Raw genomic sequence first — 230686 nt, 5'->3', positions numbered from 1 at the left:
TGTGGGCCGGTCGGCGTTACTACAAACGAAACGACATCCATATCTCAGACTTCTACTATTGGAACCAGAGCGCCACGGGTGGGGGGATCGAGGACGTGCTGATCGGCGACCTCAAGTACAGCTACGCGATTTCCCGCAAGGACAACCTGTACCAGAAGGAATACGCCACCCGTCACGACTTCAACGTCGCAGGTTTCAAGACCAACCCCGGCGGTGAGCTGGAATTGGGCTTGAGTTACATCGAAAAAGCCGGCGGGCGCGACACCAACAGCGGTTGGGCGATCACCGCGCAGCACGTGCAAAAACCTTTCCTCGGCGGCAAGAACAAGTTCGCTTTGCAGTACGGCGAGGGCCCCGGCACTGGCCTGGGTTACACCGGCAATACCTTCCTGGACAACAGCAGCAAAAGTTACCGCGCCGTGGAGTTTTTCGACTGGCAGGTGACCCCGCGTTTTGGCGGGCAGATCGAGGCCGTGTATCAGAAAGACATTCGCCCAGGCTCAAGCGACCAGACCTGGATGTCCCTCGGTGTGCGCCCGGCATACGCCATCAGCGAGCAATTCAAACTGGTCACCGAGCTTGGGCATGATCAAGTCGAGGCCACGGGCGGAACGCGCAAGCTGAGCAAATTTACCTTCGCCCCGACCTGGTCGCCCAAAGGCCCGGATTTCTGGGCTCGTCCGGAGGTGCGCTTGTACTACACCTATGCAACCTGGAACGAAGCGGCCAAGCGTGCGGCGAATGAATTGGCGGCGGGGTCGGCGTTGTCCGATACCGGTGCCTATGGCACGGCGCGACATGGGTCGAACTTTGGCGTGCAAGTCGAATATTGGTGGAAATAATCAATTCTCTGTAGGAGCGAGCTTGCTCGCGAAAAACGCAAGGGCACCGCGTTCATCCAGGATGCGTACGTCATCGTTGACGTCCTTCGCGAGCAAGCTCGCTCCTACAGGGTTATTTACAGAACAAAACAGCAGGTGAAGTCATGACCACAACTCAACCCCTGGAATTGCTGGCGCCCTTGTCGGGTGTGCTGCTGGCGCTGGACAAGGTGCCGGACCCGGTTTTCTCCAGCCGCCTGATCGGCGATGGCCTGTGCATCGACCCCACGTCGCAGACGCTCTGCGCGCCGCTGGCCGGGGTGATCAGCAATATCCAGGACAGTGGGCATGCGGTCAGTGTCACCGACGACAACGGCGTCCAGGTGCTGATGCATATCGGCCTGGACACCGTGAACCTGGCGGGCCAGGGTTTCACCCGGTTGGTGCAGGAAGGCCAGCGGGTGGAGGTCGGGCAGCCGTTGATCGAATTCGATGCCGACTACGTGGCACTCAACGCACGCAGTTTGCTGACCTTGATGCTGGTGGTCAGCGGCGAGCCCTTCAGCCTGTTGGCGGACGGCCTGGTGCAAATGGGCCAGCCGCTGTTGCAGTTATCCCCAAGTGCGGTCGTGGAAGCAGCGGACGAAGAGGAGGGCGATGCAGTGTTCTCCAAGCCGCTGACCTTGCCCAACGCCAACGGCCTGCACGCCCGCCCGGCAGCGGTATTTGCCCAGGCGGCGAAAGGTTTCAACGCCAGTATTTACCTGCACAAGCAAACCCAGAGTGCCAACGCCAAATCGCTGGTGGCGATCATGGCGTTGCAAACCGTGCAGGGCGATACCTTGCAAGTGAGCGCGGCGGGCGAGGACGCCGAGGCGGCGATCAAGGCGCTGGTGGTCTTGTTGGCTGAAGGCTGTGGCGAGGTAGTGGCAAGCATTGCCGAGCCGGTCGCAACGCAGTCGCCGGCAACCTTGCTGCGGGGCGTGTGTGCATCACCGGGCTCGGCGTTTGGTCAGGTCGTTCAAGTGACCGAACCGGAGTTGATCATCACGGCGCAAGGCACGGATGAAGCAACGGAACGCGCTGCTTTGACGCGCGGCTTGCTCGCCGCCACTGAAGCGTTGCAGGTTTTGCAGGACAAGGCGGCTGGCAGCGCTCAGGCCGAGATTTTTCGCGCGCATCAGGAGTTGCTCGAAGACCCGACCTTGCTGGAACATGCCCACCGCCTACTGGCTGAAGGCAAGAGTGCCGCGTTCGCCTGGAACAGTGCCACGCTCGCGACCATCAAGCTATTCCAGGGGTTGGGCAACGCGCTGATCGCTGAGCGTGCGGCAGACTTGGCGGACGTCGGCCAGCGCGTGCTGAAACTGATCCTGGGCATACAAGACAGCGCCTGGGAGTTGCCGGAGCGCGCGATCCTGATCGCCGAACAACTGACGCCTTCACAGACCGCCAGCCTGGACACACGCAAGGTGCTGGGGTTTGTCACTGTCGGTGGTGGCGCGACCAGCCACGTCGCAATCCTCGCCCGTGCCCTGGGCCTGCCGGCTATCTGCGGTGTTTCGGCTCAGGTGTTGGCGGTGGCCAATGGCAAGCAGGTGCTGCTCGACGCCGACAAAGGCGAGCTGCACCTCGAACCGAACCTGGCCGAAATCGAGCAGCTGGACGTTGCGCGTAAACAACAGGTGCTCCGCCATCAGCGCGATGTGGCGCAGGCGTCGTTACCTGCCACTACCCGCGATGGTCATCACGTTGAAGTCACTGCCAACGTGGCTTCGTTGCAGGAAGTCGAGCAATCCCTGAGCCTCGGCGGCGAAGGCGTCGGCCTGCTGAGATCGGAGTTCCTGTATCTGGATCGCAACCGTGCCCCAAGTCCCGACGAACAGGCAGCGACCTACACCGCGATCGCCCGTGCCCTGGGCACCGAGCGCAACCTGGTGGTGCGCACCCTCGACGTGGGTGGCGACAAACCCTTGGCCTATGTGCCGATGGACGCCGAGACCAACCCCTTCCTCGGTCTACGCGGCATCCGTTTGTGCCTGGAACGCCCGGAACTGCTGCGCGAACAATTCCGCGCGATCCTCGCCAGCGCCGGTTTTGCACGGCTGCACATCATGTTGCCGATGATCAGCCTGCTGTCGGAACTGCACCTGGCGCGCAGGATCCTTGAAGAGGAAGCACTGGCGCTGGGGCTCACCGAGTTGCCAAAGCTGGGCATCATGATTGAAGTGCCGTCCGCCGCGCTGATGGCGGATGTGTTCGCGCCCCATGTAGATTTCTTCTCTATCGGCACCAACGACCTGACCCAGTACACGCTCGCCATGGACCGCGACCACCCGCGCCTGGCCAGTCAGGCCGACAGCTTCCATCCGGCGGTACTGCGCCTGATTGCCGCCACGGTCAAGGCCGCCCACGCCCATGGCAAGTGGGTGGGTGTGTGCGGCGCGTTGGCGTCCGAGGCGCTGGCGGTACCCGTATTGATCGGGCTGGGTGTGGACGAGTTGTCGGTCAGCGTGCCGTTGATCCCCACCATCAAAGCCACTGTGCGCGAGCTGGACCTGGCTGACTGCCAGATCATTGCCCGCCAGGTCCTGGGCCTGGAAGAAGCCGCCCAGGTGCGTGAGGCCTTGCGCCAATATCACGCGGCCACCGTAGAAACCTCACCTGTCGTGGAGCACTGAGTATGTTCGAGAAATTGCAGCGGGCGTTCTGGAAGGCCCTGACGCCGGATTTGATTGCCGAGACGGCCACTGCGCCGACGCAGAGCCTGTTGTCGGTCGAGGTGCTGAACGCGTTGGGTGGGGCGGATAACCTCAAGTCGCAGCAGCGTGTGGCGCTGACGCGGGTGAGGGTGCAGTTGCAGGATGTGGCGAAGGTGGATACTACGGCGTTAAAGGCAGCGGGGGTGCCAGGTGTGATGGTGCTGACGGGCGGAGTGGTGCATCTACTCACCGGCCTTTAAGCCTAGTGGAGATCCAAATGTGGGAGCGGGCTTGCTCGCGAATGCGGTGTATCAGTCAGCCTGTGTAGCGACTGACTCACCGCTTTCGCGAGCAAGCCCGCTCCCACATTAGTCTTAGGGTGTTTGGGAGTGTGTCTTACAACTGCGGGTTATCTTCTGGCGGCTTGGTCTTGTCCACACCCGGCACATGCAAGTTGCCTTCGACCACCTGGTTGCCTTCCAACTGCGGCTGGGTCACCCAGGTAAGGATGTCGTAGTAACGCCGGATGTTCGCCACGAAGTGCACCGGCTCACCACCCCGGGCATAACCGTAGCGGGTCTTGCTGTACCACTGCTTCTGCGACAGGCGCGGCAGCATCTTCTTCACGTCCAGCCACTTGTTCGGGTTCAGGCCTTCACGTTTGGCCAAGGTGCGGGCATCTTCCAGGTGACCGGTGCCGACGTTGTAGGCGGCGAGGGCAAACCAGGTGCGATCCGGCTCGGCAATGCTGTCGTCCAATTCATCCTTGATCTTGGCCAGGTACTTGGCGCCACCCATGATGCTTTGCTTGGGGTCCAGGCGGTTGGACACGCCCATCGCCTGGGCGGTGTTCTGGGTCAGCATCATCAGGCCGCGCACGCCGGTCTTGGAGGTGACGGCCGGCTGCCACAGTGACTCCTGATAGCCGATGGCTGCCAGCAGGCGCCAATCGACCTTTTCTTCCTTGGCATAAGCGCGGAAGTGTTTCTCGTATTTGGGCAACCGCTGCTGCAGATGCTGGGCAAAGGTGTAGGCGCCTACATAACCCAGAACATCGACATGCCCGTAGTAGCGGTCTTTCAGACGCTGCAACGTACCGTTCTTTTCGACTTTATCCAGGTAGCTGTTGATCTCGTTGAGCAGGCTGTTGTCTTCACCGGCGGCCACCGCCCAGCTCTGGTTGCTGGCGTTGCCCAGGTCGAACGCCACGCGCACGTTGGGGAAGTACACCTGGTTCATCGCCACTTCGTTGGAGTCCACCAGGGTCAGGTCGATTTGCCCTTCGTCCACCATGCGCAGCAGGTCGACCACCTCAACGGCGTCGGATTCTTCGTATTCAATCGCAGGATTCTGCTTTTTCAGCGCCGCCAGTTGCTCGGCGTGGGTGCTGCCCTTGAGCACCATGATCTTCTTGCCCACCAAATCGGCCGCGTTGGTCGGGCGCGACTGGCCGTTGCGGTAGATGATCTGCGGGGTGACTTCTAAATAAGGGTGGGAGAAACGCACCTGCGTCTGGCGCTGCTCGCTGCTGACCAGGCCGGCCGCTGCGAGAACCGGGCCGTTGGGTTTGCCCAGTTGGCCGAACAGGTCGTCGAGGTTGTCGGCGGTCTCGATCTCCAGCTTCACGCCCAGGTCATCGGCAAAGCGCTTGACCAGTTCGTATTCGAAACCGGTTTCACCGTTGCGGTCCTGGAAATAGGTCGCCGGGCTGTTCCGGGTGACCACCCGCAATACGCCATCCTCCTTGATTCGCTCGAGCGTGCTGGGTTTATCAACACAGGCGCTGAGCATCAGGAAGAGTCCGGTGGCGATGAGCCATTTGGCGCATCGCGGGCGCAAAGCAGTTGGGGAGAACATCTGCGCAGTATACGCAAACGGCCCACGGCGCCATATCTCGACAGCGCGGGTCTTGTCTGCTAGCGCCGGTAAAACTGTGCTGCAGCCCGCAGAAACGGGGCTTGGCGCGCGATTGTGACGGTTAAAATAACTGCGCCGGATGCCGGGCATGCCCCCTCTAAAGGGGGGTAATCCGGCCAACTGACGTCCGGCAGCAGCCACCGGTAGCGTTTCGGGTGCCGTTGGCGGCGGTTTACGCTAGAATGCACGGCCTCAAAGCACACCCCCTTCCCGAGGCTGTCCCGAAGATGTTGATCCTGCGCGGCGCTCCTGCCCTTTCTGCCTTTCGCCACAGCAAACTCCTTGAGCAACTGAGCCAAAAGGTTCCAGCTGTTACAGGCCTGTACGCTGAATTTGCTCACTTCGCCGACGTTACCGGCGTGTTGACCGCCGACGAACAGCAAGTGCTGGCACGCCTTCTGAAGTACGGCCCAAGCGTTCCGGTTCAAGAGCCTAATGGCCGCTTGTTCCTGGTTCTGCCGCGGTTCGGCACCATCTCGCCCTGGTCGAGCAAGGCCAGCGATATCGCCCGCAACTGCGGCCTGGAAAAAATCCAGCGCCTGGAGCGTGGTATCGCGTTCTACGTCGCCGGCCAGTTCAGCGATGCCGAAGCCGAGCTGATCGCCAGCAGCCTGCACGACCGCATGACCCAGATCATCGTCAGCCAGCTGGAACAGGCTGCCGGCCTGTTCAGCCACGCCGAGCCCAAGCCGCTGACCGCGATTGACGTGCTCGGCGGTGGCCGCGCCGCCCTCGAGAAGGCCAACACCGAGCTGGGCTTGGCCCTGGCTGAAGACGAGATCGACTACCTGGTCAACGCCTTCAACGGCTTGAAGCGCAACCCGCACGACATCGAACTGATGATGTTCGCCCAGGCCAACTCCGAGCACTGCCGTCACAAAATCTTCAACGCCAGTTGGGACATCGACGGCGAAAGCCAGGAAAAAAGCCTGTTCGGCATGATCAAGAACACCTACGTGATGCACAGCGAAGGCGTTCTGTCGGCTTATAAAGACAACGCCTCGGTGATCGTCGGCTCCGTCGCCGGCCGTTTCTTCCCGGACCCTGAAACCCGCCAGTACGGCGCGGTGCAGGAGCCGGTGCACATCCTGATGAAGGTTGAGACCCACAACCACCCGACCGCGATTGCCCCGTTCCCGGGCGCAGCCACAGGTTCCGGCGGCGAAATCCGTGACGAAGGTGCTACCGGCCGAGGCGCCAAGCCAAAGGCGGGCCTGACCGGTTTCACCGTGTCCAACCTGCAGATCCCAGGCTTTGAACAGCCATGGGAAGTGCCGTACGGCAAGCCTGAGCGCATCGTCACCGCGCTGGACATCATGATCGAAGGCCCGCTGGGCGGCGCCGCGTTCAACAACGAATTCGGGCGTCCGGCGCTGACCGGTTACTTCCGTACCTTCGAACAATCCATCACCACCCCGCGTGGCGATGAAGTGCGCGGCTACCACAAGCCAATCATGTTGGCCGGCGGCATGGGCAACATCCGTGAAGAACACGTCAAGAAAGGCGAGATCCTGGTCGGCTCCAAGCTGATCGTGCTCGGCGGCCCGGCGATGTTGATCGGCCTGGGCGGCGGCGCCGCTTCTTCCATGGCCACCGGCACCAGCTCGGCAGACCTGGACTTCGCTTCCGTACAGCGCGAAAACCCAGAGATGGAGCGTCGCTGCCAGGAAGTCATCGACCGTTGCTGGCAGTTGGGTGACAAGAACCCGATCAGCTTCATCCACGACGTCGGCGCGGGTGGTCTGTCCAACGCCTTCCCGGAACTGGTCAATGATGGCGACCGTGGTGGCCGTTTCGAACTGCGCAACATTCCTAACGACGAGCCGGGCATGGCCCCGCACGAAATCTGGAGCAACGAATCCCAGGAGCGCTACGTTCTGGCAGTCGGCGCTGAAGACTTCGCACGCTTCCAGGCCATCTGCGAACGCGAGCGTTGCCCGTTTGCGGTAGTCGGCGAAGCCACTGCCGAGCCACAGCTGACGGTTACCGACAGCCACTTCGGCAACAGCCCGGTGGACATGCCGCTGGAAGTGCTGCTGGGCAAAGCCCCGCGCATGCACCGTTCGGCTGTACGTGAAGCCGAGCTGGGCGATGATTTCGACCCAAGCCAACTGGAACTGGCCGACAGCATCGAACGCGTGTTGCACCACCCGGCCGTGGCGAGCAAAAGCTTCCTGATCACCATCGGCGACCGCACCATCACCGGCCTGGTGGCCCGTGACCAAATGGTCGGCCCGTGGCAGGTTCCGGTGGCTGACGTTGCCGTTACCGCCACCAGCTTCGACGTCTACACCGGTGAAGCCATGGCCATGGGCGAGCGCACACCGCTGGCCCTGCTCGACGCCCCGGCGTCGGGCCGCATGGCCATTGGTGAAACCCTCACCAACATCGCGGCTTCGCGCATCGGTAAATTGTCCGACATCAAACTGTCGGCCAACTGGATGTCCGCTGCCGGCCACCCGGGTGAAGACGCGCGCCTGTACGACACCGTCAAGGCGGTCGGCATGGAGCTTTGCCCTGAGCTGGGTATCACCATTCCGGTGGGTAAGGACTCCATGTCCATGGCCACCCGTTGGAACGAAGACGGCATCGACAAGACGGTCACCTCGCCGCTGTCGCTGATCGTCACCGGTTTCGCACCGGTCACTGACATCCGCCAGACCCTGACCCCGCAACTGCGCATGGACAAGGGCACCACCGACCTGATCCTGATCGACCTGGGCCGTGGCCAGAACCGCATGGGCGCCTCGATCCTGGCGCAGACCCATGGCAAGCTCGGCAAGCAGGCACCGGACGTCGATGACGCCGAAGACCTCAAAGCCTTCTTCGCCGTGATCCAGGGCCTGAACGCCGACGGCCACCTGCTGGCTTACCACGACCGTTCCGACGGTGGTTTGCTGACCAGCGTTGTCGAGATGGCCTTCGCTGGCCACTGCGGTCTGAACATCGTGCTCGACAGCGTTGCCGAGGATGCTGCCGAAATCAACGGCATCCTGTTCAACGAAGAGTTGGGTGCGGTGATCCAGGTTCGCCAAGACGCTACACCGGACGTACTCGCCCAATTCAGCGCCGCTGGCCTGGACGACTGCGTGGCCGTGATCGGCCAGCCGATCAACAACGGCGAGATCAACATCTCGTTCAACGGCGACACCGTGTTTGCTGGCCAGCGCCGCTTGCTGCAACGCCAGTGGGCCGAGACCAGCTACCAGATCCAACGCCTGCGTGACAACGCCGACTGCGCCGAACAGGAATTCGACGTGATCCTGGAAGAAGACAACCCGGGCCTTAGCACCAAGCTCAGCTTCGACGTCAACCAGGACATCGCCGCGCCTTACATCAAGAAAGGTATCCGCCCACAGGTTGCCGTACTGCGTGAGCAGGGCGTCAACGGCCAGGTGGAAATGGCGGCTGCGTTCGACCGCGCCGGTTTCAATGCGATCGACGTGCACATGAGCGACATCCTCGCCGGTCGCGTTGACCTCAACGAGTTCAAAGGCCTGGTAGCCTGCGGCGGTTTCTCCTACGGCGACGTGCTGGGTGCCGGTGAAGGCTGGGCCAAGTCGGCCTTGTTCAACAGCCGTGCCCGCGATGCGTTCCAAGGCTTCTTCGAGCGCAACGACAGCTTCACCCTGGGTGTGTGCAACGGTTGCCAGATGATGTCCAACCTCAGCGAACTGATCCCGGGCAGCGAGTTCTGGCCGCACTTCGTGCGCAACCGTTCCGAGCAGTTCGAAGCCCGTGTCGCCATGGTGCAGGTGCAGGAGTCCAACTCGATCTTCCTGCAAGGCATGGCCGGTTCGCGCATGCCAATCGCCATTGCCCACGGTGAAGGCCATGCCGAGTTCGAAAGCGAAGAAGCGTTGCTCGAAGCCGACCTGTCCGGCACCGTCGCCCTGCGTTTTGTCGACAACCACGGCAAGGTCACCGAGACCTATCCGGCCAACCCGAACGGCTCGCCGCGCGGCATCACCGGCCTCACCAGCCGCGACGGTCGCGTGACCATCATGATGCCGCACCCGGAGCGTGTATTCCGCGCCGTGCAGAACTCGTGGCGTCCGGAAGAGTGGAACGAAGACGGCGCCTGGATGCGCATGTTCCGTAACGCTCGCGTGTGGGTGAACTAAGACGGTGTACAAGCTCGCCTTCTTTGTGCCCGACAGCCACGTGGAGACGGTGAAGACCGCCGTCTTTGCCGCTGGCGGCGGGCGCATCGGCAACTACGACAGCTGCGCCTGGCAAGTGCTGGGCCAGGGCCAATTCCGCGCGTTGGACGGCAGCCAGCCGTTTATCGGGCAGGTGGGCCAGGTTGAAGTGGTTGAAGAATGGAAGGTTGAGCTGGTGGTGGCGGACGAGTTGATCGTGGCTGTAGTGGCGGCGCTCAAACTCAGTCACCCGTATGAGACACCGGCGTATGAGGTGTGGCAGTTGGCGGATTTTTGATTCGTTGGCTGCATAAACACGAAACCCGCTGGGCCAGTTTGGTCAGCGGGTTTTTTGTCGGCTGTTAGGGCCTCATCGCGGGCAAGCCCGGCTCCCACATTCGACCGCGTTGTCATGTCGTACATCAATCACTGTGGGAGCTGGCTTGCCTGCGATGGCGTCGGTACAGGCGCCTCAGATCTCTCCCACAGGTCTTTCAGGTTGTCCCTCGGAACTCCTCTCACTAATCTTCACCAGTCGCTGCCAATTCAGCGACCGGGACTGCAAGCCCGCCGAAATCATGTGTTGGACATGAATGAGATTCCTGGTCTCAACACTCCAGTCGCTAGTTAAGGCCAATCGCTGGCAAGCCAGCTCCCACATTTTGAATGTATTCACAGATAAAAAATGTGGGAGGCGGGCTTGCCCGCGATGGGGCCTGTTCAGGCAAAGATTTGTTAGGCCCCAGCCACAATCTGGCGACCGCTGACCAACCGCTCCAACGCGTCACCCAAGCCCGACGCTTTGTCACCAATCAACAAGTGCCAAACACCGCTTTCCAGCTGGCTCACACCCTGGCAACCCAGAGCCGTCAGGTCAGCTTCAGACAACACCGAGTCATCCCCTAACTCCACCCGCAACCGCGTCATCGCCACCGCTTCCAACTGGCGAACATTCCCTCGGCCACCCAAGGCATTCAGCCACTTCTCGGCTTCCTGCACATTCACCGCCACCGGTTTATCCACAGACGCAACCGCCACCGGCGCACTGGCAACAAACGAAGGCATGGCCAACCGAATCTCATCGGCAATGCTGTCTGCCATCGGCCCGACCACCACCTGCAAACTGCCGCCGTTACCTGGCCGGACGACCGCCATGGCACCGAGGGCTTTCAGCTGCGCATCCACCGCCTTGTTGCGATCCACCATGTCCAACCGCAGGCGCGTGGTGCAGGCGCCAACGCTCAGCAAATTCTGCGCACCGCCCAAGGCCTGGATGTAGGCCGTAGCGCGCTGGTTATCCGTCATCACCTCAGCCTGCACCACCTGGATATCTTCCCGCCCCGGCGTTTTCAGGTTGAAGCGGCGAATGCAGTAGTTGAACACGCTGTAGTAGATCAGCGCATAGGCCAAACCAACCGGGAATACCAGCCAGCCGTTGGTGGACTTGCCCCAGCCCAGCACCATGTCGATAAACCCACCGGAGAAGGTAAAGCCCAGGTGGATATTCAGCATATTGGTGACCGCCATCGACAGGCCGGTCAGCACCGCATGGATCAGGTACAGGAACGGTGCGAGGAACATGAACGCGAACTCAATCGGCTCGGTCACCCCGGTCAGGAACGAGGTCAGCGCCATCGATAGGAAAATCCCGCCCATTACTTTGCGGCGCTCGGGCAAGGCGTTGCGGTACATCGCCAGGCACGCGGCAGGCAGACCGAACAGCATCACCGGGAACATGCCGGTCATGAACTGGCCGCCTTTGGGGTCGCCAGCGAAGTAGCGGGTCAGGTCGCCCGTCACCACCGCGCCGGTGGCCGGATCGGTGAAGGTGCCGAACACAAACCACGCCATGTTGTTGAGGATGTGGTGCAGCCCGGTGACAATCAGCAGGCGGTTGAACACGCCAAACACAAACGCACCCAGGCTGCCGCTTTCCATCAACAACACGCCGAAGCTGTTGATGCCGTGCTGGATCGGCGGCCAGATCAAACCAAAGATCACGCCCAATCCGACCGCACTGAACCCGGTGACGATCGGCACGAACCGTCGTCCACCAAAGAACGCCAGGTACTCCGGTAGCTTGATGTCCTTGAAGCGGTTGTACAGCCCGCCTGCCATCAGGCCGCTGGCGATACCGGCAAGCATGCCCATGTTGATGGACGTGTCCATCACCTTGAGCGTGGAGACCATCACCAGGTAACCAATCGCACCCGCCAAACCGGCCGTGCCGTTGTTGTCGCGGGCAAACCCCACGGCAATGCCGATGGCGAAGATCAGCGCCAGGTTGGCGAAGATCGCCTGCCCGGCGTCGTGCATCACCGCGATGTTCAAAAGATCGGTGTCGCCCAGGCGCAGCAAGAGGCCGGCGATCGGCAGGATCGCAATCGGCAGCATCAGTGCACGGCCCAGGCGTTGCAGGCCTTCGATGAAATGTTGGTACATGGCGAGTCTCCTTTTTTCTTGTTGTTGTCAGCTCAGCGGCCAGTGGTGTTGACAGGCTTGGCGAACGGCTTTGGCGCTGCTCAGGTCGAGCAGCCCTTGGCTCAGTTGCCGGCATTGCGCCGCGTCCAAGTGGCGGACGCGGTCCTTGATTTCTCCGATCTGCGGCGGGCTTACCGACAGCTCGCTGACCCCCAGGCCCACCAGGACCGGCGTGGCCAACGGGTCGGAGGCGAGGGCGCCACACACGCCGACCCAACGCCCGTGTTTTGCAGCGCCCGCGCAGGTCTGGGCGATCAGCCGCAGCAGCGCCGGGTGCAGCGCATCGACGCGCGCGGCAAGGCCGGCGTGGTCGCGGTCCATGGCCAGGGTGTACTGGGACAAGTCATTGGTGCCGATGGACAGGAAGTCCGCGTGCTTGGCCAACTGCTCGGCCATCAGTGCGGCAGCGGGCACTTCGATCATCACGCCCAGTTCGGGGCGCTGGGTCAGTTCCAGCTCCACGCACAACTCATCCAAACGCTGGCGGATCTGCAGCAGCTCATCCACTTCACTGACCATCGGCAGCAGGATGCGGCAGCGCTCCAGTGGGGAGACCTGCAGCAGCGCGCGCAGTTGCTGGTCGAGCAGTTCCGGGCGCACTTGGGCCAGGCGAATACCGCGCAGGCCCAGCACCGGATTCGCTTCGACCGGCAGCGGCAGGTAGTCGAGCTGCTTGTCGCCGCCCACGTCGATGGTGCGGATGATCACCGACTTGTCGCCCATGGCATCCAGTACTGCTTGGTAGGCCTGGCGCTGCTCCTGTTCATCCGGTGCAGTGCGACGATCAACGAAGAGAAATTCGGTGCGCAGCAGGCCGACGCCATCGGCGCCATTTTCAAACGCCACCAGGGCTTCGGCACTGGAAGCGACATTGGCGGCCACTTCGATGGTCACGCCATCGCTGGTGCGCGCCGGCTGTTGAGCCTGGGCCTGTTGCTGCTGGCGACGCCGTTTCTGCGCGTCACGAATCTGGTGCACTTCGGCGTGGCGCGCGTCGCTGGGTGCCAGTTCCAGGCGGCCGTTGGCGGCGTCCAGCACCACACGTTGACCTTGGGGCACATCGAGGACTTCGGCACCCAACGCCACCACGCAGGGCAAACCTTTGCCGCGAGCCAGGATCGCCACGTGAGAGGTGGCGCCGCCTTCGGCCATGCAAATGCCGACGGCCTGTTGCGCGCTGAGTTGCAGCAGGTCTGAGGGGGTCAGTTCATGGGCGCTGACAATCGACCCCGCGGGCAATTCGAAATGCCAGGCCTCACCCAGCAACGCACGCAGTACCCGTTGTTGCAAATCACGCAGATCGTTGGCGCGTTCGGCAAACAGTGGTTTGCCCAGGGCCAGCAATACCGCGCATTGCGCCTGGATTGCATCGCGCCAGGCGTGAGTCGCTGCGCTGCCTTTTTCGATGGAGCCGGTCGCGGCTTCCAGCAGGTTAGGATCTTCCATCAGCGCGAGGTGGGCGGCGAAGATGTCTTCTTCCTCGACGTTCTTGCGCTGGCGCGCTTGATCCAGAGTCATGCGAATTTCGCTGCGCACTTGCTCCAGGGCGGTGTCCAGGCGTTGCAGCTGCTCATCGGCAGTATGGTGGCCGGCGTCTGCCGGCAGTTCGATACCCGTCAGGCGGAACAGCGGCCCACATACGAGACCCGGAGCAGCACACACACCTTGCAACACGCCGGCTTCGGTGTTGGCTCGGCGTGGGGTGGCAACGACGGGGGCGTGGTGTTCGTGCTTGATGGCGGCGGACAAGGCCGCGACCAGTGCCTGTAACGCCGCCTCCGCATCCTTGCCGCGACAGCTCACACGCACTTCATCCCCTTCGCCAATACCCAGTCCCATCAAGCCAATCAAGCTGTCACACGAAGCTGATTTTTCACCGAAATGCAGCTGTGCCTGGCTGCTGAAACCCTGGGCCGTCTTGCGGATCAACGCCGCCGGACGCGCATGCAAACCACCGCGATGCGTGATGCGCACGCTGGCGCTGACTTCAGTGGCCGAGTTATCCACAGCGGCTTGAACCGCTGCCGCCGAACGCGCCACGACCTGCAACAACGGCTCGCCGACCTTGATCGATTGCCCGGCTACCGAACGCAATTCGAAACGTTCGCCATTGGTCAGGATGATCAGGCTGATCAAGCTCTTGCACTGGCGCGCAATGCGGTCCAGGTCAAACTGCACCAATGCTTGCCCCTTGCTCACCTTCGCGCCTTCCTTCACCAGCAAGGCAAAGCCTTCGCCGTTCAGTTCCACAGTATCGATGCCCACATGCATCAACACCTCGGCACCGTTCTGGGCGCGAATCGTCAGGGCGTGCCCGGTGCGCGCGACATGGATGATCACGCCGTCACAGGGCGCATGCAGGCAATCGTTCAGGGGGTCGATGGCAATACCATCGCCCATGGCGTGGCTTGCAAACACTTCATCAGGAACGTCGCCCAGGGTCAGCACGGGCCCGCTTAACGGGGCGCTGAGGGTCAATTCATTATTGTTGTAGGACATGGGCACGGTACTCATCAGGAAAACACCACTCAGTGAGTGCGGGTAACTTTGCTCAGGTGACGCGGCTGGTCCGGGTCCATGCCTCGGGCTTGCGCCAAACCTGCCGCCATCACGTAGAAACTCTGGATTGCCAGGATCGGGTCCAGGGTCTGGTGTTCGGCGCGGCTCAGGGTCAGGTCGCGCTCGACGATGTCATCCGGCGCAGCCAGCAATACACGGGCGCCGCGCTGGCGCATGTCGGCGGCCAGGCTCAGCAGGCCGGCTTGCTCGGCGCCGCGCGGGGCGAAGACCAGCAGGGGATAGTTGTCGCCAATCAGGGCCATCGGTCCGTGACGCACTTCGGCGCTGCTGAAGGCTTCGGCCTGGATCGCCGAGGTTTCCTTGAGCTTGAGTGCAGCTTCCTGGGCGATGGCGAAACCGGCGCCGCGACCGATGACCATCAATTGCTGGCAGTCGCGCAGGGCGTCGATGGCAACCGTCCAATCTTGCTTGGCGGCGGCACGCAGGTCATCGGGCAGGGCGCGGCAGGCTTGCAGCAACTCCGTTTCCTGGTTCCAGTGGCCAATCAGCTGCGCGCTGGCGCTGAGGGTGGCGATGAAGCTTTTGGTCGCGGCCACACTGTGTTCCGGCCCGGCGCACAGCGGCACATGGAATTCGCAGGCGGCTTCCAGCGGCGAGTCTTCGGCGTTGACCAGCGAAATGCTCAGGGCACCGCGTTTGCGTAGCAGACGCAGGCTGTTCACCAAGTCCGGACTTTGCCCCGACTGGGAGAAACCAAACGCCACCTGGCCGCTGACTTTCATTGGCGCCTGCAACAGGGTCACTACCGACATCGGCAACGACGCCACCGGAATGCCGACGTGCTGCATGGTCAGATAGGCGAAATAGCTGGCGGCATGGTCCGAGCTGCCACGGGCGATGGTCATCGCCACCTGCGGCGGCTGACGGCGCAGGCGGCCGGCGATTTCCTCCAGCGCCGGGTCCAGGCGTTGCAGTTGGGCGGCCACGGCGTCGCAGGAGGCCAGGGCCTCTTCAAGCATTTTTGAAGTCAATGGTTTCTCCTTCGACCATTACGTCGGTGAGTGTCAGGGAGCGGTCCAGGCGCACGCAGTCGGCAAAGCTGCCGGGTTGCAGGCGGCCGCGTTCTTCCAGGCCCAGGTAGTCCGCAGGAAATTGCGACAGGCGTTGTGAGGCTTCGCTGATGGGCAAGCCGATCTTCACCAGGTTGCGCAGCGCCTGGTCCATGGTCAGCGTGCTGCCGGCCAGGGTGCCATCGGCCAGGCGTACGCCGCCCAGGCATTTGGTCACGGTGTGGCTGCCCAGCTTGTATTCACCGTCGGGCATGCCGGCGGCGGCGGTGGAATCGGTGACGCAATACAGGCATGGGATCGAGCGCAACGCCACGCGCATGGCGCCGGGGTGAACGTGGAGCAGATCCGGGATCAATTCGGCGTATTTGGCGTGGGCCAACGCGGCGCCGACGATGCCCGGCTCGCGGTGATGCAACGGGCTCATCGCGTTGTACAAATGGGTAAAGCTGGTGGCTCCGGCGGCGAGGGCGGCGACGCCTTCTTCGTAGCTGCCCAGGGTGTGGCCGATCTGCATGCGCACGCCGCGTTCGCTGAGGGCGCGGATCAGGCCGTCGTGGCCAGCGATTTCCGGCGCGATGGTGATCACGCGGATTGGCGCCAGGCGCAGGTAGGCTTCCACTTCGGCCATCAACGCGGTGTGGGCGAAGTTGGGTTGGGCGCCGAGTTTTCCGGGATTGATGTAGGGCCCTTCCAGGTGCACGCCGAGTACACGGGCGCTGCCGGTAGGACGTTGCTCGCAGAACGTGCCGAGCTGGCCAAGCACGCTGGAGATTTCCTCCACCGGAGCTGTCATGGTGGTGGCCAGCAACGAGGTAGTACCAAAGCGCACATGGGTGCGGGTGATCGTCTCGAAGGCATCGCGGCCTTCCATGATGTCCGCGCCGCCACCGCCGTGCACATGCAGGTCGATAAAGCCCGGCAGCAGGTAGGGCAACTCGTTTTCAGCCGGGTCGCAGGGCGTGCCTTCGATGGCGACGACCTTGCCGTGCGCGTGCACCAGGCGGCCGCGAATCCAGCCGCTGGGCGTGAGGATGTTGTCTTCGGACATGGGCAGTTCTCTAAATTCGCAGTTCAGCGGAATAGTCGTGGCGACGCAGTTCTGCGACGAAGTCGTAGTAGTCGTTGCGGCAGTAGGTGTCGGTGATTTCGATCGGGGTGTTATCGGCGGTGTAGCCGACCCGGGTCATCAGCAGCATGGCGGTGCCGGGGGCGATGCCGACCAGCTTGGCGAACTCGTCCGAGGCGTTGATCGCCTGGATATGCTGCAGGGCGCGCACCACCGGTTTGCCGATGCCTTCCAGGTACTCGTACAGCGAGTGGCCGATGGCTTGTGGCTGTGGCAGCACCGAGGCGGGCATGGTGGTCATTTCAATTGCCATCACCGTGTCATCCGCCTTACGCAAGCGCTTGAGGCGAGCCACTTTGTCGGCGGGCGACAGGCCCAGGCGGATCATCTCTTCGTGGGTCGGCTGGGTCAGTTCACGCTCCAGCCATTGGGAGCTGGGCACGAAACCCTTGAGCCGCAGCATTTCGCTGAACCCCGACAGGCGCGACAGCGGCTGTTCCAAACGTGGCGAAATATAGGTGCCGGAACCTTGGTTGCGGCGGATCAGCCCTTGGGCAAACAACACTTCCAACGCCTTGCGTGCGGTGACGCGCGAAATGCTCAATTGCTCGCTGAGAACGCGTTCTGACGGCAGTGCCTGCTCGGACGTCCACTGGCCGGCATGGATCGCCGCTTCCAGTTTGCGCGCCAATTGCAGGTACAGCGGCGTGGATTGTTTGTCGTCGGGGCGCAGGGCCAGGATGGGATTCATCGTTAAGGTTTCCGATGCGGTTATTGGAGTGTTGTCGCCCGGTATGGGCCGGAAATTAATACCACTTAAATACCATGTCAATGCAGTCAAAATGGTGCAGGCATTGGTTTTCGGGCTCTGTAATGGGGCCTGGTATCAAGTGGTATTAGAGAGGTCTTTATCACGCGCAGAACTGCGCAGCCCGCGGGGGTGAACTGGTATTCACCGGCGGGCGTGGGGCAGGGCAGGAATTTTTTCGAATTATTTTACGAACGGTACGAGATTACGGACGAATCTCGATCAGGGTGCCGTCTTTGACCAAGTTCCAAACTTCGCGCATGTCCACGTTGCGCATGCCGATGCAGCCGTCGGTCCAGTCCAGGGTGTGGAACCACTGTTCCGGGTAATCCTCGGTGTCGGGGGTGCCGTGGATCATGATCATGCTGCCGGGCTTCACGCCTTCGCGGCGGGCGCGGGCGGCGTCGCTGATGTTTGGGTAGGAGATGTGCATGGCCAGGTTGAAGCGGTCGCTGGTCTTGCGCCAGTCGATCCAGTACAGGCCCTCTGGCGTACGGCGGTCGCCCTCGATCAGCTTGTGGCCCTTGGGGTTCTTGCCCAGGGAAATGCGGTAGGTCTTGAAAGGCTTGCCGTCGTTGATCAACTGCAATTGGTGGGCAGACTTGAGCACCAGGACTTTTTCGACAGGCTTGCCGCCCAGGGTTTGCACGGTGGAGGCTGGTGACAGCGTGGTGAACGACAGGCAGAGCAGGGCAAGCACCCAGCGCATCAAAGACGGTATCCCCAGTGTCATGGCGCGGGCTTTCCCATCGCCGGCACGGCTTCGCTGCGCACCGGGAACGACTGTTGCCTGCGGTCAGCGAAAAAGTATTCCAGGGTACGCCCGACCGTGCGGAAAGCCAGCTCGGACCAAGGGATGTCGGCTTCATCGAACAGCTGCACTTCCAGGCTCTCGGGACCGGCGGCGAAGTCCAGGTCGAGCAGGTCGGCGCGGTAGAAAATATGCACCTGGTTGATGTGTGGCACGTCGATCAGCGTATAGATGTTCAGGTTGTGCACGCGGGCGCAGGCTTCTTCCAGGGTTTCGCGCATGGCGGCCTGTTCCACGGTCTCGCCGTTTTCCATGAAGCCGGCGGGCAGGGTCCAGTAGCCCAGGCGCGGTTCGATGGCGCGACGGCACAGCAGCACTTTATCGCCCCACACGGGTACGGTGCCGGCGACGATGTTGGGGTTCTGGTAGTGGATGGTCGAGCAGTGATCACACACAAAGCGCAGGCGGCCGTCGCCTTCGGGGATGCGTTGGGTGACCGGTTTACCGCACTGGCTGCAGAAATTCATGCTGGGGTTCCTGGAAAGTGCGTCTATCTTGGCGTGACGGGCAGGGCGCTGCAACAAGTTGTCGTTTAGCGACACGGCGCGGGTTTTGGGGTTGGGCGCCCGCGAGCTTTGGTGCATGATGCAAGGTAGCCAACAGACCGAGATGACTCATGCTGGACGAGCTACTTCGCCGGGTAAGCAATCACACCCCCCACACGCTTGAAACCGACGGGCGTTTCCCCGAGGCCGCGGTGCTGGTGCCGATTACCCGCAGTGACGAACCTGAGCTGATCCTGACCCTGCGCGCCAGTGGCCTGTCGACCCATGGTGGCGAAGTGGCCTTTCCCGGCGGGCGCCGTGACCCCGAAGACCCGGACCTGATCTTCACCGCGCTGCGCGAGGCCGAAGAAGAAATCGGCCTGCCGCCCGGGCTGGTCGAAGTGATCGGCCCGCTGAGCCCGTTGATCTCCCTGCATGGCATTCGGGTTACGCCGTATGTCGGCGTCATCCCAGATTACGTCGAATACCTGGCCAACGATGCCGAAATCGCCGCTGTTTTCAGCGTGCCCTTGGACTTCTTCCGACAAGACCCACGGGAACATACCCACCGGATCGATTACCAAGGCCGCAGTTGGTACGTGCCCAGCTATCGGTTCGGCGAATACAAGATCTGGGGGCTGACGGCGATCATGATCGTCGAGTTGATCAACCTCCTCTATGACGATGCCAAGATCAGCCTGCACCAACCACCCAAGAGTTTCATCAACATCTAAGCCATCGCTTGAATGGCAACGCCGTGAGGAAACACCATGAAATACCGCCTGGGCGACGCCCGCGTCGAGACGCATCCACACAGCTGGGTGGCGCCGAATGCCACGCTGGTGGGCAAGGTCAAGCTGGAGGAGGGCGCCAATGTCTGGTTCAACGCGGTGTTGCGTGGCGACAACGAACTGATCCTGATCGGCAAGAACAGCAACGTGCAGGACGGTAGCGTGATGCACACCGACATGGGCTACCCGCTGACCCTGGGCACCGGCGTGACCATTGGCCATAACGCCATGTTGCACGGCTGCACGGTGGATGATTACAGCCTGATCGGCATCAACGCGGTGATCCTCAATGGCGCCAAGATCGGCAAGCACTGCATCATCGGCGCCAATTCGCTGATCGGCGAAGGCAAGGAAATTCCCGATGGTTCGCTGGTGATGGGTTCGCCGGGCAAGGTGGTGCGTGAATTGACCGACGCGCAGAAACGCATGCTTGAAGCCAGCGCTGCGCACTATGTGCATAACTCGCAGCGTTATGCGCGTGACCTGGTTGAGCAGGAAGAATGAGCCCGATCGAGCGCCCCGTTGCGTCGCCGTGCGTGAGCATTTGTGCATTGGATGACGACGATATTTGTACTGGCTGCCAGCGCACGGTGGATGAGATTACGCGTTGGAGTCGCATGGATAACGCCGAGCGCCGGGTGGTGTTGGGGTTGTGTCATGAGCGGGCGGTGACGAGTGGGCTGGTGTTTATGGTTTCCGGGAAATCCGGCGGCTGAGTGCTATCCCCTGTAGGAGCGAGCTTGCTCGCGAAAAACTCGATGACACCGCGTATAGTCAGGTACCCCGCGTAATCGTTAATGTTTTTCGCGAGCAAGCTCGCTCCTACAGGTTTTCGCCCCATGCTCTTCCTGATCGCCTACATTAGCAGCGTCGTGCTGATCAACTTCGCCTTCTCCACCGCCCCGCACCTGGACGTTATCTGGTCTGCTTGGGGTGGCCTGGTCTTTATCCTGCGCGACATGGTGCAAACCCGCTTCGGCCACGGTGCGATCATCGCCATGCTGGCTGCGCTGGTGCTGTCGTATGTCACGTCCGACCCAGCCATCGCCCTGGCCAGCGCCACGGCCTTCGCGGTGTCCGAGTGCATCGACTGGCTGGTGTTCAGCATCACCAAGCGCCCGTTGCACGACCGCCTGTGGATAAGTTCGGCGCTGAGTATTCCTCTCGATACCTTCATCTTTTTCGGCTTGATCGGCGCGCTCACCCCAGCGGTAGCGGGCACCGCGCTGGTGTCGAAATTCGCCGGGGTCACGGTGGTGTGGTTGATCATGGCCTGGCGCATCCGCAAGCGCGCCGTCGTCAACTGAGGCCAATTGCTGCAGTTCATGTAAAATGCCGGCCTTTCTCCCAATGATCCGCTCCCCTGAGGACCTGAGATGACCCGAATCGGAACTCCATTGTCGCCAACCGCGACCCGCGTTTTGCTGTGTGGCTGCGGTGAGCTGGGCAAGGAAGTGGTAATCGAACTGCAACGCCTGGGCGTTGAAGTGATTGCCGTGGATCGCTACGCCAATGCGCCGGCCATGCAGGTGGCGCACCGTAGCCACGTGATCAACATGCTCGACGGCGCTGCGTTGCGTGCGGTGATCGAGGCCGAGAAGCCGCACTTCATCGTGCCGGAAATCGAAGCCATCGCCACCGCGACCCTGGTAGAACTGGAAGCCGAAGGCTTCACCGTGATCCCGACCGCGCGCGCCACCTCGTTGACCATGAACCGTGAAGGCATCCGCCGCCTGGCCGCTGAAGAGCTGGACCTGCCGACCTCGCCGTACCACTTCGCCGATACCTTCGAAGACTACAGCAAGGCCGTGCAGGACCTGGGCTTCCCTTGCGTGGTCAAGCCGGTGATGAGTTCGTCGGGCAAAGGCCAGAGCCTGCTGCGCAGCGCCGATGATGTGCAGAAAGCCTGGGACTATGCCCAGGAAGGTGGTCGTGCCGGTAAAGGCCGCGTGATCATCGAAGGCTTTATCGACTTCGACTACGAAATCACTCTGTTGACCGTGCGTCACATCGGCGGCACCACGTTCTGTGCCCCGGTCGGTCACCGTCAGGAGAAGGGCGACTACCAGGAATCCTGGCAGCCGCAGGCCATGAGCCCGATTGCCCTGGCAGAGTCCGAGCGTGTTGCCAAAGCGGTGACCGAGGCCCTGGGAGGTCGTGGTCTGTTTGGCGTTGAGCTGTTCATCAAGGGGGATCAGGTGTGGTTCAGCGAAGTCTCGCCGCGCCCGCATGACACCGGTTTGGTGACCTTGATTTCCCAGGACCTGTCGCAGTTTGCGCTGCATGCGCGCGCAATCCTGGGCCTGCCGATCCCGTTGATCCGTCAGTTCGGGCCTTCGGCCTCGGCGGTGATCCTGGTAGAAGGCCAGTCGACCCAGACTGCGTTCGCCAACCTGGGCGCCGCGTTGAGTGAACCGGACACGGCGTTGCGTCTGTTTGGCAAGCCGGAAGTGAATGGCCAGCGCCGCATGGGCGTGGCGCTGGCGCGGGATGAGTCGATTGAAGCGGCTCGGGCTAAGGCGACCCGTGCTTCGAAGGCTGTTGTAGTAGAGCTGTAAGGCAGGCCCTGTAGGAGCGAGCTTGCTCGCGAAGGCATTTCAGGCGCATTGCGCGTCGGATGTTCCTTTTTCGCGAGCAAGCTCGCTCCTACAGGTGATTCGGTCTATCAGACGACCTTGTTCAAGTCATTATCCCGCGTCTCTTTCAGGCACAGCACAGCAATCAAGCTGAGCAGCGCTGCCGCCGACACATACCCGCCGACATAACTCAGCCCACCCATCGCCACCAGCTTGGTCGCGAAAAACGGTGCGGCCGACGCGCCTACAATCCCGCCCAGGTTATACGCCGCCGAAGCACCGGTATAACGCACGCGGGTCGGGAACAGTTCCGGCAGCATGGCGCCCATCGGCGCGAAGGTCACGCCCATCAGGAACAGCTCCAAGGCCAGGAACAGCGCTACGGCCCAGGTCGAACCGTGAGTCAGCAGCGGCTCCATGGTGAAGCCCGACAGGATCGCCAGGATCGCGCCGACAATCAGCACCGGCTTGCGTCCGTAGCGATCACTGGCCAGCGCCGCCAATGGCGTCGCCAGTCCCATGAACAGCACCGCAAAGCACAGCAGACCGAGGAAGGTCTCGCGGCTGTAGCCCAGGGTTGAAACGCCGTAACTCAGGGAGAACGCGGTGGTGATGTAGAACAGCGCGTAACACACCACCATCGACGCAGCGCCCAGCAATACCGGCAGCCAATGCTGACTGAACAATTCCACCAGTGGCACCTTGACCGGCGCTTCCTTGGCGACGGCGTTGGCGAACACCGGCGTTTCGTGCAGCTTCAGTCGCGCGTACAGGCCAACCATCACCAGCGCAGCGCTGAGGATGAACGGGATGCGCCAGCCCCAGCTGCGGAACTGCTCGTCGTTCAGGCTCATGGCCAGAATCAGGAACAAGCCGTTGGCGGCCAGGAAGCCGATCGAAGGGCCCAATTGCGGGAACATGCCAAACCAGGCGCGCTTACCCTTGGGCGCGTTCTCGGTGGCCAGCAGCGCCGCGCCGCCCCACTCACCGCCCAAGCCGAGGCCTTGGCCGAACCGCAGCACACACAACAGGATCGGCGCCCAGGCCCCGATGCTGTCATAGCCGGGCAGCAAGCCAATCAGCGTGGTACATACGCCCATCAGCAGCAGTGACGCCACCAGTGTGGATTTACGCCCGATGCGGTCGCCGAAGTGGCCGAACAGCGCTGAGCCCAGCGGGCGGGCGATGAAGGCGATACCGAAGGTGAGGAATGACGCCAGCATCTGTGCGGTGCCAGAGGTCTGCGGGAAGAACACCGGGCCGATCACCAGCGCAGCGGCCGTGGCGTAGATATAGAAGTCGTAGAACTCGATGGCGGTGCCGACGATGCTCGCCGTGGCGACCCGTGCAGTCGAGTTGGTCGGGGCGGCGGCGGGCGCGGCCACGTTGTAGGTGGTGCTCATGGTGGTGTCCCTGATGGTCATTGCGCGTTTGGACGCGGATTATTATTGGTCGAACACCCATGGATCAGGGTTGTGCGCGGGCAGGCTCGGGATGGGAGCGAACACCGGTCGGACACGATAAGGCGGTGCCTGGACACGCTGGGTGCGGGTAGCACGCGGTCGGGCGCGGCTCTGGTAAGCCGCACCGATTATAGGAAGGGGTTTGAACATACAACAAGGGGGCTGACACGCCGCAAATCAAAATGTGGGAGCGGGCTTGCTCGCGAAAGCAGTGGGTCAGTCAGCTCATCTTCAGCTGGTCTACCGCATTCGCGAGCAAGCCCGCTCCCACAGGGAGAATGTGTTTCGCCAGCAGCTTATACGGCGACCGGCATCCGGCTGGTGTGCCAGATCAGCACCTTGCTCACGCGGTTGTCCTCGGTCTCGAGGATTTCCAGGCGGTAGCGCCCGATTTTCAGGCACACCGCGCAATCGGGAATGGTCTCCAGCGCTTCGGTGACCAGGCCGTTGAGGGTCTTGGGGCCGTCGCTGGGCAGGTGCCAGTTCAGGCTCTTGTTGAGTTCGCGGATCGATGCAGCGCCATCGATGATGTAGCGGCCGTCCGGCTGAGGCTCGATATGCGGGTTGTCGGCACTTTGCTCGCTTTCGAATTCGCCGACGATTTCTTCGAGAATGTCTTCCAGGGTCACGATACCCAGCACTTCGCCGTATTCATCCACCACCATGCCCAGGCGGCGCTGCTGCTTGTGGAAGTTCAGCAGTTGCAGTTGCAGGGGCGTGCTTTCCGGGACGAAGTAGGGTTCGTGGCAGGCGGCGAGCAACGCTTCCTTGGTCAGGCTGGCGTCGGGCAGCAGGTGCTGGATCTGCCGGGTGTTGAGCACGGCCTGCACTTGGTTGATATCACTGTGGAACACCGGCAGGCGCGTACGCTGGGAGGTGCGCAGTTGCTCGATGATCTCTTCGATCGAGTCGTCCAGGTTGATGCCGTCCACTTCACTGCGCGGCACCAGGATGTCGTTGACAGTGATGTTGTCCAGGGCGTGGATGCCGGGCATGCCAGGGGTGTGGCCTTCGTCGGATTCGGCTTCCCGCTCGTCGTCATGGTCGGGCAGCGGTTCGTCGCTCTGTTTCACCACGCCGGATTTGCGTGCGAACGGGCGCAGCAGCAACAGGCTGATGCCATTGAGCAGCCAGGCCAGCGGGTAGAGGATTTTCAGCGGCACGCCCAACAGCGTATTGCCAAAGCCCAGCACGGCCTGCGGATGGCGGACGGCGAGGGCGCGGGGCAGGTAGTCGGCCAGAACCAGCAGGATCGCGCAGGAGATCATCCAACCCAGCCAGGGCCCGTTCTGCGCCCAGGCATAGATGGCCAGCAGCGTGCAGAGGATCACCACGGCGGCGCGACACAGGCTGTTGCACAGGATCAGGCTGTTACGCGGAAAGCTCAGGCGGGTGGCGGCCTTGTCGCCCTGGCGTGTGCCGGGGCGCAGGGCCAGCAGGTGTTGTTGCGCGGCTTCGATGGCGGTGAATAGTGCGGCCCATAGGACCAGCAGGGCGATTACCGCGAGCATCGGCTCCAGTGGCAGGTTGTCCATGATCGCTGCCCGTCAGATATGCAGGATGTATTCGCGGACCAGCTTGCTGCCGAAATAGGCCAGCATCAGCAGGCAGAAACCGGCCAGGGTCCAGCGGATCGCCTTGTGCCCGCGCCAGCCGAGGCGGTTGCGGCCCCACAGCAACACGCTGAACACCACCCAGGCCAGGCACGCTAGCAGGGTCTTGTGCACCAAGTGCTGGGCGAATAGGTTTTCGACGAACAGCCAGCCGGAGATAAGCGACAGCGACAGCAGCGTCCAGCCGGCCCACAGGAAGCCGAACAGCAGGCTTTCCATGGTTTGCAGCGGCGGGAAGTTCTTGATCAGCCCCGAGGGGTGCTTGTGCTTGAGCTGGTGGTCCTGCAGCAGCAGGAGCAGGGCCTGGAACACCGCGATGGTGAACATGCCGTAAGCGAGGATCGACAGCAGGATGTGCGCGAGGATGCCCGGTTCTTCATCGATCACCTGCACCGTGCCGGTCGGGGCGAATTGCGCCATCAGTACCGTAAGCACCCCCAGCGGGAATAGCAGCACCAGCAGGTTCTCGACGGGAATCCGGTAGCAGGCCAGCAGGGTCAATGCGATGACGGCAGCCGCGATGAGGCTGGCGGCGCTGAAAAAATCCAGGCCGAGGCCGACGGGCGTCATCAAATGGGTAAACAGGCTGGCAGCATGGGCCAGCAGGGCGAGGACGCCAAGGCCGACGAGCAGGCGTTTGTCCGCCTTGGCGCCTTGGGCCAGACGAGTGCCCTGGTAGAGAGTCGCAGCGGCATACAAAATGGCGGCGGCGAGGCTGGGTAGCAAACTGGGTGACAAAGGGAGCATAAATCCTGTTAGGCAAGCCCGAAAGGCGCTGAGTTTGGCATACCCCCGCGTAACACGAAAGACTCTCAAGCCAGACAGCGGGTGTGCATGGCGGCAGTCTTCGCTATAATCCGCGACCTGCCCACGCCGCAGGCTCACCGAGCGCTGTTTTTAATAGCGATTTACCACAGCCTGGGCCGCCATTACCTCGGTCTATGAATAGGGCCTGAAAGGATCGCGCATGTTTGAAAATCTGACTGACCGTCTCTCGCAGACGCTGCGCCATGTCACCGGCAAGGCCAAGCTGACCGAGGACAATATTAAAGACACCCTGCGTGAAGTGCGCATGGCGTTGCTGGAAGCCGACGTGGCTTTGCCGGTGGTGAAGGACTTCGTCAACTCGGTCAAAGAGCGCGCGGTGGGCACCGAAGTGTCTCGCAGCCTCACGCCGGGCCAAGCCTTTGTGAAGATCGTCCAGGCCGAGCTCGAAAGCCTGATGGGCGCGGCCAATGAAGACTTGAACCTCAGCGCCGTGCCGCCGGCCGTCGTATTGATGGCCGGTCTGCAAGGTGCGGGTAAGACCACCACCGCCGGCAAGCTGGCGCGCTTCCTTAAAGAGCGCAAGAAGAAGTCCGTGATGGTGGTGTCGGCCGACGTGTACCGTCCGGCGGCCATCAAGCAGTTGGAAATGCTCGCTGGCGAAGTAGGCGTGACTTTCTTCCCGTCCGACCTGAGCCAGAAGCCGGTCGACATCGCCAACGCGGCTATTAAAGAAGCCAAGCTGAAGTTCATCGACGTGGTCATCGTCGATACCGCCGGTCGCCTGCACATCGACGAAGAGATGATGGGCGAGATCAAGGCGCTGCATGCCGCGATCAACCCGGTCGAGACGCTGTTCGTGGTCGACGCCATGACCGGCCAGGATGCGGCCAATACCGCCAAGGCCTTTGGTGACGCACTGCCGCTGACCGGCGTGATCCTGACCAAGGTCGACGGTGACGCCCGCGGCGGTGCTGCGCTGTCGGTACGTGCCATCACCGGCAAGCCGATCAAGTTCATCGGTATGGGCGAGAAGAGCGAAGCGCTCGAGCCGTTCCACCCAGAGCGTATTGCCTCGCGCATCCTCGGCATGGGCGACGTGCTCAGCCTGATCGAGCAGGCCGAAGCCACGCTCGACAAGGACAAGGCCGACAAGCTGGCCAAAAAGCTGAAGAAGGGCAAGGGCTTCGACCTCGAAGACTTCCGCGACCAGCTGCAACAAATGAAGAACATGGGCGGTCTTGGCGGCCTGATGGACAAACTGCCGAACATCGGCGGTGTGAACCTGGCGCAGATGGGCAATGCCCAGGGCGCGGCAGAGAAGCAGTTCAAGCAGATGGAAGCCATCATCAACTCCATGACCCCGGCCGAGCGCCGCGATCCCGAGCTGATCAGCGGTTCGCGCAAGCGCCGGATCGCCATGGGTTCCGGCACCCAGGTGCAGGACATCGGTCGCTTGATCAAGCAACACAAGCAGATGCAGAAGATGATGAAGAAATTCTCCGCCAAGGGCGGAATGGCCAAGATGATGCGCGGCATGGGCGGTATGTTGCCCGGCGGCGGGATGCCAAAGATGTAAAGAATTCGAGCAGAAGTTCGCTTCTGCTCCGACCCACAGGGATGTGGGATCTCCAGCAAACCCGCCGTTGGCGGGGGCTGACCGGCCGTTTTAACCGACGGCTCTATAGCAGATCTGAGTGGCACGCTGATAGGCGCCAGAAAAAGACATTTGCAAAAGTCCGGATATTCCTTAGAATATGCGGCCTTTCGGGCACCTATGCCCGCTGTGCATTTAGATTTGCAGCACCGACTACAGGAACGATGTTCACATGCTAACAATCCGTCTTGCCCTTGGCGGCTCCAAAAAGCGCCCGTTTTACCACTTGACCGTAACCGACAGCCGCAACCCGCGTGACGGTTCGCACAAGGAACAGGTTGGTTTCTTCAACCCTGTTGCTCGTGGTCAAGAAGTTCGTCTGTCCGTGAACCAAGAGCGCGTAGCCTACTGGCTGAGCGTGGGTGCACAGCCATCCGAGCGCGTTGCAAAACTGTTGAAGGACTCGGCTAAGGCCGCAGCCTGAGCAATATGAACGCGACGCCAGCTGTTGCTGATGATTTGATCGTTATCGGCAAGATTTACTCTGTTCATGGCGTTCGCGGCGAAGTGAAGGTGTATTCCTTTACTGATCCGACTGAAAACCTGTTGCAGTACAAGACCTGGACGCTCAAGCGCGAAGGTAGTGTGAAGCAGGTTGAGCTGGTCAGTGGACGCGGGAGCGATAAGTTCCTGGTCGCAAAGCTCAAGGGTCTTGATGACCGTGAAGAAGCTCGTCTTCTGGCCGGTTATGAGATCTGCGTGCCGCGAGACCTGTTCCCTGAATTGACCGACGGTGAGTACTACTGGTACCAGCTGGAAGGTCTGAAGGTTATTGATCAACTCGGGCAATTGTTCGGGAAAATCGATCATCTTCTGGAAACCGGCGCCAATGATGTAATGGTGGTCAAGCCTTGCGCTGGCAGCCTGGATGATCGCGAACGCCTGTTGCCCTATACCGAGCAATGCGTGTTGGCCGTCGACCTGGCAGCGGGCGAGATGAAGGTGGAATGGGACGCGGACTTCTAAGCGTGGCTAATTTGCGCATTGAAGTGATCAGTTTGTTTCCCGAGATGTTTTCCGCCATCAGCGAGTACGGCATCACCAGTCGGGCGGTGAAACAGGGGCTGTTGCGGCTCACCTGTTGGAACCCGCGAGACTACACGACGGATCGACATCACACTGTAGACGATCGCCCATTTGGCGGTGGTCCGGGCATGGTGATGAAGATCAAGCCCCTGGAAGACGCGTTGGTTCAGGCCAAGGCCGCCGCCGGGGAGAAGGCGAAGGTAATTTACCTGTCCCCTCAAGGCCGCCAGCTGAAACAGGCTGGGGTCCGCGAACTGGCGAATGAGGAAGCACTGATCCTGATTGCCGGTCGCTATGAAGGCATTGACGAGCGTTTTATTGAAGCTCATGTCGATGAAGAGTGGTCGATTGGGGACTATGTCCTGTCTGGCGGCGAGCTGCCGGCGATGGTCCTGATAGATGCGGTTACACGACTGCTGCCTGGAGCTTTAGGGCATGTGGACTCCGCGGAGGAAGATTCCTTCACGGATGGTTTGCTGGATTGCCCGCACTACACCCGACCGGAGGTGTATGCGGATCAGCGTGTTCCCGACGTATTGCTAAGTGGCAATCACGCACACATCCGGCGTTGGCGTTTACAGCAGTCCCTTGGTCGGACCTATGAACGACGCGCCGATCTTCTGGAAAGCCGCTCGCTTTCTGGAGAAGAGAAGAAGCTGCTCGAGGAATACATCCTCGCGCGGGACGATAGTTAACAACGTATCGATGGTAGGTCCATTGACTTACCTTAGGAGCACAGCATGACTAACAAAATCATCCTTGCACTCGAAGCAGAGCAGATGACCAAAGAGATCCCTACCTTTGCCCCGGGCGACACCATTGTCGTTCAGGTGAAAGTGAAGGAAGGCGACCGTTCGCGTCTGCAAGCGTTCGAAGGCGTGGTAATCGCCAAGCGTAACCGTGGTGTGAACAGTGCTTTCACTGTTCGTAAAATCTCCAACGGTGTTGGCGTAGAGCGTACTTTCCAGACCTACAGCCCGCAAATCGACAGCATGGCCGTCAAGCGTCGCGGTGACGTACGTAAAGCCAAGCTGTACTACCTGCGTGACCTGTCCGGTAAAGCAGCTCGCATCAAGGAAAAACTGGCTTAAGTCCAGCTTCCCGATGCAGAAAAAAGCAGCCTACGGGCTGCTTTTTTGTGCCTGAAATTTGTCTATTTGCCGGTATTTGTCCATGACCACCCGCCTCGAAGAAATCCAGCGCCGCACCGACCTGTCCGTGACCCACGTGACCAAGGCCGTGTTCCCGCCGACCACCAACCACCACAACACCCTGTTCGGCGGCACCGCCCTGGCGTGGATGGATGAAGTGTCGTTCATTACCGCCACGCGCTTTTGTCGCTTGCCGCTGGTGACGGTGTCTACCGACCGTATCGACTTCAATCATGCGATCCCGGCCGGCTCCATCGTTGAGCTGATCGGTCGCGTAATCAAGGTGGGGAACACCAGCCTCAAGGTTGAAGTGGAAGTGTTCGTAGAGAGCATGAGCGCCGATGGCCGCGAGAAGGCGATCCAAGGTGTGTTCAGTTTTGTGGCGATTGATGCCGATAAGCGTCCGGTGCCTGTGCTGCCTGGGTTTGTAGACTGATCCTGGACCGAGCCGCGGCCATCGCAGGCAAGCCAGCTCCCACATTTGATCGGTGGAGGGTACAAATCAGTGACCCGACACAAAACCCCTGTGGGAGCTGGCTTGCCTGCGATAGGATCTAACAGACATTACAGAAATCCGCCTGAGCCCCCATGCCCGCCATCGACCACCCCCTGATAGACCGTTTCCTTGACGCCCTCTGGCTGGAAAAAGGCCTGTCAGACAACACGCGCCAGGCCTACCGCAGCGACCTGGCGCTGTTCAACGGCTGGCTGCAGGAAAAAAACCTCGAATTGATCAACGCCGGCCGCGAGCTGATCCTCGATCACCTGGCCTGGCGTCTGGAGCAGAACTACAAGCCACGCTCCACCGCGCGATTCCTTTCCGGTGTGCGTGGGTTTTATCGCTATCTGCTGCGGGAAAAGTTGATCGCCCTCGATCCCACCCTGCAAGTCGACATGCCACAACTCGGCAGGCCATTGCCCAAATCCCTGTCGGAAGCCGACGTGGAGGCCTTGCTCGCCGCGCCGGATTTAAGTGAAGCCATCGGCCAGCGCGACCGTGCCATGCTGGAGGTGTTGTATGCCTGCGGCCTGCGGGTGACCGAATTGATTAGCCTCACCCTGGAGCAAGTCAACCTGCGTCAGGGCGTGCTGCGGGTGATGGGCAAGGGCAGCAAGGAACGGCTGGTGCCGATGGGCGAGGAGGCGATTGTCTGGGTCGAGCGCTATATGCGTGATGCTCGCAGTGAGCTGCTTGGCGGGCGGCCCAGCGACGTGCTGTTCCCCAGCCTGCGCGGCGAGCAGATGACCCGGCAGACCTTCTGGCATCGTATCAAGCACCAGGCCAAGGTCGCCGGTATCGGCAAGACCTTGTCACCCCACACGTTGCGCCATGCATTTGCCACGCATTTGCTCAACCACGGTGCGGATTTGCGCGTGGTGCAAATGTTGCTCGGCCATAGCGACTTATCCACAACCCAAATCTACACCCACGTCGCGCGTGCACGTTTGCAGGATATGCACGCCAAGCACCACCCGCGAGGCTGAAAACCGCCAATTTATCCCGTCACGGGCTGCCCTGCGGCCCAACTGTGGTAGGCTTTGCCGGTTAGTAAAGGGGACGGCCCATGCCCGAGTTTCCACATCGGTGCTACTGCTCCCGTCCCTGCATCTGCCTTCAGGAGTTCCCATGCGCTTGACCCAGATTATTGCCGCCGCAGCCATTGCGTTGGTTTCTACCTTTGCCTTCGCCGATGACGCTGCCGAGCAGACCATCCGCAAGAGCCTGGCCAACCTGCAACTCGATACCCCGATCGAAAGCATCAGCGCCAGCCCGATGGCCGGCCTGTATGAAGTCAAGCTCAAGGGCAGCCGCGTGCTGTACGCCAGTGCCGACGGCCAGTACATCGTCCAGGGTTACCTGTTCCAGCTGAAGGACGGCAAGCCGGTCAACCTCACCGAGAAAGCCGAGCGCCTGGGCGTGTCCAAGCTGATCAATGGCATTCCGGTAGCAGAAACCGTGGTTTACCCGGCCATCGGCGAGACCAAGACCCATATCACCGTGTTCACCGATACCACTTGCCCGTACTGCCACAAGCTGCACGCCGAAGTGCCGGCGCTGAATAAGCTGGGCGTGGAAGTGCGCTACGTCGCGTTCCCGCGCCAGGGCCTGGGTTCGCCGGGTGACGAGCAGTTGCAAGCCGTGTGGTGCTCGGCCGACAAGAAAGCAGCCATGGACAAGATGGTCGATGGCAAGGAAATCAAGGCGGCCAAATGTGCCAATCCGGTTTCCAAGCAGTTCGCCCTGGGCCAGTCCATCGGCGTGAACGGTACACCGGCCATCGTTTTGGCTGACGGCCAAGTGATTCCGGGCTACCAGCCGGCACCACAAGTTGCCAAACTGGCGCTCAGTGCCAAATAAATCAGTATCGTCGAAATGTCGACGATCAAGGCTCGCTGACACGTCAGCGGGTCGTTAATTGCAAGCCGCAGTCGTGCGGCTGTTTTCCACGGCCGACCTAGCGTCGGCCGTTTCATGGGGAGTTCTTCAGTGAAACCGGTCAAAGTAGGCATCTGTGGGTTAGGGACCGTCGGTGGCGGCACCTTTAACGTACTTCAGCGTAACGCTGAGGAAATTTCCCGCCGCGCAGGTCGCGGGATTGAAGTGGCGCAAATTGCCACGCGTTCGCCAAAGCCTCAGTTCGAAACGACCGGTATTGCGATTACCAACGATGTCTTCGCCGTTGCCACCAACCCTGAAATCGATATCGTCATCGAGCTGGTCGGCGGCTACACCGTGGCCCGTGAGCTGGTGCTCAAGGCCATCGAGAACGGCAAGCACGTGGTTACCGCCAACAAGGCGCTGATCGCCGTGCACGGCAACGAGATCTTCGCCAAGGCGCGTGAGAAGGGCGTGATCGTGGCGTTCGAAGCCGCCGTGGCCGGTGGCATCCCGGTGATCAAGGCGATCCGTGAAGGCCTGTCCGCCAACCGCATCAACTGGGTGGCCGGCATCATCAACGGCACCGGTAACTTCATCCTTACCGAAATGCGCGAAAAGGGCCGCACCTTCGAAGACGTGCTTGCCGAAGCCCAGGCCCTGGGTTACGCCGAAGCCGACCCGACTTTCGACGTGGAAGGTATCGACGCCGCTCACAAGCTGACCATCCTGGCGTCCATCGCCTTTGGTATCCCGCTGCAGTTCGACAAGGCCTACACCGAAGGCATCACCAAGCTGACCACCGCCGACGTGAACTACGCCGAAGCCCTGGGCTACCGCATCAAGCACCTGGGCGTCGCGCGTAGCACACCTGCGGGCATCGAGCTGCGTGTGCACCCGACGCTGATCCCGGCCGACCGCCTGATCGCCAACGTCAATGGCGTGATGAACGCCGTGATGGTCAACGGTGATGCGGCCGGTTCGACCCTGTTCTACGGCGCCGGTGCCGGCATGGAGCCGACCGCTTCGTCGGTGATCGCCGACCTGGTGGACGTGGTCCGCGCCATGACCAGCGACCCGGAAAACCGCGTGCCGCACCTGGCCTTCCAGCCGGATTCGCTGTCGGCGCACCCGATCCTGCCGATCGAAGCCTGCGAAAGCGCCTACTACCTGCGCATCCAGGCCCAGGACCATCCGGGCGTGTTGGCCCAGGTCGCCAGCATCCTGTCGGAGCGCGGAATCAATATCGAGTCGATCATGCAGAAGGAAGTCGAGGAGCAAAACGGCCAGGTGCCGATGATCCTGCTGACTCACCGCGTGCTCGAACAGCACATCAACGATGCCATCGCTGCCCTGGAAGCCCTGCAAGGCGTGGTCGGCCCAGTGGTGCGGATCCGCGTCGAACACCTGAACTAATGGTTTTGCTGCAAGGGCCCCGCAGGTTCGGCGGCCCTTGTTCAAGAATGCTCTAGAGGAGCCAGTCATGCGTTATATCAGCACCCGCGGCCAGGCACCGGCCCTGAATTTCGAAGACGTCCTGCTGGCAGGTCTTGCCACCGACGGCGGCCTGTACGTGCCGGAAAACCTGCCACGTTTTACCCAGGAAGAAATCGCTTCGTGGGCCGGCCTGCCGTACCACGAACTGGCGTTCCGCGTGATGCGCCCGTTCGTCACCGGCAGCATTCCGGATGCGGACTTCAAGAAGATCCTGGAAGAAACCTACGGTGTCTTCTCCCACAATGCCATCGCGCCACTGCGCCAGCTGAATGGCAACGAATGGGTACTGGAGCTGTTCCACGGCCCGACCCTGGCATTCAAGGACTTCGCCTTGCAACTGCTGGGTCGCCTGCTCGACTACGTGCTGGAGAAGCGCGGCGAGCGCGTGGTGATCATCGGCGCCACCTCCGGTGATACCGGCTCGGCGGCCATCGAAGGCTGCAAGCATTGCGAAAACGTCGACATCTTCATCCTGCACCCGCACAAGCGCGTGTCGGAAGTGCAGCGTCGCCAGATGACTACCATCTTTGGTGAAAACATCCACAACATTGCCATCGAAGGCAACTTCGATGACTGCCAGGAAATGGTCAAGAACAGCTTTGCTGACCAGAGCTTCCTGAAGGGCACACGCCTGGTAGCGGTGAACTCGATCAACTGGGCGCGGATCATGGCCCAGATCGTTTACTACTTCCACGCTTCCCTGCAGTTGGGCGGCCCGGCGCGTTCGGTGTCGTTCTCGGTGCCTACCGGCAACTTTGGCGATATCTTCGCCGGTTACCTGGCGCGCAACATGGGCCTGCCGATCAACCAATTGATCGTCGCCACCAACCGCAACGACATCCTGCACCGCTTCATGAGCGGCAACCAGTACGTCAAGGAAACCCTGCACGCCACCCTGTCGCCGTCGATGGACATCATGGTCTCGTCGAACTTCGAGCGCCTGCTGTTCGACATGCACGGTCGTAACGGTGCAGCGATTGCCGGCTTGATGGACACCTTCAAGAGTGGCGGCGGTTTTAGCGTGGAAGAAGAGCGCTGGACCGAAACCCGCAAGCTGTTCGATTCCCTGGCCGTGGACGATGCACAGACCTGCGAAACCATCGCTGAAGTCTATGCCCAGACCGGCGAGCTGCTCGACCCGCACACCGCTATCGGTGTGAAGGCCGCCCGCGAATGCCGCCGCAGCCTGGACATTCCAATGGTGATCCTGGGCACCGCCCACCCGGTTAAATTCCCGGAAGCGGTAGAGAAGGCTGGTGTTGGCAAGGCGCTGGAGCTGCCTGTGCACTTGGCGGACCTGTTCGAGCGTGAAGAGCGTTGCACCGTGTTGGCCAACGACCTGAAGGCTGTGCAGGCGTTTGTGAGCCAGCACGGAAATCGTGGCAAGCCGCTCTGATTCAATGGCTTCGCGAGGTTGCTCAAGCCCGTCTTAGTGACGGGCTTTTTCATTGGGGCAGGCCAAACTCCAACGGGCAACCGACAACAAAAAACAAGGAAACCAATACGGTGTTTTTATTGAGCCGAAGATGCATGTGGCTGGTGTGTCTGCTCTTGTTCGGTCATCTGTCGACGACCCTGGCAGCCGTTAGCCTGCCCTTCAAACTGGTCCCGGCATTTACGCCTCTGGCACCCTTGCCTTTGACGGCCGCCGAGCAGCAATGGCTGGCGACCCATCGAACGCTGAAGGTTGGTATCTCCATTGATGATTACCAGCCGATTGATATTACCCGCGACCATAATCGCTACCAGGGCATCAGCGCCGACTACCTGAGCCTGATCGGCGCGCGCCTCGATGTGCCCATGCAGGTGATGGGCTTCGCTGAGCGGGCGCAAGCGGTGGAAGCCTTGCGCAGTGGGGCGATTGATATTCTGACCAGCGCCAATGGCTATGAGCGGGATGTGCCTGGGTTGCGGTTTACCCGGGACTACATGCCGGATCGTTCGGTGGTTGTCGTGCGCCGCGACGACGCCACGCAGAACGAGGACCTCGCGGACAAGAAGGTGGTTTTGCTGGAGGGATATGCCAATGTCGGCAATGTGCATCGGGCCTATCCCGCCAGTCATATCATACTGGCTCCGAACCTTTACAGTGGCTTGGAGGCGTTGAACCAAGGGGATGCCGATGCCTTTATCGGCAATGAAGTGATCGTGCGTGCCTACAAGTCGCTGCGTCCTTACCTGGGTTTGCAGATAAAAGTGGAAAGCCGGCTGGCGCCGATTGGTTTTGCCTTTGCCTCCCGTGCGGCGGACCCTTTATTGGGCGCCATGCTGGACCGTGCCCTGGCGAGTATCGACGAGTCGATCCAGCGTGAAATCCTGGCGCGCTGGACCACTGGCCTGGGGGTGGACATCGCCGCAGACCGCATTGTGTTGTCGGCCCAGGAGCAAGCGTGGCTGTTGCACCATCCTCATGTGGTGGTGGCGTCCCAGCAACAGTCGCCGTACATCTTCAAAGACAAGGACGACCAATGGGTCGGCCTGAACGTCGATCTGCTAAACCGGATTTCACGCATGACGGGGTTGCAGTTCGTGATGGAGGAGGTGTCTTCCACCGCGCAGACCCTGGAGTTACTGGCAGCGGGCAGGGCGGATATGAACACCACGCTGGCCGAGAATCAGGAACGCAGGCAATTCCTGGATTTCAGTCATGGTTTTGGTGGCGCCGGGTGGGTGTTTATCCAGCGCAGCGACACGCCATTACTGGTCAGTTTGAGTGAACTGTCCGGCAAAGTATTGGCGTTGCCGGCACGCCATGTACTGGAAAACTTTATTCGTCGTGAACACCCAGACATCGAAATTCTCTCTGTCGATAACTATACCCAGGCCCGTGATCAAGTGATCCAGGGGCACGCGGCAGCGACTATCCAGAATGAAGTGGAGGTGCAGAGTTACCCGTCCGACGGCTTGCGTATCGGGCGTAGCGTCGAGGGCAAGTGGTCGTCCAACAGCCTTGTGGTGCGCAAGGATCAGCCCGAGCTGCTGAGTATTGTGAACAAGGCTTTGGAAGCGATGCCGGTGGCAGAGTTGAGCGCGCTGCGCTTGCGCTGGCTGGGCGCGGTGCCCATCCCTACATCGGCATGGCAGCGTGTGCCGCCATGGGCCTATTGGACGGTCGCCATGGCGCTGTTGTGTGTGTTGGTATCGCTGGCCTGGAATAGCCGGCTCAAGCGTCAGATCCAGCAGCGCTTGGTGGCCGAGCAACGACTGAGCGATCAGTTGGCCTTCAAGCGTGCCTTGCTCGACGGCATGCCCAACCCGGTTTTCGTACGTGACCTGGCTGGGCGGTTGGTGACCTGTAACACCAGCTATGAGCAGCAGTTGGCCACCCGGCGCGAGCAGATCCAGGGCCTGACCTTGATGGAGAGTGGCTTGATGCCAGAGGCTACTGCCGCACGCCTGCATGCAGGGCACATGGAGCAGTTGGCAACGCAGCGATCGTTATTTGTTGATCGCCAGTTGGAGTTCAACGGCGGCACTTTCCACGTGTATCAATGGACGGTGCCGTTTTTCGACGCGCGCGGCCAATTGCAGGGATTGCTCGGGGGGTGGATCGACATCAATGAGCGCAAAGTCCTGGAACATCAGTTGATGGACGCACGCCAGGCTGCTGACGAAGCGAATTACGCCAAAAGTGCATTTCTCTCGACGCTCAGCCACGAAATTCGTACACCGATGACTGCCATCATCGGCTTGCTTGAATTGGAACAAGAACGCGCCCTGGCCGAGGGTAAACGCGTTTCCGAAGCGCTACAGGTGGCCCATCGTTCGGCACGAGAATTGATTGAGTTAATGGGCGATAGCCTGGACCTGGCCAAGATCGAAGCAGGCCATTTGCAACTGGCGCCGCAGACCACTGACCTGAAAAGTTTTTTCGAGGGGATCCAGCGCCTGTTCGAAGCCACCGCACGTAAAAAAGGCCTGCATTTGACCCTGGCGTTTGACCCAGCGGCGCAAGGGAATTATTGGTTCGACCCGCTGCGTTTGCGGCAGGTCATGCACAACCTGCTGGGCAATGCGTTGAAGTTTACCGAGCAGGGTGAGGTCCGCCTCAGCGTCGTCACCCTGTGCGATGAGTCAGGCGCTGAATACCTGCATGTGTGTGTTGCAGACAGTGGGCCGGGGATTGGCGTCGAACAACAGGCCCGGGTGTTCAAGCCTTTTGTCCAGGTCAGCCCGCTGACGGCGGCTCAGCATGGCGGGACGGGACTGGGCTTGAGCATTTGTCAGCAACTGGTGGAGTTGATGGGCGGCACGATCTCCCTGAGCAGCGCGGCGGGCGAGGGCACGACGGTGTGCATTGACCTGTATCTGGAACGGGTCAGTGGCGACGACATGCCCATTGTGCCTGAGGTGACCCTGCCGACTGTCGGTCGCCGTTTGTCGGTGCTGGTCGTGGATGACCTGCCCGCCAATCGTCTGGTACTGGCTCAGCAGCTTCAATTCCTCGGTCATCGGGTGGTGGCCCTCGACTCGGCTGAGTTGGCCTTGCAGCATTGGCGAGATGACGCCTTTGACGTGCTGGTGACCGATTGCAACATGCCGGGTATGTCCGGCTACGCCTTGAGCGAAGCGGTCCGCGGGATTGAAGCGCAGGAGCGACGACCGCGCTGTGCGTTGGTAGGTTGTACCGCCAATGCCATGGAGGATGAGCACCAGCGTTGTCTTGAGGTGGGGATGGATGAACTGCTGGTCAAGCCGGTTACCCTTGAACACTGGGCCAGGGTACTCGCCCGCGTGGCGCCGTTGCGCACCTTCAATATCCAGACCTTGCATGCGATGACCCAGGCCGATGGGCCGGTGCTGCAGCGAATGCTGGAGGAGCTGGCGAAGAGTCTTGAACATGAGCACGACGCGATCAAGGCGGCGTTGGCGGAACAGGATTTCCCCCGGGTGATGGCCTCGCTGCATCGCCTCAAGGGCATTTGCTGCCTGGTGGATGCGCTGCCCCTTGCCAAGGCGTGTGTGGGGCTTGAAAGCTGCCTGCGTGAGCAACGTATTGAAGAAGTTCAACCCCTGTGGCTTGTGCTGAATGAAGCGCTGGCAGAGTTTAAAGTTGAGCTGGGGGCTCATTTGAATCCGCAAGAATAGGACGTGTCCTATGGGGCGCGCAGGGCCTTTTGAGTAGCCTGCGCCACCTCGCTTTTACGTCGTAGAGTTTTTCATGCGCTCCCTCAATGTCTTGATCCTCGAAGATAACCCGTTCCAACTGATGGCCCTGCACCAGATGCTCAATGCCAATGGTGTATTCAATGTAATGACGGCCGAAACAGTAGAGGCCGCCCGGCAGTCGTTGGCGAGCAAGGGGCCGGTAGACATTGCTATTTGCGACCTCTATCTGGAGCAAGGCGATGCCCTTGAGCTGATTCGCGAATTGGGCGAGCTGCGGCAGACTCAGGTGCTGATCCTGTTAAGCAATGCTGAGCCCAACGTATTGGAGGGTGTCGCCAACATGGCGCGTCAGGCCGGGTTGAATGTGCTCAGGTGTTTGCCCAAACCCGCCTCGGCACAGCTGATCGGGCAACTGCTGACGGTTTGCCGGCAACACTTACGCCCAGGGCCGCAGGTAGTGTCCTGGGAGAGGGTACGCCAACTGTTGGGGGTGAATGAGCAGGATGAATTGCCGCCTTCGGTGGATGCCTGCCAGGTAGCCATCGCGCGCTACGCCAGCGCCAGCTTTCAGCCTATCGTTTGCCAGGCAGGCGTATTGCAAGGGGTTGAGGTGCTGGCGAGGTGGTACCTACCTGAGGGAGAAGTGTTGCTACCGCATGAATTCCTGCCGGTGCTGGAGTTTGCCGGTATGGAGGAGGCATTTACCTGGCATGTGATGGAAGAGGCCCTAGGCCTTGTCAGCCAGATAGCGTGGGATACGGGCGAGATCTTGCCAGTGGCGGTGAACATTCCCGGGCGGATGCTGGAGCATGCGCATTTTCCCCAGAGGCTGCAGCGCCTGCTGCAACGCTATGCCGTGCCCGCCCATAGCCTGACGCTGGAACTGGTCGAAACCACCCGCTTGAACACCGACAGTGCTCATGTCAGCAGCTTGCTACGTTTGCGGATGATCGGTTGCAAATTGTCTATCGGTGACTTCGGCGTCGGCGGTACGAGTTTGCAGCGTTTGCTGGAGCTGCCTTTCACCGAGCTGAAAATACCACCGGCCTTTGCCTGTGGAATGGCGGGCGATGAGCGCAAAGTGGCCGTCGTTGCAGGCGCCATGAGCATGGCCAGCCGCATGGGCATGAACGTGGTGATGGCGGGCATTGAAACGACAGCCGATCGTGATGCGGCCTGTGCACTGGGCCCTGCCTGGTTGCAAGGCCGCCTGATTGCCCCGCCGATGGACGCTCAGGCACTGAAAGAGTGGCTCGGCCATGAGGCTAGGCCAACCCATGCTCCTGCACGTAGATAAACAATGATGCGTCGGTACTGAGCCCTAGCTTGCGCATGGCGCTCACTTTTTGCGCACTGACTGTCTGCTTGCTGCGATGCAGTTGTGCCGCAATCTCACCAACGGTCAGCCCTCTCGCCAGCAGGCGAATCACTTCCAGCTCGCGGGGCGACAGTTGCTCGTGGGACTGCAATCGATCAGTGCCCACGGCGCTCAGTGACTGGCGAATGGTGTGGGCCACATAGCATTGCTGCTGGCGTACCCGCCGGACGGCTTCAGGCAATTCATTCGCGAGGCTGGCTTTACTCAGCAGGCCCATGACACCCAGCTCCAGAATGGCGTGAAACAACCCAGCGTTGTTGAGCATGGTCACCACGACGATGGGCAGCGTTGGGTGATGCCGGCGCAGTTGTTCGATCAGTCGCAAACCGTCGGCCTGGGGTTCGGCGGGCATCATGAAATCGGTGATCAACAGGTCGCAGGCACAGTGTTGCAGCAATTGGGCAAGGGACTGGGGTGAGTTGGCTTCGCCGACGATTTCCAACTGTTCATCGCGTTCCAAGACGGCTCGCAGACCAATCAGGAAAATGGGATGGTCGTCGGCAAGGATGATGCGCAAGGGTTTTTCAGGTGCGCTTCTCAAGATAGATTCCCCGGACAATTCGGGGATTTTAGCCTGTTAACCCAGTGATGGTGGAAAGTGGGGTGTTCACGGTGCACAAAAACGCCGCTTTCCCTTCCTTGGGGCAGCGGCGTTTTCTGTTTCTGGCAGGCCCGGTCTAGTGTTACGAGAATAGTTTCTGCGCGACGACTATGACGGTGCCGACTGCGGCATAGAACCCTGTCGCGATACCCACCGGGTACCAGAAAGTCTCACAGGTTATCTTCAGGGATTCTTTGTTGAGTTTGTTCTGCTCTGCGTTCATACGTGCGATTTCAGCAAAAATACGTGAGACCTCGGCGTGCATTCTGTCTGTCGATGTTTGCTGTTCATTGTGTTTCGCCATCATCTTCATCCTTCGCAATAAGGGCCTTTTGACATGCGCTTTTACCTGCGTTGCAGCCTGACCAGCGCTCAACGAGTATAGGATTCACCTCCGGCCTCAACCCCCGGAAAACCTCAAATCAGCCACCCATTGCGTAAGCAGTTATGTGCGGCCGTTTTTTCGTTGTCATGTTGCAAGCGCATGCTGGAATCCGTCACCCCCTGACGGCCCCATAAAGACGATAAAGCGAACTTTCCTACGTCACAAACAGTCACTTAGGATAGATGCAGCTCCCGTTGAAACGATTGTTCCCGAACTATTGAGTGGTGATCGAGATGGAAAGTATCAGCCTATTGCTCGAAGAAGCACTGAGCCCTTATCAGGTTACGCTGACCACCTCTGGTGTGCAGGACGAGTGCCTGGTAACCGTGAAGAATCCTGCTGGCGCCATTGTGGTCGAACGTGAAGTCGACCGCGCCCAATTGATGGACAAACGCGTGCTGGTGGATGTGGTGGATTGCCTGCTGCGTGACATCAAAATTGCCGAAGGGCGCGTCGAACCCTCGGTCATCGCGGCCTTGCGCAACGCAGCCCAGACCCGCAACGCCACCGCCGCATGAAGAATTGTTTAATTATGGAAACTTCCTACAGCGTGGCCGGTCAGATTTCGTAACAGCAAGAGCAAACATTGTGCTCCGGTGTTTGTGCCTTGTTGTACTGGTCTTTGTAGGCCACGTTTAACCCCGAAGTGTCTCCCCACGCTCCGGGGTTTCTTTTTGCCTGCGATTTGTCAGGGGGCCGGCGAGTCCTGGAAAAAACTCGGGTTATCGCGCAGATACTGTTCACGCATGAAGGGGTCCAGCCATGAGGCGTAGGACTGCTGTATCTGCTCTTGTGGGATTTCGCGCAGGATCTGGTTGATCCTTTCGATGGCTTGGCGTCCCTGGGGCGTATCCGAGCAACCGATGTGCGTCCGTTGGTAAGGCGCCGAGCCTTTGATGGGGTAGAACATCAAGTCGTCCGAGACGATGCCCTGCTGCATCGCGTGATAGCGGATTTCCGGCCAATAACCCAACACCGCCTCCAGTCTGCCCAGGCGCTGCATCTGCAACAGGCTACCCAAGGCGTCGTTGCCGTAATGCAGTGCGAGCTTGTGCGCATCAGCGTGCTTGAGCTGTTCATCGATGACAGGCCCGTAGCTGCGCTCGGCGATGGCTCCCACCCTTGACGTGTGAGCATCGAGGAACGCCTGCAGGTCAAACTGGCCTTGCGTGATGTAGGGCGCCATGGCGTCCTGCTGGTCGTGTCGGATGGTGACGCCATTGCCGGCCACCACAAACGCCTGGCTGGAAAACACGACGTACCTGGCCCGTTCGGCCGTCCACAGCAATGACGGATCACAGGTGAACGTGGGCTCACGCAGCATTTGCATGCCCCGTGCGCGATTGACGTGCAGCACTTGGTGGCGGTACTCCGGCAGGCGTTCGATGAGTATCGGCAGTAACTGGTCCAGCGCACCCTGGCCTTTGCGTGGGCCTTCGAAAATGGTCAGGGGAGGCAGGTCACGTAATAGCCAGACCAGCGTGTCTTCAGCATTGGCGGTCGGGCCCCAGGCGAGCATGACGCCGAGGCAAAGCTGAGCAAGCCTGCGGATCATCAGATCGCGCCTGCCTCACGTAAACGCACAATGGCGGCAGCGTCATAACCCAGCCCGCCCAGCACCTGGCTGTTATGTTCACCCAACTGCGGCCCGACCCATTCGCAGCTGCCCGGCGTGTCCGACAGCTTGGGCACGATGCCCGGCATCTTGAAGTCCTTGCCGCCAGGCAACTTGGCCTTGAGGAACATCTCCCTGGCGAGGAATTGCGGGTCGCCGAGCATGTCTTCGGCGCTATAGATGCGGCTGGCGGGCACTTCGGCCTTATTCAGGATCTCTACCACCTGACCCAGCGGCAGCGAGTTCACCCAGCGATCAATTACCCCATACAGCTCATCACGGCGGCTATCGCGCCCGTCATTGCTGGCAAGTGCAGGATCGTTGGCGAGGTCTTCTCGACCGATGGCCGACATAAAGCGCTTGAAGATCGCATCGCCGTTGGCGCCAATCTGTACATGCTTGCCATCGGCGCTGGTGTGGATCGAGGACGGCGTGATGCCGGGCATGATGTTACCGGTGCGTTCGCGGATGAAGCCAAACACGTCGAACTCCGGAATCATGCTCTCCATCATGGCGAAGATGGCTTCGTACAGCGCCACATCCACCACTTGCCCCAAACCGCCATTGACTTCGCGATGACGCAGCGCCATCAACGCACCGATCACCGCCCATAACGCGGCGATCGAGTCGCCGATCGAAATACCGGTGCGGACTGGCGGGCGGTCTTCAAAGCCGGTGATGTAGCGCAGGCCGCCCATGGATTCGCCCACAGCACCAAACCCTGGCTGATCTTTCATCGGCCCGGTCTGGCCAAAGCCGGAGAGACGTACCATCACCAGCTTGGGGTTGAGGGCGTGCAGGGTTTCCCAGCTCAGGCCGAGTTTTTCCAGCACGCCGGGGCGGAAATTCTCGATCAGGATGTCGGCGTCGGCCAACAGTTGCTTGAGGATGGCCAGACCGTCGGGGTGCTTGAGGTTCAGCGTCAGCGACTGTTTGTTACGCGCCTGCACGAACCACCACAGCGATGTGCCCTCGTACAGCTTGCGCCATTTGCGCAGGGGGTCGCCGCCGTCGGGAGACTCGACCTTGATCACGTCGGCGCCGAATTCCGCACAGATACGGGAGGCAAACGGGCCGGCGATCAGGGTGCCGAGTTCGATGACTTTCAGTCCGGCAAGCGGTTTGGCGTTGAACGACATGAGGATCCTTGTCTGCGCAGGGCGTGGGTGTGATGCCTTTTAACATAGGCGAGTAGCCCTGGGCAGCGCAGGATTCGTTGAATAGCCTCGCCATCGGTTAGACTGGCCGCCTTTCCCTGTCTCTAGAAGCCCGTTCATGGCCCAGCCGTCCACGACCTACAAATTCGAACTCAACCTCACCGACCTCGATCGCTCGGTGTACGAGAGCGTCAAACAAACCATCGCCCGCCACCCGTCGGAAACCGAAGAGCGCATGACCGTGCGCCTGCTGGCCTACGCCCTCTGGTACAACGAGCAGTTGTCGTTCGGGCGCGGCCTGTCAGATGTAGACGAACCAGCCCTGTGGGAAAAAAGCCTGGATGATCGGGTTTTGCACTGGATCGAAGTCGGCCAGCCCGACGCCGACCGCCTCACCTGGTGCTCGCGCCGCACCGAACGCACCAGCCTGCTGGCCTACGGCAGCTTGCGCGTGTGGGAAGGCAAGGTAGTGCCGGTGGCGAATAACCTGAAAAACGTACACATCGCCGCCGTGCCCCAGGAAGTCCTGGAGACCCTGGCCAAGGACATGCCCCGCGTCATCAAGTGGGACGTGATGATCAGCGAAGGCACGATGTTCGTCACCGACGACCGCGGTCAGCATGAAGTCCAACTGCAATGGCTGGTCGGCGAACGCGGCTGAGACTGTAGGAGCCAGCTGTTGTGGTGAGCAAGCTTGCTTGCGCTGGGGTGCGAAGCGCCCCCAAAAAAGCGAGAGGCTGCTACGCAACCCACGGGAGCAAGCTCCCTCGCCACAACAAGCCAGCTCCCACAGCTGATCTGCGTTGCCTTTAGCATTGCTAACTAACTGTCAAATAGAAGAGAAGCTCCCGTCACCCCATGCGTATCGATCCTCGCCCGTTGCCCGCCGTCCTCCCGTTTCTCGGTGAACTGCCACCGCTGTTGACCCGTCTCTACGCCGCGCGCGGGGTGCAGTCCGAGGCCGAGCTGGATAAAAGCCTGGCCCGGTTGATTCCCTATCAGCAGCTCAAAGGGATTGATGCGGCGGTGGACTTGCTGGTGACCGCATTGGAGCAGCGCCAGCGTATCTTAATCGTCGGTGACTTCGACGCCGATGGCGCCACCGCCAGCACCGTAGGCACCCTGGGCCTGCGTTTGCTCGGTGCGGCCCATGTCGATTACCTCGTGCCCAACCGTTTCGAGTACGGCTACGGCCTGACCCCGGAAATTGTCGCTGTCGCCCTGCAGCGCGAGCCGCAGTTGCTGATCACCGTGGACAACGGCATTTCCAGCGTCGAAGGCGTGGCGGCGGCGAAAGCGGCGGGGTTGCAGGTGTTGGTGACGGACCACCACTTGCCTGGTGATGAGTTGCCGGCGGCAGATGCCATCGTCAATCCGAACCAGCCCGGCTGTGAGTTTCCGAGCAAGGCCCTGGCCGGCGTGGGTGTGATCTTTTACGTGCTGATGGCACTGCGTGCGCGCCTGCGCAGCTTGGGCTGGTACGACAACAAGCCGCAACCCAACATTGGTGAATTGCTCGACCTGGTTGCCCTGGGCAGCGTGGCCGACGTAGTGCCCCTCGACGCCAACAACCGCATCCTCGTGCATCAAGGCCTGGAGCGTATCCGCGCTGGCCGTGCGCGGCCGGGGATCAAGGCGATCCTGGAAGTGGCCAAGCGCGACGCGGCACGCATCACTTCTACTGACCTGGGCTTTATCCTCGGCCCGCGCCTGAATGCCGCCGGGCGCCTGGATGACATGAGCCTGGGGATCGAATGCCTGTTGACCACCGACGTTGCCGCTGCCCGTGAAATGGCCGCGCAACTGGATGGCATGAATCAGGACCGTAAATCCATCGAGCAAGGGATGCAGCGCGAGGCCTTGGCCCAGCTCAAGGACCTGCCGGTGGAGTCGATGCCCTATGGCTTGTGCCTGTTCGACCCGGAATGGCACCAAGGTGTAATCGGCATTCTGGCGTCGCGCATGAAGGAGCGGTATTTCCGACCGACCATCGCCTTTGCCGACGCCGGTGATGGCCTGTTGAAGGGCTCAGGGCGCTCTGTGCAGGGTTTTCATATCCGTGACGCCCTGGCGGTGGTCGCGAGCCAGCATCCCAACCTGATCGCCAAATACGGCGGCCACGCCATGGCGGCTGGCCTGACACTGCGCGAGGAAAATTTCCCACTGTTTGCCGAAGCCTTTGATGCTGAAGTGCGTCGGCAACTGCGTGAAGAAGACCTGACCGGACGCTTGTTGTCGGATGGCACTCTGGCGGTGGAAGAGTTTCACTTGGAGCTGGCCCGCGCGTTGCGACATGCCGGGCCGTGGGGGCAGCACTTTCCCGAGCCGGTCTTTCACGGTGTATTCCAGTTGGTAGAGCAGCGCGTGGTGGGTGAGCGGCACCTGAAGGTGGTGCTCAAGACTGAATGCGGGTCAGTGAAACTCGATGGCATTGCCTTTGGCGTGGACCGTGAGGTCTGGCCGAACCCGACCGTGCGTTGGGTGGAGTTGGCGTACAAGCTGGATGTGAACGAGTTTCGTGGGAATGAGACTGTGCAACTGATGATTGCCCACATCGAACCGCGCTAGACGCTGTAGGAGCAAGCTACCTGGGGTGAGCGGGCTTGTGTGGTGAGCGGGCTTGCCCCGCGCTGGGCTGCGCAGCAGCCCTAAAACCAAACGCCGCATTCTGTCAGACAGAATGCGGCGTTCTTGTTGGGGCGGCTTCGCCACCCAGCGCGGGGCAAGCCCGCTCACCACAAAAGCCAGCTCCCACGGGGGAAGAGCTTATTCGGTTTTGGCCTGATGCTTCACGATGATATCCACCAACCGCTTCGCCAGCGCCGGGTAGTTCTCATCGAAGTGATGCCCACCTGGCAACTTCAACGCTTCACCCACGGCTGTCTTGTCCGTGCAGCCGCTCTCGTCGACCTCTTCCGCGCCGTAGATGCACACCACTTTCTCAGGGGGCAGCTTAGCCATTTCCGGCCCAGTGGCGGCTTCTTTACCGGCGTTGCCCAACCAGCCTTCCACTTCAATTTCGAAGCTGCCCGTGCGCGCGAACGCCAGCAGAATGATCGCGTCCACGCGCTGCTGCTCGTTTTCCGGCAGGCGGTTGTAGATGGCCGGCAATACATCGGCGCCGAACGAATAACCGGTCAGTACGAAGCGCTTGGTGCCCCATTTCTGACGGTAGTGCTGCATCAGTTCGGTGAGGTCCTTTGCGCTTTGTTCCGGGGTCTTGTGCTGCCAGTAGTAACGCAGAGTATCGATACCCACCACCGGGTAGCCGATCTTGGCCATTTCACCGGCCACGTCACGGTCCAGGTCACGCCAGCCGCCATCACCGGAGAGGAACAGGGTGACGGTATCTTTCGCTTGGCCGGCCGGGACTTCAACCACCGGAATCGCCAGGCCGCCGTTGTCCGAACCTACTAGTTGCTTGCGCAACTCGTTGTTCAGCACTTGCGGGTAGTGAATGTCGTAGTCGCTGATACTGGTGGTGGCGCGCGGGGTGTCACGTACGAAACTGGCGCTTTCATCGTCAGGGTTATCGTTCCAGGCCACCAGCCAATTGCCGTGTGCGGCTGTCTTTGGCAGTGGATCCTTGCAGCCTTCCTGCACCAAGGCGAAGCCGACGGAGATGGCGTTGGCCTTGTCGTCGTTCTGGGTGGCCAGCCAGCGCCAGGCTAGGGCGGCGCCAGGGCCGATGCCGCTGACCAGCGTTGCTTGGCCCTTGAGCTGGCCCAGGGCGTTTTGCAGTGCTTGTTCCTGCAGCTTGCAGTCGTCCTTGGGCAGGATCACCTGGACAATCTGCGCCTTGCCGCCTTGGCTCAAGGCGACCAGTTGGCTGTCGGTCAGGATTTCATCGGGCATCACGGCCACGGCCACACGGGCTTTCGGCGTTCCGTACGGGGTTACCCGGGTCATCACCGAGCCATCGGCCTGGGGCAGTTGCTCCAGGGTTGGCTGCGGGGCAGGGCGGTTCCAGTACCAATAGCCGCCACCCAGGATCAGGGCGAGCAGCACTACAAAGGCCAACACATACCGCCAGGAGCGTCGAATCATCAGCGTTTCACCAATCCAGTCAAGCCGCCCGCGATCAGGGCGGCGGTATCGGCCAGTGCCACCAGCGGATCAAGTCCTGCGGGCACGGCCATGTAACGGGGTTCCCAGTCAGGCTGGAACTTGTCTTTGAAGCGGCGCAAACCTTGGAAGTTATACAGTTGCTCGCCACGTCGGAACACCATCGAGCCCAGGCGTTGGGTCAGCGGGGCGCCGCGTCGTGGTTGCAGGCCCGACAACGGCACCATGCCGAGGCTGAAGCGGGCGTAGCCGTGACTCTTATAGTGTTGAATCAGGCCGACCATCATGAACTCCATGGTCAGCTTGGGTGCGTCCGGGTGGGCGCGCATCAGGTCGAGACTGGCCAGGTCGTGGTTGTAGGTCTCGAGCAGGTTGGCGAAGGCCACCGGGCGCCCTTCGAAGCGAATGATCGCGATGCGAAAGTGCTTGAGGTAATCGTCGCTGAAACGTCCCAGGGAGAAGCCTTTTTCCCGTACGTTCTTACCGGTCAGCCAGGCATCGGAGATTACCTTGAGCTCGTCCATCGGCGCGGTGCCCGGCTCGCAGATCTCCAGGGACAGGCCGTCCCGCGAGCCGCGGTTCCAGGTGTAGCGCAGATCCTTCATCTCTTTGCCCTTGGCTTCCAGGTCAAAGCGTTTCAGGTCGACGCGGGCTTCTTCGCCCAGCTTGATGGCGGTGAGGCCGATGTCCATGTAGTACGGCAGGTTCTCGGCGCGGACCTGGTAGAACACCGGGCGCGCATGGTGAATGTCGCACAGGTCACGGAACTGCCAGATCATCTCGGCCCGTGGCTGGGTCGGGCCAATCGGGTCGTACAAGGCTACCAGGCTGCGGCCGCGACGGGCGTACATGAGGAAAGCTTCATCATTGGGGTGGAACAGCAGCGCTTTGTCGCCGGTAAGCGCCAGGCCTCCGTCGGGCTGGGACGAGGCCATCAGGATCTTGCTGGCGCGCTCCAGTTCGTCTGGCGTCGGCAAGTGGATCACCGGGCGCGCGGTGCGCAGCAGCCAGGTCAACGACACGATCACTAGCACCACGGCGGCGCCCAGCAGCGAGCGCAGGCCGCGTGGAGCGTTGGCGTCCAGGGTGAACTGCCACCACAGTTGATGGCTGTACGGTACGTCTTGATAAGCGAACAATAGCAGCCAGATCGAAGCGCCCAGCACGCAGACACTGGCCACCAGGTACAGCGGCGAGAAGGGCAGTTCGGTGAGGCGGCTGGCGCGATAAAACGAGCGTCGGAAGATCGCCAGCAGGATCGCGGTCATGGTCATCAGGCTGGCTTCTTCCCAGTCGAACCCCTTGAGCAGCGAGAGCAGGGCGCCGACCAACAGCAGCACCATGGTCAGCATCCAGGCAGCCGACAAACGTCGACGCAGACCCTGGGCCAGCAACAGGCACAGCACGCCGATCAGGCTGGCGCCAAAGTGCGAGGCGTCAATCAGGCGGTGGGGAATCAGGAAGCCGATGTTTTCCAGGCGTGAGTCGATTTCGGGCGTGGCGCCAGAGAACAGCAGGACCACGCCGGACAAAAAAACCAGCACGGCCAATACTGGCGCTGCCAGCCCCGAGGCGACCCGCAGGCTTTGCTGGGTCTGGAACAGGCGCTGTGCTTCGTTGACCAGCAGGAACACGCAGGCGATCAGCAGCGGCAACACCACGTAGATCATGCGATACAGCAGCAGGGCGGCGGCCAAAGGCGCGGCGCCCAGTTTGTCGGCGAAGGCCGCCAGCAGGATCGCTTCGAATACGCCCACACCGCCCGGCACATGGCTGAGCACACCAGCGGCCAAGGCCAGCAGGTACACCAGCAGGAAGGGCCCGAACGGCGGCGCTTCCGGCAGCAGCATATAAAGGACAGTGGCGGCAGCGGCCACGTCCAGCGCGGTAATGATCAGTTGCAGGAAGGTCAGGCGGCGACCCGGCAGGCGCAGGGTTCGACGACCGGCTTTTACCAGCAGGTTATCCGGGTAGGGTTGTTCCGGCAGGCGACGGCGATAAATGCCTATGCACAACACCGCCGACAACAACAGCACCGCGCCAGCAATACCGCCCAGCACAGCCTGTGGCAAATGCAGGTAGGTCGATGCGGCGGGCAGGTTGCTCAGTGTCGCCAATGCAGCCAGTGGCGGCAGTGCAGTACCGAGCGCCAGGCTGGCGAACACTGTCATGTGCGCGACTTCCGAAGCCCCGATGCCATGGCGTGCATATAAACGGTAACGCACCGAACCGCCGGAGAGCATCGACAGGCCAATCGCATTGCCGATGGCGAAGGCGGTAAAGCCACCGAGGGCCAGGGTTTTGGCGGGCAGGTTCACGCCCGCGTAGCGCGCGCCGGAAAATTCGTAGCCCAATAGAATGACGAAACCGGCGACTGCCGCCGCAAACGCACCCAGCAAGGCGGGCTTGGGCACTTCCAGGATCGAGTCGTGGAGGGCGTAGAGGTCCAGTTCCAACAGCAGGTGTCGGCAGGCGATCAGGGCGATGGCGAACAATAATAGGGTGACGGCCAGCCCGATGGGTTGCCGGTACTTGCTCACCAGATCCAGCCAACGTAAACGAGTGGGTGTGATCGGTTGTTCTGCTGTGACAGTGTCTTGTGGTTCAGACGAGTTGGCGCGCATCAATCACCTCGTGGATTGTGCGCGACAGGATGGAGGTATCCAGCCAAGTTACCAATCCCTATGGACAAAATAATTACAAATATTAACGCGTATCACCGGGTGCGGCGACAGCGGCCATTGGTCGTAGAGGGTAGCGATTGAGCATTCAGCATAGCTTGCAAAGAGATGGACTCAACAAACCGTGTAGGGTTTCATGAAAGATGCCATGCCATTGTTTCAGAAGAACTTTTTCACCGGATACAAAAAAGGCCACTCTTTCGAGTAGCCTTTTTTGATGTTTGGTTGCGGGAGCCGGATTTGAACCGACGACCTTCGGGTTATGAGCCCGACGAGCTACCAGACTGCTCCATCCCGCGTCTGTGGGCGGCATTCTACAGCCCAACGGCGGGGTGTCAACCGTTAATGGGCTGATGGGTCAAATAAGTGTGAATTTGTCGTTACACGTTGACCAAGGACGGTAAGTGCGCGACGAGTAAAGATTTTTTTGTCTTACAATTTTCGTACAGGAAGGAAAAACGAGCAGGCACAAAAAAGGCCACTCTTTCGAGTAGCCTTTTTTGATGTTTGGTTGCGGGAGCCGGATTTGAACCGACGACCTTCGGGTTATGAGCCCGACGAGCTACCAGACTGCTCCATCCCGCGTCTGTGTGTCGGCATTCTACAGAGGAACGCAGGTGTGTCAACCCGTGAATCGAAGAAAAGCGCTTGTGGTTCAATCGGTTAGCTCTCCAAGGTGGCCTCTCGATACCCCGCCAGCCCAGTGTGGCCGAGGGTTTCAGCTCTATCAGCAGGTAAAATTCGATTGAGAAAATAAATTCATCCGGGATTTTTCCTACCGCTCAAGCGGAAGAATTAAACTACTGGTGCTATATACAGGTGTGAATGCGATACTGGCCACCCGTAGGTACACACCCCCGTTTATATGACGCAGCGCAAAATCATCCACGTCGACTGTGATTGCTTCTACGCCGCCATCGAGATGCGCGATGACCCGGGCCTGGCGCAAAAACCGCTGGCGGTGGGTGGCTCGGCCGACCGGCGCGGGGTGATCGCCACCTGCAACTACGAGGCGCGGGCCTATGGCGTGCGCTCGGCCATGTCGTCACGCCATGCCTTGAAGCTGTGCCCGGACCTGACCATCGTCAAGCCGCGCATGGATGCCTATAAGGAAGCGTCGAAGGAAATCCAGACCATCTTTCGCGACTACACCGACCTGATCGAGCCGTTGTCACTGGATGAAGCCTATCTGGACGTGTCCGACAGCCCGCATTTCGGCGGCAGTGCCACGCGTATTGCCCAGGATATTCGCCGGCGTGTCTCCAACCAGTTGCACATCACCGTGTCCGCCGGCGTGGCGCCGAACAAGTTCCTGGCCAAGATCGCCAGTGATTGGAAGAAGCCCAACGGACTCTTCGTGATCACCCCGGACCAGGTTGAAGACTTCGTCTCGCAGTTGCGCGTGAGCAAGTTGCACGGTGTGGGCAAGGTCACGGCGGACAAACTGGCGCGCCTGGGAATCGAAGACTGCCTGCAGTTGCGCGAGTGGAACAAGCTGGCGTTGGTGCGCGAATTCGGCAGTTTTGGCGAGCGGCTGTGGAGCCTGGCCCGTGGGATCGATGACCGCGTGGTGCAGAACGACAGTCGCCGGCAGTCGATCAGTGTAGAAAATACCTACGACGTGGACCTGCCGGATCTCTCAAGTTGCCTGGCCAAACTCCCCGAGCTGATGGAAACCCTGGCCGGACGCATGGCGCGCATCGACAGCAGTTACCGGGCAGGCAAGCCGTTCGTTAAGGTGAAATTTCATGACTTTACCCAGACCACCTTGGAGCAGGCGGGGGCAGGGCGGGATCTGGAGAGTTATCAGCAACTGCTGACGCAAGCGTTTAACCGCGGTGGGAAGCCGGTGCGGTTGCTGGGGATTGGGGTGCGGTTGCTGGACCTGAGTGGTGGTAACGAGCAATTGGAGCTATTTACCCCTCTGTAGGAGCGAGCTTGCTCGCGAAGAACGCATCGGCACCGCGTTCATTCAGAATGCCCGCGTCATCGTTGACGTTTTTCGCGAGCAAGCTCGCTCCTACAAGGTTCAGCGTGCGCCTGGATCTGCGACGAGACGCCCCGCATCCTTGGTCAACGCCTGCAGGAATTCCTGCTGCAACTCGGGATCATTGCGGGTCAGTTCGATCAGGCTTTGCTCCAGCTCGCTGGCTTCTTCTTCCAGGCCCAGTTCAGACAAGCGCTTGACCCTATGCACCCACTGACTGACTTCGTCATCTTCCAGGTCGTCGTAGATCAGTCCGTGGGCTTCCAGCAACTTATTGCGCAAGGTGCTGCTGACCGCCAGCGTGGAGTCCGAATGCACGTCGTCCTGGCCATCTTCCACGCTGATCTTCAAGGTCGTGACGCGGTTCAGGTCCTGCTCGGCAAACGGGCTGTCCAACAGGTTCAGGCGCAATACGCCATTACGGTCGGTGGTCAGCTCATGGACTTGCTTGCCGGCGGTAACTTGCACCGGGCGTTCGCTCCAGGGCAGGCTCGAATACTCCACGCGCTTGTCGCGCTGGACTTCATCAATGCCCGCCAGGTTCTGTTGCGCACGGCCGTGGGACTGCACGTTCATGAACGGGTTTAGGCCGTCCACGCCGTAGATCAGCCAGTCACGCGTCACACTGGTCGGCAGGTTGCCAAGGGCGAATACGTTCACCACATTGGCGCCCGCGCCGGCCACCAGGGCTACGGCACCCAAAGGCATCTCATAGAGTTTGCGCCAGGGCTGGTAGGGCGTGTAGCGGTCGTAACGACGGGTGACTTCGAACTCGGTGACCTCGAAGGTCTTCTGTTCGTGAATGCGGACCCGGCGTTGCGGCAGCTCCAGCACTTTGGGTTCGCCTACATCAATCTGCAGGCTGTGGTCGAGCAACTTACGCTCGACCCGCTCCTCGTGCTCACTGCGTTGCGACATCTGGTTGGCGCAGCCGCTGACCAGCAGGGCGCCGCACAAAGCGGCGCCCCCCAGGGCTCTGGTGTTTCGCTTGAACATGACTTCTCTTGATCTGGTTTTCAGCGACGAATACGCGCCTGAAGGAAAGACAGCACGTCAGCCACCGGCAACGGTTGGGCTTCGGCTTCGGTCCGGCTCTTGTATTCCAGATTGCCATCGGCCAGGCCGCGGTCACTGACCACGATCCGGTGCGGGATGCCAATCAATTCCATGTCGGCGAATTTGATGCCCGGGCTGGTTTTCTTGTCCCGGTCATCCAGCAACACTTCAAAACCGGCGGCCGTCAGATCGGCATACAGTTTGTCGGTGGCTTCGCGTACTTGCTCGGTTTCATAACGCAGCGGCACCAGAGCCACCTGGAACGGCGCGAGGGCGTCACTCCAGATGATGCCTTTCTCATCGTTGTTCTGCTCGATGGCAGCGGCAACCACGCGCGATACGCCAATGCCGTAGCAGCCCATCTCCAGGGTGATCGGCTTGCCGTTCTCGCCCAGCACTTCGCACTTCATCGCCTTGCTGTACTTGTTGCCCAGCTGGAAGATGTGCCCGACTTCGATGCCGCGCTTGATTTCCAGGGTGCCCTTGCCATCCGGGCTTGGGTCACCGGCCACCACGTTGCGCAGGTCGGCCACGGTCGGAACCGGCAGGTCACGCTCCCAGTTCACGCCGAAGTAGTGCTTGTCGTCGATGTTCGCGCCGATGCCGAAGTCGCTCATCAGCTCGACCGAACGGTCGATGATGATCGGCAGCGGCAGGTTCAGCGGGCCGAGCGAACCTGCGCCGGCGCCAATGGCGTCACGCAGTTCGGCGTCGGTAGCCATGACCAGCGGGCTGGCCACGCCAGGTTGCTGGGCCGCCTTGATTTCGTTGAGTTCGTGGTCGCCACGGATCACCAGGGCGATCAGCTTGCCTTCTTCTTCGGCGCGCACGATCAGGGTCTTGATGGTCTTTTCAATCGGCAGATTGAATTTTTCCACCAGGGCCGCGATGGTCTTGGTCTCAGGTGTGTCCACCAGGCGCAGCTCTTCAGCCGGTGCTGGACGGGAGGTTTCCCGTGGCACGGCTTCGGCTTTCTCGATGTTCGCCGCGTAGTCGGAGCCGTTGCTGAACACGATATCGTCTTCGCCGGACTCGGCCAGTACGTGGAATTCGTGGGAACCGGCGCCGCCGATGGAGCCGTTGTCCGCTTCAACCGGACGGAACTTCAGGCCCAGGCGCGTGAACACGTTGCAGTAGGCCTGGTGCATGCGGTCGTAGGTGACCTGCAGTGACGCCTGGTCGGCGTGGAACGAGTACGCATCCTTCATGATGAATTCGCGGCCGCGCATCAAACCGAAGCGTGGACGGATTTCGTCACGGAATTTGGTCTGGATCTGATACAGGTTCAGCGGCAGCTGTTTGTAGCTGCTCAGCTCGTTGCGCATCAGATCGGTGATCACTTCTTCGTGGGTCGGGCCGGCGCAGAAGTCGCGGCCATGACGATCCTTGAAGCGCAGCAGCTCAGGGCCGTACTCTTCCCAGCGCCCGGATTCCTGCCACAGTTCAGCCGGTTGGGTACTCGGCATCAACACTTCCAGAGAGCCGGCAGCGTTCATTTCTTCACGAACGATGGCTTCGACCTTGCGCATCACCTTCAAGCCCATGGGCAGCCAGGTGTACAGGCCGGAGGCCAGTTTGCGGATCATGCCGGCGCGCAGCATCAGCTGATGGCTGATCACGACCGCGTCGGAAGGCGTTTCTTTCTGTGTGGCGAGCAAATATTGACTGGTACGCATGGTAGGCCGTTGTCGGTTGCTTGGACTTGAAATGACTCTGGATTGTACGGGCGCAAACTGCCGCCGTACAGGCATCAGAATGTAGGGATGTCTGTAGTGAGGGAGCTTGCTCCCGTTCGACAGCGCAGCTGGAGCCGGCTTTTGGGGCTGCTTCGCACCCCAGCGGGAGCAAGCTCCCTCACCACAAAAGCATGTGTGTCAGTCTTCCTGCGGTGGATTCAACCGAATTCGCCGATTCTCCTGAAACCAATGCAGCGCAATCAGCAGCAACGTCGGCACACCCAGCATGCAGGTGATCAGGAAGAAATTGTGATAGCCGAACTTCTCCACCATCACCCCCGAATAGCCACCGATCAGCCGCGGTAGCAACAGCATGATCGAGCTGAGCAACGCATATTGGGTGGCGGAGAACTTCAGGTTGGTCAGGCTGGAAAGGTAGGCCACGAATGCCGAGGTCGCCAGCCCCGAGCTGAAGTTATCCAGGGAAATGGTGAAGATCAGCATCTGCAGGTCCGGGCCCATGTCGGCGAGCATCACGAACAGCAGGTTGGTGCCAGCCGAGGCCACACCGCCGATGAACAGGATCGGCAGGATGCCGAAACGCACAATCAGCAGGCCGCCCATGCCGGCGCCAAGCAAGGTCATGATCAGGCCGAAGATCTTGCTGACCCCGGCGATCTGGTCCTTGGTGAAGCCCTGGTCGATGTAGAACACGTTGGCCATCACGCCCATCACGGTGTCGGACATGCGATAGGTAGCGATCAGCCCCAGCAGCAACAACGCCTGCCAGCGGTAGCGCAGGATAAAGTCATTGACCGGCGTCAGCACCGGCGCCAGGCCACGGCGGCCCATGGCCGAGAGGCATAGGGTGGTGAGCGTTATATAGAGGATGGCCCGCAGGAATGCGCGGTCTTCCATCAGCAAGTCCCACAGGCTCATGCCATGGAACAGCACGCTTTCGAAGTCAGTGTTGAACAGTTGGGTGAACATGGCCGGCACCGACACCAGCAACACGATCAGTACAAACACCGAAACCAACTGATGCACAAAGCTGTAGCGCCCGGCCTGCAATTGAGTGCGCAGTGGCACATTCGGTTCGCGCATGAAGAAGGTGGTCAGCAGCGCCGGGATCATCAGTACCCCGAACAGCACATAGGTGCCGGTCCAGGCCGAGTGTTTATAGTTGAAGCCGGTGGAGCCGAAACCTTCGGCAAAAAACAGTGCGCCCGCTGTGGCGAGCAGGGCTGCAATGCGATAGCCGGACATGTAGCTGGCGGCCAGAGCAGCCTGGCGGCTGTCGTCGGCGATTTCCAAGCGATAGGCGTCGACGGCGATGTCCTGGGTGGCGGACGCAAAGGCAACGATGACCGCGATAGCGATCAGCCAGGACAAGTGTTTCTGCGGGTCGCAAAAACCCATGCCGATCAATCCGAGGATCACCAGCGACTGGGCCAGCACCAGCCAGGAACGGCGGCGCCCGAGTTTGCCGAGCAACGGCAGGCGCCATTGGTCGAGCAGCGGCGACCACACCCACTTAAAGGCATACGCCAAACCGATCAAGCTCGCGTAGCCGATGGTTTCGCGCGCCACACCGGCTTCGCGCAACCACACTGAAAGCGTCGAGAACACCAACATGTAAGGCAGGCCGGCGGCAAAGCCGAGCAACAACAGGACTAACGTCGAGGGGCTGGCATAGGCGGCGAGCGCGGCGCGCCAGGTTTTACGGGGCATGGGCTGGAGTCTGCCTCAGATTTGCGGAAACAAAGCGCGCACTCTAACCGCTGTGCTCTACCGGGCGCCAGCCATGGCGCTGAATATCAACGCGATTGTTGCGGACAGTGACGCCTTCATCGCGCAAACGCGCGCGTTGCTCGTCACCCGAGGCACTGCCCACCGGCAGACTTATCCGACCGCCGGCACCCAGCACGCGGTGCCAGGGCAGCTTGGTGTCTTCGGGAAGCTGGCTTAGCGTACGGCCAACCCAGCGCGCCGCACGCCCGAGCCCCGCCAAGTGGGCCAGCTCACCGTAGCTCACCACGCAGCCTGCGGGCACTTGGGCCAGGGTCAGGTAGAGCGCGGTGCGGCGCATTTCGGCGGGGCTTTGTGGTGTTTCGGCGGGCTGATTCACGGTAGGCATATCCATTGATACCGACGGCACAATTGTAGGAAAGGTCTGTAAGTGTGCTGATGAGAATTGAACTCAACATAAATCCTTGAGTCAGTCCTAGCTATCTAACACGATAACCGCCCTTTTTCGCCAACCTTGAGCTCCTTATCCGCTTATGCTGTCCAGAACCCTGCTGTGCCTCGCTGTTTTCAGCGCCTCCACGCCTTTGCTGGCCGATACCGTCTGGTTGAAAAACGGTGACCGCCTGACGGGCAAGATCAAGGTCTTCGACGGTGGCAAGCTGCTGATCCAAACCGATTACGCAGGCGCCATCCCGGTAGACTGGAAACAGGTGAAAACCCTGGAGAGCGACCAGGAACTGCTGGTCAAGCAGGACGCCTATACCGGCGAGAAGGCCAAGTCCCTGAAAGCGGCGGACGATGGCAAAGTGGTCCTGGCCAACGGCGAAGCGCCCAAGACCGTCGAACTGGCCAGCATCCAGCAGATCATCAAGCCCAAGCCGGTGGTTGAAGACCTGGTGTGGAAGGGCAATGTAGACATGGCGCTGGACTATAAACGCGCCGATAAAGACACCAACGACTACGACATCGACTTCAAGACCACCGCCCGCCATGGTCAATGGCGCCATACCGGGCAGGGCGAGTACAACCGCGAGTTCCAGGACGACGTCACCACCACCGACAACTGGGCCCTGGAATACGACCTCGACCGTTTCCTGACCGAGCACTGGTTCTGGCAGGGGCGCTTGACCTACAAGCGCGACAAGGTTGAAGACCTGTCCCGTCAACGCACCGTCGGCACGGGCCCGGGCTATCAGTTCTGGGACGATGAGTTGGGCGCGTTCTCCCTGGGCTCGCTGGTCAACCGCACCGACTATGAATACGCCGACGGCGGCAAGGACAACTTCTACTCCCTGGCCATGAAGTGGAATTACAACCGCTACCTGGTGGGCAAGACCGTCGAGTTCTTCACCAACGGCGAAGTGGGCAAGCCCATCGGCGGTCCGGCGGAATACTCGTTGGACGCAGAAATGGGCCTGCGCTACAAGGTCACCGAGTGGGCGTCGCTCAACCTCAAGGCCGAACGCGACGTTATCAGTGGAGACTCCGACAGCAGCCTGAGCAAAACCCGCTATACCGCAGGCTTTGGCGTGGCCTGGTAACACGGGCGTACAAAACCTGCTTGGCAACCTTTGCCGATAATGATTACCTTGCGTTGAGATTCATTCCCATAGGCCCATAGGCCCATAGGCCCATAGGTCATGGAGCGGCTGAATACCCGAGGAGTCATACGTTGAGCGCACAGGTTGCCAAGAACGCCCGAGAGCTGTTGCTCAAGGAATACCGTGGGGCTCTCGCCACACAGTCCAAAGCCATGCCCGGCTTCCCTTTCGGCTCGGTAGTGCCGTATTGCCTGGACGAGCAGGGCCGCCCGCTGATCCTGATCAGCCGCATCGCCCAACATACTCACAACCTGCAGAAAGACCCCAAGTGTTCGCTGCTGGTGGGTGAGCGCGAGGCGGATGACGTGCAGGCCGTCGGGCGCCTGACCTACCTGGCTGAAGCCGAAAAACTGGAGGAGGGCGCAGCCATCGAGGCGGCGGCCGAGCGTTATTACCGCTACTTCCCCGATTCAGCCAACTACCACAAGGCTCACGATTTCGACTTCTGGGTGCTCAAGCCGGTGCGTCACCGTTATATCGGTGGTTTTGGCGCGATTCACTGGGTCGATCAGTTGACGTTGGCCAACCCGTTTGCGGGCAAGGCCGAGCGCAGCATGATCGAACACATGAACAGCGATCACACCAAGGCCATTGCCCATTACGTCGACCTCACCGGTTTACCGACTTCCGAGCCTGCCCAGTTGGCCGGTATCGACAGCGAAGGCATGCACTTGCGTATAGGCCAATCCTTATATTGGTTGCCGTTTGCGGAGTCTTGCAACACGCCGACACAAGTGCGCGAAGCCTTGGTTTCATTGGCTCACGCCGAGGTCTGGCCGAAAAAAGAAGCCGCTGACGCTTGAATTCACGAAACGGCGACGTCATCTAAGGTGGACTGGCAAGGCATTCTTGCGTTGAGGAACCATTTGATGCGCCCTTTTTTGTTGCTCTTTCTGCTGTTCCCGGTGTTGGAGCTGTTCGTATTCGTTCAAGTCAGCAGTGCGATCGGCTTTTTCCCGGCCCTGTTGCTGATCATTCTCGGCTCGATGCTCGGCGTTCTGGTGCTGCGCGTCGCCGGCCTGGCCACGGCGCTGCGTGCCCGTGAAAGCCTTAACCGGGGCGAACTGCCCGCGCAAACCATGCTTGAAGGCCTGATGATGGCCCTGGCCGGTGGCCTGCTGATCCTGCCAGGTTTCATCAGCGACGTGGTCGGCCTGGTGATGTTGCTGCCGTTTACCCGCAAATTGCTGGCAGGCAAGATGCGCCAGCGCGCCGAAGAGGCAGCGATTCGCCAGCGTGCGTTCGCCGATGACCTGCAACCCCGTGGCGGTCCGGCCCCGCGCCAGCCGCTGGGGCGTGAAGGTGATGTGATCGAAGGTGAGTTCGAGCACCGCGACAGCAAATAACCGCTTAGCTGGCACGGCACCTCTGGGTGCCGTGCTGCTTTCAGTCGTCGGCACACGCAAAAAAATTACGCCACGGCCCCTTGTAATAAGCTTATGCGCCCTTATGTAACGGTCACCGCAAGGTTTCTGGTGGCGACACCAGACAGACTTCCGCGTCTTGCTTGGCGAGGCGCGACCGGCACAGCCGGAATACACCCCGCCGGTATTGACACCGGCCGATGAAAAACACAATTAGGAGAGATCGACAATGAGCAAGCTTCGTCCTCTGCACGACCGCGTCGTAATCCGTCGTAGCGAAGAAGAAAAGAAAACCGCTGGCGGTATCGTTCTGCCAGGTTCGGCTGCTGAAAAAGCCAACCACGGTGTGATCGTCGCTGCGGGTCCAGGCAAAACCCTGGAAAACGGTGAAGTGCGTGCTCTGGCCGTTAAAGTCGGTGACAAGGTTGTATTCGGCCCTTACTCCGGCAGCAACACTGTGAAAGTTGACGGCGAAGACCTGCTGGTCATGGCTGAGAACGAGATTCTCGCCGTACTGGAAGGCTGATTCCCCCGCTCATTTTCCCGTTACTCCAAAGTATTTAAGGATTATCGATCATGGCTGCTAAAGAAGTTAAATTCGGCGATTCCGCCCGCAAGAAAATGCTCACCGGTGTCAACATCCTGGCTGACGCAGTAAAAGCGACCCTGGGCCCGAAAGGCCGTAACGTGATCATCGAGAAGAGCTTCGGCGCTCCGACCATCACCAAGGACGGCGTTTCTGTAGCAAAAGAAATCGAACTGGAAGACCGTTTCGAAAACATGGGCGCGCAGCTGGTCAAAGACGTTGCCTCCCGTGCCAACGATGACGCAGGCGACGGCACCACCACCGCTACCGTCCTGGCTCAGGCCATCGTCAACGAGGGCTACAAAGCCGTCGCTGCCGGTATGAACCCAATGGACCTGAAGCGCGGTATCGACAAGGCGACCATCGCTATCGTTGCCGAGCTGAAAAACCTGTCCAAGCCATGCGCTGACACCAAGGCTATCGCTCAGGTAGGCACCATCTCCGCCAACTCCGACAGCTCCATCGGCGACATCATTGCCGAAGCCATGGAAAAAGTCGGCAAAGAAGGCGTGATCACCGTTGAAGAAGGCACTGGCCTGGAAAACGAACTGTCGGTTGTTGAAGGCATGCAGTTCGACCGTGGCTACCTCTCCCCGTACTTCGTCAACAAGCCAGAAACCATGGTTGCCGAGCTGGACAGCCCACTGATCCTGCTGGTTGACAAAAAGATCTCCAACATCCGCGAAATGCTGCCAGTACTGGAAGCCGTTGCCAAAGCCGGCCGCCCACTGCTGATCGTTTCCGAAGACGTTGAAGGCGAAGCCCTGGCGACTCTGGTTGTGAACAACATGCGTGGCATCGTTAAAGTCGCAGCCGTCAAGGCTCCAGGCTTCGGCGACCGTCGCAAGGCCATGCTGCAGGACATCGCCGTTCTGACCGGCGGTACCGTTATCTCCGAAGAGATCGGCCTGAGCCTGGAAAGCGCTACCCTGGAAAACCTGGGCAGTGCCAAGCGCGTGACCATCTCCAAAGAAAACACCATCATCGTTGACGGTGCTGGCGTTGAGCAGGACATCCAGGCTCGCATCACTCAGATCCGTGCCCAGGTCGCCGAGACTTCGTCCGACTACGACCGTGAAAAACTGCAAGAGCGTCTGGCCAAGCTGTCCGGCGGCGTTGCAGTGATCAAGGTTGGCGCCGGTTCCGAAGTTGAAATGAAAGAGAAGAAAGCCCGCGTTGAAGACGCCCTGCACGCAACCCGCGCAGCCGTTGAAGAAGGCGTGGTACCTGGCGGTGGCGTTGCGCTGATCCGTGCTCTGGAAGCCCTGGCCAACCTGACCGGCGACAACGCTGACCAGAACGTCGGTATTGCCGTACTGCGTCGCGCTGTTGAAGCACCACTGCGCCAAATCGCTGCCAACTCCGGCGACGAGCCAAGCGTTGTGGTCAACGAAGTCAAGAACGGCAAAGGTAACTACGGTTACAACGCTGCGACTGGCGTCTACGGCGACATGATCGAAATGGGCATCCTGGACCCTACCAAGGTAACCCGTTCCGCGCTGCAAGCAGCAGCCTCCATCGGCGGTCTGATCCTGACCACCGAAGCTGCAATCGCTGACAAGCCGAAGGCTGAAGGCGCAGCTGGCGGCGGTATGCCAGACATGGGCGGCATGGGTGGCATGGGCGGCATGATGTAAGCCAGCCTTACCCGGCTAATAAAAAACCCGCCTGCAGTAATGCAGGCGGGTTTTTTTATGGGCGACTGTTCGCTCAGCCGATTCCGCGTCGTCGCAATAGCTTCTTGAACGTCATCCCGCGGGCCAGGGTGGGTTGGCCGATAAAGAGCACACGTGCAGCGGACCACGGTGCACTCGCACTGTCGAAAGGCTCTTCGGTAGGCACATGTGCGGTTGTGCTGGGTATGGGCCGCCCCCAGTGGCAGGCCAGCAGTGAACTGGCGGCGATACACAGCGACAGCATCAACGCGGGCAAATGTTTCTTGGGGGGACGCATGAACGGGCTCTCCAGCCGGATCCAAAGGACGGGACCCAGGGTGCAGGGGCTCTCCTGGATCAGGTGGCGAGATTACGGAGAATGCCAGCGGTGCACTGTCACAGGCTGTAACACGTTGGTTACTGGGGGCGTAGGGGCAGGATCAGAGTCAGACGTGCACCGCCCAGCGGGCTGCGCGCAACGCATAATTCACCGCGATGCCATTGGGTCGCGCGCTTGGCCAGTGCCAGGCCGAGGCCGAAGCCGCTGGGCTCATCGCCGCCCATGGCCAGGCGCACAAACGGTTCGAATACCTTTTCGCGGTTTTCGGCGAGGATGCCAGGGCCGTCATCGTCCACATGTAGCACAAGATGCTGCTCATCTTCGCAGGCAGCGCTGACGCACACTTGGTCGCGGGCATAGGTAATGGCGTTGCTTAACAGGTTGCGCACGATCAAATGCAGCAAGGCGCGGTCGCCGATCAGTTGCAGATCCACCGGTTCCGTCTCCAGGCTCAGGCGGCGATGGTGCCCGTCGAGCAAGGCGAACTCCTGATGCAGCCAGTCACGGATTGGAATGGGTTCATGCTGCAGGTCGGTGGGCGCACCGGCCATCCGGGCAAAGGCCAGGCTGGCGCGGACCAGGGCTTCGAGTTCTTCCACATCGGTTTGCAAGCGTTCCTGCAGGCGCGTGCGCGTGAGGGGATCGTCGCTTTTGCTCAGCAGGGTCAAGGCGAAACGCATTCGTGCCAGAGGCGTGCGCAGTTCGTGGGAAACGGCTTGGGACACCTCCCGGTGACGCTCGCTCATGGCGGTAATGTCCTGCGCATGTTGTTGCACGGTTTGCAGCAACGGCGTCCATTCCTTGCCCATGGCCGGCAGCATGGCGTTGGGCGTGCGAGCCAGGGTGCCCAGGCAGGCATTAAGTGCTTCTACATCGGCGCTGCGCTGGCGACGTGCGCGCAGACCCAGCCACATCCATAGCACCAGGGGCAGGCCGGCCACGCACGCGGTGATGCCATAGACCGGGAATTGCAGGAGGTCCTTGACCTCAGCCGTTCCCCACATCGGGCCGAACTGGATCAGGGTCGTGTCGTCGAGCGGAAAGTAAGTGATGTCTTCATCGCTGCTCTGCGCCGGTTGTTGGTGTTTGAGCATGATCAGGGCTTCGGGTGGCAGTTCGATCGCGTCCAGTTTGACCAGGCTGATCGGGTACTGGAAGCGCGCACGCAACGCGTCCATGCGCGCTTCACGCTGCTCGGCCGGCAAGGGCTTGAGCTGCTCCGCCACCAGGTAGCCCGGCCCGGCCATCAAGCGCAAAAAGCTGTATTCGCCGACGAACACCGAGGCGTTGGCGCACAGCCACAACAAATAAAGGGTCAACGCGCCCCAGATGGTACCGGCCACGATTGCCATCCAGGGCCGCACTTTAGAGAGCATGCCGAGCGCCTTGCGGGATTTCGACAAACAGATAGCCCTGGGCCGTGATGGTCTGGATGGTCACCGGGCAATCCAGGCTCATCAGCTTCTTGCGCAGGCGCGAGACGCGCATGTCCACGGAACGATTGAGGCCGTCGTATTCCAGGCCACGCAGGCTTTGCAGGAGTTGTTCCCGGGTCAGCAACACCCCGCAATGGCGGGCGAAGATCGTGAGTAAGTCGAACTCGGCCACCGAAAACTGCAAGGGCACCTCATCGAGCCAGGCGAAATGGTTGCCGAGGTCCAATCGAAACGTGCCCCACTGGTAATACGCACGCGGGGCTTGCGGATGGCGCCGCAGCAACGAGCGGATCCGGGCCAGCAACAGCAGCGGGTCGACCGGCTTGACCACATAGTCGTCCGCGCCGACGGTGAACCCGGTCAATTGCTCGGCGTTCTCGTCCAGCGCCGTCATCATCAGGATCAAGCCGGGGTAGTGGTCGCGGATCTGTCGGCACAGCGTGAAGCCGTCGATGCCCGGCAACATTACATCCAGGATCAGCAACGCCGGCTGTTCGTCGCGTATACGCTGGGCCGCGCGGTCGCCGCGATGTTCCACCGCCACGGTAAACCCTTCGGCGCGCAGGAACTCGGCGGTCAGCGCGGCCAGAGGGCGGTCATCTTCGATCAGCAGCAGCGTGTCGGACATGAAAGGGCGTCGTCGCCAGAGAATGGGCGCAAGTGTTACGCCCTTGAATAGGGGAGGCAAGGGCCGTTTGTTTGGCGGCCATTTTAGCGCTGGCCCTGTCATCGGTTTGTGAAGCTATAGTGAAAATCTCGTTCAACTAAAATATCGGTTGAAAAGCTTAATCGACGGGTCTCACAGGCCTATCCCTGAGCCACACTTGGCCTTAAGCTGCGCGAGCCAACACGGCCGTTACCGCGTACGGAGACACTGCCCATGCGAATTCTATTGGTTGAAGACAACCGCGATATTCTGGCCAACTTGGCCGATTACCTGGGGCTAAAAGGCTATACCGTGGACTGTGCGCAGGACGGTTTGTCGGGCCTGCACCTGGCCGCTACCGAGCATTACGACCTGATCGTGCTCGACATCATGTTGCCCGGCATCGATGGCTACACCCTGTGCAAACGCCTGCGCGAAGATGCGCGCCGCGATACGCCGGTGATCATGCTCACCGCCCGCGACCAATTGGATGACCGGCTGCAGGGCTTCAAGTCCGGCGCCGATGACTACTTGCTCAAGCCGTTTGCCCTGTCCGAATTGGCCGCGCGCATCGAAGCCGTACTGCGCCGCGCCCAGGGTGGCGGTCGTCGCGCCCTGCAAGTCGCCGACCTGCATTACGACCTCGATACCCTGGAGGTGACCCGTGAAGGCCGCCTGCTCAAACTCAATCCGGTCGGCCTGAAACTGCTGGCGGTGTTGATGCAGAAGAGCCCGCACGTGCTGCGCCGCGAAATCCTTGAAGAAGCGCTGTGGGGCGACGACTGCCCGGACAGCGACAGCCTGCGCAGCCATGTCCATCAATTGCGCCAAGTGATCGACAAGCCGTTCGCCAAGCCACTGCTGCAAACGGTGCACGGCGTCGGTTATCGCCTGGCTGAGGGTCGAGATGGAGTTTAAGCAAAGCCTTGCCCAACGGATCATCATTGCCTTTGCCTTGATGAGTGCGTTGGTGGCGGGAGCCTTCGCCATGGGCATTGTCGCGACAGTGCACCTGGTGGAAGAGAAGTTGATCTCGGCGGGCCTGGGCGGTGACCTGCAACGTTTGCTGCTGATGGACACGGTCGAAGACTGGCGGCACCGGCCCGAGCCGGATCAGCTGTTTTACTTCAGTGGCGGCCCTGGCGATTTTGAGTTGCCCAAGGATTTGCGCCACCTTGAACCCGGTTTCCATGAAGTGTTCCGCGAAGCGCTGTCGTACCACGCCATGGTCGAAGTGGTCGATGGCCGGCGCTACGTGCTGCTGCAGGATCAGAGCGATTTTGAAGAGCGCGAGCGCGTGCTGTTTGCCGTGGTGCTGGTGGGTTTCGTACTCAGCCTGGCGCTGGCGGTGTTCCTGGGTTGGGTGCTGGCGCGCAAAGTCATGGCGCCGGTTGTGCGGCTGGCCCGCCAGGTGCGCCACCGTGACCAACTGCTGGGCCTGGCCCCGCCGCTGGCGCCGGACTACGCAGCGGATGAAGTGGGTGAGTTGGCCGTGGCCTTCGATGCCACGCTGGGGCGCCTGCGTCAGGCGCTGTCCCGTGAGCAGTTGTTCACCAGCGATGTGAGCCACGAATTGCGCACGCCGTTAATGGTATTGGCCAGCTCTTGCGAACTGCTGCTGGAAAACCCGGCCATTGACCAGCGGGGACGTAACCAGGTGCTGCGTATCGCCCGGGCTTGCGAAGAGATGCGCGAACTGGTGCAGACCTTTCTGATGCTGGCCCGTGCCCAGCACGATGAATCGGCCATGTCGCAGCAGGTCAACCTCGCGCAGGTGGCCGATGATCTGCTCGGCATCTGGCGCGAGCCCATCGAGCAAAAAGGCCTGGAGCTGATCTACAACCCCGGTAACCCTCTGGATACGCGCTATAACACCACCTTCCTGCACGCCGTCATGGGCAACCTGCTGCGCAACGCCCTGCATTACACCGAGCAAGGGTTTATCCGCCTGACCCTGGAACCCACGGGCTTTGTGGTGGAAGACAGCGGCGTCGGTATTCCCGAAGACAAACGTGAGGCGATGTTCGAGCCGTTTGTACGCGGCAGCGAGAAGCGTGGAGAAGGCCTGGGCCTGGGGTTGTCACTGGTCCAGCGCATCTGCGAGAACCAGGGCTGGACCGTGAGTCTCAGCACCATGGAGCCCAACGGCTGCCGCTTTCATGTGCAATTGAGTCAGGTCTAGGCCTGACTTCGCCCTCTGCCGTTATCCTGCCAGAGATCCCGGTAAATCGGCGAAGATGGCCCCATGCTATTGCTTGTGTCTGTAAAGTCTTGAAATGTATGAGATTGGACAGGACAAGTTTTTCACAACGGGTTGACCTGTTGATCACAGTGCGCTGTTTACTTTTGTAGGCATCAGCAACTGGAGATCCGTTGATGTCTACCCCGATCAAACTCGAATTTTCCGAAAAGTACGACGACGAGCACGCGCAGAATTATTTGCTCAAACATCAGGACAATCTGGCCCGTCGACTGTCTCACAAACGCGACGAGCAATTGGCCCGTGGCGCTCTGGCGATGGCCGGCGAGCCGGGGCTGGTGTTGGATCTGCCGTGCGGTGCGGGGCGCTTCTGGCCATTGTTGGCGGAAAAACCCAATCGCGTGATTATCGGCGCGGACAACTCGGCCTCCATGTTGAAGGTCGCGACGGTCGCCCAGCCCGCTGACGTCGTGAAACGGGTACGACCTTTGCAGACTTCTGCTTTTGATATCGATCTACCGGATAACGCTGTCGACAGTATTTTCTGCATGCGCCTGATGCACCACATTGGTGATCCAGCGCATCGGTTGGCGATACTGCGGGAGTTTCAGCGTGTTACACGTGACAGCGTGATCCTTTCGCTGTGGGTGGACGGCAATTTCAAGGCCTGGAAGCGCAAGCGCACCGAACTGAAACGTCGCAAGAAGGGTGAGCAGGAAGGTTACCAAAACCGGTTTGTGTTACCGGCTGCTACTGTTGAAGCAGAATTCGAGGAAGCCGGTTTTCGTGTCCAGGAGTCCCTGGACTTCATTCCGCTCTACGCCATGTGGCGAGTGTATGTATTGCGCAAGAGGTAACAGGATGGCAGTTGAGTGCATAGCAGGCAGTCATGTAGCTCCCGAAGAACGATTTGATTACTTCTGGCGCCAGCAGGGCGAGTGGGTTGAAGAACCCAACCGTCGGCGAGGTGGAGAAAGCGGCGTGCAGCGCGTGATGAGCGCCAATGGACGTTTGCTTTACAGCAAGCGTCAGACCGGACATATCTACCGCAGTTGGTTACATCCGTTTGGCCGTCCCACCGTGTTGCGTGAGCGGGATGCGATCAAGGGCCTGCGCCTGTTGGATGTACGCGTGCCCGAAATGGTTTTTTGCGAGGCGCGCCGCGACCCTGAGCACCGCTGGCAGGCACTGCTGGTGACCGCAGCCCTCGACGGCTTCGACGAAATCGAAAACTGGTACGCCGCCGGTGGTCGTGAACAGTACGGCGAGTTGGTGCATGAGCGCGTGCTCAAGGAATTGGCCGGTACCCTGGCGCGTATGCATCGTGGGCGCTGGCAGCATGGTTGCCTGTACATCAAGCACATTTTTGTAAGGGTGACCGGCCAGGGCGACTCGGCCAACGTCGAAGTGGCGCTGCTGGATTTCGAGAAATGCCGCCAGCGCTTGACCGCTTATCGGGCCGCTTCCCATGACATGCTGCAACTGCGCCGCCATTCGTCGTGGAATGACGCGGACTGGAAGAAACTCAGCTACTTTTACGAGACGGCGTTTGGCAGCGCTATCAAGGGTTTAACCAGATGAAGCTAGAAATAGCACGAGGTTTGTTTTTGGTCGGGGCGCTGGGTGTTGCAGCCTTGGCGCTGGCGGCCTGGGAACAGCCTCGCACACAGGTGCTCAGTGCAACGCAGGGTGGCGCGCAATGTCTGTTGCCGCGCGTCGCCAAGGCGAGCACTGCGGCCAAGCCTGATCATGAGTTGTTGCTGTTCATGTTCGGCATGTCTCAAGGGATGAGGCCACAGAGTTGAAACGATTCAAACCCCCAGGAAAGGGCCTTGCGATGCGAGGCCCTTTTTTTTTCACCAAATTTTATCTGCTTTGGCCTGCGGTCTATAGACATAAACCCGTCAAATCAGATGCAGATGGTTATCCCAGAGCCCTGCCGGCAATTCCAACGGTTTTGCTACCAACGGTTTCTGGCGGCAATCGTAGAACCGGCAACGGCCTTGGCCGGAGGTCACGATAAAGCCGTCCTCGACTGCGCCGACTCCAGCACAGTCGGGCAGCGGTCCATCCAGGCGCAACTCGCCACTGTCCATGTCCCAGATAAAGAAGCGGTTGCCCCGAGGAGCCGTCAACGCGACCAGGCGCAACTCGCTGTGCACCGCGACGCTGGCGGTGTAGTGCCCCATGGCCTGCAACTGCTCATCGGCCACCGGGAACGCCACGAATGGCTGGCCCGGCCGTTTGATTGCCAACAATTCGGAACGCTCCTGTGACGCCCCCATGAACTGCTGCCCGGTAAGGATGGTACCGTCGCTGGCGATCCCCATATGGCGCACGCTGTTCATCTGCTGGCCCAGGGTTTCCTTGCTGATCAGCGTGCCATCGCGGTGCATCAGCACCAGGCTTGGCTCCATGGCGTTGAGGTTCATTTCCACGCGGCTTTCGGCTTCGGTGCGAATGCCGCCGTTGGCGACCACCAGCGTCTCACCGTCGGGCATCCACGACACTTGGTGCGGGCCGATGCCGTGGGTGGAGATCTCGCCGGTATGCACCAACCGCTCGCCTTCGAACCTGTACACGCCGAGCAGGCCACGGCCGGGGTCGGTCGTGTCGTTCTCGGTGGCGTACAGCCAGTCGCCGCTCTTGTGAATGACCGCGTGGCCATAGAAGTGGCGATTGGCCTTGGAGGTGATGGTTTGCAGCAGCGTGCCATCGCGCAGGTCGATCAGGTAACTCTCGGTGCCCGGGCGACGGGCGACAAACAGCGCAATCGGCAGCGTAGGGTGGTTGATGATGTCGTGGCAGCGTTGGCCGACCTGGGTAGCAAACACTTGCTTGCCGTCCAGGTGATAGCCCACGGCGTAGTGCTTGCCGTCTGCATCATCCCGCGCCGACAGCAGCAGCGGGCCCTTGTCTTTCCCTTTGAACAGCGTCCAGCCGCCCAAAGTGAGTGCACTGAGCAGCACGCTGCCAACCGCCAAAGCCTGTCGCCTGAGCATCATCAGTCACCGTCGTTGGCGTTAAAGCCCAGTTGGATACCCAGCGCCTTGGCCAATTCGCCTTCGTGCAGGCGGTGGACGACGTTGAGGCTGTCGTAGATATCGTTGAGCTGCTGGCGCCCGGCGTCGTCGGCCAGCAGTTCATTGAGGGTGCGCTGGTTGCTGGCGAACAGTTTGAGGGACGCGGCATAGGCGGCGTCGATCTTGTCGGCCAGCGGCTTCTGTTCGGACGGCAGCAGGCCACGCAGGCCTTTGTTGTCGACGCCGACCCATACGGTCTGGGCGGCGGCGAGGCTGGCTTCGAGGCTTTGCAGGGACGACTGGCTGCGCCATGCATCGGCTTGGAATGGCTGCGGGATGCCCTTGGTCTGGCGGCCCATCGGCGTGCCGAGTTTTTTCTTCAGGGTGTCCAGTGCGGTCACTTGAACGCGCAGCAGATCGGCAATGGCTTCGTGGGAATCGGCGTAACGCTGGTTCGGAAACTTGGTCATCTGCGCCAGCATGCCGTCGGTGCTGTTCCAGCTGGCCAGGATTTCTTCGGCCAGGGCCTTCTGACGGTCGCCGATGGCCACCAGCAGCGGGCAGTAACGGGCCTTTTGTGCGTCGTCGGCAATATCGGTCTTGGCGTCATAGAGGATGTATTCGTAGGCCGACAGGCCTTGCACCACCACGCTGGACTTGGCCAGGGCGGCGCCATCGATCTGCGGTTGGCTGGCGACCAACTGCTCGACCTGGCGGCCGACCAGGTTCTTCTTGTCTGGCCAGAACTGCACCTGCCACGAACGGTTGCCTTCGGCCAGCGGGCCGATCAACAGCGGTTGCAGCTCGGCCCAGGCCTTTTGCGCATGCAGGAAGTCGGCACGGGCAGTGTCCAGGCTCTCTTTGCCTTGGCAGTAGGCCAGGGCGCTGACGGCCAGTTGGCGGTCGGCTTCGACCCAACGGCTGTAGGTCGGCAGGATCACTTGCTTGGCAATGGCCGCCGAGGTCACCGCTTGCGGGTCTTGCGGCGAGCAGGCGCCGAGGGCGAGGGCGGCCAGGCTGGTGAACAACAACTTGGGACGGAACATGTCGAGCTCCCTTCTGTAATTGGGGCGAAGCTTATAAAGAATTCAGGAACGCCAGCAACGCAGCGCGCTGCTCGGCATTAAAGGACAACACATGCTGCTGCGCCGCTTGTGCTTCACCGCCGTGCCACAGCACGGCCTCCAGCGGGTTGCGGGCGCGGCCGTCATGCAAGAACTGGGTGTGGCCACTCACGGTTTGTGTCAGGCCGATGCCCCACAACGGCGGCGTGCGCCAATCGCGGCCACCGGCTTTGAATTCGCTACGGTTGTCGGCCAGGCCTTCGCCCATGTCGTGCAACAGCAGATCGCTGTACGGACGAATCACTTGGTTGGCCAGCTCAGGTTCAGCGGCATTGGCCGCCGTGGTGAACACGGGTTTGTGGCAACCCTGGCAACCGGCCTGGTAGAACAGGTTTTTGCCGGCCAGCACCTGCGGCGTGTTGACGCCACGGCGCGCCGGCACGGCGAGGTTACGGGTATAGAACAGCACCAGGCGCAGGATGTTGTCGCTGACTTCCGGCTCGCCATCGGGGCCATTGCCGTTGGGGGCCTGTTTGCAGGCGACTTGGGCATCGGTGCAGTCATCGAAGGGTCTCAACGAGGTGGTGAGGCCCATATCACCAGAAAACGCGTGAACATTTTGTTGATTGAGGTTGGGTTGCCCGGCTTTCCAGCCAAATCGCCCGAGCACGGTTTTTTGCTGCGCGTCGTCCCAGACCCAATTGGCGCGGCCGACGATGGCTTCTTTGTCGGCGGTCTTCGGGTTGGTGTTGCGCAGGATATCGGCGTCGCTGATGGCTTCGAGCAGGCCCAGGCCGATCATGGGCGGGGCGATGCGTGCGGAAAAACGCGTATCCGGATGCATCGGGCCGTAGCCGAGCTGGGTGATTTGCAGGTCCGGCTTGCGCAACTCGACCACCGTGCCGTCCTCGAACGTCACGTTGACCGGTGTGTAGTCGACTCGCACCTTGCCTTCAGGCAGCACGCCTGGCACGGCCATGTCCTGCAGTTGCCCGCCGTAGACCGGCTCGGGCACCACGCCGACCTGTTCGATGAGCTTGGCATACGGCGCTGCATCCGGAATCGACAGGCGTACCAGCATCGACACCGCATTGGGGGCGTCGGGCAATGGCGGATGTCCCCGTCCGTCTTTTATATGGCAGTTCTGGCACGCATTGGTATTGAACAGTGGGCCCAAGCCATCACGCGCGGTGGTAGTGGACGGCGCGATCACCCAGGGGCTGCGAAAGAAGCTGTTGCCCACGCTGAAGTCCAAGCGGCGGGTGGGCGACAGGTTGGCCGAGGGCAGGGAAAATGCATTCTGGTCGCGCTTGTTCACCGTCGCAGCGCCGCCCGCCCGTGATTCACCCGGCTCGGCCTTGGTAAACCTGGGCGCGTCATCGCAGGCGCTCAGGCTCAAGGCCAGCACGGCTGCGGACAGGCGAAAAAGCGAACGGAACATCGAGTTTCCCGGACGAAGACGAAAAATAAGGTCGCAAAGTCTAACAGGGCGTGGCGCAATGAATAAGAGCAATTATCGTTTGGTCGAATCCGATTCATTCCCGCTAGAATGGCCGCACATTTTTCTCTGGAGGTGGCCAATGCAGGCTCTCGACGCTTTGCTCAACCGTGTTTCCGTGCCGCGTCTGCTGGAACCGGCGCCGACCCAGGAGCAGCGCGACGTGCTGTTCGCCGCCGCCATGCGCGCGCCTGACCACGGCCAACTGCGCCCTTGGCGTTTCCTCACGGTTGAAGGGGCTGCCCGTGAGCAAATGGGCACGCTGCTGGCCGAAGCCGCACGCCTGCAGGACGCCGATGCGCCGCAAGCCGCCATCGACAAGGCCCAGAACGGCCCGTTGCGTGCGCCGTTGGTGGTGGTGGTGATTGCCCGTTTGCAGGAACATTTCAAGGTGCCGAAATCCGAACAATTGCTGGCAGCCGCCTGTGCGGCTCACGGCATCCTGCTGGCGGCGTATGCCCAGGGGATTGGCGCCGTGTGGCGCACGGGTGAACTGTCCTACTCGGCCCACGTTGCCAAAGGCCTGGGCCTTGCGGCCGACGAGGAAGTGATTGGCTTCCTCTACCTGGGCACGCCGCAAAACCCGCCGCGTACCGCGGCTAAAGAGGATGTGGCGGCGTTTGTCCAGGCTTGGACTGGTCTCTAATGGTAGGAGCCGGCAAGCCGGCTCCTACAGGGTTTTGTGCAAGCTGTTCAGACCCTGAACTGATCCATCAGCTTCATCTGCTGGCTGGCCAACGCATTGAGTTGGCTGCTGATGGCCGCCGACTCGGTGGCCTGGCCGGTGAGGGTTTCGGTCACTGTACGGATCGCCGAGACGTTGCGGTTGACCTCTTCGGCCACGGCGCTCTGTTGTTCGGCGGCGCTGGCGATTTGCAAGTTCATGTCGCTGATCACGGTCACCGCATCGCTGATCTTGCCCAAGGCCTGCACCGCTTGATGGATCTGCCCGGCATTGCTCTGGGCCTGGCTCTGGCTTGAATGCATGGTCGCCACCACGCCACGGGTGCCGCTCTGGATGCGCTCGATCACCAGGCGGATTTCCTCCACGGAGTCCTGGGTGCGCTTGGCCAGGTTGCGCACTTCGTCGGCCACCACCGCAAAGCCACGGCCGCTTTCCCCGGCGCGTGCCGCTTCGATGGCGGCGTTCAGCGCCAGCAGGTTGGTCTGCTCGGCGATGCTGCGGATCACTTCCAGCACCGAACCGATCTGCTCGCTGTTGACCGCCAAGGCTTCGACTTCGCCCACGGCCTTGCTGACTTCTTCGGCCAGGGTGGTGATGTCGCGAGTGCTCTGCTCGATGATCGACATGCCTTCGCGTGCCGACTGATCAGCCCCGCGTGCCGCGTTGGCGGCGTTGGAGGCGCTGTTGGCGACGTCGTGGGCAGTGGCACTCATCTCGTTGGACGCGGTAGCCACCTGGTCGATTTCGCGGAACTGCACTTGCATGCCTTCGCTGGTCTGGCGCGCGATGGCCGATGACTGATCGGCGGTGCCACGGGCTTCAGTGATACTTTGCTTGATCTGGGCGATGGTCGGTTGCAGCTTGTCGAGGAAGCGGTTGAACCAGTTGACCAATTCTCCGAGTTCATCCTTCTTGGTGTAGGCCAGGCGCTGGGTGAGGTCGCCGTCGCCACTGGCGATCTCCTTGAGCATGGCGGCCACGCTGTTGATTGGACGGGTTACCCCGGTGGCGGTCAGCCAGATCAGCAGCAGACCCAGCAGCGCGGCGGCAGCGCCGACCAGCAAGGCTTTGAGCGTACCGGTGGCTTGGGCCTTGTCGAGGACGTCCTGCAGTTTCAAGGTGTCGGCCAGCATCACGTTCTTGGGCAGCTTGATCACCACGCCCCAGGATTTTGCGTCGGCAATCGGCTTGACCGGGTAGACGGCGCGGATGGTGTCGTCCTGCTCGCGGATCATGGGTGACTCGCTGGCCAGCAGTTGCACGATCTCCTTGCCTTCGGCGGCGAGAATGTCGATCAGATTTTTGCCGACCTTGTCCGGCTGACCGCTATACGCCGCGATCAGGCCGGTACTGGACAGGATCTCCAGATGCGCCGCGCCGTCGAAGAGTTCTTTTTGCGCCGCGTCCGTCACTGCTTGCAGGGTGTTGAGGGCGATGTCGATACCGACCACGCCGATGACTTTGCCGTCCACGATCAGCGGCAAGGCAATGGTGGTCATCAGCATCTGCTTGCCGGCCACTTCATCGGCGTAGGGGTCGAGCAGGCACACTCTGCGCGTATCACGTGGGCAGGTGTACCAGATGTTGTAGGGCGTGCCGCTGAGGTTGGGGGTGGTCTTGGTCAGGTCTTCTTCAACCATGATGGTGTTCAGCCCTTCACCGCCGGCGCGGCTCCAGTAGCTGGAAAAACGGCCTTTTTCGTTGGACACGCGGGCCTTGTCGCCGACGAATTCGCTGTCCTTGCCATCCAGTCCATTGGGCTCGAACGACAGCCAGATACCCAGCACTTTGCTGTTGCGCTCGAAGGTGGTCTTGAGGCTCTGGTTGAGTTCTTCCCGCAAGGCAGCGGGTTCCAGGGACCGTTTGGCTGCCAGGGCGCGCAGGTCCTTGACTTGGTCGGCGAGGGCCGTCACCACCAACAGGTTTTCGCCAAAGGTTTTCTGCAATTGCACGGCCTGTTCGGCGGCTTTGGATTGCAGCAGGTTTTGCACACTGTTAGTGAGCATTCGCGAGCTTGAATCGCTGATCAGCTGATCGTTCTGATTGGTTTCGTAGAGGTTGATGCTGATGATCAGTGCGATGACCCCCAAGAGGCAAAGGCCTGATAGCAGCACGATTTTCAAGCGAATGGAGAGGGTGTCGAACATAGGTTCACTCACGAATGGACTTGTTGGAAGGCACGCAGTGCAGGCCAAGTCCATTCAGCGCTATGTCTGAAACATCGGCGTCATGATTCAATTCATGAGAGAGAGGCGATGAGCGGTAGGAAATACCCTACAGGCTACATTATACGGGCGCTACAAGCCGCTCCGGACGTGACCAGATCCACAGATTGCCCAGGCTCATCCCGGCAATCGCCAGGTAGATCGGCCAGCCGTGGTCGAGCATCACCAGCATCAGGAGGGCGCACAGCAGCATGCTCACGGTGGCGCTGACTTTGGCACGACGGGCGATGATCTTGCCGTTGCGCCAATTGAACAGGATCGGCCCGAACAGCCGGTGGTTTTCCAGCCAGGCGCTGAGGCGCGGTGAGCTTTTGGTGGCGGCCCAGGCGGCGAGCAGGATGAATTCGGTGGTGGGCAAACCCGGCACGACAATCGCTATCAACCCTATGCCCAGGCTGACGTACGCCAGCAGGCCGAAGAGGATCCGGGCGATTTTCGAGGTGGATTGGGTTTTGCCGGTCATAGGTAGAGATATCACAGAGAATCAATATGAAATGAGATCTAAATGTGGGAGCGGGCTTGCTGTGGTGAGTGGGGCTTGTCCCCCGACGGGCTCACCGCCGACCCAAGGGGCTGCTTCGCAGCCCAGCGCAGGGCAAGCCTGCTCACCACAGCAAGCCCGCTCCCACATTTTTATCGCATTCCAGCCAAGAGTCAGGCCAGTTCAGGGGCGCTAGCGTACGCTTGTTCCAGCAAGACAGTGAAGCGTACAAACGCGTCGATTGCGCCTTTTTCCACCGCTGCCTCTTCTTCAGCGTTGAATTCCAGGGCATCGAGCGTACGGGTGAAGCTCTTCCAGCCTTCAGCACGGCCACCGGCCGGCTCACCCAGGTGACGGGCACCGAAGGTTTCGCTCAGGCCCAGGCCCACGGCGCGCTTGATCAGGAACGCAGCGCCCAGTTTGGAGCCTTCGGACACGAACAGCCAGCCCAAGGCTTCGGCCTTGCTCGGGTTCTTCACGGCGCCGGCGACCGGTGCAGGCACTTCGGTGTCGAGGTCGCCCAGGTCCAGCTTGGCGGCTTCGGCGCGGCAACGTGCGGCCAGGTCCGGCACGATCTTGATCAGCTCGGCATCGTTGTACAACGCCACCAACTCCGACTGGAACAGGTACTGCGCGACCACGAAACGCGCGAAATTGGCCTGGGTTTCGAACGGCGCGTGGGCTTTGACCAGGGCGTCGAGCTTGGTGTGTGGCTCGTTGGTGATCTGGTTCAGGCGCTGGGAGCGTAGGCTTGGGCGTTCTGCGGTAGGAGAAGCGGTCATGAAAAAGTCCTTGAGAAGGGGAGCGCCTGGGTGCCCTAAAGAGAGCTGTTATCAACTAGACGAACAAGAAGACGCGGCACAGTAAAAAATCCTCACCTCGTCGGTGAAATTTCGACGAGGTGAGAGGGGCGGTTTAAATGTCCCAGATCACGTTGATCGCAAAGTTGCGACCCGGCTGGGTCAGGCGGTCGAGGTTGGCCGGGGAGGTCACGCCCGCTTCGCCGACGCCGTCGTAGCTGCGTACGTCGTCCCAGTTCCAGTATTTCTTGTCGGTGAGGTTGTAGAGGCCGCCATTGATGGTCACGTCGTTGGTGACTTTGTAGAAACCGGTCAGGTCGACGATGCCAAAGCCTGGGGTCTTGAAGGGGCCAGTGGTGCTGCCGTCAGGCGCGTGAAAAGTGGTGCTGTCGACGCGGTTCTGCTTTTTCACCAGGGTCCAGCTCAGCAGGCCACCGTAGTTGTCCTGGTCGTAGCCCAGGCCGAATACGCCCTTGAGCGGGTTGACGCTGTTGAGCGCCTCGCCATTGTCGTCGTTGCGGCCATAGGTGTAGCCGACCGAACCCTGGGTGTACAGGCCTTGCGGTGCGCCGAAGGCATCGAGGTTCAGGCGCCCTTTGGCTTCTATCCCTTTGATGGTGGCGTGCTTGATGTTGTTGGCTTCGAATTGCTGTGAGGTGCCGCCGGCGACGGAGGCGTCCTCGTCGATGAAGTCGCGGTATTTGTTGTAGAACACAGCGATATCAAACGAACCGGAATCGAAGTTGCCGCGAATTCCGGTTTCCACGCCCTTGCTGCTTTCCGGCTTTAGGTCTGGGTTGGGCTCGACGGTGTAGCCCTGCTGCAGGTTTTCAAAGCGGCCGTACAAGGCCTTGGCCGACGGTGTGCGGAAGCCTTCAGCGTATTGGCCGAACCAGGTGTAGTGATCGGTCAGTGCGTAGGTCAGGCCGAATTTGGGCGTCACACGGTGCCAGGTTTTTTCCTTGTCACTGTGGGCGTAGATCCGCGTCGGGTCGACAGTGTTGAGGAACTCTTCAGTCAACTTGGGTTTGAGTTGGGTGTAGTCGTAACGCACGGCGGGCAGGAAGGTCCATTTGTCCCAAGTGATCTGGTCCTGTGCGAACAACGAGTAGGTGTTGATGGTCGGGTCCGGGAAGTCACTGGCCTTCTTTACGCTATCGCTGGCAATCGGACTGGGCGCGCCGATGGCCGTGCAACCGCCGCCAACAGCCAGGCAGCTGGCTGCGCCTTCTCGGGAGCCGGTGACTTTCTGTTGCTTGAGGGTGGTGCCATAGGTCAGTTGGTGATCGGTTTCACCCAGGCTAAAGGCCTTGTCCAACTGGGCGTCGAACACCCACTGTTTTTCTTCGTAAAGGGTTTCGCGGGTGCGCAAGACACGGCGCGACGGCTGGTAGATCTCGGCGGTGGTCTGGTCGGTCTTGGCGATCTGGTAGTTGAGGCTGGTCTTGATCTGATCGGCAATCGGCGAGTCCAGGGCAAAGCGGTTTTCGATACCGAAACGCTCGCGGGTGATGGTGTCGTTGCCCGACCGCGCACGGTAGAAGTTGAAGCCACGCCCGCCGGTGAACGGACCACCCACGGCATTCTTGAGATTGACGTCGCGATCATCCTTGAACTTCTCGTACGTCAGGCCCAGTCGATTGTCGTCACCGTAGTTCCAGCCCAGCTTGGCCAGCACGTTGATGGTGCGCGCGTCCTCGGGGTTGGCGCCAGTGCGCGCCAGCCCCGTGGCGTTGTTGCCATCATAGGATTCCATCTCATGGCCGTTGCGCTGGCTCAGGTGCAGCAAGCCGTCGAAGTCTTGCACGCGTCCGGCGACGGTGCCGGAGGTCAGCCAGCTTTCATCGGCGGAGCTGTAGCCGGTCTTGAGGCGGGCGCCGACGTCCTTGCCGGGTTTGATGATGTCGTCCGGGTCGAGGGTGAAATAACTCACCGCACCACCAATGGCGCTGCTGCCGTACAGGGCCGAGGCCGGGCCGCGCAGAATCTCGACGCGTTTGACGATTTCCGGGTCGACGTAGTTGCGACGGGTCTTGGCGTAAGGGCCGTTGAAGAAGTTGTCCGGCACCTCCACACCATCCACTTGGGTGAGGATGCGGTCGCCGTCGATGCCACGAATATTGTAGCCCGAATTGCTCGAGCGGCCACCGGCACCGCCTACCGAGACGTTGGGCTCATAACGCACCAGTTCACGGATGGTATTCACGTTCTGGCGGTCCAGCTCTTCGCGATCATGCACGCTGACGGTGCTCGGTACGCTGCTCACGCCCTGCTCACTGCGGGTGGCGCTGATGGTCACCTGTTGCAGGTTGAGGGTGCTCCCCGCTGCGCGCTTTTCCAGGATGATGTTGTTGCTGCCCAGTTTGCGATAGCTCAGGTTGGTCCCCACCAACAGCCGGTCCAGGGCTTTTTCCGGCGACAACGGGCCGCGTACGCCTGGGGACGACACACCCTGGCCCAACTCAGCGGGCAGGCCGACTTGCCAACCGGTCACAGCGGTAAAGGCGTTGAGGGCCGAGACCAGCGATTGCTGCTCGATGCTGAAGTTGTAGTTGCCGTGGCTGCGTGCAGTAGGTTCGGCGGCGGTGGCCGTCATCACCGGCGCACCGGCCAGCAGGATGGCCGCGGTCAGCAAGGACAGGACGGGCGAAGAGGACCGGCGGTTGAAACGAGAGGACATCGAGAGCGCTCCGGGGTACGAATCTTATAGTTGCGAACTGAAACAAATAGGAATCAGTTGCATTGGCTAAGACGAGACGTACGATCCTCGGCTATCGAGTAAAAATAATTCTCATTTAGTTCAAGATCACCAGCGCCGGGTATTCCGACAGCTTGGCCGAGGTGATGTGGGCCAGGGAGCGCACCACGTCCAGGGGCTGGTCGAGGCGGTAATTGCCGGTGACGGCGACGCTGGCCAGTTGATCATTGGTGTTGACGATCCAGCCGGGATAATAACGGCGCAGCTCGGCGAGCACTTCGCTCATCGGGCAGTTTTCGAAGATCAGCCGGCCTTGCACCCAGGCCAGATCCTTGTTGGCGTCCAGCTTGGCCGGCTGGCCAAAACCCTTGGGCCCGATGCGGATACTTTCACCGGCGCGCAAGCGCACGCGGGCATCATCGAAGGTGTTGCTCAGGTCGACATCGCCGCGTTGCACTTGCACCTGCGCTTCGCCATTCAGGTAGCGCACGGCGAACGCGGTATCACGCACGCTGGCGCGCACGGGGCCGGCGTCGATTTCCAGGGGCAGGCCATGGTTGGGCACGACTTCGAAAAACGCCTCGCCCTGGTACAGTCGGGCGAGGCGCTGATGGTCCTTGATACTGCTGGAAAATGCCGAGTTGGTGTTCAGCAACACTTTGGAGCCGTCATCCAGTTGCAGGCGCTGGCGTTCGCCCACCACGGTGAGGTGGTCGGCTTGCAGACGCACCGGCAGGTTGCTGAAGCTGAACAGGCCGATCAGCAGCACAGCGGCGGTGGCCAGCGGTTTCCAATGCGGTTTGATGCGGCGCCAAGCGCTGGACTTGCGCGGTACGGCCAGTGCGACGGCGGCACTGTGAACCGGCGCGCGCTCCCATGCGGCTTGGGCCTTGGCGAAGGCGTGGACGTGGGCGGGATCGCTGGCCAGCCAGGCTTCGAATTCGGTCTGTTGCCCGGGTTGCGGGCACTGCAAGGCGATCAGCCAGTCAAGGGCTTGGTCCATGGCCGTGTCTTGCAACACCTCATGAGCCAGCTCGAGAGGGCGCAGTTTATTCGGGTCCGTCACGGTGTTCCTCGGGTCTTCGCCACGTTCTATTCAACTTTCTTGCAGCTGGGATCGACGCTTCTGTTGGGTGAAGCTTAAGGCCGATCCAGCCGTTCGGCCACACCTACGCAGATAGCCATAATCAATTTGAGTTCCTTTTGCACGGTGCTCAAGGACACTTCCAACTGATCGGCGATCTCCTGGTAACTGCAACCATGCAGGCGGCTGAGGATGAAGATCTGTTGTTGGCGGGCGCTCAACTGGCCGAGGCTGACGCTCAGGGCTTCGAGCATTTGCTCGGCTTGGGTGGCATCTTCGGGGGTACTGATGGGGGCGGCGACGCTTTGCAGGACATCCAGCGGAACATCTTCTTGCAGCGTGCGGGCCTGGATCCTGCGCGCACGCAGATGGTCCAGCGCCAGGTTGCGCGCCGTCTGAAACACGAAGGGTTCAAGGTGATCGATCGGCCGCTCGCTCAGGGCCCGAGTGACGCGCAGGTAGGTTTCCTGCAACAGGTCCTCGGCGGTGCTGTGGTTATTCACCATCCGCTGCAAGGTGCGAAGCAGAATCACCCGTTGGGTGAGAAAGACATGGTTGAAGCGAGATTGGCTCACAGTGATACCAGACCGGTTTGCAGTTAATGATAATGCTTATCATCAACGCAAATGGCAAGTGGCACGTTGCCCGGTGTTGCACAGGACAAATGTGGGAGCGGGCTTGCTCGCGAATGCATCACCTCGGTATTCAGATGAACCGAGGCGTCTGTATTCGCGAGCAAGCCCGCTCCCACACAAGCCCACTCCCACTGGATTACTCGGCGTTACACAATGCCAGGCAGTTATCCAACATACGGTTGGAGAAGCCCCACTCGTTGTCATACCAAGCCAGCACTTTCAGCAACTTGCCGCTGACTTTGGTGTGATTGGCATCGAAGATCGACGACAACGGGTTGTGGTTGAAGTCGCTGGAAACCAGCGGCAGGGTGTTGTAACCCAGAATCTTCGAATGCTGGCTGGCATCCTTGAGCAGCGCGTTGACCTGTTCGGCGGTGGCTTCTTTCTTCAACTGCACGGTGAGGTCCACCAGCGACACGTTGATCACCGGTACACGCACCGCCATGCCGGTCAGCTTGCCCGCCAGTTCCGGCAGCACCAGGCCGACGGCTTCAGCGGCGCCGGTTTTGCTCGGGATCATGTTCTGGGTGGCCGAACGCGCACGATACGGGTCGGTGTGGTAGACGTCGGTCAGGTTCTGGTCGTTGGTGTAGGCGTGAATCGTGGTCATCAGGCCGCTTTCGATGCCCAGCTCGCGGTGCAGCACTTGAGCCACAGGCGCCAGGCAGTTGGTGGTGCACGAAGCGTTGGAGATGATCTGGTGGGATTGACGCAGAATGTCGTGGTTGACGCCATAGACCACGGTCGCGTCCGCGCCCTTGGCCGGTGCGGAAATGATCACCTTGCGCGCGCCGGCGGTAATATGGGCGGCAGCTTTGTCACGTTCGGTGAACAGGCCGGTGCATTCGAACACCACGTCGATCTTGTGTGCAGCCCACGGCAGGTCGGCTGGGTTGCGAATGGCACTGACGGCAATCCGGTCGCCATTGACGGTCAGGCTTTCCTGATCGTGAGCGACCTCTGCTTCGAAAGTGCCATGCACGGTGTCGTATTTGAGCAGGTGGGCGTTGATCGAACTGTCGCCCAGATCGTTGATGGCGACGATCTGCAAATCCTGGCGGTAGCCTTGGGTATACAGTGCGCGCAGGACATTACGGCCGATACGGCCAAAACCATTGATTGCGATACGAAGAGTCATTGGAGAGTGCCTGTCGTCGATTTGTTGTAAGAATTACAAGATTATTCGCATAAAAATAGAAAACAAGCCTTTTTAGTGGCAATATTTTGTTCAATCTACAACGAGTGACCTGAATCAACTGGTCCGATGATCCAAACGACTCCCTGCCATCCCATGCGCTGCGGGCGTTTGATCAGCATAGACACTCAGGTCGCCACATCCGTTAGCCTGGAGTTCTACACATGCATCCCCGCGTTCTTGAGGTCACCGAACGGCTTATCGCCCGCAGCCGCGCCACCCGCGAGGCCTACCTTGCGCTCATTCGCGGTGCAGCCACCGACGGTCCGATGCGCGGCAAGCTGCAATGCGCCAACTTCGCCCACGGCGTGGCCGGTTGCGGCACTGAAGATAAAAATAGTCTGCGCATGATGAATGCCGCCAACGTGGCAATTGTTTCGTCATATAACGACATGCTCTCGGCGCACCAGCCGTACGAACATTTTCCTGAACAGATCAAGAAAGCCCTGCGCGAAGTCGGCTCGGTCGGCCAGTTCGCCGGCGGCACCCCTGCCATGTGTGACGGCGTGACCCAGGGCGAGCCTGGGATGGAGTTGAGCCTGCTCAGCCGTGAAGTCATTGCCATGTCCACGGCGGTAGCGCTGTCCCACAACATGTTCGATGCCGCGCTGATGTTGGGCATTTGCGACAAGATCGTCCCCGGCCTGATGATGGGCGCGCTGCGCTACGGCCACTTGCCGATGATATTCGTACCGGGCGGCCCGATGCCGTCGGGCATCTCCAACAAGCAGAAAGCCGACGTGCGCCAGCGCTACGCCGAAGGCAAGGCCACCCGCGAAGAGCTGCTGGAATCGGAGATGAAGTCCTACCACAGCCCTGGCACCTGTACCTTCTACGGCACCGCCAACACCAACCAGTTGCTGATGGAAGTGATGGGCTTGCACCTGCCGGGCGCCTCGTTCGTCAACCCGTACACGCCGCTGCGCGATGCGCTGACCCGCGAAGCCGCGCACCAGGTCACCCGCCTGACCAAGGCCAACGGCAGCTTCATGCCGATCGGCGAGATCGTCGATGAGAAATCCATCGTCAACTCCATCATCGCCCTCAACGCCACTGGTGGTTCGACCAACCACACCCTGCACATGCCGGCGATCGCCATGTCGGCGGGCATTATTCTTACCTGGGACGACATGGCTGACCTCTCCGAGGTGGTGCCGACCCTGTCCCACGTGTATCCAAACGGCAAGGCCGACATCAACCACTTCCAGGCGGCGGGCGGCATGTCGTTCCTGATCCGCGAGCTGCTCGAAGCCGGCCTGCTTCACGAGGACGTCAACACGGTGGCCGGCAAGGGCCTGAGCCGCTACACCCAGGAACCATTCCTGGTCGACGGCGAGCTGATCTGGCGCGACGGTCCGATCGAAAGCCTCGACGAAAGCATCCTGCGTCCCGTGGCCCGTGCGTTCTCGCCGGAAGGTGGCTTGCGTGTGATGGAAGGCAACCTCGGTCGTGGCGTGATGAAAGTGTCTGCCGTGGCTCCGGAACATCAAATTGTTGAAGCGCCGGCGGTGGTGTTCCAGGACCAGCAAGACCTGGCCGACGCGTTCAAGGCCGGTCAGTTGGAAAAAGACTTCGTGGCCGTCATGCGCTTCCAGGGCCCGCGCTCCAATGGCATGCCCGAATTGCACAAGATGACGCCGTTCCTTGGCGTGTTGCAGGACCGTGGCTTCAAAGTCGCACTGGTAACAGACGGGCGTATGTCCGGCGCGTCGGGTAAGATCCCCGCCGCGATCCACGTCAACCCCGAAGCCCAGAGCGGCGGGCCACTGGCGCGGGTGCGCGATGGCGATATCATTCGCGTGGATGGCGTGAAGGGCACCTTGGAGCTTAAGGTGGACGCCGACGAATTCGCAGCGCGCGCGCCTGCCACGGGCCTGTTGGGCAATAACGTGGGGGCCGGTCGCGAGCTGTTTGCATTTATGCGCTTGGCCGCAAGCTCCGCAGAGCAGGGCGCCAGCGCCTTTACCTCTGCCTTGGAGACGCTTAAGTGAAGCTTGCGCTGGTCGGTGATATCGGGGGCACCAACGCCCGTTTTGCGTTGTGGCGCGATCAGGAACTGCATTCGATCCGCGTGCATGCCACGGCGGATCACTCCAGCCCTGAAGATGCGATCAAGGTTTACCTCAAGGAGGAAGGCCTGGAAATCGGCGACATCGGTGCGGTGTGCCTGTCGGTGGCCGGGCCGGTAAGCGGCGATGAATTTAAATTCACCAACAATCACTGGCGCCTGAGCAAGACTGCGTTTTGCAAGACGTTGCAGGTCGATGAACTGCTGCTGGTCAATGACTTCTCGGCCATGGCCTTGGGCATGACCCGCCTCAAGCCCGACGAATTTCGCGTGGTCTGCGAGGGTACGCCGGAGCCATTGCGCCCGGCGGTAGTGATTGGCCCTGGCACTGGCCTGGGTGTCGGGACCCTGCTGGACCTCGGCGCTGGCCGTTTTGCGGCGTTGCCGGGGGAGGGCGGGCATGTCGACCTGCCCCTCAGCAGCCCGCGTGAAACCCAGCTGTGGCAGCACATCTACACTGAGATCGGCCACGTCAGCGCCGAAACCGCCTTGAGCGGTGGCGGCTTGCCGCGTCTGTACCGTGCCATTTGCGCGGTCGACGGCCACACGCCGGTACTGGAAACCCCCGAGGCCATCACGGCCGCAGGCCTGGCCGGCGACCCGGTGGCGATGGAAGTATTGGACCAGTTCAGCATCTGGCTGGGCCGCGTTGCCGGCAACAATGTACTGACCACCGGTGGACGCGGTGGCGTGTACATCGTGGGCGGGGTGATACCGAGGTTTGCCGACTTCTTTATCAACAGCGGCTTTGCCAAGAGTTTCGCCGACAAAGGCTGTATGAGCGACTACTTCAAAGGCATTCCGGTGTGGTTGGTGACCGCGCCGTATTCCGGATTGACCGGGGCTGGGGTGGCGCTTGAGCAGGCTTTTGCCATGTAGGAGCGAGCTTGCTCGCGAAGAACGTTAACGATAACGCAGCGCATCAGGTGATACGCAGCAGCTTCAGGATTTTCGCGAGCAAGCTCGCTCCTACAGATTGGCCATAACAACAAGGAGGACCCCGTGAGCGTAATCAGTAAATCGATTCTCCTCGTCGACGACGACCAGGAAATCCGCGAATTGCTGCAGACCTACCTCAGTCGCGCCGGTTTCCAGGTGCGTGGCGTGCCGGATGGCGCGGGGTTCCGCCAAGCGATGAACGAGGCGCCGTGCGACCTGGTCATCCTCGATGTGATGTTGCCGGACGAAGACGGTTTCAGCCTTTGCCGCTGGATCCGCCAGCACCCGCGCCAGGCGCAGGTGCCGATCATCATGCTCACCGCCAGTTCCGACGAGGCCGACCGCGTGATTGGCTTGGAACTGGGCGCCGACGACTACATCGGCAAGCCGTTCAGCCCCCGCGAGTTGCAGGCGCGGATCAAGGCCCTGTTGCGCCGTTGCCAGTTCGGCCAGGAGCGCAGCGTAGGTGGGGACGTGCTGGTGTTTGATGAATGGCGCCTGGATATGATCAGCCACCGCCTGTTTCATGTAGACGGCGAAGAAGTGATCCTCTCCGGGGCCGATTTCGCCCTGCTCAAATTGTTTCTCGACCACCCGCAACAGATCCTCGACCGTGACACCATCGGCAACGCTACCCGTGGCCGCGACCTGATGCCGCTGGACCGTATCGTCGACATGGCCGTCAGCCGCCTGCGCCAACGCTTGCGCGATACCGAAAAACCCCCGAGGCTGATCCGCACGGTGCGCGGCAGCGGTTATCAACTGGCAGCCAGCGTGGTTGCCGGCAATGCCCACTGAACATCTGACTGAACGCCGTCGCCGCTTCCCGGTGCCACGTTCGTTGCTGGGGCGCATGCTGCTGCTAACGTTGCTGGCGGTGTTGTTTGCCCAGGCGCTGTCCAGCGTGATCTGGGTCTCGCAGTTGCGTGCCACACAGCTCGAAGGCCTGGTCACCAGCGCCCGCAGCCTGGCGCATTCGATGACCGCCAGCGTGAGTTATTTCCGTTCATTGCCGGTGGCCTATCGCCCATTGGTCCTCGACCAATTGCGCAGCATGGGCGGCACGCGTTTCGTCGTGACCCTCAATGATCGCCCGTTGGACATGGCCATCCTGCCGCAAACCCCGCGTAAGCAGGCCGTGCTTGAAGCGGTCGATGAAGTGCTGAAACAAACCCTCGGTGCCGATGTGCATATCTCGGTGGAGTTTGTCAGCGCCGAAGACCTGCGCATCTTCAATGCCGGCCTCAAACTTGATGAACTGCCGCGTTCCTGGGCCCACTACGCACTGACCCTGGAGCCGGTAAACCCGCCGGTGCTGGTCACTCAGATTCAGCTCGCGCCTGGCGAATGGCTGTACATCGCCTCGCTATTGCCCGAGCCCTACACCAGTCTTGAAGAGCAAGGCCTGCCGTCCCAGCAGGTGTGGTTTATCGTGCTGACCAGCGGTTTTCTGCTGCTGTTCATCGGTTTGCTGGTGCATTGGCAGAGCCGACCGCTCAAGCGTCTGGCACGGGCGGCGCGGGACATGTCCCTGGGCGCCGATGTAGAGCCAGTCGCCGAAGGTGGCGGCAGCGAAGTGGTCGAAGTGGGCCGTGCGTTCAATGCCATGCGCGAGCGCATCAGCCGTTACCTGACCGAGCGCAGCCAGTTGTTCAGCGCGATTTCCCACGACTTGCGCACACCGATCACCCGCCTGCGCCTACGCGTGGAATTGCTCGAAGACGAGAACCTGCAAACCAAGTTCGGCCGCGACCTGGATGAGCTGGAGTTGTTGGTGAAGGGCGCGCTGCAATGCGTGAAAGATACGGATATCCACGAAAACATCGAGCCGGTCGACCTGAACCATGTGCTCGATTGCCTGGTGGAGCCGTACCTGGCGCCGAACGGGAATGGCCGCGTGACCCAGCATGGCCGGGCGTTGACGGCATATCCGGGCAAGCCGCTGGCGCTCAAGCGTTGCATCGGCAACCTGATCGACAACGCGTTGAAGTACGGTCAGAACGCCCACCTGTACATCGAGGACGATGGCGTGGAGTTCATCCTGCATGTGGATGACGAAGGACCAGGCGTACCCGAGCAACGCCTGGAGCAAGTTTTCGAACCTCACTTCCGCCTGGCTGGGCAGCAGCAGGGCTATGGCTTGGGGTTGGGAATTGCGCGCAACATTGCCCATAGCCATGGTGGGGAAGTGAGTTTGCAGAATCTGCGCGAGGGAGGGTTGCGGGTGACCTTGCAGCTACCCCGCGGTCTGGACTGAATAAACACAAAACCGCCACTCCCACATCTTGATCTCCGTTGAGTCAGATGCTCTGGCGCAATCGGGCCAGGTCACGCAATGGCGGCGCACCGAAGAGCCGGCTGTACTCGCGGCTAAACTGCGACGGGCTTTCATACCCCACGCGATACCCGGCCGCCGACGCTTCCAACCCTTCGGCGATCATCAACCGCCGCGCTTCCTGCAAGCGCAGTTGCTTCTGGTACTGCAACGGGCTCATGGCGGTGATTGCCTTGAAGCGGTGGTGCAAGGTCGAGACGCTGAGGTTCACTTCCTTGGCCAGGTCATCGATGCGCAGTGGTTGCTCGTAATTGCCGTTCAACCACTTGATCGCCTGGCTGACCCGATGGCTCTGACTGTTGGCCACGGCGATTTCATACAGGCGATAACCCTGTGGACCCCGCAACAGGCGATAAAGAATTTCCCGGTTGATCAGCGGCGCCAACATGGCGATGTCTTTGGGCGAGTCCAGCAGGCGCGCCAGGCGCAGCACGGCGTCGAGCAGTTGGCCGTCGATGCGGTCGACATACATGCCACGGGAGGTCGGACGCGAGGGCACGCCCATCGGCCCTGCTTCCGCGATCAAGGCCGTCAACTGCGCCGGGTCGATATTGATGCGCACCGACAGGTTCGGGTCTTCCGGGGTGGCATCAATGATCCGCCCGGCCACCGGCATCGCCACCGAGAACACCAGGTAATTGAGTGGGTCGTAGGCAAAGATCTCGTCGGCCAGGCGCACTTCCTTGCTGCCGCTGGCCAGAATGCACAGGGCAGGCTCCACCAGTACCGGCATGAAGTCGCGCGGCGTGTTGTGGCGGTTCAGGAACAAGGTGGTGATGGCGGTGCCGTAGGAGCCGTCCTCCCAGGTATGCCGGTGCACGATGCTGGCCAGTTCGGCGCGCTGTTTTTCCATCTCGGCATCGAGGGGCATGGCTTTATGTTCGGGCGACGACATGGAGCGTCCTCTACTGGCTACTTCGATGGGCTCAGCTTAGCGGCGGCTTTTCAAAAAGTGTTACGTCGATTCTGCACAATCCTTGCCTGATCCTGCGACGCATCGTGAATCAGGCAATCGCGGGGCCTGTCATCTCCCTGAAACAAGGCGTTGACCCATGGAATAAAACGTCTGCGCCAGACGTCCTCTCTACGCTTCTCGCAGGATTGTGCAATAAGCCGACAGGAATTGACTAACCGCGCCCGCCCCCGCGCCGTTATCTTTGATCCTGTGGCAACACGCCCTCACAGTGCTTGCCGAGCATCACTTCTCAACGGGAGAGTCGAACATGTCCACCCCCATTCCCGCGAGCCATATGGCCTTTATCCGCGCCCGCACCGGGTGCAGCACCGAACTCGGTGCACGCTTGAGCAGTTTGATCGAACCGGGCCGTCAGGCTCAGGGTTGCCTGCAGTTCTCGTTGCAGCATTCCCAGGTCGATCCCGATGTCTGGTTGATCTCCGGTTTCTGGAGCAGTGAGGAGGCGATGAGCGCCTACTTCAACTCACCAGCCCTGATGATCCTGACCGAGCTGTTGAATGACATGGTGGTCCGCAGCATGGACTTCCAGACCTTTACTGACGCATCCGCTGCACACGCCTACGGCGAGTACCTGCAACTCGCCGGCTGAAGGTCTAGAATGGCCGACTTTCCATTGGCCAGGACCAGCAACATGGCACGTAAACAATTTGCCCACCACGAAGCCGTTTCCGCCGTAGTACCGGGGGAGGGTGGCTACAGCGCCGCCGTCGCCGTCAAGGCACTGGATGGCATGGGCGCACCGCAGTTTCACAAGATCCTTGATGGACAAAAGTTCACCACGGCCTCCGACGCCGACGATGCGGCCACCCAGCAGCTTGAGTGCTTGGTCGATGTCGATGAAGAAGGCGTGCTGAACTGGGCACCCGCCGTCCTGTAGGAGCGAGCTTGCTCGCGAAAAATCCAAGGGCGCCGCAGCGTATCAAGATGCCCGCGTTATTAATGACGCCCTTCGCGAGCAAGCTCGCTCCTACAGGATTTATTTCGGTCGATACATCTTGAACAGGGCCTCAGGGCCCAACTGGAAGTAATCCGCCGGGCCGCCACCGCGCAGAATCGGCTCGGCGGCGGCGGTGTCGTAGATACCGTCCTTGAGCAACCACTTGGCTATGTGCACCGCGACCACCTCGCCCAACACCAGCCAGCTAGGCACCAATGCCTTGTCGGCGCGCTGAAGCTGGATGATTTGCGTCACCTTGCACTCGAACGACACCGGGCTCTCGCCCACCCGTGGCACGCCCACGATTTTCGAAGCCACCGGTGTCAGGCCGGACAATTCGAACTCATTCACCTCGGGTGAAACCGGGGCGCAACTCTGGTTCATCTGCTCGGCCAGCGGGCGGGTTGCCAGGTTCCACACAAACTCGCCGGTCTGTTCGATGTTGTTCAGGCTGTCTTTGCGCCCGACACTGGAAAACCCGATGATCGGCGGAATGTAGTTGAACGCGTTGAAGAAGCTGTAGGGCGCCAGGTTCAGGCGGCCTTCGCTGTCGTGGGACGAAATCCAGCCGATCGGCCGTGGACCGACGATGGCATTGAAAGGGTCATGGGGCAGGCCGTGGCCGTTGGCGGGTTCGTAGAAATGGATATCGTCGGACATGGCCTGTTCTGTTCTCGATTTCGGGACCAGCATCATACCCAATGTGGGAGCGGGCTTGCCCGCGAATACGGTGGTTCAGTCTCTACAATCGTTGACTGACACACCGCTTTCGCGGGCAAGCCCGCTCCCACATTTCGAACTGCGTTCAACGGTTAGTCGGTGGTTATGCGCGAGTGCTTACGCGTGTCCTTCATGGTCACATAGACCACCAGCGACACCGCGATACACGCGGTCACATACCAGTAGTAGCCGGTTTCCATGCCGATGCTCTTGAACCACAGCGCGATGTATTCAGCAGTACCGCCAAAAATCGATACGGTCAGCGCATACGGCAGGCCCACGCCCAGGGCGCGGATTTCGGTAGGGAACAGCTCGGCCTTCACCACGGCGTTGATCGAGGTGTAGCCGCTGACGATGATCAGCGCCGCCATGATCAGGAAGAACGCGCCCCACCAGCTCTGGATGGTGTGCAGGGTGGTGAGGATCGGCACGGTGAACAGCGTGCCGAGGATGCCGAAGGCGATCAGGATCGGGCGACGGCCGACTTTGTCCGACAGCCCACCGACGATGGGTTGCAGGCACATGAACAGGAACAGCGTCGCTGCCGAGATGGTGGTGGAGTCGGAAATGCTCATGCCGACGGTGTTCACCAGGTATTTCTGCATGTAGGTGGTGTAGGTGTAGAAGGCCAAGGTGCCGCCCATGGTCAGGCCGACCACGGTCAGCAGTTCCTTGGGGTGGCGCATCAAGGTGCGCATCGCGCTTTCCTTGGCTTTTTCCTTCTTGGTGAATGACTCGGTTTCTTCCATGCCACGACGCAGGTACAGCGCGACGACTGCGCACAGCGCGCCGATGGCGAACGGGATACGCCAGCCCCAGGCATACAACTGCTCGGTGGTCAGGACTTGTTGCAGCACGATCAGCACGGCCAGTGCGATGAGCTGTCCGGAGATCAAGGTCACGTACTGGAAGCTGGAGTAGAAACCACGGCGTTCCTTGGTCGCCATCTCGCTGAGGTAGGTGGCGGACGTGCCGTATTCGCCGCCGACCGACAACCCCTGCAGCAAACGGGCAAACACCAGCAGGATCGGTGCACCGATACCAATCATTTCATAGCCTGGGCTCAGGGCGATCAGCAGCGAACCAAAGCACATCAGGTAGACCGAGGCCATCAAGGCTTTTTTACGCCCGACTTTGTCGGCGTACAGGCCCATCAGCCAGCCACCGATCGGGCGCATCAGGAAGCCAACGGCGAAGATCGCGGCGGTGTTGAGCAGTTGGGCGGTGGTGTCGCCTTTCGGGAAGAAGGTCTTGGCGAAGTACAACGAGAAGGCGGCGTAGACGTACCAGTCGTACCACTCGACCATGTTGCCGACGGAACCACTGAAAATCGATTTGATGCGGCTGGAGGTAGTGCGCTCTTTCGTCGGCGCGGCCGCCGACCCCAGAGGCAGGGCGTTGGAGTTATCCATTGAAGGATCCTTCATCTAGTTGTTTTTATGGAGCGGCGCGTGCGCAGCCTGGCTCGAGCTATAGCAGGAGCTGTGCCAGGTGGATGAAGGCCCGCACTAGAGGGGTTCGAGGATTTTTTTGAGCGGAAAGCCGCTGATGATTTTCAATGGGTGAGCGGAAATCCGCTTATTGGCGCGGGCGCGCACTGCCCATTGTAGGCGCTGGCAAGCCAGCGCCTACAGGAAGGTGTCCCGCACCAACCCATGGCGCTGCATCTTTTCATTGAAGGTCCGGCGTGGCAGTTGCAGCTCGGCCAATACGGCCTTGATATCGCCCTTGTGCCGGGTCAACGCGGCTTTCAGGCAGTGGGCTTCGAAGGCCTCCTGCTGCGCAGCCAGGGATTGCCCAGCCTCGATGCCTTCCGGTTCCGGTTCGCCAAGGCCCAATACCTGGCGTTCGGCGACGTTGGCCAGTTCACGCACATTTCCTGGCCAATCATGGCTGAGCAGGCGCCCCAGTTGAGCGCCGCTCAGGGGTTCGACGCTGCGGCCCAGGCGCTCGGCGGCACTCTGTGCAAAGTGGTCGAACAGCAGCGGGATATCTTCGCGGCGCTCACGCAAAGGCGGCAGGCGCAGTTGCGCGACGTTCAAGCGATAGGCCAGGTCTTCGCGAAAGCGCCCGGCGCGGGCCTCTTCCAGCAGGTCCGGCTTGGTGGCGGCGATGATGCGCAGGTCCACGTGGATACTCTGGTTGGAGCCCAGTCGCTCCAGTTTCTGTTCTTGCAACACTCGCAGCAGTTTCACCTGTTGGGCCAGCGGCATGCTTTCGATTTCATCGAGGAACAGCGTGCCACCGTGGGCATATTCCAGTTTGCCGATGCGCTTGCCCTGCGCGCCAGTAAACGCGCCGCTTTCGTGGCCGAATAGTTCGGCTTCAAACAACTGCTCGGGGATGGCGGCGCAGTTGAGCGCGACAAAGGGTTTCTTCGACCGAGGGCCAAAATCATGCAGGCAACGGGCGACCATTTCCTTGCCGCTGCCGGTCTCGCCACGGATCAGTACGTTGACCGGCAGGCTCGCCAGGTCCAGCACCTGGCGGCGCAAGGTCTGCAAACCACGGGACACGCCGAGCAGGGTCGACTCCAACTGCGCGCGATGATCGGCCTGTTGATGCAGGCGGCGGTTCTCCAGGATCAGCCCGCGCTTGTCCAGGGCACGGCGCAGGCTGTTGAGCAGGGCATCGGGGCTGAAGGGTTTTTCCAGGAAGTCGTAGGCCCCGTCGCGCATGGCCTCAACCGCCATCGGTACATCGCCGTGGCCGGTGAGCAGGATGACCGGTAAATCGGCATCGCGGCGCTGTACCTCGGCCAGCAGTTCGAGCCCGCTGAGTCCGGGCATGCGCACATCGCTGAGGATCACGCCGGGGAAATCCTTGGGCAATTGCGCCAGGCATTCCTCGGCGCGGCTGAACAACTGCACCTCGAACCCCGAGAGGCTCAGCCACTGCTCGACGGCCGTGCGGATGCTGGCTTCGTCATCGACCACAATCACCGCGTTCAACATAGGTCGGGCGTCTCCAGCGCGATAGGCAGGGTCAGGGTAAATACCGCGCCGTCGCCGCGATTGCTGGCGATCAGGCGCCCACCCAATTCGTGCACGATAGCGTAGGACACCGCCAGCCCCAAGCCGAGGCCATCACCCACAGGCTTGGTGGTGAAGAACGGGTCGAACACGCTGTTCAGGTGCTCGTCGGCAATCCCGCCGCCGCTGTCGCTGACGGTCAGTCGCCACAGTTGTTGGTCGGCATGCAGGCGGATCTCCAGGCGTTTGCGCGGTTTGTCGGCCATGGCGTCGAGGGCGTTGCGCAGCAGGTTGATCAGGACCTGTTCCAAGCGGATGGCATCGCCGCGCACCCAGGCGGGGCGGGTCAGGTCCAGCACCACGCCGATGGATTCATCGCGCAGGCGCGCATCGAGCAGGTGCAGCGACTGGTCGACCACGGTGGCCAGGTCCAGGCGTTCACGCAAACCACTGGGGCTTTTGCGCGCGAAGGTCTTGAGGTGGCCGGTGAGGGCGGCCATGCGCGTGAGCATGTCGTCCAGTGGCGTGAGCGCCTGGTAGGCGTCGTCGACACGACCGTGATCCAGCAGCAGGCGCAACGTGGCCAATTGCATGCGTTGGGCGGTGAGTGGCTGATTGATTTCGTGGGCGAGGGCGGCGGACATCTGTCCCAGCGCCGCCAATTTGGCCGATTGCACCAAGCCATCCTGGGCGGTACGCAGCGCCTGGGTGCGTTCTTCCACCAGTTGCTCAAGTTCTTCGCGACTGCGCTGGCGCAAGCGGGCCAGGCGCCAGCGTTGGGTCAGGAACAGCACCAGGAACACCAGCGCCAGCCAGGAGCCGGCGGCAGCCAGGCCAGCGTTACGTTGATCTTCAAAGGCGAACTGCGGTTTGCGCAGCAGGTGCAAGGTCCAGCCTTCGGCCTTCAACGGCAGGGATTCCCAGATGTAATTGGCACTGCCATCCGGGCCGTTGACGCGCATCAGGTGGCTGTTTTCGTCGAAGCGTTGCAGGGTGCTGGTTTCGAGTGCCTGCAGATGTTTCTTGTCGTATTGGCGTGTGGCTTTCAGCTCGGCAAGGTCGCTGGCCGACAACGGTCGCAGGTTGCGATAACGCCAACCGGGTTGATTGGCGATGAACACAATGCCACGCGCATCACTGACCAGCAGCAGGTCATTGCCTTGGGCCCACTCACGTTCAAGTTCGGGGAACTCAAGCTTGACCACCATCGCGCCGAGGAACTGTTCGTGTTCATCGACCACCGCGCTGGAGAGGAAGTAACCGGGTATGCCGGTGGTCACGCCCACCGCGTAAAAGCGCCCAGTGCCCTGACTCAAGGTTTGGCTGAAATAAGGGCGAAACGCGTAGTTGTGGCCCACATAACTGCTGGGCAGGTTCCAGTTGCTGGCGGCCACGGCCAGGCCGGTGCGGTCCATCAATTCCAGGGTGGATGACTGCGCCGCGCCGTTGATGCGCTCCAGCTTGCGGTTGAGCAGATCCTGGGTCGCGGTATCCAGCGGGCCCTTCAAGGCATTGATCATCTCCGAGTCCAACGCCAGCACGGCGGGCAGGGCGCGGTAGCGTTCGATCAGGGTATGCAGCGAGTTGGCGTACAGCGCAAGCTGCTGATTGGCGCGGGCGGCGTCGTCCACCAGGGCCTGGCGTTCGGCGTGGCGCGTGGCCAAGGCCGCGGCCAGTAGCGCGCCAGCGATGATCAGCAAGGAATAGAAGGTCAGGCGCAGGGGGCGAGGGATGACGATCATACGGTGATGGGCAGGCACGGTAAGGGAGTGCACCATACCATGTGCCATAAAAAAGGCGACTGGGCCATGGCCACAGTCGCCTTTATGTTTGCAGGGGAAGCGCTTACTGCACTTCTACCGCCAGGCTTTCACTGATCTTTTTCTGCCAGATGGCAGGACCGGTGATGTGCACGGATTCGCCTTTGCTGTCGACAGCAACGGTGACCGGCATGTCCTTCACGTCGAACTCGTAGATCGCTTCCATGCCCAGTTCGGCGAAGGCAACAACACGCGACTTCTTGATGGCTTGCGCCACCAGGTAAGCGGCGCCGCCCACGGCCATCAGGTACACGGCCTTGTGGTCCTTGATCGCTTCGATCGCAGTCGGGCCGCGCTCGGATTTGCCGATCATGCCCAGCAGGCCGGTTTGCTCGAGGATCTGACGGGTGAACTTGTCCATCCGCGTCGCGGTGGTCGGGCCGGCTGGGCCAACCACTTCTTCGCGCACTGGATCAACCGGGCCGACGTAGTAGATGAAGCGACCCTTGAGGTCCACCGGCAGGGTTTCGCCCTTGTTCAGCATCTCGACCATGCGCTTGTGCGCGGCGTCGCGACCGGTGAGCATCTTGCCGTTGAGCAACACGGTTTCGCCCGGCTGCCAGCTCTGCACTTCTTCCGGAGTCAGGGTATCGAGGTTGACGCGACGGGCCGATGGGCCAGCTTCCCAGACGATTTCCGGGTAGGCGTCCAGCGGTGGCGCTTCCAGCGAGGCCGGGCCCGAGCCGTCGAGCACGAAGTGCGCGTGGCGGGTGGCGGCGCAGTTGGGGATCATGCACACCGGCAAGGACGCTGCGTGGGTCGGGTAGTCCATGATCTTCACGTCGAGCACGGTGGTCAGGCCACCCAGGCCCTGGGCGCCGATGCCCAGCTGGTTGACCTTCTCGAACAGCTCCAGGCGCATCTCTTCGATACGGTTCTGCGGGCCGCGCTTTTTCAGCTCGTGGATGTCGATGGATTCCATCAACACTTCCTTGGCCATGACGGCGGCTTTCTCGGCGGTGCCGCCGATGCCGATGCCGAGCATGCCCGGTGGGCACCAGCCGGCGCCCATGGTCGGAACGGTCTTCAATACCCAGTCAACGATCGAGTCGGACGGGTTGAGCATCGCCATTTTCGACTTGTTCTCGGAACCGCCGCCCTTGGCTGCCACGTCCACTTCCACGGTGTTACCCGGGACGATGGAGTAGTGGATCACCGCCGGGGTGTTGTCCTTGGTGTTCTTACGCGCGCCTGCCGGGTCGGCCAGGATCGAGGCACGCAGGACGTTTTCCGGCAGGTTGTAGGCGCGACGCACGCCTTCGTTGATCATGTCGTCCAGGCCCATGGTGGCGCCATCCCAACGCACGTCCATGCCCACGCGCACGAACACGGTAACGATACCGGTGTCCTGGCAGATCGGGCGATGGCCGGTGGCGCACATGCGCGAGTTGATCAGGATCTGGGCGATGGAGTCACGGGCCGCTGGCGATTCTTCGCGCAGGTAGGCTTCGTGCATGGCCTGGATGAAATCCACGGGGTGGTAGTAGGAAATGAATTGCAGGGCGTCGGCAACGCTCTGAATCAGGTCGTCTTGCTTGATCACGGTCATGAGTCGCGCTCCTCTATAAGGGAACATTCAATAAAGGTGGGCTCAGTGTTGCATCGGTCGGCTGAGCTCACCTTTCCAAGGCACGCCAAAGTGGTGCAGGCGCGACGCTAAAAAGGCGCGGCAGTATAACCCGGCTCGGTGGCCGATACACCCGACTATGGTCATGAATGCCTGGCTCGATTGGGTTGTAGGAGCGAGCTTGCTCGCGAAAAACTTGAATTTGATGGGTTTCGTCAGGCACCCCGCGTTATCGTTAGCGATCTTCGCGAGCAAGCTCGCTCCTACAGGTGAGAGTTATATGCCTGAACTGTATGTCGGCGAACGCCATTGGTCGGTAACGACCGGCAGCAACCTGCTGGATTCCTTGAACGAGGCAGGTGTGGCCGTGCCTTACAGTTGTCGCGCCGGCAGTTGCCATGCGTGTCTGGTGCGATGCCAGGGGGAGGTCGATGACAAGCAGCCCGAGGCCTTGAGCCCGGCGCAACGTCAGGACGGCTGGCGCTTGGCGTGCCAGTGCCAGGTGAGCGGGGACCTGCGCGTCGAAACCTTTGATCCTACGCGTGATGGGTTGCCGGCCCAGGTGGTGGGTATCGATTGGTTGAGCCCGAGTGTGCTGCGCCTGCGCCTGCAACCCGAGCGTGGCCTGCGCTACCGGGCTGGGCAGCATCTGGTGTTGTGGGCGGGACAAGTGGCGCGGCCCTATTCCCTGGCGAGCTTGCCCCAGGATGACCCATTCCTGGAGTTTCACCTCGATTGCCGTCTGCCTGGCGAATTCAGTGATCTTGCCCGCCAGTTGCAGCTGGGCGACCGTTTGCGGTTGGGCGAACTGCGCGGCGGCGCGCTGCAATACGATCCCGACTGGCAAAGCCGACCGCTGTGGCTGCTGGCGTCCGGCACCGGCCTTGGCCCTCTTTGGGGCGTGTTGCGAGAGGCCTTGCGCCAGGATCATCAGGGCGACATCCGCGTGATTCACCTGGCCCATGATACTGAGGGGCATTACCTGGCCGAACCCTTGGCGCAGCTGGCCGCACAGCATCCCAACGTGACGGTGGAGCTGTGGACGGCGGCGCAGGCGACCCAGGCATTGGCGCAACTGCGGCTTGTTTCGCGGCAAACTCTGGCTTTACTCTGCGGGCACCCGGCCAGTGTCGAGGCGTTTTCCAAGCGTCTGTTCCTGGCGGGACTGCCGCGTAATCAACTGCTGGCCGATGTGTTCCTGCCCCGTGGTTGAGCGCTGAACTCTACAGCCGCTAGATTCGCCATGACCGATGCCATCCTGCAACACCGCGAACGCGGGTTGCTGACCTTGCAGCTCAATCGCCCCGACAAGAAAAACGCCCTGACCCGCGCCATGTACACGCAATTGGCCGAGGCACTGGAGCAGGCCGATGCGGATGAGGACATCCGCTGCGTACTGATCCAGGGCAGCAGTGAATGCTTCACTGCCGGCAACGACATCGGCGATTTTCTCGAACAGCCGCCCAGCGATCTCGACAGCCCACCGTTTTATTTCATGAAAAGCCTGCTCAACTGCCGCAAACCGGTGATTGCCGCCGTGGCGGGCGTTGCGGTGGGTATCGGGACAACCCTGTTGCTGCATTGCGATCTGGTATACATCAGCCGCGATGCGCGGTTGCGCATGCCGTTTGTCAACCTGGGGCTGTGCCCGGAGTTTGGGTCGAGCCTGATTCTGCCGAGGTTGTTGGGGCACGCAAAGGCTGCGGAATTATTGTTGCTGGGCGAGGGCTTTACCGGCGAACAGGCGGCAGCCTGGGGCATTGCCACCGAGGCGTTGGGCAGCGGCGAGACGGCGTTGGCCAAGGCGCGGGAAATGGCCGAGCGCTTCGAAACCTTGGCACCGGGGGCGGTGCAGGTGACCAAGCAATTGATGAAAAGTGTTGATCGTGAGCAGTTGCGGCAGGTGATCGAGGAGGAGGGGGCGCTGTTTACCCAGCGCTTGAGATCGCCTGAGGCGATTGCGGCGTTGTCGGGGTTCATCACCCGGCGCTGATCAACATGTGGGAGCGGGCTTGACCGAGTTCGACACGAACTCTTGAAATGCAAAAAAGCCCCGCCATTCACATGGCGGGGCTTTTGTTTTTCAGCGTGTCACTCAGACCTGCGGGTCGCCCACGTGCAGGATCTTCATGCCATTGGTGCCACCGGTGGTGTGGTAGCTGTCGCCCTTGGTCAGGATGACCCAGTCGCCTTTCTCTACGACGCCACGCTTGACCAGCTCGTCGATCGCCTTCTGGCTGACTTCGTTCGGTGCCAGCGAAGCCGGATCGAACGGAACGGTGTACACGCCACGGAACAGCGCGGTGCGCGCCTGGGCTTCACGGTGCGGGGTGAACGCGTAGATCGGCACCGAGGAACGGATGCGCGACATGATCAACGGCGTGTAGCCACTTTCGGTCAGCGCGATGATCGCCTTCACACCGGGGAAGTGGTTCGCGGTGTACATGGCAGCCAGGGCGATGCTCTGGTCGCAGCTTTCGAACTCTTTGCCGATGCGGTGGCTGGAGGTCTTGCTGGTCGGGTGCTTTTCAGCGCCGAGGCAGATACGCGCCATGGCTTGCACGGCTTCCAGCGGGTACGGGCCGGCGGCGCTTTCGGCCGAGAGCATCACGGCGTCGGTGTAGTCGAGCACGGCGTTGGCCACGTCGGACACTTCGGCGCGGGTCGGCATCGGGTTCTGGATCATCGACTCCATCATCTGGGTCGCCACGATCACTGCCTTGTTGTGGCGGCGAGCGTGCAGGATGATCTTCTTCTGGATACCGATCAGCTCGGCGTCACCGATTTCCACGCCCAGGTCGCCACGAGCAACCATCACCGCGTCGGAAGCCTTGATCAGGCCGTCGAGGGTTTCGTCATCGGCCACGGCTTCGGCGCGTTCGATCTTCGCCACCAGCCAGGCAGTACCACCGGCTTCGTCGCGCAGCTTACGGGCGTATTCCATGTCGGCGGCGTCGCGCGGGAAGGACACGGCGAGGTAGTCCACTTCCATTTCGGCGGCGAGCTTGATGTCGGCCTTGTCTTTTTCCGTCAGGGCTGGTGCGGTCAAGCCACCCCCACGACGGTTGATGCCTTTGTGGTCGGACAGCGGACCACCGATCAGCACGACGCAGTGCAGTTCGGTCGGGGTCGCGGTTTCGACGCGCATTACTACGCGGCCATCATCCAGCAGAAGCTCGTCGCCGACGCCGCAGTCCTTGACCAGATCCGGATAGTCGATACCCACGACCTGCTGGTTGCCTTCGGTCAGCGGGTGGCTGGTGGAGAAGGTGAATTGATCACCGATCTTCAGCTCGATCCGCTTGTTGGTGAATTTGGCGATACGGATTTTCGGGCCTTGCAGGTCACCCAGCAGAGCGACGAAGCGGCCGTGCTTGGCGGCCAGGTCACGCACCAGCTTGGCGCGAGCCTTGTGCTCGTCCGGGGTGCCGTGGGAGAAGTTCAGACGGGCAACGTCCAAACCAGCCAGAATCAGCTGTTCGAGGACTTCCGGCGAGTTGCTGGCCGGGCCAAGGGTGGCGACGATTTTGGTACGACGGACGGACATGCACAGACTCCTGAGTTCAAGCGCTGGAGAAGGCTACTATGCTCTTTCGTTGTAGTCATTGTTCGTTTGCACTACTTATCGATGATTGACTTGTTTTCGCTGCGGCTGAATACGAACATCCTTGAAGATTTTCGACGAGGGGTCGATACACTGCACAAGACAGGAGAACCCTCATGCGAATTTTGCTCATTGCTGCCCTGGCCGTCAGTGTTGTCGGCTGCACCCGTTGGTCGATGGATCACCATCTGAACAATGCCTACCGCGCCTACAAGGTCGGTGACTGCGAGCGCGTTACCCTGGAATTGTCCCAGGTCGACCGTGAAAGTCGCACCCGACGTTATGTGCAGCCGGAAGTCTCGATGTTGCGCGGTCAGTGCCTGGAACGGCAAAAGCTGTTCGTCGACGCGGTACAGACCTATCAATTCATTATCAATCAATACCCATCGAGCGAGTACGCCTACCGCGCCCGCGCGAGGCTCGACACCCTGCAACAACTGGGGCATTACCCTAGTGCAAGCGTCGCGCAACCGCGACCAGCTTCTTTGTGATGATATTCGTCATTCCATAACTGGCCCGTTGCCAGTCTTGGGCTATTCTTTGAATGTTCATTTGTATAAGTTCTATGCAAATGGATGTGGGGCCCCGGACTGGGTGGCTGTCTAGCGGCAGGCAATTGCCTGTTGTCGCACCGAGATCCAAGGAGAGCGGGCGTATTACCCGTTCCGAATCACTGGCACGGCCGCAGTCATGGCCATTGGATGGCGATCTCACCATGTTTACCGACCGACGGATCGAGCGGCATCAGCTTCCTTGTTTTTTGCAAGTGTTTAATCGTCTTACCGACAAGCCCATCGGCTTTTTGGGAAATGTCTCTGAAGATGGACTGATGTTAATCAGCCAACTGCCCATGATGGTCGACGTGGATTTTGAGCTGCGTTTGAAGATTCCGGCGGCTGACGGCACCTTCCATCCCATTGATCTCACGGCGAGCTGCCTATGGAGTCATGAGGATGTAAACCCCCAGCACTATGATTCCGGGTTCAGGGTGCTGCAGGCACCTGAGGAATATGAGCAGTTGATCAACGTCTTATTGCATTACTTCAGCTTTGATCCTTTGCAGGCTTCGGCTTAGATAAAGAGTTGGCGGGCACTTTTCAGAGCACGCCAGCTTTCTTCCACCCCAGGTAGCGCGTGACCAACGCCGGTCCCAGTTCAGACGGCAAACTGTCCAATAGGGACAGGCCTTGGGCGCTGAGTCGGTCGTGCAGTTCGTTGCGGGTATTCAGGTAGTCGATGGTGCCGCTGTAGGCCAAGGCTTCGGGCAAGGTTTGTACGGGGGCTTGGCGCAGTCGATCGAGCGCTTCCTCGCGCAGGCTGACCACCAGCACCCTGTGTTGACGACTGATACGCTTGACGGCAGCCAGCAGTGTTTCATCATCCTCATCCCGCAGGTTGGTTATCACGATCACCAATGCGCGCCGTTTCTGCCGAGCCAGCAACTCGCTTGCTGCAGCCTGATAGTCAGCAGTCCGTCGAGTGGTATCCAGGTCGTATACCGCGTTGAGCAACAGGTTCAATTGGCTACTGCCTTTGACCGGCGCCAGGTAGCGTGGCTGGTCACCGGCAAAGGTGCACAGTCCTACCGCATCCCCCTGGCGCAACGCGACGTAGCTGAGCAGCAGGCAGGCATTCAGGGCATGGTCAAAGTGAGACAGTTCGTCATCCTGGCTACGCATGCGGCGGCCGCAATCGAGCATGAACACGATCTGTTGGTCGCGCTCATCCTGGTATTCACGAGCAATGGGTGTGCGTTGCCGGGCGGTGGCCTTCCAGTCGATCTGCCGTAGGCTGTCCCCTTCGCGAAACTCGCGCAACTGGTGAAATTCCAGTCCCAAGCCGCGCCGCTGGCGTTGGCGTACACCCAGTTGGCTCAGCCAGTTGTCCACGCCCTGGAGTTGGGCGCCGTACAGACGGGCGAAGTCCGGGTAGACGCGGGTAGTATCGCTCACTTCGATCAGTCGTCGTGCTGACCACAGGCCCATGGGGCTGGGCAGGTGAATTTCACAGCGGCCGAAATTGAAATGCCCGCGTCGCAAGGGGCGAAGGCGATAACCCAGTTCACTGCGTTCACCGGGGCGCAGGTCTATGGATTGGGGCATGTGCTCGACGGACAACCCGTCAGGGACATGATCGAACACCTGCACGCTCAGTGCCTGCGCAAAGTCATGCTCTAGAACCAGGCGGATTTCTCCCCAGCGGCCCAGTGCCAGGCTTCCGGGCATTTGCCGTTGCACGCGGGGCGAAGGGCGGTTACGCAGACGCATCGCATCCAGCAGCGCGAGCAGTAACAGTGCCAGTAGCAGCCCCCATGCGATGGCGTACAAGGTGTCGGGCAACTTGACCTGCAACGCTGCCGCAGTGCCCAGCACGATGCCCAAGCCCAGCAATACGCCCAGCCAGTTCAACAGCAGACGGGTCGGTTTCATGGGCGAGTCATTGCCGAGGCGCCGGGATCTGATCGAGCAGTTGCTTGAGCACCTGGTCGACTTCCAACCCATCGATATCCAGCTCTGGCGCGATACGTACCCGATGGCGCAGTACTGCCAAGGCACAATCCTTGATGTCGTCCGGCGTGACGAATTCGCCGCCGCGCAACAAGGCACGGGCGCGCGCGCCGCGCACCAGATCGATGGACGCCCGCGGGCCGGCACCGATGGCCAGCCCCGGCCAACTGCGGGTGGCGCGCGCCAGCCGTACGGCATAGTCGAGCACTTGTTCGTCGAGTGCCAGCTCACTGGCTATCTGCTGAAGCTGCAGCACATCTTCGGCCAGCAGTACCGTGCGCAAGGGTTTTACATCCAGCATGTCGGCCCGAGACGAGCGCGTGACTTCACGCACCATGTCCAGTTCTTGCTGCGCATCGGGGTAATCCATGCGCACCTTGAGCATGAAGCGATCCAGCTCCGCTTCCGGCAGGGGGTAAGTACCTTCCTGTTCAATAGGGTTCTGGGTCGCCAGCACCATGAACGGTTGGCCGATGGGCAACGCCTCGCCTTCGAGGGTGACTTGCCGTTCCTGCATCGCTTCGAGCAACGCGGCCTGGGTCTTGGCCGGGGCACGGTTGATTTCGTCGGCCAGCAACAAATGGGTGAACACCGGCCCTTTGCGCAGCTTGAACTGTTCGGTGTGCAGGTCATACACGGCGTGGCCTGTGACATCGCTGGGCATCAGGTCCGGGGTGAACTGGATGCGCGCGAAATCGCCCTCAAAGCAGCGTGCCAGGGCACGCACCAGCAGGGTTTTACCCAGACCCGGTACACCTTCGAGCAGCACATGCCCGCCGGCGATCAGCGCGGTCAGGACATCGTTGATCACCGGGTCCTGGCCAATCACCGCTTTGCGCAACTCATTGCGCAGGGCTTGGGCTTGCCCGCTGGCGCGTTGCACGGTTTCGCGGGTCAAGCCAGTGGCGCTTGGAAATTCACTCATAGGGCATTCCTGAGGGTTTGCAGGCACGCCACCTGACGGCTGAAATCGGCGCTGGAAAGCCGTTTCTCCGGGAGTGGGCCAAGGGCCTGGCTGATGATGTGAAAGGGTTGGCGCGTCAGGTGTTCAAGCGCCCGGCACTGTTCTGCATTGTCGAGGTGTTCAAAGCCGGGGTGACGGTGCCGGGCCGCGCGCAGGATATCGCGCTGCAAGGCATGCAGTAGTGTGCCCTGGCCGCTGCGGCGCAACAGGAAGTCAGCGCTGGCTTTGAGGTGTTCCTGCAATTGACGACGTGCATAGTCTGCGGGTTTACGGACCGGGCCTTGACGTTGGCCCGCCCGCCAAAGAGCCAGGATGATCAAGGTAGCGAGTGCTACCAGAGCCTGGGGGAAGTACCGCATCAGCAAGGTGAACAGGTCGTCGAAGTCGGTGTTGAACAGCAAGGTCACGGCCTTGCCCTGGTTCAGGTACCACAGCAACCAGGCATTGTCGTACTTGGCGATGCTCGGGGTTTTCCACAGGTCGCTGTCGGTGATTACCGTGACGCTGCCTTCCCCGAGGTCGAGTTGCATCAGGTGGCTCGATCTTGCGCTGTTGGCAGAGAATTGGGCCAGGTGCCTGGGGTCGGTGAGATTGAAGTCTGTGTCGAAACTGAAGTAAGCCGATGGGTTTTCATTGTCGATGTAGAGTTTGGTGAGGTCCGGGGCTTTCTTTTTAAGTGCTTTGTTGCTGGACGGTGCAGGTTCCTCAGGCTCGTCACTCAAGGTCTGGTGGATATGCAAACCATCGAGCAACAGGTCGCCGCTTTTGCCAGTCTCTTCATCCCACAACGCCTCGGCCACCAGCAACAAATGGCCGCCGGATTTGGCCCAACCCAGCAGTTGCTCTACCTGGCGGGGTGACATGTTGCTGCGCTCGCCGAGCAGCAACAGGCTGTTGCCCTTGGCTGGCAGGGTAGCCAGCCGCTCCAGGCTATTGCCGCGCTCAACGGTCAGGCCTTGTTGGCGTAGAAAGTGTTCGGCTGCCAGGTAGGGGTTGGCCAGGGCTTCTGGAGAAGGGCCGCGATCCACCACCTCATCGTAGGGAATTGCCTTGCTCCATGCGTAGTAACCACCCGCTCCAAGCAGGCACGCCAGCAAGAGTCCCGCCCACAGTAAAGGCCGGTTCATGGATTGCTCCCCCGGCTGAACAGAGTGCGCCAATCACTGCATAGCTGTTGCTGGACTGAAGGGGGAGGCAGGCGATGGCCGTAGGCGAGGTTTTGCCAATGCCTGGTCAAGTCGTCGCTGAACGCCAGCAGTTGTGGTTGTTGCAACTGGTTGACCCGTTCCAGGATCTGGCCTTCGGTGTCAGCGCTTTTCAGCGGCATGTTGAAGTCATGCAGCAGCCGGCTGAGCAGGCCGCGATATAGCAGGCCAAGGGCTTCCCTTGGCTGGGTGGGCCACAGGTGTTCGGCGGCACTGGCAATATCGTCGGGCAACGTCTCGAGGCCTAGCTCAAGGCCGAACAATTGCGCGGGGGCAACTTTGAGATCTTGTGGCTTGCGTAGCCTGCGTCGGCTGACAAACGTGCGCAACCACTCACGATAGCGCCAAACCAGCGTGATCAATGCACCGACAATAAGTCCCCACAGCAGTACCTCCAAACCTTGGGCGATGTGTTTGAAGGTATTGCTGTTGAGGTTGTCCAGCAATGCCTTCAGCCAGTCCGGAAGCTTACCGTCGCGGTGAGCCTTGTTTTTAACAGGCGGCTTGTCTTCGCCAAAGCGATAGCGCGTGACGGTTTCCGGATTTTTGAAGGGGGGCTTTTCCATCAGGGACTTGATGGATTGGCTTGCGTCCTGGGTGGCTAGCGGTTTTTGTGAGGGGGATGACTCTGCCATGGCAGGCGGGCTGAATGGCAGCAGCGACAGGCCCATCATCAGTAATAACAACGGCACCACGTTGCTCAGGCGCTGACGAAGACGGCGGAAGACCAACTCCAGGTCCCAGGCCTCTAATACCGTGCGGCGATTCAGGTAGAGGCTGAAACCGCAGGCTACATAGATAGGTTCCCAAAACACCAGGATTACGGCGTAGAAGGCATTGCTCAGGTGTTCCAGCCACAAGCCTTCCGAGCTTGTCGCCAGTATCAGGCGTTGCCAATCCCAATCCGACTCGAGGTTCTGGGGAATGAACAGATAGAAAAGCGTCATGCAACCGAACCACAGTCCGATCTCCAGATGCACCCCGATGGTGGTCAACCAGCGTGCGGCGCCAGCGTTACGTTGCTGCAGCACGCCCAGGCGTTTTTGGCGAGCGGGGCCATCCAGGCCTTCAAGTTGGCTCACCGGCATCACAAAGCTGCGGCTCAGGCTGAGTCGCCGCCAGGTCAGGCTGGCCAACAGTTGGCCCTTGAGCAGTCGCGGCCACTGGCGAACAGCCTGCTTTATGCTGGGCGTTTCGCCAAACAATGCCTTGGAGAGGATATACAGTGGCAAGCGGTCAAAGGCTGGCTTGAGCCACCAGAACAGGAAAATCGCGGTGGACGGGTACTTCCACAGCAGTGCCGTGAGCGCGGCGAACACTGGCAGAGTCACCAACGCCCAACTGCTCATCAGGAGCAGGCGGTGCTCGCGGGCCATCAACACGCCAAGATCCATCGCCTCCCAGGCAGTACGCGGGCGGATGACCACGCTGGCATCACTCAGGCGCATGGAGAGTCCTTCCGGCAAGGCTCAGGTAAGCGGCTACCAGAAGCCATAGTGCCGCGCCAACCAGGTACTTGATCCAGGGGGCTATCAGGGTGGCGGATGACCAATACGCTTCGATGAAGGCAGCGATCAACAGGAAGATCATTACTCCGCACAACATCTGCACGCTCTTGCGCGCCGCCAGCCGTAATGACTCGCCGCGGGTCAACTGCCCGGGAGCGATCAGCGCCCAGCCCAGTTGCAAACCAGCGGCACCGGCGAGGGCGATGGCCGTCAGCTCGAACGCGCCGTGCCCGATGACGAATGACCAGAAGGTCTGGCCGGAGCCGATTTCGGTCAGGTGCCCGGAGACCGCACCGATGACCAGGCCGTTGAAAATCAGAAAGAACACGCTGCCCAGGCCGAACAGCAAACCGGCGGCAAACGTCTGGAACGCGATACCGATGTTGTGCATCACGTAGTAGCCGAACATCATCCAGTCTTCGCTCGATGCGCGCTCAGCGGTGCGGCCCAGGCGGCTCGCATCGGGGTCATACATGCCCTGCATCTCTGCAACCTGCTGAGGGCTGACGATGCTGTAGATCAGGTCGGGAAACAGGTAGACCAGCAACGCGATACCTATCAGGCTGCCAAAGAACAGCAGGCTGGCTATCAGTACGAAACGCCACTGTTCCCGCACCAACCGGGGAAAACCGGCAAGTACGAACCCCAGCACATTTGCGGTCAGTTGGCTGCGATGACGGTAGAGCTGTTGATGGCCGCGCAAGGCCAGTTGTTGCAAGGGGTCTACCAAATAGCTGCTGTAGCCGCGTTCCTGGGCCAGGGCCAGGTGCTGGCACAGACGCCGGTACTGATGGGGGAAGTCGGCCATGTCACTGGCTTTAACCTTGCCTTGCTCCAATTGTTGCAGGTATTGGGCAAAGGCCTGCCATTGAGGCTGGTGACGGCTTTCGAAAAGACTCTGCTTCATGTCGGCCCCAACAGGCCACGGGCCACGCCGTTGAGTTGTTCCACGGCGCGGGCCGGGGATACGTGCAAGGGGGTGGCGAGAATCGAAGCCAACTCGTGAACGCGCTCCGTGGAAAGCTCACCCTGGCGTTCCGCAAAGCCAAGGATGGCCCGTTGTTCACTCAGATCCAGAGCGAAGGGCAAGCGTAGGGCGGTAGCTTGAGGAATCTGGGGACGCAGAAGCGGTTGTTCCCGGTAGATCACCAGTGTGCCGGCGGCCAGGTCGCCCAAGCGCTTGAAGTGAGGATGCTGCAGGCAACTGATCGCGCCGAGAAAGTAACCGAATGGCAGCATGTCGACAAACCGCAGCAAATTGCGGATCAGTGACGCGGACCAGCCGATCGGTGTGCCGTCATCGTGTACCACCCGCAACCCCATGACCTGTTTCCCAGGTGAGCATCCCTGGTTGAGTACTTCGAACAGCACCATGTACCACCAACTGATCAGGAACAGCAGCAGCGAACCCAGGCCGATGCCGACGTTGCCAAGCATGGCCAATGGCACCAGCAGAACGCCCATGACCACTGCGCGCACACCCAGGTCGAAGGCAAAGGCCAACACACGTGACGTCAGGCCGGCCGGGCGTAGGGGCAGCTCGATGCCCTCCGGGGTCTCGATCTGGTAGCGGGTATCCAATGGAGCTGACGGCATCGCGATCCTTGGCAGTGCAGAATGGCTGGGAGACACGGATGCTAGCAGTGTCGGCGGTGGAAGCAACCATTCAAGGTTTTGCTGGATGTTTGTACAGTTGATTTGGTGCTGGCCGTGGACGTCGTCCAGCGCCTAGACTTTGTCGATCTTCAGTACAGGAAAAGCCCGTGACCTCCATTTTCTGGTACGACTATGAAACCACCGGCATCAATCCGCGCAATGACCGCCCGCTTCAAGTAGCCGGCATTCGGACAGACCACGAACTCAATGAGATCGGCGAGCCGGTCAATCTTTATTGCCTGCCCAGCGACGATATCCTGCCCCATCCCATCGCCTGCGCGATTACCGGCATTACTCCCGCAATCCTCGCGGAAAAAGGCCTGGCCGAGGCCGATTTCATGACTCGGGTGCATGCTGAGCTGGCCGCCCCGGGTACGTGTGGCGCTGGGTACAACACCTTGCGATTTGACGATGAAATGACGCGCTACAGCCTGTACCGCAATTTCTTCGATCCTTACGCACGTGAGTGGCAGGGCGGTAACAGCCGCTGGGATCTGATCGACGTGATTCGCACGGCCTACGGCCTACGCCCGGAAGGCATTGAATGGCCGCAACAGGATGGGCGCGTCACGCTCAAACTGGAGCGCCTGACCGAAGCCAACGGTATCGACCATGGTCAGGCGCACGATGCTCTGTCCGACGTGCGAGCCACTATTGCCCTGGCCCGATTGGTTCGTGAGAAACAGCCCAAGCTGTTCAAGTGGCTGTTTCAACTGCGCAGCAAGCAGGCGGTGATGGACCAGGTGCGCTTACTGCAACCCATGGTGCACATCTCCGGGCGTTTTTCCGCCGAGCGTCATTATCTGGGCGTCGTAGTGCCACTGGCGTGGCACCCACGCAACCGAAATGCACTGATCGTCTGCGACCTCGGACTCGATCCTCAAGGGTTGCTGGACCTGGATGCAGATACCTTGCGCCAGCGCCTCTACACCCGTCGTGACGATCTTGCCGAGGGCGAGTTACCGGTCCCGCTCAAGTTGGTGCACATCAATCGCTGCCCCGTGGTTGCGCCCTTGAATGTGCTTCGGGCAGAAGATCGTGAGCGTCTGCACTTGGATATGAATCTTTATCAGGAGCGTGCCCTGCGGCTAACTGACGCACAGGAGTGTTGGCGCGATAAGTTGGCGGCTATTTATGCCGAGGAAGATTTCACCCCGAGTTCAGACCCGGAGCAACAGCTATACGATGGCTTTATCGGAGATCGTGATCGACGTTTATGTGAACAAGTCAGGATGGCCGAGCCTGCACAATTAGCTCGCCAGCAATGGCCTTTCGATGATCATCGGTTGCCTGAATTACTCTTTCGCTACCGAGCGCGTAACTTCCCCGATACCTTGAACAGTGAGGAGCAACAACGTTGGCAGCTTTTCTGTCAGCAACGTTTGACGGACCCGGAGTGGGGCGCGCCGAATACCCTTGCGGCATTTAAGCAGGCTAAACAAGAGTTTGCAGTTAGTGCGACACCTTTTCAGGCGGAGGTGCTTGAGCGGTGGCAGGAATATGCCGACTTGCTGGCCCATAAGGTGAATCTGTAGTCGATCGTCACACAATACACCGGCAATTAAAAACGCCAGCAGGCTGGCGTTTTTAATGTGTCGCGTATCAGGCGTAAGCCTGGCGAGGCTTAGCCCAGCAGGGTAGCCCAGCCTTCAACCACGTCACCGCCCCACTTGGCTTTCCACTCTTTCAAGGTTTTGTGGTTGCCACCTTTGGTTTCAATCACTTCGCCGTTGTGCGGGTTTTTGTACTGTTTGACTTTGCGAGCACGTTTGGTGCCGGTAGTTTTCACGGCGCCACGCGGTGCTTTAACTTTCGACTCTGGATCCAGCAGCGCGATGATGTCACGCAGGGATTTGGAGTATTCACCCATCAGGGCGCGCAGTTTGCCTTCGAATTCCAGCTCGGTTTGCAGTTTGTCGTCTTGGGACAGGTTCTTCAAACGGGCTTGCAGCTCTTTGATAGCTTCTTCGGTGGCACGGTATTCGTTGATCAGGGACATGTGGACTACCTTATGTAGAGCGCTGATTGAGAGGGACAGTGGCCCAATAATAGTCAGGCAGTTTACCCAAGTAAACATTTAAGCTCGCATTTATGTGAATTACATTGAATGTTTGTAGCATTGCTATGCATTCGAGTTAATTACTAGGGCGTAGGCCTTAAGATAATTCCCCTAAAATACGTGAACCTGCCATAGGGTGACGTACTAAATTCATATAAAGGTGGTAAAACCATAGGCTATTAAGGGACATGCCGTCGGCCGGCGATCAGAATAAGCGTCAACGAATACTGCAGTTTTCCTGCGCAATCGCTAGAATGGCGGCCTTTGCGAAGTTCTGGAGTTTCCCCCTAATGCGCACTTTTCGGCTGGTGATTGCTTGCCCGGACCGGGTTGGTATCGTTGCCAAAGTCAGTAACTTTCTGGCCTCCCACAACGGTTGGATCACCGAGGCGAGTCATCACTCGGACAATCTCAGCGGTTGGTTCTTCATGCGTCACGAGATTCGTGCCGATTCGCTGCCTTTTGGTCTTGATGCCTTCCGCGACGCATTTGCGCCGATCGCCGAAGAGTTTTCGATGACCTGGCATATCACCGACACCGAGCAGAAAAAGCGCGTGGTGTTGATGGCCAGCCGTGAATCCCACTGCCTTGCCGACTTGCTGCATCGCTGGCACAGCGATGAGTTGGACTGCGAGATCGCGTGTGTGATCTCCAACCATGACGACCTGCGCAGCATGGTCGAGTGGCATGGCATCCCGTATTACCACGTGCCGGTCAACCCGCAGGACAAGGAGCCGGCGTTCGCTGAGGTCTCGCGCCTGGTCAAGCAGCACGAAGCCGACGTAGTGGTGCTGGCGCGCTACATGCAAATCCTGCCGCCGGAACTGTGCCGCGAATATGCTGGCAAGGTGATCAACATTCACCACAGCTTCCTACCGTCTTTCGTCGGCGCCAAGCCTTACCACCAGGCGTCCCTGCGTGGCGTGAAGTTGATCGGTGCTACTTGCCACTACGTCACCGAAGAGCTGGACGCCGGCCCGATCATCGAGCAAGACGTGGTGCGTGTCAGCCACAGCGACAGCATTGAAGACATGGTGCGTTTCGGCCGTGACGTCGAGAAGATGGTGCTGGCCCGTGGCCTGCGTTACCACTTGGAAGACCGCGTGCTGGTGCACGGCAACAAGACCGTCGTGTTCTGATCGAACTGTTGTGATTGAAGAATGAAGGGCCTGGGCGTTAAATCGTCCCAGGCCCTTTTTCTTTATGCTGCCGAGGATTGAGTCATGAGTGATCCGCTGGACAAAGCCACCTCAAAAGCCCCCGCCACATTAGGGGAGGGGTGTTTGAGTCGATACGACCCGGATGACCTGAGCAGCGAGGACGGCACCGAATTTCCCGGTGCCGCCGAACTGTGGGAGCAGGAGCAGGCCAAGTCCGAGCCCAAGGACGCCTGATCAGATCCGGAAACTGCCAACCAATTGTTTCAACCGTGCCGCCTGTTGTTCCAGGTCGGCACAAGCACGCAGCGTCGATTGCAGGTTTTCCACACCTTCCTGATTGAGGGTGTTGATCTCGGTAATGTCCATGTTGATCGACTCCACCACCGAAGTCTGTTCTTCAGTGGCGGTGGCGACTGACTGGTTCATGCCATCAATTTCGCCGATGCGCTGGGTCACGCTATTCAGGCGTTCGCCGGCCAGGTTGGCGATGTCGACGCTTTCAAGACTATGGCGCTGGCTATCACCCATGGTGCTGACCGAGTCCCGCGCGCCGACTTGCAGCTCTTCAATCATCTTCTGCACTTGTTGCGCCGATTCCTGAGTGCGATGTGCCAGGTTGCGCACCTCATCTGCGACTACCGCAAACCCACGTCCGGCTTCCCCGGCACGGGCTGCTTCGATGGCAGCGTTCAATGCCAGCAGGTTGGTTTGCTGGGAAATGCTGGTGATCACTTCGAGGATCTGCCCGATGTTCACCGTTTTGCTATTGAGCGCTTCGATGTTGCTGCTGGAAGCGCTGATCATCGAAGACAACTGGTTCATCGCCTTGATGTTGCGTTCCACCACCTGTTGGCCATCCTCAGCCAGGTGACGTGCATCGCTGGCCTGATGGGAGGCTTGCGCCGCATTGCGCGCGATTTCCTGGGCCGCAGCGCCCAGCTCATTGATGGCCGCCGCGACGCTGTTGGTGCGATTGGCCTGCTCATCGGAATTGACCATCGACGAGTTGGAGGCACTGACGACCCGCAGTGCCACCTCGTTGACCTGTTCGGTGGCCGAAGACACTTCACGAATCGACGTATGAATACGCTCCACGAAGCGGTTGAAGGCATTACCCAGCGTGCCGAACTCATCGTGATTCTGGATGGTCAGGCGACGGGTCAGGTCGCCCTCGCCATCGGCGATGTCCTGCATGGCGCGGGTCATTACATGCAGCGGTTGCAACAAGATACGGATCAGCATGCCGAGCAGGGCAATGATGATCACCACTGCAATGAGCGTGGCGATGACCGCTGAGGTGCGGAACTCGCTGAGCATGGCGTAGGACTTATCTTTATCGACTGAAATACCGAGGTACCAGTTTACCGAGGGCAGTCCCTTGATCGGTGTAAAAGTCACGATGTTGTCTTTGCCGTTGGCCTCGACTTCGCTGAAGTCGGCGCTGATCTTCGGTGTATTTTTCGGATACACGTCGGCCAGGGTCTTCATCACCAGATTTTTGTCCGGGTGTACCAGTACTTTGCCGTCGGCGCTGACCAGGAACGCGTAACCCATGCCGCCGAAGTTCAGCGCGCCGATGTTATCCACCAGGGTTTGCAGGCTCAGGTCCCCTCCGACCACACCAATGCTCTGGGTGCCCTGGGTGCTGGGAGTGGCAACGGAAATGATCAACTTGCCGGTGGCCGCATCAATATACGGCTCGGTCAGGGTTGAACCGTTGCTGCTCTGGGCGCCCTTGTACCAAGGGCGGACACGCGGGTCGAAACCGTCTGGCATCTTGGTGTCTGGGCGGATGGTAAAGGCGCCTTTGCTGTCGCCGACGTAGGTCGCCATGAAGGAGGACGTCAGGGTTTTCTGTTCCAGCAGGCCAGCAACCGCTGACGGTTCGGGGTTGATGGCGATGTTTTGTGCGGCGTTTTCCACCAGGGCAATGCGCCCGGTGAGCCAGGTTTGAATGTTGCTGGCGGTCACATCGCCCATTTCATGCAGGTAGTTGTTGAGATCGTCGCGAATCGCGTTGCGTTGCAGGTAGTCGTTGTAGAGGGTAAACAGCGCAAATGCGGCAATGACGATAAGGGAGGCTGCAAGCAGGATTTTGTGGCTGAAGCGCAGATTTTTATTCATGGCTTGTAGGGTCCGCTAAGGTCTTAATATCCGAAGCGCGTCCTTATGGGAGGCGCAAAATGGCAGCGTCAAAAAAGGTGTGATACTTCTTGTGATGGTTCCGGTGGTCCCTGTGGGAACTATCTGACCTATTTTTGGACTTTGTGGGTCTCACACTTCTCTGTATCGACCTGGCCGCACTAAAGATTAACCATGGGTGACGAAATGCCTGACTCCTCGCAACTCCTAATCGGCGCCGGCCTCGACGGCCAGCCCATCGCCCAGGCCATGCGCCTGGCCAATCGTCACGGGTTGATCGCCGGCGCCACCGGCACCGGCAAGACCGTCACGCTGCAACGCCTGGCCGAAGCTTTCAGTGACGCCGGCGTAGCGGTGTTTGCGGCGGATATCAAGGGCGACTTGTGCGGCCTGGGCGCTGCGGCGAACCCGCAGGGTAAGGTGGCCGAGCGCATCGCCGGCATGCCGTTCCTCAATTACACGGCCAAGGCTTACCCAGTCACGCTGTGGGATATCCACGGGCAGTCCGGCCATCCATTGCGCACTACCATCAGTGAAATGGGCCCGTTGTTGCTCGGCAGCCTGTTGGAACTCACCGATAGCCAGCAGTCGGCGCTTTACGCGGCGTTCAAGGTGGCCGATCGCGAAGGCTTGTTGTTGCTGGACCTCAAGGACCTCAAGGCATTGCTCAACCATCTGCGCTATCACCCGGAGTTGCTGGGCGAAGACGCGGCGCTGATGACCACCGGTTCCAGCCAGGCACTGTTGCGACGCCTGGCAGTGCTGGAGCAGCAGGGCGCTGAAGCCTTGTTTGGTGAGCCGGCCCTGCAGTTGGAAGATATCCTGCAGCCTACCGGTGAGGGGCGTGGTCGCATCCATCTGCTGGACGCCAGCCGCTTGGTGCATGAGGCGCCGAAGGTGTATGCGACGTTCCTGTTGTGGCTGTTGGCGGAGTTGTTCGAGCAACTGCCCGAGCGCGGTGACGCTGACAAACCGCTGCTCGCGCTGTTTTTCGATGAGGCGCATTTGCTGTTCGCTGACACGCCCAAAGCGTTGCAGGAGCGTCTGGAGCAGGTGGTGCGGCTGATCCGCTCCAAGGGTGTTGGCGTGTATTTTGTCACGCAATCCCCAGGCGACCTGCCGGACAGCGTGCTGGCCCAACTCGGCCTGCGTATCCAGCACGGCCTGCGGGCGTTTACCACCAAGGAACAGAAGTCCTTGCGCGCCGTAGCCGACGGTTTTCGGCCGAACCCGGCCTTTGATGCCCTTTCGGTACTGACCGAGCTGGGCACGGGCGAGGCTTTAGTGGGAACACTGCAGGAAAAGGGGACGCCGGAAGTCGTCCAGCGCGTCCTGGTCGCACCGCCGCAATCGCGGATCGGCCCGCTCAGCGCAGCCGAGCGGGCGGCATTGGTGGCCAGTTCGCCGTTGCTGGGCCGGTATGACAAGCCGATTGATCGGGAATCCGCATATGAAGTGCTGATGGCACGCAAAGAGCTTGGGTCAACCGAAGAGGGCAAACCGGCCGCTGAGGAGCCCAGCTTTACGGACAAGGCCGGGGCGTTCCTTGGCACAACCGCAGGCAAGGCGTTGAAGTCCGCGATGCAGCAAGCCGCCAATCAGATGGGGCGGCAACTGGTGCGTGGCTTGTTGGGGTCGTTATTGGGCGGCAGCAAGCGCAAATAGCGAGTCAGGGCTTGGGCTTGGCGTGGGCCGCCAGGCGTTCAAGCGCCGCACGCAAGCCTGGGTTGCTGATGCCGTCGGCCGTTGCCTGAATAGTTTCGGCGGCACTGGGCGACAGGTCATGAATATGCTCCGCCACGCCGGGTTGGGTGGTGGGCGGTTGCACTTTGAACTGGATGCGCGTCAGACCGGCGAATTCATCAAAGGCCATCAATTGACGCTGCAGGCGTTTTTGCTGATAGCGCAAACGTGTCGCCCAGTGGCCATCTGTGACAATAAGCAGCAGGTTGCCTTCACGCCAGGACGCCACGCGGCAATGTTCGCGTGCAGCCGGTTGCAGTTGGGTTTCAAGCAGTCGTTGCAGGCGGTCCAGGCGTTGAGCATGGCCAAAGATGGCTTTCAGCGGCTTGGCATCACGAAGCAACACGGCGGGAGCGCGGGCTGATAAGGGGCGAAATGCCATTATTGGACACCTTAAGTAACAGAGCCGCCATCTTAGCAGAACCCACCTGTACGGCCCCAGGCAATGCATTCCGTGGGTTTTATTCATCAAATCAATTGGTAACTTCTGCGCTCCATGGGTTGAAGTTCCGGCAAAAGCCCTTATTTTAAACAAGCCCTCTCACAGCACCATGCCAGCATCGGGGAACAACGCCACTTTCCTCACCCACGAATCCGGGTAGAATGCGCGTTCGCATGCGGCCGTGAGGGCTGCTCGGGCCACTCACGGTGCGCCCTCCATCCCTATGTGTGGAAGAACCTGCCGATATGTTTGCGCCTTTGTTAAAGAAACTTTTTGGAAGCAAGAATGAGCGCGAAGTCAAACGCATGCTCAAGACGGTGCAGCTGGTCAATGCCTTCGAAGAGCAGATGGTTGCCCTTTCGGACGAGCAATTGCGCGCCAAGACCCAAGAGTTCAAGGCCCGCATAGCCAAAGGTGAAACCCTCGACAAGCTGCTGCCCGAAGCCTTTGCGGTCGCCCGTGAAGCCGGTAAGCGTGTCATGGGCATGCGCCACTTCGATGTCCAGTTGATCGGCGGCATGACCTTGCATGAAGGCATGATTGCCGAAATGCGTACCGGTGAAGGCAAGACCCTGGTGGCAACCCTGGGCGTTTACCTCAACGCACTGTCCGGCAAGGGCGTGCACGTTGTGACGGTGAACGACTACCTGGCCCGCCGGGACGCCAACTGGATGCGCCCGCTGTATGAATTCCTCGGCCTGACCGTCGGCGTGGTAACGCCGTTCCAGCCGCCGGAAGAGAAGCGCGCAGCCTATGCTTGCGATATTACCTACGGCACCAACAACGAATTCGGCTTCGACTACCTGCGCGACAACATGGCGTTCAGCATGGATGAAAAATTCCAGCGCGAACTCAACTTTGCCGTGATCGACGAAGTCGACTCCATCCTCATCGACGAAGCCCGTACCCCACTGATCATCTCCGGCCAGGCCGAAGACAGCTCGCGCCTGTACACCGAAATCAACAAGTTGATTCCGCGCCTGGAGCAGCACATTGAGGAAGTGGAAGGCGTGGTGACCAAAGAAGGTCACTTCAGCATCGACGAGAAGACCCGCCAGGTCGAACTCAACGAAGCCGGTCACCAGTTCGTCGAAGAGATGCTGACCCAGATCGGCGAGCTGGCCGAAGGTGAAAGCCTGTACTCGGCACACAACCTGGGCCTGTTGACCCACGTGTATGCCGGCCTGCGCGCCCACAAGCTGTTCCATCGCAACGTCGAATACATCGTGCAGGATGGCCAGGTCGTTCTGGTTGACGAACATACCGGCCGTACCATGCCGGGTCGTCGTCTGTCCGAAGGTCTGCACCAGGCCATCGAAGCCAAGGAACACCTCAACATCCAGGCTGAAAGCCAGACGTTGGCGTCCACCACCTTCCAGAACTACTTCCGTCTGTACAACAAGCTGTCCGGCATGACCGGTACGGCCGACACCGAAGCGTTCGAATTCCATCAGATCTACAACCTGGCCGTGATGGTCATTCCGCCGAACAAGCCGTTGGCGCGTAAAGACTTCAACGACCTGGTGTTCCTGACGGCCGAAGAGAAGTACGCGGCAATCATCAACGACATCAAGGACGGCATGGCCCAGGGTCGCCCGATCCTGGTGGGTACTGCCACCATCGAGACTTCCGAGCACGTGTCCAACCTGCTTAACAAGGAAGGCATCGAGCACAAGGTCCTGAACGCCAAGTTCCACGAAAAAGAAGCCGAGATCATTGCCCAGGCCGGTCGCCCAGGCGCACTGACCATCGCGACCAACATGGCCGGTCGTGGTACCGACATCCTGTTGGGCGGTAACTGGGAAGTGGAAGTCGCGGCACTGGAAAACCCGAGCCCTGAGCAGATCGCCCAGATCAAGGCTGACTGGCAGAAGCGCCACCAGGCCGTGCTGGAATCCGGTGGCCTGCAGGTGATCGCGTCCGAGCGTCACGAATCGCGTCGTATCGACAACCAGCTGCGTGGTCGTGCCGGTCGCCAGGGTGACGCCGGTTCCAGCCGCTTCTACCTGTCCTTGGAAGACAGCCTGATGCGCATCTTCGCCTCGGACCGCGTGAAGAACTTCATGAAGGCCCTGGGCATGCAGTCCGGCGAAGCGATCGAGCACCGCATGGTGACCAACGCCATCGAGAAGGCTCAGCGTAAGGTTGAAGGCCGCAACTTCGATATTCGTAAGCAACTGCTCGAGTTCGATGACGTCAACAACGAACAGCGTAAAGTGATCTATCACATGCGTAACACGTTGCTGGCTGCCGACAACATTGGCGAGACCATCGCTGATTTCCGTCAGGATGTACTCAACGCCACCGTCAGCGCACATATTCCGCCACAGTCTCTGCCAGAGCAGTGGGATGTTGCCGGTCTGGAAGCGGCGTTGAAGAGCGATTTTGGTGTCGACCTTCCGGTTCAGCAGTGGCTGGACGAAGACGATCACCTGTACGAAGAAACCCTGCGTGAAAAACTGATGGCCGAATTGCTGGCCGCGTACAACGAGAAAGAAGAACAGGCGAGTGCCGAAGCGCTGCGCACCTTCGAGAAACAAATCGTACTGCGCGTGCTGGACGATCTGTGGAAAGACCACCTGTCGACCATGGACCACCTGCGTCACGGCATCCACCTGCGTGGCTATGCGCAGAAGAACCCGAAGCAGGAGTACAAGCGCGAGTCGTTCACGCTGTTCTCCGAACTGCTGGATTCGATCAAGCGCGATTCGATTCGCGTGCTGTCCCACGTTCAGGTGCGTCGCGAAGACCCGATCGAGGAAGAGGCCCGCCTGCGTCAGGAAGCCGAAGCTCTGGCTGCGCGCATGCAGTTCCAGCATGACGAAGCACCGGGGCTGGAAGCGCCTGAGGTATTGGGCGAAGAGGTCGACGTGGCCCTGGCTCAAACCCCGGTTCGCAATGACCAGAAGCTGGGCCGCAACGAGCTGTGCTACTGCGGTTCGGGCAAGAAGTTCAAACACTGCCACGGCCAGATCGAATAAGATTTTTGCCTGACGCTGCTACACCCTGCGCCGCGACCGGCCTCTGCCGTCGCGGCGTTTTGCCATTAATTTCGCCGTTGCTCACGACGGCACAGACATCATCTGATTTTTAAGGAGCGCATTCATGGCTGTTGGTCTTGGTCCTTTGCCCACATTGCACCCGGTTGCAGGTTTTGAACTCGGTATCGCTTCGGCCGGCATCAAGCGCCCGGGGCGCAAGGATGTGGTAGTGATGCGCTGTGCCGAAGGCTCGACCGTCGCCGGTGTGTTCACCCTCAACGCGTTCTGCGCCGCGCCAGTGATCCTGGCCAAGCAGCGCGTTGCCGGCACGATCCGTTACCTGCTGACCAACACCGGCAATGCCAACGCCGGCACCGGCGAGCCAGGCCTGGTGGCGGCCGCGCGCACCTGCGCCAAGCTGGCCCAGTTGACCGGCGTCGACGCCAGCCAAGTGCTGCCGTACTCCACTGGCGTGATCGGTGAACCGCTGCCCGTCGAGAAAATCGAAGGCGCATTGCAAGCCGCGCTGGACGACCTGTCTGTGGATAACTGGGCCGCGGCAGCAACCGGCATCATGACCACGGATACCCTGCCCAAGGGCGCCAGCCGCCAGTTCGTGCACGATGGCGTGACCGTCACCGTGACCGGTATCAGCAAGGGCGCGGGCATGATCCGTCCGAACATGGCCACCATGCTCGGCTACATCGCCACCGACGCCAAAGTCTCCCGCGACGTGCTGCACAGCCTGATCCTCGACGGCGCCAACAAGTCGTTCAACCGCATCACCATCGATGGCGACACCTCGACCAACGACTGCTGCATGCTGATCGCCACCGGCCAGGCCAACCTGCCGGAAATCACCGAGGCCAGCGGTCCGTTGTTCGCGGCGTTGAAGCAGGCCGTATTCGAAGTGTGCATGGACGTCGCCCAGGCCATCGTGCGTGACGGCGAGGGCGCCACCAAGTTCGTTACCGTTGAAGTGAATGGCGGCGGCAATCACCAGGAATGCCTGGACGTTGGCTATACCGTGGCGCATTCGCCGCTGATCAAGACGGCACTGTTTGCCTCTGACCCGAACTGGGGCCGTATCCTGGCCGCTGTGGGCCGTGCCGGCGTGCCGGACCTGGACGTGAGCAAGATCGACGTGTTCCTCGGTGACGTGTGCATCGCCAGCCGTGGCGCCCGCGCCGAGACCTACACCGAAGCCCAGGGCTCGGCGGTGATGCAGCAGGAAGAAATCACCATCCGCATCGAGCTGGGTCGCGGCGCGTGCAGCGAAACCATCTGGACCACCGACCTGTCCCACGAGTACGTAAAGATCAACGCGGAATACCGTACCTAAGAGGATAAGCACGGTGAAACGAGTGCATGTAGCAGCCGCGGTTATCCGCGGTGTCGACGGCAGGATCCTGCTGGCGCGCCGCGCCGATACCCAGCATCAGGGCGGCCTCTGGGAGTTTCCCGGCGGCAAGGTGGAGGCCGATGAGTCGGTTGAAACCGCACTGTCCCGCGAATTGCAGGAAGAGCTGGGCATCCAGGTCACCACGGCGCGGCCGCTGATCAAGGTGCAGCATGATTACCCGGACAAACAGGTGTTGCTGGATGTCTGGGAAGTCTCGGCGTTTACCGGCGAGCCGCACGGAGTCGAGGGGCAACCGTTGGAGTGGGTGGCACCTCGGGACCTGCTTAACTATGAGTTCCCGGCGGCTAATGCGCCGATCGTTGCGGCGGCGCGCTTGCCTGCCGAGTACCTGATCACCCCTGGCGAACTGGAAACCCCGACGTTACTGCGGGGTATCCAGAAAGCTATAGCCGGCGGCATCAAGCTGGTGCAATTGCGTGCGCCCAATGGCTACGACCCTAAATACCGTGACCTGGCGGTGGACGCAGTAGGCCTGTGCGCCGGCAAGGCTCAGTTGATGCTCAAGGGACCGTTCGAGTGGCTGGGGGATTTTCCTTCGGCCGGTTGGCACATGACCTCGGCACAACTGCGTAAATACGCGAGCAAAGGTCGACCGCTTCCTAAAGACCGTTGGTTGGCGGCGTCTTGCCACAACGCAGAGGAGCTGGCACTGGCGGAAATGATGGACGTGGATTTCGTCACGCTGTCGCCGGTGCAGCCGACCCAGACTCACCCCGATGCACAGCCATTGGGATGGGAGCAGGCGGCAGAGTTGATCAGTGGGTTCAGCAAGCCCGTATTTCTGCTAGGCGGGGTTGGGCCCGCCGAGCGGGAACAGGCTTGGGAGGCTGGGGCTCAGGGTGTGGCGGGGATTCGCGCTTTCTGGCCGCAGGTTTGACGCGGACACTGTGGTGAGCGGGCTTGCCCGCGCTGGGCTGCGGAGCAGCCCCAAAACAGACAGCGTGTTGTGTCTGAGTCTGTGCGGCGGCCTTATTTGGGCTGCTTCGCAGCCCAGCGCGGGGCAAGCCCGCTCACTACAGGTTTGGCGTTTTCATAAGGCTAGTGTGGCTTAGCGGCCGCCTGCCACAAAACTTCCGCCACGCCCTGGCGCTTGGCAATCACCCGCGCCGCCACAAACAGCAGATCCGACAGCCGATTGATGTACGCCAGCTCCACGCCTTCCAACGACTCAACCGCATTCAACTGCTGACACCGCCGCTCCGCACTGCGCGCCAGGCTTCGGCATACATGGGCTTGTGCGATCAACGCCGAGCCACCGGGCAGGATGAAGTTCTCCAGCGGTCCCACTTCCTCATTCCAACGATCGATCGCCGCTTCCAGTCGATCCACTTCCGCAGCGTTCAACGCTTTGTACACCGGCATTGCCAGCTCCCCCCCCAGATCGAACAAACGATGCTGGCAAGGCGTAAGCACCTCGATCACATCCCTTAACTCCGGATGCTTGCCACTCTGTTCTTCGAGGCTGGCCAGCAACAAACCCAACTGGCTGTTCAGCGTATCCACCTCACCAATTGCCTCCACCCGTGGGTGGTCCTTAGGCACGCGGCGGCCATCGCCCAGGCCGGTTTCACCCTTGTCGCCGGTGCGGGTGTAGATTTTCGACAGGCGAAAGCCCATGGTCAGTGCTCCAGTTGATTCAATTCATAAGGAGGAATTTGGCTGCCGGCCAATGGCAGGCGCAGGGTGAAACAGGTGCCCTGGCCCAGGGTGGAGTGCACTTCCATCTGGCCCTTGTGGTTGTTGGTGATGATGAAATACGACACCGACAACCCAAGCCCGGTGCCCTGGCCGATTTCCTTGGTGGTGAAGAACGGCTCGAAGGTGCGCTTGCGCACGTTTTCGCTCATGCCGATGCCGTTATCTTCCACCTGGATCTCCGCCCATGGCGGGTTGAGGCGCGTGCGCAGGATGATGCGTCCCGGTTCGCTGTCGTCTTCACGCAGGTGAATGGCTTGGGCGGCGTTTTTCAGCAGGTTGAGCAGTACTTGTTCGAGTTCGTTGGCGGTGCCGGGCACCGGGCCGAGTTGAGGGTCGAACTGGCGGATGATTGCCTGGCCCTTGAAGTCGAAGCCGATGGCCAGGTCGAAATCGTTGCCGGCGATTTCCACGGCCTGGTCGATCAGCGCAGGCAGGTCGCATGGAGCCATCTGCCGGTTGCTGCGACGGCTGAAACTGAGCATGTGGGTGACGATCTTCGCCGCCCGCGCCCCGGCCTGCTGGATGCCATCCAGCAACTGCGGCACTTCGCGGCTTTGCAGGTAGTGGTTGACCGTTTCCAGCTCGATGCCAGCCTGTTCCGCATGCTCCAGGTTCTTGGGCAAATCGGGGGACAGGCGGCGGCGGATGTTCTGCACGTTATGCAGTATCGCCCCTAGCGGGTTGTTGATCTCATGGGCCATGCCGGCAGCCAGGCCACCCACGGAAAGCATTTTCTCCGACTGCACCATCATTTCTTCCAGGGACAGGCGCTGGGTGATGTCATCGATACGGATCACCACGCCGCGCCCGGCCCCGCCCATCAGCGGGTAGAAGGTCAGGGCGTAATGCTTGGCTTCGTCGTCCTTGAACCAGGTGACACGCTCGATGCGCTCCACGGTGTGTTGCTCAACCGCCGCCCGGATCTGCGGCAGGTAAGGCTTGAGTGGCTGGAACGCCAGGTAGATCGGCTGGTTGAGGGCTTCGTCCAGGCGTGTGCCGGAGAGGGCGCTGGCCTCCTGGTTCCATTGGGTGACGTAGAGCTGTTCATCCAGGGCGATCAGCGCCGAGGGCATCGAGTCGATGATGCTGTTCAGGTAATTCTGGAAGCCGGTGAGTTTCTTCTCGATCTTGCTGCGAACCTGCACTTCCAGTTCCAGTTTGCGGTTGGTGTGGCGAGTTTCCTCCGCCAGACCCTGAGCCTGGTCATACGCCGCCTGGGAGTCGTCCCGCGCGCGCTTGAGTTGTTGCTCACGGGCTTCGATGCGCGACAGCATGGTGTTGAAGGCTTCGGCCAGGCTGCCGATTTCATCGTGGTTGCCGCGACCGGCGCGCAGGGCGTAGTTCTCTTCGCGGGTGACTTGGCGTGAAAGCTCTTCCAGTTCGTGGATCGGCCGGGTGATCAGCCGTTTGATCTGGCGGGCGATGATCAGCCACAACAGCACGCTGAAAATCAGGATGCCCAGGCTCGCCGTCAACGTGCCGGTATAGAACGCTACGGGCAACTCGCTGCTGGCCACCAACAACAAATGCCCGGACGGCTGGCCTGCGCGGGGGAGTGTAATGACTTGGTTACTGCGAAACTCGGTCACGCGCCAGGCTTCGATGTGCCGATAGTTGTCCGGCAGGTGCAGGCGGTCGCCGTGTTGCATCTGCGCCAGGCGGTTGCCTTCGCCGTCGTACAGGGCGGCGGCGCGCAAGGGCGAATAGCTGGTCAGTTCGTTGAGCAGCGCGTCAGCCTTGGCCGGCGATTCGAGGGCTTCGGCGGCGAGCGCGGGGTTGGACACCAGGCGGCCGATGGCCTGTAAGGCCTGGGGCGCCATGCTTTCCTGGGAGATCCAGTAGGCGGCGCTGATAAAGGTCAGGTTGGCCACCAGTAACACGGTGGTCAACAGCACCAGCAGGGCGGCCAGCAGTTTCTGCCCGACCGGTAGGTTTTCAAGACGCTGGCGCAGCGGCATCAGGGTTTTCCCAGGTGATAGACAGGCGGGCAGGGTAGCGCGTGGCTCAGTCGCGGGGCAATCCGCGTGCAAGCAAGTGCTCCACCAAGCGTACTTGCAGTTGTTGCAGGTGCGGCAGGTTCAGTTGGTGACGAGAGGCCGCCTGGCAAGCATAGCCCAATAGATAGCTGATTTCGGTGCGACGGCCGGCGGTTACGTCCTGATACATGGACGAGTAGTTGGCGGCGGTGGCCTGGATCACCCGTTCCACTTCGTGTTGCAGGTCCTGGGCGGCAGCCGGTTGGCCGCAACACTCCAGCAGTTCGCCGAGTTCGGCGCACAGGGTTGCGACTTCGCAGTGATGGGCTTGCAGTTCTCCGTTACGGCACTGGTACAGCACGGTCAGCGGGTTGATGGCGCAATTGAGCGCCAGCTTGCGCCACAGCCGTGTGAGGATGTCGGTGCTCCAATCGTGGGGGATGCCGGCCGCTTGCAAGTCATCCAGCCAAAGCGGCGGGGTGGGGTGGCTTGCGTCTCCCAGCCAGGTGTAGCCATGGCCGGCAAACACCACACGCCAGTCGCCATCGCGAAACGCGCCTTCGGTACTGGAGGCAAAGATGCAGCGTGCCTGGGGCAGTTGCGCGGCCACAGCATCCTGGCTGCCGAGGCCGTTCTGCAACAGGATCAGTTCGACGTCGGGTGCCAGCCGGTGCTGCAGCTGAGCGACGGCGCCTTGGGCGTCGTAGGCTTTGCACGCCACAAGTAGACGATGAATCGGCTCTGGGCTGTCAGGCGTTTCACCAATCACCGGGTAAGTGTGTTCTATGCCCTGTTCCACCAGGGTCAGCCCCTTGGCTGACTGATAATCGGCCAGGCGCGCAGCATCGCGCAGGATCAACCGCACGGGCACGCCTGCACGCGCCAGACGTGTGGCCCACAGTGTACCCAGGCTGCCGGCGCCGAGAATATGCCAAGTGGTCGACATCAGTTTGTACTCCGAAGGGGCGCCCGCAGCGAACGGGACAAAAGAACCGCTATAATGCCCCGGCATTTTAGCTTGGGCGCGCTCCATCTCTACTGAGCCCGCCCCTTATATTGGAGAAATGACATGCCTTCGTTCGACGTGGTATCCGAACTGGACAAACACGAAGTCACCAACGCCGTCGAGAACGCCGTCAAGGAACTGGACCGTCGCTATGACTTGAAAGGCAAGGGCAGCTTCGAATTCAAGGAAAAAGAGCTGACCGTCAACCTGACCGCTGAAGCCGATTTCCAGCTGGAAGCGATGATCGAGATCCTCAAGCTGTCGCTGGTCAAGCGCAAGATCGACGCGCAATGCCTTGAAATCAAGGACGCCTACGCCTCCGGCAAGCTGATGAAGCAAGAAGCCGTCCTCAAGGAAGGTATCGACAAGGAGCTGGCGAAGAAGATCGTTGCTCACATCAAGGACGCCAAGCTGAAAGTCCAGGCCGCGATCCAGGGTGAGCAGGTTCGCGTCACCGGCAAGAAGCGTGACGACCTGCAAGAGGCCATCGCGGCCCTGCGCGCCAAGACCTTCGACATGCCGCTGCAGTTCAATAACTTCCGCGACTGATGGCACTTTGGGGAACCTGTGGGCGTTTTTGACGTCCCACGCCCCAGAACTTGCGCCGACTATTGAGCCCTACGGGGCTCAATTGCATTTATGGCCACTCAATACGCCGAACATCCGGTAAACAGGAGAATGTAGATGGATTTGAATGCTGAAGTGGATCACCTGATCAAGACCTCAGAGTCTTGGTTACCGATGATCATGGAATACGGCAGCCGGTTTTTGCTGGCGGTGGTCACCCTGGCCATCGGTTGGTGGCTGATCAACGTGTTGACGCACCGGGTGGGGCGTTTGCTGGCATTACGTAATGCTGACCTGGCGCTGCAACACTTCATCACCAGCCTGGCGAACATTGCGCTCAAGGTCATGCTGGTGGTCAACGTGGCCTCGATGATCGGCGTCGCCACCACCTCGTTCGTTGCCGCGATCGGTGCTGCCACCCTGGCCATTGGCCTGGCGTTGCAAGGCAGCCTGGCAAACTTTGCCGGCGGCGTGCTGATTCTGTTGTTCCGCCCGTTCCGCATTGGTGACTGGATCGAAGCCCAAGGCACTTCCGGCACCGTCGACAGCATCCAGATCTTCCACACCGTGCTGCGTACCGGTGACAACAAGACCGTGATCATCCCCAACGGCAGCCTGTCCAACGGTCTCATCACCAACACCAACCGTCAGCCGACCCGCAAAGTGGTGTTTGATGTGGGCGTCGACTATGAAGCCGATCTGCAGAAAGCCCGTGAAGTTTTGCTGGAGCTGGCGAAAGATCCGCGCGTATTGGCAGACCCGGCTGCGGTGGCGGTGGTGTCGACCTTGGGTGACAGTTCGATCACCGTTTCCTTGCGTTGCTGGACCAAGACGGCCGATTACTGGGACGTGGTGTTCATGTTGAACGAACTTGCACGGGACCGCTTGAAAGCGGCGGGGATTGATATTCCGTTTCCACAGCGGGTTATTCGTGTGATGCAGGAAACAGCTGCCAAGTAATCTGGGATCATTCTTGAACTTGGCCGTTAGGTCAGGTTCAAGGTGTAAGCGGTAACCTCGTTAGTTAGCTTGCTAGTTATTCCAGTGCTGAAACATTACAGCCATAAAAAAGCCGCTCCCTTGTTAAACAAGGGAGCGGCTTTTTTTGTTTAAGGCCGAAACCTTAACTCATCGCTGTAATAAAACTGTCAATTACAGGATGTTCAGCGGGTAGTTCGCGATCAAACGCAGTTCGTCGATCGAAGGCGAACCGTAGTACACGCCATCGCCCGAGCGATAAGTGGCTTGACGCAGGCGCAAGCTCAGGTTTTTCGCTGGACCGCTCTGTACCACGTACTTGGCTTCGATATCGCGTTCCCATTCTTTACCGTTCGACGTGGTGCCAGTGTTGGCGCCGCTACCGGTGACATAACGAGTCATGAAGCTAAGACCAGGAATACCAAAGGTCGCCATGTTGATGTCGTAACGCGCCTGGTAGGACTTCTCGCCTTCGGCGTTGAAGTCGGAACGGGCGATGGAGTTGGCCAGGAACACCGTGCCGCCGCCGTCTACACCGTAGCCATAGTCGCCGTCGCCGGTGACTTTCTGGGCTGCCAGGGTGAAGGTGTGAGCACCGATGGTGTAAGCGCCCTGCAAGCTGAACGCACGGTTATCAAGCTTGGTGGTGCCATCTTTCTCTGCGCGTTGCAGGCCGGCACCTTCGCTCTTGGTGTCGTAGATGTTGAAGTCCAGCGCGAAGGACTGATCGTCGCTCAGCGCGTGGGTCCAGTTCAGGTTGCTGTAGTACTTGCGGAAGTAATCTTCGGTCTTCGCGTAGTACAGGCTGCCGGTGAATTCAGGAGTGAACGAGTAGACACCACCGACAAAGTCGGTTTTGGTCAGGCCCAGGCTGTCATGGTAAGTCTGGTTTTGCGCGATGCTGGAAGTGAAGTGACCGCCTTCCAGTTTCAGGCCCTTGATCTCATTGCTGGTGATCGAGATACCTTGTGGCAGCTCTGGCAGCAAGCGGCTGTCGTCCGAGGCGAACACAGGCGCTGTGGTGTACTGGTCGCCAATTTTCAGGACCGTATCGGAAATACGGAACTTAACGGCACCGCCGCCTTTGGAGTAATCGTCTTGCGAACGACCGTCGGAGCCGGTTGGGAACAGACCAGTACCAGCGCGACCCTTGCCGCTGTCAAGCTTGACGCCCAACAGGCCGATCACGTCGACGCCGACGCCGATGGTGCCCTGAGTGAAGCCCGATTCGTACAGGGCGTTGAAGCCCAGACCGGTTTCCTCCGCACGACTTTTCGTGCCTGGGCCCGACGGGTTGTTGCGGAAATCGCGGCTGAAGTACAGGGCGCGAGTGTTGATGCTGAAAGTGCTGTCTTCAACAAAGCCTTTGGAATCGCTTTGGGCGGACGCCATTGCGAACTGCGTAGTGCCTGCTGAAACAGCCAGGGCGATCATGCTCCACTTCATCACGCGCATCGTGATTTGCTCCTTTGGTTTTAGGAAGAGTACTGCCGTCCCACCTATATTTTTGTCTGGGCGGCTCTTTCTTTTTGTGTCGGCGCAAAGTTATATCACGCTGACAATATTGGCGATACTTGCCCAACTTTCCTTTCAGCTTCTTTACGAGCTTGTCGTAGATTGCTATATCCATGTCGCAAATTCACAGCCTCACTGTAACGAGGCTGACAACTTCAATGCTGTTTTCCGACCGTTAAAAGAACGCAAAAAAACGTTACTTTGTTAAGTTTGAAATCTTCCTTGGCGCGCATTGAACCGCTGCTGTTTTTCATCGCGAAACACCTGCTTCCCGTCCGGTGCCGTTGCCGACGATATAGGGATGAATGCAGCAAGCGTGCCCAAACCGTAAATCGAATGTCATTTTTTCGTGAAAAACGTTACCGCTTCGTGAAAACCGCATAAGCACGGGGTTTTTACGCCGATTGGTTTGGCCTTGACGCTCGGGCTCTGTGCCTGTGTTGTGGTGCATAAATCCTGTATCTGGGAAAAACGTTACCCGTTCACCCCATTCAGTGGGTAATCGGCGGATCTCTTTGAGGCGCAATTGGGTCATTTTGGTGCATGGCCTCTGATGCCTCAGTGTTTGGGTGATGGCTCAATGCCTTGTTTTGTGAGGCCTCTGCATCGCGGTTTTCCTCGCAATGTTTTGATCTGTGCTTGGTCAATCGCCGAAGGTTTGGTGGTTGAGCGTAGTCGAAAAAATCGTTTGGATCGAAATGGTGCACTTTTTTTCGCCACGCCTTGCTTGGACGCGTATTGGTCGGCGTGAAGCAATAGCGATTCGCGGGTATGCTGGTGGCCTTGAACCTGACCTGCCGAACGGAGTGCCTGCGGTGTTCGCTTTAGATCAACGCCTTCAACAAGACACACTGGTCATCGGGGATTTCCCCCTGTGCCGCCTGCTGTTGTCCAATGACTCGAACTACCCTTGGTTCATCCTGGTGCCGCGCATCAATGCTATCAGCGAAGTGTTTCAACTGGATGTCGTCGACCAGCAACGCCTGTGGCAGGAAACTACCGCCTTGGCCCAGTTGCTTAATGAAGGTTTGGCCGCCGACAAGATGAACATCGGCGCTCTGGGCAACGTGGTCAGCCAGTTGCACGTGCATGTGATTGTGCGCAAACGTGATGATGCCGCCTGGCCTGCGCCGGTGTGGGGCAAGCATCCTGCGAAGCCTTATACCGATCAGCAAGTGTCAGCCATTCGTGCTCGTCTGCGCGAGCTGCTGCCCGTCGACTTCGTCTTTACCCAGGGTTGAATCATGGATCTGCAAGACCGCGTCAACGATCTGGAAAGTCGCCTGGCCTTCCAGGACGACACCATCGAGACTCTCAATGACATCCTTGTCACCCAGCAGCGCGCCGTCGAACGCCTGCAACTGCAGATGACCGCGTTGCTCAAGCGCCAGGAAGAAATGGGCGGTCAGTTCGAAACGTCCGAAGAAGAAGCGCCGCCGCCTCACTATTAATAGGCGTGCATAAAAAAACCGCGACCCAGCCAGGCTGGGTCGCGGTTTTTTTTGCTACGAAGCTGAGTATCAGCGACGCGGCAGTGCAGCGATCACGTCTTCGGCCTGCAGGCCTTTGTCGCGATTCATGACGGAGAATTCCACACGCTGGCCTTCCACCAGGACGCGATGGCCTTCGCCGCGAATGGCCCGGAAGTGGACGAATATATCGTCGCCCGAATCACGGGAAATAAAGCCGAAGCCTTTGGATGTGTTGAACCACTTGACGGTACCGGTATCCCGATTGGTCATGTCGTAGGTTTGCGACGAGGCCGCAGGGGACGAACGGTAGAAGCTGATGGCCAAGTGAAGAACAATGGCGGCCACAGCAATCACCAGGCTGAGCAGGATGGCCGGGTGGCCGCCGACTTCAGGCATGGGCGCCAGGAGGGTGAGGGTTTGTACGACGACAGTCAGAACTAACAGCGCGCTGACCAGGTTTTGCAGTTGATGACGTGTGCCTTTGTTCCAGTAAGGGATCACCGGTGCCAGCGTCAGGTTAAGAAGGCCGAACAAGGCCAGGTACAGAGCGTCGTGTTGTTCCAGATACGGCAGGCTTTCAGGCTGCAGGCTCGGGATAAAGGACAGCAGCAAAGCTGCAACGCCCGTTAGCAGGTGGACGATTTTCAACATTTTGATTAACTCACGTTAAGACGGATCACAAGGAAGAGCTGACTGGCACGGTTCGCTTCTGAACAATGGGAGGCGTTGGGCACGTGCGCGGGGTATCAGCCTATGCCGCTGCCGCAGAAAATAACGGCGTCGACACGCCGCCTATTTAACAGCAAAGGCTGTGCCTACTCAAATCAAGCATTTCGGGGGGTTGCAAGGGTGACGGCATTTCTGCGTCAAACGCTTGTCCTAGACACGTGCGGGCTTTTCCAGCAGCCTGCTGGGACGTTTCCCACATGGACTGAAGGCTTGGGCCGTGTCGTTCTGGCAGGCCAAGGCGGGACGAATTGCCGCGCCGGGCTGCGCATCACCGGCACACTTGCTAGAGTGGTCCTGCACCGGATCAATGAATGCTTGTCAATTGAAGGGGATAAACATGGCAATCGATATCGGTATCAGTGAAGAAGATCGTAAATCCATCGTCGACGGGCTTTCGCGACTGCTTTCGGATACCTATGTACTGTACCTGAAGACCCACAACTTCCATTGGAACGTCACGGGCCCCATGTTCCGCACGTTGCACCTGATGTTCGAAGAACAGTACAACGAGCTGGCGCTGGCCGTGGACTCCATTGCCGAGCGTATCCGTGCCTTGGGCTTCCCGGCACCGGGTGCCTACTCCATCTACGCCCGTCTTTCTTCCATCAAGGAAGAAGAAGGTGTGCCGAGTGCTGAAGACATGATCAAGCAATTGGTAGAAGGCCAGGAGGCGGTCACTCGCACCGCGCGCGGTATCTTCCCGCTGCTCGACAAGGTCAGCGATGAGCCGACGGCCGACCTGTTGACCCAGCGCATGCAGGTTCACGAAAAAACCGCGTGGATGCTGCGTTCCCTGCTCGAAAATCAGTAAACAACTGGCCTGAGCGGCGCCTTCCCGGCGCCGCTCGCTTGTTTCCGCGCATTTCCTGGCGTTGTCCTACGCCGATCAACTCCGCGTCTTCTGGCTGCCGCACTCTGCCTGCTGTTTTATAGGGTGATTGCCCAATGGGACACCCCATGGGCGGCTGTTTGGCAATGGAGTGTCAGGTGTATGTCACGCGGAGTGGGTAATGGAGTCATGGAAACCGGTGGTTTTCATAAAATAAAGGTCGACCCCTTTGTTAAAGGGTTCGACATGGGACTGGCCAAGCCATTGTCCCGGTCAGTGAGGCTCAACGGGTTTTCCACGTGCCTGCGGCTGGAGCAGATCTATTGGAATATCCTCACGGAAATCGCCAGGATCAATGCCTGTTCGGTCAGTGCGTTGCTGTCCTATGTGGATCGGGAAGTGCACTTGCGTCATGGCGGCGTGAAGAACTTCAGTGGGTTGGTCAGGGTGGTGTGTGTGGTTCACGCCCTGAAAGAGCGTGTTCAACCTTCTTAGCTACCGGGCTTCGGGGTCATGTCCTCCTTTAAGGCGGGCAAGGCCCCTGGGCAGAAAGCCGGCTGCGCTACCTCGATTTACCAGATATAATCCCGCGCTTTGCTGCGCGTGCCGGGTTGTTCCGGAGCAGGCGTGGCGCAGTAACGTTCTGATCGCCGAGACATCGCCATGCCCATGTACGACTATCAATGTGCTTCCTGTGGTCATCAGTTGGAAGCCATTCAGAAGATCAGCGCCGCGCCGCTGGTCGATTGCCCGGCCTGCCAAGCGCCGCAGCTCAAGAAAATGTTGTCCATGCCAGGCTTCCGCCTGAGCGGCAGCGGCTGGTACGAAACCGACTTCAAGACCGGCTCGAAGAAGAACCTGGCGGGCGGCGACAAAGCAGACTGAGTTGAACTCTACGCGCAGGCTCCTGCATTATCCGTCCCCTGCTTTAATGCACGGTGACGAGGCAAGCCTCCACCGAATTTCGAATTACGAGAAGTGAAACCACTACCATGATGCGCAGCCATTATTGCGGCCAACTGAACGAGACCCTGGAAGGTCAGGAAATCACCCTTTGCGGATGGGTTCACCGTCGCCGCGACCACGGCGGGGTGATCTTCCTCGATATCCGTGATCGTGATGGTCTGGCCCAGGTGGTGTTCGATCCGGATCGCGCCGAGAGCTTCGCCGCCGCCGATCGCGTGCGCAGCGAATACGTCGTGAAGATCACCGGCAAGGTACGCCTGCGTCCGGCCGGTGCCGTGAACAAGAACATGGCCTCCGGCGGCATTGAAGTGCTGGGCTATGAACTGGAAGTGCTGAACGAATCGGAAACCCCGCCGTTCCCGCTCAACGAATACTCCGACGTCGGCGAAGAAACCCGCCTGCGTTATCGCTTCCTGGACCTGCGTCGTCCGGAAATGGCCGAGAAGCTGCGCCTGCGTTCGCGCATGACCACCAGTATCCGCCGCTTCCTCGACGAAAACGGCTTCCTGGACGTTGAAACCCCGATCCTGACCCGGGCCACCCCGGAAGGTGCGCGTGACTACCTGGTACCGAGCCGTACCCATGCAGGTTCGTTCTTCGCCCTGCCGCAATCGCCACAACTGTTCAAGCAGTTGCTGATGGTGGCTGGCTTCGACCGCTACTACCAGATCGCCAAGTGCTTCCGTGACGAAGACCTGCGCGCCGACCGCCAGCCGGAATTCACCCAGATCGATATCGAGACCAGCTTCCTCGATGAAAAAGAGATCATGGGCCTGACCGAGCAGATGATCCGTAATCTGTTCAAGGAAGTGCTGGACCTGGAGTTCGGCGATTTCCCGCACATGACCTTCGAAGAAGCCATGCGCCGTTACGGTTCCGACAAGCCAGACCTGCGTAACCCGCTGGAACTGGTGGACGTGGCCGACCAACTCAAGGCAGTCGACTTCAAGGTGTTCAGCGGCCCGGCCAATGACCCTAAGTGCCGCATCGCCGCCCTGCGCGTGCCTGGCGGCGCGAGCATGCCGCGCAAGCAGATCGACGACTACACCAAGTTCGTCGGCATCTACGGTGCCAAGGGCCTGGCGTACATCAAGGTCAACGAGCGCGCCAATGGCGTTGACGGCCTGCAATCGCCGATCGTCAAAAACATCCCGCTGGACAACCTGAACGCGATCCTCGACCGCGTCGGTGCAGTCGACGGCGATATCGTGTTCTTCGGCGCCGACAAGGCCAAGATCGTCAGCGAGGCCCTGGGCGCACTGCGCATCAAGCTGGGTCACGACCTGAACCTGCTGACCTGCGAATGGGCCCCGATGTGGGTCGTTGACTTCCCGATGTTCGAAGAGAACGACGACGGCAGCTTCAGCGCCTTGCACCACCCGTTCACCGCGCCGAAGTGCTCCCCGGCCGAGCTGGAAGCCAACCCGGCGGGCGCGCTGTCCCGCGCCTACGACATGGTGCTCAACGGTACTGAGCTGGGTGGCGGTTCGATCCGTATCCACCGCAAGGAGATGCAACAAGCGGTCTTCCGCCTGTTGGGCATCAACGAAGCGGAACAGGAAGAGAAGTTCGGCTTCCTGCTCGACGCCCTGAAATACGGCGCGCCGCCGCACGGTGGCCTGGCGTTCGGTCTGGACCGTCTGGTGATGCTGATGACCGGCGCCCAGTCGATCCGTGAAGTGATCGCCTTCCCGAAAACCCAGAGCGCTGCGGACGTCATGACCCAGGCTCCGGGTGTGGTGGATGCCAAGGCACTGCGCGAGTTGCACATCCGCCTGCGTGAGACGCCTAAGGCTGAGTAAGGCTGCTGCGTGAAAGCGCACTGAGGTTTACGCAGTCTAAAAAGGCGCATCTTCGGATGCGCCTTTGCGTTAAAGGACTATTCCTCGCCTGGGGCGGGGTTGATCAAGGTTTCTACAGAATTTCGGAGTTGTGTTATGGCTGGCCATTCCAAGTGGGCGAACATCAAGCACCGCAAAGAGCGTCAGGATGCCAAGAAAGGCAAGATCTTCACCAAGTGGATCCGCGAGCTGACCGTCGCCGCCCGCCAGGGCGGTGGTGACCCCGGCTCCAACCCGCGTCTGCGCCTGGCGTTGGACAAGGCGCTTGGCGCCAACATGAGCCGCGACATCATCGACCGCGCCGTGGCCCGTGGCGCCGGTGCTGCCGATACCGACGATATGGTCGAACTGAGCTACGAAGGCTACGGCCCGGGCGGCGTGGCGGTGATGGTCGAGTGCATGACTGACAACCGCAACCGTACCGCGGCAGCCGTGCGCCACGCGTTCAGCAAGTGCGGTGGCAACCTTGGCACCGACGGTTCGGTGGCTTACCTGTTCGAGCGCAAGGGGCAGATCACCTTCGCCCCCGGCACGGATGAAGACGCGCTGATGGAAGCGGCGATGGAGGCGGATGCCGACGACGTGGTGACCAATGAAGACGGTTCCATCGACGTGTTCACCTCGTTCGCCAGCTTCTATGCCGTGCGCAATGCCCTTGAAGCCGCGGGTTTCAAAGGCACCGACGCGGAAATCGTGATGCTGCCGACCACCAGTGCCGAGCTGGACCTGGATGGCGCGCAGAAAGTGCTGAAGATGCTGGATATGCTGGAAGACCTGGATGATGTGCAGAACGTGTATTCCAATGCCGACATCCCGGAATCCGTCGCCGAACAGCTCTCCTAGGCACACCGCTCCCCTGTAGGAGCCGGCTTGCCGGCGATAGGGCCCTTGAGGACGCCATCGCCGGCAAGCCGGCTCCTACGGGGTTTCATGTCACCCTGCATGTTTTATGCTGGTTTCTCTTTACCTTATCTGCAGGCGTTATGACTTTAATCCTAGGTATCGACCCCGGTTCGCGCATCACCGGTTTTGGCGTGGTGCAACAGACCCCGCGCGGCTGTGTCTACGTCGCTTCGGGCTGCATCCGCACCGGCGCGGGCGAGTTGGCCGAGCGCCTGCAGATTGTCTATCGCGGCGTGCGTGAAGTGATCCAGACCTACGGACCGGTCACCATGGGCATCGAAAAGGTGTTCATGGCAAAAAATGCTGACTCCGCGTTAAAGCTTGGCCAGGCCCGTGGCGCTGCCATCGTTGCCGGGGCGGAGGAGGGCATGGAGATCGCCGAGTACACGGCGACCCAGGTCAAGCAGGCCGTGGTCGGCACCGGTGCGGCGAATAAAGAGCAGGTGCAGATGATGGTCATGCACATGCTCAAGCTCACTTCAAAACCGCAGATCGACGCCTCCGACGCCCTGGCCATTGCCATTTGCCATGCGCACACCCGCTCCAGCTTGCTGCCTCATGGGCTGGGTACGGCACGCAGTCGTGGCGGGCGGCTGCGTCTCTGATAGCATCAGCGCAATCGTAATTTCCGGTCAGGCCATGCGCTGACCCCAAGCTTTAAGGATCTGAACCGTGATTGGACGCTTGCGCGGCACCCTGGCTGAGAAACAGCCGCCGCACCTGATTCTGGATGTAAACGGGCTGGGGTATGAGCTGGAAGTGCCCATGACCACCCTGTATCGCCTACCGTCGGTCGGTGAGCCGATTACCCTGCACACCCACTTGGTGGTGCGCGAAGACGCGCAACTACTCTATGGTTTCATCGGCAAGCGCGACCGTGACTTCTTTCGCGAGCTGATCCGCCTCAACGGCGTGGGCCCGAAACTGGCCTTGGCGTTGATGTCGAGCCTGGAAGTGGATGAGCTGGTGCGCGCGGTTTCGGCCCAGGACACGTCGGCGCTGACCAAGGTGCCGGGTGTCGGCAAGAAGACTGCCGAGCGCCTGCTGGTGGAACTCAAGGACCGCTTCAAAGCCTGGGAAGTGGTACCGAGTATGTTCGCCCTGGTGCCGAATCAGCCGGATATGCCGGCGGGCCAAGTTGCCAGCGCCGAAAGCGATGCCGTCAGCGCGCTGATTTCCCTGGGCTACAAGCCGCAGGAAGCCAGCAAGGCCGTGTCGGCCATCAAGGACAAGAACCTGAGCAGTGAAGACATGATCCGCCGCGCCCTGAAGGGAATGATTTAAGTGATTGAAGCTGATCGTCTGATTGCAGCCACTGGCCCGCGCGACCGTGAAGAGGTCCAGGACCGCGCCATCCGCCCCCTGAGCCTGGCCGAATACATCGGTCAGCCCACCGTGCGTGAGCAGATGGAGTTGTTCATCCAGGCTGCGCGCGGGCGCAGTGAGTCCCTGGACCACACGCTGATCTTCGGGCCGCCTGGGTTGGGCAAGACCACCCTGGCCAACATCATCGCCCAGGAAATGGGCGTATCGATCAAGTCCACCTCCGGCCCGGTGCTGGAGCGTCCGGGGGATCTGGCGGCGTTGCTGACCAACCTCGAGCCCCATGACGTGCTGTTTATCGACGAGATTCACCGGCTTTCGCCGATCGTCGAGGAAGTGCTGTACCCGGCGATGGAGGACTTCCAGCTCGACATCATGATTGGCGAAGGCCCGGCGGCCCGTTCGATCAAGCTCGATCTTCCGCCTTTCACCCTGGTGGGGGCCACCACCCGCGCCGGTATGTTGACCAACCCTTTGCGAGACCGTTTCGGCATTGTTCAACGTCTAGAGTTCTATAGCACGGCGGACTTGGCGACCATCGTCAGTCGTTCGGCGAGCATTCTCGGTTTGCCGCTGGACCCGGAAGGCGCGTTTGAAATCGCCCGCCGGGCCCGTGGTACGCCTCGGATCGCCAACCGTCTGCTGCGCCGTGTGCGGGACTTTGCCGAGGTGCGGGCCAAGGGGCATATCACCAAGGCGGTGGCCGATCTGGCGTTGAACCTGCTGGATGTGGATGAGCACGGCTTCGATCACCAGGATCGGCGTCTACTCTTGACCATGATCGAGAAGTTCGACGGCGGGCCGGTAGGCGTCGACAGCTTGGCCGCGGCCATCAGCGAAGAACGCCATACCATTGAGGATGTGCTGGAGCCATATCTGATCCAGCAGGGTTACATCATGCGTACGCCGAGGGGGAGAGTCGTCACGCGCCACGCCTATCTGCACTTCGGGTTAAACATTCCGTCACGATTGGGCGAGATGCCTGTAGTAGACGAATTCCTCGATGCAGTGGACGATTAAAAGCTTCACGCCAGACGATTTATCCGAGGTTTGTGCTGTCCTAGTGGCTGGTGTCGTCATTCAGTCACTCGAAATGTTTCGATGGATTAAAAAACAGTTGCCCAGCCGGATTGGCAACCTGAGGAGTAAGCACTAGAGTATGCGCGCGCAAAACGGGGATCAGTCGTTCGCACATCGCTGTCGCGTTTATTACGAGGACACCGATGCGGGCGGCATCGTGTATTACGTCAACTACCTCAAGTTCATGGAGCGGGCTCGAACCGAGCGGCTACGGGAGCTGGGCTTTGCCCAATCCCAGCTGGCAGGGGAGGACCTGTTATTCGTCGTGCATTCCAGCGAGGCGCGCTATCACGCGCCGGCGCGGCTGGACGACGAACTGTTGGTCAGCGCTGAAGTAATCGAATTGAACCGTGTCAGCCTGCGTTTCAAGCAGCAGGTCAGGCGGGCAACGGATGCAACGCTGCTCTGTGAGGGGCAGTTCCTGGTGGCCTGTGTGCGCACCAATAGTTTGAAACCCCGGGCCATTCCCGAAGCTCTACGTGCGGCCTTTGCCGACGTAAGCGGCGCGGGTAAACAATCAAAGCAGGAGATTTAGCGTGGAACCTACCGTCGTCGACCATTCCTCCATGTGGAGCCTGGTCAGCAATGCCAGTGTTGTGGTTCAACTGGTCATGCTGACCCTGGTAGCTGCATCGGTTACCTCTTGGGTCATGATTTTTCAGCGTAGCAATCTGTTGCGTGCCGGTCGACGTGCCCTGGAGAGCTTTGAAGAGCGCTTCTGGTCGGGTATCGACCTGTCCAAGCTTTACCGTCAGGCGGGCAGCAACCCGGACCCGGATTCGGGCGTCGAGCAGATCTTCCGCGCCGGCTTCAAGGAATTCTCCCGCCTGCGCCAGCAGCCAGGTGTTGACCCGGAAGCGGTCATGGAAGGTGTGGCTCGTGCCATGCGCGTTGCCATTTCCCGTGAAGAAGAGAAGCTTGAGCAAAGCTTGCCGTTCCTCGCCACCGTCGGCTCCGTAAGCCCTTACATCGGCTTGTTCGGTACCGTGTGGGGGATCATGAACTCCTTCCGTGGCCTGGCCCAGGCCCAGCAAGCGACCCTGGCTACCGTGGCGCCAGGTATTGCCGAAGCCCTGATCGCCACCGCGATCGGCCTGTTCGCTGCTATCCCCGCAGTAATTGCCTACAACCGTTTTGCTGCTCGCGGCGAGAACCTGATTGGCCGTTACTACACCTTCGCCGATGAATTCCAGGCGATCCTGCACCGTAAAGTGCACACCAGCGAAGAATAAGCAGGTATCTCACGATGGCTTTAATCACTCGAGCTCGAACCAAGCGCAAGCCGGTCGCCGAGATGAACGTAGTGCCTTACATCGACGTGATGCTGGTGCTGCTGGTTATCTTCATGGTGACCGCGCCGATGCTCAACCAGGGTGTGAAGGTTGACCTGCCCAAGGTTTCCAGCGAAGCCTTGCCGCAAGACAACAACACCCAGGTGCTGACCATTTCGATCAAGTCCGACAAGACCTATTACTGGAACCTTGGCAGCGAAGTCGACACTCAGAAGCAGCAGGACAAGGCCCTGACCTTGCCGGCGATGACCGATGCGGTGACCAAGATCATTCGTTCCGGCAACGAAGGCGGCAAGCACACCCAGGTCTTCATCCGCGGTGACAAGGCGGTCGACTACGGCTCCGTCATGGGCGCCATGGGCGGGCTGCAGAAGGCCGGCGTGGGTAACGTTGGCTTGATTACCGAGGCGCCCTGATGCAGCAACAGCGAGAGCCGTCCGCCTCGGAAAGCTACTTCTGGCCTAGCGTCTGGGCAATTGCCCTGCACGTCCTGGTGTTTGGCATGCTGTTCGTCAGCTTTGCCATGACTCCGGACCTGCCGCCAGCCAAGCCGATCGTGCAGGCGACCCTGTATCAGCTGAAATCGAAAAGTCAGGCCACCACCCAGACCAATCAGAAGATTGCGGGTGAGGCCCAGAAGTCGGCTGCGCGCCAGACTGAAGTCGAACAGATGGAACAGAAGAAGGTCGAGCAGGAAGCGGTGAAGGCTGCTGCGGAACAAAAGAAAGAAGAGGCGGCTCAAAAGGCCGAGGAATCGAAAAAGGCTGACGAAGCCAAGAAAGCGGACGAGGCGAAAAAGGCTGATGAAGCCAAGAAAGCCGAGAAAGCTGCCGAAGCCAAAAAGGCCGAAGAGAAACAATTGGCTGATATAGCCAAGAAGAAGTCTGAAGAAGAAGCCAAGAAGGCTGCTGAAGAAGAGGCCAAGAAAAAGGCCGCTGAAGACGCCAAGAAGAAAATAGTCGAAGACGCGAAGAAGAAAGCCGCCGAAGACGCCAAGAAAAAAGCTGAAGCAGACGAGGCGAAGAAAAAAGTCGCCGACGACGCGAAGAAGAAAGCTGCCGCCGACGCCCAGAAGAAAAAGGCCCAGGAAGCAGCGCGCAAATCCGCCGAAGAGAAAAAGGCCCAGGCCTTGGCAGATCTGCTCTCCGACACGCCGCAGCGTCAGCAAGCCTTGGCCGATGAACGTGGTGATGAAGTCGCGGGCAGTTTCGACGACCTGATTCGGGCGCGGGCAGCAGAGGGATGGACACGTCCACCTTCGGCACGTAAAGGCATGACAGTAGTGCTGCAGATCGGCATGTTGCCGGACGGTACGGTGACTTCGGTCAGCGTGTCCAAGTCCAGTGGTGACGGTTCGTTCGACAGTTCGGCGGTTGCCGCGGTCAAGAATATTGGCCGGTTGACCGAGATGCAGGGAATGAAACCAAGCGACTTCGCTCCCTATCGTTCATTCAAGATGACATTCACACCTGAGGATCTAGCCTTGTGAGAAACCTTCTTCGAGGAATGCTTGTCGTTATTTGCTGTATGGCAGGGATAGCGGCGGCGGATGAAAAGAACATTCTGGTCACCAGCGGTAGCGATCGGGCCACCCCGATCGCGGTAGTGCCGTTCGGCTGGCAGGGCGGCAGCGTGCTGCCGGACGACATGGCCCAGATCGTCAGCGACGACCTGCGCAACTCCGGTTACTACGCACCGATTCCAAAAGGCAACATGATCAGCCAGCCAAACCAGGCCAGCGAAGTCGTGTTCCGCGACTGGAAAGCGGTGGGTGCGCAGTACCTGATGGTCGGCAATATCACGCCGGCCGGTGGTCGTCTGCAAATCACCTACACCTTGTTCAACGTGGCGACCGAACAGCAGGTCTTGACCGGCAGCGTGTCGGGCACTGCCGAGCAGATCCGCGACATGGCCCACTACATCTCGGACCAGTCGTTTGAAAAGCTCACCGGTATCAAGGGTGCGTTCTCGACGCGTCTGCTGTACGTAACGGCTGAACGTTTCTCTGTAGACAACACTCGTTACACTTTGCAGCGCTCGGACTACGACGGTGCACGGGCTGTGACCTTGCTCCAATCCCGTGAGCCAATCCTGTCGCCGCGCTTCGCGCCGGACGGCAAGCGTATTGCCTACGTGTCCTTCGAGCAGAAGCGTCCGCGTATCTTCGTCCAGCACATTGATACTGGCCGTCGTGAGCAGATCACCAACTTCGAAGGCCTCAACGGTGCACCGGCCTGGTCGCCGGATGGTTCGCGCCTGGCGTTCGTGCTGTCCAAGGATGGCAACCCGGATATCTACGTGATGAACATGGCTTCGCGCCAGATTTCCCGCGTAACCAGCGGCCCGGGCATCAACACCGAACCGTTCTGGGGCAAGGATGGTTCGACCATCTACTTCACCTCTGACCGAGGCGGCAAGCCACAGGTCTACAAGGCGAACGTGAATGGTGGTGGGGCAGAGCGTGTTACTTTTATCGGTAACTACAACGCCAACCCTAAGCTTTCGGCCGATGAAAAGACGTTGGTGATGATTCACCGTCAGGATGGTTTCACTAATTTCCGGGTTGCGGCCCAGGATTTGCAGCGCGGAACCGTAAAAATCCTCACAGATACCAACCTTGATGAGTCAGCCACTGTTGCGCCCAACGGCACCATGGTAATCTACGCCACCCGCCAGCAGGGCCGGGGAGTCTTGATGCTCGTGTCCATAAATGGACGCGTAAGGCTCCCACTTCCTACCGCACAAGGCGAAGTCAGAGAACCATCCTGGTCCCCTTACCTGAACTGACGCGGCGCTACAAAAAGAAGTACTTAACACACTGGGGTTCATTAGGAGTTTCACGATGGAAATGCTGAAGTTTGGTAAGTTTGCTGCTCTGGCTCTGGCTCTGTCCGTAGCCGTTGGTTGCTCGTCTAAAGGCGGCGACAATGCCGGTGAAGGCGCAGCTGTTGATCCAAACGCTGGTTACGGCGCTAACACTGGTGCGGTTGACGGCTCCCTGAGCGAAGAAGCTGCTCTGCGCGCTATCACCACTTTCTACTTCGAATACGACAGTTCGGACCTGAAACCAGAAGCCATGCGCGCTCTGGACGTTCACGCGAAGGACCTGAAAGCTAACGGCGCTCGCGTTGTACTGGAAGGTAACACTGACGAACGTGGTACTCGTGAGTACAACATGGCACTGGGCGAGCGTCGTGCGAAAGCCGTTCAGCGCTACCTGGTACTGCAAGGTGTTGCTCCAGGCCAACTGGAACTGGTTTCCTACGGTAAAGAGCGTCCAGTTGCTACTGGCCACGACGAGCAGTCCTGGGCTCAAAACCGTCGCGTCGAACTGCGTAAGTAATTCGTCATGCGAACGTGCCGTCGTGCTCTAACTGTATTGGCTCTCAGCCTCGCACCGCTTGCGGTGTGGGCTGCGGTTCCTGTGGAAGATAGCAACTCTGGCTATAACAATAGCGGGAGCAGTTATCCGCCAGCAGGTTATGGCACGAACGGCGCCTATGCGGGGGGAGCGGCTACGTCCGCTCCCTCGGCACAGGGCGAACTGTTCAACCAGCTGCAACGCATGCAGGATCAACTGGCGCAGCAACAAGGCACCATTGAAGTACTGCAGAACCAAGTGAACCAGCTGAAGCAAGAAGGCCTGGAGCGTTACCAGGATCTTGATCGACGCATTGGAGCCGGCGTTCAACCTGCCGCAACTCCTGATAATTCTTCTGCCGGTGGCGCGCCAAGCGCTGCTGCCGGTGGTGCAGCAGCAGGGGCGGCTGCCAGCCAAGCCCCTGCCGCGAGCAGCGAACCGGGTGATCCGGCTAAGGAAAAGCTGTATTACGATGCAGCCTTCGACTTGATCAAAGCCAAGGATTTCGATAAGGCCAGCCAGGCATTTACCGCTTTCCTGCGTAAATACCCGAACAGCCAGTACGCGGGCAACGCCCAATACTGGTTGGGTGAAGTCAACCTGGCCAAGGGTGATCTACAGGGCGCGGGCCAGGCATTTGCCAAGGTCAGCCAGCTGTACCCCAAGCATGCCAAGGTGCCGGATTCGCTGTACAAACTCGCTGACGTAGAACGCCGCCTGGGTCATACCGACAAGGTCAAAGGCATTCTGCAGCAGGTTGTGGCCCAATATCCGGGGACTTCCGCTGCCCAGTTGGCCCAACGGGATCTGCAACGCTTGTAAGCGATGCAGCCCGTTTAGAAGAAACCCGCGCCTGTCGCGGGTTTTTTCGTTAGAATCCACGCCCTTTTATGAAACACGCTTTTTGGGGTCTACGCGTTGGCGGGGTCCCTCAAAGTGCCTGACGGAGGCGGACAGCCTGTTTAGCTGTTACGCCCGTGGCGACTATGCAAGACACATTACGTATTACCGAAGTTTTTTACTCATTGCAGGGTGAAACGCGAACGGCTGGCCTGCCCACAGTATTCGTGCGCCTGACCGGTTGCCCCTTGCGTTGCCAATACTGCGACAGCGCCTACGCCTTCAGTGGCGGCACGGTGCGCACCCTCGATGACATCCTGGAGCAGGTCGCCGGCTACAAGCCGCGCTACGTCTGTGTGACCGGCGGCGAGCCGTTGGCCCAGCCCAATGCCATCCCGTTGCTCAAGCAGCTGTGTGATGCCGGCTACGAGGTCTCCCTGGAGACCAGTGGCGCCTTGGACATCTCTGCGGTCGACCCCCGTGTCAGCCGCGTGGTCGACCTCAAGACCCCCGACTCCAAGGAAGCGCACCGTAACCGCTACGAGAACATCGAGCTGCTGACGGCCAACGATCAAGTCAAGTTCGTGATCTGCTCCCGCGACGACTACGACTGGGCGAACTCCAAGCTGATTCAATACGGGCTGGACCGCCGCGCAGGCGAAGTACTGTTTTCGCCAAGCCACCATGACCTGAACGCACGCGACCTCGCTGATTGGGTGGTTGCGGACAATCTCCCGGTGCGCCTGCAATTGCAGCTGCATAAATACCTTTGGAACGACGAGCCAGGACGCTGATATGACTGAACACACAATGGATCAAAAACGCGCGGTAATCCTGCTGTCCGGCGGCCTCGACTCGGCCACCGTGGTGGCCATGGCCCAGGCGCAAGGCTACAGCTGCTACACCATGAGCTTCGACTACGGCCAGCGTCACCGCGCCGAGCTGAACGCCGCCGCGCGTGTTGCCCGTGAGATGGGCGTGGTCGAGCACAAGGTGATCGGCCTGAACCTCAACGGCATCGGCGGCTCGGCGCTGACCGACAGCAGCATCGATGTGCCGGAAGCGCCCAGCGAAGGCATCCCGGTGACCTACGTGCCGGCACGCAACACCGTGTTCCTGTCCCTGGCCCTCGGCTGGGCAGAAGTGCTCAACGCTCGCGACATCTTCATTGGCGTCAACGCAGTGGATTACTCCGGTTACCCGGACTGCCGCCCAGAGTTCGTCGAGTCGTTCGAGCGCATGGCCAACCTGGCGACCAAGGCCGGTGTAGAAGGGCAGGGCTTCCGTATCCTGGCGCCGCTGCAAAACCTCAGCAAGGCCGATATCGTCAAGGCTGGTGTAGGACTTGGCGTGGATTATTCGCTGACTGTTTCCTGCTATCAGGCAGACGATGACGGCCGTGCTTGTGGGAAATGCGACAGCTGCCGACTGCGTGCAGAAGGCTTCCAAGCGGCCGGAATTACTGACCCAACGCGTTATTTCTGATTTATTTCAAATAAGGTGTTGAATAATCCTTAGAAATCAGTATTATACGCGCCACCACACAGCGGGTCGTTAGCTCAGTTGGTAGAGCAGTTGGCTTTTAACCAATTGGTCGTAGGTTCGAATCCCACACGACCCACCATTTTTGGCGGTTTAGAAAATCCGGAAGGCCCACGCAAGTGAGGATTTCCGGGTTTTTTTTTGCCTGCTGGAATACAGAGAAAGCCCCAGGCATACGAAGTGCCTGGGGTTTTTTGTATCCGAGCCATTGTCAGGCTCTGTTCAAAACCAATGGGTCATGATCAGGCTTCAAGGTCATTATTGGGGATGAAAAACAGCTAAAGTCTTTGAATATCCTAGGATTGTCCGACAATCAACCGCATGAAAAACTCTTCATAAACCCCTCGCTCGAACGTTGGTAGCTTCCTCGTCGCTGCCCCACAATTCGAGTCCTAATAATGAATAACAAAACTCTTAAAGGCGCCTTGGCGCTCGCCGTTTCCCTTGCCTCAACCCAGCTGTTCGCCGGTGGATTCGCGCTCAATGAACAAAGTATCAGTTCAATGGGCACGGGTTATGCCGGTCGCTCCTCATCGGCCGAAGACGCCAGTACCGTGTTTGGCAACCCCGCCGGTATGTCTCGCCTGAAGCAGAATGAAGTCAGTCTCGGTGCGACTTACCTCGATGCCAAAACCGATATCAAAGACGCCAGTTCCTCGCAGTTCGGTGCCGACAACCCAGGCACCAACAAGGGCGATATGGTGCCCGGCATTGCCGTGCCGATGGGGTATCTGGTCACGCCTATCGATGAGCACTGGGCGTTCGGTTTAGGCATCTATGCCCCGTTCGGCTTGGTGACCGACTATGAGCACAGCTTCCAGGGCAATGGCTTCGGCAACAAGAGCAAGGTTCAGGTCATCACCGTGCAGCCGACGGTCAGCTATGCCTTCAACGACAAGGTGTCGGTAGGCTTCGGCCCGACCTTCAATCGCATCAATGGCGAGCTGGACTCCAATGTGCCGCTGGGTGGCGGCGCGGGCGAAAGTGTGAAGGTCAAAGGCGACGACAACGCCACCGGGTTCAACGCCGGTATCCTGGTGCAACCCCTCGAAAGTACGCGTATCGGCGTGACCTACCACTCGCAGGTGGTCTACCACCTTACCGGCAAGACCCACGCCTCCGGGGTGATCTCCGATGCCTTCGACGGTGGGCCCCAGCACTATGACGCCAGCTTGAACGTCACCACGCCATCCTCGGTGGATTTTTCGGTCACCCATCAACTGAATGACGACTGGACCCTCTACCTCGGCAGCACCTACACCCGTTGGAGCCAGTTGAAGAAGATCACCATCAACAACGATGGCGTGTCCGATCTCACTGCTCAATTTGGTGGCCTTGGCTCGATCACCGAGCAACAGCACTGGCATGACACCTGGTCCCACGCCATCGGCGCGGCGTATCGGGTCAACAAACAACTGGTGCTACGGACCGGCTTCTCGGTGGACCAGACGCCGACTAATAACACCGACCGTTCAGTGCGAATTCCTACGGGTGACCGCACTGTTTTCAGCCTGGGCGCCGGTTGGACCCCTGTCGACAACCTGACCTTCGATGTGGCGTATTCCTACCTCAAGGAAGAGCCGATCAAGGTCCGTCAGAACCTTTCCCAGGTGGGCCTGACCTACGATGCCAAGTATGAAAACAGCGCCAATGGCTTCGGCGGATCGGTGACCTACCGCTTCTGATGTTCGCAAAACCGCAAAGAGCCAGTTTTTTGGCATGGCTCTTTGCTATCTATGTGCTGTCAATCGATCGAAGTCTTGGTTAAATTGAGCATTGCTCAGCTCAAGACAGGGATCGTCATGACCACGCTTTCGCCTATTAATACCGGCAATACGCTTATCGTCCGTCCGACAGAAACGCCGCCTGCAACCCTGACGCACAACATTGAAGTCAGCCTGAAGAGGCCCTCTTCAGTCGTCAGCCTGGGCAACGTCGTCTCCGATACGCTTTCCGACACCTATTCCCGTCGCGGGCAATTACCGGGTCAAGAGACCGTGCGCGCCTGGGAAAGTGACAGCCAGGACGCGCTCAGCAAATCGCTCAACGCCAACTTCAATTCGCAGTCGACGGCCAACCGCTTCAGTGGCTTGGGCGCTGGCCTGATTGCGCAGTTCGCCAAGGGCGGGGCAGGGATTTCCCAGTCGGTGATGTTCGCGAGTGCCGACCGCGCGGCGAACGCAGGTGAAATCAAAGTTGATCAGGGTCTGCTGCACACCAAGGCCGACAACCTGGTCAGCCTCAGCATCAAGACCGCCAGCGGTAAGACCGTCACCTTCAGCCTCTCGAGCCAGACCGATGGCCTGGGCGTGCAGGCCACAGTAGACGGTGGCACCTTGAGCGATGAGGAACTGAAGGCCGTCGGCAAACTGGGCAGCGCCTTCCAGTCCGCCGTAGATGGATTGACGGCAACGCCGCCGAAGCTCGACCTGAGCCAACTGACGCAGTTTGATACCAAGCTGCTGGCGTCGGTGGACCTCAATGCCAAGCTCAAATCCCTGGACGGCCAGGACCTGAGCCTGGCCTTCCATGCGGACAGCCAAAGCCGCACCACCCGCATGAGGGGCCCGCTCGGCGAGTTGAACTTGGCCGTCGACCTGAAAAACGCCGCGATCCTCGGCAACGCCAAGCAACAGGCCAAGGCCCTGCAACGCTATCTCGCCCAATTCGACCGGGCACAGGAGCGCGGCAGTGCCAAGCCAGAGCTGATGGCGATGTTCAAAGACGCCTTCAGCGCCATGAATAGTCATTATCCACAGGGCGTTACCCTGCCCGAAGCGTTGACGCGCAACTCGACTGATCAGGGCTTGCTGACCGGCTTGGCGGACTTCAAGGCATCCATCATACAGGCCAGCGAATCGCCGAACCCGATGCGTCCGTCTGAGGTGGACAGTTTCGCCTATGAGGTTTCGCAAAAGACCCGCGTCGGCGGCACCAGCACCTTGGATCGCAGTGTCAGCCAGGACCAGCAGTCGAGCCTGTCCGCGAGTTTCCATAAAGGGCTCAAGGGCGGCAAAGCGCCTGCCCTGGACGGCAACGCAGAGTCGCAGAACTATCGCTACATACAAGTGCAGGACAAGGTCAGCAGCTCGGCCAAGCTCTCCTACAAGGACGGCCTGCTGGCCAGTGCAACCCTCGACCAAAGTGCCAGCCAGAACACCCGCACGCAGCAGTATGTGATGGGCAAGTTGGTGGAAGACACCACGGTGCCGAAAGAGGCGTCGGTCAAGCGCGACTACCTGGTGCTGCTCGAATACGCCGCCAAGGAAAGCAAGAAGTCCAAGGATGCGCTGGAGGAGTCCACTGTTAAAGAAGCCCTGGCCAGCCTGCATGCTTCGGTAATGTTGCAGGAAGATCCGTCCGCACTGGCACGCTGATACGGCTGTAAAAAAGGCGCCTCCAGTGATGGAGGCGCCTTTTTTTTGCCCGACAGACGCACCGACGAATGCCAGATTAGGCTTTTGCAAGCCTTGGATATTCTGTAGCCTTGCGCAGCTTCACTTTAACCCGTGCTTGATGAACACAATCACTTCGTCCGGCGGCGCCCGAAGGGCTCCAGAGCCGGTGGTACACTCGACTTTCGCGCAACTGCGCCTGCAGGTCTTGCGAACATGACGCAAATTTCCGAACGCCTTCTGGTTCAAGCCCACCTCGACGCCAAGCAGCCCAAGGCTCTCAGCGCTGACGAAGAGGCGAGCCTGCGTACCGCCATCGCCGCCGAGCTCAAGGCTCAAGACGCGGTGCTGGTTGCCCACTTCTACTGTGACCCGGTGATCCAAGCCCTGGCCGAAGAAACCGGTGGCTGCGTCTCCGACTCCCTGGAAATGGCCCGCTTCGGCGCCGCCCACCCGGCCAAGACCGTACTGGTCGCCGGCGTGCGTTTCATGGGCGAGACCGCCAAGATCCTCACCCCGGAAAAACGCATCCTCATGCCCACTCTGGAAGCCACGTGTTCCCTGGACCTGGGTTGCCCGGTGGAGGAATTCTCGGCGTTCTGCGACCAGCATCCCGAGCGCACCGTGGTGGTGTACGCCAACACCTCGGCGGCGGTCAAAGCCCGAGCGGATTGGGTGGTGACTTCCAGCTGTGCATTGGAAATCGTCGAAAGCCTGATGGACAACGGCGAGACGATTATCTGGGGTCCGGACAAGCACCTGGGCACCTATATCCAGCGTCAGACCGGTGCCGACATGCTGCTGTGGGACGGTGCCTGCATCGTCCACGAAGAGTTCAAGTCCAAGCAGCTTGAAGACATGAAGGCGTTGTTCCCGGATGCAGCGATTTTGGTGCACCCGGAATCGCCGACGGCGGTGATCGAATTGGCGGATGCCGTAGGTTCGACCAGTCAATTGATTGCTGCCGCTCAGCGCCTGCCGAACAAAACCTTCATCGTCGCCACTGACCGCGGCATTTTCTACAAGATGCAGCAGCTGTGTCCGGACAAGGTCTTTGTCGAGGCGCCTACCGCCGGCAACGGCGCAGCGTGCCGCAGTTGCGCGCATTGCCCGTGGATGGCGATGAACACGCTGGAGCGCACGCTGCAGTGCCTGCGTGAGGGCAGCAACGAGATCTTCGTCGAGCCGTCCGTGATTCCGCAGGCAGTGCGCCCGCTCAAGCGCATGTTGGATTTCACCCAGGCCGCCCGCCTCAAGCTGGCCGGCAACGCATAACCTTGCAGGAGCCGGCAAGCCGGCTCCTGCAAAGAGCGGTTACTTTTTCTGTTTGGGGATACGAACCAGCTGGCTGTCGGAATAGATGTCATGCCAGCTGCGTTTGCGCTTATCCACCAGCGACCAGATAAATCCCAGCCCCACGCACAACCACGACGCAATCGACACCACAAAGCGCAACAGCGCCTGCCACAGGCTGATCCGTGAGCCATCGGCGTTCTGCACGCGCACGCCCCACACCTGCATGCCCAGGGTCTGCCCGGAATGGGTCCAGAACTTGGCAAAGAAGCCGAACAGCACAAACAACAGAATCGTCGACAGCAACGGGTCGCCGTCCAGCGCGCCGGACTCGGTGAGGGTGCGCATCTTGGCTTCACCGACAAACGCGATCCAGATCAGCTTGTAGGCGAACGCGGTGACGATCAGAAGTGCAGTGCATAATAGGAAGTCATAGAACATCGCTGCCAGGCGACGGCCCAGGCCAACGGCGGGGAACTCGCCTTGGGGGCTCAGCAGGGGTTTTGACATGGCAGGGCTCTCTGATGAAAAAAGCCATTTTACGAGCAAACGCACATAAAAAAGCCCCTGATGTCACCATCAGGGGCTTTTTGTCGCAGGAGGGATCAGCCTTCTGCTTGTACTTCGTCAGCCTGCATGCCTTTTTGGCCTTGCACAGCAACGAACGTCACTTTCTGGCCTTCTTTCAGGCTCTTGAAGCCGTTGCCCTGAATAGCGCGGAAATGCACGAACAGATCCGGACCGCTTTCTGGAGTGATAAAACCAAACCCTTTCTCGTCGTTAAACCACTTGACGGTACCGCTCTGACGTTCAGCCATTTTCTTATTTCCTTGACGCTAAAAATTAATGACAGCCCCTTTCGCATGAAAGAGTACTGGGCTGGGTTGCAGGAAAGTAAGAGACGTCGAACGGGTTGTAGCTAAGTTTGGCTACTGCCCAGGTCCAGGTTCCAAGCGACCCATGCAAACACAGTGGGCAAACTCTACGCCAACTAATGGAGAAAAAACAAGCCCTGCCAAAAGCCCAGGTTTTGCTAGGGCTTATGGCACTTGGGTGGATGTAGTGGATCCCACTTATTCGATAGAGTTGATCACTTGTTATAGCGGGGTCCCTATAAGAAAGACTATCGGGAGTGCACTGTTTTATGGCGATTGCGTTACAAATTAGTGCGCGTTAACGCAGTCGCGTTACTTATAGAAACAGTCAATCAGCCACGGTAGTAACGTTGCGGTACAAATGGCATTTTACTTACACGAAGTGGCACCTTTTTCCCACGTACCAACGCAGACACTTCGGTATCCAGCGCGATGAATGCGCTGTCCAGGTAACCCATGGCCAGCGGGCCGCCCAGGGTCGGACCGAAGCCACCGCTGCACACGGTGCCGATCACGGTGCCGTCTGCGTCGACGATTTCCGCGCCTTCACGTACGGGCGTGCGCTCTTGTGGCAACAAACCTACTCGTTTGCGGCTCACACCGGTTTGCTGCTGGGTGAAGATGTTGTCCGCACCCGGGAAGCCACCGGCACGCGTACCGTCGGCACGGCGGGCCTTGGAGATCGCCCACAGCAGGCTGGCTTCGATTGGTGTGGTGTCGGCGTTCATGTCGTGGCCGTACAGGCACAGGCCAGCTTCCAGGCGCAGCGAGTCGCGGGCACCCAGGCCGATGGCTTGTACTTCGGTCTCGGCCAGCAGGCTGCGCGCAAGGCTTTCGGCATTGGCGGCAGGCACGGAGATCTCGAAGCCGTCTTCGCCGGTGTAGCCCGAACGGCTGACATAACAGTCCACGCCCAGCAGGCGCAGCGTGGCGAACTGCATGAAGGTCATCTTGGTGACTTCCGGTGCCAGGCGCGCCAGTACCTTCACCGCCGCCGGACCTTGCAGGGCCAGGAGTGCACGTTCTTCGAACAGCGGCTCAATGGTGCACAGGTCACCGATATGCTGGCGCAGGTGTGCCAGGTCCTGGTCCTTGCAGGCGGCGTTGACCACCAGGAACAGTTCGTCGTTACCCAGGTTCGCCACCATCAGGTCATCGAGAATACCGCCCTGGTCATTGGTGAACATCGCGTAGCGCTGCATGCCCACCGGCAGGTCGATGATGTCGACCGGCACCAGGGTTTCCAAGGCTTTAGCAGCATTGGCCCCGGTGAGGCGGATCTGGCCCATGTGGGACACGTCGAACAGCCCGGCCTGATCACGGGTGTGCAGGTGTTCCTTCATCACGCCTAACGGGTATTGCACCGGCATGTCATAGCCGGCGAAGGGCACCATGCGTGCGCCCAGCTCGATGTGCAGGGCGTGCAATGGAGTTTTCAACAGGGTTTCGGTGGACATATTCAGCTCCTGAAAAACGTGCTGGCGCGCCGTTAGGCGTCAGCACTCGATAATGTTGACCGCCAAACCGCCACGGGCGGTTTCCTTGTATTTGCTTTTCATGTCGGCGCCGGTCTGGCGCATGGTGCGGATGACCTTGTCGAGGGACACAAAGTGCTGCCCATCGCCGCGCAAAGCCATGCGCACCGCATTGATCGCCTTGACCGAGCCCATCGCATTGCGCTCGATACAGGGCACCTGCACCAGCCCGCCAATCGGGTCGCAGGTCAGGCCGAGGTTGTGCTCCATGCCGATTTCGGCGGCGTTTTCCACCTGGGATACGCTGCCGCCCAAGACTTCGCACAACGCGCCGGCCGCCATGGAGCAAGCCACGCCGACTTCACCCTGGCAGCCAACTTCTGCGCCGGAGATCGACGCGTTTTCCTTGTACAAAATCCCGATGGCGGCGGCGGTGAGCAGAAAGCGCACCACACCGTCTTCGTTCGCGCCGGGGATAAAGCGCATGTAGTAATGCAGCACCGCCGGCACGATGCCTGCCGCTCCATTGGTGGGCGCCGTGACCACGCGGCCGCCGTTGGCGTTTTCTTCGTTGACGGCCAGGGCGTAAAGGTTGACCCAGTCGAGTACCGACAGTGGGTCGCGCAGCGCCGACTCCGGGTGTTTGCACAACTGGCGATGCAGGGCCGCGGCGCGACGCTTGACCTTCAAGCCGCCGGGCAGAATCCCTTCGTTGCGACAGCCCGCGTCCACACAGTCCTGCATCACTTGCCAGATCTTCAGCAGCCCGGCGCGGGTTTCCGCCTCCGGGCGCCAGGCGCTCTCGTTGGTCAGCATCACCTGGCTGATGGACAGCCCGTAGGTGGTGCAATGGCCGAGGAGGTCTTTGGCATGCTTGAAGGGGAAGGTCAGCGCTGTGGCATCCTCGACAATCCGGTCGGCGCCGGCGGCGTCTTCATCCACCACAAATCCACCACCGACCGAGTAGTACTCGCGGCTGCGGATCTGGATATTGGCGGCGTCGAAGGCACGGAAAATCATGCCATTGGGATGGTAGGCGAGGGGTTTGCGAATCATCGCCAGGTGTTCTTTCTCGTTGAACGCAATGCTGTGTTCGCCGAGTAAATTCAAGTGGCCGTCCTTGCGCATCTGCGCCAGGCGGGTGGTCACGGTTTCGGTATTCACGGTGTCCGGGTGTTCGCCTTCCAGGCCCAACAACACAGCCTTGTCACTGCCGTGGCCTTTGCCGGTGGCGCCCAGCGATCCGTAGAGTTCCACCTTGATGCCGGCGGTAGCGCTCAGCAGGTTGTCACGCTTGAGGCCCTCGACGAACCGAGCGGCGGCGCGCATCGGGCCGACGGTGTGGGAGCTGGAGGGGCCAATGCCAATCTTGAACAGGTCGAACACGCTTAAAGACATGGTTGTTCTCCGGTTTCTTATTATTGGGCACGCATTCACGGGGGCACCCGATCTTGTAGGAGCCGGCTTGCCGGCGATGCGGGCCTCGAGGCCGCCATCGCCGGCAAGCCGGCTCCTACAGGGAAGGTTGCGTTTACGCTTCCTGATAGTTCTCGATCGATGGGCACGCACACACCAGATTGCGATCGCCAAACACGTTGTCCACACGCCCCACCGGCGGCCAGTACTTGCCTTCGATCAAGGATGGCACCGGATACACCGCTTGCTCGCGGGTGTAGGGATGGGTCCACTCGCTCACCAGTTCAGCGGCGGTATGCGGCGCGTTTTTCAGCGGGTTGTCGTCCTTGTCCAAGGTGCCGTTTTCCACCGCGCGGATTTCTTCGCGGATGGCAATCATCGCGTTGCAGAAGCGGTCCAGTTCTTCCTTGGATTCGCTTTCGGTCGGCTCGATCATCAAGGTGCCGGCCACCGGGAACGACATGGTCGGCGCATGGAAGCCGAAGTCGATCAGGCGCTTGGCCACGTCGTCTACGCTGATGCCGCTGCTGTCTTTGAGTGGGCGCAGGTCGAGGATGCATTCGTGGGCCACCAGGCCGTTGCTGCCGGTGTAGAGCACTGGGTAGTGCTCTTCGAGGCGACGGGAGATGTAGTTGGCATTCAGGATCGCCAGTTGCGAAGCGCGCTTGAGGCCCGCACCGCCCATCATGCTGATGTACATCCAGGTGATCGGCAGGATGCTCGCGCTGCCGAACGGCGCCGCACACACCGCGCCTTCCTTGCGCGCCATGGCCGCGTGGCCGGGCAGGAACGGCGTGAGGTGCGATTTGACGCCAATCGGACCAACGCCCGGGCCACCACCGCCGTGCGGGATGCAGAAGGTCTTGTGCAGGTTCAGGTGGGACACGTCGCCGCCGAACTTGCCCGGTGCGCACAGGCCCACCATGGCGTTCATGTTGGCGCCATCGATGTACACCTGGCCGCCGTTGTCGTGAATGATGCCGCAGATTTCGCGGATACCTTCTTCGAACACGCCGTGGGTGGACGGGTAGGTGATCATCAGCGCGGCGAGGTGGTCACGGTGCTCGATGGCCTTGGCGCGCAGGTCTTCGATGTCCACGTTACCGCGTGCATCGCACGCAGTCACGACCACGCGCATGCCCGCCATGTTGGCGGTGGCCGGGTTGGTGCCGTGGGCCGACGAGGGGATCAGGCAGATGTCGCGGCGCTCATCGCCACGGCTCTGGTGATAGGCGCGGATGGCCAGCAGGCCCGCGTACTCGCCCTGGGAACCGGCGTTCGGCTGCAGGGAAATCGCGTCATAACCGGTGGCGGCGCAGAGCATGGCCTCCAAGTCGGAGGTCAGCTCCAGGTAGCCAGCGCTTTGCTCAGCCGGAGCGAACGGGTGCAGGGCGCCAAACTCGGCCCAAGTCACCGGGATCATTTCGCTGGCAGCGTTGAGCTTCATGGTGCACGAGCCCAGCGGGATCATGGTGCGGTCCAGCGCCAGGTCCTTGTCGGCCAGTTTGCGCAGGTAGCGCATCAGCTCGGTTTCGGAGTGATAACGGTTGAACACCGGATGGCTGAGGACTGGTGACTGGCGCAGCAGCGCGGCCGGCAGGGTGCTGTCTACTTTGGCGGCGAAGTCCGGCAGGGCCTTACCGTCGGCGAAGATTGCCCACAGGGTTTCGATATCGGCCTGGGTGGTAGTTTCGTCCACCGACACACCAAGACGCTCACCATCCACCACACGCAGGTTGATGCGCTGGGTGCGCGCCTTGTCGTGCAGCGCGGCAGTGTTGGCGCCGGTGTTGAGGGTGATGGTGTCGAAGAAATTTTCCTGCTCGACCTTCAAGCCCAGGGCGGTCAGGCCCTTGGCCAGGATCGCGGTCAGCTGGTGCACACGCTGGGCGATTTGGGTCAGGCCTTTGGGACCGTGGTACACGGCGTACATGCTGGCGATGTTCGCCAGCAACACTTGGGCGGTGCAGATATTCGACGTGGCTTTCTCGCGGCGGATATGTTGCTCGCGGGTCTGCATGGCCAGGCGCAGGGCCGGCTTGCCGAAACGGTCCACGGACACACCGACCAGACGGCCCGGCATGTCGCGTTTGAACGCATCCTTGGTGGAGAAATACGCCGCGTGCGGGCCACCAAAGCCCAGCGGTACGCCGAAGCGTTGCGCGCTGCCGATGGCCACGTCGGCGCCGAACTCACCCGGTGGGGTCAGCAGGGTCAGGGCGAGCAGGTCGGCGGCCACGGCCACCAAGGCGTTGGCGGCGTGGAAACGCTCGGTCAGTGCGCGGTAGTCGAATACGTCACCGTTGCTGGCCGGGTACTGCAGCAGGGCGCCGAAGAACGGGCTGATGTCGGTCAGTTCACGTTCATCGCCCACCACCACGTCGATGCCCAAGGGCTCGGCACGGGTGCGCAGCACGTCGAGGGTTTGCGGGTGGCTGTGGATCGAGGCGAAGAAGGCGTTGCTGCCCTTGTTCTTGCTCAGGCGCTTGCAGAAGGTCATGGCTTCGGCGGCGGCGGTGGCTTCGTCGAGCAAGGAGGCGTTGGCGATTGGCAGGCCGGTGAGGTCGCTGATCAGGGTCTGGAAGTTCAGCAGCGCTTCCAGGCGGCCTTGGGAAATCTCGGGTTGATACGGGGTGTAGGCGGTGTACCAGGCCGGGTTTTCCAGCAGGTTGCGCAGGATCGGCGACGGCGTGTGGCAGTTGTAGTAGCCCTGGCCGATGTAAGTCTTGAACAGTTGGTTCTTGCCGGCGATAGCCTTGATCTTGGCCAGTGCGTCGGCTTCGCTCAGGCCGTCTTCCAGGCCGAGCACGCTGGTGCCCTTGATGCTTTCCGGGATCACGCTGGCGCTCAGGGCTTCCAGGGAGTCGAAGCCCAGGCTGGCGAGCATCTGCTGCTCATCTTCCTGGCGCGGGCCGATGTGGCGGGCGATGAATTCGTTGGCGGTAGTCAGATTAACGGTCATGGCGCGCTCCTCAAGCTTCAGCGTTGGCTTTGATCAGGCGGTCGTACGCATCCTGATCCAACAGCTTAGCCACTGCACTGGCATCAGCGGGTTTAAAGCGGAAGAACCAACCTTCGCCCATCGGGTCTTCGTTGACCAGCTCCGGGCTGCCATCCAATTTGTCGTTCACTTCAAGGACTTCACCGTCCAAAGGCATGTACACGCCGCTAGCCGCTTTGACCGACTCAACGGTGGACGCCTCGGCACCCTTGTCATAGGCCTGCAACTCCGGCAGTTGCACGAAAACCACATCACCCAGCGCGTTCTGCGCGAAAGCGGTGATACCCACGGTGACGCTGCCATCGGCTTCGGCGCGCAGCCATTCGTGATCTTCAGTGAAACGCAACTCGCTCATGGAAACTCCTCGGGGCCAGATTCGTCTGGTGGACGGGATTGGAATAATGGGGAGTTGCTTAGCAATATCGCGGCCAAGGTTGTTAAGTCGTTATAAATCAACGAGTTAAATAAAACGGTTATGACGATATGCCGATTCGCTGTAGCGATTTCGCTACACTCGGGCGTCTGAAAAAAAGCCTATGTGGATCAAAGCCTTGCATGGCGCGCAAAAAACAAGGTTGTAGCGAAATCGTTCCACTGTAGCGCTTTCAGTACACTGGATGTCGTTCCTGGACCAAACTTAACGCTCGAATTGCAATTCCTGTGGGAGCTCGGCTTCAGGGCTTATTTGGAATGCCGTATTTGCGCAGGCGATGGGCGATGGCCGTGTGCGAGGTCTGCAAGCGGCTAGCCAGTTGGCGCGTGGAGGGGTAGTGGGCGTAGAGCTTTTCCAGCAGGCTGCGTTCGAAATCTTCCATGGCCTGTTCCAGGCTGTCGACTTCGCCGTCGCCCTGGCGCGCCATCGAGGTGCCGGCAATGTCCAGGTCGCCGATGTCCACCAGGCTGCTTTCGCAAATGGCGGCGGCACGGAAGATCACGTTCTGCAGTTGACGCACGTTGCCCGGCCAGCGGTTGCCCAGCAGCGCAGGGTAAGTGCCGGGTGCCAGGCGGCACACCGGGCGCTGGATCTGGGCGCAGGCCTGCTGCATGAAGTAACGCGCCAGTAAGAGGATGTCCTGGCCGCGTTCGCGCAGCGGCGGCACTTCGACGTTCAGCACGTTGAGGCGGTAGAACAGGTCCTCGCGGAAGGTGCCCTCGCTGACCATTTTTTCCAGGTCGCGATGGGTGGCGCTGAGGATGCGCACATTGACCTTCACTTCACGGTCCCCGCCCACGCGCCGGAAGCTGCCGTCGTTGAGAAACCGCAGCAGCTTGGCCTGCAAGTACGGCGACATCTCACCGATCTCATCCAGAAACACCGTGCCCTGGTTGGCCAGCTCCATCAGCCCCGGCTTGCCACCGCGTTGTGCGCCGGTAAAGGCGCCTGGCGCATAACCGAACAACTCACTTTCCGCGAGGTTTTCCGGCAGCGCCGCGCAGTTCAACGCCAGGAAGGGTGCACTGTGGCGCGCGCTGATCGCATGGCAGGCACGCGCCACCAGCTCTTTGCCGGTGCCGGTTTCGCCCTGGATCAACAACGGTGCATCCAACGCCGCCACCCGCTGCGCGCGGGCCTTTAGCGTGCGGATGACCGGGGATTCACCGAGCAGCGCGTCAAACCCTTCGGCATGGTCATGGTGCAGCGCCGACAGTTGTTCGCCGATGCGATTGGGCTGATAGAGGGTGAGCAGGGCGCCGGCGTCGGTGATCGGCGTGGCGTCCAACAGCAGGGTCTGACCGTTGACGCTGATCTCGCGCAGCGGCAAGCGGAAGCCTTGCTCCAGCAGGGTGTCGAGTAGCTTCGGGTCATTGAACAGCTCGCTGATGCTTTCGCCGGCTGGCTCACGCCCATACAGGGCGATCAGCGCCGGGTTGGCCAGCAGGATCTTGCCCGCACTGTCCAGCGCCAGTACCGGGTCGGTCATGGCGGCCAGCAGGGCGTCGAGTTGCAGGTGGCGGCGTTGGCCGGGGAGGATGTCCACCACGGTGACGGCCTGTACGCCGTGCACGCTGAAAAGGGCGTCGCGCAGTTCTTCAAGCACCTCGGCGCTGAGGGTCGGTGCGTCGATGTAGACATTGGGCGGCACCATCTCCACCGCATCCAGGTTGAGATTGCGCCCACCGAGCAGGGCCAGGACTTCCTGGGTGATGCCGACGCGGTCGATGAAGCTGACGTGGATACGCATGGGACGCTAACAATTCTGGGGAGCGAGAGGCGGCAAGTATGCCAGAGGTGAAAACTGTAGGAGCGAGCTTGCTCGCGAAAAACGTCAACGATAACGCGGGTTGCTTGAATGCACGCGTTGATCTTGCGTTCTTCGCGAGCAAGCTCGCTCCTACAGGGGGGCGGTTATTCCAGGTGTTCGGGCTTGACCGGATCGCCTGCCTTCACATCCAGTTGACGCCGTACATCCTCGAACATCTGGTCGTACTGCTTGTGCATCGAGCCGTTCAACACGGCAATCTTCGGCATGCCGTATTTCTGCGCGATGTTCATCGCATGCCGGGCAAAGTCGAACGCCTGGTCCTTGGGCAGGAAAAACTCCTCCTTAAGGTCCTTGCCCTGCACCGAGCCATGGAGCTTGAACAGCATCCCCTTGCCTTCCTTGGGATCCTGGCTGACTTCGTAGTCGATGCACAGGTTGTAGCTGTAGTCATCCTTGTTCAGCGCGTGACGTTCAACGTGCAGGTGACCCGGTTCAAAGGTGGCCATAGGCGTCTCTCCTCTACTTCACAGATAGGTGATGCCAGGTGTTGCCGTGCTGATGCGCGTACCGGCGCTGCCCTGGACGATGGCTTCGATGTCCGAGAGTGAACCGATGACGGCGGTTTTGCCAGTCTGGCGGGCGAACTCGCAGGCGGCTTGTACCTTGGGGCCCATGGAACCGGCGGCGAAGCCGAGTTTTTCCATGTCGTCCGGGTGGGCTTGGCCGATGGCTTTTTGGGTGGGTTTGCCGAAATCGATAAAAGCGGCGTTGACGTCGGTGGCGATCACCAGCAAATCGGCTTTCAATTGTGAAGCCAGCAGCGACGAACACAGATCCTTGTCGATCACGGCTTCAATGCCGCGCAGCTTGCCGTCCTCGCCGTACATCGTCGGAATGCCGCCGCCGCCGGCACAAATCACGATACTGCCTTTGTCCAGCAGCCACGTGATCGGGCGAATTTCAAAGATGCGTTTGGGCCGTGGGCTGGCGACGACGCGGCGGTACTTGTCGCCATCCGGGGCAATGGCCCAGCCTTTTTCGGCGGCGAGTTTTTCCGCTTCGGCTTTGGAGTACACCGGGCCGATGGGCTTGGTAGGGTTCTGGAAGGCCGGGTCCTTGGCGTCCACTTCGACTTGGGTGAGCAGGGTGGCGAACGGCACTTCGAAGTCCAGCAGGTTGCCCAGTTCCTGTTCGATGATGTAGCCGATCATGCCTTCGGTCTCGGCGCCGAGCACGTCCAGTGGGTACGGCGACACCTGGGTGTAGGCCGCCGCCTGCAACGACAGCAGGCCGACTTGCGGACCATTACCGTGAGCGATCACCAGCTGGTTGCCGGCATGGATCTTGGCGATCTGTTCGGTGGCGATGCGGATATTGGCGCGTTGGTTGTCCGCCGTCATGGGTTCACCACGGCGGAGCAGGGCGTTGCCGCCCAGGGCTACGACGATGCGCATACAGAATGTCCTTCTAGAAAGCTCATGAACAACACGGTCCATGTAGGAGCCGGCTTGCCGGCGATAGTGCCTGTACCTCCAACAGGGATGTCGGCAGGTACATGGCTATCGCTGGCAAGCCAGCTCCTACAGAATATCCGTCAGATATCTGCGAGTGCCGACACCAGAATCGCCTTGATGGTATGCATGCGGTTCTCCGCCTGCTCAAACGCGATGTTGGCCGGCGACTCGAACACGTCCTCGGTCACTTCCACGCCATTGGCCAGGTTTGGATAACGCGCGGCGATGTCCTTGCCCACCTTGGTTTCGCTGTTGTGGAACGCCGGCAGGCAGTGCATGAACTTCACGCGCGGGTTGCCCGAGGCTTTCATCATCTTGGCGTTGACTTGGTACGGCAGCAGTTGCTCGATGCGCTCGTCCCACGCTTCCACCGGCTCGCCCATGGACACCCAGATATCGGTGTGGATGAAGTCCACGCCTTTCACCGCTTCCTTCGGGTCTTCGGTGATGGTGATACGCGCGCCGCTTTCTTCGGCAAACGCCTGGCATTGCTTGATGAAATCTTCGTGCGGCCACAGGGCTTTCGGCGCGCCGATGCGCACGTCCATGCCCAGCTTGGCGCCGATCATCAGCAGCGAGTTGCCCATGTTGTAGCGTGCGTCACCCAGGTAGGCGTAACTGATGTCATGCAGCGGTTTGTCGCTGTGCTCGCGCATCGTCAGGGTGTCGGCGATCATTTGGGTGGGGTGGAATTCAGCAGTGAGGCCGTTGAACACCGGCACACCGGCGAACTTGGCCAGCTCCTCGACGATTTCCTGTTCGAAGCCACGGTACTCGATGGCGTCGAACATCCGGCCCAATACGCGGGCGGTGTCTTTCATGCTTTCCTTGTGGCCGATCTGCGACGACACCGGGTCGATGTAGGTGACGTGGGCGCCCTGGTCATGGGCCGCGACTTCGAAGGCGCAGCGGGTGCGGGTCGAGGTTTTTTCGAAGATCAGCGCGATGTTCTTGCCCTTCAGGTGCGGACGCTCGGTGCCGGTGTATTTGGCGCGCTTGAGGTCGCGGGACAGGTCCAGCAGGTAGTGCAGCTCGCGGGTGGTGTGGTGCATCAGTGACAGCAGGCTGCGGTTGCGCATGTTGAAAGCCATGATGGATCTCCTTCTGTTTAGGTTATCCCCCTGGCCGGCGCCTTATGGGCGACGGCCAAGGCCTGGAAATTAATAGTCGATAGGGTCGCGGATGATCGGGCAGGTCATGCAGTGGCCGCCGCCACGGCCCCGGCCGAGTTCGCCGGCGCTGATGGTGATGACTTCCACACCAGCCTTGCGCAGCAGGGTGTTGGTGTAGGTGTTGCGGTCGTAACCGATCACCACGCCAGGCTCCACCGCCACCACGTTGTTGCCGTCGTCCCACTGCTCGCGTTCGGCGGCGAAGCTGTTGCCGCCGGTTTCGACGACGCGCAGCGCCTTGAGGTTGAGGGCTGCGGCGACGGTGTCGAGGAAGTTGGTTTTCTCGCGCTGGATGTCGATGCCGTGTGGCTTGCTTTCGTCCGGGCGCAGGGTGAACGGCACGATCTGGTTGACCACTTCGGGGAAGATGGTGACCAGGTCGCGGTCGCAGAAACTGAACACGGTGTCCAGGTGCATCGCCGCGCGGGATTTCGGCAGGCCGGCCACGATGACTTTCTCCACCGCCTTGTTCTTGAACAGGTTGCGCGCCAGTTGGCCGATCGCCTGGTGGGACGAACGCTCGCCCATGCCGATCAGGACTACGCCGTTGCCGATGGGCATCACGTCGCCGCCTTCCAGCGTGGAAGCGCCGTGTTCCTGATCCGGGTCGCCGTACCAGATCTGGAAGTCGGCGTTGGTGAACTCCGGGTGGAACTTGTAGATGGCCGAGGCCAGCAGGGTTTCCTGGCGTCGTGCCGGCCAGTACATCGGGTTCAGCGTGACGCCGCCGTAGATCCAGCAGGTGGTGTCACGGGTGAACTGGGTGTTGGGCAGTGGCGGCAAGATGAAGCTGGAATGCCCGAGGAAGTCGCGGAACATCTCGATGGTCTTGCCACCGAAGCTGCTCGGCAGGTCATCGGCCGACACGCCACCAATCAGGAATTCGCTGATTTTGCGCGGCTCCAGGCTGCGCAGCCACGAGCTCACTTCATCGACCAGGCCCAGGCCCACGGTGTTGGCGGTGATCTTGCGCTCCAGGATCCAGTCCAGCGCTTCGGGGATGGCGACGATGTCGGTGAGCAGGTTGTGCATTTCCAGCACATCAATATCCCGCTCGCGCATCTTGGTCACAAAGTCGAAATGGTCGCGCTTGGCCTGGGCCACCCACAGCACGTCATCGAACAGCAGTTCATCGCAGTTGTTGGGGGTCAGCCGCTGGTGGGCCAAGCCTGGGGAGCACACCATGACTTTGCGCAGTTTGCCGGCTTCGGAATGTACGCCGTACTTCACTTTTTCCGTGGTCATTACAGATCCTCCAGTGAACAAAAGATTCAGGTGTTACAGGGTCAGGAAGCCGTCGTAGAGCCCATAGGCCGCCACCAGGGCGCCAATGACCACTGCGGCGAAAATCAGCTTCTCGACGTTGGTGAAAATCGGTTTGCCCAGTTCATGCTTGGCCTTGGCGAACAGAATCGCGCCGGGCGCATAGAGCAGGGCGGAGAGCAGCAGGTATTTGGTGCCGCCGGCATACAGCAGCCAGATCGCGTAGATCAGGGCGATGGCGCCGATGAACAGGTCTTTCTTGCGCTCTTTCAGCGCGTTTTCGTAGGTCTCGCCGCGCACCGCCAGTAACAGGGCGTAGGCCGCCGACCACAGGTAAGGCACCAGGATCATCGAGGTGGCGAGGTAGATCAGCGACAGGTAAGTGCTGGCGGAAAACAGCGTGATCACCAGGAACAGTTGCACCATGGCGTTGGTCAGCCACAGAGCGTTGACTGGCACATGGTTGGCATTCTCCCTACGCAGGAACTCCGGCATGGTGTGGTCCTTGGCGGCAGCGAACATGATCTCCGCACACAGCAACACCCACGACAGCAGCGCTCCCAACAGCGAGATGATCAGGCCGACGCTGATCAGCACCGCGCCCCAGTGGCCCACCACGTGTTCCAACACGGCGGCCATCGATGGGTTTTGCAGCTTGGCCAGTTCGGGTTGGGTCATGATGCCCAGGGACAGCACGTTCACCAGCATCAGGAACAACAGCACGGTGATAAAACCGATCACTGTGGCCTTGCCCACGTCGGAGCGTTTTTCCGCACGGGACGAGAAGATGCTCGCGCCTTCGATGCCGATGAACACCCAGACGGTGACCAGCATCATGTTGCGCACTTGGTTCATCACACTGCCCAGGTCCGGGTTTTTCACGCCCCAGATGTCAGCGGTGAAGATATCCAGCTTGAACGCAAACAGCGCGATCAACACGAACAGCACCAGTGGCACGACCTTGGCGACGGTGGTCACCAGGTTGATGAATGCCGCTTCCTTGATGCCGCGCAGCACCAGGAAATGCACGGCCCACAGCAGCACCGACGCACCGATCACTGCAGCAGGTGTATTTCCCTCTCCAAATAGCGGGAAGAAGTAACCGAGGGTGCTGAACAGCAACACGAAATAACCGACGTTGCCCAGCCAGGCGCTGATCCAGTAGCCCCAGGCTGAAGAGAAGCCCATGTAGTCGCCGAAGCCGGCCTTGGCGTAGGCATACACGCCGCCGTCGAGGTCGGGCTTGCGGTTGGCGAGGGTCTGGAACACAAACGCGAGGGTCAACATGCCGATGGCGGTAATCACCCAACCAATCAACACGGCGCCGACATCGGCACTGGCGGCCATATTTTGCGGCAGTGAGAAGATCCCGCCGCCAATCATTGAGCCGACGACAAGTGCAACCAGTGCGCCCAATCGAAGTTTTCCGGGAGATTCAGACATCGCATAACTCCAATGCAGGAGAAGAGAGACCACAGAATAAATCCGTGCGCTAATCAAACAGCTGACTCAGATCACTTCATTGGCACATTCCATTGTGAATTAATGACTTAGGGTGCAAAGCCGTGGGCAATAGTTTTCCTCGCAAAGGTGCTTTCCAGAGCGGTCCCTGCGGTATTGGTCAATCATTTAGTGCTACGTGTGGACGTTTTAAGCTAGTCCGTTTTTCCGAATGTGCAAACTTTTCATACAGGCGACAATAAGTAGCCAATACACGACAAAGTAGTTGCCGTATTTAAATTCTAAATAAGCCTAAACCCTATAAACTGTCATGCCCTCGGGTTATTAGCGCCGTGTTTTATCGCGGTCTCTAATAAACGCTACACTCGCTGGGTTAATTAGTTGAGTGCACAGTTGTCAGCTAAAAGCGTTTTATTCATTCAGGAGTGTTCATGTCCCAACCCGCCCAGAAACTTCGGCTCAGTGCCCTGATCGCCCTGGTAGTGGGGTCGATGATCGGCGGGGGGATTTTCTCGTTGCCGCAGAATATGGCCGCTCGCGCCGAGGTGGGCGCCGTGCTGATCGGTTGGGCGATCACCGCCGTGGGTATGTTGACCCTGGCCTTCGTGTTCCAGACCCTGGCCAACCGCAAGCCTGAATTGGATTCGGGCGTGTATGCCTATGCCAAGGCCGGCTTCGGCGACTACATGGGCTTCTCGTCGGCCTGGGGTTACTGGATCAGCGCCTGGATGGGCAACGTGGGTTACTTCGTGTTGCTGTTCAGCACCCTCGGTTATTTTTTTCCGATATTCGGTCAGGGCAACACGCCGGTGGCTATCGGCTGCGCGTCCTTGCTGCTGTGGGCCGTGCATTTTCTGGTGCTGCGTGGGATCAAGGAGGCCGCGTTTATCAATCAGATCACCACCGTGGCCAAGATCGTGCCGCTGCTGATGTTTATCGTGATTGCCGGCGTGGCATTCAAGGCAGAAATCTTCACCCGAGATATCTGGGGCGCGGGCAACCCGACTATCGGCAGCGTGGTGGACCAGGTGCGCAACATGATGCTGGTCACCGTGTTTGTGTTTATCGGCATCGAGGGCGCCAGCGTGTACTCGGCGCGCGCCGAGAAACGCTCGGACGTGGGCCGCGCCACGGTCATCGGTTTTCTGGGCGTGCTGGCACTGCTGGTGCTGGTGAATGTGTTGTCCCTGGGGATCATGAGTCAGCCGGAACTTGCGCACTTGCAGAACCCGTCCCTGGCAGGTGTGCTCGAACACATCGTCGGCCCCTGGGGCGCGATGGCGATCAGCATCGGCCTGGCGGTCTCGTTGCTCGGCGCCTTGCTGTCCTGGGCGTTGCTCTGTGCGGAAATCCTCTACGCCACGGCCCAGGACAAGACCATGCCGGCCTTCCTGAAAAAGGAAAACGTCAACCAGGTGCCGGTCAATGCGCTGTGGCTGACTAATGTGATGATCCAGGTCTTCCTGGTGATCACGCTGTTTTCCCACAGCACCTACACCACCCTGATCTACTTGGCTTCCTCGATGATTCTGGTGCCTTACCTGTGGTCGGCCGCCTATGCGGTGCTGTTGAGCGGGCGCGGCGAAACGTATGAAGGCGCCCACGGCCAGCGCATGAAGGACCTGCTGGTGGGCCTGATTGCCCTCAGCTACGCCGTATGGCTGCTCTACGCCGGGGGCTTGAAATACCTGCTGCTGTCGGCGCTGTTGTATGCGCCGGGTGTGATCCTGTTTGCCCTCGCCAAGCGTGAGCAGGGCCAACCCTTGTTTACCCACATGGAAAAAGGCATTTTCAGCTGCGTGATCGCCGGCGCGGGGCTGGCGGCGTATGGGTTGTACAGCGGGGTGTTGTCGTTGTGAGACTGGCGTATCAGCCACCCTACGACTGGGCGGCAATGGTGGGGTTTCTGTCGGCGCGGGCGATCGGCGGGATGGAGACGGTCGAGGCGGGGGTGTACCGGCGCAGTATCAGCCTCGGCGGGCAGCACGGCTGGATCAGCGTGGCGATGGGGGATGGCGATTGGCTAGACGTGGAGGTGGGTTTTCCAGACCCGGCGGCGTTGCCTGAGATCGAACGGCGTCTGCGCACGATGTTCGATCTGGATGCCCAGCCCCAGTTGATCAACCCGCAACTGGCGACGGACCCATTGATGGCGCAACTGGTCGCAGCGCGTCCGGGCTTGCGTGTGCCGGGCACCTGGGATGGTCTGGAGCTGGCGATTCGCGCGGTGCTCGGCCAGCAAATCACCGTGGTCGCCGCGATTCGTCTGGCGGGCAAGTTGGTGGCGCACTACGGTCAGCCGTTGGCAACGCCGCATGTCGGTATCACCCATGTGTTCCCCGCCGCTGAGGTGTTGGCGGCGGCGGACCTGGCGACGCTGGGCATGCCCAAGGCGCGTGGGCGGACCTTGTCGGGCGTGGCCCAGGCGTTGCTGGATGATCCCCGATTGTTCGAACCCCAGGCCAGCCTCAAGGCTGGTGTGGCACGGTTGGTGGCGTTGCCGGGGATTGGCGATTGGACCGCGCAGTACATCGCCATGCGCCAGATGCGCGAGGCGGATGCGTTTGCGTCGGGGGATATCGGGTTGATCAATGCGTTGGTGGCATTGGAAGGTGGGCCGGTTTCGGCGCGGCAGTTGTTGGCGCGGGCCGAGGCTTGGCGCCCGCTCCGGGCGTATGCGGCGCAGCATTTGTGGGCGTCGCTGCAGCGGGCGGATTAAGAGTGCCTGTACTGGCCTCTTCGCGAGCAAGCCCGCTCCCACATTCGACCGCATTCCATGGAGGTATTCGGTCAAAATATGGGAGCGGGCTTGCTCGCGAATGCGGACTCAAGGTCACCACTGAGGCCGGTGTGAACCCAATTCCCCAGCCGGCAAATCCCACTGCAACGGCGTGCCGCTGATAGCGACCGGTGGCAACAATCGATGTGCCTGGCCCCAGGCTGTCTGCTCCGCCAACAGGCCTTGATCTGCTGGCTCTTCGGCGCGCAACGCTGGCTGCTCCGGCACCTGTCCCGCCTCTACCAGCAACTTCGCCGTACGCGCCAATGATAACCACGCCGAACCACCCCGCCCGGTTTTCACCCGTTCACTGAATGCCTGGATCGCACTGGCCGCCATCAAATACCCGGTCGCGTGATCCAGCGCCTGCAACGGCAGGGGCACCGGTTTGTCCGTCTGTTTCCAGGCCATGCCAGCGGCGGCGATTCCGCTGCTCATCTGCACCAGGCTGTCGAAACCACGACGGTTGCGCCACGGGCCGCTCCAACCATAGGCGTTGAGGCTCACGTCGATCAGGCCGGGGGCCAGGGTTTGCAGTCCATCGGCGGTGTAACCCAGCTGTTCCAGGGCATCGGCGCGGTAGCCGTGGAACAGGATGTCGGCTTCCTTGAGCAGGCCTTCGAAAACCTGCCGGCCTTCCGGGCTTTTCAAATCCAGGCGGGCGCAGCGTTTGCCCAGGGTCATTTCCGGTACTACGCCGGGCTCATTCCAGGTGGGTGAATCGATGCGCAGCACGTCAGCGCCCAGGCCTGCGAGAAAGCGGCTGGCCACCGGGCCGGCCAACACGCGGGTCAGGTCCAATACCTTGAGGCCCGCCAGTGGCCGCGCAACCGAGCCGAGCCAGGGCTTGTGGGTGGTGGTTGCAAAGGTCTGGCGCTGCACCAGCTCCTCAGCATTCACTGCCAGCCCTTGGGGATGTGCCTGCCAGGCTTGCCAGTCACGCATCTGCGCGGCGCAACCCCCTTCATCGACAAGCGCCTGCTCCAGCTCGGCGGCGTTCCATTTGGCGACCTTGACGGCCATTTCGGCCCGCTCGGTCACCTTGCCCAGCACACGCTCAGCCGCCGCGCGGTGGTGGGGCGCATTGGTGTGCAGTCGAATCCAGCCATCGGCGCTGGCATAGTCGCCGGCCACCGGGTCCCACAGCGGTGGTGTTTCCCAGCCTACCGGGCGGATCGAAGAAGAAAACCAGAAGGAGGCTAGGCGCCGGTCCACAATGACGCTGGGCAGGCGCCCGGTCTGTTGCTGGATCAGTTGCGCCACCGCCTGGCCGGCAGCGCCGATGCTGGCGCTGGCCAGCTCAGTGACGGCGAAGGTCGAGGGCAGGGCGCCGGCTTCGGTAAAGGTCAGTGGTGTTTGTGGTAGAGCGAGTGCGGCTTGGATGGGAGTCAGCAGGTCAGTCATCAAAGGCCCTCCGTAAGAGAAGGGCCACTATAGAAGATCATCAGGCCGGTGTGACAACCCCAGGTTCCAACGGCAGGTCGATACTGGCAACAAAACCGCCGTCAGGATGATTGGCTAAGATCAGGCTGCCACCATGGCGTTCGGCGGCGCGACGCGCAATCGCCAGGCCCAGGCCATGGCCTTGTGCGGTCTGGCCGGGGGCGCGGTAGAAGGGTTCGCCGAGCTGGCTCAAGTGTTCGGCCTCAACGCCGGGGCCGTGGTCGCGCACGCTGATCAGGATCCGATCACCCTGGCGCTGCGCATGCAGTTCAATCGGCTGGCCCTGTGGATTGAAGCGCTGGGCATTGCGCAGCAGGTTATCCACCGCGCGTTCGATCATGGTCGGCCAGCCCTTCAGGTGCAGGTCGGTGTCGGCGTCCAGTTGCACTAGCTGGTCCGGCGCGCCGAGTTGGGCGTCCTTTTGCAGGGTCTTGAGCAGGGAAGTGAGGTCGACCTCTTCGGCGCTGGCGTTGTCGGCATCGACACGGGCCAGTACCAGGATTTCGCTGATCAAGGCTTCCAGCCGGTCGCATTCACGGGTCAGGCGCGGCCAGAGTTTTTCCCGTTCTTCGGGGCTGGCGCGTTCGGCCAGGGCCAGGGCGATCCGCAGGCGCGCCAGGGGCGAGCGCAGTTCGTGGGAGACATCGCGCAGCAACTGGCGCTGGCTGCCGATCAGGCTTTGCAGGCGGGCGCCCATGCGGTTGAAGTCGGTAGCCAGCACGCCGAATTCATCGCGGCGGTTGGCCAGGCGCGCCAAGCTGTTTTGCTGATAGGTGGCCTGGCCAAGGTCATGTACCGCGCCACGCAAACGGCTGAGGGGCCGGGTGATGGACAGTGTCACCAACAGGCTGAACAGGGTCAGCACCACCAGCGCAATCGCCAACGCGCTCAACGGCCACAAAAGGCTGCTGCGGTGCCAGGCGTCGAGTTCCGGATGGGGGATGCGGTAGATCAGCAGGTAGGTGTCGCCGGTCTTTTCGCTGGTGTACTCGGCGGTCAGGCGGCGCCAGGGCAAGTGGCCGTCCTGGCTGTCATTCTGGCGCGCTTCGAAAGCGGCGGCGCGGCGCGGAAAGGTGCCGCGCACCACCGGCTCGCCGCTTTCATTCAGCACTTGTACGTCGATGTGGTACTGGCGCTTGCGCTGTTGCAGCAGATCCTGGGCGGCATCCTCGCCCTGGGCCTCGTAGAGTTGGGTCCACTCTTCGGCCAGGTTATTGAGACCGGGGTGACGGCTGAGAATCCAGGCGTCTTGATTGAGCATGTGCCCCAGCAGGATCGACAACCCGGCAACCAAGGCGATGGCCAGCCAGAAGCTGGCCAGGATGCGCCAGAACAATGAACGCACAGGAAACCCTCAAACAGGAAAAGCCCAGTGGCGAGGGCCACTGGGCTGGGAGTGTTAACGCGGGTGCATTATTGCGCTTTTTGCGGCTGTTGCGCTTTCCAGGCCTGGAATTCCTTCCATTCGGCGCGACGCTGTTCCTGCTGCTTGACGATCTCGTCGAACTTCTTCTGCTGGTCAGGCTTGAGGACCGCACGGATGTCCGCCTGGGTTTTCTGCTTGCCGGCGGCGATTTCGTCCTGCATGGCTTTCTGGTCAGCGGCTGGCAGTTTGTCCAAGTACTTCTTGGTCAGGTCTTTGCGAGCGTGCCATTGGTCGCCCATCAACTTGCCGATCTGCTGGCGCTGTTCCTTGCTCAGGTCCAGTTGGCTGAAAGGGCCGCCTTTGCCACGCGGACCGTGTTCACCGCCGTGGCCCGGGCCACCCATCATGTGGCCTTCCGGGCCGCCCATCGGGCCTGGGCCTTCAGGCATTGCCGCCATGGCAACGGTGGGCAGGGCAGCGGCGAACATCAAAGCGATAAGGGTCTTGCGCATGGTGATTCTCCTGTCTCTATTCCGGTGAGTCCGGATGTGAGTAGATTACGGAGATCAAGGTCAGCGGCGGTCAGGTGTGGGTAAAGCTTGGGTAAAGACGATTGGGGGGGCGCTGACAAAACCAGGAGCCCAGGGGCTCCCGATTTCAGAGGCTGTAATAGTAGCCCCGGCTACGCAACGCCACGATCCGTGGCCGGCCGTCCGGGTGTGGGCCGATCTTTTTGCGTAGGTTGCTGACGTGCATATCCAGGCTGCGATCGTAGAGGGTCAGCTTGCGGCCCAGGGCGATCTGCGCCAGTTCCTGCTTGTCCAGCGGTTCGCCGGGCTGGCGCAGCAGGGCTTCCAGCAGGCGGCTTTCGGAAACAGTCAGGGTAAACTCCTGCTCGTCGATACTGACCACGCCGCGCACCGGGCTGAAGCACAGGTCGCCCAATTCCAGCTGGGTCGACACGGCAGCCGGATGGCTGCGGCGCAATACGGCACGCAGGCGGGCAGTCAGCTCGCGTGGGTCGCAGGGCTTGGCCAGGTAATCGTCGGCGCCCAGTTCGAGGCCGAGGATGCGGTCCAGCGGTTCGCCACGGGCCGAGAGCATCAGCACCGGCAGTTCCGGGTGGTCGTTGCGCAATTGCTTGAGCAACTCAAGGCCACTGCCGTCGGGCAGCATCACGTCGAGCACCACCGCAGCCGGGGCGCTGTCGGCCAAGGCTTTGCGGGCGCTCAAGCCGTCATGGCAGGCACGCACCTGGAAGCCTTCCTGGCTCAACCAACTGGTCAGCAGCTCGCAGAGCTCCTGGTCATCATCTATCAGTAACAGCTCGCTCATGACTCACTCAATTTAGCCATTGTCGACGGCGACGGTGCCCACCACTGGCGAAGATCCCGCACAGCAGGGCGATCAGTGCGACGGCCCCGCCGGTGACGAACCATTGCTGTTGCTCGGTCAGCCAGCGGGTCAAGGCGCCGCCCTGTGTCTCTTTGAGTTGCTGGGCCAGGCGTTGGTTCTCTTGGCGAAGGCGACTCAATTGGGCGCTTTCGCGGGCAGCATCTGCGCTTTGCAGTTGCTTGCTCAGTTCTTCACGCTGGCGTTCGCTTTCTTTCAAACGTTGCTGCAACTCGGTGATCTGGGCGCCGACACTCAAGGACAGGGGCGTGGAACTGCCGGTGTTCGAGGTTTCTTCAGCGTGGGCCGAAGCCCCGATCATTACCACTGCCAACAGACACAACTGACGTAAGCGCATCGGAACTCCTGATTCCACACGAATATTCAGAACGTTGTCGGCAGGTTACCGAGAATAATGAGCCATTAGGCGTACGCCGAACCGATAAGGTTCGGCGCGGCCGTTATCAAGGCAGGACTTGCTTGAACGGCTTGATCACGACGTCAGCGTATACGCCGGCGGCGACATAAGGATCAGCCTTGGCCCAGGCCTGGGCATCGGCCAGGGAGGCGAACTCGGCAACGATCAGGCTCCCGGTGAAACCCGCATCGCCTGGGTCGTTGCTGTCTACCGCCGGGTGCGGGCCGGCCAGCACGATACGGCCTTCGGCCTGCAGCTGCTTGAGGCGCTCGACATGGGCCGGGCGTACGCTCAGGCGTTTTTCCAGCGAGTTGGCCACGTCGGTGGCAATGATTGCGTAGAGCATGTCAGTCCTCGGTTTTAGGCGTGGTAGGGGCAACGTCATGCAGGTGGCGCGACAGGTAGATACCCTGGCCTACCAGGAACAACACGGTCATGGCCAGGCTGCCGAACACTTTGAAGTCGACCCAGTAATCCTGGAAGGTAAAGGCCACGAACAGGTTGGCGGCGCCGCAGAACAGAAAAAACACGATCCAGGCCACGTTCAAGCGTGTCCACACCGGCTCCGGCAGGGTCAGCGCATGGCCCATGATTCGCTTGATCAGCAGGCGATCACCAATGAAGTGGCTGCCGATAAAGACCAGCGCGAACAGCCAGTTCACCACCGGCGCTTTCCATTTGAGGAAGGTTTCGCTGTGGAAGGCCAGGGTCAGTCCGCCGAATACCAGGCAGGCAATGAGGGTGAGCCATTGGCTTTTTTCCAGCTTGCGCTGGGAGATGAAGATAGCGCCATAGACGACGATAGAGCTGATGATCAGGACGGCGGTGGCGCTGTAGATGCCCCCGAACGACACCGGGTGACCGGCGATATCGATGACCCTGGGGTCGAGTTTGGTAACGATGAAAAACAGCAACAGCGGGATGAAGTCGATGAATTGTTTCACAGTAAGAGCCAGAAGCTGGATGTGGCGGCATAATAACAAACATCCTTGGTAGCGAAAGCGCCAGCTGACTTGAGGTTACACATCCCCGTGAATGTTGATTTGCACTGCCACAGCACGGCCTCAGACGGCGCCCTGGCGCCCGCGGTACTGGTCGCGCGTGCGTTTGAAAAAGGCGTGCGAGTCCTGGCGTTGACCGACCACGACACCCTCGAAGGTCTCGACGAGGCCCGGGTCGCGGCCCACAGCCTAGGCATGCAGCTGGTCAACGGCGTGGAATTGTCCTGCACTTGGGGCGGCGCCACCATTCATGTGCTCGGCTACGGTTTCGATCAACAGGCCCCGCCGCTGGTGCAGGCCATCGCCGATTTGCACGATGGCCGCTGGCTGCGGTCCGAAGAAATAAGTCGCAAGCTCAGCCTCAAAGGCATGCCCAACGCCCTTGATGGCGCCCGCGCCATCCAGCAGGAACTGGGCGACAGCGGTAATGCACCGGCCCGGCCGCACTTTGCCGACTGGATGGTGCGTGAAGGCTTTGTCAAAGATCGCGCCGAAGCCTTTCGCAAATGGCTGGGCGCCGGCAAGTTGGGCGATGTGAAGCAACACTGGCCGACCCTGGAAGACACGGTCGGGACCCTGCGTGCCTCCGGCGCCTGGGTTAGCCTGGCCCATCCTTGGCATTACGATTTCACCCGCAGCAAGCGCCGCAAGCTGATCAGCGACTATATTGGAGCGGGCGGCCACGCGATCGAAGTGGTCAACGGGCATCAACCCGCCGAACAGGTTGGCAGCCTGGCGATTCTTGCCCGCGAATTTGGTCTGCTGGTCAGTGCCGGCAGTGATTTTCATGGTCCAGGTGGGTGGTCCGAAATCGGCGAGTATCGCCAGGTACCCGAAGACCTGCCGCTCTTGTCGGGGCGATTCAAGCATGACCCCATTACTGCCACCGTCTGAACAGGTAGAACACGTGAGTCAATTCTTCCAGATTCATCCGGAAAACCCCCAGGCGCGCCTGATCAAACAGGCCGTCGAGATCATTCGCGCCGGCGGCGTGGTGATCTACCCGACTGATTCGTCCTACGCCATCGGTTGCCAGATCGGCGACAAGGGCGCGGTGGAGCGTGTAAGACGCCTGCGCCAGTTGGACGACAAGCACAACTTTGCGCTGATCTGCAGCGATCTGTCCCAACTTGGGCTGTTCGCCAAGGTCGATACCGGCACCTTCCGCCTGCTCAAGGCGCACACGCCGGGGCCCTACACCTTTATTCTCAACGCCACCCGCGAAGTGCCGCGCCTGTTGTTGCACCCGAAGAAGCGCACCATCGGCCTGCGGGTACCGGAACACCCCATCGCCTTGGCGCTGCTCGAAGAACTGGGTGAGCCGTTGATGAGCGTGTCGCTGATCATGCCGGGTGAGGATGAGCCTCTGTATGACCCATACGAAATGCGCCGCCTGCTGGAAAAGCACGTCGACCTGATCATCGACGGTGGCTACGGCGGCAACAAAGCCTCCACCGTGATCAACCTGGCCGACGGCGAACCCGAAGTGATCCGCGTGGGTTGCGGCGACCCGGCGCCGTTCATGGTCGAGGCCTGAATGTCGGCCGTGGAAACCGTCGACAGCCAGGCGGGCGCCCAGCAGGAACTGCCGTTTGCCATGGTGTATGGCCAGGCGGTCATGGAAATGCCCCTGGACCTGTACATTCCGCCGGACGCCCTCGAAGTCTTCCTTGAAGCCTTCGAAGGCCCGCTGGACTTGCTGCTCTACCTGATTCGCAAGCAGAACATCAACATCCTCGACATCCCGGTAGCGGAAATCACCCGCCAGTACATGGGCTATGTCGAGCTGATGCAATCGGTGCGCCTGGAGCTGGCCGCCGAGTATCTGGTGATGGCCGCCATGCTCGCCGAGATCAAGTCGCGCATGCTGCTGCCGCGCTCGGAGACGGTCGAAGCCGAAGAAGATGACCCGCGCGCCGAACTGATCCGCCGCCTGCAAGAGTACGAACGCTTCAAGGCCGCCGCCGAAGGCATCGACGGCTTGAGCCGCGTGGGCCGCGACGTCGTAGTGCCGAAACTCGACGCGCCTGAAGCCCGCGCGCGCAAGTTGCTGCCGGACGTGAGCCTGGAAGAATTGCTGATGTCCATGGCCGAGGTGCTGCGCCGTGGCGATATGTTTGAAAGCCACCAGGTCAGCCGCGAGGCGTTGTCGACCCGCGAGCGCATGAGCGATGTGCTGGAACGCCTCAAGGGCGGCGGTTTCGTGCCCTTTGTCGAGCTGTTCACCGCTGAAGAGGGGCGCCTGGGGGTGGTGGTGACCTTTATGGCGATCCTTGAATTGGTCAAGGAATCGTTGGTCGAGCTGGTCCAGAATGAGCCTTTTGCGGCTATCCACGTGCGGGCGCGAGCCGAATAAAGAGCTGAATCGATGAATCTGACTGAACCCCGCGAACTGGCGCCGCTGCTGGAGGCGTTTCTCCTGGCCTCTGGCAAACCGCAATCTTTGGAACGCCTGTTCGAGCTCTTTGAAGAAGCCGAGCGCCCTGAGCCGCCGGTGTTCAAGAAGGCGCTGGAGATCCTGCGCAAGTCCTGCGATGGCCGCGCCTTTGAATTACGCGAAGTGGCGTCGGGTTACCGCCTGCAGATCCGTGAGAAGTTTTCCCCCTGGGTCGGCCGTTTGTGGGAAGAGCGTCCGCAACGTTATTCGCGGGCGATGCTGGAGACCATGGCGCTGATCGCCTATCGCCAGCCGATCACCCGGGGCGAGATCGAGGATGTGCGGGGCGTGGCGGTCAACAGCCATATCGTCAAGACCTTGCTGGAGCGCGAGTGGATCCGCATCGTCGGCTACCGCGACGTGCCCGGCAAACCGGCGATGTTCGCCACCACCAAGGTGTTTCTCGACCATTTCAACCTGAAAAACCTCGACGACCTGCCGCCGCTGGCCGAACTGCGCGAGATGGAGGCCGAGCCGGTGCTCGACTTCGACGACGCCCCGGTGCCCGCGAGCCTGCAGGAATTGGCCGACGCCAGCGCCGAGCCGGAAGAGCCGAAGGACGAGACCAGTTTTCATACGTTGTTGCTGGAATTGGACGACATGGAGCAGGGCATCAAGACTGACTTCGACGACCTGCTGCGTGACGGCGTCGCCGAACCTGAAACTCAACCGAACGTTGAGGCTGAGCCTGAAGTCGAAGCAGAACCTGAGCCAGAGGAAGACATCCTTGGCGTTGCTGAGGCCCGCGCAAAACTCCTCGCCGCCGTCGCCGCTCTCGAACAACCGCCTTTGAGCGACGAAGAAGACGAAGCCCGGGCCCTGGCCGAAGCCATCGAAGCCGAGCGCCGCCAGTTCGAAGACTGACGCGATACACCTGTGGGAGCGGGCTTGCTCGCGAATGCGGTGTATCAGCTTGCAGATGCATTGACTGAGCCACCGCATTCGCGAGCAAGCCCGCTCCCACATTTAGATCTCCAGTGTCAGGTACAAAACATGAGTTCCACCAAAGACCCCTGCATCAGCATCTGCAAATTCAGCGATGACATCTGCGTTGGCTGTGGCCGCAGCAAGCGTGAGATCCGCGCCTGGAAGAAACTCGACAAAGCCGACAAGCGCAGCGTCCTGGCCGAAGCCGAGCTGCGATTGCTGGCCCTGGGCGCCACCGGTCGGCGGAAAAGCAAATGACTTGGCGCTTATCGACTAGTCTGTGATGCGCAACGCGCGTCTTGCGCGTATGATTCGCGACCCTTTGCCGAGCTATTCGGCCAAAGCCCCGCTTTCAACACTCTTCAGGCCACGCCTGAATCGACCCACCGGGAGGTGCTTAAGATGAACGACAAAGACCAGAACGACAGCCAGGAAATCGGCCCAGCAGGCGAAAAACTGCAAAAGGTGCTGGCGCGTATCGGCGTGGGCTCGCGCCGCGACGTCGAAGCCTGGATCACCCAGAAGCGCATCAAGGTCAACGGCGTCGAGGCCACCCTCGGCCAGCGCGTCGACCTGCACGATGCAATCACCATCGATGGCAAGGTCATCAAGCGTGAAGAGGCCGCCGAATCGGTGCGCCGCGTGATCATGTACAACAAGCCCGATGGTGAGATCTGCACCCGTGACGACCCGGAAGGCCGTCCGACCGTGTTCGACAAGATGCCTAAGCCGAAGGAAGGCCGTTGGATCAACATCGGTCGTCTGGACATCAACACCACCGGCTTGCTGATGTTCACCACTGACGGTGAGCTGGCCAACCGCCTGATGCACCCGTCCTACGAGATGGACCGCGAGTACGCCGTGCGTGTACGTGGTGAAGTCGATGATGAGATGATCGAGCGCCTGAAGGCTGGCGTGGTGCTGGAAGACGGCCCGGCCAAGTTCACCGACATCAAGCAAGCGCCTGGTGGTGAAGGTTTCAACCACTGGTACCACTGCGTGGTAATGGAAGGCCGTAACCGTGAAGTACGTCGCCTGTGGGAATCCCAGGGCCTGGTGGTTAGCCGCCTGAAGCGCGTGCGTTTCGGTCCGGTGTTCCTCAACTCCGATCTGCCGATGGGCCGCTGGCGCGAAATGAGCCAGTACGAAGTCGACATTCTCAGCGCCGAAGTCGGCCTGACGCCCGTCGCTATGCCGCAGATGAACGCCAAGAGCAAAGACAAGCTTGAGCGTATGCAGCGTAAATCGTCGCGCCCTGTGGCTCGCACCGAACGGGTTGCCCGCACCCTGCGCCCTGCGCTGAATGCACCGGCGACCGGCGGTCGTATTTCCCGTGAACCGCAGATTGAAGGTGAGCGTCGTCCAACCGCGCCGTCGCGCCAGGAAGGTGAGCGTGCGCCACGTGCGCCGCGTCCTGCTCCGTCGGGTGGTCGCAGCAATCGGGGTGAAGCCGATCGCCCAGCGGACAACGCCAGCACCAAGCGTCCAGCCAAGCCGGCGGCGAACAAGCGCCCTGGCCCGAAATTGGTCGCGGACGAGCCATCGGGCAAGCGCCGTGGCGCCCCGGCCGGTTCGGGTCAGCGTCCGGGTTTTGGTCGCAAGAAGCCGCAGTGATACGCTAAACGCTGCACAAAAACGCCAACCCTCGGGTTGGCGTTTTTTTTGGATCTGGATTTGAAATGCATTCAATTGTGGCAGCTGGCTTGCCTGCGATGGCGGTGGGTCATTGGGTAAATATGCCAACTGATCCACCGCCATCGCGGGCAAGCCCGGCTCCCACAGGGGGCCTCGTCATCCTGATGTGCTTCTAAAACGCGAAGGTGCCATCAAACACCGGCTTGTCGTCGAGCGCCAATACCCCGCTGGCAAAGATCAAATCCAGGTGATGGCTGCCTTTCTGCCCGCCCCCCAGGCCCAGGTGCAACCCACAATGGCGCTCCTCAAACCCGGCATTGCGCGCATACAGGTCCTTCACGCCTTCATTGGTGCCAATCCCCAGTTCTTCCACACGCCGGTTCGACGGGTTGGCGTTCAGGTACTTATTGAAGTCGTCCGCCAGCCCCGGCACGTCACTGGCCACGCTGCAGATGGTCGAGTTCTCGATCCACAGCTCCAGCGGTGACGCCAGCACGCCATATTTGCGTGCGAACGGGATGGTGCTGAGAAAGGTGCCGACAAACCGCACCTGGCCATTGATGGCCTCGCTGTGGGTGGCGATCTCGCCGGGGGCCAGGTCGTGGTTGCCGATGCCGTTGATATTGGTCCACTTCTTGATGCTGCTCATCGGCGCTTCCAGGCGTGAGCCGTGCTTGTCGGTAAAGCTCAACACCGTGGCCTGGGACATGCGCCGGATCAGCGTGGCATTGAGGTCAGCAATGCGCTGGGGCTCGACGCTGAAGGTGTCGTAGAAGTAGTCGCCGTAATCCTTGAACAGCAGGGACTTTTTCCAGTGCTCAGCCATCACGCCTTGCAGGGCGCGGATAAAGTCCGGGCCTTCGGCGCTTGGGTTGGGCAAGGTCGAGGAATCGTAGAGAAACAGGTACAGGTCGCAGGCTTCAATGGCTTCGGCCAGGGTGTCGCTGGCGGCCAGTTCCAGGCGCTGCACCTGGAAGTTGAAGCGGGCGGCGCTGCTGTGGGTGATCGCCTGGGCGATGGCGTCGTAGCGCTCGGTATGGCCCAGCAGCACGGTGGGGCTACTCAGGCCATTGAGGGCCGGATGGTGCGCGAGGTAGTAGAGAAAGTGTTCGACGGCGCGGGCCTTGTCCATGACGTACTTCCTTCTGTGCCTTGGGTAAGGGGGCAGGTGCCGTGCACGGCACCTGCCGAATGCCTGCCGGTTTTTAGAATGGCCACATCGCGGTGCCGAAGGGCACAACGGCATCGGCTTGCATCATTTCAACGGCGGCCTCATGGGTCGGCGCTTCAAACCAATCGTCGAGTTGCAGTTCGGTTTCCAGGTCGTTTTCCAGTGCTTGCATGGTGTATCTCCTAGAGGACGTTGTTTGAGAACGGCTTGCCAACGGACTTCGCTGGCAAGTGGGAAGAACCTAGGAGAGAGTGTTTCAAAATGCAAAATTTTTATTGACACGGTTTCATTTGGATTTTTTGTTCTGTTTTTTTGAGCGGGCTATTTCTTGAATAAATACAGGGAACTGGCGCGACTAATCTTTCGGAAATTTCCTACCGCCAATTTTTATCGAGATCATGGCTGTAACGTTAATTTTCCGTGCTGTAACGATTAATTTACGAGTAAATGGCGACATTATTGGTCGATCCAGCCCTGTAAGGATTACCTGACAGATCGTCGCACGCTTCTTTCGAGGGCGCCCTCAAGCTGGCGAGCGGTGTACAATCCGCCGCGTTTTACTGTGACCCCCTTGCGTAACCACGCAAAAGGCCAAGACCTCGGGGTGTACCCGCCCTGATCACTCCGCCTGGCCACGAGCCGGACGGGTTCGATTTCGTCACAGATAAAAACAAACAGGTGACGCATGACCGTTAGAAAGATGCTGTACTCCTGGTGCCTGCGCTGGGGTTTGAGCGGCGCTGCTTGAGTCGGTAATTCAAGGCAGCAACCTGCATTCAACATCATCAAACCTTGCGTGAGAGCCTTTTCATGAGTGTTTCCCCTTCCTCTTCAGGCGAGCTAAAACGCGGCCTGAAAAACCGGCATATCCAGTTGATCGCCCTGGGTGGCGCCATCGGCACCGGCTTGTTCCTCGGCTCGGCCGGGGTGCTCAAATCCGCCGGCCCGTCGATGATCCTGGGCTATGCCATTTGTGGCTTCATTGCCTTCATGATCATGCGCCAGCTCGGCGAAATGATCGTCGAAGAGCCGGTCGCCGGTTCCTTCAGCCACTTTGCCCACAAATACTGGGGCGGTTTCGCCGGCTTCCTGTCGGGCTGGAACTGCTGGATCCTGTACATTCTGGTGGGCATGTCGGAGCTGACGGCTGTCGGCAAGTACGTGCACTACTGGTGGCCGGAGATTCCGACCTGGGTCTCGGCCGCAGCCTTCTTCGTGCTGATCAACCTGATCAACCTGGCCAACGTCAAGGTTTTCGGTGAGGCAGAGTTCTGGTTCGCCATCATCAAGGTGGTGGCCATCGTCGGTATGATCGCCCTGGGCAGCTATCTGCTGGTCAGCGGCAGCGGCGGGCCACAGGCCTCGGTGACCAACCTGTGGGAACACGGCGGGTTCTTCCCCCATGGCGTCGGCGGGCTGGTGATGGCCATGGCGATCATCATGTTCTCCTTCGGCGGCCTGGAAATGCTCGGCTTTACCGCCGCTGAAGCGGACCAGCCACGCACGGTGATCCCAAAAGCGATCAACCAGGTGATCTACCGCATCCTGATCTTCTACATCGGTGCTCTGGTCGTGCTGCTGTCGCTGACCCCATGGGACAGCCTGTTGACCACCCTCAACGCCTCCGGTGATGCCTACAGCGGCAGCCCGTTCGTGCAAGTGTTCTCGATGCTGGGCAGCAACACCGCTGCGCATATCCTCAACTTCGTGGTCCTGACGGCGGCGCTGTCGGTGTACAACAGTGGCACCTACTGCAACAGCCGTATGCTGCTGGGCATGGCCGAGCAGGGCGACGCGCCCAAGGCCCTGGCGAAGATCGACAAGCGCGGTGTGCCAGTGCGTTCCATCCTCGCGTCGGCGGCGATTACCCTGGTCGCCGTGTTGATGAACTACCTGATCCCGCAACACGCGTTGGAACTGTTGATGTCCCTGGTGGTGGCCACATTGGTGATCAACTGGGCGATGATCAGCTTCTCGCACTTCAAGTTCCGCCAACACATGAACCGTACCGGCCAGGTGCCGTTGTTCAAGGCGCTCTGGTACCCGTACGGCAACTATGTATGCCTGGCGTTCGTGGTATTTATCCTGGTGATCATGCTGATGATTCCGGGGATCCAGGTGTCGGTGTACGCGATCCCGGTGTGGGTGGCGTTTATGGCGGTTTGTTATGGGATCAAGAATAAGCGCAAGGCCCGAGCGGCGGTGAGCACAACAGGGACGGTTCTGGAGTAGGACCTTTCTTCAAATCAAAGACCCGGCGCCATGCCGGGTTTTTTGTGGGCGTGGCCGGGTTAGAATCGCCTCTCGTTTTTCGAGCGTGCCCGGAGACCCCATGCAACTCACCGACATCGACGGCGGCGCCTTACAGCGCGATGAGCTGGAACGTCTGATCGACCAGCACAAAGGCCCATTGCGTCTGATCGGAGTGGATTTGAGCGGCGCCGATCTGTCACGCATGGCCTTGGATCACTGGGTGTTCGAACGCTGCATCCTGGTCCAGACCTCCTTTCTCGGTTCGCGCCTGGAAGACACCCAATGGAAAAGCTGCCGCGCCAGCCTCGCCATTTTCGAAGCGGCCAACCTGCTCGAAGCGCAGTTCCACAGTTGTGACCTGAACAACACCCGGTGGCAGCGCAGCAAGCTGTCCCAGGCGAGTTTTGTACACTGCAAGTTGACCGGCGCCAACTTCACCCATTGCGCCTCCCTGGGCCTGAGTTTCAGCGAAACCCGGCTCAACAGTGCCTTTCTGTCCGGGCTGTCGTTTGCACGCACCGTGCTGAATAACCTGGATTTCTCCGACAGCGATTTGTCGGATGCTGACTTCCGCAAGGCGGAACTGATCGATTGCAGCCTGGCCCACGCCCGCATCAACGGCGCCAACTTCGCCGGTGCTGACCTGCGGGGTGCGGATTTGAGCGGGTTTCGCCTCAATGATGCCAAACTGTTCAAAGGCGCCGTGATTTCCAAAGCCCAGGCGTCGATGCTGCTTTCTGAGTTGGGCTTGTCCGTTGCTTAAGGTTTTTGAAAGATGCTGGTGATTTCCAACAACGTCCACCTGCCCGACGCCGAGATTGAGCTGACCGCCATTCGCGCCCAGGGTGCGGGTGGGCAGAACGTCAACAAGGTGTCGAGTGCGGTGCACCTGCGTTTTGACATCCCGGCGTCGTCGCTGCCGGAGTTCTATAAGGAGCGCTTGCTGGCGCTGCGCGACAGTCGTATCACCAGCGAGGGCGTGCTGGTGCTCAAGGCCCAGCAATACCGGACCCAGGAGCAGAACCGCGCGGATGCGTTGGAGCGTCTGGTGGAATTGATCCTCAGCGCCACCAAGGTGGAGAAGAAACGCCGCCCGACCAAGCCGACCCTGGGGTCGAAAAAGCGCCGCCTCGAATCCAAGACCAAGCGCGGCAGTATCAAGGCCGGGCGCGGCAAGGTCGACTTCTAGTCGCCACGCGCCTCACGGGCCTTGGGTGCCTGGCGGTACAGGTACACGCTCAGCAACAGACCACCGAGGGCGGCAAGCGCGGCGAACAGGAAGATCGACGCAAAGCCGAAGCCGGCTGCGACAGCCCCGGCGAGTGGTCCGGTGATGCCCAGTGAAAGATCGATAAACAGCGAGTAGGCGCCCACCGCCGAGCCGCGGCTGGAGGCTGGCACCAGGTTGACGGCTTCGACGCCCAAGGCCGGAAACACCAGGGAAAAGCCGAACCCACTCAACGCCGCGCCGGCCAGGGCCAGGTTTGCGTCCGGTGCCAGCCACAGCAACAGCAGGCCGAGGATCTCCACTGACAAGCAGGCAATCGCCACGCGAAAACCGCCGATCCGGTTGATCAGGTTGCCGAACAACAACCGCGCACCGATAAAGCTGGCGCCGAACAGGCTCAGGGCCCACACCGCGTTATCCCAATGCTGGGTGGTGTAATACAAGGTGATGAAGGTGGCGATGGTGCCAAAGCCGATGGAACCCAGCGCCAAGGCGCAACCGTGGGGCAATACGCGGCCCAGCACATTCATGAAGGGCAGGCGTACGCCGGCAACAATCGGTGCAGCGACTTTGTTCCAGGCCAGCAGCAGGCCGACGATGGCCAGCAGGATAATGCTGACCCCCATGCTCCACAGTCCGAAATGCCTCACCAGCAACACGCCCAGTGGTGCGCCGACGGCCAGCGCGCCGTAGCTGGCGATACCGTTCCAGGAAATCACCTTGGCGGTGTTCTGCGCACCGACCCGGCCGATGCCCCAACCGATGGCGCCCGAGCCCACCAGGCTTTCCGCGCTGCCAAGGACCAGGCGGCCGATTAACAAGCTGCCCAGGCTCAAGGCCGGCAGGCTTGAGAACCACGCCGCGAACAGCATGAACACACCGCTCAGGCCACAGCCCACCAGGCCGATCAGCACGGCGCGCTTACTGCCCAGGTTATCGATGATTTTGCCCGCATACGGGCGGCTCAGCAGGGTGGCCAGGTATTGCACGCTGATCACCAGGCCGGCAATCACCGCGCCGTAGCCCAGTTCACTGTGGACATAGCCTGGCAATACGGCGAGGGGAATGCCGATGTTCAGGTAGCCAATGAAGGTGAACAACACGATGGAAACAACTTGCAGCGTGACCGCCATGGGGCGCTGGGTATCGGGCATGGGAGAGGTCCACTGTCGCGGCAGGTAAAGATAGGCTGCTAATGATACCGGTGGTTTGGCTCGCGCAGGGCGGTAAAACGCAAAAACCTCAGCTCAGAAAGACGTCAGGCTTGGGTAGGGGCGAGCAATTGGGTGGTGACCAGGGCGGCCAGTGCGTTTTCCTGGGTGCCGAAACGCTTGAGCAGCAGTGCTTGTTTGTCGGCGCTGAGGCGGTTCCAGATCTCGACCATCTGCAAGGCAGCGTCGAGTAAGGCGGTGTCCGGGTTGTCGGGGAGGGTATCGGTCATGGCGGGCGTCTCGATTGATTCAGGCAGTGTGGAAAGCGCTCAATGTTGCGCTTTCCACACGGTCTGGTACGGCGTCAGTCCTGGCTTTCGCTGTCGACTGGTTTTGCTTCTTTGGCCTCAGGCTGTTTGTCACTGGCCTGCTGCGGTGTTGGCTGCTCTGTAGGGTGCAGGCTTGGGAAGGGGAGATTAGGTATCTCGTGCATCGTCGTCGCTCCTCGCAAGGTCTGTTTTTTCAATCGCAGGTGATTCCGCGCTCTCAAAAAGCCTTGGCAGGATACAGCACTGCAAATGACAAAAAGATTTTAATGTCGGCAGATGGATGAACTTTCATCGTTTAAACGGTCGTTTGGCTAGAAGGGTACCTTGCCCAGGATCATGTCGCGGTACATCACGAAATCCCCCAGCAGGCTGTAGAACGGGTGTTGAAAGGTCGCTGGGCGGTTCTTTTCGAAGAAGAAGTGGCCGATCCAGGCAAAGCTGTAACCGGCAATCGGCAAGGCGATCAACAGGAGAAGCGAACCTCTGCCAATGGCATACGCCAAAATGCCGATCACCAGCGTGGTGCCGATAAAGTGCAGGCGCCGGCACGTGCTGTTGGCGTGTTCGCTCAGGTAATACGGGTAGAACTCAGCAAAGCTGTTGAATCGCTTGACGTTTTCCACGGTGACCGGCCCTTTTGATTGTTGTACCGCCCAACAGATGTTCGGCGGGGAGCTTATTTGAGTCTAGAGTGATCAGTGGTAACAGCCAGTGACAATAGATGCCACTTTAGTATCCTTGGCTTCCTGGCTGCCGTTTGAGCCTGCTTTATTAAGAAGACGCCATGAGCGAACGAACAACTTCTGCAAGCTGGGCGATGGGGATAGTCAAGGCATTGGAAATGGACGGCCTGGATTGCCGCGCCTTGTTCAAGCAGCTCGGCCTCGACTACGCCGCCCTGAGCGACCCCGATGCACGGTTCCCGCAGGATTCCATGACCCGCCTGTGGCAGCGGGCGGTGGAGCTGTCGGGCAACCCGGCGATCGGCCTGAACATGGGCAAAGTGGTGCGCCCGGCGTCATTTCATGTGGCCGGTTATGCGTTGATGTCCAGCAATACCCTGGCCGAAGGCTTCATGCGCCTGGTGCGCTACCAGCGGATCATCGCTGAAAGCGCCGACCTGAGTTTCAGATTGGTCCCCGAAGGTTATGCGCTGATTCTGACGGTACACGGTGACCACCTGCCACCCACCCGGCAAAGTGCCGAAGCTTCGCTGGCCAGTGCCTTGGCCCTGTGTGGCTGGCTGACTGGTCGCACGCTGCAGCCTCGAAAAGTGGTGCTGCAAGGTGAGCAACCGGCGGACCTGGCACCCTATAAACAAGCTTTCCACGCGCCGCTGGAATTCAACGCGCCCTATGACGCGCTGATTTTCGAACAGGCCGACATGGACGCGCCGCTGCCCACGGCCAATGAGGCCATGGCCCTGCTGCATGATCGATTTGCCGGTGAATACCTGGCGCGTTTCTCGGAAAGCCGCGTGACCCACAAGGCGCGGCAGGTGTTGTGCCGCCTGTTGCCCCAGGGCGAGCCCAAGCGTGAAGTGGTAGCCCAGACGCTGCACTTGTCCCAGCGCACCTTGCAGCGGCGCTTGCAGGAGGAGGGCACCAGCTTCCAGACCCTGCTCGATGACACCCGCCGTGAACTGGCCGAGCAATACCTGGCGCAGCCCAGCATGACCCTGCTGGAAATTGCCTACCTGCTGGGCTTTGCTGACCCAAGCAACTTCTTCCGCGCATTTCGACGCTGGTTTGATGCCACGCCCGGCGAATACCGGGCGCGGTTGCTGGAAGTGTCAGGCGTCAGTGGCGCCAAAACGCCGGAATGCACAGAACAAAGACCGTAATGATCTCCAGCCGGCCGAGCAACATGCCCAGCGACAGGATCCACTTCGCCGCATCCGGCAGGCTGGCGAAATTACCCGCCGGGCCAATGGTTTCGCCCAGGCCCGGGCCTACGCCCGAGACAGTACTCGCGGCACCGGTCAAGGCAGTCATCCAGTCCAGGCCCAGCAGCGACAAGGCCAGGGCAATGGCGCAGATGGTGATGGCGAAGAAGAACGAAAAGGTCAGGATCGAGCGTACGATTTCTTCGTCAAGACGGTGGCCGTTGTACTTCTGCTTGATCACCGCACGTGGGTGAATCAGCTGGTTCAAGTTGGCTTTAAGCAGGATATAGGCGACCTGGAACCGGAAGATCTTGATCCCGCCCGCCGTGGAGCCCGAGCAGCCGCCGATAAAGCCCAGGTAGAAGAACAGCATCAGTGAGAAGTTGCCCCACAGGCTGTAGTCGCCCAGTGCAAAACCTGTAGTCGTCACCACCGACGTGACGTTCAGCGCCACATGACGCAGTGCGTCCAGCCAGTGCAGGTTGGTGGTCCACCAGTACCAGGTGCCGAGCACCAGCCAGGTCACGATCAACAAACCGAGCAGGCCTTGTACCTGCTGGTCCTTGATCAGCGCTCGGCGGTTGCCGCGCAATGTGGCCACGTACAAAGTGAACGGCAAACTGCCGAGGATCATCACCACCACCGCCACCCAGTGCACCGCCGGTTGTTTCCAGTGCGCCAGGGATTCATCAGAGGTGGAGAACCCACCGGTGGAAATCGCCGACATCGCGTGGTTGATCGCATCGAACAAGCCCATCCCAGCCCACCAGAACGCCAGGCTGCCGAGAATGGTAATACCCACGTAGGCCGCTACGATCAGCCGCGCCACCATGTGCGAGCGGGGCATGACCTTTTCCGAGCGGTCCGAGGATTCGGTCTGGAACAGGCGCATGCCACCGATGCGCAGCAGCGGCAGGATCGCTACTGCCATGCCGATAAAGCCGATACCGCCCAGCCAGTGCAGCAGTGAACGCCACATCAGGATGCCCGGCGACATGGCATCCAGGCCGCTCAGCACCGTGGAGCCAGTGGCGGTGATGCCGGACATGCTTTCGAAAAACGAGTCGGTGTAGCTGATGTGCTGGGTCAGCAAAAAGGGCAGCGCGGCGAATATGCACACCACCACCCAGCTTGTAACGGTCAGCAGGTACATGTCCCGCGGGCGCAAGTGCACATGCTCGGGACGACCGGGAATCACCAGGGCCAGGCCAGCGATAAAAGTGATCATGCTGGCCCACAGGAACGAGGGCAGGTCGCTGGTGCGTTCGAAGATCACCAGGGTTGCCATGGGCACAACCATCGCGATCGCAAGGGTGATCAGGAAGATGCCGATGATGAAACCGATGATGCGCAGGGTCGGCAACGCCATGAAATTCGCTCGGATGTTTGAGGTGGCGCCATTCTACCTGCGGTGCAGGTCTTGTAAACCGGGGCTTGGAAGCGATGTGAGTCTAATGTGGGAGCGGGCTTGCTCGCGAAGGCGGCGTGTCAGTTGAAGAATTTGTATCTGATAGACCGCATTCGCGAGCAAGCCCGCTCCCACATGGATTGTGTTGTGTCTGATTGATTGTCGACATCCGCGCACAAAAAAGGCGACCCGAAGGTCGCCTCATTTAATTGCGTACTGATCAGAACTCGTGATCAGCGCTGTCCGGGTTCAGGTCGCTGATGCCCAGCTTGCCCGCAGCGGCTTCGATCGAACCGGTCTGCTTGACCAGTGCCGCGATGGCGTCACGGACGATCTGATTGCCAGCATCGTTACCAGCAGCGATCAATTGGTCGTAGTGCTCACCCTTGTTGGCGTGGTCAACCATGACTTGGATCTTCGCTTCAGTCGCTGCCAGGTCCGCTTTCAATGCGGTATCGGCAGCCGGGTCGGCCTTGGCCACCAGGGATGACAGGCTGGCGCCGGTCATTTTGGTGCCGTCGACGCGGGTGTACTCGCCCAAATAGACGTTGCGGATACCCTTGGCGTCGTAGAAATGCGAGTTGTGGGTGTTGTCGCTGAAGCAGTCCTGCTCGTCTTCCGGCGAGTTGGCTTCCAGGGAAACCTTCATGCGCTCACCGGCCAGTTCGCCCAGGGACAGGCTGCCCATGCCGAACAGCATTTTGCGCAGGCCGTCGGTGGCAGGTTCTGCCTCCAGGGTGGCGCGGTAGTTGTCTTCGACGTTGGGTTTCCAGTTGCCGACCATTTCTTCCAGGTCACTGACCAGCAGTTGGGTCACAGCGCTCAGGTAGGCGCGGCGACGCTCGTTGTGGCCGCCGGTGGCGCCGTCGCCGGTCAGGTAGTCCGACGCAGGACGGTTGCCGGCACCTGGGCCGGTGCCGTTCAGGTCCTGGCCCCAGAGCAGGAATTCGATAGCGTGGTAGCCGGTGGCGACGTTGGCCTCGGAACCGCCCAGCTCGTTGAGGCTGGCGAGTTTTTCCGGGGTGATGTCTTTCACGTCGACCTTGTCTTCGCCGACCTGGATTTCGTTGTTGGCGATGATGTTAGCGGTAGCACCTGGGTTACCCAAGGCGTGTTCGTAGGACTTGTCGACGTAGTCGATCAGGCCTTCGTCCAGCGGCCATGCGTTCACCTGGCCTTCCCAGTCGTCGATGATGGTGTTGCCGAAGCGGAACACTTCGCTCTGCAGGTAAGGAACGCGAGCGGCGATCCAGGCGGTGCGCGCGGCTTTCAGGGTTTCGTCGTTCGGCTTGGCAAGGAATGCGTCGATCGCGGTTTGCAGGGTTTTCGCGGTGGACTCGGCATCGCTGTAGACCGCGAACACCATGTCAGCGTAATGCGCGACCACGGCCTTGGCGGCGGCTTCGTCGACCTGGCCGGCAGGCGTGGCAGCCGCTGGAGCGGTAGTGCTGGCAGCCGGGGTCGGCGCCTGGGGCGCTGCGGCCTTGTCTTTACCTTCGCCGCAACCGGCGAGAGAAATGGCAATGGCCAGCAGACTGGCGGTGGCCAGGGGCATACGAATCATGGCGAACATCCTGCTTCGGTTGTTGAGGGGGCGCGCGGGGGAGCGCAAAAACTGCGACATAATGCGAAAGATTTGCATTTTGTGTAAAGGGTTAAACGCGGGAAATATTCAGTATCGGTTTACCGGGTCAAAGAATTGCGGCGTTGTTGCGCTCCGACTGCTTCAAGAACGCCGCCAGCTCTCGCGCCGGCAAGGGTTTGCTGTAGTGGTAACCCTGACCTTCATGGCAGCCTTCGGAGATGATATAGGCCTCCTGCTCGGCGGTTTCCACGCCTTCGGCGATCACTTGCATGCCCAGGCTTTTGCCCAGTTGGATGATCGCCCGCACGATGGTGGCGTCGTCATCATCATCCAGCAGGTCCTGCACGAAGCTCTTGTCGATCTTGATCTTGTCCAGAGGTAGGCTTTTTAGATAGCTGAGGGATGAGTAGCCGGTGCCGAAGTCATCAATCGCAATCAATGCTCCGGAACGGCGCAGGCTCAGCAGGTGCTGAGCGGCGGTGCTGATGTCTTCCATCAGGCCGGTCTCGGTGACTTCCAGTTCCAGGCTGCGCGGTGGCAGGCGGTAGATCTGCATCAGGTTGTTGACCACCCGCGGCAACTCGGTGTGGTGTAACTGCACGGTGGACAGGTTGACCGCCATGCGCAGCTCGGTGAAACCCAGGTCGTGCCATTCGCGTAGCTGTCGGCAGGCCTGGTCCAGCACCCATTCGCCAATCGGGATGATAGTGCCGTTCTGCTCGGCCAAGGGGATAAACAGATCCGGCGGCACCAGGCCGTGTTCCGGGTGCTGCCAGCGGATCAGCGCTTCCACGCCGACCACATGATGATCGCGGTAGCTGATCTGCGGCTGGTACACCAGGTGGAACTGGTCGCGGCTGAGGGCGTCGCGCAGGTCTTTTTCCAGCTCACGGCGACGGCGCATTTCGCTGTCAACGCTGGCGATATAGAACTGATAGCGATTGCGCGAGCGGGTCTTGGCGAGGGTCATGGTCTGCTCGGCTTTCTGCAGCAGCTTTTCGGTGCTGTCGCCGTCTTCCGGGAACAGGGTGATACCGATCGTGGCGCGCAGGCGGATGCCTTCGTGGTCGAGAGCGAATTCCGCTTCCAGGTCATCGAGGATGCTTTGCGCCAGTTCGGCGGCCTCGTAGGGCTGGTCGATATCGGCCTGCACCAGCGCGAACTGGTCGCCGCCCAATCGGGCCAGTGCGCCAAGGCGACCGCTGTGGGCGCGCAAGCGGTCAGCCAACGCCAATAGCAGTTTGTCGCCAGCCTGGTAGGTGAACTGCTCGTTGACACTTTTGAAGTCGTCCAGCCCCACACACAGCACAGCCACACGGCGCTGGCGGCGGCCGGCGTCGATAAGGATCTTGTCCAACTGCTCCTGTAGCTTTTGGCGGTTCGGCAGGCCAGTCAGGAAATCGTACTGCGCCATGCGCAGCAGGCTGCTTTCAGCTTCATGGCGCAGATGGGTATTGCGTTCGATGGATTCAAGCAACTGATTGGCAGTATTGATCCACAACCCCAGTTCGTTGCGCTCGTGGCCCTTGAGCTGCGGGATCTTGTGTTCGCTGGGCCGGTCGGGGTTGATGGAGGTCAGGTGCTCGATGATCCGTGACAGCGGCTTGGTCAGCAGCCAGTGGTAGACCAGGTACAGCACCAGCCCCATCGCCAGCGCGCGCAACACCCCGGAAATAAAGATGATCACCGAACTGACAATAAACCCCTTGCCGTAGGTGGCCGTGTCAAGGGTGATGCTCAGGTCGCCGTAATACTCGCTGTAGGGGCCTTTGCCGACCAAAGCGGTGGTGAATGTGCGTTCCTGGCCGAGTATCAGATCGGTCAACCAACGGCTGGACGATTGCTGCAGGGCGCGGCTTTTTTCGGCCAGCATGGTCTCGTTGGGATGGCCGATGGACGCCATGCGCACGGCGTCATCCTGGAACAGGCCCTCAATCACTTGCATGCCCATCTCGCGGTCCAGGCTGTAGACGGCCTGGGTCGAGGGGTCGCGAAACATGTCGAGGATGCGCTGGGCATCGCCGGCCACGGCCTGGCGCGTCTTGTAGGCATCGAAAACGATCTGCGCCACGCTCAGCGCTACGCCCACGATCAATGCCGACAGCAGCACAACCCGTAGCAACTTCACCGACAAGCTGTTCTTGAGTTCCAGCTTCAAAGGGTCATTCCTTGTTCCATGCGGGTAGCCTCAATATGCCATGAGTATTGGCAATCTGGTGAGGGCAGTCAAAGGAACATTGGGGTAAAACCGGGTTTGAAGCGGGAGGCGAGGCGGATTGCTGTCCGCCTGCCCGTTACGAGGCCGCAGCGACGGGTCGTTTAGAACGTCAGCGTGCGTTTTCCGATTTCCTGTGTGTTCGAAAAATCCACTGATTTCTGGGTGGGTTCGAAAGTCTGGTCAAGCATCTTGCCCAAAGCCTTGGCTGCGACGTCAGCAAAGGGTTGGGCCAGCGGTGCGAGGGACTTGGTGATGTCGCCAGCGGTTTTGACGAGGTCGCCAACGATAGGCAGAGCTGCGAGTGCGCCAATGGTCATGGTGATTTCTCCGACAGATAAGAAAGGCTGATTCCTCTCCAGAGACTGCGTGGCCAAGGCTTGTCACTCGGTTCCATGGCGCATGAAAAAGCCCGGCATTCGCCGGGCTCTTTTTTACTGCAAGCAGTGCTTAGGCAGTGAAGGTCTTGCCTTCGAACTGCTCAGCCACGAACTTCCAGTTGACCAGGTTCCAGAACGCTTCCACATACTTTGGACGCACGTTGCGGTAGTCGATGTAGTAGGCATGTTCCCACACGTCGCAGGTCAGCAGCGGGGTGTCGCCGTTGGTCAGCGGGTTGCCGGCGCCGATGGTGCTGGCCAGTGCCAGGGAACCGTCAGCCTTTTTCACCAGCCAGCCCCAACCGGAACCGAAGGTGCCGACGGAGGTTTTGGTGAACTCTTCCTTGAACTTGTCGAACGAACCGAACGCGGCGTTGATAGCTTCAGCCAATGCGCCGGTTGGTTGGCCGCCGGCGTTTGGCGCCAGGCAGTTCCAGTAGAAAGTGTGGTTCCAGACCTGAGCGGCGTTGTTGAAGATGCCGCCCGAAGAGGATTTGACGATCTCTTCCAGGGTCTTGCCTTCGAACTCGGTGCCTGGCACCAAGTTGTTCAGGTTCACGACGTAGGTGTTGTGATGCTTGTCGTGGTGATATTCCAAGGTTTCCTTGGAGATGTGCGGCTGCAGGGCATCGTGTGCGTAGGGCAGCGGCGGCAATTCGAAAGCCATGATGATTCTCCTAATCAGGTCAGTTGCGGTGAGCGCAAGGCCGATCACGGGCGGCCAAACAAGCGCCGGGGAGTTTGTACTCTTTGCGGCGCAGGGTCCGGATCATAGCACCGGGGGTGCGGCAAAACCACGCAACAACTGTGTGGGATAGAGGTTCCAGAGCGTTTTGGAATATTCCTCAGGCGGTGATCAGTTGATAGGCCACGCTGAACATCATCGCGGCCACCAACAGGTCGAGCAAACGCCACGTGGCCGGGCGTGCCAGCCAGGGGGCCAGCCACGCTGCGCCGAGTGCCAGGGTGGCGAACCACAGGAACGACGCGCTGGCGGCACCGGCCACGTAGGCGCCGGGCTCGGTCTGTTGGGCGCCGAGTGAGCCGATCAGCAACACGGTGTCCAGGTACACGTGCGGGTTGAGCAAGGTCACGGCCAGTGCGCTCAGCAGCACCGCGCGCAGTGAGCGCACCTTGAGATTGTCGCCTTGGTCCAGGCTTTGTTTCGAAAACGCCCGACGCAGTGCGCAGGCGCCGTACCAGATCAGGAATGCCGCGCCGCCCCAACGTGCCACCGCCAGCAGCACCGGGCTTTGCGCCAGCACCGTAGCCAGGCCGAACACCCCTGCGGCGACCAGCAAGGCATCACACACCACGCATAGCGCGGCGACGGGCAGGTGATGTTCGCGGCGCAGGCTTTGCGCCAGCACAAAGGCATTCTGAGTGCCGATGGCCATGATCAGGCCCAGCGCCACCAGCAAACCATTCAGATAACTCTGCCACATAGCATTTACTCCGCGTCTGCTGCCAGTTGCCGCAACACCTGCAGGGCGCGCTCGGCATCGGCACGCCCGACGAACAGGTGGTCGTGGTAATAGCCGGCAATTACATTGCAACTGATGCCGGCCTGGCCCAGCGCACTGGCGAAAGCGGCGGTGAGGCCTACGGCTTCCAGGGCCGAATGCACGTTCAAGGTGATCCACGCGGCGACGTAGTCAAACGCCAGGCCGGCCTGTTCCGCTTGTTGACGTTCAACGATCAGGGTCAGGCCTTCCTGCTCGCGAAAGCTGCCGATCACCTCGCAGCCAGCCGGGATGCGGTTGTCGGGCACGGTGCAGAACACGTAGTCGCCGTCGTTGAGCTGGGGGCTCATGCTGCGCAGCAGGGTTGCCAGGGCGATTTCGCCAGCCATGGGAGGTTCCTTATAAAGAGAGAAGCGATGCTGGCTATTCTCAGGGTGCAGGCTGTATAAGAAAAACCAATATTGCTGATCGCTCATTAGAGAAACTGATGTTCGACTATAAATTGCTCTCTGCCTTGGCGGCAGTGGTGGAACAGGCCGGCTTCGAACGCGCCGCACAAGTGCTGGGACTGTCGCAGTCGGCAATCTCCCAGCGCATCAAGTTGCTGGAGGCGCGCATTGGCCAGCCGGTATTGGTGCGGGCCACACCGCCGACGCCCACCGATATCGGCCGGCGCCTGCTCAATCATGTGCAACAGGTGCGCCTGCTGGAGCGTGACCTGCAAAGCCAGGTGCCAGCGCTGGATGAAGAGGGCATGCCCGAACGCCTGCGCATCGCGTTGAACGCCGACAGCCTCGCCACGTGGTGGGCCGAGGCCGTCAGTGGGTTTTGCGCTGAGCAGCATCTGCTGCTGGATTTGGTCGTGGAAGACCAGACCGTCGGTCTCAAACGCATGCGCGCGGGTGAAGTAGCGGCTTGTATCTGCGCCAGCGAGCGTCCGGTGGCGGGCGCGCGCAGCCTGTTGCTGGGTGCCATGCGCTATCGCGCGCTGGCCAGTCCGGCCTTTATCGCCCGGCACTTTCCCCAGGGCGTACGGGCGGATCAACTGGCGCGCACCCCGGCATTGGTGTTCGGGCCGGATGATTTCCTGCAGCACCGCTACCTGGCATCCCTCGGCGTGGACGGCGGTTTCGAGCATCATTTATGCCCATCGTCCGAAGGCTTCATCCGCTTGACGGAGGCGGGCCTGGGGTGGGGGCTGGTGCCGGAATTGCAGGTTCGCGACCAGTTGGAAAAGGGCATATTGGTCGAGTTATTGCCAGATAAGCCCATCGATGTGCCGTTGTACTGGCATCATTGGCGCAGTGGCGGGCAACTGTTGGGCTTGTTGACCGATCATCTGGCCCAGGCCTGTGGTCAATGGTTGGTGCCGTTGGAGTGATGGCGCGCGTCAAGGCAACAGCGATGAAAAACGAAAGAACATGGGGTAATACATGAAGATTCTGGTCACCGGCGCAAGCGGCTTCATTGGCGGACGCTTTGCGCGTTTCGCCCTGGAGCAGGGCCTGGACGTGCGGGTCAACGGGCGACGTGCCGAAGGTGTGGAGCACCTGGTCAGGCGCGGCGCCGAGTTTATCCAGGGTGATCTGAATGACGCCGACCTGGTACGCGACCTGTGCCGTGACGTTGAAGCCGTGGTGCATTGCGCTGGCGCCGTCGGCCTATGGGGCAAGTATCAGGATTTTCATCAAGGCAACGTGCTGGTCACCGAGAACGTCGTCGAAGCCTGCCTCAAGCAGCACGTCGGGCGTTTGGTGCATTTGTCATCGCCCTCCATCTACTTTGACGGCCGCGACCACCTGGGCCTGACCGAAGAGCAAGTGCCCAAGCGCTTCAAGCACCCTTATGCCGCCACCAAATACCTGGCCGAGCAAAAGGTGTTCGGTGCCCAGGAATTCGGCCTCGAAGTGATTGCCCTGCGTCCGCGATTCGTCACGGGCGCCGGCGACATGAGCATCTTCCCGCGCCTGTTGAACATGCAGCGCAAGAACCGCCTGGCCATCGTCGGCAACGGCCTGAACAAGGTCGATTTCACCAGCGTGCACAACCTCAACGAAGCCTTGCTCAGCAGTTTGCTCGCGCCGGGCTCGGCACTGGGCAGGGCCTACAACATCAGCAACGGTGCGCCGGTGCCGGTGTGGGATGTGGTGAACTACGTGATGCGTAAAATGGAGATGCCGCAGGTGACGCGGTATCGGTCCTACGCTTTGTCCTACAGCGTGGCGGCGCTCAACGAGGCGTTTTGCGCGATGTGGCCCGGGCGTCCGGAGCCGTCGCTGTCGCGCCTGGGCATGCAAGTGATGAACAAAGATTTCACCCTCGACATCAGCCGCGCCAGGCATTATCTGGACTACGAGCCCAAGGTCAGCCTGTGGACTGCCCTGGACGAGTTCTGCAGTTGGTGGAAAGCCCAGGATCCGGGGGGCAAGTAAGCACACAAGCGGCAACACTTCGGGAACCGAATCCGGCGTTCCGAGTCGATCAGTGCGCCGGGAACGCGGTTTATACTCCCGTCGCTCGCCACTTCACCGATTCAGGGTTGATACATGCGCAACGATGCTAAAGACGACTTCGACAACGTTCCCAGCCTGCGGGCCGATGTCGGGGATGACGATGATTTCGAATCCACCCCAGCCACCTCGGTGCGCTCGCGCAACACCAAGGTGGTCAAGGTCAAGAGCGCCAGCACCGGGCCATTGTGGGCCTTGATCGGCGCGCTGCTGATCGCCTTTGCGGGCCTGGCCTGGTGGAGCTTCCAGCAGATCTCCCTGATGGGCCAGCAGTTGGTGGCCACCCAGGAAAGCTTCGCGCGCATCAGCGAGGAAGCGGCGGGGCGCCTGCAGGACATTTCCGGCAAGGTGGTGGCCAGTGAGGCCAGCGTCAACAATGGCAGTGAGGCGCTGAAACTGCAGATCAAGCAGCTTGAAAACCAGTTGCTGGAGCAGGGCAAGCAGCAAGTCGGCGTGGCCGGGCAAGCCACCGAGTTGGATAAGCGTCTGGCGCAAATGACCGCCAGCACCACCGACCTGTCCAATGCCAACAGCAAGCTGCAGGGCCAGGTCCAGGCGCTGACCGACGCCGTGGCGACACTTAAAGCGTCGCAAGGTGATGTCGGCAAGCGTGATAGTGAAATCAAAGAGCTTTCCGCTGACGTGGCCGCCTTGAAGAAACAGGGCAACCCGAGTGCCGCCATTGCACGTATAGAGCAGGACCTTGTGGTGCTCAAGAGCGCCCAGGAGAACCAGCCGGCCAACAGCGATGCTCCGACCAATAAAGAGTTCGACGTGTTCCGCATCCAGACCACGCGCAACATCACGACCTTGCAAAGCCAGGTGCAGAACCTGAACCAGCAACTTAACGCGCCGGCGAAGATCACCCCTCTCGGCCAATAACGCGGCGATGGAAATGTCACCACTTGGTGACATTTCCCATCCCCTTCGTTACTTGCCGCCACCTCGCCCTTGTTTAGACTCCGGTCATCCCACAAAAAACAATAAGGGCTAACCATGACCACGCAACCACTGCCTGCCAGCAGTTGGCTGAACGCGCCTGCCCATCACGCTTGGCTCGCGGCCGAAGGTCAGCGCCTGCTGGCGTTTGCCAAGCCGTCCCGACTGCCCGACGGCTTTGGCAACCTGGACGACAAAGGCCAGTTACCGGCCGATGCCCACGCCGAAACCATGAACACTGCCCGCATGACTCACAGCTTTGCCATGGCTCACGCCCTGGGCATGCCGGGGTATGCCGAGCTGGTTGCACATGGCGTTGCAGCCCTCAGTGGACCACTGCGTGACAGTGAACACGGTGGCTGGTTCGCCACGGCCTACGCCCTTGATGGCAACCGTGGCAAGGCCGCTTACCTGCACGCGTTTGTTGCCCTGGCCGCCAGCTCGGCGGTAGTGGCTGGTGCGCCGGGTGCACACACCCTTCTGACCGACGCCATCCATATCATCGACCAGTTTTTCTGGAGCGAAGAGGAAGGCGTGATGCTCGAATCGTTCGCCCAGGACTGGAGCGGCATCGAAGCCTATCGCGGCGCCAACAGCAACATGCACGCCACCGAAGCCTTCCTCGCGCTGGCCGATGTCACCGGCGATACACGCTGGCTGGACCGCGCGCTGCGTATTGTCGAGCGCGTGATCCACACCCACGCCGCCGGCAACCAGTTCATGGTGATCGAACATTTCGACACGCACTGGCAACCTTTGCTCGGTTACAACGAAGACAACCCCGCCGACGGCTTTCGCCCCTACGGCATCACCCCCGGCCACGGTTTTGAGTGGGCGCGGCTGGTGCTGCACCTGGAGGCCGCGCGCCTGCAAGCCGGGCTCGCCACGCCCGAGTGGCTGGTGACCGATGCCAAGGGCCTGTTCGCCAGCGCGTGCGAATACGCCTGGTCCGTGGATGGCGCCCCCGGCATTGTCTACACCCTCGACTGGAACCAGCGCCCGGTGGTGCGTGAACGTCTGCATTGGACCCACGCTGAAGCCAGCGCCGCTGCCCAGGCCCTGCTCAAACGTACGGCCGAGTTGCATTACGAAACCTGGTACCGGCGTTTCTGGGAGTTTTGCGAAACCCACTTCATCGACCGTGTCCACGGCAGTTGGCACCACGAACTCAGTCCACACAATCAACCCAGCAGCAACATCTGGGGTGGCAAGCCGGACCTGTACCATGCCTGGCAAGCGGTATTGCTGCCTGCGCTGCCGCTGGCGCCAAGCATGGCCAGTGCCATCGGTGCTGGGCGCTATGTCACCAGATGGTGACATTTGTGCATCCCTTTGTTACCTGCGCCTGAAAAATCCATGTTTAAACTCCGTGCAGCGCAAGCCTAAGACTTGCATGCATAACAACAAGAAAAGGTACTCAGATGAACGCGATTAATCGCCTCGCCGTCGCTATTTCCATTGCCTCGTTGTTTCCTCTCTCTGCATTTGCCGCCGACTCGAAAGGTACGGTTGAAGTTGTGCATTGGTGGACCTCGGGCGGTGAGAAGGCGGCCGTAGATGTCCTGAAGGCCCAAGTTGAGAAAGATGGCTTCGTCTGGAAAGACGGCGCCGTCGCAGGTGGCGGTGGCGCCACCGCCATGACCGTGCTGAAAAGCCGCGCGGTCGCCGGTAACCCGCCAGGTGTTGCCCAGATCAAAGGCCCCGACATTCAGGAATGGGCGTCCACTGGCCTGCTCGACACAGACGTGCTCAAAGACGTCGCCAAAGAAGAGAAGTGGGACTCCCTGCTCGACAAGAAAGTCTCCGATACCGTGAAGTACGACGGTGACTACGTCGCCGTACCGGTCAACATCCACCGCGTGAACTGGCTGTGGATCAACCCGGAAGTCTTCAAGAAAGCCGGTATCACCAAGAACCCGACCACCCTCGAAGAATTCTACGCAGCCGGCGACAAGCTGAAAGCCGCGGGCTTCATTCCGCTCGCCCACGGTGGTCAGCCTTGGCAGGACAGCACCGTGTTCGAAGCGGTCGTTCTGTCTGTGATGGGTGCCGATGGCTACAAGAAAGCTCTGGTTGATCTGGATAACGCTGCGCTGACCGGTCCGGAAATGGTCAAGTCGCTGACCGAACTGAAGAAAGTCGCGACCTACATGGACGTCGACGGTAAAGGTCAGGACTGGAACCTCGAAGCGGGCAAGGTCATCAACGGCAAGGCCGGTATGCAGATCATGGGTGACTGGGCCAAGTCCGAATGGACCGCCGCCAAGAAAGTCGCCGGCAAGGACTACGAGTGCGTAGCCTTCCCAGGCACCGACAAAGCCTTCACCTACAACATCGACTCCCTGGCGGTGTTCAAGCAGAAAGACAAAGGCACTGCGGCTGGTCAGCAGGACATTGCCAAAGTCGTGCTGGGTGAGAACTTCCAGAAAGTGTTCAGCATCAACAAGGGTTCGATCCCTGTTCGCAACGACATGCTGAACAAAATGGATTCCTACGGCTTCGACTCCTGCGCCCAGACCGCTGCCAAGGACTTCCTGGCAGACGCCAAGACCGGCGGCCTGCAGCCAAGCATGGCGCACAACATGGCCACTACCCTGGCTGTGCAAGGTGCGTTCTTTGATGTCGTGACCAACTACATCAACGACCCGAAAGCCGACCCGGCCGACACCGCCAAGAAACTTGGCGCTGCGATCAAGTCAGCCAAGTAACACAACCCATCTGTAGGAGCGAGCTTGCTCGCGAAAAACTCAAGATCACCGCGTTCATCCTGTATGCACGCGTTATCGTTGAAGTCCTTCGCGAGCAAGCTCGCTCCTACAGGGGACGGTTCATCTGCTAGTCCTTTTTCCCTGTACTGGATTTTCCCATGAGTTCTGTTGCTGTGTTCAGCAAAGCCTCGCCGTTCGATGCACTGCAGCGCTGGCTACCCAAACTGGTGCTGGCGCCCAGCATGTTCATCGTGTTGGTGGGCTTCTACGGCTACATCCTGTGGACGTTTGTACTCTCGTTCACCAATTCCACGTTCCTGCCAAGCTACAAATGGGCGGGCCTTGCGCAATACGCGCGGTTGTTCGACAACGACCGCTGGTGGGTAGCGAGCAAGAACCTGGCCGTGTTTGGCGGGATGTTCATCGGCATCACGCTGGTTATCGGCGTGACCCTGGCGATCTTCCTCGACCAGAAGATCCGTCGCGAAGGCTTTATCCGCACCATTTACCTGTACCCGATGGCGCTCTCGATGATCGTCACCGGTACGGCCTGGAAATGGCTGCTCAACCCGGGCATGGGCCTGGACAAACTCCTGCGTGACTGGGGCTGGGAAGGCTTTCGTCTCGACTGGCTGATCGACCCGGACCGCGTGGTCTACTGCCTGGTGATCGCCGCTGTCTGGCAAGCCTCCGGCTTCATCATGGCGATGTTCCTCGCGGGCCTGCGCGGTGTCGATCAATCGATCGTGCGTGCCGCGCAGATCGACGGTGCGAGCCTGCCGCGCATCTACTGGAGCGTGGTGCTGCCAAGCCTGCGTCCGGTGTTCTTCAGTGCGGTGATGATCCTGGCGCACATTGCGATCAAGAGCTTCGACCTGGTGGCGGCGATGACGGCTGGCGGCCCCGGCTACTCGTCCGACCTGCCGGCGATGTTCATGTACTCGTTCACCTTCAGCCGTGGCCAGATGGGCATGGGTTCGGCCAGTGCCATCCTGATGCTCGGTGCGATCCTCGCGATCATCGTGCCTTACCTCTACTCCGAGCTGAGGACCAAACGTAATGACTAGTCTCGCCTCCAAATCACCTATCAGCCTGAGTCGCATCGCGATCTACGCGGTGCTGATTCTTGCCGTGCTGCTGTACCTGGTGCCGCTGGTGGTGATGCTGCTCACCAGCTTCAAGACCCCGGAAGATATCAGCTCCGGCAACCTGCTGAGCTGGCCGACCGTGGTTACCGGCATTGGCTGGGTCAAGGCCTGGGCCACTGTGGACGGCTACTTCTGGAACTCGATCAAGATCACCGTTCCAGCCGTACTGATCTCCACCGCCATCGGTGCATTGAACGGTTATGTGCTGTCGTTCTGGCGCTTCAAAGGCTCGCAACTGTTCTTCGGCCTGCTGTTGTTCGGCTGCTTCCTGCCGTTCCAGACCGTGCTGCTGCCGGCGTCGTTCACCCTCGGCAAAATGGGTCTGGCCAGCACCACCACTGGCCTGGTGTTTGTGCACGTGGTCTACGGCCTGGCGTTTACCACGCTGTTCTTCCGTAACTACTACGTGAGCATTCCGGATGCGCTGATCAAGGCCGCGCGCCTGGACGGTGCGGGTTTCTTCACCATCTTCCGTCAGATCATTCTGCCGATGTCGACCCCGATCATCATGGTCTGCCTGATCTGGCAGTTCACCCAGATCTGGAACGACTTCCTGTTCGGTGTGGTGTTCTCCAGCGGCGACTCCCAGCCCATCACGGTGGCGCTGAACAACCTGGTCAACACCAGCACCGGGGCCAAGGAATATAACGTGGATATGGCGGCGGCGATGATCGCCGGGCTGCCGACCCTGCTGGTCTATGTGATCGCAGGCAAGTATTTCGTGCGCGGCCTCACGGCCGGCGCGGTCAAGGGGTAATCATGGCTACGCTTGAACTTCGCAATGTAAACAAGACCTATGGCGCCGGCCTGCCCGACACCTTGAAGAACATCGAACTGTCGATCAAGGAAGGCGAATTCCTGATCCTGGTCGGCCCTTCGGGGTGCGGCAAATCCACGCTGATGAACTGCATCGCCGGGCTTGAGACCATCACTGGCGGCGCGATCATGATCGGCGACCAAGACGTGAGTGGCATGAGCCCCAAGGACCGTGACATCGCCATGGTGTTCCAGTCCTACGCGCTGTACCCGACCATGAGCGTGCGCGAGAACATCGAGTTCGGCCTCAAGATCCGCAAGATGCCCCAGGCCGATATCGATGCCGAAGTGGCGCGCGTGGCCAAGCTGCTGCAGATCGAACACCTGCTCAACCGCAAGCCTGGCCAACTCTCCGGCGGCCAGCAACAACGCGTGGCCATGGGCCGTGCCCTGGCGCGTCGGCCGAAGATCTACCTGTTCGACGAACCGCTGTCCAACCTCGACGCCAAGCTGCGCGTCGAGATGCGTACCGAAATGAAACTGATGCACCAGCGTCTCAAGACCACCACGGTCTACGTGACCCACGACCAGATCGAAGCGATGACCCTGGGCGACAAGGTGGCGGTGATGAAGGACGGCATCATCCAGCAGTTCGGCACCCCGAAAGAGATCTACAACAACCCGGCCAACCAGTTCGTGGCGAGCTTCATTGGTTCGCCACCGATGAACTTCGTGCCCCTGCGCCTGCAACGCAAGGACGGTCGCCTGGTGGCCCTGCTCGACAGCGGCCAGGCCCGTTGCGAGCTGGCGCTGAACACCACAGACGCCGGCCTGGAAGACCGCGACGTGATCCTCGGCTTGCGTCCGGAGCAAATCATGCTGGCGGTGGGCGAGGCCAACAGTGCCTCAAGCATTCGTGCCGAAGTCCAGGTGACCGAGCCGACTGGCCCGGACACCCTGGTGTTCGTGCAGCTCAATGACACCAAGGTCTGCTGCCGCCTGGCACCCGACGTGGCACCGCAGGTGGGCGAGACCCTGACCCTGCAATTCGATCCTTCCAAGGTACTGCTGTTCGACGCCAACACGGGCGAGCGACTGGGCACTGCTTCTTCATTGCCCGCACAGGGGCATGCCGACAATGTGGCCCAATTCAAAGGCCGTTGAAGCAGATAACTTGTTGTTTTAGATAAAAAAAGTAAACCGCGTTAGATAAAAACAGTTTAATAACAATAAAGACGAGGATGTAGGGATGAAAAAGCAACACAACAACACTCGGCTGATCTGCCAACTGTCAGCTGCAGCAGCCCTGGTATTGTCCGCCAATGCGATGGCAGACGATGCATTCAGCTCCAGTTCCAAGTGGATGACGGGCGATTGGGGTGGCGAGCGTACCAAGCTGATCGAGCAAGGTATCGACATCAAGGCTGACTACGTTGGGGAGATGGGCTACAACGCCAAAGGTGGTTACAACGACGACAAGACCGGTCGCTACTCTGACCAGTTCGGTCTCGGTGTGGCACTGGACCTGCAAAAGCTGTGGGGCTGGGATAACACCCAGGCCAAGATCCAGTTGACCAACCGTAATGGCCAAAACATCTCCAACGACCGTATTGGTGACCCGCGTGCCGGCACGCTGAGCTCGTCTCAAGAAGTTTACGGCCGTGGCCACATGGTGCGTCTGACCCAATTCTGGATTCAGCACCAGATGTTCGACAACAAGCTGGACGTGAAACTCGGTTACTTCGGCGAAGGCGAAGACTTCAACACCTTCCCATGCGACTTCCAGAACCTGTCGTTCTGCGGCTCGCAAGTGGGTAACTACGTCAACACCTGGTACAACTGGCCCGTCAGCCAGGCCGCGATCCGCGTGAAGTACAACATCACGCCTGAGCTGTATGCGCAAATCGGTGCGTACAACCAGAACCCATCGCAACTGGAGCACGGCAACGGCTTCAAACTCAGCGGCAGCGGCACCAAGGGCACCGTGATTCCGGTGGAATTGGTTTGGTCGCCGAAGGTCAACAACCTACCTGGCGAATACCGTGTGGGTTACTACAAGAGCGCGGCTGATGCTCCGGATGTGCGTGAAGACGTCAACGGTGGCAATGCGGTCCTCACGGGTGAAAGCTTCCGTACCCGCAGCAGCAAGAAAGGCTACTGGTTCGTTGCCCAACAGCAACTCACCACGCATAACGGCGACGCTTCCCGCGGCCTGAACATCGCGGCCAACGCCACCTTCCACGACAAGGAAACCAACCTGGTCGACAACTACCAGTCGATCATGCTGGTGTACAAAGGCCCATTCGACGCGCGTCCAAAAGACGACATCGGTATTGGCGTGGCTCGCCTGCACGTGAATGATGACGTAAAGAAAAACTCTGAACTGCTCAACGCCGCCAATGGCGTGAGCGACTATGACAACCCGCTGTACACGCCGATTCGCGAGACCGAGTACAACGTCGAACTCAACTACGGCTTCAAGGTGACCAACTGGCTGACCGTGCGTCCTAACCTGCAATACGTCGTCCAGCCTGGCGGCGTGGACAAAGTCGACAACGCGTTGGTGGCCGGTCTGAAAATCCAGTCTACGTTCTAACGCTGTTGCGATAAGCTCCTCCTCTCTGTGCGCATTTTGCGGGTAGCCATGGCTACCCGCTTTTTTTGGGCGGCACCGTGAAGACATTCAGGACTGTGGCACATGCATGAGCAACCGCTGCAACGCTTTTTCAAATCCCTGCGCGAGCGCCCGGTGTTCGCCTGGGAGCGCTTTCAGATGCGTGACGTGTTGGTGATCGACCATCCGCTGTGCCAGGCGGTGTTCAGTCGCCAGGGCGCGCAATTGCTGCACTTTCAGCCTACCGGTCAGAAGCCTTGGTTGTGGTGTGCGGCCAAGTGGCCGCAAGTCGGCGCCATCCGTGGTGGCGTTCCAGTGTGCTGGCCGTGGTATGGCCGTCACCCGAGCGAAAATGCCTGGCCTTCCCATGGCTGGGCGAGGCTGATCGACTGGAAACTGCTCGACAGCAGCACCGACGACGACGGCGTACGCCTGCACTGGCAATTGCAGTTGTGCGACTGGCAAGTCGACCTGCACGCGCATCTGGGCGAAACCCTGGAACTGCGCCTGAGCACCGAGCATCAGGACGAACTGCCGTGCCAATTGAGTCACGCGTTGCATGCTTACTGGCGTATTGGTCACGTCGATGAGGTAGCGCTGTCTGGGCTTGAGGGGGCACAAGGTTACGACCAGCTCAATCGCCAGGTTTGCCAGCAGGAAGGTGAGCTACGCGTGGAGGGCGGGTGCCAACGGGTGTTCCAGCACGAAGGCGAATTACAGCTCAAGGATCACGCCTGGCAGCGTGAATTGTGCATTGATACGGGCGACAGCGCCGACACGGTGGTGTGGCACCCAGGCAGCCGGCCACTGTTGGGCGTGAGCTTCAATGAGGCGTCGGGGTTTGTGTGCGTGGAGTCGGCGATGGCCGGGGCGAGCCTGGCGCCGGGGGAGCGGGCGCATCTCAGCCTGCAGGCAAGAGCGGGGGTTTAGCGTGGCATTGCGGTTGTTGTGGGCGGGCTTGTTGTGGTGAGCGGGCTTGCCCCGCGCTGGGCTGCGAAGCAGCCCCATTACAGGCGCGGTGTAGGTACCTGATGTACCGAGGTGCCCGTTTTTCAGGGCGGCTTCGCCACCCAGCGCGGGGCAAGCCCGCTCACCACATACAAACTCCCTCTCACCAGCAGCGGTGTTGCAGGTTTAGTTGAACTCATCCCCCACCGGATACCGGCTGTCATTCAAGCTCTCTTTGATCTTGCGCAAATGCGGCTGGAAATCCACCCCGCGACGCAACGTCATGCCGGTTGCCAGCACGTCCAGCACCGTCAGTTGGATAATCCGCGAGGTCATCGGCATGTAGATGTCGGTGTCTTCCGGCAACGGGATGTTCAGGCTCACCGTGCTGGCCTTGGCCAGCGGTGAGTTCTCGGCGGTCACGCCCAGTACGGATGCGCCATTCCCACGTGCGATGCGCGCCACTTCCACCAACTCACGGGTACGCCCGGTGTAGGAAATGATCACGAACAACTCGCCCGTGTGTGCCACCGACGCGATCATGCGCTGCATCAGCACGTCGGCGTGGGCGGTCACCGCCAGATTGAAGCGGAAGAACTTGTGCAGGGCATCCATCGCCACCGGGGCCGAAGCGCCCAGGCCGAAGAAGTGGATCTGCCGTGCCTGGATCAACAGGTCCACGGCCTTGCTGATCAGGTTCGGGTCGAGTGCCTGGCAGGCACTGTCCAGCGATGCAATGGCGCTGCCAAAGATCTTCTGGGTGTAGGCCTCAGGGTTATCATCGGCCTCCACCGCACGGCTGACGTAAGCGGCACCACTGGCCAGGCTTTGCGCCAGCTGTAATTTCAGTTCAGGGTAGCCGCTCACGCCGAACGAACGGCAGAAACGGTTGACCGTCGGTTCACTGACCGAAGCGGCCTGGGCGAGGGCAGCGATCGAGAAGCGGGTGGCCTGCTGTGGGTTGAGCAGGATGACTTCGGCGACTTTGCGCTCGGCCTTGTTCAATTCTTCGAGGCGGTTCTGGATCTGTTCCAGAAGATTTCGCACGCGGTCCATTCAGTCTTTCCTTCGGGCGACGATGCAAATTAGGGTGGCAACCAATCGATGAGTGGTCTTTTGCGGTGGCCTATCCTACTGAGGGTAGCTGAACACCACCACTCGGAATGCGTATTTCGGGAAAATGTTGTGGTTATTACTACATTTTTCCTTGAGTGATGCCTTGAAAAAAGGTATTTGTAGCTTAACTTGATAAAAGAACAAACATCATGCCTTCGATAACCGTAGAACCCTGCACCTTTGCCCTGTTTGGCGCCTTGGGTGATCTGGCGCTGCGCAAGTTATTTCCTGCCCTCTATCAACTCGATGGCGCCGCGCTCCTGCACGACGATACGCGCATCCTGGCCCTGGCTCGTGAAGCCGGTTCCGAGCAACAGCACCTGGCGCACATTGAAAAAGAATTGCGTAAATACGTCGGCAAGGAACTGGACGAAGCCATCGCCCAGCGTTTCCTGGCGCGCCTGACCTATGTTCACGTCGACTTCATGAAAGCCGATGACTACGTGGCCCTGGCGGAAATCGCCGGCACCGAACAACGCTTGATCGCCTACTTTGCCACCCCGGCGGCGGTGTACGGCGCGATTTGCGAGAACCTGTCCAAGGTCGGCCTGGCGGAAAACACCCGCGTGGTGCTGGAAAAGCCCATCGGTTCGGACCTGGAATCCTCGCGCAAGGTCAACGACGCCGTGGCGCAGTTCTTTCCGGAGAACCGCACCTACCGCATCGACCACTACCTAGGCAAAGAGACCGTCCAGAACCTGATCGCCCTGCGTTTCGCCAACAGCCTGTTCGAAACCCAGTGGAACCAGAATTACATCTCCCACGTGGAAATCACCGTGGCCGAGCAGGTCGGTATCGAAGGCCGTTGGGGCTACTTCGACAAGGCCGGCCAACTGCGCGACATGATCCAGAACCACTTGCTGCAGTTGCTATGCCTGATCGCCATGGACCCGCCGGCCGACCTGTCCGCCGACAGCATTCGCGACGAGAAGGTCAAGGTGCTCAAGGCCCTGGCGCCGATCAGCCCGGACGGTCTGACCACCCAGGTGGTGCGCGGCCAATACATCGCTGGCTACAGCGCCGGCAAGCCGGTGCCGGGGTACCTGGAGGAAGAGAATTCCAACACCCAGAGCGACACTGAGACCTTCGTCGCTCTGCGTGCCGATATTCGCAACTGGCGTTGGGCCGGAGTGCCGTTCTACCTGCGCACCGGCAAGCGCATGCCGCAGAAGCTGTCGCAGATCGTCATTCACTTCAAGGAACCGTCCCACTACATCTTCGCTCCCGAGCAGCGCCTGCAGATCAGCAACAAACTGATCATCCGCCTGCAGCCGGACGAAGGTATTTCCTTGCGCGTGATGACCAAGGAGCAGGGCCTGGACAAGGGCATGCAACTGCGCAGCGGCCCACTGCAACTGAATTTTTCCGACACCTACCGCAGCGCCCGGATCCCGGATGCCTACGAGCGGTTGTTGTTGGAAGTGATGCGCGGCAATCAGAACCTGTTTGTTCGCAAAGATGAAATCGAAGCCGCGTGGAAGTGGTGTGACCAGTTGATCGCCGGGTGGAAGAAATCCGGTGATGCGCCCAAGCCGTACGCGGCGGGGTCCTGGGGGCCGATGAGCTCCATTGCACTGATCACGCGGGATGGGAGGTCGTGGTATGGCGATATCTGATTTGAAACTGCCCCAGGGCGTAACCCCCCACGAGTACCGCACCCCGGTGCTGTTGGCGGAAGGGCTGGCTAATGACGTGGCCGAGCAATTGCGCACGGCCATCAGTGCCCGTGGCGAAGCGACCCTGGTAGTGTCCGGTGGCCGCAGCCCCGTGGCGTTTTTCCAGCACCTGGCCAAGCAGGCGCTGGACTGGTCCAAGGTCACCATTACCCTGGCCGACGAGCGGTGGGTGCCGGTGGAACACGCCGACAGCAATGCAGGTTTGCTCAAGCAGCACCTGCTGCAAGGCCCGGCGGCCAAGGCCAAGTTCCTGAGCCTGTACAGCGCTGCCGCCAACCTCGAAGACGCTGCCGAGCAGGCCGATCGCCTGCTGGCCGAATTGCCAGCCATTGATGTGCTGGTCCTGGGCATGGGCGATGACGGCCACACCGCATCGCTGTTTCCCAACAGCCCGAACCTGAGCCAGGCCCTGCAGGCCGACGGTACCCGCCGTTGCTGGCCGATGCTGGCGCCGACCGTGCCGCACCAGCGCCTGACCATGAGTCGCGCGTTGCTGGCCACGGCGAACTACACCGTGCTGTCGATTTCCGGCAGTTCGAAATTGACCACCTTGAGCGCCGCGCTGGCCAGTGACGACGTTGCTGCCATGCCGATTCGCGCGTTTTTGCAACCTACATTAGAGATTTACTGGTGCCCATGAGCCAAGGATCAGCCGCTATGAAAAGCCCTCAACCGACCGTGTCCATGGCGGATAAAGTTGCCTTGATCGACAGCCTCTGCGCCAAGGCGCGGATCCTGCCGGTGATCACCATCGCCCGCGAACAGGACATCCTGCCGCTGGCCGATGCCCTGGCAGCCGGTGGTTTGACCGCATTGGAAGTGACCCTGCGTTCCGAGTTCGGCCTCAAGGCCATTCAGGTCCTGCGCGAGCAACGCCCTGAACTGTGCACCGGTGCCGGCACCGTGCTCGACCGCCACATGCTTGAAGCTGCCGAAGTGGCCGGTTCGCAGTTCATCGTCACCCCAGGCATCACCCGCGACCTGCTGGAGGCCTCGGTGCACAGCCCGATCCCGCTGCTGCCCGGCATCAGCAATGCCTCGGGCATCATGGAAGGCTATGGCCTGGGCTATCGTCGCTTCAAGCTGTTCCCGGCCGAAGTCAGCGGTGGTGTGGCTGCAATCAAGGCCCTGGGCGGCCCGTTCGGCGAAGTGAAGTTCTGCCCGACCGGCGGCGTCGGCCCGGCCAACATCAAAAACTACATGGCGTTGAAAAACGTGATGTGCGTGGGCGGTAGCTGGATGCTTGACCCTGAGTGGGTCAAGAATGGCGACTGGGCACGCATCCAGGAAGTCACCGCTGAGGCTCTGGCGCTGCTGGATTGATCTGATTTACCGAATCGTTGTTGCTGTGCTTAACGGCATTTTTGCGGTGCACTTGGTCGGTGTACCGCTTTTTTTTGCCCGCTGAAAAGTGCACCACAACCGGAAGGAGCCCGGCTTGCCGGCGATGGCGCCATCGAGGTAGGTGCAAGTCTTGCGGGCCTCATCGCCGGCAAGCCGGGCTCCTACAAGGTATGGGTGTTCAGTTCGGTAATGGCTTTAACCAAGGCATTGATATCCGTTGCTGACGTCACCAACCCCGGCGTTACCCGGATACAGGTACCAAACGACGCACCTACGCGCGTCGTGGTGAACAGGTTGTAGTCCTTGAGCAAACGCTCCGTCATCACCTGCTGATCCCGTCCTATAAACTTGAACGCCGTAATTCCGCAATAAAGGCGCGGATCGTCCGGCGTCAGCACTTCGATCCCAGGCAGTACCCGCACCTGGCTTGCCCATAAGTCCCGCAAGTAGTTCACCCGCGCACCCTTGGCCGCCGCGCCGCCCAGTTGTCGGTGCTCTTCCAAGACCAGTGGCAAGGTCATCAGCGCCGGGAAATTCGGCGTGCTGTAGGGCGTACGTGCGCGAACGTCGGTGGCGGGGTAGTGGAACTCGCCCATGTCCGGATCAATGTCTGCCAGACGCTCTGGGGCGATGTACAGAAAGCCCAACGTCAGCGGGGCGCCAATCCATTTGTGCAGGTTGAAACCGGCAAACTGGATCCCCAATTCGGCCAGGTTGAATTCGATCTGGCCCAGGGCATGGGCGCCGTCGAGGATCACGTCGATGTGATGCTCGCGCGCAGCCTGGGCAATCGCGGCCACCGGCATGACAAGGCCGGTGCGGTGGGTCACGTGGGTCAGTGCCATCAGTTTCAAGCGCGGGTACTGCACGAATGCATTGCGATACGTCTGCACCAAGCTGTCGAAACTCGCCGGGTGCGTGTGGGACAGTTCGATGACTTCCACGCCGCGATAGCCCGCCAGCCAGCGCATGGCGCCTTTCACGGTGTCGTACTCCAGGTCGCTGATCAGCACCTGATCGCCCGGTTGCAGGCGGTTGTAGTTGCGGATCAGCGATTGCAGGGCTTCGGTGGCATTGCGGGTGAAGGCCACTGCGGCGGGGTCGGCGTCGATCAGCCCGGCCAGTTGGCAGCGGATCGCGTCATTTTCGCCACGCTCGAATTGCTGGCGCACATGCAACGAGTTGCTACGGTTGATAAACGCAACGTGTTCCAGGTACTGCGCCTGTACTGCTTGGCTCATGCGGCCGAAGTAACCGTTTTCCAGGTTGATCGGGCCGGGCTCCAGCGCGTAACGCTGGGCGATGGTGTACCAGTGAAGCTCGTTGTCTGCATTCCGTGGCATGGGCTGGGCTCTTAATGACGAGGGGCGGGTTTGCCGTGTTTTGCGCGCAGCGGTTCTAACAATTCAGCCAAGCCGTTGCTGTCGATTTCCTGCATCAGGGCCAGCAGACCACCCAGCTCGCCATGGGGGAAACCTTCGCGGGCAAACCAGTTCAGGTAGGGGCCGGGCAGGTCGGCGATGATCCTTCCCTTGTATTTGCCGAAGGGCATTTCGCGGGTGATCAGCAGTTCGAGTTTTTCAGGATTCATGAAGGCTCAGGTGTTTGTATCGAGAGCTTGGAAAATACAGGCATTCTGCATGAAGGCCAAATGACAGATCATGCAAATAACGTACATACAGATGGTTCAATTTATCGTAAGTTATTGAAATATAAGATTAATTTAATTTTTGAAAACCTGGCACGGGCGCTGCAACCACTAAGACAACCTTCTAACCCGTACAAGGAATTGAAAAATGACTGACATCAATAAAGAATCGATCTCCGTACTGAACGACCTGATCGAGACCAGCATCGACGGCCAAAAGGGTTTCAAGGAGTGCGCTGAAGACATCAAGCACCCAGAACTCAAAGCCCTGTTTGCCAAGCGTTCCGCTGACTGCGCCACCGCCGCCGCTGAACTGAAAACCGCCGTACGTGCCTTGGGCGGTGATCCGGAAGATTCCGGCAGCGTTGCCGGTGCCCTGCACCGTGGGTGGGTCGACGTGAAGTCTATGGTCACTGGCAAAGATGAAGAAGCAGTACTGAACGAAGCCGAGCGCGGTGAAGACCACGCGTTGAAGGCTTACCGTGAAGCGATCGAAAAGATCAACAAGCACAACCTGTTGGGCATTCGTGACCTGGTTGAGCGTCAGTATCACGGCGTACAACGCAACCACGACCAGGTGAAAGCCCTGCGTAACCAGGCTCGCGCTCAGTCTTGAGGCGTAGCTGAATAAGAAAAGCCCCGCTGATGCGGGGCTTTTTTATGCGCAAGGATTAGCCAATGCTGATCGGCGGCAATTCGGTCAAGGTCACGACTTGCTGCTTACGCGGCGCGAGGATCTCCGCCTCACCGTCCACCACCAACTCATCACGCTGGTTGAACACACGGGTGGCGATGCGCACGCGGAATTTCGGCAGCTTTTCGAGGATTTCCAGGCGCACTGTCAAGGTGTCGCCGATCTTTACCGGCTTCTGGAAGCTCATCTGCTGGCCGATGTAGATGGTGCCCGGCCCAGGCAACTCGCAGGCAACGGCCGCGCTGATCAAGGCGCCGCTGAACATGCCATGGGCGATACGCTCCTTGAACATAGTCGCCTTGGCGTACTCGGCGTCCAGGTGCACCGGGTTGTGGTCACCGGACATCGCGGCGAACAGCTGGATATCGCGCTCTTCCACCAATTTGCTGTAGTTGGCGGTCTGGCCGACTTCGAGGGCTTCGTACGGGGTGTTGGTTACCTGGGTCATCTAAAGGTGCATCCTGTGGCTAATCGGTAATTTAATTGACTGATTTTAAACAAAAAATTATTCGCAGCGAGTCGGCCTGCGTAATGTCAGCGCCTGGTCGAGCCACGCCAGCACATCCGCTGTGACAGCATCGCGGTTGGTTTCGTTGAACACTTCATGACGCGCCTGCGGGTAGACAGCCAGTTGCAGGTGCTGGCAGCCGGCGTCGCGCAACGCCTCGGCCAGACTGTTGAGACGCTTGCCCTCACTCACCGGATCACATTCGCCGCCCATCACCAGGATCGGCAGGCCCGGATCGATCTGAGCGAGATTGGACGCTTTGCTGATCTGCTGCAAGCCGCCTAGCAGGTCGATCCAGAGCTGGTTGGTACAGCGGAACCCGCACAGTGGGTCGTTGATGTACTTGTCCACCTCATCCGGGTCACGGCTGAGCCAATCGAAGGCGGTGCGATTGGGTTTGAACGCTTTATTGAACGAGCCAAACGACAGGAATTCGATCAGCGCACTACGCCCGCGCAACCCCTGGCGCAGGCGCTCGAACCGCGCGATCACCCGCGCGGCGCGGTACAGCGCCACCGGCTGGAAGTTCGAGCCACTGAGAATCGCCCCATCCAGGCTGGCGCTGTGGTGCAGGAGGTAGGCCTGGGCGATGTAACTGCCCATGCTGTGGCCCAGCAGAATGATCGGCAACCCCGGCTGCTGCTGGCCGATATGCTGGTTGAGGCTGGCCAGGTCGCCCACCACCTTGTTCCAGCCGTCCTTCTCGGCGTACAGGCCCAAGGTGCCTTCATCGGCGGTACGGCCGTGTCCGCGCTGGTCCAGCGCATACAGGCCGTAGCCGGCGCCGCACAGGGCCTCGGCTAGGCGTGCATAGCGTGCACTGTGTTCGGCCATGCCATGGGACAGCATCACCACGGCCTTGGCCGGGCCGTCGGGCATCCATTGATTGACGTACAGGCGGCTGCGGTCATTCGCGGCCAGCCAGAAGGTGCTGTGGTTCATGGCGCTTCCTTTGCTCAGGGTCGTTGCAGTGTATAGCTCATCTATTGAAGGGCAGCGTATCTGTCTATGCATCCTAGGCATCAGGGGCAAGATTCATACAATCAATGACACGATTTAGCGTATTTGCCTGTTTGGTCATAGCTGCTAACGTCCCCAAAGCTCCGCTTTTTATAGCGTTAGGAAAGCGGCCGGACACACTCAGGTAAGAGGACAAGAATAATGCAACCTGATTTCTGGAATGACAAACGCGCGGCGGGCGTTCCCAATGACATCGACCTGTCTGCCTACAAGTCGGTGATCGAGGTCTTCGAGCGCTCCTGCAAGGCTTTTGCCGACCGTCCGGCATTCAGCAACATGGGCATCACCCTGACTTACGCCGAGCTTGAGCGCCAGAGTGCGGCGTTCGCCGGCTATCTGCAACAGCACACCGACCTCAAGCCGGGCGACCGCATTGCGGTGCAGATGCCCAACGTGCTGCATTACCCGATTGCCGTGTTCGGCGCCTTGCGCGCCGGGCTGATCGTGGTCAACACCAACCCGCTGTATACCCCGCGCGAGATGCGTCACCAGTTCAAGGACGCCGGCTTACGTGCGCTGGTCTACCTCAACCTGTTCGGCTCGCGGGTGCAGGAGGTGTGCAGCGACACCGAGATCGACTACCTGATCGAAGCCAAGATGGGCGACTTCATGCCCGCCGCCAAAGGCTGGCTGGTCAACACCCTGGTCGACAAGGTCAAAAAGATGGTCCCGGCCTACAGCCTGCCGCGCGCGGTGTCGTTCAAGCGCGCACTGCGCATGGGCGCGGGCCTGGGCGTGACGCGCCACCCGGTGACCCTGGACGATATCGCCGTGCTGCAATACACCGGCGGCACCACTGGCCTGGCCAAGGGCGCAATGCTCACCCACGGCAACCTGGTGGCAAACATGCAACAGGTGCGCGCCTGTATGTCCCAGACCGGTGAGGACGGCCACCCGTTGATCAAGGAAGGGCAGGAGGTGATGATCGCGCCGCTGCCGCTTTATCACATCTATGCCTTCACGGCGAATTGCATGTGCATGATGGTCTCGGGCAACCACAACGTGCTGATCACCAACCCGCGGGACATCGGCGGCTTTATCAAGGAGCTGAAAAAGTGGCGCTTCACCGGGCTGCTGGGGCTCAACACGCTGTTCGTGGCGTTGATGGACCATCCTGACTTCAAGTCCCTCGACTTCTCCCACCTCAAGCTCACCAACTCCGGTGGCACTGCACTGATCAAGGCCACTGCCGAGCGCTGGCAGCAGATCACCGGTTGCGCCATCGGCGAAGGCTACGGCCTCACGGAAACCTCTCCGGTGGCCAGCACCAACCCCTACGGCAATAAATCCCGCCTGGGCACCGTGGGCATCCCGGTGCCGGCCACGGCGATGAAAGTGATCGATGATCAGGGCGTCGAGTTGCCCTTGGGCGAGCGTGGCGAGCTGTGCATCAAGGGCCCACAGGTGATGAAGGGCTACTGGCAGCAACCGGCTGCTACCGCTGAAGCGCTGGACGCCGAAGGCTGGCTCAAGACCGGTGACATCGCGGTGATCGACGAAGATGGCTTTGTGCGCATCGTCGACCGCAAGAAAGACCTGATCATCGTCTCGGGTTTCAACGTGTACCCCAACGAAATCGAAGACGTGGTAATGGCTCACCCGGCCGTGGCCAACTGCGCGGTGATTGGCGTGCCGGACGAGCGCACGGGGGAGGCGGTGAAGCTGTTTGTGGTGGCACGTGCCGAAGGGGTGAGCCTTGAGGAGCTGAAGGCTTACTGCAAGACCAATTTCACCGGGTACAAGGTGCCCAAGCACATTGTGTTGCGGGAGTCGTTGCCGATGACGCCCGTGGGCAAGATTTTGCGGCGTGAGCTTCGCGACATCGCCTGACCTCGAATTGAAATGCAATCAAAAATGTGGGAGCGGGCTTGCTCGCACCGCCGCTCCCACATTTGTCTTGTGTTGGCCTGAAGAACCCATTCCAGAGCCTTTTCCGGCGACATTTCAGCAATGTCTAAACCGTGACCAAATATTGTAGGACAGTCGCGTTTATGACCGCAGGGCCCATCTTTGGCTCTAGGCGACCTTTGGCAAAGCTGCTACTCTCGGCGCGCTTTGTGACGTCTCGGCCTGCTTGAAAGCGCCAGATTCACCTAAAAAAACATACACCAATAATAATCGCATCAAATGCGATGATGAATTCGCGTCGCTGACGTCGCTGAGGAGTGGGCTTCCATGAACGAAGACTTTTGGAAGGATAAGTACCCCGCCGGGATTGCTGCAGAAATCAATCCAGACGAGTATCCGAATATTCAGGCGGTACTGAAGCAGTCCTGCCAGCGCTTCGCCAACAAACCGGCTTTCAGCAACTTGGGCAAGACCATCACCTACGGTGAGTTGTACGAATTGTCCGGCGCCTTCGCCGCGTACCTGCAACAGCACACCGACTTGAAGCCCGGCGATCGCATCGCCGTGCAACTGCCCAACGTCCTCCAGTACCCGGTTGCCGTGTTCGGTGCCATCCGTGCCGGGCTGATCGTGGTCAACACCAACCCGCTGTACACCGCGCGGGAAATGGAACACCAATTCAACGACTCCGGTGCCAAGGCCCTCGTCTGCCTGGCCAACATGGCGCACCTGGCGGAAAAGGTCGTGCCCAAGACCGCCGTCAAGCATGTGATCGTCACCGAAGTCGCCGACCTGTTGCCGCCGCTCAAGCGCCTGCTGATCAACAGCGTCATCAAGTACGTGAAGAAAATGGTCCCGGCCTATCACTTGCCCAACGCGATCAAATTCAACGACGTGCTGGCCAAGGGGAACGGCCAACCGGTCAACGATGCCAGCCCGGCCAGTGGCGATGTGGCGGTGCTGCAATACACCGGCGGCACCACCGGCGTGGCCAAGGGCGCGATGCTCACCCACCGCAACCTGGTCGCCAACATGTTGCAGTGCAAGGCGCTGATGGGCTCCAACCTCAATGAAGGTTGCGAGATCCTGATCACCCCGCTGCCGCTGTACCACATTTATGCGTTCACCTTTCATTGCATGGCGATGATGCTGATCGGCAACCACAACATCCTGATCAGCAACCCGCGCGACCTGCCGGCGATGGTCAAGGAACTGTCGAAGTGGAAGTTCAGTGGATTTGTCGGCTTGAACACGCTGTTCGTGGCGCTGTGCAACAACGAGGCATTCCGCAAGCTGGATTTCTCCGCGCTGAAGGTCACCCTGTCCGGCGGCATGGCCTTGCAATTGGCCGCCGCTGAGCGCTGGAAGGCCGTGACCGGGTGTGGCATCTGCGAAGGCTACGGCATGACCGAAACCAGCCCGGTGGCCACCGTGAACCCGATCCAGCACATCCAGATCGGCACCATCGGCATTCCGGTGCCGTCCACCGTGTGCAAAGTCATCGCTGACGACGGCACTGAACTTGCCCTGGGTGAAACCGGCGAGCTGTGCGTCAAGGGCCCGCAAGTGATGAAGGGCTACTGGCAGCGCCAGGATGCTACCGACGAGATGCTCGACAGCGAAGGCTGGCTCAAGACCGGTGACATCGCGATCATCCAGCCCGACGGCTACATGCGCATTGTCGACCGTAAGAAGGACATGATCCTGGTTTCGGGTTTCAACGTGTACCCCAACGAGTTGGAAGACGTGCTGGCAGGCCTGCCGGGCGTGCTGCAGTGCGCCGCCATCGGTGTGCCGGACGAGAAGTCCGGGGAACACATCAAGCTGTTTATCGTGGTCAAGCCGGGCGCTACCCTGACCAAGGACCAGGTGATGGAGCATATGCGCGCCAACGTCACCGCCTACAAAGTGCCCAAGGCTGTGGAGTTCCGCGATGCATTGCCGACCACCAACGTGGGCAAGATCCTGCGCCGTGAGTTGCGTGATGAAGAGTTGAAGAAGCTCGGTCTTAAAAAGTAACCCCATAAAAAACCCCGCCGAAGCGGGGTTTTTTATTGAGGGGGGGTTACAGCGCGAACTGCGCGAATCCCACGCCAGCACCCGCCGGACGCACATCCTTCAAGAACGAATCCTTGTCCGCACTCAGCTCCAGCGTAATCTCCGGCTTGCGCTTGCCGGCGTTGCGTACCACCAAGCCTTCGATGTGCTCACGCAAAAACGCCGTCGGCACCTTCAGGTGCAGCAACTGGTCAGTCTCGGCGTTGTGCATCAACAGGTGGATCCACTCGTACTGGCCCACGGCAATCCGGCCCACTGGCAGGTCGAACCACCAGATGTTGCGTTTGCGGTCCAGGTCGGTGAAGTGGCAGTTGTTGACGCCGAGTACGGCACCGCCCAGTTCGGTGTTTCGGCGGGCGATGGCCTGTGCTTTATTGAGTTTCATAACCTTCCTACGGGATCTGTTATTCAGCGTGTGAGCCTGAATGTGCCGGGCATTCTCAGGGGTTGGCGGCAAAACATAAAGCCAAACCTGCGGCCGGCGATGAAATGCGTGGGTAAAAATAATTGAAACTCTGCTGAACGGCCTCGGGTCAATCTTTAGGTAATGACCCAAAACCCTTGATTGTTCTTTCGGAGAAATACCATGAGCAGTACATCTGACAAGGTTAAAGGCGTGGCAAACGAGGCGGTCGGCAATATCAAGCAAGGTGTCGGTAAAGTCACCGGCAACGACAAACTGCGCGCTGAAGGTGTGGTCCAGGAAAAGAAAGGCGAAGTGCAAAAAGCGGTAGGCGACACCAAGGACGCGGTCAAAAAAGCGACCAAATAACACTGAATCGCTGGCTGGTTACACGCAGCCCGACGGCCATCCACGGATGGCCGTTTTTGTGTCACCTGATGCGGTTAAAGTTTCGAAATTGTTTCAAGGTCGCCAAATAGGCTACCTTGATGTAGAAAACGGCCCCTGAGTCGCCCACGAACTCAACCTTTTTGCGGCGAAAGGAGACGCTATGATTTTTCCGGTTCTCGATGGTCTCAAGCTGCACAAAGTGCTGCTGCGCACCGTCAAGGAATTCGTCGATGACGAAATGCCCACGTACGCCTCGGCACTGGCCTACCAGATGCTGTTCTCGCTGTTTCCCTTCCTGCTGTTCCTGATTGCCCTGATCGGCTTTCTGCACCTGCCCGACTTTTTCACCTGGCTGCGCCTGCAGTCGGAACTGGTGTTGCCGCCGCAGGCGCTGGAGCAGGTCAACCCGGTGATCGACCAGTTGCAGCAATCCAAGGGTGGCCTGCTGTCGGTGGGTATCGTGATCGCGCTGTGGACAGCCTCGGCCGGTGTGCGCCTGATGATGAGCGCGATGAACGCCGCTTATGACGTGGTTGAAGGCCGACCGATCTGGAAGCGCTTCCCGCTGTCGATTTTCTACACCGTTGGCATCGCCGGCATGCTGCTGGCCGCCGCCGCACTGATGGTGCTGGGCCCGCAAGTGATGGAGTGGCTGGCCGGGCAGATCGGCATGCAGGAGTTCGTGGTCACCCTGTGGACCATCCTGCGCTGGCCGTTGATCGTGATTTTGCTGATGTTCGCCGTGGCCCTCATGTACTACGTGATGCCCGATGTCGAACAGAAATTCCGCTTCATCACCCCAGGCTCGGTGTTGGCGGTGGTGGTGTGGATCGTTGCCTCCCTGGGCTTTGGCTACTACGTCAAAACCTTTGCCGACTACAACGCCATGTATGGCAGTATCGGCGCAATCATCGTGTTGCTCCTGTACTTCTACATTTCCGCCGCCGTGCTGTTGCTGGGCGCGGAGATGAATGCGGTGATCGAGCACATGTCCGCCGAAGGCAAGGATCCGGGTGAAAAAGAGTTCGATGAGCCCGGCCACACCGATGAAAAACAACACGTCTCAGGCCTCGGCCGGGACCACTCCAAGCCCACTGCCGATGAAGTCTGATCGATGATCCGTGAAATCCTGAAAATGGGCGACGAGCGCCTGCTGCGTATCGCGCCCCCGGTTCCGCCGGAAATGTTCGACAGCCCCGAGCTGTGGCAATTGATCGATGACATGTTCCAGACCATGGAACACGTGGGCGGAGTCGGCCTGGCCGCTCCGCAGATCGGTGTCGACCTGCAATTGGTGATCTTCGGTTTCGAGGCCAGCGAACGCTACCCGGACGCGCCGCCGGTGCCGCAGACGATCCTGATCAACCCGCTGATCACGCCGTTGAGTCCGGTGCTGGAGGAAGGCTATGAAGGTTGCCTGTCCGTGCCGGGTTTGCGGGGTGCGGTGGATCGCTATCAGCAGATTCGCTACGAAGGCTTTGATCCCAAGGGTGAACCCATCGTGCGCTTTGCCGATGGTTTCCATGCGCGGGTGGTGCAGCATGAATGCGATCACCTGATCGGCCGGTTGTACCCGTCGCGGATCACCGACTTCAGCAAGTTCGGCTTTATCGAGGTGATGTTCCCGGACTTGGATCCCACGGCCGACGATTGATCCTGCATCTGAATGTGAGGCTGCTTGTTGTGGTGAGCGGGCTTGTTATGGTGAGCGGGCTTGCCCCGCGCTGGGCTGCGAAGCGGCCCTATCCAAGCCACCGCGGCGCGTCAGGCGCACTGCGGTGAAAGGTTTGGGTCTGCTTCGCAGCCCAGCGCGGGACAAGCCCGCTCACCACAGAAAAGCGATACTTCAATAATTGTTATCGGGTCGGTTTAATGAACCGCAACGTCATCCGATCCGACTCCCCGATCGCCACATACTTCGCCTTGTCCTGCTCGCCCAATCTCAGCGTCGGCGGCAACGTCCACACGCCAGCCGGGTAGTCCTTGGTGTCCTTCGGGTTGGCATTCACCTCACTCTGGCCCGCCAGCTTGAACCCGGCATCGGACGCCAGCTTCACCACCTGCGCGGTGGTCAGGTAACCGCTGTCCTTGATCGTTTCCAGATCCGCGCCATCCTTGGCCCGGTGATCTTCCACGCCCAGCACGCCGCCCGGTTTCAGTACCTTGTAGAACGCGCTGAACGTGGCCGGCGCAGTACCTGCCTCGACCCAGTTATGCACATTGCGGAACGTCAGCACTGCATCTGCCGACGCGGGTTTGCCGAACACCGGGGCCTTGGGATCGAACTCGACGACTTCAGCCTTACCGTACCGAGCCGGATCAGCCACGAATTTCTTTCTCAGGTTCTCTTCGGACGTGCGCGCGTAGGCGCTGCTGCTCGCCGCCTGCACTGCGGCGATGTAGTGCCCATGATCCTTGAGCAGCGGCGCCAGCACTTCGCTGTACCAGCCGCCACCGGGGGTGATCTCGATCACCGTCTGCTTGGCGCCCAGGCCAAAGAATTCCAGCGTCTGTTGCGGGTGGCGATAACCGTCGCGGGCGCTGTTGGCAGGGTCGCGCCAACTACCGGCGAGTACGCTCTGGTACTGCTCGGCGGTGATGGCTGCGTCGGCTGCCTGGCTCAAGACCGGGACGAGCAGGGCGGTGAGGGAGAGAGCTGCAAGCGTCGTTTTCATGATCATCCTGTAAAGGGCCACTGTGCCGCCGAGGCTAGCATGGGCCCTGCAGGCGCTGATCACACATTATCTGCGGTCAACCTCACCAAACGATCTAAGCCCATCGCGATCATGGGTTTGTTGCGCTTGTAGCGTACCAAGCGTTCGCTGAGGGATTGCGGCAGCACGGTGTCCTGAGTGAAGCCCATGCGTTGATACAACCCTTCCAGGTCTGGGTGACACAACAACCACAGGGTGCCGTCGACATCGGCAACCGCTGCCTCGATCACCCGCGCCGCCAGCCCTTGGCCGCGATAGGCAGGGTCAACGAACACCCCGGTCAACCATTGCCCACCTACCACGGGCGTCAGGCACAACCCGGCGACAATCTCACCGTCCCGCGCCACCCACAAACGCCCACCCTTGAGCGCCTTCATCGACGAATTGTGGTTGCGGTAAAACTTGTTCAGCAGCGGCCACAGCGGCTCTGCCAGCGGTTCGATGTTCAATTCGGGCATGGTGTTCAGGCAGCGTTATCCAGGGCCGGGGATTATAAGCGCCTTCTGCCGGGCAATAGGTGGTATACCCAGTGCTACATCCCCTGTCAGTGGAGCATGCATCATGGCCAAAGGTATGGATTCAAAGAAAGCCGCGAAGAAAAAACCGGCAAAGACCGCGGATGAAAAACGCGCCGACAAGAAAGCCAAGAAAACCGAGACAGGCCTGTTCGGTCACTGAGTTACAAGCTTAGAACCAAACGATCTGCAAGATTTTCGCGCCTCGTTGCACAGAGCAGGAAACACCTGCTCTGAGCTGCCGATGGCCAACTACCTTGATCCGACCCAACGCCGGGAAATCGAAGCCCTGGCCACCACCTTTACCGCAAGAACCGAATGGCCAACCTGGCTGCTGCTGATCGGCGTGTACGCCGGTTGGTTCGCCGTGATCCTGGGTAGCCATTGGCTGGGCTTGGGGTTGAGCCTCTTGCTGCTGATTCCTATCGTGACGCTGTGGCTGTCGGTGCAACACGAATTGCTCCACGGCCATCCCACCCGTTCGCTGCGGCTCAATAAGCTGCTTGGCTATGCGCCCTTTGCCGTGTGGTATCCCTACACGCTGTACCGCGACAGCCACCTGTTGCACCACAACGACGAAGACCTGACCCTGCCGGGCATCGACCCGGAAAGCCGCTACCTCAACCAGCAGCAATGGGACACCAGCTCGCTGTTCGAGCGTGGCGTGCATTGGCTGACCAAGACGGTGCTCGGCCGCTTCCTGCTGGCGGCGCCCTTGGCGATTGGCCGTCTGTCCCGTCACGAATACCGGCGGCTGCCCCAGGTGTGGCCGATGTGGCTGGCCCACAGCGCCGTTACCGTATTGATGCTGGGTTTCATCGCCCACTACAGTGCGCTGTCGGTGTGGCATTACCTGCTGCTGGTCAGCGTGCCGGCCTTGTCCCTGGCCTCGATCCGTTCCTACTATGAACACCGCCCGCACCTGCAGCCGGAGCAACGCACGGTGCTCAACGAAGCGTCCTGGCCGTGGACCTGGCTGTTCCTCAACAACAACCTGCACTTGGTGCACCACGACCTGCCGAAACTGCCCTGGTACTTGCTGCCCACGGTCTACCGCGCCCGGCGTGAGCAATGGGTGGCGCGCAGCGGCGGCTTCCTGGTGCAGGGCTATGGCCAGTTGATCAGCCGTCACGGCGTCAAGGCCATCGACAGCCCCCGTCACCCTTTTGCGTGAGAGATGACCATGAGTGACCACTATGCTGAGCTGTTGATGTATGTCGCGCCCGCACCGATCGAACAGGCCAACCAGCAGTGGATTGCGCGCATCCTCGACCACCTGGGCATGGGGCGACTCGACGCCGCGCATCTCGACCTGCACAGTCTGTGGCTCGCGCCTGAATTACTCCTGACCCAGACTTGCGGTTATCCATTGATGACCCAGCTGCGCGGGCAAGTCCGTGTCATTGGCCGCCCGCGCTGCGAGCTGCCCCACAGCAGTCAAGGCGAGCACTGCAGCCTATTGCTGACCCGCGATGACAACGCTCGCTTTACCCTGTCGGACTTCTACAACAGCCGTGGCGTTATCAACGGTCACGACTCCAACAGCGGCATGAACCTGCTGCGCGAACGCCTGGCACCCTTGCAACGCGACGGGCGTTTCTTCGCCAGCGTCGCCATCAGCGGCGCTCACCGCGAGAGCCTGCGCTGGCTGCGCGAAGACCGCGCCGACCTCGCCGCCATCGACAGCGTCACCTACGACTACCTGGCTCGTTTCGCGCCGCAGGAAGTGGCGGGGCTGCGCATCGTCAGCCGTAGCGCACCGAGCCCGACCTTGCCCTATATCGGCCCATTGGGCTTGAGCGATGAACAGGTCATTCAACTCCGCCAGGCCATGAATCAGGCGTTGCAGGACTTGCCGCAAGTCGCCGAGACGCTGGGCCTGCAGGCCGTGCTACCCGCCAGCGAAGACGACTACGAAGTGCTCCTGGACTACCAACGACAGGCCATCAACGCCGGCTTCCCGATACTTCAATAAGGTTATATAAAAATACCTTTTAAATATTATTAAAGAATAAGCAGCCTTGCTAGGATCGCTCCACCGGAACACCGGACATAACGCGCAACCTACTCAGATGGAGCCACTATGTCCGGCGCCGACACTTCTCACAGCGATTACGTGGGCGGATTGTTCCGCAGTCATTACGACTGGCTGTGCAGCCGTTTGCACCGCCACCTCGATTCCCGTGCCCACGCCGAAGACATTGCAGCCGACACCTTCGTCCAGTTGCTGAGTGCGCCGGGTGTCGTGCCCATCCGCCAGCCGCGTGCGCTACTCACCACCATCGCCCAGCGGCTAATGTATCAACTGTGGCGCCGGCGTGATCTGGAGCGTGCCTACCTCGACGCGCTCGACAATGACGAAACGGCTACCGCACCGTCTCCCGAAGAGCTGGCACAAATGCTCGAAGCCCTGCACGCCATCGACCAGTTGCTCGACGGCTTGCCGGCCAAGGTCAAGGCGACCTTTTTGCTCTCGCAGCTCAATGGCCTGACCTACCCGGAAATCGCCAGCGAACTGGGGATTTCCCAGCGTTCAGTCAGCGACTATATGACCCGCGCCTTCAACCGCTGCCTGCGGCTGTGCCTGGAATGAGCGACGAGCTGATCGACAGCGCCACGCGCTGGTACGTGCTGCTGCGCTCCGGCCAAGCCACGGCGGGCGACTGGCAACGCTATGGACAATGGCGCGCTGCCGACCCGCGTCATGATGCCTTGTGCCGACAGTTGGAAAGCCGCCTGGGCATGTTCCAGGTTCCCCAGGCGCAAGGGGTGAGTGGCAAGGTGTTGCAGCAGGCGCTGGAGGCATCGTCCAGTCGACGTCATGTGTTGCAGGTCGCTCTGGCCGGCGCTGGTGTGGCAGTTGGCGCGGCCTTGCTGGCCAAGCCGCTCGGCGTGCCGTTGACTGAACTCACGGCGGATATCCGTACCGGCACCGGCGAGCGCCGTGCCGTCACGTTGGACGATGGCAGCGAATTGCTGCTCAACGCGCAAAGCGCGGCCGACATCCAGTTTGATCCGCAACGCCGCCTGGTACGTCTGCGCGAAGGCGAGTTGTTGGCCAAGGTCGCCAGTGATCGCATCCGACCGTTTTTGATCCAAACCGACCAGACCCGCCTGCGCGCCTATGGCAACCGGTTCCTGGTGCGTGAACGGGCAGGGCTGGGCCAGGTGGTCGCCCTCAACGGCGCGGTGGAAATCGACGGCCAGAACGGCGAACGCCTGCAACTCGCCGCTGGCCATGAAGTGCATTACGACCGTGCCGGATTCGGTCCGGTGCAGGCCAGTTCCTCCGGCGCCACGGCCTGGGTCGACGGCTTCCTGCAAGTGCGCGACCGCCCGCTGGCTGAAGTCATCGACGCACTGCGGCCCTATCACAATGGTGTGCTGCGCCTGGACCCTTCCGTGGCGGGCCTGCGCGTCAGCGGCTTGTACCGGCTGGACAACCCCCAGCAAATCCTTGACACCCTGGCGCGCACCTTGCCGATCCACATTACCCGCCGCACCGGTTTGTGGGTGACTGTCAGTGCGGTATAGCCGATTCACTCGGTCCCTGTGGGAGCTGGCTTGCCTGCGATGCGAGCGGCTCGGTCTGTCAGTCCAACCGAGTCGACGTCATCGCAGGCAAGCCAGCTCCCACATAAAGCGAGGAGGCTATGCCTATGTGGGTTCTAAGGACATAACCAAACGATCTGCAAGTTTTCCCCCCGCTGACCCACATCACTCCCGTAAGCGCTGCGGGGAGCAGCGTTCTCGTGTTTCCTTGGGGGGAGCCAAAGTGAATCAGTTCAACCGTGTGCCGCTTCGAACCTTTGCCCTGGTGCCGTTGGCCAGTCTGTTTTTCTCGTTTGCCGCCGGTGCCGAAGAAGCACGCCAGGTCTATCACATCGCCCCTGGCCCGCTGGATGAAGTGCTGCTCAACATCAGTCGGCAAAGTGGTCAGGTGATCTCGTTCACCCCGCAACTGGGTAACTATTCTTCGGCCAGCGTGGACGGTTCGCTGTCGGCGCAACAGGCGGTGGATGCCGCGCTCAAGGGCACCGGCCTGCAAGTCCAGGTCAGTCCGGACGGTGCGTTCATCATCAAGGAAGGCGCGAGCAAAAACGCGACCAGCAACGTCAAGGCACAAACCAGCGCAGCGCAAGCGCCGACCCTGGACCGCGTAGTCGCCATCGGCACCCGGCGCAGTGATGCCACGGCCCTTACCAGCGCCGCACCGGTGGACGTAATCAACGCCGAAGAACTCAAGCAAACCGGCGCCACCAGCCTCAACCAGGCGCTGTTCCAACTGCTGCCGTCGTTCAACTTTCCGCAGAACCAGAGCGCCACCCGTGGCCAGAACCCCAAGGGCGCGTCCCTGCGTGGCCTGGCGCCGGACCAGACGCTGGTGCTCATCAACGGCAAGCGCCGTCATGCCTCGGCGGTGGTGAACATCTCCGGCGGCGTGCCGTTCATTGGCGCACAGCCGGTGGACCTGGATATGATCCCCATCAGCAGCATCGATCATGTCGAAGTGCTGCGCGATGGCGCGTCGGCGCAATACGGCTCGGATGCGGTAGCCGGTGTGGTCAACATTGTGCTCAAGGAACGTGACAGCGGTGGCCAGGTCAACACCCAACTGGGTAAATACGCCCAGGGCGACGGCTTCAGCAAAACCACCGACGGCTGGTACGGCCTGGGTTTGCCGGGGGATGGCTTTCTCACCTTGAGCTTCAACACGCTCAACAACAAACCCCCTGACATTGGCGACAAATACGTCGCCGACGGCCAACTGCAAGACCCGCGCTGGGGCGGTGCAGGGCGCGATAAATTCAACCTGGCAGCCAACGCCGAAATCGGCCTGAGCGACCAGTGGCGCCTCTACAGTTTCGCCACCTTCGGCCAGGACAAGTCGGTGAACAACACGCCACCGCTGCTGGCGAATAACCCGAACAACGTGCAGGGCATCTACCCCAACGGCACCATTCCCAAATATCGCTACCGCTATGAAGACGGTGCGCTCACCGTGGGCACCCGCTACGAAGACGACACCCTCGGGCGCTTCGACCTCAGTGCCACCTACGGTCGCGACAAGCACGATGAGTTGGCGTTCAACACCGTCAACCCGAGCTACGGCCTGAACAGCCCGACCAAATTCGACGTGGCCACCCTGATCAACGACCAGACCAACATCGGCCTGGATTACGCCAAGGATCTGGACGTCAACTGGTCAAGCCATCCGCTGACCGTCTCGGCGGGCATTGCCTATCGCCATGAGCAGTATCGTCTGGAGGAGGGCGACTACGAGTCCTACTCCTTTGGCGGCATCAACGGTGTGCAGGTCGGCGCGGTGCAAGCCTCCGGTCTCACGCCAGACGACGCCGGCACCTACAAGCGTGATGTCGGCGGCGTTTACTTTGGTCTTGAGCACCAGCTCACCGACAAATTCCAGGTCGGGCTGGCCGGGCGTACCGAGCACTATTCGGACTTTGGATCGGCCACCACCGGCAAGCTGTCGGCGCGGTATGACTTCACGCCGCAGGTGGGCTTGCGCGCCACGGTGAACAACTCCTTCCGTGCGCCGACCCTGGGGCAGATCGGCACGTCGTGGACCACCACCACCAACGTCGACATCAACGGCAACCCGGTGCTGACGCGCATGTTGCCCGCCGACAACCCGGCCGCCCGTGCGCTGGGTGCCGAGCCGCTCAAACCGGAAAAATCCACCAACTACTCCCTGGGCCTGGTGCTGCGCCCGATTGAAAACGCTTCGCTGACTATCGACGCCTACCAGATCTCGATCCGTGATCGCCTGCTCTACAGCGGCGGCATTTCCGGGCCGCGCGCCGAGCAGATCCTGCAGCAAGCCGGGTTTGGCCAGTACACCTGGGCGCAGTTCATGACCAACGCCGCCAACACCCGCACCCGAGGCGTCGACATCGTGGGCAAGTACAACCTGGACCTGGCGCAGTACGGCGCGTTGAGCCTGTCGGCCGGCTACACCAAGGCACGCACCACGATCGAGAAGGTCCACGAAAACCCCAACGGCTTCGACATCCTCACCCGCGAAGCCCGTGGCTTCCTGGAACACGGTTACCCCGAAGACAAGCTAGTGCTCGGCGCGACCCACCGCATCGGTGCGTGGACCATCGCCCTCAGCGAAACCCGCTACGGCGAATACCGTAAATACGCCGCCAGCGAAGCCAACGCCCAGTACGACCAGACATTCGGCGCGCAGTGGAACACCGACCTGGACGTGAACTACGCCTTCACTCAACAACTGCGTTTGTCAGTCGGCGCCAACAACCTGTTCGACAGCAAGCCCGACGACTTCAACACCCGCCTGCGCCAGACGCCGGGCCAGCAGTACAGCTACTTGTCGCCGTCGGCGCCGGAAGGGGCGTTTTACTACACGCGGCTCAGTTATGACTTTTAAGCAGGGGAAACCGAGTTGCGGCCATCGCCGGCAAGCCGGCTCCTACAGATCACCACGAGGTTCTGCATGAAAACACTTAAACACCTGCTCGGTGGCTCGCTGCTGGCACTGGCCGTCTTGGCGCAACCATCAACGGCCGCTGAAGCCGTCAAACCCATCCACTTCGGTGACATCACCTGGGAAAGCGGCAGCCTGATCACCGAGGTACTGCGCCTGATTGTCGAGAAAGGCTACGGCCTGCCGACCGACACTTTGCCCGGCAGCACCGTGAGCCTGGAAGCCGCCCTGGCCAAGGACGATATCCAGGTGATCGGTGAAGAGTGGGCCGGGCGCAGTCCGGCATGGGTCAAGGCGGAAAACGAAGGTAAAGTGTTTGGCCTGGGCGATACGGTCAAAGGCGCCACCGAAGGCTGGTGGGTGCCGGAGTTCGTGATCAAGGGCGATGCCGCGCGCGGTATCAAACCCCTGGCGCCGGACTTGAAGTCAGTGGCCGACCTGCCGCGCTACAAGGACGTGTTCCGCGACCCCGAAGACCCGAGCCGTGGACGCTTCCTCAACAGCCCAACGGGCTGGACGTCGGAGATCGTCAACAGCCAGAAGCTAAAGGCGTACAAACTCACCGACAGCTTCGTCAACTTCCGCACCGGCTCCGGCGCGGCGTTGGATGCCGAAGTGGCGTCGTCGATCCGTCGTGGCAAGCCGGTGCTGTTCTACTATTGGTCGCCGACGCCGCTGCTGGGTCGCTTCAAGCTGGTCAAGCTGGAAGAGCCGCCCTTCAACGCCGAAGCCTGGAAGACCCTCTCCGACGCGAAAAACCCCAACCCCATCGGCACCCGCTCGATGCCGGCGCGGCTGGCGATTGGTGTGTCGGCACCGTTCAAGGCGCAGTACCCGCAACTGGTCAGCGTGTTTGAAAAATTCGACCTGCCGATTGATCTGCTCAATGGCATCCTCGGCGAAATGAGCGAGAAACGTACACCGCCGCGCCAGGTCGCTGAAGCGTTCCTCAAGGACCACCCAGACGTCTGGCAGCAATGGGTGCCGATCGATGTGGCGACCAAGATCAAGGGAGCGCTCTGATGCTTAAAATCTTCGCTGCTGCGGTACTTTCGCTGGTCGTCGGTCTGGTGCTGGCGGCCGAACCTGCCACGTTACGCATCGGTTACCAGAAAAGTTCGGTGAGCATGGTATTGGCCCGTGAGCACAAACTCTTCGAGGAAGCGTTGCCCGGCACCCAGGTGCAGTGGATCGAATTCCTCGGCGGCCCGCCGCTGATCGAAGCGCTGAACGGCGGCAGCCTGGACATCGGCAATATCGGTGATATCCCGCCGATTTTCGCCCAGGCCGCTGGCATCGACTTGCAGTATTTCGCCGTAGAACCCAACGAGGGCAAGACCGAAGCGGTGTTGGTGCCAAAAGCCAGCAGCGTACAGAGCGTGGCCGAACTCAAGGGCAAGCGCGTGGCGCTGCTCAAGGGCTCCAGCGCCCACAACCTGTTCCTTAAAAGCCTGCTGCGCGCCGGTTTGCAATGGAAAGACGTGAATGTGGTGTACCTGTCGCCATCCGACGGGCGTGCCGCTTTTGAGCAAGGCAAAGTCGACGCGTGGGTGGTGTGGGACCCGTACTACTCCGCGGCCGTGGTCGACGGTTCCGCCCGCGTGTTGGGCGATGGCCAGGGCCTCAATCCGGCGGGCAGTTTCTTCGTGGTGAGCAGCCCGTTTGCCAAGCAATACCCGCAATCCATTGGCGCGATCATCCAGACACTGGCCAAGGCGCAGCGCCTGTCCCTCGACCAGCCCGAAGCCAGCATCGCGCTGATGGCCAAGACCCTGGGCCTGCAACCCGCGGTGGTCAAAAGCTACTTCGAACACCGTTCCTCCACGCCGATTCGTCCGCTGCAAGCCGCCGATATCGCCACCCAGCAACACACCGCCGACCTGTTCTTTGACAACGGCCTGATCCCGAAAAAGGTCGATGTACAGCAAGCTGTCTTCAAGGCGCCATGACCATGCAACCGATCTACATCGATTTTCTCAACGGCCTCGACATCGACGAACTGGGGCTTACCAATGACGAAATCCTCAGCGCCATCGAAGCGAGCCTGGCGATCCAGGGGCGTGGCGAGGCGGTGATCGAGCCGCGTACCCACCTGATTCCCGGCGGCGGGATCAACGGTCACTTCAACGTATTGCGTGGTGTGCTGGGCGGCGATATCGGCTATGCCGGTGTCAAAGTGGTGGGGGACTTTGTCGACAACTACCGCAAGGGTTTGCCCTCGGAATTGGCGATCCTCAACCTGCTCGACCCCGCCACCGGGATTCCCAAGGCCATCTTGGATGCCTCGGCGATCACCGACATGCGCACCGGTGCCATCACGGCCATCGGCGCCAAATACCTGGCCCGGCCCGACAGTAAAGTGCTGGCGCACATTGGTGCGCGTGGCACGGCGTATTGGAACGTGCGCTTGCTGGATCACCTGTTCGACTTCGACGAAATCCGTGTGCACTCACGCCGCAGCGAAAGCCGGGAAGCCTTCGCCGAGCGGCTGCGCAAGGACCTGGGCAAGTCGGTGATCGTCACCGACGATTGGGAGTCCACCGTGCGTGGCGCCGACATTGTGGTCGAGGCGTCGCGCCTTGATCAGCCCGAACCGTTGCTGCGCACCGACTGGATCAAACCCGGTGCTTTCGTGGTGCCCTACGGCACCATGAGCGCGGTGGAATTGTCCCTCACCGACATCATGAGCAAGCTGGTGGTCGATGATTGGGGCCAATGCAAAGGCGGGCTATTTGGCTCGCTGCGCGCCCATGTTGAGACTGGCAAACTCACTGCCGAGACCCTGCATGCCGAACTGGGCCAAATTGTTGCCGGCTTGAAAAGAGGCCGGGAAACCGCCGAGGAAACCATCCTGTTCTGGCACCGCGGCCTGAGCCTCAGTGATATCGCGTTGGGCCATGCGCTGCTGGAAAAAGCCGGGCGCCTGGGGATTGGCCAGCGGTTGCGCTGGGCATGATTCACTTCGATCCCGAAGGCTTGAGCCTCGCCGATTTGCTGGCGATTGCCCGCCAGGACGTACCCGCGGATTTCTCTGCGCAGGCCCGTCAGCGTATTGAAGAAGGCCATCAGTTGTTGGTGAAACTGGCGGCTGAAGGCACGCCAATTTATGGCGTAAATACCGGCCTCGGTGCAGCGGTGGATACGGCGGTAGCGCCCGTACAGGCGAGTATTGCGTTGGGTCGTGCGGTGGGGGTCGGGCGCCTTGCCAATCGCCAGGAGCTGCGCGCGATCACGGCTGCGCGGCTGGCCGGATTGGCTCAGGGGCGTTCGGGTATTTCTCCGGGGGCGGCGGATGCACTGCTAGCGTTGCTCAATTCCGGCGTCGAGCCCGATGTACCGTTGCTCGGCTCGTTGGGCGAGAGCGACCTGGCGCCACTGGCGCACCTGAGTCTCGCGTTGTCAGTGCCGCTGACCGGCAAAGATGGCTTGGCGCTGGTCTCTGCGAATGCGGCCAGTGTTGGGCTGGGCGCGTTGCTGGTGGCTGAGGCGCAGCGGGCCTTGGAGGTTTTGCTGGCGGCGCTGGCGTTATCGTGTGAAGGCTATCGGGCCAACCTCAGTCCGTTCCAGCCGTGGGCTTCGCGTCTGCGGCCGGCTCCGGGGCAAAGCGAGCAGTCGGCGGCGTTGTTGCAGTTGCTGGCGGGTGGTGAGTTGGCGGAAAGCCCACGGCGCTTGCAGGACCCGTTGAGCTTTCGCTGTGCCACGGTGGTCCAGGGTGCGGCGCAGCAGGCGCTGCACGCCCTGCATGAATTGGTTGAATTGGAACTGCGCAGCGGTGCGGATAACCCGGCGTTGATCAGCGAAGCGTCGCTTGTGCTGGCCACGGCGAATTTCGACAGCACCCACTTGGCGCTGGCCACTGAAGGGTTGGGCCTGGCGCTTACCCGTGTCGCCGCGTGCAGTGCTGAACGCATTGCCAAGCTGCTGTCGCCGGCTTCCAGCGATCTGCCGCGCTTCCTGATCACTCAACCCGGTCATGTCGGCATGGCCGCCTTGCAGCGCACCAGTTCGGCGTTGGTCGCGGAAATCGGGCACCTGGCCAATCCGCTGCCGGCGGTCAGCGTGCCGGTGGCGGACCGTGTTGAAGACTATGCGGGCCAGGCCATGGCGGTGGTCGACAAGACTCGTCGCTTGACCGAGCGGGTGCTGTGGCTGGCCAGTATTGAACTGATCGTCGCCGCGCAGGCGGTGGATTTAAGGGGGGCGCTTCGGCTGGGGCAAGGTGTGCGGCTGGTCCATCAAGCCGTGCGCAGCCAGGTGGCTCATCTTGATGAAGACCGCTCAGGCTCGGTGGATGTACTGGCACTGGCCACCTTCCTCGAATCCACCCCATTCCCTCTGTAGGAGCCGGCTTGCCGGCGATAGGCCCGTGAGGACGCCATCGCCGGCAAGCCGGCTCCTACAGGGGCTGCGTTTGCCTTAGGGATTCTCGGCGGCCAACGCCGCAATCACCGCCGGCCGCTCACCCACCCGCTGCTGAAACGCCGCCAGCGCCGGCCACTTATCCAAATCAATCGCGTGAAACGCCGCCCAGCGCAGCACCACAAACAGGTAGGCATCTGCCACCGAGTACTGCGCACCCAACAGGTAATCCTGGCGCTCCAGCGTCTGCACCAGCACCGTGAAACGCTTGAACAGCGTGGCCTGGAATGCAGCTTTCACTTCGCCCTGGATCGCACCGTTGAAGAACACGGCCAAGCCGCCATGAATCTCGGTGGCAATGAAGTTCAGCCATTCCTGCAGGCGCACGCGTTCCCAGCTGCCATTAGCCGGCGCCAGGCCTGCGGCGGGTTTCAGGTCGGCCAGGTATTGCAGGATCGCGCTGGCTTCGGTCAGCACCTGGCCGTTGTCCAGTTTCAGCGCCGCGACGTAGCCCTTGGGGTTGATCTGCAGGAAGTCTTCGCCGTCGGCGGTGGTCTTGGCTTGGTTATCCACCAAGACCAGGTCGAACGGCAGCGCCAATTCGCGCAGCACGATATGCGGGGCGAGAGAACAGGCGTGGGGGAAGAAATACAGTTTCATCTGGGGCAGCTCCGTTGAATTTGCGCCAGTCTCGCGGGCGTGGCAC

At 60.4% G+C, this 230686-nt stretch carries 213 protein-coding genes, 3 tRNA genes and 1 pseudogene (1 of these 217 only partly in view); 119 read left to right on the top strand and 98 right to left on the bottom strand.

Features of this window, described 5'->3' with window-relative positions; all coding sequences use genetic code 11:
• The 3 genes from U367_RS0116425 to U367_RS0116410 form a co-directional block, all read left to right on the top strand.
• Positions 1-842, top strand: the 3' portion of a protein-coding gene (locus tag U367_RS0116425; RefSeq protein WP_028617830.1) for a maltoporin. 379 nt of this gene lie to the left of the window's left edge; the window shows 842 of its 1221 coding nt (coding positions 380-1221); its start codon lies off the left edge, out of view; it ends in the stop codon at positions 840-842.
• A 143-nt stretch (positions 843-985) separates the two neighbouring features.
• On the top strand, positions 986-3502 hold the full coding sequence (gene ptsP / locus U367_RS0116415; RefSeq protein ID WP_028617829.1) for a phosphoenolpyruvate--protein phosphotransferase: 2517 nt from the start codon (positions 986-988) through the stop codon (positions 3500-3502).
• A gap of 2 nt (positions 3503-3504) precedes the next feature.
• Entirely contained in the window at positions 3505-3783 is a 279-nt protein-coding gene (locus U367_RS0116410; protein WP_028617828.1) for a PTS transporter subunit EIIB, read from the top strand.
• Between the two features lie 136 nt (positions 3784-3919).
• On the opposite strand, the gene mltF is transcribed toward U367_RS0116410, so the two are convergent.
• Entirely contained in the window at positions 3920-5380 is a 1461-nt protein-coding gene (gene mltF, locus U367_RS0116405; RefSeq protein ID WP_028617827.1) for a membrane-bound lytic murein transglycosylase MltF, read from the bottom strand.
• 287 nt (positions 5381-5667) lie between these two features.
• On the opposite strand from mltF, the gene purL reads away from it, so the two are divergent.
• The gene (gene purL / locus U367_RS0116400; protein ID WP_028617826.1) at positions 5668-9564 is read left to right on the top strand and encodes a phosphoribosylformylglycinamidine synthase; all 3897 of its coding nucleotides are present in this window, start codon (positions 5668-5670) and stop codon (positions 9562-9564) included.
• A 4-nt stretch (positions 9565-9568) separates the two neighbouring features.
• A complete protein-coding gene (locus U367_RS0116395; protein ID WP_028617825.1) occupies positions 9569-9880 on the top strand; it encodes an NGG1p interacting factor 3 protein, NIF3 in 312 nt (103 codons plus the stop codon).
• Positions 9881-10317: 437 nt separating this feature from the next.
• Here U367_RS0116395 and nagE read toward each other — a convergent pair whose 3' ends face one another.
• The 7 genes from nagE to U367_RS0116360 all read right to left on the bottom strand — a co-directional run bounded on the left by nagE (position 10318) and on the right by U367_RS0116360 (position 18805).
• Positions 10318-12024: an N-acetylglucosamine-specific PTS transporter subunit IIBC gene (nagE, locus tag U367_RS0116390; protein ID WP_028617824.1), complete on the bottom strand. Its 1707-nt coding sequence runs from the start codon at positions 12022-12024 to the stop codon at positions 10318-10320.
• 27 nt (positions 12025-12051) lie between these two features.
• Positions 12052-14562: a phosphoenolpyruvate--protein phosphotransferase gene (gene ptsP / locus U367_RS0116385; protein ID WP_028617823.1), complete on the bottom strand. Its 2511-nt coding sequence runs from the start codon at positions 14560-14562 to the stop codon at positions 12052-12054.
• Positions 14563-14591: 29 nt separating this feature from the next.
• On the bottom strand, positions 14592-15602 hold the full coding sequence (locus tag U367_RS0116380) for an SIS domain-containing protein (RefSeq protein ID WP_032864341.1): 1011 nt from the start codon (positions 15600-15602) through the stop codon (positions 14592-14594).
• The gene (gene nagA, locus U367_RS0116375) at positions 15595-16701 is read right to left on the bottom strand and encodes an N-acetylglucosamine-6-phosphate deacetylase (protein ID WP_028617821.1); all 1107 of its coding nucleotides are present in this window, start codon (positions 16699-16701) and stop codon (positions 15595-15597) included. The genes U367_RS0116380 and nagA overlap by 8 nt, the downstream gene beginning before the upstream one ends.
• 10 nt (positions 16702-16711) lie before the next feature.
• Positions 16712-17470 carry a GntR family transcriptional regulator gene (locus U367_RS0116370; protein WP_016977704.1) on the bottom strand — a complete coding sequence of 253 codons (759 nt, stop codon included), beginning with the start codon at positions 17468-17470 and terminating at the stop codon, positions 16712-16714.
• Between the two features lie 262 nt (positions 17471-17732).
• Positions 17733-18236 carry a L,D-transpeptidase family protein gene (locus U367_RS0116365; RefSeq protein WP_028617820.1) on the bottom strand — a complete coding sequence of 168 codons (504 nt, stop codon included), beginning with the start codon at positions 18234-18236 and terminating at the stop codon, positions 17733-17735.
• A 20-nt stretch (positions 18237-18256) separates the two neighbouring features.
• Positions 18257-18805: an NUDIX hydrolase gene (locus tag U367_RS0116360; protein WP_028617819.1), complete on the bottom strand. Its 549-nt coding sequence runs from the start codon at positions 18803-18805 to the stop codon at positions 18257-18259.
• 149 nt (positions 18806-18954) lie between these two features.
• Between U367_RS0116360 and U367_RS0116355 the strand changes: the two genes are divergently transcribed.
• The 5 genes from U367_RS0116355 to purT all read left to right on the top strand — a co-directional run bounded on the left by U367_RS0116355 (position 18955) and on the right by purT (position 22172).
• Complete coding sequence (locus U367_RS0116355) at positions 18955-19557, top strand: CoA pyrophosphatase (RefSeq protein ID WP_016971944.1); 603 nt, start codon at positions 18955-18957, stop codon at positions 19555-19557.
• A 36-nt stretch (positions 19558-19593) separates the two neighbouring features.
• On the top strand, positions 19594-20118 hold the full coding sequence (locus U367_RS0116350) for a gamma carbonic anhydrase family protein (RefSeq protein WP_028617818.1): 525 nt from the start codon (positions 19594-19596) through the stop codon (positions 20116-20118).
• Positions 20115-20330 carry a DUF1289 domain-containing protein gene (locus U367_RS1000000130965; protein WP_073860040.1) on the top strand — a complete coding sequence of 72 codons (216 nt, stop codon included), beginning with the start codon at positions 20115-20117 and terminating at the stop codon, positions 20328-20330. Before U367_RS0116350 ends, U367_RS1000000130965 begins: the two co-directional genes overlap by 4 nt.
• A 123-nt stretch (positions 20331-20453) precedes the next feature.
• Positions 20454-20921 (top strand): VUT family protein, encoded by a 468-nt coding sequence (locus U367_RS0116340; RefSeq protein ID WP_010207975.1) that lies wholly within the window; start codon positions 20454-20456, stop codon positions 20919-20921.
• 69 nt (positions 20922-20990) lie between these two features.
• A complete protein-coding gene (gene purT / locus U367_RS0116335) occupies positions 20991-22172 on the top strand; it encodes a formate-dependent phosphoribosylglycinamide formyltransferase (RefSeq protein ID WP_017139720.1) in 1182 nt (393 codons plus the stop codon).
• A 107-nt stretch (positions 22173-22279) separates the two neighbouring features.
• Here purT and U367_RS0116330 read toward each other — a convergent pair whose 3' ends face one another.
• The 3 genes from U367_RS0116330 to U367_RS0116320 form a co-directional block, all read right to left on the bottom strand.
• Entirely contained in the window at positions 22280-23593 is a 1314-nt protein-coding gene (locus tag U367_RS0116330; protein ID WP_028617817.1) for an MFS transporter, read from the bottom strand.
• 356 nt (positions 23594-23949) lie between these two features.
• Entirely contained in the window at positions 23950-25188 is a 1239-nt protein-coding gene (locus tag U367_RS0116325; protein ID WP_028617816.1) for a transporter associated domain-containing protein, read from the bottom strand.
• Between the two features lie 12 nt (positions 25189-25200).
• Positions 25201-26013, bottom strand: coding sequence for a cytochrome C assembly family protein (locus U367_RS0116320; RefSeq protein ID WP_028617815.1), 813 nt, complete (start codon positions 26011-26013; stop codon positions 25201-25203).
• 220 nt (positions 26014-26233) lie between these two features.
• On the opposite strand from U367_RS0116320, the gene ffh reads away from it, so the two are divergent.
• The 12 genes from ffh to U367_RS0116260 all read left to right on the top strand — a co-directional run bounded on the left by ffh (position 26234) and on the right by U367_RS0116260 (position 40145).
• Entirely contained in the window at positions 26234-27610 is a 1377-nt protein-coding gene (gene ffh, locus U367_RS0116315; protein WP_003193965.1) for a signal recognition particle protein, read from the top strand.
• 250 nt (positions 27611-27860) lie between these two features.
• Entirely contained in the window at positions 27861-28112 is a 252-nt protein-coding gene (gene rpsP, locus U367_RS0116310) for a 30S ribosomal protein S16 (RefSeq protein ID WP_003175899.1), read from the top strand.
• Between the two features lie 5 nt (positions 28113-28117).
• Positions 28118-28654, top strand: coding sequence for a ribosome maturation factor RimM (gene rimM / locus U367_RS0116305; RefSeq protein WP_028617814.1), 537 nt, complete (start codon positions 28118-28120; stop codon positions 28652-28654).
• Entirely contained in the window at positions 28636-29409 is a 774-nt protein-coding gene (trmD, locus tag U367_RS0116300) for a tRNA (guanosine(37)-N1)-methyltransferase TrmD (protein ID WP_174890967.1), read from the top strand. Before rimM ends, trmD begins: the two co-directional genes overlap by 19 nt.
• Before the next feature lie 45 nt (positions 29410-29454).
• Positions 29455-29805, top strand: coding sequence for a 50S ribosomal protein L19 (gene rplS, locus U367_RS0116295; RefSeq protein ID WP_003175895.1), 351 nt, complete (start codon positions 29455-29457; stop codon positions 29803-29805).
• Between the two features lie 82 nt (positions 29806-29887).
• Positions 29888-30301 (top strand): acyl-CoA thioesterase, encoded by a 414-nt coding sequence (locus U367_RS0116290; RefSeq protein WP_003193963.1) that lies wholly within the window; start codon positions 29888-29890, stop codon positions 30299-30301.
• Between the two features lie 152 nt (positions 30302-30453).
• The gene (gene xerD, locus U367_RS0116285; protein WP_028617812.1) at positions 30454-31350 is read left to right on the top strand and encodes a site-specific tyrosine recombinase XerD; all 897 of its coding nucleotides are present in this window, start codon (positions 30454-30456) and stop codon (positions 31348-31350) included.
• 142 nt (positions 31351-31492) lie between these two features.
• A complete protein-coding gene (locus U367_RS0116280) occupies positions 31493-32224 on the top strand; it encodes a thioredoxin fold domain-containing protein (protein WP_010207987.1) in 732 nt (243 codons plus the stop codon).
• Positions 32225-32353: 129 nt separating this feature from the next.
• Positions 32354-33658, top strand: a complete 1305-nt coding sequence (locus U367_RS0116275; protein ID WP_010207988.1) for a homoserine dehydrogenase — start codon at positions 32354-32356, stop codon at positions 33656-33658.
• Between the two features lie 67 nt (positions 33659-33725).
• On the top strand, positions 33726-35135 hold the full coding sequence (thrC, locus tag U367_RS0116270; RefSeq protein WP_028617811.1) for a threonine synthase: 1410 nt from the start codon (positions 33726-33728) through the stop codon (positions 35133-35135).
• Between the two features lie 134 nt (positions 35136-35269).
• A complete protein-coding gene (locus U367_RS0116265; protein WP_394365165.1) occupies positions 35270-38827 on the top strand; it encodes a transporter substrate-binding domain-containing protein in 3558 nt (1185 codons plus the stop codon).
• Between the two features lie 73 nt (positions 38828-38900).
• Positions 38901-40145 (top strand): EAL domain-containing response regulator, encoded by a 1245-nt coding sequence (locus U367_RS0116260; RefSeq protein WP_028617809.1) that lies wholly within the window; start codon positions 38901-38903, stop codon positions 40143-40145.
• On the opposite strand, the gene U367_RS0116255 is transcribed toward U367_RS0116260, so the two are convergent.
• Positions 40114-40767 (bottom strand): response regulator transcription factor, encoded by a 654-nt coding sequence (locus U367_RS0116255; RefSeq protein WP_028617808.1) that lies wholly within the window; start codon positions 40765-40767, stop codon positions 40114-40116. The two genes, U367_RS0116260 and U367_RS0116255, sit on opposite strands and share 32 nt — an antisense overlap.
• 142 nt (positions 40768-40909) lie before the next feature.
• Positions 40910-41131, bottom strand: a complete 222-nt coding sequence (locus U367_RS0116250) for a hypothetical protein (RefSeq protein ID WP_028617807.1) — start codon at positions 41129-41131, stop codon at positions 40910-40912.
• Positions 41132-41445: 314 nt separating this feature from the next.
• On the opposite strand from U367_RS0116250, the gene U367_RS0116245 reads away from it, so the two are divergent.
• Positions 41446-41730, top strand: coding sequence for a DUF3509 domain-containing protein (locus U367_RS0116245; protein WP_028617806.1), 285 nt, complete (start codon positions 41446-41448; stop codon positions 41728-41730).
• A 170-nt stretch (positions 41731-41900) separates the two neighbouring features.
• Here U367_RS0116245 and U367_RS0116240 read toward each other — a convergent pair whose 3' ends face one another.
• Both U367_RS0116240 and U367_RS0116235 read right to left on the bottom strand, forming a co-directional pair.
• Positions 41901-42767: a TIGR02285 family protein gene (locus U367_RS0116240; RefSeq protein WP_028617805.1), complete on the bottom strand. Its 867-nt coding sequence runs from the start codon at positions 42765-42767 to the stop codon at positions 41901-41903.
• Positions 42767-43966 carry a CaiB/BaiF CoA transferase family protein gene (locus U367_RS0116235; RefSeq protein WP_028617804.1) on the bottom strand — a complete coding sequence of 400 codons (1200 nt, stop codon included), beginning with the start codon at positions 43964-43966 and terminating at the stop codon, positions 42767-42769. Before U367_RS0116235 ends, U367_RS0116240 begins: the two co-directional genes overlap by 1 nt.
• A 136-nt stretch (positions 43967-44102) precedes the next feature.
• On the opposite strand from U367_RS0116235, the gene U367_RS0116230 reads away from it, so the two are divergent.
• Entirely contained in the window at positions 44103-44645 is a 543-nt protein-coding gene (locus U367_RS0116230) for a YaeQ family protein (RefSeq protein WP_016977727.1), read from the top strand.
• Between the two features lie 197 nt (positions 44646-44842).
• On the top strand, positions 44843-46552 hold the full coding sequence (gene recJ / locus U367_RS0116225) for a single-stranded-DNA-specific exonuclease RecJ (protein WP_028617803.1): 1710 nt from the start codon (positions 44843-44845) through the stop codon (positions 46550-46552).
• Positions 46553-46750: 198 nt separating this feature from the next.
• Here the strand turns inward: recJ and U367_RS0116220 are convergent, their stop codons facing one another.
• The 4 genes from U367_RS0116220 to U367_RS0116205 all read right to left on the bottom strand — a co-directional run bounded on the left by U367_RS0116220 (position 46751) and on the right by U367_RS0116205 (position 51315).
• Entirely contained in the window at positions 46751-48031 is a 1281-nt protein-coding gene (locus U367_RS0116220; protein WP_028617802.1) for a virulence factor family protein, read from the bottom strand.
• Positions 48031-50673, bottom strand: a complete 2643-nt coding sequence (gene mprF / locus U367_RS0116215; RefSeq protein WP_028617801.1) for a bifunctional lysylphosphatidylglycerol flippase/synthetase MprF — start codon at positions 50671-50673, stop codon at positions 48031-48033. The genes U367_RS0116220 and mprF overlap by 1 nt, the downstream gene beginning before the upstream one ends.
• 279 nt (positions 50674-50952) lie before the next feature.
• Positions 50953-51029: transfer RNA gene (locus U367_RS0116210), tRNA-Met, on the bottom strand.
• A 209-nt stretch (positions 51030-51238) separates the two neighbouring features.
• Positions 51239-51315 (bottom strand) — tRNA-Met (locus tag U367_RS0116205).
• A 280-nt stretch (positions 51316-51595) separates the two neighbouring features.
• Here U367_RS0116205 and dinB point away from each other — a divergent pair.
• Positions 51596-52660, top strand: a complete 1065-nt coding sequence (dinB, locus tag U367_RS0116200) for a DNA polymerase IV (RefSeq protein ID WP_028617800.1) — start codon at positions 51596-51598, stop codon at positions 52658-52660.
• A gap of 99 nt (positions 52661-52759) precedes the next feature.
• On the opposite strand, the gene U367_RS0116195 is transcribed toward dinB, so the two are convergent.
• The 4 genes from U367_RS0116195 to U367_RS0116180 all read right to left on the bottom strand — a co-directional run bounded on the left by U367_RS0116195 (position 52760) and on the right by U367_RS0116180 (position 57586).
• Positions 52760-53713 carry a hypothetical protein gene (locus U367_RS0116195; protein WP_028617799.1) on the bottom strand — a complete coding sequence of 318 codons (954 nt, stop codon included), beginning with the start codon at positions 53711-53713 and terminating at the stop codon, positions 52760-52762.
• A 20-nt stretch (positions 53714-53733) separates the two neighbouring features.
• Positions 53734-55449: a proline--tRNA ligase gene (locus U367_RS0116190; RefSeq protein ID WP_028617798.1), complete on the bottom strand. Its 1716-nt coding sequence runs from the start codon at positions 55447-55449 to the stop codon at positions 53734-53736.
• Between the two features lie 198 nt (positions 55450-55647).
• Positions 55648-57180: an AmpG family muropeptide MFS transporter gene (locus U367_RS0116185; RefSeq protein ID WP_028617797.1), complete on the bottom strand. Its 1533-nt coding sequence runs from the start codon at positions 57178-57180 to the stop codon at positions 55648-55650.
• A gap of 43 nt (positions 57181-57223) precedes the next feature.
• Positions 57224-57586, bottom strand: coding sequence for an MGMT family protein (locus tag U367_RS0116180; protein ID WP_016975520.1), 363 nt, complete (start codon positions 57584-57586; stop codon positions 57224-57226).
• 145 nt (positions 57587-57731) lie between these two features.
• On the opposite strand from U367_RS0116180, the gene U367_RS0116175 reads away from it, so the two are divergent.
• The 5 genes from U367_RS0116175 (at position 57732) to groL (ending at position 62386) form a co-directional block, all read left to right on the top strand.
• Positions 57732-58739, top strand: a complete 1008-nt coding sequence (locus U367_RS0116175) for a DUF481 domain-containing protein (protein ID WP_025854818.1) — start codon at positions 57732-57734, stop codon at positions 58737-58739.
• Between the two features lie 131 nt (positions 58740-58870).
• Positions 58871-59602: a HugZ family pyridoxamine 5'-phosphate oxidase gene (locus U367_RS0116170; protein WP_028617796.1), complete on the top strand. Its 732-nt coding sequence runs from the start codon at positions 58871-58873 to the stop codon at positions 59600-59602.
• Between the two features lie 66 nt (positions 59603-59668).
• Positions 59669-60145 (top strand): FxsA family protein, encoded by a 477-nt coding sequence (locus U367_RS0116165; protein ID WP_016975517.1) that lies wholly within the window; start codon positions 59669-59671, stop codon positions 60143-60145.
• A gap of 247 nt (positions 60146-60392) precedes the next feature.
• Complete coding sequence (locus U367_RS0116160) at positions 60393-60689, top strand: co-chaperone GroES (protein ID WP_017846112.1); 297 nt, start codon at positions 60393-60395, stop codon at positions 60687-60689.
• 50 nt (positions 60690-60739) lie between these two features.
• Positions 60740-62386, top strand: coding sequence for a chaperonin GroEL (groL, locus tag U367_RS0116155; RefSeq protein WP_028617795.1), 1647 nt, complete (start codon positions 60740-60742; stop codon positions 62384-62386).
• A gap of 73 nt (positions 62387-62459) precedes the next feature.
• On the opposite strand, the gene U367_RS1000000131680 is transcribed toward groL, so the two are convergent.
• The 3 genes from U367_RS1000000131680 to U367_RS0116145 all read right to left on the bottom strand — a co-directional run bounded on the left by U367_RS1000000131680 (position 62460) and on the right by U367_RS0116145 (position 64808).
• A complete protein-coding gene (locus U367_RS1000000131680) occupies positions 62460-62702 on the bottom strand; it encodes a hypothetical protein (RefSeq protein WP_152537922.1) in 243 nt (80 codons plus the stop codon).
• Positions 62703-62821: 119 nt separating this feature from the next.
• Positions 62822-64120: a sensor histidine kinase gene (locus U367_RS0116150; RefSeq protein WP_028617794.1), complete on the bottom strand. Its 1299-nt coding sequence runs from the start codon at positions 64118-64120 to the stop codon at positions 62822-62824.
• Complete coding sequence (locus tag U367_RS0116145) at positions 64110-64808, bottom strand: response regulator transcription factor (protein ID WP_028617793.1); 699 nt, start codon at positions 64806-64808, stop codon at positions 64110-64112. Before U367_RS0116145 ends, U367_RS0116150 begins: the two co-directional genes overlap by 11 nt.
• Before the next feature lie 252 nt (positions 64809-65060).
• Between U367_RS0116145 and colR the strand changes: the two genes are divergently transcribed.
• From colR to U367_RS0116120, 5 genes are all read left to right on the top strand, one after another.
• Positions 65061-65744 carry a two-component system response regulator ColR gene (gene colR, locus U367_RS0116140; RefSeq protein ID WP_016975511.1) on the top strand — a complete coding sequence of 228 codons (684 nt, stop codon included), beginning with the start codon at positions 65061-65063 and terminating at the stop codon, positions 65742-65744.
• The gene (locus tag U367_RS0116135; RefSeq protein ID WP_028617792.1) at positions 65734-67008 is read left to right on the top strand and encodes a sensor histidine kinase; all 1275 of its coding nucleotides are present in this window, start codon (positions 65734-65736) and stop codon (positions 67006-67008) included. The genes colR and U367_RS0116135 overlap by 11 nt, the downstream gene beginning before the upstream one ends.
• A gap of 194 nt (positions 67009-67202) precedes the next feature.
• A complete protein-coding gene (locus U367_RS0116130; protein WP_028617791.1) occupies positions 67203-67883 on the top strand; it encodes a class I SAM-dependent methyltransferase in 681 nt (226 codons plus the stop codon).
• Between the two features lie 4 nt (positions 67884-67887).
• A complete protein-coding gene (locus U367_RS0116125) occupies positions 67888-68607 on the top strand; it encodes a lipopolysaccharide kinase InaA family protein (protein WP_028617790.1) in 720 nt (239 codons plus the stop codon).
• The gene (locus U367_RS0116120; RefSeq protein ID WP_028617789.1) at positions 68604-68831 is read left to right on the top strand and encodes a hypothetical protein; all 228 of its coding nucleotides are present in this window, start codon (positions 68604-68606) and stop codon (positions 68829-68831) included. The genes U367_RS0116125 and U367_RS0116120 overlap by 4 nt, the downstream gene beginning before the upstream one ends.
• 99 nt (positions 68832-68930) lie before the next feature.
• Here U367_RS0116120 and U367_RS0116115 read toward each other — a convergent pair whose 3' ends face one another.
• From U367_RS0116115 to U367_RS0116105, 3 genes are read right to left on the bottom strand one after another with little or no spacing between them, the layout of a single operon-like run.
• Complete coding sequence (locus U367_RS0116115; RefSeq protein ID WP_028617788.1) at positions 68931-70028, bottom strand: DUF1513 domain-containing protein; 1098 nt, start codon at positions 70026-70028, stop codon at positions 68931-68933.
• Positions 70029-70030: 2 nt separating this feature from the next.
• Positions 70031-71095 (bottom strand): imelysin family protein, encoded by a 1065-nt coding sequence (locus U367_RS0116110; RefSeq protein ID WP_016975505.1) that lies wholly within the window; start codon positions 71093-71095, stop codon positions 70031-70033.
• A gap of 31 nt (positions 71096-71126) precedes the next feature.
• Positions 71127-72554 carry a di-heme oxidoreductase family protein gene (locus tag U367_RS0116105; RefSeq protein WP_028617787.1) on the bottom strand — a complete coding sequence of 476 codons (1428 nt, stop codon included), beginning with the start codon at positions 72552-72554 and terminating at the stop codon, positions 71127-71129.
• 139 nt (positions 72555-72693) lie between these two features.
• Between U367_RS0116105 and U367_RS0116100 the strand changes: the two genes are divergently transcribed.
• The gene (locus U367_RS0116100; RefSeq protein ID WP_028617786.1) at positions 72694-73257 is read left to right on the top strand and encodes an NAD(P)H nitroreductase; all 564 of its coding nucleotides are present in this window, start codon (positions 72694-72696) and stop codon (positions 73255-73257) included.
• A 47-nt stretch (positions 73258-73304) separates the two neighbouring features.
• On the opposite strand, the gene U367_RS1000000132910 is transcribed toward U367_RS0116100, so the two are convergent.
• The 7 genes from U367_RS1000000132910 to gap form a co-directional block, all read right to left on the bottom strand.
• The gene (locus U367_RS1000000132910; protein WP_028617785.1) at positions 73305-75443 is read right to left on the bottom strand and encodes a methyl-accepting chemotaxis protein; all 2139 of its coding nucleotides are present in this window, start codon (positions 75441-75443) and stop codon (positions 73305-73307) included.
• A 139-nt stretch (positions 75444-75582) separates the two neighbouring features.
• Complete coding sequence (locus U367_RS0116090) at positions 75583-75984, bottom strand: YbaN family protein (protein ID WP_028617784.1); 402 nt, start codon at positions 75982-75984, stop codon at positions 75583-75585.
• A 191-nt stretch (positions 75985-76175) separates the two neighbouring features.
• Positions 76176-76784 carry a biliverdin-producing heme oxygenase gene (locus U367_RS0116085; protein WP_028617783.1) on the bottom strand — a complete coding sequence of 203 codons (609 nt, stop codon included), beginning with the start codon at positions 76782-76784 and terminating at the stop codon, positions 76176-76178.
• Between the two features lie 133 nt (positions 76785-76917).
• Positions 76918-79482 carry a TonB-dependent receptor gene (locus tag U367_RS0116080; RefSeq protein WP_028617782.1) on the bottom strand — a complete coding sequence of 855 codons (2565 nt, stop codon included), beginning with the start codon at positions 79480-79482 and terminating at the stop codon, positions 76918-76920.
• Positions 79483-79597: 115 nt separating this feature from the next.
• Entirely contained in the window at positions 79598-80566 is a 969-nt protein-coding gene (locus U367_RS0116075) for a FecR family protein (protein WP_028617781.1), read from the bottom strand.
• 74 nt (positions 80567-80640) lie between these two features.
• Positions 80641-81159 (bottom strand): RNA polymerase sigma factor, encoded by a 519-nt coding sequence (locus tag U367_RS0116070; protein WP_028617780.1) that lies wholly within the window; start codon positions 81157-81159, stop codon positions 80641-80643.
• 196 nt (positions 81160-81355) lie between these two features.
• Positions 81356-82357, bottom strand: a complete 1002-nt coding sequence (gene gap, locus U367_RS0116065; RefSeq protein ID WP_028617779.1) for a type I glyceraldehyde-3-phosphate dehydrogenase — start codon at positions 82355-82357, stop codon at positions 81356-81358.
• Between the two features lie 221 nt (positions 82358-82578).
• Between gap and edd the strand changes: the two genes are divergently transcribed.
• The 4 genes from edd (at position 82579) to U367_RS0116045 (ending at position 87678) form a co-directional block, all read left to right on the top strand.
• Complete coding sequence (edd, locus tag U367_RS0116060; protein ID WP_028617778.1) at positions 82579-84405, top strand: phosphogluconate dehydratase; 1827 nt, start codon at positions 82579-82581, stop codon at positions 84403-84405.
• On the top strand, positions 84402-85361 hold the full coding sequence (locus U367_RS0116055) for a glucokinase (protein ID WP_028617777.1): 960 nt from the start codon (positions 84402-84404) through the stop codon (positions 85359-85361). The genes edd and U367_RS0116055 overlap by 4 nt, the downstream gene beginning before the upstream one ends.
• Positions 85362-85484: 123 nt before the next feature.
• Positions 85485-86219 (top strand): response regulator, encoded by a 735-nt coding sequence (locus U367_RS0116050; RefSeq protein WP_025854798.1) that lies wholly within the window; start codon positions 85485-85487, stop codon positions 86217-86219.
• A 31-nt stretch (positions 86220-86250) separates the two neighbouring features.
• Positions 86251-87678 carry an ATP-binding protein gene (locus U367_RS0116045; protein ID WP_201769846.1) on the top strand — a complete coding sequence of 476 codons (1428 nt, stop codon included), beginning with the start codon at positions 86251-86253 and terminating at the stop codon, positions 87676-87678.
• A gap of 43 nt (positions 87679-87721) precedes the next feature.
• Here the strand turns inward: U367_RS0116045 and U367_RS0116040 are convergent, their stop codons facing one another.
• Positions 87722-88651 carry an AraC family transcriptional regulator gene (locus U367_RS0116040; protein ID WP_028617775.1) on the bottom strand — a complete coding sequence of 310 codons (930 nt, stop codon included), beginning with the start codon at positions 88649-88651 and terminating at the stop codon, positions 87722-87724.
• A gap of 328 nt (positions 88652-88979) precedes the next feature.
• Between U367_RS0116040 and U367_RS0116035 the strand changes: the two genes are divergently transcribed.
• A complete protein-coding gene (locus U367_RS0116035; protein WP_028617774.1) occupies positions 88980-89321 on the top strand; it encodes an antibiotic biosynthesis monooxygenase family protein in 342 nt (113 codons plus the stop codon).
• Between the two features lie 9 nt (positions 89322-89330).
• Complete coding sequence (locus tag U367_RS0116030) at positions 89331-89609, top strand: hypothetical protein (protein WP_028617773.1); 279 nt, start codon at positions 89331-89333, stop codon at positions 89607-89609.
• Between the two features lie 99 nt (positions 89610-89708).
• Here U367_RS0116030 and U367_RS0116025 read toward each other — a convergent pair whose 3' ends face one another.
• The 5 genes from U367_RS0116025 to U367_RS0116005 all read right to left on the bottom strand — a co-directional run bounded on the left by U367_RS0116025 (position 89709) and on the right by U367_RS0116005 (position 96730).
• Positions 89709-90329: a flavin reductase family protein gene (locus U367_RS0116025; protein WP_028617772.1), complete on the bottom strand. Its 621-nt coding sequence runs from the start codon at positions 90327-90329 to the stop codon at positions 89709-89711.
• Positions 90330-90481: 152 nt separating this feature from the next.
• The gene (locus tag U367_RS0116020; RefSeq protein ID WP_028617771.1) at positions 90482-91801 is read right to left on the bottom strand and encodes an MFS transporter; all 1320 of its coding nucleotides are present in this window, start codon (positions 91799-91801) and stop codon (positions 90482-90484) included.
• A 216-nt stretch (positions 91802-92017) separates the two neighbouring features.
• A complete protein-coding gene (locus U367_RS0116015; RefSeq protein WP_028617770.1) occupies positions 92018-93343 on the bottom strand; it encodes a sigma-54-dependent transcriptional regulator in 1326 nt (441 codons plus the stop codon).
• A complete protein-coding gene (locus U367_RS0116010; protein WP_028617769.1) occupies positions 93337-95103 on the bottom strand; it encodes an ATP-binding protein in 1767 nt (588 codons plus the stop codon). The genes U367_RS0116015 and U367_RS0116010 overlap by 7 nt, the downstream gene beginning before the upstream one ends.
• Before the next feature lie 103 nt (positions 95104-95206).
• On the bottom strand, positions 95207-96730 hold the full coding sequence (locus U367_RS0116005; RefSeq protein WP_016971118.1) for a fumarate hydratase: 1524 nt from the start codon (positions 96728-96730) through the stop codon (positions 95207-95209).
• A 298-nt stretch (positions 96731-97028) separates the two neighbouring features.
• On the opposite strand from U367_RS0116005, the gene U367_RS0115995 reads away from it, so the two are divergent.
• Positions 97029-97961: an iron-sulfur-binding ferredoxin reductase gene (locus U367_RS0115995; RefSeq protein ID WP_028617767.1), complete on the top strand. Its 933-nt coding sequence runs from the start codon at positions 97029-97031 to the stop codon at positions 97959-97961.
• Positions 97962-97991: 30 nt separating this feature from the next.
• On the top strand, positions 97992-98741 hold the full coding sequence (locus U367_RS0115990; protein WP_028617766.1) for an enoyl-CoA hydratase-related protein: 750 nt from the start codon (positions 97992-97994) through the stop codon (positions 98739-98741).
• Positions 98742-98843: 102 nt separating this feature from the next.
• On the opposite strand, the gene pyk is transcribed toward U367_RS0115990, so the two are convergent.
• The gene (gene pyk, locus U367_RS0115985; protein WP_016975479.1) at positions 98844-100295 is read right to left on the bottom strand and encodes a pyruvate kinase; all 1452 of its coding nucleotides are present in this window, start codon (positions 100293-100295) and stop codon (positions 98844-98846) included.
• Between the two features lie 173 nt (positions 100296-100468).
• Between pyk and U367_RS0115980 the strand changes: the two genes are divergently transcribed.
• Both U367_RS0115980 and U367_RS0115975 read left to right on the top strand, forming a co-directional pair.
• Positions 100469-100843 carry a tol-pal system YbgF family protein gene (locus U367_RS0115980; protein WP_028617765.1) on the top strand — a complete coding sequence of 125 codons (375 nt, stop codon included), beginning with the start codon at positions 100469-100471 and terminating at the stop codon, positions 100841-100843.
• A gap of 224 nt (positions 100844-101067) precedes the next feature.
• Positions 101068-101427, top strand: coding sequence for a PilZ domain-containing protein (locus tag U367_RS0115975; protein ID WP_028617764.1), 360 nt, complete (start codon positions 101068-101070; stop codon positions 101425-101427).
• Positions 101428-101449: 22 nt separating this feature from the next.
• Here the strand turns inward: U367_RS0115975 and U367_RS0115970 are convergent, their stop codons facing one another.
• The 6 genes from U367_RS0115970 to U367_RS0115945 are packed head-to-tail and all read right to left on the bottom strand — an operon-like array spanning position 101450 to position 108132.
• The gene (locus U367_RS0115970; protein ID WP_028617763.1) at positions 101450-102781 is read right to left on the bottom strand and encodes a DUF58 domain-containing protein; all 1332 of its coding nucleotides are present in this window, start codon (positions 102779-102781) and stop codon (positions 101450-101452) included.
• Between the two features lie 7 nt (positions 102782-102788).
• Positions 102789-103784, bottom strand: a complete 996-nt coding sequence (locus U367_RS0115965) for an AAA family ATPase (protein ID WP_028617762.1) — start codon at positions 103782-103784, stop codon at positions 102789-102791.
• On the bottom strand, positions 103781-104950 hold the full coding sequence (locus U367_RS0115960) for a DUF4350 domain-containing protein (RefSeq protein ID WP_028617761.1): 1170 nt from the start codon (positions 104948-104950) through the stop codon (positions 103781-103783). Before U367_RS0115960 ends, U367_RS0115965 begins: the two co-directional genes overlap by 4 nt.
• Positions 104947-106476, bottom strand: coding sequence for a DUF4129 domain-containing protein (locus U367_RS0115955; RefSeq protein ID WP_028617760.1), 1530 nt, complete (start codon positions 106474-106476; stop codon positions 104947-104949). The genes U367_RS0115960 and U367_RS0115955 overlap by 4 nt, the downstream gene beginning before the upstream one ends.
• Positions 106463-107443: a stage II sporulation protein M gene (locus tag U367_RS0115950; RefSeq protein ID WP_028617856.1), complete on the bottom strand. Its 981-nt coding sequence runs from the start codon at positions 107441-107443 to the stop codon at positions 106463-106465. The genes U367_RS0115955 and U367_RS0115950 overlap by 14 nt, the downstream gene beginning before the upstream one ends.
• Positions 107440-108132, bottom strand: coding sequence for an RDD family protein (locus U367_RS0115945; RefSeq protein ID WP_028617759.1), 693 nt, complete (start codon positions 108130-108132; stop codon positions 107440-107442). The genes U367_RS0115950 and U367_RS0115945 overlap by 4 nt, the downstream gene beginning before the upstream one ends.
• 167 nt (positions 108133-108299) lie before the next feature.
• Here U367_RS0115945 and sbcB point away from each other — a divergent pair, with 167 nt between their 5' ends.
• On the top strand, positions 108300-109727 hold the full coding sequence (gene sbcB, locus U367_RS0115940) for an exodeoxyribonuclease I (RefSeq protein ID WP_028617758.1): 1428 nt from the start codon (positions 108300-108302) through the stop codon (positions 109725-109727).
• 89 nt (positions 109728-109816) lie between these two features.
• On the opposite strand, the gene mvaT is transcribed toward sbcB, so the two are convergent.
• A complete protein-coding gene (mvaT, locus tag U367_RS0115935; protein ID WP_016970296.1) occupies positions 109817-110191 on the bottom strand; it encodes a histone-like nucleoid-structuring protein MvaT in 375 nt (124 codons plus the stop codon).
• A gap of 350 nt (positions 110192-110541) precedes the next feature.
• On the opposite strand from mvaT, the gene purU reads away from it, so the two are divergent.
• Together purU and U367_RS1000000132080 are read left to right on the top strand one after the other, a co-directional pair.
• Positions 110542-111390, top strand: coding sequence for a formyltetrahydrofolate deformylase (purU, locus tag U367_RS0115930; RefSeq protein ID WP_010208067.1), 849 nt, complete (start codon positions 110542-110544; stop codon positions 111388-111390).
• Positions 111391-111474: 84 nt separating this feature from the next.
• Complete coding sequence (locus U367_RS1000000132080) at positions 111475-111645, top strand: hypothetical protein (RefSeq protein WP_162834925.1); 171 nt, start codon at positions 111475-111477, stop codon at positions 111643-111645.
• On the opposite strand, the gene U367_RS1000000132745 is transcribed toward U367_RS1000000132080, so the two are convergent.
• The gene (locus U367_RS1000000132745) at positions 111646-112410 is read right to left on the bottom strand and encodes a methyl-accepting chemotaxis protein (protein ID WP_370468594.1); all 765 of its coding nucleotides are present in this window, start codon (positions 112408-112410) and stop codon (positions 111646-111648) included.
• Positions 112411-112503: 93 nt separating this feature from the next.
• Positions 112504-113535: pseudogene (locus tag U367_RS1000000132740) on the bottom strand (HAMP domain-containing protein); the annotation flags it as partial.
• A gap of 204 nt (positions 113536-113739) precedes the next feature.
• Between U367_RS1000000132740 and U367_RS0115915 the strand changes: the two are divergent.
• Positions 113740-115218, top strand: a complete 1479-nt coding sequence (locus tag U367_RS0115915; RefSeq protein ID WP_028617756.1) for a helicase HerA-like domain-containing protein — start codon at positions 113740-113742, stop codon at positions 115216-115218.
• Between the two features lie 4 nt (positions 115219-115222).
• Here U367_RS0115915 and U367_RS0115910 read toward each other — a convergent pair whose 3' ends face one another.
• On the bottom strand, positions 115223-115678 hold the full coding sequence (locus U367_RS0115910; RefSeq protein WP_028617755.1) for a DUF721 domain-containing protein: 456 nt from the start codon (positions 115676-115678) through the stop codon (positions 115223-115225).
• 305 nt (positions 115679-115983) lie between these two features.
• On the opposite strand from U367_RS0115910, the gene secA reads away from it, so the two are divergent.
• From secA to U367_RS0115895, 3 genes are all read left to right on the top strand, one after another.
• Positions 115984-118719, top strand: a complete 2736-nt coding sequence (gene secA / locus U367_RS0115905) for a preprotein translocase subunit SecA (protein WP_028617754.1) — start codon at positions 115984-115986, stop codon at positions 118717-118719.
• 124 nt (positions 118720-118843) lie between these two features.
• On the top strand, positions 118844-120061 hold the full coding sequence (gene argJ / locus U367_RS0115900; RefSeq protein WP_028617753.1) for a bifunctional glutamate N-acetyltransferase/amino-acid acetyltransferase ArgJ: 1218 nt from the start codon (positions 118844-118846) through the stop codon (positions 120059-120061).
• Positions 120062-120074: 13 nt separating this feature from the next.
• Positions 120075-121019, top strand: coding sequence for a Nudix family hydrolase (locus U367_RS0115895; RefSeq protein ID WP_028617752.1), 945 nt, complete (start codon positions 120075-120077; stop codon positions 121017-121019).
• Positions 121020-121180: 161 nt separating this feature from the next.
• Here the strand turns inward: U367_RS0115895 and U367_RS0115890 are convergent, their stop codons facing one another.
• From U367_RS0115890 to U367_RS0115880, 3 genes are read right to left on the bottom strand one after another with little or no spacing between them, the layout of a single operon-like run.
• Entirely contained in the window at positions 121181-121759 is a 579-nt protein-coding gene (locus U367_RS0115890) for a cob(I)yrinic acid a,c-diamide adenosyltransferase (RefSeq protein ID WP_028617751.1), read from the bottom strand.
• Between the two features lie 2 nt (positions 121760-121761).
• Positions 121762-123798, bottom strand: coding sequence for a sensor histidine kinase (locus U367_RS0115885; RefSeq protein WP_028617750.1), 2037 nt, complete (start codon positions 123796-123798; stop codon positions 121762-121764).
• A gap of 46 nt (positions 123799-123844) precedes the next feature.
• Entirely contained in the window at positions 123845-124762 is a 918-nt protein-coding gene (locus tag U367_RS0115880; protein ID WP_028617749.1) for a putative 2-dehydropantoate 2-reductase, read from the bottom strand.
• Positions 124763-124885: 123 nt separating this feature from the next.
• Here U367_RS0115880 and U367_RS0115875 point away from each other — a divergent pair, with 123 nt between their 5' ends.
• The gene (locus U367_RS0115875) at positions 124886-125371 is read left to right on the top strand and encodes a YajQ family cyclic di-GMP-binding protein (protein WP_003175814.1); all 486 of its coding nucleotides are present in this window, start codon (positions 124886-124888) and stop codon (positions 125369-125371) included.
• 135 nt (positions 125372-125506) lie between these two features.
• Positions 125507-126349: a mechanosensitive ion channel family protein gene (locus U367_RS0115870; protein ID WP_028617748.1), complete on the top strand. Its 843-nt coding sequence runs from the start codon at positions 125507-125509 to the stop codon at positions 126347-126349.
• A gap of 192 nt (positions 126350-126541) precedes the next feature.
• On the opposite strand, the gene U367_RS0115865 is transcribed toward U367_RS0115870, so the two are convergent.
• Positions 126542-127822, bottom strand: coding sequence for an OprD family porin (locus U367_RS0115865; protein ID WP_028617747.1), 1281 nt, complete (start codon positions 127820-127822; stop codon positions 126542-126544).
• An 875-nt stretch (positions 127823-128697) separates the two neighbouring features.
• Here U367_RS0115865 and U367_RS0115860 point away from each other — a divergent pair.
• Together U367_RS0115860 and U367_RS0115855 are read left to right on the top strand one after the other, a co-directional pair.
• On the top strand, positions 128698-129123 hold the full coding sequence (locus U367_RS0115860) for an HIT domain-containing protein (protein ID WP_028617746.1): 426 nt from the start codon (positions 128698-128700) through the stop codon (positions 129121-129123).
• A 3-nt stretch (positions 129124-129126) separates the two neighbouring features.
• The gene (locus U367_RS0115855) at positions 129127-129333 is read left to right on the top strand and encodes a SlyX family protein (RefSeq protein WP_010208093.1); all 207 of its coding nucleotides are present in this window, start codon (positions 129127-129129) and stop codon (positions 129331-129333) included.
• A 69-nt stretch (positions 129334-129402) separates the two neighbouring features.
• Here the strand turns inward: U367_RS0115855 and U367_RS1000000132590 are convergent, their stop codons facing one another.
• Complete coding sequence (locus U367_RS1000000132590; protein ID WP_016975455.1) at positions 129403-130005, bottom strand: cold-shock protein; 603 nt, start codon at positions 130003-130005, stop codon at positions 129403-129405.
• 415 nt (positions 130006-130420) lie between these two features.
• Here U367_RS1000000132590 and U367_RS0115845 point away from each other — a divergent pair, with 415 nt between their 5' ends.
• From U367_RS0115845 to nadA, 21 genes are all read left to right on the top strand, one after another.
• Entirely contained in the window at positions 130421-130894 is a 474-nt protein-coding gene (locus tag U367_RS0115845) for a Dps family protein (RefSeq protein ID WP_028617745.1), read from the top strand.
• Positions 130895-131074: 180 nt separating this feature from the next.
• Positions 131075-131407, top strand: a complete 333-nt coding sequence (locus U367_RS0115840; protein WP_028617744.1) for a ribbon-helix-helix domain-containing protein — start codon at positions 131075-131077, stop codon at positions 131405-131407.
• Positions 131408-131575: 168 nt separating this feature from the next.
• Positions 131576-131797 carry an FmdB family zinc ribbon protein gene (locus U367_RS0115835; protein WP_016975453.1) on the top strand — a complete coding sequence of 74 codons (222 nt, stop codon included), beginning with the start codon at positions 131576-131578 and terminating at the stop codon, positions 131795-131797.
• Positions 131798-131904: 107 nt separating this feature from the next.
• The gene (gene aspS / locus U367_RS0115830) at positions 131905-133680 is read left to right on the top strand and encodes an aspartate--tRNA ligase (protein WP_028617743.1); all 1776 of its coding nucleotides are present in this window, start codon (positions 131905-131907) and stop codon (positions 133678-133680) included.
• 135 nt (positions 133681-133815) lie between these two features.
• Complete coding sequence (locus tag U367_RS0115825; RefSeq protein WP_028617742.1) at positions 133816-134562, top strand: YebC/PmpR family DNA-binding transcriptional regulator; 747 nt, start codon at positions 133816-133818, stop codon at positions 134560-134562.
• Positions 134563-134702: 140 nt separating this feature from the next.
• Entirely contained in the window at positions 134703-135227 is a 525-nt protein-coding gene (gene ruvC / locus U367_RS0115820; RefSeq protein ID WP_016975450.1) for a crossover junction endodeoxyribonuclease RuvC, read from the top strand.
• Between the two features lie 67 nt (positions 135228-135294).
• Entirely contained in the window at positions 135295-135906 is a 612-nt protein-coding gene (gene ruvA, locus U367_RS0115815; protein WP_003175802.1) for a Holliday junction branch migration protein RuvA, read from the top strand.
• Complete coding sequence (gene ruvB, locus U367_RS0115810; protein ID WP_003193867.1) at positions 135907-136965, top strand: Holliday junction branch migration DNA helicase RuvB; 1059 nt, start codon at positions 135907-135909, stop codon at positions 136963-136965.
• Positions 136966-137104: 139 nt separating this feature from the next.
• The gene (gene ybgC / locus U367_RS0115805) at positions 137105-137560 is read left to right on the top strand and encodes a tol-pal system-associated acyl-CoA thioesterase (protein WP_015885610.1); all 456 of its coding nucleotides are present in this window, start codon (positions 137105-137107) and stop codon (positions 137558-137560) included.
• Between the two features lies 1 nt (position 137561).
• The gene (gene tolQ / locus U367_RS0115800; protein ID WP_010208111.1) at positions 137562-138257 is read left to right on the top strand and encodes a protein TolQ; all 696 of its coding nucleotides are present in this window, start codon (positions 137562-137564) and stop codon (positions 138255-138257) included.
• 23 nt (positions 138258-138280) lie between these two features.
• On the top strand, positions 138281-138733 hold the full coding sequence (gene tolR / locus U367_RS0115795) for a protein TolR (protein ID WP_161634127.1): 453 nt from the start codon (positions 138281-138283) through the stop codon (positions 138731-138733).
• Positions 138733-139806 (top strand): cell envelope integrity protein TolA, encoded by a 1074-nt coding sequence (gene tolA / locus U367_RS0115790; protein WP_016975448.1) that lies wholly within the window; start codon positions 138733-138735, stop codon positions 139804-139806. Before tolR ends, tolA begins: the two co-directional genes overlap by 1 nt.
• Positions 139807-139823: 17 nt before the next feature.
• Positions 139824-141104: a Tol-Pal system beta propeller repeat protein TolB gene (gene tolB / locus U367_RS0115785; protein ID WP_032864323.1), complete on the top strand. Its 1281-nt coding sequence runs from the start codon at positions 139824-139826 to the stop codon at positions 141102-141104.
• Positions 141105-141159: 55 nt separating this feature from the next.
• Complete coding sequence (gene pal / locus U367_RS0115780; protein WP_003209827.1) at positions 141160-141660, top strand: peptidoglycan-associated lipoprotein Pal; 501 nt, start codon at positions 141160-141162, stop codon at positions 141658-141660.
• Between the two features lie 6 nt (positions 141661-141666).
• The gene (gene ybgF, locus U367_RS0115775) at positions 141667-142500 is read left to right on the top strand and encodes a tol-pal system protein YbgF (RefSeq protein ID WP_016975447.1); all 834 of its coding nucleotides are present in this window, start codon (positions 141667-141669) and stop codon (positions 142498-142500) included.
• A gap of 164 nt (positions 142501-142664) precedes the next feature.
• Complete coding sequence (gene queE, locus U367_RS0115770; RefSeq protein WP_010208116.1) at positions 142665-143312, top strand: 7-carboxy-7-deazaguanine synthase QueE; 648 nt, start codon at positions 142665-142667, stop codon at positions 143310-143312.
• Between the two features lie 16 nt (positions 143313-143328).
• Entirely contained in the window at positions 143329-144003 is a 675-nt protein-coding gene (queC, locus tag U367_RS0115765; protein ID WP_028617741.1) for a 7-cyano-7-deazaguanine synthase QueC, read from the top strand.
• A gap of 63 nt (positions 144004-144066) precedes the next feature.
• Positions 144067-144142: transfer RNA gene (locus U367_RS0115760), tRNA-Lys, on the top strand.
• A gap of 316 nt (positions 144143-144458) precedes the next feature.
• Positions 144459-145745 carry an OmpP1/FadL family transporter gene (locus U367_RS0115755; protein ID WP_028617740.1) on the top strand — a complete coding sequence of 429 codons (1287 nt, stop codon included), beginning with the start codon at positions 144459-144461 and terminating at the stop codon, positions 145743-145745.
• Positions 145746-145862: 117 nt separating this feature from the next.
• A complete protein-coding gene (locus U367_RS0115750; RefSeq protein WP_028617739.1) occupies positions 145863-147437 on the top strand; it encodes a hypothetical protein in 1575 nt (524 codons plus the stop codon).
• Positions 147438-147671: 234 nt separating this feature from the next.
• A complete protein-coding gene (nadA, locus tag U367_RS0115745; protein WP_028617738.1) occupies positions 147672-148730 on the top strand; it encodes a quinolinate synthase NadA in 1059 nt (352 codons plus the stop codon).
• Between the two features lie 39 nt (positions 148731-148769).
• Here nadA and U367_RS0115740 read toward each other — a convergent pair whose 3' ends face one another.
• The 12 genes from U367_RS0115740 to arcD (U367_RS0115685) form a co-directional block, all read right to left on the bottom strand.
• A complete protein-coding gene (locus U367_RS0115740; RefSeq protein WP_028617737.1) occupies positions 148770-149258 on the bottom strand; it encodes an RDD family protein in 489 nt (162 codons plus the stop codon).
• Positions 149259-149353: 95 nt separating this feature from the next.
• Positions 149354-149566: a cold-shock protein gene (locus U367_RS0115735; protein WP_003365337.1), complete on the bottom strand. Its 213-nt coding sequence runs from the start codon at positions 149564-149566 to the stop codon at positions 149354-149356.
• A gap of 389 nt (positions 149567-149955) precedes the next feature.
• The gene (gene gcvT, locus U367_RS0115730; protein ID WP_028617736.1) at positions 149956-151080 is read right to left on the bottom strand and encodes a glycine cleavage system aminomethyltransferase GcvT; all 1125 of its coding nucleotides are present in this window, start codon (positions 151078-151080) and stop codon (positions 149956-149958) included.
• A 39-nt stretch (positions 151081-151119) separates the two neighbouring features.
• On the bottom strand, positions 151120-152496 hold the full coding sequence (locus U367_RS0115725) for an L-serine ammonia-lyase (RefSeq protein WP_028617735.1): 1377 nt from the start codon (positions 152494-152496) through the stop codon (positions 151120-151122).
• Between the two features lie 133 nt (positions 152497-152629).
• Positions 152630-155476, bottom strand: a complete 2847-nt coding sequence (gene gcvP / locus U367_RS0115720; RefSeq protein ID WP_028617734.1) for an aminomethyl-transferring glycine dehydrogenase — start codon at positions 155474-155476, stop codon at positions 152630-152632.
• 10 nt (positions 155477-155486) lie between these two features.
• The gene (gcvH, locus tag U367_RS0115715; RefSeq protein WP_015885597.1) at positions 155487-155870 is read right to left on the bottom strand and encodes a glycine cleavage system protein GcvH; all 384 of its coding nucleotides are present in this window, start codon (positions 155868-155870) and stop codon (positions 155487-155489) included.
• 319 nt (positions 155871-156189) lie between these two features.
• Complete coding sequence (locus U367_RS0115710) at positions 156190-157698, bottom strand: sigma-54-dependent transcriptional regulator (RefSeq protein WP_028617733.1); 1509 nt, start codon at positions 157696-157698, stop codon at positions 156190-156192.
• A gap of 164 nt (positions 157699-157862) precedes the next feature.
• Positions 157863-158225, bottom strand: a complete 363-nt coding sequence (locus tag U367_RS0115705) for a DUF5064 family protein (RefSeq protein ID WP_028617732.1) — start codon at positions 158223-158225, stop codon at positions 157863-157865.
• Between the two features lie 18 nt (positions 158226-158243).
• Positions 158244-159173, bottom strand: coding sequence for a carbamate kinase (arcC, locus tag U367_RS0115700; RefSeq protein ID WP_028617731.1), 930 nt, complete (start codon positions 159171-159173; stop codon positions 158244-158246).
• A gap of 140 nt (positions 159174-159313) precedes the next feature.
• Positions 159314-160324, bottom strand: coding sequence for an ornithine carbamoyltransferase (locus U367_RS0115695; RefSeq protein WP_016973242.1), 1011 nt, complete (start codon positions 160322-160324; stop codon positions 159314-159316).
• 69 nt (positions 160325-160393) lie between these two features.
• On the bottom strand, positions 160394-161650 hold the full coding sequence (arcA, locus tag U367_RS0115690) for an arginine deiminase (RefSeq protein WP_028617730.1): 1257 nt from the start codon (positions 161648-161650) through the stop codon (positions 160394-160396).
• A 33-nt stretch (positions 161651-161683) separates the two neighbouring features.
• Positions 161684-163111, bottom strand: a complete 1428-nt coding sequence (gene arcD, locus U367_RS0115685; protein ID WP_028617729.1) for an arginine-ornithine antiporter — start codon at positions 163109-163111, stop codon at positions 161684-161686.
• Positions 163112-163560: 449 nt separating this feature from the next.
• On the opposite strand from arcD (U367_RS0115685), the gene arcD (U367_RS0115680) reads away from it, so the two are divergent.
• Positions 163561-164988 carry an arginine-ornithine antiporter gene (gene arcD / locus U367_RS0115680; RefSeq protein ID WP_028617728.1) on the top strand — a complete coding sequence of 476 codons (1428 nt, stop codon included), beginning with the start codon at positions 163561-163563 and terminating at the stop codon, positions 164986-164988.
• Positions 164985-165848 (top strand): DNA-3-methyladenine glycosylase family protein, encoded by an 864-nt coding sequence (locus U367_RS0115675; RefSeq protein WP_028617727.1) that lies wholly within the window; start codon positions 164985-164987, stop codon positions 165846-165848. The genes arcD (U367_RS0115680) and U367_RS0115675 overlap by 4 nt, the downstream gene beginning before the upstream one ends.
• Before the next feature lie 114 nt (positions 165849-165962).
• Here the strand turns inward: U367_RS0115675 and U367_RS0115670 are convergent, their stop codons facing one another.
• The 7 genes from U367_RS0115670 to U367_RS0115640 all read right to left on the bottom strand — a co-directional run bounded on the left by U367_RS0115670 (position 165963) and on the right by U367_RS0115640 (position 171471).
• The gene (locus tag U367_RS0115670) at positions 165963-167312 is read right to left on the bottom strand and encodes a CoA transferase (RefSeq protein ID WP_028617726.1); all 1350 of its coding nucleotides are present in this window, start codon (positions 167310-167312) and stop codon (positions 165963-165965) included.
• A gap of 40 nt (positions 167313-167352) precedes the next feature.
• On the bottom strand, positions 167353-168696 hold the full coding sequence (locus U367_RS0115665) for a sensor histidine kinase (RefSeq protein WP_028617725.1): 1344 nt from the start codon (positions 168694-168696) through the stop codon (positions 167353-167355).
• 68 nt (positions 168697-168764) lie between these two features.
• Entirely contained in the window at positions 168765-169229 is a 465-nt protein-coding gene (locus U367_RS0115660; protein WP_016975427.1) for an LTXXQ domain-containing protein, read from the bottom strand.
• A 145-nt stretch (positions 169230-169374) separates the two neighbouring features.
• On the bottom strand, positions 169375-170052 hold the full coding sequence (locus U367_RS0115655) for a response regulator transcription factor (protein ID WP_028617724.1): 678 nt from the start codon (positions 170050-170052) through the stop codon (positions 169375-169377).
• Between the two features lie 7 nt (positions 170053-170059).
• The gene (locus tag U367_RS0115650) at positions 170060-170467 is read right to left on the bottom strand and encodes a translation initiation factor 2 (RefSeq protein WP_028617723.1); all 408 of its coding nucleotides are present in this window, start codon (positions 170465-170467) and stop codon (positions 170060-170062) included.
• Between the two features lie 106 nt (positions 170468-170573).
• A complete protein-coding gene (locus U367_RS0115645) occupies positions 170574-170873 on the bottom strand; it encodes a YciI family protein (protein ID WP_015885584.1) in 300 nt (99 codons plus the stop codon).
• Between the two features lies 1 nt (position 170874).
• On the bottom strand, positions 170875-171471 hold the full coding sequence (locus tag U367_RS0115640) for a septation protein A (RefSeq protein ID WP_028617722.1): 597 nt from the start codon (positions 171469-171471) through the stop codon (positions 170875-170877).
• An 87-nt stretch (positions 171472-171558) separates the two neighbouring features.
• Between U367_RS0115640 and U367_RS0115635 the strand changes: the two genes are divergently transcribed.
• The 6 genes from U367_RS0115635 (at position 171559) to rluB (ending at position 176506) form a co-directional block, all read left to right on the top strand.
• Positions 171559-172422, top strand: coding sequence for a PHP domain-containing protein (locus U367_RS0115635; protein WP_028617721.1), 864 nt, complete (start codon positions 171559-171561; stop codon positions 172420-172422).
• Between the two features lie 13 nt (positions 172423-172435).
• Positions 172436-173065 (top strand): L-threonylcarbamoyladenylate synthase, encoded by a 630-nt coding sequence (locus U367_RS0115630; RefSeq protein ID WP_016975422.1) that lies wholly within the window; start codon positions 172436-172438, stop codon positions 173063-173065.
• 60 nt (positions 173066-173125) lie between these two features.
• Positions 173126-173884, top strand: a complete 759-nt coding sequence (locus tag U367_RS0115625) for a segregation and condensation protein A (protein WP_171905498.1) — start codon at positions 173126-173128, stop codon at positions 173882-173884.
• 12 nt (positions 173885-173896) lie between these two features.
• Positions 173897-174829, top strand: a complete 933-nt coding sequence (gene scpB / locus U367_RS0115620; RefSeq protein ID WP_028617719.1) for an SMC-Scp complex subunit ScpB — start codon at positions 173897-173899, stop codon at positions 174827-174829.
• 129 nt (positions 174830-174958) lie between these two features.
• Entirely contained in the window at positions 174959-175150 is a 192-nt protein-coding gene (locus U367_RS0115615; protein WP_028617718.1) for a DUF1289 domain-containing protein, read from the top strand.
• A 144-nt stretch (positions 175151-175294) separates the two neighbouring features.
• Positions 175295-176506, top strand: coding sequence for a 23S rRNA pseudouridine(2605) synthase RluB (rluB, locus tag U367_RS0115610; RefSeq protein ID WP_025858414.1), 1212 nt, complete (start codon positions 175295-175297; stop codon positions 176504-176506).
• 193 nt (positions 176507-176699) lie between these two features.
• Here the strand turns inward: rluB and U367_RS0115605 are convergent, their stop codons facing one another.
• Positions 176700-177659 (bottom strand): M29 family metallopeptidase, encoded by a 960-nt coding sequence (locus tag U367_RS0115605; RefSeq protein ID WP_028617717.1) that lies wholly within the window; start codon positions 177657-177659, stop codon positions 176700-176702.
• A gap of 73 nt (positions 177660-177732) precedes the next feature.
• Positions 177733-177870, bottom strand: a complete 138-nt coding sequence (locus tag U367_RS1000000132075; RefSeq protein ID WP_003175756.1) for a hypothetical protein — start codon at positions 177868-177870, stop codon at positions 177733-177735.
• Positions 177871-178508: 638 nt separating this feature from the next.
• On the opposite strand from U367_RS1000000132075, the gene U367_RS0115595 reads away from it, so the two are divergent.
• From U367_RS0115595 to arfB, 3 genes are all read left to right on the top strand, one after another.
• Positions 178509-179930, top strand: coding sequence for an amino acid permease (locus U367_RS0115595; protein WP_028617716.1), 1422 nt, complete (start codon positions 178509-178511; stop codon positions 179928-179930).
• A 100-nt stretch (positions 179931-180030) separates the two neighbouring features.
• On the top strand, positions 180031-180714 hold the full coding sequence (locus tag U367_RS0115590; protein WP_028617715.1) for a pentapeptide repeat-containing protein: 684 nt from the start codon (positions 180031-180033) through the stop codon (positions 180712-180714).
• A gap of 12 nt (positions 180715-180726) precedes the next feature.
• Positions 180727-181140 (top strand): alternative ribosome rescue aminoacyl-tRNA hydrolase ArfB, encoded by a 414-nt coding sequence (gene arfB / locus U367_RS0115585; RefSeq protein ID WP_016975416.1) that lies wholly within the window; start codon positions 180727-180729, stop codon positions 181138-181140.
• On the opposite strand, the gene U367_RS0115580 is transcribed toward arfB, so the two are convergent.
• From U367_RS0115580 to U367_RS0115570, 3 genes are all read right to left on the bottom strand, one after another.
• A complete protein-coding gene (locus U367_RS0115580) occupies positions 181137-182333 on the bottom strand; it encodes an MFS transporter (RefSeq protein WP_028617714.1) in 1197 nt (398 codons plus the stop codon). The two genes, arfB and U367_RS0115580, sit on opposite strands and share 4 nt — an antisense overlap.
• Before the next feature lie 104 nt (positions 182334-182437).
• Positions 182438-182620 carry a hypothetical protein gene (locus U367_RS0115575; protein ID WP_028617713.1) on the bottom strand — a complete coding sequence of 61 codons (183 nt, stop codon included), beginning with the start codon at positions 182618-182620 and terminating at the stop codon, positions 182438-182440.
• A gap of 350 nt (positions 182621-182970) precedes the next feature.
• Complete coding sequence (locus tag U367_RS0115570; protein WP_016975413.1) at positions 182971-183282, bottom strand: DUF962 domain-containing protein; 312 nt, start codon at positions 183280-183282, stop codon at positions 182971-182973.
• Positions 183283-183443: 161 nt separating this feature from the next.
• Here U367_RS0115570 and U367_RS0115565 point away from each other — a divergent pair, with 161 nt between their 5' ends.
• Complete coding sequence (locus tag U367_RS0115565) at positions 183444-184502, top strand: AraC family transcriptional regulator (RefSeq protein ID WP_028617712.1); 1059 nt, start codon at positions 183444-183446, stop codon at positions 184500-184502.
• Here the strand turns inward: U367_RS0115565 and U367_RS0115560 are convergent.
• The 7 genes from U367_RS0115560 to U367_RS0115530 form a co-directional block, all read right to left on the bottom strand.
• Positions 184459-185913: a TrkH family potassium uptake protein gene (locus U367_RS0115560; protein WP_028617711.1), complete on the bottom strand. Its 1455-nt coding sequence runs from the start codon at positions 185911-185913 to the stop codon at positions 184459-184461. The genes U367_RS0115565 and U367_RS0115560 overlap by 44 nt on opposite strands.
• 259 nt (positions 185914-186172) lie before the next feature.
• Positions 186173-187516: an imelysin family protein gene (locus tag U367_RS0115555; protein ID WP_028617710.1), complete on the bottom strand. Its 1344-nt coding sequence runs from the start codon at positions 187514-187516 to the stop codon at positions 186173-186175.
• A 127-nt stretch (positions 187517-187643) separates the two neighbouring features.
• Positions 187644-189695, bottom strand: a complete 2052-nt coding sequence (locus tag U367_RS0115550; protein WP_028617709.1) for a putative bifunctional diguanylate cyclase/phosphodiesterase — start codon at positions 189693-189695, stop codon at positions 187644-187646.
• Between the two features lie 161 nt (positions 189696-189856).
• Positions 189857-190072 carry a hypothetical protein gene (locus tag U367_RS0115545; protein ID WP_028617708.1) on the bottom strand — a complete coding sequence of 72 codons (216 nt, stop codon included), beginning with the start codon at positions 190070-190072 and terminating at the stop codon, positions 189857-189859.
• A gap of 130 nt (positions 190073-190202) precedes the next feature.
• A complete protein-coding gene (locus tag U367_RS0115540; protein WP_003175739.1) occupies positions 190203-190799 on the bottom strand; it encodes a superoxide dismutase in 597 nt (198 codons plus the stop codon).
• A 178-nt stretch (positions 190800-190977) separates the two neighbouring features.
• Positions 190978-191577: a LysE/ArgO family amino acid transporter gene (locus U367_RS0115535; RefSeq protein ID WP_028617707.1), complete on the bottom strand. Its 600-nt coding sequence runs from the start codon at positions 191575-191577 to the stop codon at positions 190978-190980.
• A 5-nt stretch (positions 191578-191582) separates the two neighbouring features.
• Complete coding sequence (locus tag U367_RS0115530; protein WP_028617706.1) at positions 191583-191984, bottom strand: ACT domain-containing protein; 402 nt, start codon at positions 191982-191984, stop codon at positions 191583-191585.
• 98 nt (positions 191985-192082) lie between these two features.
• Here U367_RS0115530 and U367_RS0115525 point away from each other — a divergent pair, with 98 nt between their 5' ends.
• The 10 genes from U367_RS0115525 (at position 192083) to U367_RS0115480 (ending at position 203200) form a co-directional block, all read left to right on the top strand.
• Complete coding sequence (locus U367_RS0115525; protein WP_016975403.1) at positions 192083-192976, top strand: LysR family transcriptional regulator ArgP; 894 nt, start codon at positions 192083-192085, stop codon at positions 192974-192976.
• A 52-nt stretch (positions 192977-193028) separates the two neighbouring features.
• On the top strand, positions 193029-194027 hold the full coding sequence (locus tag U367_RS0115520; protein ID WP_028617705.1) for an NAD-dependent epimerase/dehydratase family protein: 999 nt from the start codon (positions 193029-193031) through the stop codon (positions 194025-194027).
• A gap of 114 nt (positions 194028-194141) precedes the next feature.
• Complete coding sequence (locus U367_RS0115515) at positions 194142-194987, top strand: hypothetical protein (protein ID WP_028617704.1); 846 nt, start codon at positions 194142-194144, stop codon at positions 194985-194987.
• A 114-nt stretch (positions 194988-195101) separates the two neighbouring features.
• Positions 195102-196361, top strand: coding sequence for a D-mannose isomerase (locus tag U367_RS0115510; protein ID WP_028617703.1), 1260 nt, complete (start codon positions 195102-195104; stop codon positions 196359-196361).
• A 104-nt stretch (positions 196362-196465) separates the two neighbouring features.
• The gene (locus U367_RS0115505) at positions 196466-197752 is read left to right on the top strand and encodes an ABC transporter substrate-binding protein (RefSeq protein ID WP_028617702.1); all 1287 of its coding nucleotides are present in this window, start codon (positions 196466-196468) and stop codon (positions 197750-197752) included.
• Between the two features lie 158 nt (positions 197753-197910).
• On the top strand, positions 197911-198819 hold the full coding sequence (locus U367_RS0115500; RefSeq protein WP_028617701.1) for a carbohydrate ABC transporter permease: 909 nt from the start codon (positions 197911-197913) through the stop codon (positions 198817-198819).
• On the top strand, positions 198812-199657 hold the full coding sequence (locus tag U367_RS0115495; RefSeq protein WP_016975397.1) for a carbohydrate ABC transporter permease: 846 nt from the start codon (positions 198812-198814) through the stop codon (positions 199655-199657). Before U367_RS0115500 ends, U367_RS0115495 begins: the two co-directional genes overlap by 8 nt.
• 2 nt (positions 199658-199659) lie before the next feature.
• Entirely contained in the window at positions 199660-200820 is a 1161-nt protein-coding gene (locus U367_RS0115490; protein ID WP_028617700.1) for an ABC transporter ATP-binding protein, read from the top strand.
• A gap of 85 nt (positions 200821-200905) precedes the next feature.
• Complete coding sequence (locus tag U367_RS0115485) at positions 200906-202252, top strand: carbohydrate porin (protein ID WP_028617699.1); 1347 nt, start codon at positions 200906-200908, stop codon at positions 202250-202252.
• A gap of 102 nt (positions 202253-202354) precedes the next feature.
• A complete protein-coding gene (locus U367_RS0115480) occupies positions 202355-203200 on the top strand; it encodes a D-hexose-6-phosphate mutarotase (protein ID WP_028617698.1) in 846 nt (281 codons plus the stop codon).
• A gap of 204 nt (positions 203201-203404) precedes the next feature.
• Here the strand turns inward: U367_RS0115480 and U367_RS0115475 are convergent, their stop codons facing one another.
• Complete coding sequence (locus tag U367_RS0115475) at positions 203405-204265, bottom strand: MurR/RpiR family transcriptional regulator (RefSeq protein ID WP_174890969.1); 861 nt, start codon at positions 204263-204265, stop codon at positions 203405-203407.
• A 218-nt stretch (positions 204266-204483) separates the two neighbouring features.
• Here U367_RS0115475 and zwf point away from each other — a divergent pair, with 218 nt between their 5' ends.
• From zwf to U367_RS0115460, 3 genes are read left to right on the top strand one after another with little or no spacing between them, the layout of a single operon-like run.
• Entirely contained in the window at positions 204484-205950 is a 1467-nt protein-coding gene (zwf, locus tag U367_RS0115470; protein ID WP_028617697.1) for a glucose-6-phosphate dehydrogenase, read from the top strand.
• Positions 205937-206650: a 6-phosphogluconolactonase gene (gene pgl / locus U367_RS0115465; protein WP_028617696.1), complete on the top strand. Its 714-nt coding sequence runs from the start codon at positions 205937-205939 to the stop codon at positions 206648-206650. Before zwf ends, pgl begins: the two co-directional genes overlap by 14 nt.
• Before the next feature lie 17 nt (positions 206651-206667).
• Positions 206668-207333, top strand: a complete 666-nt coding sequence (locus tag U367_RS0115460) for a bifunctional 4-hydroxy-2-oxoglutarate aldolase/2-dehydro-3-deoxy-phosphogluconate aldolase (protein ID WP_025858441.1) — start codon at positions 206668-206670, stop codon at positions 207331-207333.
• Between the two features lie 182 nt (positions 207334-207515).
• On the opposite strand, the gene U367_RS0115455 is transcribed toward U367_RS0115460, so the two are convergent.
• Together U367_RS0115455 and U367_RS0115450 are read right to left on the bottom strand one after the other, a co-directional pair.
• Positions 207516-208697 carry an aminotransferase class V-fold PLP-dependent enzyme gene (locus U367_RS0115455; RefSeq protein WP_028617695.1) on the bottom strand — a complete coding sequence of 394 codons (1182 nt, stop codon included), beginning with the start codon at positions 208695-208697 and terminating at the stop codon, positions 207516-207518.
• Positions 208698-208708: 11 nt separating this feature from the next.
• Positions 208709-208945 carry a DUF3820 family protein gene (locus U367_RS0115450; RefSeq protein ID WP_028617694.1) on the bottom strand — a complete coding sequence of 79 codons (237 nt, stop codon included), beginning with the start codon at positions 208943-208945 and terminating at the stop codon, positions 208709-208711.
• A gap of 205 nt (positions 208946-209150) precedes the next feature.
• On the opposite strand from U367_RS0115450, the gene U367_RS0115445 reads away from it, so the two are divergent.
• Positions 209151-209618 (top strand): ferritin-like domain-containing protein, encoded by a 468-nt coding sequence (locus U367_RS0115445; RefSeq protein ID WP_003175720.1) that lies wholly within the window; start codon positions 209151-209153, stop codon positions 209616-209618.
• 55 nt (positions 209619-209673) lie between these two features.
• Here U367_RS0115445 and U367_RS0115440 read toward each other — a convergent pair whose 3' ends face one another.
• Both U367_RS0115440 and U367_RS0115435 read right to left on the bottom strand, forming a co-directional pair.
• Complete coding sequence (locus U367_RS0115440) at positions 209674-210144, bottom strand: MaoC family dehydratase (protein ID WP_028617693.1); 471 nt, start codon at positions 210142-210144, stop codon at positions 209674-209676.
• Positions 210145-210201: 57 nt separating this feature from the next.
• Positions 210202-211146, bottom strand: a complete 945-nt coding sequence (locus U367_RS0115435) for an alpha/beta hydrolase (protein WP_028617692.1) — start codon at positions 211144-211146, stop codon at positions 210202-210204.
• A 219-nt stretch (positions 211147-211365) separates the two neighbouring features.
• Between U367_RS0115435 and fadD2 the strand changes: the two genes are divergently transcribed.
• Positions 211366-213054: a long-chain-fatty-acid--CoA ligase FadD2 gene (gene fadD2, locus U367_RS0115430; protein ID WP_028617691.1), complete on the top strand. Its 1689-nt coding sequence runs from the start codon at positions 211366-211368 to the stop codon at positions 213052-213054.
• Between the two features lie 345 nt (positions 213055-213399).
• Positions 213400-215091, top strand: a complete 1692-nt coding sequence (gene fadD1 / locus U367_RS0115425; RefSeq protein ID WP_028617690.1) for a long-chain-fatty-acid--CoA ligase FadD1 — start codon at positions 213400-213402, stop codon at positions 215089-215091.
• 46 nt (positions 215092-215137) lie between these two features.
• On the opposite strand, the gene U367_RS0115420 is transcribed toward fadD1, so the two are convergent.
• The gene (locus tag U367_RS0115420; RefSeq protein WP_010208214.1) at positions 215138-215515 is read right to left on the bottom strand and encodes a hypothetical protein; all 378 of its coding nucleotides are present in this window, start codon (positions 215513-215515) and stop codon (positions 215138-215140) included.
• Between the two features lie 201 nt (positions 215516-215716).
• Here U367_RS0115420 and U367_RS0115415 point away from each other — a divergent pair, with 201 nt between their 5' ends.
• The 3 genes from U367_RS0115415 (at position 215717) to def (ending at position 217577) form a co-directional block, all read left to right on the top strand.
• Positions 215717-215902 (top strand): CsbD family protein, encoded by a 186-nt coding sequence (locus U367_RS0115415; protein ID WP_028617689.1) that lies wholly within the window; start codon positions 215717-215719, stop codon positions 215900-215902.
• 181 nt (positions 215903-216083) lie between these two features.
• Positions 216084-217034 (top strand): YihY/virulence factor BrkB family protein, encoded by a 951-nt coding sequence (locus U367_RS0115410; protein WP_016975971.1) that lies wholly within the window; start codon positions 216084-216086, stop codon positions 217032-217034.
• 3 nt (positions 217035-217037) lie between these two features.
• On the top strand, positions 217038-217577 hold the full coding sequence (gene def / locus U367_RS0115405) for a peptide deformylase (RefSeq protein ID WP_028617688.1): 540 nt from the start codon (positions 217038-217040) through the stop codon (positions 217575-217577).
• Between the two features lie 202 nt (positions 217578-217779).
• Here def and U367_RS0115400 read toward each other — a convergent pair whose 3' ends face one another.
• Together U367_RS0115400 and U367_RS0115395 are read right to left on the bottom strand one after the other, a co-directional pair.
• A complete protein-coding gene (locus U367_RS0115400) occupies positions 217780-218598 on the bottom strand; it encodes a class I SAM-dependent methyltransferase (RefSeq protein ID WP_028617687.1) in 819 nt (272 codons plus the stop codon).
• A gap of 59 nt (positions 218599-218657) precedes the next feature.
• Positions 218658-219095, bottom strand: coding sequence for a GNAT family N-acetyltransferase (locus tag U367_RS0115395; protein ID WP_028617686.1), 438 nt, complete (start codon positions 219093-219095; stop codon positions 218658-218660).
• Between the two features lie 301 nt (positions 219096-219396).
• On the opposite strand from U367_RS0115395, the gene U367_RS0115385 reads away from it, so the two are divergent.
• From U367_RS0115385 to U367_RS0115345, 9 genes are all read left to right on the top strand, one after another.
• On the top strand, positions 219397-220326 hold the full coding sequence (locus tag U367_RS0115385) for a fatty acid desaturase (RefSeq protein WP_028617685.1): 930 nt from the start codon (positions 219397-219399) through the stop codon (positions 220324-220326).
• A 9-nt stretch (positions 220327-220335) separates the two neighbouring features.
• Positions 220336-221127 (top strand): phosphate/phosphite/phosphonate ABC transporter substrate-binding protein, encoded by a 792-nt coding sequence (locus tag U367_RS0115380; protein ID WP_028617684.1) that lies wholly within the window; start codon positions 220336-220338, stop codon positions 221125-221127.
• A gap of 108 nt (positions 221128-221235) precedes the next feature.
• A complete protein-coding gene (locus U367_RS0115375) occupies positions 221236-221745 on the top strand; it encodes a sigma-70 family RNA polymerase sigma factor (protein ID WP_028617683.1) in 510 nt (169 codons plus the stop codon).
• Positions 221742-222686 (top strand): FecR domain-containing protein, encoded by a 945-nt coding sequence (locus tag U367_RS0115370; RefSeq protein ID WP_028617682.1) that lies wholly within the window; start codon positions 221742-221744, stop codon positions 222684-222686. Before U367_RS0115375 ends, U367_RS0115370 begins: the two co-directional genes overlap by 4 nt.
• Before the next feature lie 241 nt (positions 222687-222927).
• Positions 222928-225564 carry a TonB-dependent receptor gene (locus U367_RS0115365; protein WP_028617681.1) on the top strand — a complete coding sequence of 879 codons (2637 nt, stop codon included), beginning with the start codon at positions 222928-222930 and terminating at the stop codon, positions 225562-225564.
• Between the two features lie 66 nt (positions 225565-225630).
• Positions 225631-226644 carry an ABC transporter substrate-binding protein gene (locus U367_RS0115360; protein ID WP_028617680.1) on the top strand — a complete coding sequence of 338 codons (1014 nt, stop codon included), beginning with the start codon at positions 225631-225633 and terminating at the stop codon, positions 226642-226644.
• The gene (locus tag U367_RS0115355; protein WP_032864321.1) at positions 226644-227570 is read left to right on the top strand and encodes an aliphatic sulfonate ABC transporter substrate-binding protein; all 927 of its coding nucleotides are present in this window, start codon (positions 226644-226646) and stop codon (positions 227568-227570) included. The genes U367_RS0115360 and U367_RS0115355 overlap by 1 nt, the downstream gene beginning before the upstream one ends.
• 2 nt (positions 227571-227572) lie before the next feature.
• The gene (locus U367_RS0115350) at positions 227573-228577 is read left to right on the top strand and encodes an ornithine cyclodeaminase family protein (protein WP_028617678.1); all 1005 of its coding nucleotides are present in this window, start codon (positions 227573-227575) and stop codon (positions 228575-228577) included.
• Complete coding sequence (locus U367_RS0115345; protein ID WP_028617677.1) at positions 228574-229962, top strand: aromatic amino acid lyase; 1389 nt, start codon at positions 228574-228576, stop codon at positions 229960-229962. Before U367_RS0115350 ends, U367_RS0115345 begins: the two co-directional genes overlap by 4 nt.
• 75 nt (positions 229963-230037) lie before the next feature.
• On the opposite strand, the gene gstA is transcribed toward U367_RS0115345, so the two are convergent.
• Positions 230038-230640 carry a glutathione transferase GstA gene (gene gstA / locus U367_RS0115340; protein WP_028617676.1) on the bottom strand — a complete coding sequence of 201 codons (603 nt, stop codon included), beginning with the start codon at positions 230638-230640 and terminating at the stop codon, positions 230038-230040.
• Between the last annotated feature and the right edge of the window lie 46 nt (positions 230641-230686).

The organism is Pseudomonas canadensis (assembly GCF_000503215.1).
Classification (GTDB): Bacteria; Pseudomonadota; Gammaproteobacteria; order Pseudomonadales; family Pseudomonadaceae; genus Aquipseudomonas; species Aquipseudomonas canadensis.
This window is presented reverse-complemented; position numbering and strand designations above follow the sequence as displayed.

Excerpts from the sequence above, each read along its gene's own strand:
- U367_RS0116025 (WP_028617772.1), bottom strand. The coding sequence starts at position 90,329 with ATGTCCGACGATATCCATTTCTACGAACCCGCCAACGGCCACGGCCTG.
- U367_RS0116165 (WP_016975517.1), top strand. The coding sequence starts at position 59,669 with ATGCGCCCTTTTTTGTTGCTCTTTCTGCTGTTCCCGGTGTTGGAGCTG.
- U367_RS0116340 (WP_010207975.1), top strand. The coding sequence starts at position 20,454 with ATGCTCTTCCTGATCGCCTACATTAGCAGCGTCGTGCTGATCAACTTC.
- U367_RS0115835 (WP_016975453.1), top strand. The coding sequence starts at position 131,576 with ATGCCCATGTACGACTATCAATGTGCTTCCTGTGGTCATCAGTTGGAA.
- U367_RS0115450 (WP_028617694.1), bottom strand. The coding sequence starts at position 208,945 with ATGAATCCTGAAAAACTCGAACTGCTGATCACCCGCGAAATGCCCTTC.
- U367_RS0115545 (WP_028617708.1), bottom strand. The coding sequence starts at position 190,072 with ATGACCATTGGCGCACTCGCAGCTCTGCCTATCGTTGGCGACCTCGTC.
- U367_RS0116280 (WP_010207987.1), top strand. The coding sequence starts at position 31,493 with ATGCGCTTGACCCAGATTATTGCCGCCGCAGCCATTGCGTTGGTTTCT.
- U367_RS0116235 (WP_028617804.1), bottom strand. The coding sequence starts at position 43,966 with ATGTCGTTCAACGCCAAACCGCTTGCCGGACTGAAAGTCATCGAACTC.
- U367_RS0115975 (WP_028617764.1), top strand. The coding sequence starts at position 101,068 with ATGTTTACCGACCGACGGATCGAGCGGCATCAGCTTCCTTGTTTTTTG.
- dinB (WP_028617800.1), top strand. The coding sequence starts at position 51,596 with ATGACGCAGCGCAAAATCATCCACGTCGACTGTGATTGCTTCTACGCC.
- U367_RS1000000132080 (WP_162834925.1), top strand. The coding sequence starts at position 111,475 with ATGAGTGATCCGCTGGACAAAGCCACCTCAAAAGCCCCCGCCACATTA.
- queE (WP_010208116.1), top strand. The coding sequence starts at position 142,665 with ATGCAAGACACATTACGTATTACCGAAGTTTTTTACTCATTGCAGGGT.
- U367_RS0115825 (WP_028617742.1), top strand. The coding sequence starts at position 133,816 with ATGGCTGGCCATTCCAAGTGGGCGAACATCAAGCACCGCAAAGAGCGT.
- U367_RS0115955 (WP_028617760.1), bottom strand. The coding sequence starts at position 106,476 with ATGCGCCTGAGTGATGCCAGCGTGGTCATCCGCCCGCGTACTGCCTGG.
- xerD (WP_028617812.1), top strand. The coding sequence starts at position 30,454 with ATGCCCGCCATCGACCACCCCCTGATAGACCGTTTCCTTGACGCCCTC.
- ffh (WP_003193965.1), top strand. The coding sequence starts at position 26,234 with ATGTTTGAAAATCTGACTGACCGTCTCTCGCAGACGCTGCGCCATGTC.
- U367_RS0116120 (WP_028617789.1), top strand. The coding sequence starts at position 68,604 with ATGAAGCTAGAAATAGCACGAGGTTTGTTTTTGGTCGGGGCGCTGGGT.
- U367_RS0116030 (WP_028617773.1), top strand. The coding sequence starts at position 89,331 with ATGGCCGACTTTCCATTGGCCAGGACCAGCAACATGGCACGTAAACAA.
- U367_RS0115410 (WP_016975971.1), top strand. The coding sequence starts at position 216,084 with ATGATTTTTCCGGTTCTCGATGGTCTCAAGCTGCACAAAGTGCTGCTG.
- U367_RS0115485 (WP_028617699.1), top strand. The coding sequence starts at position 200,906 with ATGAAAAAGCAACACAACAACACTCGGCTGATCTGCCAACTGTCAGCT.
- aspS (WP_028617743.1), top strand. The coding sequence starts at position 131,905 with ATGATGCGCAGCCATTATTGCGGCCAACTGAACGAGACCCTGGAAGGT.
- U367_RS0115845 (WP_028617745.1), top strand. The coding sequence starts at position 130,421 with ATGGCAATCGATATCGGTATCAGTGAAGAAGATCGTAAATCCATCGTC.
- U367_RS0116190 (WP_028617798.1), bottom strand. The coding sequence starts at position 55,449 with ATGCGTACCAGTCAATATTTGCTCGCCACACAGAAAGAAACGCCTTCC.
- U367_RS0115995 (WP_028617767.1), top strand. The coding sequence starts at position 97,029 with ATGCCTGAACTGTATGTCGGCGAACGCCATTGGTCGGTAACGACCGGC.
- U367_RS0115445 (WP_003175720.1), top strand. The coding sequence starts at position 209,151 with ATGACTGACATCAATAAAGAATCGATCTCCGTACTGAACGACCTGATC.
- U367_RS0115355 (WP_032864321.1), top strand. The coding sequence starts at position 226,644 with ATGCTTAAAATCTTCGCTGCTGCGGTACTTTCGCTGGTCGTCGGTCTG.
- U367_RS0115415 (WP_028617689.1), top strand. The coding sequence starts at position 215,717 with ATGAGCAGTACATCTGACAAGGTTAAAGGCGTGGCAAACGAGGCGGTC.
- secA (WP_028617754.1), top strand. The coding sequence starts at position 115,984 with ATGTTTGCGCCTTTGTTAAAGAAACTTTTTGGAAGCAAGAATGAGCGC.
- U367_RS0115980 (WP_028617765.1), top strand. The coding sequence starts at position 100,469 with ATGCGAATTTTGCTCATTGCTGCCCTGGCCGTCAGTGTTGTCGGCTGC.
- arcA (WP_028617730.1), bottom strand. The coding sequence starts at position 161,650 with ATGACCACGGAAAAAGTGAAGTACGGCGTACATTCCGAAGCCGGCAAA.
- fadD1 (WP_028617690.1), top strand. The coding sequence starts at position 213,400 with ATGAACGAAGACTTTTGGAAGGATAAGTACCCCGCCGGGATTGCTGCA.
- queC (WP_028617741.1), top strand. The coding sequence starts at position 143,329 with ATGGATCAAAAACGCGCGGTAATCCTGCTGTCCGGCGGCCTCGACTCG.
- U367_RS0115530 (WP_028617706.1), bottom strand. The coding sequence starts at position 191,984 with ATGGCTGGCGAAATCGCCCTGGCAACCCTGCTGCGCAGCATGAGCCCC.
- U367_RS0116175 (WP_025854818.1), top strand. The coding sequence starts at position 57,732 with ATGCTGTCCAGAACCCTGCTGTGCCTCGCTGTTTTCAGCGCCTCCACG.
- rpsP (WP_003175899.1), top strand. The coding sequence starts at position 27,861 with ATGCTAACAATCCGTCTTGCCCTTGGCGGCTCCAAAAAGCGCCCGTTT.
- rluB (WP_025858414.1), top strand. The coding sequence starts at position 175,295 with ATGAACGACAAAGACCAGAACGACAGCCAGGAAATCGGCCCAGCAGGC.
- U367_RS0115500 (WP_028617701.1), top strand. The coding sequence starts at position 197,911 with ATGAGTTCTGTTGCTGTGTTCAGCAAAGCCTCGCCGTTCGATGCACTG.
- gcvP (WP_028617734.1), bottom strand. The coding sequence starts at position 155,476 with ATGACCGTTAATCTGACTACCGCCAACGAATTCATCGCCCGCCACATC.
- U367_RS1000000132745 (WP_370468594.1), bottom strand. The coding sequence starts at position 112,410 with ATGGTCAATTCCGATGAGCAGGCCAATCGCACCAACAGCGTCGCGGCG.
- U367_RS0115350 (WP_028617678.1), top strand. The coding sequence starts at position 227,573 with ATGCAACCGATCTACATCGATTTTCTCAACGGCCTCGACATCGACGAA.
- U367_RS0115435 (WP_028617692.1), bottom strand. The coding sequence starts at position 211,146 with ATGAACCACAGCACCTTCTGGCTGGCCGCGAATGACCGCAGCCGCCTG.
- U367_RS0116320 (WP_028617815.1), bottom strand. The coding sequence starts at position 26,013 with ATGCTCCCTTTGTCACCCAGTTTGCTACCCAGCCTCGCCGCCGCCATT.
- U367_RS0115385 (WP_028617685.1), top strand. The coding sequence starts at position 219,397 with ATGGCCAACTACCTTGATCCGACCCAACGCCGGGAAATCGAAGCCCTG.
- U367_RS0115375 (WP_028617683.1), top strand. The coding sequence starts at position 221,236 with ATGTCCGGCGCCGACACTTCTCACAGCGATTACGTGGGCGGATTGTTC.
- U367_RS0115880 (WP_028617749.1), bottom strand. The coding sequence starts at position 124,762 with ATGTCGACCACTTGGCATATTCTCGGCGCCGGCAGCCTGGGTACACTG.
- U367_RS0116090 (WP_028617784.1), bottom strand. The coding sequence starts at position 75,984 with ATGACCGGCAAAACCCAATCCACCTCGAAAATCGCCCGGATCCTCTTC.
- purT (WP_017139720.1), top strand. The coding sequence starts at position 20,991 with ATGACCCGAATCGGAACTCCATTGTCGCCAACCGCGACCCGCGTTTTG.
- U367_RS0115695 (WP_016973242.1), bottom strand. The coding sequence starts at position 160,324 with ATGGCTTTCAACATGCGCAACCGCAGCCTGCTGTCACTGATGCACCAC.
- trmD (WP_174890967.1), top strand. The coding sequence starts at position 28,636 with ATGGGACGCGGACTTCTAAGCGTGGCTAATTTGCGCATTGAAGTGATC.
- zwf (WP_028617697.1), top strand. The coding sequence starts at position 204,484 with ATGCCTTCGATAACCGTAGAACCCTGCACCTTTGCCCTGTTTGGCGCC.
- U367_RS0115960 (WP_028617761.1), bottom strand. The coding sequence starts at position 104,950 with ATGAACCGGCCTTTACTGTGGGCGGGACTCTTGCTGGCGTGCCTGCTT.
- U367_RS0115655 (WP_028617724.1), bottom strand. The coding sequence starts at position 170,052 with ATGAGCGAGCTGTTACTGATAGATGATGACCAGGAGCTCTGCGAGCTG.
- U367_RS0115970 (WP_028617763.1), bottom strand. The coding sequence starts at position 102,781 with ATGAAACCGACCCGTCTGCTGTTGAACTGGCTGGGCGTATTGCTGGGC.
- U367_RS0116325 (WP_028617816.1), bottom strand. The coding sequence starts at position 25,188 with ATGGACAACCTGCCACTGGAGCCGATGCTCGCGGTAATCGCCCTGCTG.
- U367_RS0115395 (WP_028617686.1), bottom strand. The coding sequence starts at position 219,095 with ATGCCCGAATTGAACATCGAACCGCTGGCAGAGCCGCTGTGGCCGCTG.
- U367_RS0115345 (WP_028617677.1), top strand. The coding sequence starts at position 228,574 with ATGATTCACTTCGATCCCGAAGGCTTGAGCCTCGCCGATTTGCTGGCG.
- mprF (WP_028617801.1), bottom strand. The coding sequence starts at position 50,673 with ATGCGCGCCAACTCGTCTGAACCACAAGACACTGTCACAGCAGAACAA.
- U367_RS0115950 (WP_028617856.1), bottom strand. The coding sequence starts at position 107,443 with ATGAAGCAGAGTCTTTTCGAAAGCCGTCACCAGCCTCAATGGCAGGCC.
- U367_RS0116105 (WP_028617787.1), bottom strand. The coding sequence starts at position 72,554 with ATGTTCCGTTCGCTTTTTCGCCTGTCCGCAGCCGTGCTGGCCTTGAGC.
- U367_RS1000000132590 (WP_016975455.1), bottom strand. The coding sequence starts at position 130,005 with ATGTTGAAAATCGTCCACCTGCTAACGGGCGTTGCAGCTTTGCTGCTG.
- U367_RS0116085 (WP_028617783.1), bottom strand. The coding sequence starts at position 76,784 with ATGACCGCTTCTCCTACCGCAGAACGCCCAAGCCTACGCTCCCAGCGC.
- U367_RS1000000131680 (WP_152537922.1), bottom strand. The coding sequence starts at position 62,702 with ATGCGTCCCCCCAAGAAACATTTGCCCGCGTTGATGCTGTCGCTGTGT.
- U367_RS0115505 (WP_028617702.1), top strand. The coding sequence starts at position 196,466 with ATGAACGCGATTAATCGCCTCGCCGTCGCTATTTCCATTGCCTCGTTG.
- rplS (WP_003175895.1), top strand. The coding sequence starts at position 29,455 with ATGACTAACAAAATCATCCTTGCACTCGAAGCAGAGCAGATGACCAAA.
- pal (WP_003209827.1), top strand. The coding sequence starts at position 141,160 with ATGGAAATGCTGAAGTTTGGTAAGTTTGCTGCTCTGGCTCTGGCTCTG.
- U367_RS0115440 (WP_028617693.1), bottom strand. The coding sequence starts at position 210,144 with ATGACCCAGGTAACCAACACCCCGTACGAAGCCCTCGAAGTCGGCCAG.
- U367_RS0115755 (WP_028617740.1), top strand. The coding sequence starts at position 144,459 with ATGAATAACAAAACTCTTAAAGGCGCCTTGGCGCTCGCCGTTTCCCTT.
- U367_RS0116040 (WP_028617775.1), bottom strand. The coding sequence starts at position 88,651 with ATGTCGTCGCCCGAACATAAAGCCATGCCCCTCGATGCCGAGATGGAA.
- U367_RS0116080 (WP_028617782.1), bottom strand. The coding sequence starts at position 79,482 with ATGTCCTCTCGTTTCAACCGCCGGTCCTCTTCGCCCGTCCTGTCCTTG.
- U367_RS0116370 (WP_016977704.1), bottom strand. The coding sequence starts at position 17,470 with ATGAATCCCATCCTGGCCCTGCGCCCCGACGACAAACAATCCACGCCG.
- edd (WP_028617778.1), top strand. The coding sequence starts at position 82,579 with ATGCATCCCCGCGTTCTTGAGGTCACCGAACGGCTTATCGCCCGCAGC.
- U367_RS0116220 (WP_028617802.1), bottom strand. The coding sequence starts at position 48,031 with ATGATTCGACGCTCCTGGCGGTATGTGTTGGCCTTTGTAGTGCTGCTC.
- U367_RS0116185 (WP_028617797.1), bottom strand. The coding sequence starts at position 57,180 with ATGCCCCGTAAAACCTGGCGCGCCGCGCTCGCCGCCTATGCCAGCCCC.
- U367_RS0116100 (WP_028617786.1), top strand. The coding sequence starts at position 72,694 with ATGCAGGCTCTCGACGCTTTGCTCAACCGTGTTTCCGTGCCGCGTCTG.
- U367_RS0116195 (WP_028617799.1), bottom strand. The coding sequence starts at position 53,713 with ATGTTCAAGCGAAACACCAGAGCCCTGGGGGGCGCCGCTTTGTGCGGC.
- U367_RS0116410 (WP_028617828.1), top strand. The coding sequence starts at position 3,505 with ATGTTCGAGAAATTGCAGCGGGCGTTCTGGAAGGCCCTGACGCCGGAT.
- U367_RS0115625 (WP_171905498.1), top strand. The coding sequence starts at position 173,126 with ATGGTGTATGGCCAGGCGGTCATGGAAATGCCCCTGGACCTGTACATT.
- U367_RS1000000132075 (WP_003175756.1), bottom strand. The coding sequence starts at position 177,870 with ATGCAAGCACTGGAAAACGACCTGGAAACCGAACTGCAACTCGACGAT.
- U367_RS0115370 (WP_028617682.1), top strand. The coding sequence starts at position 221,742 with ATGAGCGACGAGCTGATCGACAGCGCCACGCGCTGGTACGTGCTGCTG.
- thrC (WP_028617811.1), top strand. The coding sequence starts at position 33,726 with ATGCGTTATATCAGCACCCGCGGCCAGGCACCGGCCCTGAATTTCGAA.
- U367_RS0115945 (WP_028617759.1), bottom strand. The coding sequence starts at position 108,132 with ATGCCGTCAGCTCCATTGGATACCCGCTACCAGATCGAGACCCCGGAG.
- U367_RS0116240 (WP_028617805.1), bottom strand. The coding sequence starts at position 42,767 with ATGATCCGCAGGCTTGCTCAGCTTTGCCTCGGCGTCATGCTCGCCTGG.
- arfB (WP_016975416.1), top strand. The coding sequence starts at position 180,727 with ATGCTGGTGATTTCCAACAACGTCCACCTGCCCGACGCCGAGATTGAG.
- arcC (WP_028617731.1), bottom strand. The coding sequence starts at position 159,173 with ATGCGCATCGTCGTAGCCCTGGGCGGCAACGCCCTGCTCCGCCGTGGT.
- ptsP (WP_028617823.1), bottom strand. The coding sequence starts at position 14,562 with ATGTCCTACAACAATAATGAATTGACCCTCAGCGCCCCGTTAAGCGGG.
- ruvC (WP_016975450.1), top strand. The coding sequence starts at position 134,703 with ATGACTTTAATCCTAGGTATCGACCCCGGTTCGCGCATCACCGGTTTT.
- groL (WP_028617795.1), top strand. The coding sequence starts at position 60,740 with ATGGCTGCTAAAGAAGTTAAATTCGGCGATTCCGCCCGCAAGAAAATG.
- U367_RS0116350 (WP_028617818.1), top strand. The coding sequence starts at position 19,594 with ATGAAATACCGCCTGGGCGACGCCCGCGTCGAGACGCATCCACACAGC.
- recJ (WP_028617803.1), top strand. The coding sequence starts at position 44,843 with ATGCGTATCGATCCTCGCCCGTTGCCCGCCGTCCTCCCGTTTCTCGGT.
- gap (WP_028617779.1), bottom strand. The coding sequence starts at position 82,357 with ATGACTCTTCGTATCGCAATCAATGGTTTTGGCCGTATCGGCCGTAAT.
- purU (WP_010208067.1), top strand. The coding sequence starts at position 110,542 with ATGCGCACTTTTCGGCTGGTGATTGCTTGCCCGGACCGGGTTGGTATC.
- U367_RS0115885 (WP_028617750.1), bottom strand. The coding sequence starts at position 123,798 with ATGCCGCTGCGCCAGCGTCTTGAAAACCTACCGGTCGGGCAGAAACTG.
- nagA (WP_028617821.1), bottom strand. The coding sequence starts at position 16,701 with ATGTCCGAAGACAACATCCTCACGCCCAGCGGCTGGATTCGCGGCCGC.
- U367_RS0115705 (WP_028617732.1), bottom strand. The coding sequence starts at position 158,225 with ATGGCCACCTTTGAACCGGGTCACCTGCACGTTGAACGTCACGCGCTG.
- U367_RS0116135 (WP_028617792.1), top strand. The coding sequence starts at position 65,734 with ATGGAGTTTAAGCAAAGCCTTGCCCAACGGATCATCATTGCCTTTGCC.
- U367_RS0115480 (WP_028617698.1), top strand. The coding sequence starts at position 202,355 with ATGCATGAGCAACCGCTGCAACGCTTTTTCAAATCCCTGCGCGAGCGC.
- U367_RS0116230 (WP_016977727.1), top strand. The coding sequence starts at position 44,103 with ATGGCCCAGCCGTCCACGACCTACAAATTCGAACTCAACCTCACCGAC.
- U367_RS0116245 (WP_028617806.1), top strand. The coding sequence starts at position 41,446 with ATGGAAAGTATCAGCCTATTGCTCGAAGAAGCACTGAGCCCTTATCAG.
- ybgC (WP_015885610.1), top strand. The coding sequence starts at position 137,105 with ATGCGCGCGCAAAACGGGGATCAGTCGTTCGCACATCGCTGTCGCGTT.
- U367_RS0116180 (WP_016975520.1), bottom strand. The coding sequence starts at position 57,586 with ATGCCTACCGTGAATCAGCCCGCCGAAACACCACAAAGCCCCGCCGAA.
- fadD2 (WP_028617691.1), top strand. The coding sequence starts at position 211,366 with ATGCAACCTGATTTCTGGAATGACAAACGCGCGGCGGGCGTTCCCAAT.
- tolB (WP_032864323.1), top strand. The coding sequence starts at position 139,824 with ATGCTTGTCGTTATTTGCTGTATGGCAGGGATAGCGGCGGCGGATGAA.
- U367_RS0115865 (WP_028617747.1), bottom strand. The coding sequence starts at position 127,822 with ATGCGCGTGATGAAGTGGAGCATGATCGCCCTGGCTGTTTCAGCAGGC.
- U367_RS0116290 (WP_003193963.1), top strand. The coding sequence starts at position 29,888 with ATGACCACCCGCCTCGAAGAAATCCAGCGCCGCACCGACCTGTCCGTG.
- rimM (WP_028617814.1), top strand. The coding sequence starts at position 28,118 with ATGAACGCGACGCCAGCTGTTGCTGATGATTTGATCGTTATCGGCAAG.
- colR (WP_016975511.1), top strand. The coding sequence starts at position 65,061 with ATGCGAATTCTATTGGTTGAAGACAACCGCGATATTCTGGCCAACTTG.
- U367_RS0116380 (WP_032864341.1), bottom strand. The coding sequence starts at position 15,602 with ATGCTTGAAGAGGCCCTGGCCTCCTGCGACGCCGTGGCCGCCCAACTG.
- mvaT (WP_016970296.1), bottom strand. The coding sequence starts at position 110,191 with ATGTCCCTGATCAACGAATACCGTGCCACCGAAGAAGCTATCAAAGAG.
- U367_RS0116330 (WP_028617817.1), bottom strand. The coding sequence starts at position 23,593 with ATGAGCACCACCTACAACGTGGCCGCGCCCGCCGCCGCCCCGACCAAC.
- U367_RS0115965 (WP_028617762.1), bottom strand. The coding sequence starts at position 103,784 with ATGAGTGAATTTCCAAGCGCCACTGGCTTGACCCGCGAAACCGTGCAA.
- U367_RS0116035 (WP_028617774.1), top strand. The coding sequence starts at position 88,980 with ATGTCCACCCCCATTCCCGCGAGCCATATGGCCTTTATCCGCGCCCGC.
- U367_RS0115460 (WP_025858441.1), top strand. The coding sequence starts at position 206,668 with ATGAAAAGCCCTCAACCGACCGTGTCCATGGCGGATAAAGTTGCCTTG.
- U367_RS0116110 (WP_016975505.1), bottom strand. The coding sequence starts at position 71,095 with ATGTTCCGTCCCAAGTTGTTGTTCACCAGCCTGGCCGCCCTCGCCCTC.
- U367_RS0116130 (WP_028617791.1), top strand. The coding sequence starts at position 67,203 with ATGTCTACCCCGATCAAACTCGAATTTTCCGAAAAGTACGACGACGAG.
- U367_RS0116250 (WP_028617807.1), bottom strand. The coding sequence starts at position 41,131 with ATGGCGAAACACAATGAACAGCAAACATCGACAGACAGAATGCACGCC.
- gcvT (WP_028617736.1), bottom strand. The coding sequence starts at position 151,080 with ATGTCCACCGAAACCCTGTTGAAAACTCCATTGCACGCCCTGCACATC.
- U367_RS0115870 (WP_028617748.1), top strand. The coding sequence starts at position 125,507 with ATGGATTTGAATGCTGAAGTGGATCACCTGATCAAGACCTCAGAGTCT.
- pyk (WP_016975479.1), bottom strand. The coding sequence starts at position 100,295 with ATGTCCGTCCGTCGTACCAAAATCGTCGCCACCCTTGGCCCGGCCAGC.
- tolA (WP_016975448.1), top strand. The coding sequence starts at position 138,733 with ATGCAGCAACAGCGAGAGCCGTCCGCCTCGGAAAGCTACTTCTGGCCT.
- mltF (WP_028617827.1), bottom strand. The coding sequence starts at position 5,380 with ATGTTCTCCCCAACTGCTTTGCGCCCGCGATGCGCCAAATGGCTCATC.
- U367_RS0115555 (WP_028617710.1), bottom strand. The coding sequence starts at position 187,516 with ATGATTCGTATGCCCCTGGCCACCGCCAGTCTGCTGGCCATTGCCATT.
- U367_RS0115575 (WP_028617713.1), bottom strand. The coding sequence starts at position 182,620 with ATGACCGATACCCTCCCCGACAACCCGGACACCGCCTTACTCGACGCT.
- pgl (WP_028617696.1), top strand. The coding sequence starts at position 205,937 with ATGGCGATATCTGATTTGAAACTGCCCCAGGGCGTAACCCCCCACGAG.
- U367_RS0115420 (WP_010208214.1), bottom strand. The coding sequence starts at position 215,515 with ATGAAACTCAATAAAGCACAGGCCATCGCCCGCCGAAACACCGAACTG.
- U367_RS0115915 (WP_028617756.1), top strand. The coding sequence starts at position 113,740 with ATGCCTGACTCCTCGCAACTCCTAATCGGCGCCGGCCTCGACGGCCAG.
- U367_RS0115735 (WP_003365337.1), bottom strand. The coding sequence starts at position 149,566 with ATGGCTGAACGTCAGAGCGGTACCGTCAAGTGGTTTAACGACGAGAAA.
- U367_RS0115525 (WP_016975403.1), top strand. The coding sequence starts at position 192,083 with ATGTTCGACTATAAATTGCTCTCTGCCTTGGCGGCAGTGGTGGAACAG.
- scpB (WP_028617719.1), top strand. The coding sequence starts at position 173,897 with ATGAATCTGACTGAACCCCGCGAACTGGCGCCGCTGCTGGAGGCGTTT.
- U367_RS0116150 (WP_028617794.1), bottom strand. The coding sequence starts at position 64,120 with ATGCTCTCTAAAGTGCGGCCCTGGATGGCAATCGTGGCCGGTACCATC.
- U367_RS0115565 (WP_028617712.1), top strand. The coding sequence starts at position 183,444 with ATGAGCGAACGAACAACTTCTGCAAGCTGGGCGATGGGGATAGTCAAG.
- U367_RS0115380 (WP_028617684.1), top strand. The coding sequence starts at position 220,336 with ATGAGTGACCACTATGCTGAGCTGTTGATGTATGTCGCGCCCGCACCG.
- U367_RS0115840 (WP_028617744.1), top strand. The coding sequence starts at position 131,075 with ATGTCACGCGGAGTGGGTAATGGAGTCATGGAAACCGGTGGTTTTCAT.
- U367_RS0115400 (WP_028617687.1), bottom strand. The coding sequence starts at position 218,598 with ATGAAAACGACGCTTGCAGCTCTCTCCCTCACCGCCCTGCTCGTCCCG.
- U367_RS1000000132910 (WP_028617785.1), bottom strand. The coding sequence starts at position 75,443 with ATGTTCGACACCCTCTCCATTCGCTTGAAAATCGTGCTGCTATCAGGC.
- U367_RS0115910 (WP_028617755.1), bottom strand. The coding sequence starts at position 115,678 with ATGGCATTTCGCCCCTTATCAGCCCGCGCTCCCGCCGTGTTGCTTCGT.
- U367_RS0116005 (WP_016971118.1), bottom strand. The coding sequence starts at position 96,730 with ATGACCGTGATCAAGCAAGACGACCTGATTCAGAGCGTTGCCGACGCC.
- U367_RS0115615 (WP_028617718.1), top strand. The coding sequence starts at position 174,959 with ATGAGTTCCACCAAAGACCCCTGCATCAGCATCTGCAAATTCAGCGAT.
- U367_RS0115510 (WP_028617703.1), top strand. The coding sequence starts at position 195,102 with ATGACCACGCAACCACTGCCTGCCAGCAGTTGGCTGAACGCGCCTGCC.
- nagE (WP_028617824.1), bottom strand. The coding sequence starts at position 12,024 with ATGTACCAACATTTCATCGAAGGCCTGCAACGCCTGGGCCGTGCACTG.
- U367_RS0115725 (WP_028617735.1), bottom strand. The coding sequence starts at position 152,496 with ATGTCTTTAAGCGTGTTCGACCTGTTCAAGATTGGCATTGGCCCCTCC.
- U367_RS0115990 (WP_028617766.1), top strand. The coding sequence starts at position 97,992 with ATGACCGATGCCATCCTGCAACACCGCGAACGCGGGTTGCTGACCTTG.
- U367_RS0115495 (WP_016975397.1), top strand. The coding sequence starts at position 198,812 with ATGACTAGTCTCGCCTCCAAATCACCTATCAGCCTGAGTCGCATCGCG.
- U367_RS0115455 (WP_028617695.1), bottom strand. The coding sequence starts at position 208,697 with ATGCCACGGAATGCAGACAACGAGCTTCACTGGTACACCATCGCCCAG.
- U367_RS1000000130965 (WP_073860040.1), top strand. The coding sequence starts at position 20,115 with ATGAGCCCGATCGAGCGCCCCGTTGCGTCGCCGTGCGTGAGCATTTGT.
- def (WP_028617688.1), top strand. The coding sequence starts at position 217,038 with ATGATCCGTGAAATCCTGAAAATGGGCGACGAGCGCCTGCTGCGTATC.
- U367_RS0115750 (WP_028617739.1), top strand. The coding sequence starts at position 145,863 with ATGACCACGCTTTCGCCTATTAATACCGGCAATACGCTTATCGTCCGT.
- purL (WP_028617826.1), top strand. The coding sequence starts at position 5,668 with ATGTTGATCCTGCGCGGCGCTCCTGCCCTTTCTGCCTTTCGCCACAGC.
- U367_RS0115590 (WP_028617715.1), top strand. The coding sequence starts at position 180,031 with ATGCAACTCACCGACATCGACGGCGGCGCCTTACAGCGCGATGAGCTG.
- U367_RS0115535 (WP_028617707.1), bottom strand. The coding sequence starts at position 191,577 with ATGTGGCAGAGTTATCTGAATGGTTTGCTGGTGGCGCTGGGCCTGATC.
- U367_RS0115660 (WP_016975427.1), bottom strand. The coding sequence starts at position 169,229 with ATGCGCAAGACCCTTATCGCTTTGATGTTCGCCGCTGCCCTGCCCACC.
- U367_RS0116125 (WP_028617790.1), top strand. The coding sequence starts at position 67,888 with ATGGCAGTTGAGTGCATAGCAGGCAGTCATGTAGCTCCCGAAGAACGA.
- U367_RS0116020 (WP_028617771.1), bottom strand. The coding sequence starts at position 91,801 with ATGGATAACTCCAACGCCCTGCCTCTGGGGTCGGCGGCCGCGCCGACG.
- ybgF (WP_016975447.1), top strand. The coding sequence starts at position 141,667 with ATGCGAACGTGCCGTCGTGCTCTAACTGTATTGGCTCTCAGCCTCGCA.
- U367_RS0115490 (WP_028617700.1), top strand. The coding sequence starts at position 199,660 with ATGGCTACGCTTGAACTTCGCAATGTAAACAAGACCTATGGCGCCGGC.
- U367_RS0116360 (WP_028617819.1), bottom strand. The coding sequence starts at position 18,805 with ATGAATTTCTGCAGCCAGTGCGGTAAACCGGTCACCCAACGCATCCCC.
- U367_RS0116355 (WP_016971944.1), top strand. The coding sequence starts at position 18,955 with ATGCTGGACGAGCTACTTCGCCGGGTAAGCAATCACACCCCCCACACG.
- U367_RS0115515 (WP_028617704.1), top strand. The coding sequence starts at position 194,142 with ATGCGCAACGATGCTAAAGACGACTTCGACAACGTTCCCAGCCTGCGG.
- U367_RS0115650 (WP_028617723.1), bottom strand. The coding sequence starts at position 170,467 with ATGCGCTTACGTCAGTTGTGTCTGTTGGCAGTGGTAATGATCGGGGCT.
- U367_RS0115520 (WP_028617705.1), top strand. The coding sequence starts at position 193,029 with ATGAAGATTCTGGTCACCGGCGCAAGCGGCTTCATTGGCGGACGCTTT.
- U367_RS0116160 (WP_017846112.1), top strand. The coding sequence starts at position 60,393 with ATGAGCAAGCTTCGTCCTCTGCACGACCGCGTCGTAATCCGTCGTAGC.
- gstA (WP_028617676.1), bottom strand. The coding sequence starts at position 230,640 with ATGAAACTGTATTTCTTCCCCCACGCCTGTTCTCTCGCCCCGCATATC.
- U367_RS0115360 (WP_028617680.1), top strand. The coding sequence starts at position 225,631 with ATGAAAACACTTAAACACCTGCTCGGTGGCTCGCTGCTGGCACTGGCC.
- arcD (WP_028617729.1), bottom strand. The coding sequence starts at position 163,111 with ATGTCTGAATCTCCCGGAAAACTTCGATTGGGCGCACTGGTTGCACTT.
- U367_RS0115580 (WP_028617714.1), bottom strand. The coding sequence starts at position 182,333 with ATGCCCGATACCCAGCGCCCCATGGCGGTCACGCTGCAAGTTGTTTCC.
- U367_RS0115595 (WP_028617716.1), top strand. The coding sequence starts at position 178,509 with ATGAGTGTTTCCCCTTCCTCTTCAGGCGAGCTAAAACGCGGCCTGAAA.
- U367_RS0115710 (WP_028617733.1), bottom strand. The coding sequence starts at position 157,698 with ATGCGTATCCACGTCAGCTTCATCGACCGCGTCGGCATCACCCAGGAA.
- U367_RS0115890 (WP_028617751.1), bottom strand. The coding sequence starts at position 121,759 with ATGGGCTTTCGCCTGTCGAAAATCTACACCCGCACCGGCGACAAGGGT.
- U367_RS0115560 (WP_028617711.1), bottom strand. The coding sequence starts at position 185,913 with ATGGCGTTGCCGACCCTGCGCATCATCGGTTTCATCATCGGCATCTTC.
- U367_RS0115855 (WP_010208093.1), top strand. The coding sequence starts at position 129,127 with ATGGATCTGCAAGACCGCGTCAACGATCTGGAAAGTCGCCTGGCCTTC.
- U367_RS0116015 (WP_028617770.1), bottom strand. The coding sequence starts at position 93,343 with ATGTTGAACGCGGTGATTGTGGTCGATGACGAAGCCAGCATCCGCACG.
- U367_RS0116260 (WP_028617809.1), top strand. The coding sequence starts at position 38,901 with ATGCGCTCCCTCAATGTCTTGATCCTCGAAGATAACCCGTTCCAACTG.
- U367_RS0115645 (WP_015885584.1), bottom strand. The coding sequence starts at position 170,873 with ATGCTCTACGCAATCATTGCCACCGACGTGGCCAACTCGCTGGAAAAA.
- U367_RS0115875 (WP_003175814.1), top strand. The coding sequence starts at position 124,886 with ATGCCTTCGTTCGACGTGGTATCCGAACTGGACAAACACGAAGTCACC.
- U367_RS0116115 (WP_028617788.1), bottom strand. The coding sequence starts at position 70,028 with ATGCTCAGGCGACAGGCTTTGGCGGTTGGCAGCGTGCTGCTCAGTGCA.
- U367_RS0116010 (WP_028617769.1), bottom strand. The coding sequence starts at position 95,103 with ATGATCGTCATCCCTCGCCCCCTGCGCCTGACCTTCTATTCCTTGCTG.
- U367_RS0115605 (WP_028617717.1), bottom strand. The coding sequence starts at position 177,659 with ATGGACAAGGCCCGCGCCGTCGAACACTTTCTCTACTACCTCGCGCAC.
- U367_RS0116265 (WP_394365165.1), top strand. The coding sequence starts at position 35,270 with ATGTGGCTGGTGTGTCTGCTCTTGTTCGGTCATCTGTCGACGACCCTG.
- U367_RS0115740 (WP_028617737.1), bottom strand. The coding sequence starts at position 149,258 with ATGTCAAAACCCCTGCTGAGCCCCCAAGGCGAGTTCCCCGCCGTTGGC.
- U367_RS0115670 (WP_028617726.1), bottom strand. The coding sequence starts at position 167,312 with ATGACTGACCTGCTGACTCCCATCCAAGCCGCACTCGCTCTACCACAA.
- gcvH (WP_015885597.1), bottom strand. The coding sequence starts at position 155,870 with ATGAGCGAGTTGCGTTTCACTGAAGATCACGAATGGCTGCGCGCCGAA.
- U367_RS0116145 (WP_028617793.1), bottom strand. The coding sequence starts at position 64,808 with ATGTCCGACACGCTGCTGCTGATCGAAGATGACCGCCCTCTGGCCGCG.
- arcD (WP_028617728.1), top strand. The coding sequence starts at position 163,561 with ATGTCCCAACCCGCCCAGAAACTTCGGCTCAGTGCCCTGATCGCCCTG.
- U367_RS0115540 (WP_003175739.1), bottom strand. The coding sequence starts at position 190,799 with ATGGCTTTCGAATTGCCGCCGCTGCCCTACGCACACGATGCCCTGCAG.
- argJ (WP_028617753.1), top strand. The coding sequence starts at position 118,844 with ATGGCTGTTGGTCTTGGTCCTTTGCCCACATTGCACCCGGTTGCAGGT.
- nadA (WP_028617738.1), top strand. The coding sequence starts at position 147,672 with ATGACGCAAATTTCCGAACGCCTTCTGGTTCAAGCCCACCTCGACGCC.
- U367_RS0116365 (WP_028617820.1), bottom strand. The coding sequence starts at position 18,236 with ATGCGCTGGGTGCTTGCCCTGCTCTGCCTGTCGTTCACCACGCTGTCA.
- ptsP (WP_028617829.1), top strand. The coding sequence starts at position 986 with ATGACCACAACTCAACCCCTGGAATTGCTGGCGCCCTTGTCGGGTGTG.